Here is a 230,686-nt window from a genome sequence, read left to right as displayed (position 1 = left end):
CCGCAGCTGTCGGCCTCGGATTCCTCGACGCCGCAGGACTGTACGACGGCGTCCGCGAACGGATCCTCGCCGGGGAACAGCTCCACCCCACCCAGCACCAAAGGGTCACCGACGCGCTCATGCGCGGCCGCCGGGCCCCCCTCCGCAACGAGGCGGGCAAAGAACTGAAGCCGCAGTTCTTCCCCGATCAGCTGGCCTCCTGGCTCGGGCTGACCCTCGCCACCGAGGGGCGGGCGGCGCGGGTCCTGTTCCCCACCGTGAACAAGGCCGCCTCCCCGGCCATCGTGGACGACACGAGGGCCCTCGGAGAGGGCGACCTGTTCACCGACGCCACCGAGGACCGCTACCCGGACGTCTTCGGCCTCGCCCCCGCACCGGGCCGGGCGGCCTCCAACGCGTCCACCACGCTCGCTCTGCTGGCCGCCCTGCCCCACCACAGCATCAGTCTCGGGCACGACGTGAAGACCAACGCCGACTTCCTCGCCCACCTCACCGACCAGTGAACCGCAGCAGGCGACCCGCAGCACCTGGCGCCGGCCAGGTGCTCTGGATCACCTCCCGCCCCCATGAACTCGGGCGAGACCTCGCCGAGACCGCAAGCGCGACGAACAGAAAGGGCACCCCATCGACGACCTCATGCCGCCTGCGAAGCGCACCACCCGCGCAGAGCGCCTGTTCACGACGAAGGCGAACCGCCGGGTCCAGACCCCGGGCGAATGCCACGAGTACAAGAAGACGTCCGGGTCCTCCGACGGCGCGAAGACGTACGACACCACCGCCACCTGATCAGCCCCGTTCGCCCGGTGGGTGCGCCGTCGGCGCACCCACCAGGCCCCACCGGAAGGGCTCACATGATCAAGCTGCGTCTGACCCCGTACGCGAACACCGCCTGGACCTGGGACCCCGCCACCGGTCTTTACCGCACCGGCGACGGCCGGAGCGAGATCACCCCGTTCGGCCACCCGATGCTCGAACACCTCGCGCTCACCGACGGCACCCGCACCCTGGTCGTCGTGCGCGAGCGGGCTGCGGGCCGGGCGGTCGCCCGGCCCGGACCGCGCACGCTCACCCCCGCCGACTTCGACACCGCCCGTACCGCAGCCGCCACCTGGCCGCTGGACCATGTCCTGGTTGAGACCGCCCCCGGGATGCCGGTGCGGGTCACCGCCGGGCCGTGCGGCATCGCCCCGCTGTACGTCGCGCACGACGACGAGACGCTGTACGGGTCATGGGACATGGCCGACCTCGCCCAGCACGCCCGCACGCTGAGCCCGCGCGAAGTCGCCCGCCTGCTCATCTACCGGCCCCGCTACAGTCAGGAGACCGTCTTCCAGGGCATCCACCGGGTCACCGAGCGGGCCACCGCCCACTTCGGCGGACACCTCCACGTGCAGTACCCGGAGCCCGCCCTGCACAGCGGCCCCCGCGGACTCGCCGACACCGCCGACGTCCTGGCCGCGTTCGTGACCGCCATGGACGACGCGCTGGACGCCCGCCCGCTGGACGCGGGCACCACGCTTCCACCTCACCGGCGGCTTCGACTCCGGCACCGTCGCCACCCGGGCCGCCGAACGCCTCCCCGGCCAGTACGCCACCTCCACCCTCCTCATCGCAGGCGCCGGACGGGAGTCCCAGTTACGCCGACGGGCCCAGATACGCGACGCGGTGCCCTTCGCCGACACCGACCTTGTCGTGGACGCCGCCGAGACCGGCGTGCTCGCCCCCGGCTGAGTCCGCAGAAGCGGCGCACGCATCAGCCCCTACGAAGAACCGCTGCACCACCCGTTCACGCGCATGACCGAACTCATCGCCCAGCACGGGGCCCGCACCGTCGTCACCGGCCTCGGGGGCGACGAGATGGTGGCGCTGTCCCAGCAGGAGTACCCGCACAAGCCCATGGGCGAGATCAGCGACGCCCTGCCCTGGATCGGCGCACGGGCCCGCGCCGCCCTGGAGTTCGCCGACGACGCCATCGCCCCGCCCGCCCGCGTGAACTCCATAACCCTGCTGTCCCTGGAGACGACCGCCCCGGTTCTCCTGCGCGCCGGGATCTGGCCCCTCCACCCCTTCACCGACCCCGACATGATCCAGCTCGGTGAGTGGCTGCCCTACGACTGGCGCGAGTTGAAACAGCTCCGGCGCCGCCGCCTCGCCGCCCTCGGACTCGGGCCCGATGTCACGCAGTCCCGCACCCGGGAGTCCTTCGCGGAAGTCGTCCAGCACGCCCTGACCACCGAGGCCCGCCCCCTCTTCGACGTGATTCTGAAGGACGGCTCGCCGCTCTTCGAAGCGGGGCTGATCGACCCCGACGGACTCCGCGGAGGACTGCGGCAGCTCGACGCGGGACCGTACCGGGAGGACGGCGACGCCCAGCTCCTCGAAGTCGTCGACCTCCACCTGGCCGCCGCCGCGTTCCTGTAGACCAGGCTCCACCCAACCCCCTTCAAGGAGGCCCCGAATGCACCTCGTCCGCCCGGCCACGGCCGCCGACATCCCCGCCGTCCGCGCCCTCGTCCTGGCCCGTTCCGCATGGCTGGAAGAGCGTCAGATGCCCTCGTGGCGGGAGAGCGCGGACGACGTGGCCGGGCAGGCAGAGAACACCGACGGGACCATGTGGCTCCTCACTGAGGAGACCTCCGGCCGGATCATCGGCTGCATCACCGTGCAACAGGAGACCCCACCGTGGGGGTGGACCGAGGACGAACTCGCGGAGCCCGCCGACTACCTGTACACGACCGTCACGGACCCGGCCGACCGTGACCACCGCCCCGGCACTCTCCTTGCCCTGTGGGCGGTAGACCGGGCGGCCCGCCAGGGCCGGGCATGGGTGCGACGCGGCTGCATGTTCCCCGGCCTCGTCCGCTACTACGAGACCCAGGGCTTCAGCCTCATTCACGAGGTACAGCGCACGCACAACCACGTCTACCTCATGGGCCGTAAGGCCGAAGAGCTGCCCGCCCTGCCCGTACGGACGGCGTAACCCTGCCCGGCAGAACCCGCAGACCGAAGGAGCCCCGCCATTGGCAGCGAGCGGAGAGGTCCCTGGACCCGGACCCGTCCGAGATGCGGCGGTAGTGGTCGCCCGCAATTCCGAAGGGTTGGTGGCCCTGCTGAGCGCTGAGTTCCCCCGCCACGGCGCGCGTACCTGTTCCTCCCCGGCGGACGCCGTGAGGACGGCGAGAGCCCCGAGGAATGTGCTCGCCGCGAGCTGCGGGAGGAGGCGGGCATCACCGCCGCCCTCTGGCGGCCCCTGGGCTCGTACGCCATCACTCTCGACACCACCGTGACTGCCAGTGAATCAGGCCCCCAGGTCAACGACCTGCACCGGGCCGACTTCGATGGCCGCGGAATCCTGAGCGACAAGCGGTGTCAGATCCCGCGTACAGAACCAACCGTGCAACAAGCAGCTCAGAACCCCACGCTGTGAACCATCAACGGCTGCCGCCCAACCCGCCGCCCCCACCGCACCTATTCACATACCCCGGCGTGCGGAGTGAGCGTTCACGCCGGGGGCGCGTATTCGGGCACAGCAGGGCGCCGCAAGGACTTCTGGCTGGCCGGGATGAGGTTCGTGGACCTCCGCGCCCGTGGTCGGCGGATTGGCCGGAACCACAAGTGAGCGCCAGCGCCAGCGCCAGCGCCACCGGCCTTCGGACCGATGAGCAGGAGGACAAACGACTTCCCCGGCATAGGGCAGGGCTACCTCCCGACCGGCAGCGAACTGGCCGCATGCCTTTCGCCGAGAGGCGACCGCCCTCCGCCTGCCACGTACTACCCACCCCGGCTGGTCTCCCCCGACCTCGGCCTTCGTACTGGTGGGCTCGCGTATGCAACTGTCACCAATTCCCCGCTGATCCCAACCCGCTGGTGGCCGTGTGTGATCTCCAGCGGCGTATCGGCTCCACCTGTGACCCGATCGGGCGCAGATACACCCGCTTCGCCCCCACCGCCGAGCCGATGACTGGTCATCTGCCTTGTGCGCGGGAAGGTTCGAAGTTTCGTGACCAGGCTTGAGGCGGCGTCCTATCGGCGGAAGTGGCCGTGGTGTTCGTGCAGGAAGGCGTCGAGGGTGCGGGGCGGGCGGCCGAGGATGTCGGTGACGGTGGCGGTGGGTTCTTCGGGTCGGATGATGGCGAGTTGCTGGATCTCCGTCACGTGGTCGGCGAGCCAGGTGGGCATGTGGGCATTGTGGATGAGGTTGTCGCGTAGTTCGTCCGGGGTGAGGTTGACGTAGCGGATCTGGTTGCCGGTCAGGGTGGTAAGTCGTGAGGCGAGTTCGGGGTAGGCGACGGCTTCGGGTCCGGTCAGGGTGTAGGTGCCGCCGGCGATGTCACGCCTGGTGAGAGCGTCGGCGGCGACGTCGCCGATGTCGCGGCAGTCGATGTAGTTGCAGGGCGCGTCGCCCATCGTGCCGAGGATGATGCCCTGGGCGACGGTGGGGGCCAGGCGCAGAAGGTTCTGCATGAACGCGTAGGGGCGCAGGATGGTGTGGGTGAGGCCGCTGGCGCGCAGGTGTTCCTCGACGGCGTGGTGTCCGCGGGAGATGGCGACCGGGGAGTCGGGTTCGGCGGCGGGTGCGGAGATTTTGACGATGTGTCCGATGCCGGTGTGGGCGGCGATGTCGATGACGCGGGTTTCGAGTTCGACCTGATCGGGGCTGTTGGCCATGGCGAGGAAGAGCTGGCTGGCGCCCTTGAAGGCGGTGCGCAGGGAGTGGGGGTCGGTGGCATCGGCGTACTGAATCTCGACGGGCGGCTGGTGTGCGCCGGTTATGCCGGGGATCGGCCTGTGCGGGGTGCGGGTCAGTGCGCGGACGGGTGTGCCGCGTGTGAGGAGGCTGTGGAGCAGGGCGTTCCCAGTTGCTCCGGTCGCTCCCATGACAACGATCATCGTGTGCTCATTCCTTGGTGACTTCCCGGCGGCGGGTGCGGCCGGGGTGGGCGCGGTACCGGGGTGGGTTATCTCGGGGATGCCGTGGCGGTGCTGCGCCAGCGCAGGGTGACGATGGCGGTGGCGAGGGCCGCGGAGACGGGCAGGTCTCCGCGCAGGCGCTCCAGCCACGGGGTAGCGGGGATCGGGGTGTGGGCGGGTAGCCATTGGGCGGTGAACCATCCCAACAGGGCCGCCGCGCCGGCGACCGTGATGACGAGTGCGGCGGTCAGGGCGACGCGCGGCGCGGTAGTGGTCCACCGTCGGGGCTGCCCGCCGTGCCGCAGCCAGGTGCCGACCAGGAACGCCACCACGGCGGAGGTGCCAGCGATGGAGGTGCAGGCGGCCACGGCCAGGTCACGCTGCCCGGTGACGACTCCGGCGGTACCGGCCATCAGCGCGGGGGCGGCGTAGGCGGTCAGCACCTCGCGCCACAGGGTGAACGGCCGCGGTGGCCGGGAGGCTGAGCGTTTTCGGCTGGTTCTGTCCTTTGTTGTGGGCATGCTGGCCTCTTTCTCGTTTGCATGAAGGAAGCGAAGGGGTGCGGCAGGGAGCGGCAGGTCTACTCTGCAAGGTACTTAGGTGGCTAACTATTGCCTCGCAAAAAGGGCCCTACCCGGAGGGCGGGGCCAAACCAGCTGAGAGCCGGGTCAGTCAGCGACCAGGGCCGCACTGCCGCGCACGACGCGGGCGAGCAGATCCAGGAACACCGCACGCTCCTCGACGGACAACCCGCCCACCATCGCCTCCAGCCGCCCGAAATGCTCGGACGCCATGTCGCGCAGGCGCTGCGCACCGCGCGCGGTCAGGACGGCCACCGCGCCCCGGCCGTCCTCCGCGGACGGGCGGCGGACAATCAGACCCTCGCGCTCAAGGCCGTCCAGCAGGCCGGTGACCGTGGCCCTGGAGACATCAAGGTCGGCTGCAAGGCGCGAAGGGGACTTCTCCCCGCCGTGGTCTTCGAGGTCGGCGAGCAGGCGGTAGCGCCCCGTCGACAGGCCGAACCTGGCAAAGTGCGCCTCGGCCGCCCGGCCGACCCTCGCGCCCGCCGAGATCAGCCGCACCGCGACCAGCACCGCCTGCGGATCGACCTCCAAACCGTAGTGCTCGACCTGCCGCCTGGCCTGGTCCAGTGTGGGCGCCTCGCCATCGATGCCATCTCTCATCATGCACATAATATGGTGGCTAACCACTTGGGCTGTCAAGGCAACCCGATCTCCGGCCTTTACTGGTGGGCTCTCCTCATCAGCTGTCGCCAGTTCCTCGTGGAGTCCAGCGAGCTGACAATCGTGCGTGATCTCCAGGGGCGTATCGGCTCCATGTCCCGCCGGTCTCGTCGCGGAGCCGGGTGGTGGTCTTGCCGTGGTAGCCGAGGGCGTCCGCGAGGACAGGGGCGGGCATCTCCAGGAGTTGCTGTCGGATGGCGACGCCGCGGGCGGCTGCGGCCGGGACGCCGACCTTGTTGAGGAGTTCGGACAGGTGGTCGGGGCGGAACGGCTGACCTGCGCGGCGGCCGGGGAAGGCCACTGGGATGCCGGATTGGTGGCGGTGTCCATGTTGTCGCGGTTCGCGTTATGCCCCGGCAGCAGCGAAGCCACCGGTGCGGGGACGGACAAGACCGGTTCCCCAAGCCGCTCCCGGCATCGGCACCCTGGTCGGTGAGGTGCACGTTGGCGGGGGCCTTGACGGTCTGGGAGTCCAGCACGCAGGCCGACGACGGTTCGCCGTCGCGTCCTTCGCTCTGGCGGACCAGGCATCGCAGCAGGCCGGTGAGTTCTTCGAACACGCCGTCCTGCTGCTCCTTGCGAAGTGGCCGTTCGCGTTGGCCCACGGGGCGAAGTCGTACGGCAGGTAGCGTCAGGGGGTGCCGGTGCGGTCCGGGTGAAGCGCCGTGTTCATCAGGGAGCGCAGGTCGTGCTCGGGCGGGCGCCCGAGGTCCAGGGCGTCCTTGCGGTGCCTGGTTCGCCAAGCAGGGAGGACCGGTTCGATCAGTGCCCAGCGTACGTCCGAGAGGTCGCTGGGAGACCCGTCACGAGGGGTCATGTTTGTGATGAACCGCGCGGCGGGTGCCGGGCCCGGGGGCAAAGGGCCGCGGGCGCGCGGCGGGCTGGGAGGAGACGCGAGGAACTGGAACGAAACAGTCCTCTGCCGTCACAGCGCGGTCTCGCAGCTCGGCTGCACCTCCTGCCCCAGAACCAAAGAGCCTCCAAACCCTCCCGAATTTAAAGGAAACAGGGCGAACCGCCCGGCGAGAGCCTGTCCGGCGGATCAGCTCAGAACCGCGCGTCAGAGTCGGACGTGCACCCTGAGGGCCCGCAGGAGCCGGACCGCCGCGACCCGCTGGTGGCGCTGACGGTCTTCGGTCAGGAGTTCCCGCAGCAGCTCCTGCGGTAGGCGGTCGGCCCACGGCAGCAGGGCCGCGGTTGCCTGCCGGACCACTGCCGCCGACGGGTCGTTCAGGAGCGGTCGTACGTCATCGACGCGCACCGCCTCCAGCTCCCGCAGCCCGGCCACCGCGCAGGCACGCACGCGCGGGTTCGGGTGCGCGAGGAGCGCCCGGATCAGGTCCGCGTCCTCGCGCGTCCCGCACTCGCCGAGACCCACTGCGGCGGCGGGCCGGACCGAAGGGTCGGCACACAGCGCGCGGTACAGCGGTGCCGAGTCGGTGCCGCCCTGCCGCAGCACCCACCGGGCGCATGCCCGCACCACGGCGGATTGGTCGGTGAGGTACGGCTCGGCGTCTGCGTGCCGCCCGGCCCGGCGCAGCGCGGTCACCCCCGCCGACCTGACCCGGGGCTGCCGGGACCCGAGGAGCGGCACCACGACCTCGGTGAACTCCTCGGCGGTCCCCGCACCGAGGGCGGCCAAGGCCGCTTCAGCGCAGAGGTCCTGCACGACGACGTCGCGGTGGCGGGCGGCGAGCCGAGCGAGCCGCGCCGCGGGAAGTAGCCGACGCTCGACGGCGACGCGGTGCGCGAGGCGGGCCGTGGCCCGGTCGCCACTGGCGAGCAGCGTCTCGGTTTGGGCGGCCGGGCCCGCGCGCAGCGCCCCGGCCAGCAGCTCCTGGGCGAAGTCGCCCCGTGAGCGGCCGCCGACCCGCAGGATCAGCGCGGCGTGCGCGGCCAGCCGGCGCGGTGGCGCCTTGGCCAGGAGCGCGCGGGCCCGTTCACGGACCGGTACCGCCCAGTCCGCGCAGCGGATGATCACCAGTGCAAACAGAGCAGGCTGCTCCTCGGCATGGTCCAGCGCGGCCTCGCGGATTCTGCCGTCCGGGTGACAGAGGGCGAGGGCGAGTTCGGCAGTACCGGGCTTCTGAGACCAAGTGACGGTGGGCAGCGAGGCGCCTGGATTCCAGTTCAGCCACCGCCCAGACGGCGAGGCGTTCGAGTGGAACAGCTCCGGCCGCTGCCAGGCCAAGTTGCGCACCCCGAAGTCAAGGCCGATCCAGGACTGCGGGTCCGTTATGTCGAGCGCCTGGTCCAGGGCAACTCCGGCGGCCAGCCGCCTGACAGCCTCGTGCGACTCGTCTTCGCTGGTCAGCATGGGTGAAGCCTCATCACGGTCCGGTCGATCTTGTTGAGTCGGGTGCACGGCGGCGGCTGCTGTACGTCCAGGAGCTTTGCTCCACAACCCTAGCTTCTGATCCTTTCGGTTCGGGGTGACGGTGATCTCGGTGGTGGGTGTATGCCGGTGTTATGCGGGATCCCGATGAGGGTGGCCTGACCGCGATGGAGCGGGCCCGACGGGAACGGATGCGGTTCCAGGCTGCTGAGATGTTCGCGGCGGGGATGAAGCCGCCGCAGGTCGCGCGGGCGTTGCGTGTCTCGCGGAAGTCCGCCTATGCCTGGCATGCCGACTGGCGGGCCGGCGGGATCGATGTCTTGCGTTCCAGGGGGCCGTCGGGGGTGGACTCGCGGATGAAGCCGTCCTGGCGGATCTGGCTGGCCGGGGCCCTGGAGCAGGGCCTGCGGCGCACGGGTGGAGTGAGGATCAGCGATGGACCCTGGCCCGGATATCAGTGCTGGTCGCGCGCCGCTTCCCCGTCCGTTTCAGCCAGCCCCGACTGTCCTGGATCTTGGGGCAGATGGGCTTCTCGGTGCAGGTTCCGGTGCACCGGGCGGCCGAGCGCGACGAGACGCTGATGGCGTTGTGGCAAAAGGAGACCTGTCCGCGCGTGGAAAGAAGGTGAGGGAACAGGGTGCGTGGCTGGTGTTAGAGGACGAGTCGGGGCAGTCGCTGCGTCCGCCCACAGCATGTACCTGGCCCCGCATCGGCCTTGCACCGCAGGTGAAGGCGTCGGGGAAGGGCTCGGGAAGGATCTCCCTGGCGGGCATGGTGTGTGCCCGGGCCGGTGAGCGGACCCGGCTGATGTACCGGATCCTGGTGCACCATCCCGGCCGTCGGAGCGAGAGAAAGGGGTTCAGGGAACGGGACTTCGCCCGGCTCCTCGATATGGCCCACCAGCAGATCGGCGGGAACATCGTGCTGGTGTGGGACAACTCCAGCCACCACAAGGACGCGTTGATGCGTGAACTGCTGGCCGCCCGTGCCCAGTGGCTGACCGTCTTCCGGCTCCCGCCGTACGCCCCGCACCTCAACCCGGCCGAAGGCGTCTGGGCCCACCTCAAGAACGACCTGGGCATCCTCGCCGCCCGCACCGCCGACCACCTGGCCGAGCTGACCCGCACCAGACTGAAAAGAATGCAGTACCGGCCCAGCCTGCTCGACGGCTTCATCGCCGAAACCGGCCTCACGCCCGCGCCGCCATGACGTCACTCCGAAGCGAAACCCTCAGCACCGCCTGCCAGCCCTCTCCCACTGCTGCGAGTACTGCCCGAATCTGCGGTACAGGAACCCGTCCCGTGCGACTGTCCCAGATGGCCTAGGGCCCTCCCCGTTGCTGCGTGACTTTCGCGTGTCCAGCCCGTCCGTTGTAGCGGCCATGGGGACCCGGACGAGGCTGGCAAGGGCAAGCAGCAGCCGCAGCCCTACGTTGTGCGTCACGCGTACCCCAGGCCGACAGCCCCGCAGGTCCGCGACCGGCTCAGCGCGGGGCGACCCGTGCGGTCAGCACCACCAGGTGGGGATTGCTCAGATAGCGTGCGTGGCGGTCTGGGCCACGGCGTGGCACCGTATCGGCCGTACAGCGCAGTGCACTCCAGCGAAGATGGGTGAACCCGGCCTGGTGGGCCAGGCGTTCATGGAGGTCACGGGGCCAGTGGCGGTACACGATCTCGGCGACAGGCCGGCCGTCACGCAGAAAGCGCTGGCGGACCTCGGCGCCTTCCTCGGCTCCTGCGGGACGTTCGATCGTGATGTCGTAGGCGTCGGGACCTGGGCGGCTGGGGTCGCACCGGGAGTCGGCGCACACGGCAACCAGCCTGCCCCCGGGATGCATGCGGTCGTACACCTGCTGGTACATGCGGGCCAGACTGTCCCGGGAGAGCGCGTAGTGCAGAACGTTGACGGCCAGCGCTACGTCGAACCGTCCGGTGTCCGGCAGAGCCGTACCGTCTCCGTGTACGAAGGTGAGGTGCTCGTCGCCCGCACTGCGCTGGCGCGCCATCCGCACCATCTCCTCGCTGAGGTCCACACCCAGCACACGGACAGCCCCCTGCGCCCGTGCCCAGCGTGCGTCCCGGCCTTCCCCGCATCCCACATCCAGCACGGACAGCCCCCGCAGGTCGCCGAGTTCCGCACGGGTCGTATGGGAAATCACATCCCGCCGGAAGACGCTGTCGGTGGCCCGGACATAGGCCCTGGCCGTGGAAGAATCGTAAGCACCGGTCGCCAACGGGGCCTCTCCTGTCGTGATGGGCCAGAGAGTTCATGAGATCAGGGACGAACGACCTGGAATGCCGCGCAGCGGCAGAACCCGTGTGCTTCCACCACATCTCTCGGCCACACCCAGGATCACGGTGTACTCAAGCGCACCACCCGCACAACACACCGCTCGGTGCCTCTCGCAGCACGAAATCAGGCAAGTGGGCCACAGGCAGGTTCCCTGCCTCCCGGCATCACGTGGATGCGGACACGAGTGTCTTGGATATCTCCTTGCGGATGATCTCTGGCGTATGAAGCTGCCGCCAGGCGTTGTGTCTCTTGGCGGGAGCTTCAGTGGAGTCGGCGGTGTGGCGGGACGGGGCGGCCTTCGTCTTCACGCGGCCGGACACCCTGCGGCTGTACCTCAACCCGGACATCGGGCGTGCCCTGGCGACGCTGCCCGCGGAGGTCGTGCTCGTCACCGCGATCACGGCCGACGAGTTCTCCCCGCTGCTGCCTGCGTTCGGGTGGGAGCAGGTGTATCCGGTGGTGCTGTTGAAGTACACCCGGAACATCTACTACATACGGCTCGACGACCTCGGCGGACCGTTCAACCAGCACGCGGACATCGATCTGTCCTGGCTGGCCGACGACCTCCTCGGCTGGGCCCATACCCACGACAAGCCCATCGCCTGGATCCGTCCCGGTGAGCACCTCGCCAAGGGGGTAAAGCGGCTCGCGTACTACAGCACGACCCCCGGGCCCCTGCTGACGTACGGGGTCCATCCGGCTGTCGGCCTCACCGCGGACGACCTGCGCGAACAGTGCCCCACCTGCCACTGCTGCCTCGAATGCGTCAGCTGCCACTGCCACGAATGGACAAGACGACCCTTGCGGCTACTGGCCTGCGGATCGGATTCCCCAACTGGGAAGTCCGGCCGCTCGGTTGAGTCCGGGGAACGCAGCAAGCCGGGCGCCGGGGTCCCGTACGGTACGAAGCGGCGACGGCCTGGCAGCGTCCGGAACCGGAGTATCGGAGAAGGGGCGGCAGGACTGCGGGCCTGGCCACGAGCGAAGGGGATCTGGGTGCTGGCGTTCATGGGACGTGTCGAAAACGGTCTGCCGGTGCTGGAGCTGACCGCGTAGGGGGTGCAGGACGGGCCTCCCTCGCCGGTCCGGTCGCACTGTGGGAACAGCGGTTTCGTAGGTGGGTGGTGTGTCGCCCGTTTGCTCGTGTCGGCTCGCCTGCGCGCACTGCTGCGAACACCGTTGAGGAACTGTTTCGGTGTGAATGAAGGGGCCTGATCCCATGCGTACGACCATCGCCGCCGCTGTGGCGTCCGGCCTGCTGCTCGGTCTCGCCCCGCTCGCCACCGCTGTCGCCGCACCGGCGGGCGGTGATCTGCCTCCGGGCTGCGAGCGTCACCAGCAGAACGGCCGCATCATCATCATCTGCAAGGGCAGAGACGGCCGCCCCGGCAAGGACGGCAAGGACGGGATCCAAGGGCCGGTCGGCCCTGCCGGGGCCCAGGGTGACACCGGCCCGGCAGGCGGCACAGGCCCGGTGGGCCCGGCCGGTCCGGCGGGTCCCCAGAAGGCACCGGTGATCGTGAAGTCCGCCGAGGTCGAAATCCCCGCCGGGAAGGCCGAGGCCGTGGTGAGCCCCGTCTGCCCGGACGGGACCCGCATCATCGCCGGCGGGCACACCACCCACAGCTCCACCAACAAGTCGGTGCCCGAAGACTCCGAGCCTGTCGAAGCGGACAACACCTGGAAGGTCCGGGTACGCAACGACGGAACCAACCCGCTGAAGGTCACCGTCTTCGGCACCTGCCTGTAACCCCTGCCCGGGACACCATGCCGACCCGACAGGATGCACAGGGCGGCACAGACGCGAATGCCGTTCGGCTCATTCCGATTCCGGGTCCCGGAAGTCATGGCGGCAGCGGATTGCCCTGCGGCCCGCGCAACGCCGCGGCAAACGAGTCAATAATGTCTGTCATATGAGGGAGTTGCGCGTGTCCGTTGCGTAAGTGAATGATATGCCTCTCGTCTTTCTTATTCTCCGGGAAGGTGCCCCCCATTTGGTGGGGCCTTCGTGCCTGTCTGCTCTGGCGCGATCCTCCGCACAGAAGTGGTGATTCCTTCCTGTGTTCCTCTCCCGTAGAACGGTCAGAGCTGTATCCGTGCTTGCCCTGTCGGCGGCAGCGCTTTCGACGGCCGAGCCCGTCATGGCTCAGAACGCGGCGCGACCGCCCGCCGTCCTGCAGCACGAGGCCGTCGCCGAAGACCCCGGAATCCTGGGGTCCCGTCTCCCGGAGTCACGCGGCAGGGCGGCCACGTCCTCGCCGAACCCGTTTCTCCTGCGGTCGGAGCTGCGGAAGATCTCGCGAAAGGCCACCCAGCAGCTGTGCGTTCCCGGGGGCGTGGTGCGGCTCAATCTCTTCAAAGACGCCTCGCTGAAGGCGACACCGTCCACCGTGGAGGTCAGCGACGACGGCACGGCCGTGAGCTGGCGCGGCACGGTGGCGTCGGTGCCGGGTTCCTCCGTGGTGCTCGACGGGCAGAACGTCTGCGGCAGTGGTGCTGAGGAGCCCACTCTCAGCGGGACGGTCTCGGTACCGGGCAAGCTGTACGCCCTGGAGCCGGCCGGCCCCGGCCAGGTGCGGGCAGTCGAGTACAACCCCGGCATGTTCGAGATCGGTGAGGGCGAAACCAGGCTGCGCAGTGGCGCGACGGGCAGGAAGACCCTGCCTGTTCCCACACCGCGCTCCCACAGTACGGCGCGAGCTCCCCGCGAGCGGCCCGGTGCCTTCGCGTCGTCCGCAGCGGCCTGTGCCGCCAAGGATTACCCCGTCATCGACGTGATGGTGGTGTGGTCGCCGAAGGTGACCTCGAACGTGGGCGGTCTCAAGGGTGCCGAGGCTCTGGCCCGGCAGGGCGTCGGCCTGATGAACGAGGCGCTGGCCAACAGCAAGGTCAAGGGACGGATCCGCCTCGTCCACACCCAGGAGATGTCCGCCTACACGGGCGGCGAGGACGATGAATCGGCCCTCAGCGCGCTCGAAAAGCCGAACGACGGCCAGTTGGACGACATCAACGACCTGCGGACCCAGTACGGTGCCGACCTGGTCAGCATGCTGGTAACCGAGGGGTCCGGCGTTGGCAACACGCCCGCCCCGCCGTCGCCGCGGACGGTGAACCGGGCCTTCAGCGCCGTCAACCACACCTACGTCGCCAATCAGACCATGGGCCACGAGATGGGGCACAACCTGGGGGCGATCCACGACTGGGTGACCGACGACAGAGCCAACATGCCGGACCGCCCCTACAACCACGGGTACGCCGCACCCGACAAAGCCTGGCGCACCGTCATGGCCTACCCGGCCATCTGCGACGGCTGCAGCCGAATCCCGTACTTCTCCAACCCCCGCGTCACCCATCCCGACGGCCAGCCGATGGGAGTGGCCGACGGTGACGTGAACGGGCCCGTCAACGCGCGTCCCGCGGACAACGCCCGGCTGCTGGGCGAGACGTTTTCCACCGTCGCCGATTACATGACGACCCGGACTCCTGTCGAGCTGTGCGACGTATCCGTCTCCAGCGCGGACGCCGCGCAAGGAACGGCGTCAACGGCATCCGTCGGCCCCTACGCGCCGGGCACCAGCGTGACGGCGACAGCCACCCCCGTGCAGGGGTTCGTCTTCGTGCGGTGGACGCTCGACGGCAAGCCGTACAGCACGGACCGCAGGACCACGGTCAAGGTGGCGGGCGACCATCAGCTGGTCGCGCACTTCGCCGAGGGAGACACACCCACTTACAGGGTCACCACGCGAGGCGATTCCGCGGACGGCGGCGGTGTCCAGCTGTCCCCGGCCGGTCCCGACTTCCCCGTCGGCACCACCGTGACGGCCACCTTCTTCCGGTGGCGAGGTTCCGACCTCCCGTTCGTCGGCTGGACCCTCAACGGGGCATCCGCAGGAAACGGCAGGCAGCTCACCTTCACCGTGGACGGGCCGACCGAAGTCGTCGCCCATTTCTCCAAGGTCACCTCCACCCTGGCCGCATCCGCGTCCCCCGACAACGCCGGGACCCTCGACCTCAGCAGCACCGGACCGTACCCGCCCGGCAGCACTGTGACTGTCACCGCTTCCCCCGCCACGGGCAAGATCTTCTCGTACTGGCTCCTCGACGGCCGACGGGTAGAACGGCGCTCTCCGGCAGGCGGCGAGGAGACCCTCGACGTCGCCATGGGGGAGAACTCCCGGGCGCTGGTCGCGGTCTTCAGCGACATTCACAGGCTCGGCGTCCAGGTACTGCCCGACGCGGAGGCGGGAACCGCGACCTGGGAGCCACGCAGGGCCGGATACGCCACGGACGACACCATCACGGTGACGGCCTCACCGAAGCCGGGGTACGACTTCACGGGCTGGCAGCTGGATGGTCAGCCTGCAGGTAGCGACAACCCCTACGTCCTCACTGTCCGCAGTGACCATCAGCTGACCGCCCTCTTCGTCAAGACGCCTGTGCCTGTTGTCACTCATCGGGTGACTGCGGCTGCGGCTCCTGCGGATGCGGGCGTTGTATCGCTGGTCCCGGACAAGGCGGCGTATGCGCAGGATGAGAAGGTCACGGCCTCCGTCTCGCCGAAGTCGGGGTACGACTTCGTGGGCTGGGAACTCGACGGCCGGCCCGCCGGCAGCAACAACCCCTACGTCCTCACCGTTCGCAACGACCACCGACTGACCGCCCTTTTCGCCAAGGCTCCCGTGCCCCCCGTCGTCACCCATCGGGTCACCACGACGGCCGTCCCCGCCAGCGGGGGGACGGTGTCCTTGAACCCAGCCAAGTCGACGTACACCAAGAACGAAAGGGCCACCGCCACCGCCACCCCCAGCCCCGGGTACGACTTCACCGGCTGGCAACTCGACGGCCGGCCCGCAGGCCGTGACACCCCCTACACCCTCACCATCCACAGCGACCACCGGCTCACCGCCCAGTTCACCAAGAGGTCCGCGCCTCCCGTCGTCACCCATCGGGTCACTGCGACGGCCGTCCCCGCCAGCGCGGGCGCGGTGTCGCTGCACCCGGCCAAGGCGCGGTACACGAGGGGCGAAAGGGTCACGGCTTCTGTTTCGCCGAAGCCCGGGTACGACTTCGCCGGCTGGAAGCTCGACGGTCGGCCCGCAGGCCGCAGCCGCAGTCTTTCCCTGACAGTGACCCGCGATCACCGTCTGACCGCCTCCTTCGCACGGCACAAGACCGTGAGGACCTACAAGGGCAGGGTCATCGCCCGCACCGGTCTGCTGGTACGCGACCGGCCCGACCAGGGCGGCCGCGTCATCGGCAAACTGCCCACCGGCAAGATCGTCGGCATCACCTGCAAGGTGAAGGGCCAGACTGTCGACGGCAACCCGCGGTGGTACCGGCTCACCGACGGCACCTACGCCTGGTCCTCCGCCCGCTACATCACCAACATCGGGACCGCACCCCACTGGTGCTGACCCGCCTGGTCACCCAGTACCACGACGGCCCGCCGGATCACTCCGGCGGGCCGTTCCCGTACCGCCCCACCAGCCCGCCCCGGGGCCGGGGCGGGCACGGCTCAGCGGGCTCCGGACAACCGCCGTACGCCCGCCGCTGACCAGTACTCATGAAATCCGCCGGGAGTTCCAGCGGGGTGGGCGGTTCATGCCCCCTCCTCGAACCCCTCCGCGGAGGCTCCCGCCTCCGCCATAGGGCCGGGGAGTCACCGGGGCTGCGGCCGTCCCCCGGGAAGGAGAAGCTCTGTCGCGAGGGTGGTCCGCTGGTGCAGCATCCATCGTCCCGAGCGGTGTGAGGTGACCAGGTCGCAGCGGCGCAGGACGGCCAGGTGCTGGCTGACAGCCGCGCTGCTCACGCCCAGGTAGGAGGCGAGTTGTGTGGTGGACACCGGCAGGTCGAGGTGCGCCAGGAGAGCCGCCCTGCTGCGGCCCATCAGCTCGGCCAGCGGCTGCGGCCGTGCGTCGCCCTGGGCGGACCACAACTGGCCGATGCCGCGCGGTGAGTACGTCAGTGTGGGTTGGTGCGGTGCGTTGTGCAGCACCAGGAGCCGGGGCCACGCGAAGACGCAGGGCACCAGTAGCAGGCCGGCGCCGGACGCGGAGCGCACCGCGTGGTGGCGGGGCTTGTCGATGCTCAGTTCCCCGGAGGCGTAGGTGACCTCGGGGTGGAGGTCCGCGAAGACCTTGTCGAGCCCGCCCGTGGTGAGCTGCTGTGCGCGGTGGGTGACATCGGCGTCGCTGAGGGAGCGCAGCCGCGGCCACACTGGTTCGATCGCCGCACGCCAGTACATGGCCATGGTGGAGACGAGGCGTGAAAGCTCGCGCTCCGGGTGCTGGTAAAGCGGACGCAGTGGCTCCGGCAGTCCCTGACCGGCGCTCAGTTCGTCGAGAGAGCACACCACCTCTTCAGCGGGGGTGCTTGCCACTGCGTCGAGTTCGTCGGTGAAGCGCCCCGTCATCGCCTCCGGCGGGGGCGCGAGGAAGTCCGCTATGAAGCGGGGCCCCTGTGCGAGGGCTGTCAGAACCCCCAGGTCGATACCGGCGACCGACGAAAGCGCCCGGGCCCGCCACGGCTGGTGCGCCATGTACTGACCGCTTCCCGTCAGTACGGGAACGCTGTGTACGAGCTCTTCCAAAGGGGACAGAGCGAACCGTATGCGGGCCATGTCGTCGGGCCCCAACAGAATCTGGATCACGAGCCTGAGAGTAGCGCCGCGTCGCGATGAATTAAGCAAGGGCTAAATCGTTGTGAGGGGTCGGCGGTCCGACAAAGATCGCGTTCACCACTCTTCCAACTGCTCACGAAAGCAAGGTTGTTCCATGAAGAAGCTCCTGCTGCCCTTCGCGTTCGCCGCGATGCTCGCCATCCCCGCCGTCGCGTCCGCGCACACCAACGACGACCACCACCAGAAGACGGTGGCCGCCGACATGTGCAACGACGGTCACACCTACATCGAATGCATGGGCGGCGATTTCGGCTGCTCGAAGGTCTTCGGCCAAGTCGTCTGCGGCTAAGGCGTACACACGCGTGGGCACCCCGCAGTCGGCTGGCTCGTGGGGTGCCCGGATGCTGCGGTCAGTTCTGCAGCGTGGCCTGGAGGTCGACGGCGACGACCGCCGGGTGCGCGACCTTGGAGGGGGTGCCGGTGGGCGTGGTTCCTCCATCGTTCTTGGCGATCTGGGGGAGGTAGGCGGTCAGGGCATGCGGGCCGCCTCCGCTGTACCCGAGGTTGTGACCGTGGCCGTGGCGCTGCGGCAAGATCGACAGATCTCCCTTGTCCGTCAGTGGCCCAGGCCCAGCCCCCTGCCCTGATCGGGCTGCGTGGTGTGCTGTTGCTGCTGGCGGGCAGGGGCGGGCCGCGTCCTTGGCTGGCTGCTCTGGCTGCTTCGGCTGTGGCCCGTCCGCGACGACGAGGCTGCGGGCTTCGGCGGCCTGGGTGAAGGCTGCCAGCCGGGCGAGGTTCTCCGGGGTGTGCAGCCACGTCGAGGAATCGGTCGTACGCCCCGCCTCCAGGTACTCCCGGGCATCGCGGCCTGTTGATGGACATGCACAGCTGCGGCCCGCTGTTCCGGAGTGAGCGCGGCGCCCCGGTCCGGGTGGCCGACGGAACGGCGCTGCCGCCGCCTGGTTCTGCTTCGCGACCAGGACGACGACTGCTTCGGGCCATGGATGTTCCAGGAGGGCCGCCTGGTGGAAGTCACCATTCCGCGCACCGAGCGTTTCCACCAGCAGGCACCGCCCCATGAGGACTTCGAACCCGACCCGGGCATGCTGCTGCGCACCGACCAGAACACGGCTCTGCCGGAGCGGACCCCAGCAGCACGCCGCGACACCCGCTCCCCCTGGTAGACCGAGTTCGACAGCTCATCGGGGGACGTCAGGGCTGTCGACGCACGTCTCCTCAGCGCACTGCGCCACCACTACCCAGGTGCCGACAACGAGGCGTCTCACTGAGGACGGAGCCATAGGCGAATACGGCCACGGTGACCGACCCGTAGAAGACGTACACCCGTTTGTCGAAGCGCGTGGGTGCGCCACGAGGCGCCATGGAATCGAGTGAGGTGAGAGACCTTCACCGCCGGGTTGTCGTAGCAATCCGGTTGAAGCTGGGGGCAGTTCGGTTCGAGGGATGTCGAGCTGAGCGGTAAGCAGCCCCGACAACGCCGGGACGGGTTGGTACTGCCAGACGGCCCGGGTCCGGCTAGCGAGACAGGAAGGTGCACGCGAGAAATCAGTGCCTGACGCCCCGTAATTTCGACACCGGCTCGAACCTGGCGGATCTGGGCCGGACGCAGTGCACGACCACCAGCGCTCGTCGGCGGTCGACTCCGAAGCCGACTCTATGCATCGGTGGGGAGGCCACGCCGAAAGTCTGCGGCGTAAGCGCGGCGATGCTGCCGGGGTAGAGCTGGGCACCTCACCTGTCGATCGATTCCGTGGTGAACGTGGGAACTGCCCACGGTCGCCCTTATATCGGACATCCAGTCCGATCGGGGGCAGGCCCATCGCCGGCTGATGGCCGTCGGGCAGGACGGAGGCTCCGTAGTACTCCGAGGCCGGGAAAGCCGGTCACATGGGGAAGGGGGCCAGCAAGTCAGCAGTAAGGAGACTGGAATGCCAGGAGGCTGTCGCCGGTGAATACCGACGAGCTGGAATGGGCCTTGATGAAGGCCGAACGCCGGGTACTGGAGATCCAGACCAAGCTGCACCGTTGGGCTGTCGATGATTCTCATCGCAGGTTCGACGACCTGTTCAACCTCGTGGCCGATCCCGCCTTCCTGTTGGTGGCGTGGGACCGTGTCCGGGGAAACAAGGGTGCCCGCACGGCCGGAGTGGATGGGAAGACCGCCCGCTCCATCGAGGCCGGGCAGGGAGTCGAGACGTTTCTCGACAAGCTGCGGACCCAGATCAGAGACCGCAGCTTCCATCCGGTGCCTGTCCGTGAGCGGATGATTCCCAAGGCGAATGGCAAGCTTCGTCGTCTCGGGATTCCGACCGTGGCGGACCGAGTGGTCCAGGCGTCCTTGAAACTGGTGCTGGAGCCGGTATTCGAAGCGGAATTCCTCCCGTGTTCCTATGGGTTCCGCCCGAACCGCCGAGCCCACGATGCGATCGCCGAGAGTCGCTACCTCGCCAGCCACGGATACGAGTGGGTGGTGGAGGGCGACATCACGGCGTGCTTCGACGAGATCGCGCACCCAGCCCTCATGGAACGGGTGCGGAATCGAATCGGGGACAAGCGGGTGCTGTCCTTGGTGAAGGCGTTCTTGAAGTCCGGGATCTTGTCCCGTGACGGAGCCTTCACAGACACACGCACCGGGACCCCGCAGGGCGGGATCCTGTCGCCGCTGCTGGCCAACATCGCACTCTCGGTCCTGGACGAGCACATCGCCCAGGGCCCCGGAGGACCAGATGGCACCTCCGAGGACCGGCGCAGGAGACGGCGCCGAGGATTGCCCAACTACCGGCTGGTCCGGTACGCGGACGACTTCCTCGTGCTCGTCTTCGGGCGCCGGGAACATGCCGAGGAACTACGCGACGAGGTCGCAGAGGCTTTGAAGCCGATGGGCCTTCGCCTGTCGGTGGAGAAGACAAAGATCACGCACATTGACGAGGGCCTTGATTTTCTCGGATGGCGCATCCAGCGCCACTGGAAACGGGGTGCTGACCGGCAGTACATCTACACCTACCCGGCACGGAAGTCAGTACGTTCCGTAACGGGCAAGGTGAAGGAACTGACCGGACGACAGAACGTCGGCCTGTCGCTGGAGTCCTTGCTCCACCGACTGAACTCGGTGTTGCGAGGATGGTGCGCGTACTTCCGTCCCGGAGTGTCGAACGTCGCTTTCTGTTACCTCAGCCACTACACGTGGATGAGGGTGACTCGATGGATCCGGCGCAAACATCCCGGGATTACCTGGAAGCAGCTCCGCCGACGTTATTACGGCGGCGGCTGGTGGCCCGTCACAGAGGAAGCGGAACTGTTCAACCCGGCCAAGGTAAGCACGACCAGATACCGATACCGGGGAAAACTCATTCCGGCTCCGTGGCCCACTACGGCATGAGGAACTGAACACCCCGGAACGGGATTTGTGGAGAGCCCGGTGCCCGGAGACGGGCACGCCGGGTTCGGGAGGCGGCTCTGGGAAACCCACTGGTGGAAACACCAGCAGGGCGCCCCGAGTCGACCTCACCGACGGCTCGGAAGTGTTCGAGCCTCGGCGAGCTCTTCACTCATCCGCTCAAGGCCCCGTTCGGCGACGGCGAGTTCGTCCTGCCCGGCCCGTACCTCCGCCAACTGCTTGGGCAGCTGTTCTTCGAGTCCATCCAGTTCCGCGCGCCTCGCGGTGATCCGTTCCAGCAGTTCGGGATCCAGCATGCACCGCGTCGAAGAGGGCTGCCGAACCGCAGCGCACAGGAACCGGCGAGCCGGGTTCCTGAAGTCCGGGAAGTCCCGTCAGCAGGACAGGGTGTCCGTGACAGAGGCATCTACCGGCGTCGGCCCGTTCACTGGGATGCCATCGAAGGCAGCAGGTGGGTGAGCAGTTCGGGAAGCTCCGGCAATCCGGGGGCACAGCTGTCGTGCACACCGATGACGTTGATCACATCGGTGCGGTCGCTTTCCTTAAGGCTGCTTCGGATGATCCAGTCTCCCTTCTTGAGCGAGACCAGGACGAGCTGTCCACGTTCGGTGCGGCTCTCGCGCTGCCATCCGCGCTTCTCCAGCTCCGCCACGGCGGCCGCGTACGGCTTGGCGCCGGTCGTTCCCTTGCCCGCCGAGGCGTCGGGGAAGCCGGACCACAGCGTTGTGCACGGGGCCAGCCGTTTGCCCGAGGGGGCGGTGGCGGCGGGGTCCACCGACGGAGACAACCCGGTGAGCTTCGCTTTCGCGGTGGCTTCCTCGACCTCGCGGTCTACCGCGTCGCGGCCGGGGGCAGACAACTCTGACGCCTCCGCGTGCGTACCGGAAGGGGACGGGGAGGAGCCGGAATATCCCGTCTCGGACTTCCCGCCGCCGCATCCCGTCAGGACCGTCAGGGCCGCCAAAGCGACGACCGCCGCCGTCCTGCCACCTGTCTTGCCCACCATTCTCCCCCGCACGGACGTTCTACTCCTTAGATCTCGCGCTCACGGATCCCCACGTGACGTGCGAGCCGCGATTCTCGCACGAGCGTCCCGGGACCGACCGAAGAGGGCCGCAGTCCAGGCTGGCGAATCCAGCCGCATCGTCCGCCCTCCCCGTCCGGTCATATCGTCACGCGCCGGGTGGCGCACCATTGCACACTCATCGACGTTGAGGGTTCCACCATGAGCGATGTCGTGTTCCCACTCCACGCCTGGGGCGAGGAAATGACGTCCCTAGCCGCCGTATTCGTGGACGGATTCGAGGGCTTCTACGGATACGCCGCGTACGGGTACACCGTGAGCATCCTCAAGGCGGAAGACGGGGCACGGGCGGTCGCCTGCCTCGCCGAGGCGGGCGACACCGGTGCGCTGCTGGACTACTACACGGCGCTCGGTGAGGTCCAGTTGATGGACCTGCACAACGGCACCTGGATCGTCGGCGCCCAGGAGGTTGCCAGAGGCATCCTGGCGGGATGCCTCATGCGGGTGACCGGCGCGGTCGACGACACGGTGACGGTGTTCGCCACCAACCGTGGCGGGGGCATGTATGCAGTGAGTGCCGTAGAGGTCGAAGTGGCCAGGCTTGCCTGCCCAGGCGTATCCACCTCTCCTGTCGCCGCCTGGAGGCGGCCGCTCGCCGCGGCCGCGATGGCGCGCTGCACCGTGAGGCGCTGAACAGGAAAGACTCCACTGGTTCGAGACCACAGGTCGACCGAGTTCAAAAGGTGAACAGAGAGGCCCAAGCCGTCCTTGCCGAGGACGAGCGGGTGGCTGTTCACGGGCATCGACAACTCGCAGACATCAACCTGCCCGTCGACGAATTTGACGGACTTGCCCACATTCTTTTTGGCGGGGTCGGCATCAGGACGATGGGGCACAAAGGTCTTCGGGAGTCTTGCCCTCCAGGAATCTCCCGGCCTCCTGACGCGCCTCGTCGTCAAAGAACACGTTTCCGGCAGAGGGGGAGGAATCACCGGGAGACCTGTCCCCGGCATGGGCCGAGGCCGTCCCGAGAAGCGAGATCAGCACCGCAGTAGCCGTCACGGTCGTGGTCGAGAGAACGGCTCTTCGCCTGCTCATGGGGTTCGACGGACAAATAGTCAAGTCGGGCTCCTTGTGTGGCGACGGCGATGATGCCGAGAGAGAGCCAGGGGAACGGCCGCCACATCGGCAGTCCGGTCTCGGCATGATCGCCACGCCCCAGAAGCCGCTCCTCATCACCCCTGGTCAAGCACCTGAGGGCCCTCCACTGCTCTGTGCGAATGAGTCTGTTCGTCGCGGATTCCACGCCCCTGACCGCACGCGAAGACCGGGCAGCATCCGCAGGCAAGCCCCAACATTCCCTCGCGCCGTCAAGTCGGCAACGAACCACTTCTCAGTCGATCGTTCGACGTTCAGCGCCCGGCACTCAGCGCTTGGCTGGCTGACGCAGGTGGTGTCTGTCCAGCCAGGAGGCGAGCGCACCCGCGATGGCTTCGGGCTGGTCCTCCTCGGCGTCGTGTCCCGCCGGCCCGAGCTGTTCGATCTCCAGGGCGGCAAGGTGGGTCTCGCTCCACTGGGTCTGCTCCGGGCTGAGGCCCGGTTCGAAGGTGAGGTACAGCTTGGGTACGTCCGTGCTGGCCGCGAGCCAGGTGCCGAATGCCTCGACCCGGGTCACGACGTCAGCGGGCTCCCCGGCCAGGGGCATCGAGCGTGCCCATTGGAGCATCGGGCGGCGGCTCTGCGGAGTGGAGTACGGCTCGCGGTAGGCGGCGAGGTCCTCCTCGCTCAGTCCTGTGATGGCGGTCTGCGGGAGGACCTCCTCGATGAACACGTTGTCCTCAAGAATCATCTTCTCGCCCACGCCCGGCGTCCTCAGCGCCTCAAAGAAGGGGCGGGCAGGTCCGAACTCTTCCCAGGTCATGGGTTTGAGGACCGGCGAGGTGAACGCGATACCGAGGGCCCGTCCGGGATGACGTGTCGCCCAGTCGAAGGCGAGCGGGGCACCCCAGTCGTGCCCGACCAACACGATGTCCTCAAGGCCCAGCACGTCCATCCACGCCTCCAGGTACCGGGAGTGGTCGTCGAAGCTGTAGGCGATGTCCGGCTTCCCGGAGGCGCCCATGCCGATCAGGTCCGGAGCGAGGAGACGTCCCGGTGCGCCGACGGCGGGCAGGATCTTCCGCCACAGGTAGGAGGAAGTCGGGTTGCCGTGCAGGAAGACGACCGGCGTTCCCTCGCCGGTCTCCCGGTAAGCAATCGTCGAGTCCAGGACGGGGATGGTGGGCATGGCGTGCCTCTCGGTGGCGATGACGGGCTGTTCAGGCGGGACGGGGCGGGTTCCGGCGATGGAGAGGGCCGGTTCGCCCGCCTGGGCTGCGAGCGGCGTGGCCTTGCCCGCCCCCGGCATTCCCGCTCCCACCGCACCGTTCGGCGGGCAGGTTCACTGCGTCGCGAGCGGGCCGAGCGCGCCCTGGGGTAGCGGACGCTCAGTCGGCGGGAGGCATCGGCGGTTCTGACGGTACGCAGGCACTGCCGCCGGTCGCCGTGGCCATCGCGCCGATGGTCGCAGCCACGGCGGATACTTCCCGGCGGGCGTCGTGGGCGGCAGCGCGAAGAAGGAAGTGGGCGGGGATGACCGGCAGGCGAACAGGCCCTCGGTGAGGGCGAGCTGAAGCCCCCCATCCAGGTCCCCGATCAGGCTGATCCTGACACGGGTGGCGATGAGCAGGCCGCCGCCGAAGGTGACCAGGCCGCCGTTGGTGAGCTCGATCTGGTAGAGGGGCTTACCTGACTGGGACGCCTCGCCGAGGTCCGCCGTGGCCATCGTGAACAGGGCCGCGGTCTTCGCCTTCTTGATGGCGATGTCGATCGAGGCAAGCCAGGCATCGGCCATGCGGAAAAAGTGCAGCAGGTGACCTGCGGGGGCGGTGATCGCGATGCTCATGGCCACGCCGAGTTCGGCGGCGCGTACCAGCCCCGCCTCGGTGCGACGGCAGCGTCTTTGAGCGTGAGCGAGGCCATTCCTACGGGCTCCCATCGAGGCGGAGTGCTGCGACGAACCGATCCTCGCGCGCCCCCGACCTCGCCGCCTCCCGAGATCTGTCTCGCGAGGCGGCGAGGTCGGAGGCCAGCGCGAACGGGCCACTCTCGCGGCGGCCACCGCGTCCGGCCCGCCCACGCCCGCTCCTGCACAATGCCTCACCGGCGCTGCGCCGACGCAGCGCAGGCGTACGGGCTCGGCAGGTGAAACGGGAGAGAGCCCCTTATGGTCGCGTTTGTCACCCACCGCTGCTGCCTGAGCGTCGGGGCCCCCGCCCCTGCTCGTCGGCACGGGAAGGACACCCGCACACGGAGAGGGAACCGGCATGTCCATGCCTCCTGGGGAACGTACGGAGAGTGACGCCGTCGTGGCGGCCGTGCAGCGCTACTTCGACGCCCTGAACGCCGCGGACCTCGATGGAGTCCTCGACTGTTACACCCCGGACGGACTTCTCGCCCTCACCCAGGCCGAGAACGTCCAGGGGAAGACAGGGCTCCAAGACGTGTACACGAGCACCTTCGCCGCCGTGCGCTTCGACGCCACCCATGTCTTCGACGAGGTCCGGGTCTACGGCGACGAGGCATTCGTTCGCACCACGACCGATGCTCCGACGACCCTGCTGGCCACCGGGGAAGTGGTCCAGGACCGGTTCCGGGAGTTCTTCGTCGTGAAAAAGGCGCAGGGCCACTGGCGGATCGACCGGTACATGAACAACCGGCCGATGTAGCTCCATGCCGAGCCCGGCACGGGGGGGGCGGCAACGCGCAGACCATCCTGTCCGTACACGAACACGATCGGAAGAGCCCATGGCTGACGCGGCCGAGAACAAGAAGCGTGTGCTGGAGTTCTGCCGCATGCTCTTCGAACCCGGAAGGGCACAAGAGGCCACGGACACCTACCTCAGTCCCGCATACGTCCAGCACAACCCGGGCGTCGAGGACGGGCCTGGCCCGCTCGCACAGTTCGCGGCGGGCATGGTCGCGACGTTCCCCGAGGTGCGCTGGGAACTCCAGCGAGCCATCGCCGAGGACGACCTGGTCGCCGTGCACTGGCACATGACCACAGGACCCCAAGACCGCGGCACCGCCGTGGTGGAGATCTTCCGTCTCCTCGACGGCCTGGTGGTCGAGCACTGGGACGTCATGCAACCGGTACCCGACACCTCCGCCAATGACCACCCCATGTTTTAAGCGGAGCTGGTGAAGTTGGTTGCGTTGAGCAGACGTCCTTGGGGAGGGACGCCATGGCGAACATCCTCCGAGTCGTGCTTACCGACGTGCAACACCGTGACCTGCACGGGCTGCTGGCTCGCCGCGATCTGACCCAGTACACCCGGCAGCACGCCGAGTGCGTCCGGCTCCTGGACCAGGGCCGGTGTGTTGCTGAGGTCGCGGGCGTGCTGGAGCATCATCCGGTCACGGTCCGAGCTGCTGTCCACCCCTTCGAGGCGGGGATCGCGGGGCTGGTAGATGCCCTGCGGCCGGGCAGGCCAGCGAGGCTGCTGGGGGCAAAGTACCGAGCCGCGCTGGGGGAGCTTCTGGATGATTCCGCCCGGGCCGGGATCAATTGGACTGTCCCGGCCCTGTGTGAGTGGCTGCGGGACGAGCGCGGGGTGACCATCTCTGCGGACTCGCTGGGCGAGCTGCTGCGGCGCGAGGGTTTTCGCTGGAAACGCACCCGCGACAGCGTGCGGCACAAGGCCGACTCCGTCCTCCAGCAGGCCGCCCGGGCCCAGCTGGAGGTCTTGCGGTCTTGCGGCAGGCCGCGAAGCGGGAGAACGCGATCTGATCTTCCTGGACGAGTCCGGGTTCGCTCCCACCATGCCCACCGGCTACACCTGGTCCAGGATCGGGCAGCGTGTTGTGGTGCCGAAGGAGGAAACCCGTAATCGCCGGGTCAACGTACTCGGCGCGAAGATCGTCGGCAGTGAGCCGGACCTTCCCTGGCAGAGCACAAGCGGGAAGATCAACGCGGAGCTGCTGCTGGAGTTCGTCTGCGCGCGGCTTGCGGGCCTGGGCGATGGCGCGGCCGTGCTGGAGCTGGCCGCCGACGGCATCGGCAGCATGCCTCTCTGGGAACGGCGCAGGCCATGCACGGTCGTACTGGACAACGCCCCGGCCCACCGGGCCAACGCGTTCAAGGGCCGCCGACGTCAACTGGCGAAGATCGGAGTGGAACTCTTCTATCTGCCGCCATACAGCCCGCAGTTGAACGACATCGAGCTGGTCTGGCGGCAGGCGAAATACGAGGACTACCCACAACGCAGCCAGACCAGCACCGACTCCCTCGGTGAAGCCGTCGACCAGGCATTGGCCCAGCGAGGAAACCGAATCCGAGGATCAGCAAAGAACTTCACCCAAGCTGCTGAGGACACCGGGGCCTAACCTTCCTCGCGGCATCGGCCCAGCCTGACCCCTGTGGTCCCGCTTCACCCACAGGGAGGACCCGACCGACGAGGCTCAGCCGCGAAGATCCGCGGGTCAGCGCACGTAGGCGCACTGCCGCCGATAAGACGGCACCAATCAGCCGCTCACAGCGTCGGGATCATGACCGCTGCGGCTTTCGGCTTCACCTTCGCTGGACCCCGAGGTCGGCCGCCGCCGGCTGCCGTCAGGCGAAGCGTCCCGCCGCGACGAGCACGGAGACAGCGAGCAGCACGACGTTGGACAGCGACCGGGCGTACTCGTGGCGTCGGAGGTGGGTGGCGAGGCCACCGGTCATGACCAGGGCGAGTCCGGCCGCGGCGAGCGGGGTGAGCACGGGCAGGATCCCGGTGAGCCACGGCAGTACAGCTCCGATGCCGCCGACGACCTCGATCGCGGCGACGGCATGCACGGCCCGCTGGGACAGGTCGTCGACCCAGGGCATCGGGGTGCGCAGCCGGTCCTTGGGGACGGCCAGTTTCCAGCCGCCGGTACCGATGAACATGACGGCGAGGAAGATCTGCCCCGCCCACAGCCAGCTGTTCACAGCAAACCCTCCGCGCGCGGCGTGCGCGGGACGTCCGGTGTGTCCGGTGCGCCCGCGCGGGCCGTCCAAGTGGCCGCCAGGTCGTCGGCGAGCCGGTCGGCGGCCACGTCGTCCGCTTCCCGGCCCAGGAGGTGCAGCCATGCGAACACCGGGCCGATGAGCTGGGCGTGGGCCCAGTCGACGTCCGGCACGCCGGTCAACTCTCCTCGGGTCACGGCCCGTACCGCCACGGCCAGGACCTGTTCCCGCTCGGGAACCAGGCATGCCGTCTCGAAGACCTGGCGCAGTTCCGGGGTGCGCAGCAGCTCGGCCATCAACTCGGGAAGCACCGGCCGTACGCGCGGATGTGTCATTCGTTCCACGGTGCCGCGTGCGATCAGGCGCAGATCGCCGCGCAGCGAACCGGTGTCCCGGGTCGGCCGCGGCGCCAGGTCGTGCACCAGGTGAGTGAGGGTCAGCGCGGCCTTCGACGGCCACCGCCGGTACAGCGCGGCCTTCCCGACCCCGGCCCGCGCGGCCACGTCGTCCATCCGCAGTCGCGCGTAACCCACTTCCTCCAGCAGGGCGAGCGTCGCCGTGCGCACGGCGTGATCGACATCTTCGGAACGGGGCCGGCCGGCACGGGCGGACCCTTCACTTACGGAACTCATGGTCTCTATAGTAGCGGGTTTCGAGACCGGGAGTCTCTTTTTACTTCCCGCCGGGAAAAGACCTGGTGAATCGGACAGTGACCGGATGACACTCCAGCGCGCCCGCGACCTCAGCAACTCACCGGCCCTGGCCCAGGAGCCGGACGCACTCGGCGCGCTGCCGGGTGTACTGGGTCAGATCGCGGCGGGCCAGCAGCCCGTGCAGGTCACGGTGTTGCACGTCGGTAAGCACGACTCGGAGGATCTTCGCCATGGCGTCCCTCCCCAAGGACGTCTGCCCAACGCAACCAACTTCACCAGCTCCGCTTAGCGCTCGTCTCCGGCGCAGGGCACTGCTGGTGGCATTCCAGCTACGACAAGGCGTATGTCGGCGACGCGGACACCACACCGGCGCACAGCACGGCAGCGCGTAATGCCCCTATGGCGCTCACCCCGGCACAGGAACGGCACTGCGGTGAAGCGCACGTCACCGGGGTCGGCCTGCGGGCGGTCCGCTCAGCCGCAGTCGTTCTTGTTGATCTTCAGTGAGCGGGTCTGGTCGTTGAGGTTGTGACCGTGCAGATCATGGATGGAACCCCCGCTGCAGGTGACGCACACCCACCGCCCGGAGTGATTGCGCTGCTCGACGCTGTCACAGGTCTTGGAGAGCGGTTGCGGAACGTCACCGCAGGTGTCTCGACAGTGCCCGACCGGGACTGAACTCGACACACCCGATTCTTCCGACGCGTACCTCAGCTGCCGTGTGTGCCACGGTATTTGCTGCCGCGTGCATGCGCGGAAGATCCGCCGATGCGGCGACCGTAGCCAGCACCCCTCCGAGCGTCCGCCCGCCGAGCCCCTGCGGCCCCGGTGTCCTGCCTGATCACGCTTCTCCGGAATGGTGTGCGGTATCTGCCGCTGGCGCAGGTATTCACGGATCTGCCGGGAGGAGTACGCCCGGTCGGCGAGGACGTGAAGGGGCCGGATCCGTGGGCGGCCTCAGTCGGGACGGGGCATGCGGATGCGGTTCATCACCTCGGTGAGCAGTGGCGCGTCACCCCGCTGTCCGGCGGTGACAACCGTGGCCACGACATGGAAAGAAGAGTCGACAGCGAGATGGATCTTCGTAGTCAGACCGCCGCGTGAACGCCCGATGGCGTGGTCGTCCGGCTCGGCCGACAGGCCGTCCGGATACGTCCGGCCCGGACGGTGATCCCCTTTTCCGGGCCCCGGCGGCATGCTGGCGGGCCCGGCAGATCGTGGAGTCGATGGAGACCTCCCACACGACGTGCTCCGTAGCATCGGCCTAGACCTGCAGGTTCTTCAGGACGCGGGTCCAGGTCCCATCGATCTGCCAGCGCCGGAAGACCGAGTACAAGATCTCCCACGGACACGGACCATACCGTCCGGGCACATCTCGCCAGGGCGAGCCTGTCCGGGCCCGCCACCAGATCCCGTCGAAGACCTGCCGCCGGTCCCGAGGCTTACGCCCCATCACCGGCAACGCGGGCAACACCGCCTCCAGACACACCCACTGTTCGTCCGTCAGATCTCCACGAGCCATCCCAAGATCGTTTCACGTCACGGACCTGAGCAGCGACTCACGTTCGGGGCGAGACAGGGCTTGCGGTGTTCGCTCCGACAGCGTCCGGAAGATCACCCGCTTGCCCTCAACCATACTTGAGGTCATACGGTCTCCTCACGACCTGCACGACCTGCACGACCTGCACGGCGTGCAGGCTCCGCACCGAAGTACCTGGAGGGGACACCTCATGACGACCCAGCAGATCTCCGACGCCGAACTCGCCGGACAGCCCGCCGCGTACTGGACCGGTGTCGCCTACGAGGCGCTGATTGCGTACACCCGGGCCCAGATGGCCGAAAAAGATTACACCCAGCCCCAGTTCTGGCTGTTGCGCAACCTGTCGGAGAACGACATCTCGCCCGACGGCGAGGGAATGACCCTCCCCGAGCTGCAGGCGGCCATGACCTCCTACATCCGGCCCGAGGACGATCTGGCGACCGAGGCCGAGGTGCTCCTGGAGCGCGGCTGGCTGACCCGGGACGCCGAGGACCGGCTGTGGCTCACGAAGGAGGGGGAACAGGCCCGCGTCGACCTCGCACGCAACGCCCCCGCGATCCGTGCCGCCCTCCACGAGGGCATCGACGACGCGGACTACGTCACCACGCTGAAGGTGCTTCAGCAGCTGATCCGAAACGCGGGTGGGACGGCCGTCTGACAGACCAGGTGGCCGGGCACAGCGCCCGGTCCCTGGTGCGCTCGTGGCAGATCAGCCAGCATGGCCGTCCAGCAGGGTCATGGCACAACCAACTCGCTCTGATGCGGCAAGCACTGTGACCACATCTCAAGCACGCCCTAGGTCCTTGGGTGGCGTGGCCGGAGGCGGAGGTGGAGGTGGCGGGGGCGGATCACGATGTCCCTCTCGTAGCGGACGGGCGCGGGCGTTGCTGGGGTGAGCTGCCATTGGCGGACGAGGGCGGCCAGGGCGAGGGTGAGTTCGCCGACGCCGAGGGTGTCGCCGATGCATTTGCGGGCGCCCATACCGAAGGGGATGAAGGAGCCGGGGACGGACGGTTTGGTCTGTGACGGCGCCCAGCGGTCGGGGTCGAACTCGTGAGGGCTGGCGTGGGCGGCGGGGAGGTGCTGGACGAGGTAGGCACTGACGACCAGGGTTTCCCCGGTTTTCAGGGGGTGGCCACCGAGGGTGGTGTCGCGGGTGACGGTGCGGGTGAGGAGCCAGACGGGCGGGTAGCGGCGCAGCGTTTCGGTCACCACCCGGCCGGTGAGTTCCAGCTCGGGCAGGTGGGCGTGAGTGAGAGGGCCCGGCGGCAGTGTGGCGACCTCCGTGTGGACGCGGTGCTGGAGGTCGAGGTCTTGGGCGAGGTGGTGGGCGGCCCAGGCGAGGGCGTTGCCGGTGGTTTCCATGCCCGCGATGAAGAAGGTGATGACCTGGTCGCTGACGTCCTTGTCGGACAGGACGCGGCCGTCGGGGTCGGGTTCGGTCAACAGGGAGAGGAAGGCGCCGTGGTCGGCGGTGCGTGCACGGTGCTCGGCGATGATGCGGCCCAGAGTGGTGCGCAGGCTCTTCTGCGCACGGGTGTAGCGGCGGTTCGCGGGCAGGGGCAGGCGGGTGTAGGCCGCGGGGAGCAGGGCGTGGGTGTAGATGCCTGCGGTGATGGCGGACATGTCGTGGACCATGGTGGTGACGGTGGCGGGGTCCAGGGTGCCGTCGAAGAGGGTGGCGACGATGGCGCGGGCGGTGAGGGCCTGGGCTTGGGCTGCCATGTCGAGGGTCTGGCCCGGCTGCCACTGTGTGATGCCGTGGGTGATCTCGGCGGCCATGATGTCGAGGTGGGCGGGCAGTTGGTCCTTGTGGAAGACAGGTTGGAGGAGGCGCCGTTGCTGCCGGTGGCGGGAGTGGGGGCAGGCGAGCATGCCGTTGCCCATCACGTCGGCGATGCGGTCGTAGAGGGGGCCGCCCTTGTCGTAGAGGGCGTCGTCGAGGAAGACGTCCCGGGTGAGGGCGGGGTCGCTGACGAGGGTGGCGTTCAGCGGGCCGAGCCGTACGTGCGACAGGGGTCCGTGGGCCGGTGCGGTGGTGAGGAACTCTGCCGGGTTGTTGAGCAGGCGCAGGGCGTGGCCGACCAGGGGCAGGGCGCCGGGCAGCAGGGGCAGGGCCGCCGGGGTGTGGGCGGGGCGGGAGGCGGTGAAGGTCATTGTTCTCCTGGCGGTGCGCTGGACGGGACATGAGCGGCGCTGGGTGTCGTGGGAAGGCGCGCCTGGTCTGTACGGCGTGTCAGGCGTTCCACCACCAGGCGGCGACGGGCGTGGTGAGGGGCTGGCTGAGGTGCGTGAGGTTGGTGGGCCGGGAGATGACGGGGGGCATCTGGATGCGCGGGGCCACGGTTTCGCCGGGGTTGTTGGGGTCGTTGTAGCGGCCGCTGGTGAGGTGCCAGTGCAGGCTGCCGGCTACCCAGTCGGTCAGGGCGTGTGCGTAGCGGGCGAGCCGGGGGTTGTCGCCGTCGGTGAGCTGCCGGGCGAGCTGGTGGAGGCGGTGCATGGCCCGGTCGTGCATCGACGTGGCGGTGCGCAGGGCCTGTTGGGGCGTGCAGTTGTGGTGGCGGGCGAGGACGGGGACGAGGTTCATCGCTTCGGGGTAGCCGAAGTGCTGTTCGCGGAATGCTTCCTTGTTGTAGGAGGTGGTGTCGTTGTGCCAGGCGATGAGGGCGACGCACAGGTCGTGCAGGACGTGGATGCGCGGGTCGTGGTACTCCTCGGCGGTCAGCACGTAGTCCTGGGCGATCTCGATGAAGGCGAGCGCGGACAGGGCGGCGCTGCTGCTCTGCCACATCATGAGGTAATCGTCCAGGCTCGCGGAGTGCGGCTTCTGGCGGATGGCTGCTTCCCAGACCAGGCCGGAGAAGTACGCGTCGACCTGGTCGGTCCACCGGTAGACCTGCGCCGGTGTGCCTTGGCGGTCGAGGGCACGGCGGATGTCGAGGAGGGAGGCGGCCCATTTGTCGTCGCGCATCAGCGGGGCGTCGGGGGTCTGCAGGACCCGGCTGAGGCGGGCGAGATAGGGGGCGAGGGTTTCCGGGGTGGTGCCGCCGAGGGTTTCGTCGCAGAGGGCGTCGTCGAAGGCGAAGAGCCAGTTGCAGTAGTTGGTGCCTGCCAGGAGGGTGTCGGCACGGCCGTCGGGGATGCCGAGGCCGACGAAGTTCCCGACGTGGGCGCGGCGGGTGTACTCGCGGTGTGCGTCGCCGGTGAAGAGGTCGAAGTTCTGCATCCAGGTGAGGCTCTCGGCGTCGACGGCCTCGGCGTGCGGGGAGCGGCGTGCGGTGAACGGGCAGTAGAGGGGCGGCACGGTGAGCGGGGTGTGCGTGCAGGTTGTCACGGGATCTCCTGGGCTGGTCGGCGGGCGGGCAGGGCCGGGCCTGTGCGGGCCCTGCCCGCCGGGTCGCTGCGGAAGGGTCAGACCGTGGGGGCGGCGACTACTGCGGCAGCAGGTGCGGCAGGCGCGGGGATCTGCGCGGGCTGTGTGGTGGGGCGCGGGGCGCGGATCATCATGGTGCACAGGACCAGCGCCCACAGGGCGAAGCCGACGTAGGAGCCGAAGCTGCCCCAGCCCCACGGGGTGAAGGGGGTGTCGCTGGTGGTCAGGACGTTGAAGAAGTATCCGAAGTGGGCCACGGCCAGGACGTGGGAGGTCCACCCGGTCCAGCGGGGCAGCGTGGTGTTCTTCAGGATCAGGCTGCCCGCGGCGTAGGAGAACAGGGCGAGCGGCAGGGAGCCCGCGTAGCCGAAGGTGACGCACAGGTCGTAGGTGAGGTGCAGGTAGGCACTGCTGATGGCGTCGGGGCGTTCGGCGGCGACCGGGCCGAGCAGGAACGCGGCGTTGGACATCATCCAGCAGATGCCGACCGACAGGGCGGTGGGGATGAGGAGTTCGGCCTGCAGCGGTGCCCGGCCGGGGGCGGTGAGCCAGCGCTTGAGTCCGGCTGCGAACCAGATGAAGAGCAGTCCGAAGGCGATGTCGATGGTGTAGCCGGAGATCGAGGGGTTCTGGGCGAACCAGGTGCCGATGCTGTCGGAGGAGTCGCTCCAGTACGGGAAGGGGCGGCTGAGCGGGTTGCGGACGAAGGGCAGGGGGACCAGGAAGAGCGCCACCATGGCGATCCCGATCCATCCGGCGATCTTGGCCTCGCGGCGTTCGTCGTGGGCAGTGAGCATGGATGTGTCCTTACGGAGTGGAGGGCGGGTGACGCCCTGATGGAGCAAGCAGGGGTACGAGGAGCGCGCGCCCGGGGGTAGGGCATGGCTCGGACACGGCACGGGCACGCGGGCAGATCAGTGGTGAGGAAGGCTCGGCCGGTGCAGGAGTCCCAGCCGGGCAGCCATGGTCGTCGGGGGCACCGGGCACCCGCCCGGAAAGGCCGCCGCAGTGCGCGTCGGCGCGGGTCGGTCAGTGCAGGCCGGCGAGCCAGGAATCGGCGGGGACCAGGCCCTTCCACGGGCGGTCGGCGGCGGATTCGGCCAGGGTGTCGAGCGCGTCCGCGAGGCGGGCGAGCAGGTTCTCGGCGTAGTGCGGTGGGGCGTAGGCGGGGTCGAAGATGACGGCCAGATCCAGTGCGTCGCCGCTCTCCCGGGCCAGCAGGCCCAGGTCGCAGGGCAGTTGGAAGAGCTGTCCGGTGAAGGCGGGGTCGAGCTGGTCGGTGCGCTCGACGGCGCAGCCGGTCAGGCGCAGTCCTTCGACGGGCGGCAGGTAGTCGTAGAAGACGAACTGGGAGGCGGCGAAGAGCTCGCCGATCGGCGGGTGGATCCCTGCCAGGGTGAGCAAGGAGGCGCTGTCGTGCCGCAGTGCCTGCTGGAGATCCGTGTCTGCGGAACGCAATGCCTGACGTACCGTCAGCGCCGGTTCCCTGGAAACGTGATGGCGTACGGGGACCGCTTGGGCGTAGAGACCGGCGGTGTGGGCGGTGTCTCCCGGGTGGGCGGCGCTGACCGCGAGCAGGAGTGTTTCGTCCTGCCCGGTGTCGGCTGCCACGAGGGCGGCGAACAGTGCGTACAGGGCGCTGGCCGGGGTCACGCGCTCGGTGCGGGCCAGCTCCCGGAACGCGGTGGCGGTGGCTGCCGGGATGCGCCGCGTCCGCAGCAGCGCATCGTGAACATCGGTGTGGGCACGCAGGTGGGCGGGTGGGATCAGCAGGCCGGGGCGAGCACTGTCGAGCCGTCGCGTCCAGAAGGCGAGGTCGTCGGCGCGCGGTTCCTCCGGTGCGTTCAGGGCCTGGTAGTCGGTCGCGGGCAGCGTGCTGGTGCGGCCCGCGACGGCGTCCGCGTACAGAGTGGAGAGCTGCTGCTCGACGAGGTTGAGGGACCAGCCGTCGGAGGTGAGGTGATGCAGGCGCAGGCCCAGCAGGTGATCGTGCGGTCCGGCGGTGAGCAGGGTCGCGGTGAAGACGTGCCCAGCGGCGGCGTCGAGGGGATCGGCGGCGTCCAGCACGGCCAGGAACTGCGAAGGACTGCGGGAGCCCAGGGCCTCGGCGGAGTGGTGGCGCAGGACCCCCTCGGGGGCGGGGTGGACGGTCTGGTGGAGTTCACCCGGCTCGCCCGTCAGCTGCACGGCGGTCCGCAGTGCGGGCTGATGGGCCACGAGCCGGTCCACAGCCGTCGACAACGCCCGGACGTCGAGGGGACCATGGATGCGGTAGTGGCATTCCAGCGAGAAGCGCGGCCCGTGGCTGGGCAGGATCCCGCCGGCCCGGTCGTCGTTGACCCGCAGGAACTGGTGCGTGGGTCCCGCGGCCAGCCGGACGCCGTCCGGGCCGATGTCCGTCAGGACGTCTGCGGTGGACGCAGCCCGCTGCCCCGGCACCCCCTTCGCCGTATCGGCCAGGTAGGCACTCAGCCGGGCTGCGGTGGGATGTTCCAGTACGGAGCGGGACGGGACGTCACGGCCGACGGCTGCACCGATCTGCGTGGCGGCCCGCACCGCCCTCAGCGAGTCACCGCCCAGCTCCACGAAGTCGTCGTCCATGCCCACCCGGTCGAGCTCCAGCACATTCGCCAGGATTCCGGTGAGGGTCTCCTCGACCGGCGACTGAGGTGCCCGGTAGGGCGTGGACATCGCGGGTCGCTCGGTGGACGGTGCGGGAAGGGCGGCCCGGTCGAGCTTGCCGTTGGCGCCCAGGGGAAGCTCGGCCAGCAGGACGTACCGACTGGGCCGCTCGTGCTCGGGCAGAGACCGCTCGGCGTGTCGGCGCAGGGCCGGCAGCAGTTCCTCGGAAGCCCGGGCCAGGACGTGCCGGTGCAGGGGGGCCGAGACGAGATCGTCCGCACACGCGAGCTGCGGCCACCGGATCGCGACCGCCCGCTCGCCACCGTTGTCCGCACCATGCGGGACGGCGGGCAGGAAGACGACGTCGAACGCGCCGTCGCGGTAGCCCGCCGCACGGGACAGGCGCACCGGCCTGCCCATGTCCGCCGCCAGTTCCTCCAGGGCCACGGGGTGCACGGCATCGGCTTCCGCACGGGCGGCCAGGGCACGCAGATCGGCGGCGGTGAACCCGCCGTTGCCCGCCGCGAGAACGTCCCGCACCGCGCACGCCCCGGCCGTACGGCGGTTGGGCACCCGCAGGACTCCCACCGGGCCCGGCTCCGCCTCCAGCAGTTCCCGCATCCCCTCCAAGCTCTTGGGCCAGGAGTGCCACTGCTCCACCTCGACGACACCACCAGGCGCCCGGGGCACAAGGACGGCGTCGAAGCGGAAGTCGTTCATCTCGTTGCGGGCGAGCCCTGTGCGCGGTCGCACCTCGGCATACGGCACTCCGCAGCGGGTGAACCAGCGCGGGTCCACCAGCAGATACGGATCGCACGCCACCCGGCGCCGCCACCGCGTGCGCAGCACCTCGACACCCTCGCCGTCGTCCGCCCCGTCCAGCACGACAGACGCGTGGAAGGCGTCCTGCACCGTACGGTCCTTCACGTCCCCGAACACCACCCGCCCCCCGGGCGCGACTGCCCCCAGCGCGCCGGCCACGGCCCGCTCCAGATGGGCCGCCGAATGCAGGTACGGCACGACCGAGTTGCACAGCACGAGATCCATTCCCGTGACGTCGCGTGCACTGGTCACATCGCCCTGCCGCAGCTCCACGCCGGACAGTCCCATGGCGTCGAGCCGGGCACGCACGGCGGCGAGGGACTCGGCGGAGACGTCCACCCCCACGACGCGTGCCGCCGTACCGGCCAGGCGGGTCAGGATCATGCCCGAACCGCATCCCAGGTCGAGCAGACTGCTGGGGCGGCCGGTCTCGGTCGCCAGGCGCACCGTGGCGTCGATCCACTCGTCCATCTCCGCGTCCGGAAGCTGCGCTCCGGTGTAGCTGCTGGTCCACCCGGCGCGCTCGTCACGGAAGTCCAGGCTGCTGAAGAGCTCGTCCCAGGTCTCGTGCAGCTGCCGGGCCGCGCTCTGTTCGTCCCACCGCGGGACCACGTGGGCGACCAGGCGGCCTTCGTGGACACCGACGGTGGCGTCCCGTACCCCGGGCATGTCCTGCAGCACCCGGCCGACGCCCTCGGGCTCCACGCGAAATCCGCGCACCTTCACCTGGGCGTCCTTCCGGCCCAGCAGCTCCAGCCTGCCGTGACCGTCGAACCGGCCGAGATCACCGGTGCGGTACATACGCCGGCGTCCGTCGCTCGGGAGAGCCACGAAACGCGAAGCCGTCAGCTCGGTGTCCGCGGCATAGCCCTGCGCCAGTCCGGCACCCGCAACGCACACCTCGCCGGTCTCACCAGCCGGAACCGGCTGGCCGTTGGCGCCGATCACCAGGACGGGCGTACCCGGCAGCGCGGTACCGGCCGTGACGGGCTCCCCGGGCCGCAGCACGGCGGCCGTGCACCAGACCGCCGCCTCCGTGGGCCCGTAGGCGTTGACCAGCTCCACACCCGGCATCCTGCGGTGGTGATCGGCGGCCAGCTCGCTCGGGCACGGCTCACCGCCCACCACGACCTGCCGCAGGTGCGGCGACGGGCCCTCCAGGAGCGGCAGGACCGCCCCGTACAGCGACGGCGTGAGCAGCACATGGCTGACCTGACCGCTGCCCAGTTGCGCGGCGAGATCGTTCACCGTCTGCTGCGCGTCCGTCGGCGCCAGCCACACCGTGCCGCCCGCCAGCAGCGGCCACCAGATGCCCGGCAGCGACGCGTCCGTCGTCATCGGCGACACCACCGCCATGCACCGGACCGGCTCCGCGAAACGGCGGGCATGGGCACGCATGGTGTGCGCGATCGCCCGGTGCGTGACCGCGACCGGTTTGGGCCTACCTGAGGTGCCCGACGTATGGATGATGTACGCACGCATCTCAGGCGAAGGGCCTGGCAGGCGCCCTGACTTCGCGAGACCCGCACCGCCGGGGGGCTGCATCGGCGCGTCCATGTCGATGCGGTCGACGCCGTCGGGCAGGCGCTGGCAGGACAGGGTGAGCACACGCCGCGCAGCGACCCCGTCCAGCAGGGCACGGAGCCGGTCCGGCGGATCATCGGCAGACACCGGCACGTACACCGCTTCGGCCGCGAACACCGCCAACTGCGCGACCACGGCCCGCACGCCGCGCGGAACCGCGCAGGCCACAGAATCCCCTGGGCCGATGCCGCCCGCACGCAGGCATCGGGCCAGCGTGGAGGCTTCGGCCACGAGCTGGGCGTAGGTCAGGGTCTGCGAGGAATCAATCACCGCCATGGCGCCGGGCAGTTCTTCCGCACGCTCACACAGCAGCTGCCACAAAGTGGTGTCGCGTTCTGCGAGCGAGATCCCAGGAATAACCTCGCTCGATTCGAGAATATCGGTCACTTTTCTCCCGGAAATAACGATCGGCTTATTCGACAGAGAAGCCTAGAGGATTCGAATTGAAATCAGTGATCCAGAAGCTTCGTTCAGACTGATTCCCGGGGCGATCGGCGCGGCAAACACCGGATTCAAAATATCTTCCCGTAGGCACTGAACGAATATTTCCATCGATCACAGAATGCGAGAATGCGCATTGCTGCACTGCGGGAATCTTTTGCAGAAATCCGGAGGCAGAGCGCAGCGCGGCACCACGCCGGACGAGCACGGCCCTGCAGGATTCGTGAGGGCGCCAGCGGCAGCTCTCACCGGCGGGGCGGACATCTACGCGCCGGGAGCTGATCTCGCGAGCCTTGCCGGACCGTCTTCCGGACGGAAGAGCCAACTGCACGGCCGGGCGTCTGTCGTTCACAGGCCCGCCCCCGGCGGGCAAGCCGTGGCAGGTCAGCCCGTAGTCGAACGGCATCACGCTGAGCCCGCCCCCGGCAGGCAACGCCGTGGCAGGGGGCGGACGAACTGCGCACCCCTGCCTACGGCCTGCGGGCGCGGCATCCCGGTGATGGGAGGATCACGCGAGGCGGGGCGGGATGTCGGTCAGGCGAGGCTTCCGAGGAAGCTGCTGCCCGCCTCGGAGAGTTCGTCGCTGAGCAGGTACTGCTCCCAGCCCGCGTGGAACTCGTTCCGGGAGACCTGCCCGTCGTGGTTCGCGTCCATCAGGGAACACGTGGCCGCTGCCTCTTCCGGGCTGGAACCCAGAGCCTCCAGGTAGCGCTGGAAGTCGGCGACCGGAACGAGTCCGTCGTCGTCCTTGTCGATGGCCGAGAATTCGGCGTCCAGCACCGCCCGGCATCCGGAGACCACCTGCTCCCGGCGCCCCAGGGTGTCGGTCATGGCGGCCCGGAACTCCTCACGGGTGATCCGCCCGTCGCCGTCTGCGTCGGCGGCTGCCACGAGGCGGTCCCACCCCTCGCGGTAGGCGCTGAACAGCGCGGTGGCTTTGGCGGAGTCCGCCGGTACGTGTCCTGAGCGGATGACTTCCTCCCCCATGCGCTCGCAGTCGGCGAATTCGAGGACTCCGCTTCCGTCGGCATCGAGCCGATCGAAGATCAGGTCATATTTTCGCAGAATAGCATCGGTGGTCACTGCATCACTCCTCTGTGCGCACTTACCTGAACGTCGGCACCCACGGTTCGATCTCCGAAAGTGCCTCGACAGTCCTGTCCAGCAAAATGGACCATTACACCTGATTCGGCACGCTGACCTTGATTGGGCTCATCACATGAGCCGATTTACAAGAATCACGGAATCCCCCGAACGGAAATCGGCCAACGAGTTCGCCTACACCTTCGCGTCGGCCCGGCGGGCCGGCCGTTGGCCCGTGACACCGTCACGGGCATCGGGACCGCGCGAGGAGAAGAGGACTTTGGCGAGAATTCTGGGACCAGCCAGTGCCGCAACAGGTTTGACCATGTGGAAGACGTGGATGAACAGCGTGTGCAGACGCGGATCATTCACCATGATCCGCAACAGGCGCCCTTTGTACCAAGGGACCGGTCGCAACCAGAGAGGCAACCGCTTGCGTTGGCGGCGGTATTGCCAGACAAGGTCGTCACTGGCGGTCATGAGCCACTGCTTGCGTGCGATGCGCCCGATGTCCTGCTGGAAGGAACGCGCGAGTCCGTCGGTTCTCCGGGAGCGGCCTCGACGTACCCGGGCCAGATGGTCCGACAGAACCCGGGCTTCGAGCACGGCGGTGGCCATGCCCTGTCCGAAGGCCGGATTGAACGCGCCGACGGAGTCCCCCAGGGCAATGAGCCCCTCCGGCCATTTCCTCATCCGGTCGTACCGCGTGAGGCGGTTCTCGGTACGGCGGAAGACATGGATCCTGCCGCCCGGTACAGGGGTGGCACCGGCGAGCAACTGGTCGAGATCGGGGTTGTGCAGGCTCGCGGCGAACTGCCGCCAGCCGTCGGGGTCTACCGGCGGATGGTCTCCCCCCGCACCGAACAGGGTGACCAGCCAGTTGCCGTGCTCCAGCCGTGCGGCGAACCCACCGCGCGGCTGCTCAGGTGCCTCGTACGGCTGGAACAGCGCGTCGAAGTCCTGCGTCGGAGCCGCCACGGTCCTGGTCGCATAGACGAGGTCTGCGTCGGTGACCTGCTGCGCAGGCCGCGGGTAGCCTGCGTCACCCAGCCAGTCCGGGAGCGGGGAGAACCGCCCGGACGAATCGACGACCAAGGACGCGTCCAGCATGCGCCCATCCTCCAGGCGGACCCCGACGACGCGCGCGCCACCGTCGTCCCAGCACAGTGCCTTGACCCGGCTCCGGTCACGTACGTCCACCGACGTATCCGCCGTAACCCGCTGCCGCAGCCTCCACTCCAGCAGATCCCGCGAGAATGCCTGCACCACCACATCCATCGGTCTACGGGGAAGGCGACAGCCCGCAACCGTCATCGATGCACGTGACCCGAAGTCGAACAGTGGTGCCCCGTCCGCGGTCAGTTCCTCACGCAGCCCAGGAAAGAGACGCTGCAGTTCGGACGCACCGCTGATCAGCAGACCATGCTGATGCCGGGCCTGTGCAACACCACTACGCGGCGTCGGCGTCGACGGCAGCGCCGCTGCTTCCAGCACCACAACGCTCTCGAAATGGTCTGCCAGCACCCGGGCAGCGACCAGCCCCGCGATACCCGCACCGACGACTACTGCCTGCCCCGCGAATTTCGCCTGACGGCATTCCGACATCTCGGTCCTCTCCATATGGTGTTCGTGCCGCACCACTTGTCGGCCAGCGGGCTGTGGCGTGAGCGGAAGTGGCGGGAAATACGGCTCGGCGGACCCAACAGGTCCACTGACTGCCGAATTGGGCGCGAAGGCGCCCATCGGAAACGCGAGGGCACACAAATGCCCTCACCCCGGCAGTTCCTTCCGTCGGCCCGCACCCAAAGGATCTCCAGGGTGCCGACTTCTCAATCCTGGATTCGTACTCGACCCGTAAAGCGGCCCACATGGGCAGCCAGAATCGGGGCCACGAAAAACCCCAGCTCCCCGCCAAGACCAAGGGTTCCGACGCGGTGTGAGGCGCCAGCAGTTCCTGCCTTTTCGCTTCGCTCAACATGGACCGGGCTGACAAGATGCCCTGGGCTGACAAGGCGGACATGAACTGTCAGCCTGAGCGCGCTACGCAGCGTTTCGCTAGCGACCCACGCGTTCCTGCACCTGCGCACGGGCCGCTGCTTCCCGTTGCCGGAGCTCTTCGCTCAACGACCCCATCGCCGCCCTCACCACCCTCCCGAAGCGCACAGCGTCCTGACCGGAGACCGGCACGGACCGGTCGCACGAGCCTGAACACCGCTACCGTGCCCACGTGATCGGTTCTACGCTGCCCCTTCTCTTTCTCGATGTCGATGGCCCACTCATTCCCTTCGGGGCAACCCGGCAACAGCTTCCAGACGGATACCCGACCTACAAGACCGGGCGTCACATACCGGGAGCAGACACCAACCCGCTCATCACCAGGGTCAATCCGGCGCACGGCCCGCGGCTGATGGCGCTGCCGTGCGAGCTGGTGTGGGCCACCACGTGGATGTCCGACGCCAACGCATGCCTCGCCCCGTGGCTGGGCCTGCCGGAACTGCCCGTCGTGACCTGGCCCGAGCCGTCCGACGAAGACGAGCAGGACGGGCTCCACTGGAAAACCCGTGAGCTCCTCCGCTGGGCGGCCGGACGCCCCTTCGCCTGGATCGATGACGAAATCACCACCACCGACCGGATCTGGATGGAAGCACACCACCCCGGCCAAGCCCTCCTGCACCGCGTCACTGCCCGGCACGGCATCACCGACGAGGACTTCACCACACTCGACCACTGGCTGCGGCTACACCAGGGCTGATTGACTACTCCGCACCAGGACGGGCTCCCGCACGCCCTGACCGACCTCGATCTGGGGCCGCTGGTCGCAGGCTGTGGCCCGGACTCCCCGAACCACGGCTTCAGCCTCCGCCACGGCGACGAGTCCACCCCGGCGCCCGGCGTCGTCTACCACTCCTCGCGCGCGGCCGATCCGGCCGACCGGCCCTCCCTGGTGCTCGAGTACGTGCCCCCGACCGCACCCGGCGCAGTCGAGCAGGTGAAGGCCGTGGCCGCCGACGGCGGACTCCTGGCGACCTGGAACCCGCCGACCGACCCGGGTGCCGCGATAGACACCCTCCACTACACCGTCGTCGTCACCAAGGACAGCACAGAGGTGGCCCGCACCACCACCGAGGACACCCGCGCCGCATTCCCGGGACTGGCCAACGGCGCAGACCACCAGGCCACCGTCACCACCGGCTCCCCGTACGGCACCGGTACGACGGCCGCGTCGGCCGCCGTCACCGTGGCACCGCCCGCGCAGGACCACGTCGACGAGGGCGGCTCCGATCCCGAGGACAAACCGCTGATCACCCTTGAAGGTGACGGCATGCTCCCCGAGGAGCCGCTCCCGCACGCCCCACCCGCCGTGCTGCGCGCGGCTCCGGGCAGCGGTACCGCGAACTGGGCCAAGCGCAACGTGACCATCCGATGGGAGTACGGCCAGGACTGCACCAAACTTCGTCTCCAAGGCCCTGTACTACGGCGGAAGGATGAAGCAGCGCAGCGGCGGTCAGCGGGACGGTTCGAAGTGGTGGCAGCGCAGGGTCTACCCACGCGGTGTCCCCCAGGTGACCTCCAGCTGGAGCTGGGCGGCGGCCAACAACCTGCGCAACCACCTCAAGGGCCACCGCGTCGGCCGGGAGATCTCCCCGCTACGACGCACGCCCCGGCGATCTCCTGTTCGTCTTCTACAAGAGCGACCGGACATGGAACCACGCGGCGGTCATCGTGAGCGCCAGCCGGGGGAATGCCGAGGTCAGGCAGCACGGCGGCAGCAATGTCAACACTTTGGCGAACATACTCAAGAAGAAGGACGTGGGCGGGATCAGCATCATCCGCCCTGGCAAGACGACATAAGCCCTCGGAGGCCGCACGTGCACCGTCGCAGGCATCGCGTCATTGCCCTGCTGTTGCTGGCCGCGCTCCTCCCGCTCACGGCCTGCGACACCGGACCTGCGGTATCCGGCCGCGACCGCACCCCCGGGTGGGTCGAGGACGGCACCGGAGAGCTGGCGCTGAAGGTCACCGGGCAACCCATGCCCGGGACGCTGCGCACCACGCAGCTGGTCCTGCGCCATCTGCGCGACCGTGACGCGGACGCGCTGGCCGCACTCGCATTGAACGACGACAGGGAGCCCTACGCCGTCGCGCAGCGTTGGGTGGAACAGTGGGGCGAGGCGGCCCAGAAGCCGGCACTGGCCGACTTCGAGGGACCCGACCTGACCCGGGTCACCGTCACCGTCCGCTTCGAGGGAACGGCCGATCCCTTCGAGCTGGTCCTCGACCGGGCCGACGACGAATTCGGAGTCGTCCTGCCCCAGCCGGCCGGGCAGTAGCGTCCGACACGGGCACATCCCGGTGGCCGGGACACCTCTGACGTGGTGTCCCGGCCACCCCCACGTGGCAACACCGGCTTCCGCCTGCGCCTCGGGGCCGACCTGGTGGCGCCGTCGCCCCCATCCGGCCGATGACGTGTTCTACCCGGGCCCGCCTCGTTTCCGCCTGAGACCTGAGCCGGACTCGGCTGGAGCGGTGAAGAGGTTCCTCCGTGCGTCAGTTCCTCTCGCCGAGCTTTCCCTGGCGGATGGTCTGCACGGCGAGCACTGGATTCATGGGTTCAATGAGTTGTTCAACGGCGACCGCCACAAGGTGGGCTGGGACTTCGGCGTGCAGCAGCGCAGTCACGTACTCAAGGGCCTGCGATGGAGAGAGCATCGGCAGTCTCCGGCGCAGGATGCGTACCGCTGGGATGCGCCCACGCACGGCGGCAGCGTCGCGTATCTCATCGTGCAGATCGTCCACAGAGGTGCGGATGGCCAGCCTGCGGATGCGAACACGGTAGTCAGCCTCCCAGGCTCCCTCTATTTCGGAGACGGCTCCGATTCGGTGCAGCCCGCCGTCGATGCGGTCGACCAGGTAGGGGCCGTGGCCGACCAGCATGGCGTGGGGGTTCCGGGTGCGGGCGAATTCCTCGGACTGCCAGTAGACCTTCCAGACCAGTTCGTGTTCCTCTGCATGCAGCACTGTTGTGCGCAGCGGGTCCACGCCGAGAGCGGTCCACCTCTGGTTCTCGCGGTCCAGCTCTTCCTCGACGATACGAACTGCCGTCTCTCGCCCGATCACGCGTGCAGCATCCACTATGGATCAGATGCTGGCCAGCAGATTTCTGGGCCCGCCGTCACCATGCCTGTCGTTGCGACAAAGGCTGAGCGTGGGTCAGTGACGGCCTGGCCGCAGCCGAGGCCGGAGCGCGGAGTCTCGGTTGAGCCTTGGGCTGGCTAGGCTGCCGGTCATGAATCCGGCCATGACCAGCGGTGTGACCACTCAGCCCGCCATCCTTGCCGCCACGGAGCTGACTTCCGATCCGGAACTGGAGGTCCGATTTGCCGAGTCGGCCCACCAGATCCTGGCGGACCTGGTCAGTGGAGGTGCCGCGCTGGGCTGGGTCGAACCACCCTCGCGGGATGAGGTGGCGGAACTTCTCGGCCACGTCGTCTCCGCGGTGCAGGCCGGGGACGCGGCCCTGCGTGTCGCCTACCTGGACCGTCGGCTTGTCGGGTTGGGGTACTGGCGCCGCTACGCCCGACCGACCCATCGCCCCCACGCCGATCTGGAGAAGGTCGCGGTAGACGCTGCTGCCCAGGGTCGTGGTGTCGGCCGGGCTCTGACCGCTGCCCTGATCGCTGACGCCCGGGAGGCGGGTATCGAGATCCTCACTCTGGACGCCCGTGCCGACAACACCCATGCCCTATCCCTCTACCGGTCACTGGGCTTCACCGAATACGGCCGTCTGCCCGGCTTCGTCGCCGTCGGAGAACACCGCTACGACAAGGTCTTCTACATGCTGGACTTCCGCCAACAAAGCTGACCACCGCCACGCACGAAGACCCGGCGGCAACCCGTCGGCGCTTCGCGGTGTCTGTGTCGACTCGAAGAGCGCGGTCCGGGTCGCGGTGGCGGACCGGGCCGTCGAACCAGGCGGCGAGTCCGTCGACGGCCAGCCGCACAGGCGCGAGGCTCGTGGTCGCAACTGAGGACCAGTCGACCTGCTCCCCGAGTCGGCACCACAGGGCCAGTGCGTCCTCGCTCGCGGTAGAACCCGCGACCGGTGAGGCGGACCGCCAGGGCCCCGCCCACCGCGTTGACCAGGTTGAGGGCGGGCTCGGCCCAGCTCTTGAACCGGCCGCCGATCGCGGCTTCCACCGCGGTCTTTGCCGCCTCCGGTCCAGCAACCGTCACCGTCACCCTCCGCCGCCGCGGTGGCCGACTGCACCTCATGATCGGCAGCCCCAAGGGCCACCGGCCGCAGCTTTCCGTGCCGAGCGGCAGAAGCGGTCTCATCGGCCTGCGGGAGCGGGTCAGGCAGGTGGGCGGCACATTCACCGCGGCGGCCACCGGCAGTGGCGGGTTCCGAGTGACAGCCGAACTGCCCGTCGCCGCGACCGAGCCCGGTGCCAAGCCGTGACCCCGCCCTGAACCATGCCCCGGACCTGCGGTCCACCCCTTCCCGCGACACGAGGAACCCTATGATCAAGGTCATGATCGTCGACGACGATGCCATCATCAGTCAGGCTCTCGCCCTGATCGTCGAGCTGTCTCCGAACTTGCACGTCGTCGCCCGCATCCGGGACGGTGCCGAAGCCCTGGAGGCCGTCCGTTCGCTCCAGTCGGACGTCGTCCTGATGGACATTCGGATGCCGCGTATGGACGGCATCGCTGCCACCTCGGCGATCAACTCCGCGCTGTCCGACCCGCCCCGCATCATCATCCTGACCACATTCGGCCAGGACGACTACATCCAGGCCGCCCTCCAGGCGGGCGCGGCCGGATTTCTACTGAAGGACACCGAACCCGAAGCGCTGCTCCAGGCCATTGAGGTAGTACACGCCGTAGTACACGCCGGGGAGGCGATGCTCTCCCCTGCCGTCACCCGTCGGCTGATCGAGTCGTACGAGCCTGCGCCGCCGGCGCTGCCTGCTGCCCAGCAGCAGGCCATCGCCTCCCTCAGCGTCCGCGAACGCGACGTACTGCCAGCAGTCGCCCGGGGACCGTCCAACGCCGAAACCGCCGCCGAACTCAAGGTGACAGAGGCGACCGTCAAGTCCCACCTCGGCAGCGTCATCGGCAAGCTCGGCACCAGCAACCGTGTCCAGGCTGCGATTCTGGCCCACTCCGCCGGACTGACCGGCCGCAGCCCGGGCACCGGTTGAAGCGCCCCCGGTCAGAGCCCCGCCGCCTTCAGGCAGTCCCGGTACGGCCAGCCTGTCCCGGCATACGAGCAACACCTCGGCGGTCCGGGCGAGTCCGGTGAACGCGGAGGTATGGAAGAGGCCGACGGCGGGGTCGACCGGTTGACCGGGAACGCTGTCCGGGAGGGCGACAAGAAGGCGGTACGGGCCGATGCCCGACCACATACGCCCGCGCACGTACTGGCGCCGTTGGCCGATCTGCCGGTACGGGCGGTGGTCTCGGCCAGTCACGTCGGCACCGATCTCACCCTGGCGCCGATGCAGCCGCTGCACGACTACCTGGCCGACTGAGCGCCTCCGGCGTCACAACAGCAGGACGCCCACCGTGGCCAGCAGCAGCAGCGTGGAGTAGACCGGCCAGTACAGCAGGCGGGCCACCGCGTTGCCGCGCCAGTCGATGATCCTGTTGAGCCGTGGCGAGGTGTGCTCGATGACGTCCAGGCAGACCAGGCTGATCACCACGTACTGGATGAAGTAGAAGTACTCCGCGTAGACGATGCCGCTGGAGCCCGTGGCGTCGTACAGCGAACTGAGCTGAACCGACACCACCAGCAGCATCGAACCGCAGAAGCTGATCACCGCCCAGGTGCTGAATCCCGAGACGGTACGGCGGTCCGGATCGACGGTGATCACGAAGAGCGACCCGAACACCAGGAACGCGATCACCAGCAGCGGCACCAGGTAGTGCAGCAACGGGCTCAGGAAGGGCCGGGACACGCCCACCACGAAGGAGAGCTCGGGAACTCCGCCGCCGATGCTCACTGCCGGGCGGCCGTAGTTCGTCGCCTCGTGGGCCATGTCGAGGCTGTACGTCGTGTACTCGGTGTGCCACTCGCCGCTGACCAGATCCTGGTACAGGCCGTACTTCTTCCCCGGCTGCCAGGACGGGTAGGCGTAGAAGTCCGGCACCAGGACGACGCGGGCGGAGCGCGGGCGCATGGTCAGTCCGACCGTCTGCTTGTCCAGCGGGAAGTTGCCGTAGTCGAAGGACTGGCGCAGGGTCGCCCGCAGCTGCCAGCCGACGACCTGCTGGTCGTCCCGTTTGGCGCGGTAGGTCCGGGTCGTGGTCACCCCGCCGTCGACGGCGTCGGGAAGGTCGAGGTGGGGATGCTCCGTGTCGGCCGCGTCGGCGGGCAGGGTCTGCCATACGTAACCGGTGAGGCGGACGTTGTGGGAGTTGGTGAACTCCATGGTCTCGACCAAGACGCCCGTCGGGATGGGCTGGAGCCCTTCGCGGCCCTTCGCGGTGAGCTCGGCCCGGACCTGTTCCTTGGTGGAGACCGGGGTGCCGGGAACGTCTTCCAGGGTGTGGCCGGTGCCGACGGCTATCCAGGTGAAGAGCGTGCCGAGCGCGCACAGCAGGCTAAACGCCAGGCTGAAGCAGGCGACCCGCTTCGGACGTGCGAGGGAGGGGCGGATCAGCAGCGCCGACGCGCAGATCAGACCGGCGACGGTGCACAGCACCGCCAGGGCCGTCCTGCCCCGCTGGACGCGCATCTCGTGCAGGGGGTTCCCGACTCCGATCGCCGCCACCGCCGCGACGGCGAAAAGCAGGAACGTGGCCCAGGCCAGTACGGACCGCGGTATTCGGGGGCGCGGGCCGGGCGGCGCGGAGGAGGGCATACGGCCAGGATCGTGCGAGGGGGCCAGGGGGGCGCGGGAAATTGAGCCGGACGGTGGAGGGCGGGGCGGGGCGGGGTCGGCCTCGCCCCGGCCTCGCCCCGGTCCCGTTCCGGTCCCGCCCCGGTCCCGTTCCGGCCGTCAGCCGGTGAGCTGGGTGAGGTCCACGCTGCCCGTGCCCGGGGCAGGCGGCTCGGGGATGCAGTACCACAGTGCGATCAGCGCGACGAAGGTCGCGGCCACCGCGAGGAACCCGGTGCGCCCGTGCGCCCACCTCGCCCGGAACCGGATGGGGTCCTCGATCAGGTACTTCGACGCGATCGCGGCCGCGAAGGACACCGCGAGAGCCAGTGCCGTACGGGACCAGCCGGTGAGGCCGGTGCGCTCTTCGCTCAGCAGCAGCAGTACCGGCCAGTGCCACAGGTACAGGCTGTACGACAGCTGGCCCACCCAGCGGAGCGGGCCCGCGCCCAGCACCCGGCCGACCGCGCTGCCCGGGGCGTGCGCGAGGCAGGCGATCAGCAGGGCCGCGGCCAGCGAGTGCGCGAAGAGGGCGCCCTGGAAGAGGGAAGGGGACTTCTCGCCGTCGATCACGAACCAGTACCCGGCGATGCCCGCAGCCAGCACCAGGCCCAGCCATCCGGACATCCGCTCGCCGAGGCGCGACAGCAGGGTGCGTGCCGGGTCGGTGGCCATCAGGGCGCCGAGCAGCAGTGCGAAGGCGCGGGTGTCGGTGCCCTCGTAGACGCGGGTGGTGTCGGGGTTCAGCGGGGCCATCGAGATCATGAGGACGAGGGAGGCGACGGCGCCGAGACCGGCCACGGCGGCGACCCGGCGGCCCGCCCGCGCGGAGGCCCGCTCGACGTCGGGGAGGGCGGGTGAGTGCCGCTGGTGTGAACGGGTGCGGACCAGTCGGCCGCCGGTCGCGAGAAGGGCCAGCAGCAGCGGCCACACCAGGTAGAACTGTTCCTCGACGGCGATGGACCACAGGTGGCTGAAGACCCGGGTGTCGGCCGCGTCCCAGTAGCCGATCCGGTCGGCGATGAAGTGCCAGTTGGCGAGGTTCGCCACCACCCAGGGGGCGTCGTCGAGCGCGTTGCGCAGCAGATCCGCCGGGCCGAGCGCCCACACCAGCAGCAGCGTGCCCGCGAGGGTCGTCGCGAGCGCGGGCAGCAGACGGCGGGCCCGTCGCCCCCAGAACGCCACCAGGTCGACGCGGCGGCCCGTGGCCGCCGCTTGCCGTGCCTCGTTCAGCAGCAGCCCGGTGATCAGGAACCCGGACAGGACGAAGAAGAGGTCGACGCCGAGGAACCCGCCGCCGAAGTGACCTGCGTGGTAGAAGAGCACGCCCAGGACGGCGAGGCCGCGCAGACCGTCGAGGGGAGCGATGTGCCGCTTGGCCCTCGCGGGGGCGGGAGCGGGGGTGGCGGTGTCCGGCACCAGGGTGAGAAAGGTGGTGGCGGAGGAGGTACGGGGGCCTCGGTGGCGGACCGTGGGCCTGGGGGTGTGCGCAGACATGAGCTGAACTTCTCTCCGGGATCTTCTCCGGGTGGTCCGGGGCAGACGGACGGGACGGGTCCGGCCGTGGGCCGAGGTGGAAACACGGACGCTGAGGCGAGGGCGCGCCATCCCGGCGTACCGGTGCGGGAGGGCGTCGCCCGTCTCGGCCTGCTACTTGCTACTACTTGCAGCCGAGCGGCCCGAAGACCTTGTCGCCGGTCCAGGTGCCGGTTGCCCACGTGTCGGCGGCGGCCGGGGTGAAGCCGTACTGCTTGCCCAGCTCCTTGCCCAGCCACTGCGCGAACGAGGCCGCACCCTGCTGGCAGGAGTGGATGCCGTCCTTGCTGCGCTGTGCCTGCTTGGCGGAGAAGTCGGTGCCCCACAGCTGGGAGGAGTCCAGGAAGTGCACCTTCTCGGCGTTCTTCTCCGCGACCTTCTTCGCCGACTCGGGGGCGGTCTTCAAGGCGGCCTCGTTCTTCTTGTAGAAGTCGTCGATCTTGAACGGGGGCGCGCTCACGAAGACGAGCTCGGCACCCGCCGCGTTGACCTCCTTGGCCAGCTTCTCGTAGGCCGCGACCTGCTCGGCGGGCGTACCCCAGTCGTAGGTGGTGACCTGGTACGCGACAACGTCCGGCTTGTCCTTCAGCTTCTTCGCGAGGTCTTCCCAGGTGGGCGCGCCGATCTCGCCGATCACGCCACCACCGCCGGTCGCGGCCATCGACAAGAACTCGATGCCGTCGGCCTTGAAGGAGGCGGCGAGTGCGGGGGCTTCGGCCTCGGCGATGGAGTCGCCCATCCACAGGAGCTTGCTGGGCTTGGTACCGCTCTGCGGCGCATCGTCGGCCTCGGCCTGGGCTGCGGTGCTGCTGTCCGCCTTGAAGGGGGCGGTCTTGTCGGCAGCGGGGCTGCCGCAGGCGGAGAGGGCGACGGCACCGGCGGCTGCGGTGAAGGCGAGCCAGGCGGTGCGCTTCAGGTGACGGGAGGTGCTCGTGTTGTTCATGGATCCAGCAGAACTCATGCGAAAGCGCGGGGCGTGGGCTGTCATCGTTTGCTCATACTCCCGGGAAGGTTCCGTCATACGGCGGGATTCTCGCGATGACATGCACCGCCCCGCCCTTGGTTTCGGGGCCGCACCGAGGTCGCACCGGCACCTCAACAGCACCGGCCTCCGGTGACGGTGCGCAGCAGCGGCCTGCTCAGCGCACTCGCCGCCGCCGCCCTCAGGGGGACCGCCCCGACACCGCCCACAGCGTCATCAAGCTTGGTGTGTGGATTTCCAACGCGCGGAAGCGGGCCGACAAGCTCAGCGAGGACCACAGGGCGGAGCTCGACACACTCGGCGTGCAGTGGACGGCGGGCACCGCCAGGAGCAGCACGTCATAAGTCCTGCGCGGCGGAGGCTGGTCACGGGGCACTGGTGAACATGACGTTGGGGGCACTGTGCACTCGGTGCCCCCACGTGTCGAGAGAAGGTCTTCACCCTCGGTCAGGAACGGGGCCTCGGTGCCTTCGGGCACATTTCGGGTCGGTGCCTCGTGCGCCTCGGCAGTGTGCCGGGGCCCGCCGCCCTCAAGTGAGGCACGGCGGGGCGGTGGGCTGTTACTGAGCTCAGGATCGCCGGTCGCCGAACGGCCCACCCGGCCCTGTTTGCAGGCCGTGATCACAGGTTCCGTCAACGCCCGCGGCTCGTCCGGCACGTCGCCGACGTACGGCTCTCTCTTCATGCCCCGCATCTCCGCATGGACATGCCCAGCCGACGGCCCTCGCGGCAGTCATCACCACGAGCGAGCGTTCACGAACCGAGAAAGATCGAACTTAACGTCCACTGAGTCGAAGCCATCTGTTCCCAGACCTCATGGGGCTGTGGTCAGTCGATATCGGGGTGCGCTGAGGCGGTCCCGGGCGCGTGGAGGGCATGGGTGATGCCCGCGTCGGGGTCGCTGTCGTAGCTGGCGCGGAAGGCGGCCTCGAAGTTGTCGTCGCCGATGGCCTGGCGTGCCTGCTCCTCGCACGCCTGGCGGGCGGCGACGAGTTCGGGTGCCCCCAACTGGGGGGAGCCGAGGGTCTGCCACACCCGGTCGGCGGTGCCGAGGAGCTGGGCGGCTCGCTCGGCGTGCCCGGACACGAGCCTCGCGGCGGCGAGTGCTTCGAGGGCCATGGCGATGCCGAGGCTGTCGCGGACGCGGCGTTTGCCGTCGAGGGCTTCGCGGGCATGGGCTTCGGCCTCTGCCGCCCTTCCCAGGGCCAGCGCGGCGAGGGCGCGAAGGTAGTCGCCCCAGGCACGGGCATGGGTCTCGCCGTGCCGGTCGCACACGGCGCAGAGACCGTCCGCGACGACCGCGGCCTCGGCGACCTGCCCGAGCTGGATGTGGACGAAGGCCCGGGCGACCTGGACGAGCGACCACGCCGCGTCGTAGCGCCCAGGGGGCGGCGGAGTGCGCGGCGCCGCGTCGAGCACCTCGGCCGCCCGTGTCTGCCGACCGCTCAGCGCGAGACAGGCGCCCTCCAGAATGGCAGCGGCGGCCGGGACGGTCTCGTCGGTCTCGTCGGCCGCGGCCTCCCGGAAGGTGCCGATGAGGCGGAGGCCGGTCTCCATGTCACCCATGGTCTGGCCGACCATACCGCGGGCCCACAGGGCCTTCGCGCGGTCCGGTCCTGGGGTCGGATCCAGGTCCAGGGCCCGGTCGAGGTAGTACTCGCCTTCCTGGGCGAAGCCACAGGCGTACCAGAAGAACCACAACGCCCCGGCCATCTGCAGCCCACTGTGCCCGTCCTGTTCGGCGAGGCAGAAGTCAAGGGCGGCCCGGAGGTTGGCGTGTTCGGCGGTCGTCCGGTCGTGCCAGGCGATCTGGTCCGGCCCCATCCAGGCGGCGTCTGCGGCCTGGGCCAGCGCCCGGAAGTAGTCCCGGTGCCGGTGGCGCAGCGTGGACTCCTCGCCGAGACCGCGCAGCCAGGCGGCGCCGAACTCGCGGATGGTGTCGAGCATCCGGTAGCGCTCGCCACCGCCGGTCGGCTCCCACCTCACGACCGACTTGTCCGTCAGGGAGGAGAGCAGCCCCAGGATCGTCTCCTCGGGAAGGCGCGCGTCGGCGCACACCGCCCGAGCGGCCTCGACGTCGAAGCCGCCGACGAGGACGGAAAGCCGGGCCCAGAGCAGCCGTTCGGCCGGGGTGCACAGTTCGTGGCTCCAGCCGATCGCGGTACGCAGCGCCTGGTGCCAGGGCGGCTCGGCGTCGTACACCACCTCGTCGGTGGTCCCCAGGACGGCGAAGCGGTCGTCCAGCTTCTCGGTCAGATCGGCCACGGACAGGTCTCGCAGGCGGGCCGCGGCCAGTTCGATGGCAAGCGGGAGCCCGTCCAGGCAGCGGCACAGGCGTACGAGATCGGGCCGGTTGGCATCGGTGACCTCGAAGCCCGGCACCGCCTCAGCGGCCCGGGCGGCCAGCAGGGCCATCGCGTCCGCACCACCGCACGGCGCGCCCTCGTCCTCGGGCACGGGCAGCGGGTCGACGGTCAGCAGCCGCTCCACGTGGATGCCCAGGGGGCGACGGCTGGTGACCAGGATCCGCAGCCCCGGCGCGGCCCGCAGCAGCACATCGGCGGCCAGCCCGCACTCGTGGACCAGGTGCTCGCAGGTGTCCAGGACAAGCAGCGCCTCGCGCCCCGCCAGGTAGTCGGCCAGCACATCGATCACGGGCCGCGTCGTCTGATCCACCAGCGCAAGCACCTCGGTCACGGTGTGTGCGAGCAGCGCACCCCGGCGCAGCGACGAGAGCTCCACCCACCACACCCCGTCCCGGAAGGACGCCTGCACCTCGTGCGCGGCCCGCAGCGCGAGCCGCGTCTTGCCCACCCCGCCGACCCCGGCCAGCGTCACCAGCCGGGCGCCGTCGTCAAACAGCCGCCTGATCTCCGCCAGTTCCTGCTGTCGGCCGTACAACTCGCGTGTCTCTGAGGGGAGGTTCCCCGCGCCTTGCTGTCGCATGACACACCTTTCCTCGCTATCCCGCCGTGCGACGGCAGCATGCTGGCTGCGCTCGGACCGCGGGACGGTTGGCTCGAAAGTGACCGGAAGTATCGCTGCCCGATCACGACTGGCCGAGGTTGCCCCGTGGCGCGCTCGGTACGTCTTCGTTCTCCGGTATGGGGAGTACCGGTCCCGTCAGCAGGTCGGCGGTGGGCTGGACGAGCAGCAGGGTGAGGTCGTCGTCATGGCCGTCGCCGTCGTGGGCGGCAGTGTGGTGGTCGACGAGGTCGACCAGGTCCGTAAGGGCCTCGTCGAGAGTGAGGGCGCTCAGCGCGGCCCGGACCCGGCGGTCGAGGGCCAGCAGGGTGCCGTGCGCGTCCCGGGCCTCGGTGAGACCGTCGGTGTAGAACAGCATGCGCTGCTCGGGGGTGAGCAGGACGGCCTGCACACTCGGCGTGGGCGACAGGCCCAACGGCGGTGAGGGGCAGGGGGATTCGAGGATCTCCAGGCCCCTGCCCACCAGCAGCGGCGACGGGTGCCCGCAGTTGACCAGGCGGACCACGCCGGGCACGAAGTCCGCGAGGAGCAAGGTGACGAAGTCCTCGTCTCCGAGGTCGTCCCGTACGCGGTCGTCGAGGATGTGCGCAAGGCGGACCAGGTCCGGCTCCGCAGCCGCGGAGTGGCGGAAGGCGGCGAGCACCGCCGCGCTGATGCGGACCGCGTCCAGACCATGCCCCGTCACGTCTCCGACGATCAGGCGCGGCCCGGACGGCAGCAGGACGGCGTCATGGAGGTCCCCGCCGACCAGGGCGCCCTCGCTCGCGGAGCGGGTCCGTACGGCCGTGGCCAGGCCGCCCAGATCGGCGGGCAGGGGGCGTACAAGAGCACGTTGGGTGAGTTCGGCGACACGGGTCATGCGGGCGAGGGAGGTCTTGCAGCGCATGCGGTCGCGCGCCATCAGGACCGTCCACAGGCCGTGGGCGGCGAGCAGCGGCCCGACGACGAGCAGGGCCCAGTCCGGCACCGTCGGCTGGGCCGCGGCACTCACCACGCCCCCCGTCTCAATCACTGTTGCCAGTAGTAGCCATCCACGCTCCGAGAGCATCGCGTGCCTCCGTGGCAGGTCGTCCCTTACCCCGCACCAAGCCATGCACGTTCCCACACATGCCCGGGGCACGTGAGGCCCTTCACGTCATCCATCACGGAAGGCGCCCGTCTATCGGGCCTGTACACGCTCGCGAAGACGGAACCTCCAGCTCAGGCGGATGTGCGCCAACACATGTTGACGGAGCGTCAGTTCACGAACACAACCCCTACGTGGTTCCGCCTGATCATGCGGTGACCGCAAACGTCGCCGGGCCCATCGCGGTCACGGCGGAGGGCCGACGGGACATCCCCGGCCTGTGGCCCGGCGACGGCGGCGAGGGTGCCAAGCACTCGATGCACATCCTCACCGAGATCAAGAACCGCGGCGCGAACGATGTCCTCATGCTGGTCTGCGACAGGCTCAAGGCCCTGGCCGACACGGTCGCGGCCGTCCGGCCCCGCACCACCGTCCAGACCTGCGTGATCCACCTGCTGGGGATACGCGACGTGATCGCTGTGCAGGACAACGTCAGCAGGGCCTTCCGCGGGAGAAGCCGACGGAACCGAACAGGCCGACACCGAACCGCGTCCGCAGAGGGTTCGGGCGCCTGCGTGCACGGACCGGCACACCGGCCCGTGCACCGAGACCCCGACGAACTGGATGTACGTCAAGCTCAGCGGCGGTTCTCGATGCGCAGGCCGCCCGTGGTCACTTGGCGCATGTTGTCGCTCGCGAGCAGGTCGTGCGGCTGGCCGAGCTCGATCGCGCTCGCCGCGTCCAGGCGGGTCAGCTGGGCGGTCGTGAACTCGATCTCCAGGGCGCCCAGGTTCTCCGCCAGCTGGGCGGGAGTGCGGGCCCCGATCAGCGTGGTTGCCACGCCCGGGTTGAGCAGGGTCCAGGCCAACGCGACCTGGGACGGGGTGCGGCCCAGGTCGGCGGCGACATCCCGGGCGACGTCGGCCAGGGCCAGGTTGCGTTCGGTGAGCGTGCCCAGGGCAAGGTTGTGGCTTTTGCGGTTGCTCTCGCCGGTGCCGGCGCTCGTCCCGATCACGTCGTCCCGGCCGTACTTGCCGCTGAGCACCCCGCCGCCCAGCGGTGAGTAAGGAACCACGCCCAGACCCAGTTCCCGGGCCATCGGGATCAGGTCGCGCTCCGCGGTCCGTTCGATCAGGCTGTACTCGAGCTGCAGCGCGACCAGCGGCGACCAGCCGCGGAGGTCGGCGATCGACTGCATCCGGGCCACCTGCCAGGCCGGGGTGTTGGAGATCGCCACGTACAGCACCTTGCCCTGCCGGACCAGGTCGTCCAGGCCGCGCAGGACCTCCTCGACGGGCGTACGGAAGTCCCATACGTGCAGGTACAACAGGTCGATGTAGTCGGTGCCCAGCCGCCTCAGGCTCCCCTCCACCGAGCCGAACAGGGCCTTGCGGTGACCGCCCCCTGAGTTGGGGTCGCCGGGACGGCGCAGCGTCGCGTACTTGGTCGCCAGCACGAGGCTTTCACGCTTCTCACGGGCGAACTCGCCCAGCAGGCGCTCGGAGCTGCCGTCGGTGTAGGTGTCGGCTGTGTCGAGGAGGTTGCCGCCGAGCTCGACGTAGTGGTCGAACAGCTTGCGGGCCTCGGCCCGCTCGGCACCCCAGCCCCACTCGGTGCCGAAGGTCGCGATACCCAGGGCCAGCGGTGAGACCCGCAGTCCCGAGCGGCCCAGCAGCCGGTAGGTGTCGAGGGTGAGTGCCATCAGGTTCTCCTGTGCTCATGTGTGCTCGTGGTTTCTTGCCGGGACCGAGTCTGTGGTGGTGGCGGCCGGGGAGTAAGGGAGGGCACTTCCTGGGAAGATCGGTCCCACCTTGACGGTTGGACCGGTCATGACGACCCGAACCATGGACACCGCCCAGGAGTTGGCCGCCTTCCTGCGGAGCAGGCGCGAAGGGCTCGACCCTGACCGGCTGGGCCTGCCGTTGCATGGGCGGCCCCGGCGGACGCCGGGGCTACGCCGGGAGGAGGTCGCCGAACTGGCCGGGGTCAGCACCGACTATGTGGTCCGGCTGGAGCAGAGCCGCGGGTTGCGACCCTCGGCAGAGGTGCTGGCGGCGCTGGCCCGGGCATTGCGCCTGGATCCGAGCGAACGGGACTACCTGTTCGACCTGGCCGGACATCGCCGCCCCGGCATCACCGATGGGTCGGCCGCCGGTGCGGCGCCGTCGCTGGCACGCCTGGTTGGTGACTTGTCACCGCTGCCGGCCATGCTGCTGGACCACCGTTACGACATCCTGGCCTGGAATCCCGAAATGGCCCGGCTGCTACCGGGTTTCGAGGCCGTACCGCCGTCGCGGCGCAACGCGATGTGGCTGTGTCTGCTGCACCCGGAGATGCGCGGCTTCTACGCCGACCGGGAGCAGGTGCTGCGGGACGGCATCGCCCACCTGCGTGCGGCATGGGCCGCGCACCCGGAAGACCGGAAACTGTCCGACCTCATCGCCGAATTCGCCACGCAGGATGAGGACTTCGCTCGCTTGTGGTCGGAGCGCGATGTCAGCGTCAACGGCCGCGGCCGGAAGGTGCTACTGCATCCAGTCGCAGGTCCCATCACCGTCGACTTCGAAGTACTGGTGCCGCTCCAGGACCCGGGACTGCGCCTGCTCGTCTACCGCGCTGCGGACGAGGAGAGCCGCGCGTCCCTGGACAGGCTGTGCGCAGGGTGAATGGGCCCCATCTCACAATTGGTTGCGAGAAGCATGATTCCTGCCGAGCACGGCATCGCCCACCTGAGGAACGGGAGGGACCCGGCCCGTCACCTCGGCCCCCGCGAGCACATGAGCGACACCATCCAGGCCATCACCGGCCTCCTCAGGCCACGGCAGACGGTGGGCTTGCACCCGCACACAGGTGAAAACCGCACCCCTGACTGCCTCTCGACGCCTCACTGCCTACCGTGCGCATGAGCTCGTCAGCCCGACACCAGTGCCCGCCCATGTCGCGTTGCAAGTCGAGACGTTAGATCTCAAGCTCAGCGCATCGGCAACCAGCGGGAGCAGGGGCATGACAACCTTGCAGAAATCGGAGCGGCTCGCCGGATGACCGGGCCGCGCCGACTATCGGGGAGGCGGTATTTAGCTCCGCAAGTGCCGTGTGTCGCTCCTGCATTTCGAGGGTTTCAGAGATCGTTTCGTCCGGCTGTTTCATCCCGACATACGTCTTTGATGTACTTGTGCCGGGTCGCGCCAGGAGATGGTGCTCTCGCCAGTGAGGCGGTGGGTCATGAGGTCGGTCATGGCGAGGTAGATCATGGCTGCGGAACCGTGCGGATGGGTCTCGTAGTCACGGGCCAGGCGGTGGTGGAGCATGAGCCAGCCGTAGGTCCACTCCGCCGTCCACCGTTTCGGAATCAGTGTGAACCCTCTGGCCGCACGGGCGCGTTGGACGATTTCGAGGTCGATACCGAGGGTGGCGGCGTGGTCGATGAAGTCCTTGCGATGGCCGCTGCCGTTCGGTTGGGCGTCGATGGTCGCCGTTCCGAACGGCGGCCCAGCCTCCTGTTCAGAAGCGGGCCGTAGAGCCGGACGGTGCGTTCGATCCGGACGCGTACGAGACGGAACCGGACATCCGCGAGCCGCTCACCCCCGGAAGCACCCCCTCCTCTGGCGTGTCCACATCAGTGGAATTAGCGTCCGCGACGCCGCACCGGTCCCACGATCGGCACCGGCCGCCTGCCCGTCCGACGGGCAGGCGCTCACGCCCTCTCGACGGGAGAACAATGAACCTCCGCAAACACTTAGTGAGCCGCCCGGCCCGTGTCGTCGCGGCGCTCACCGCGGCAACGGCCCTCGTGTTCACCGGCGCCGGGGCGGCCACTGCCGCCGCTCCCCCGGCTCCCCTGTCCGATGCCGTCGCCATCCACCCGGGCGCCGCGCATCCCGACAGCACTGGCGCCCTGAAGAACGTCAACACTGGTCGCTGCATCGACGACAGTGGTGCCTACGGCCTGCGCGCCTTTGGCTGCAACGGTCTCAACTACCAGTACTGGGGCCTCATCGGCCAGTCCAACGGCAACTGGGTACTCCGCAATGGCAACACTGGTCGCTGCATCGACGACAGCGCCGCCTACGGCTTGCGTGCCTTCGGCTGCAACGGCCTCAACTACCAACGGTGGGCGCTGTACTACAGCAACGGCAATTTCACCTTCCGGAACGAGAACACCGGTCGCTGCATCGACGACAGCGGCGCCTATGGCCTGCGCGCCTTCGGCTGCAACGGCCTCAACTACCAGCAGTTCGTCGGCCAGTAGCCCCGTCCGAACGGACCGGCTTCCACTGCGCTTGCGATGCCCGGCCCCCCTGGGCGGGGAGCCAAGCATCGCGACGGCAGGTTGCGGAGGTCCGCCGGATGTTCAGAAGCTGTGTCTGAGCCTCTTTCCGCAGGGTCCAGCGTCAGGCGGATCAGGGTGCCCTTGATGATGGGGAGTTCGCCGTCGTGGTCGGGTCGGTCCACGCGGAGCGGGTGGTGAGCCGGGGGCCGATACGGTCCCCGGCCATCGCCTGGGCGGTGCCGTAGCGGTCGGCGCCCCTGAACAGCCTCCGCGTGGGGCTCGCCCCACGTGTCTGGTTTGGCGGAGCGGAACTCCTTGCCGTGCTTCGGCGGCCGCCCACCCCGAGGGTAAGCCAGGGCGTACCGCAGTTGCGTAGGTGTCGGACGGCGCATGACCCGGTCCGAGCGCATCCGTCCGAGCACCTCGATGGGTAGGCCGGTAAGGAGGTAGGCCACGCGCGGGACGTCGTAGCCGACGTCGAAAACGACCAGGATGTCCGGGTCGCCGTCCTCCCACTGGCCCTGGCGGATCAAGTGACGTTTTCGTGGGTGAGGCGGCGGGTCATGAGGTCGATCATCGCGAAGTGGACCATGGCTTCGGAGCGGTGTGGGTGGGTTTCTTCGTCGCGGGCGAGTCTGCGGTGGTGCATGAGGCGGCCGATACTGCGCTCGATGGTCCACCGTCTCGGGATGATTTTGAATCCCTTGGTTCCTGGAGGGCGTTGGACGGGGTGGACGTCGATATCCAGGCGGGCCCCGTGGTTGATGGCCGTGGTGCGGTAGCCAATGTCGACCCAGGCTTTGGTGACGTGCGGGTGGGCGGAGGCGATGCGGGACAGGAGAGTAATACCGGCCGCGGTGTCCGACACGCTCGTGGCGCTCACCAGGACGGTCAGCCGTAGACCCCGGGTGTCGCAGCCGAGGTGGCGTTCGCGGCCGATGATGCGTTTCCCGGCGTCGCTGCCTTGGTCGGTGAGGTGCACGTTGGCCGAGGTCTTGACGGTCTGGGAGTCCAGCACGCAGGCCGACGGTCCGCCGTCGCGTCCATCGCTCTCCCGGACCAGGCGCCGCAGCAGGCCGGTGAGTTCTTCGAACACGCCGTCCTGCTGCCGCTTCGCGAAGTAGCCGTACGCCGTGGCCCACGGGGCGAATCATGCGGCCGTAGCGCCAGGGGATGCCGGTGCGGTCCACGTAGAGCTCCGCGATTATCCGGGAGCGCAGGTTGTGCTCGGGCGGGCGGCCGGTGTCCAGGGCGTCCTTGTGGCGCCGGGTTCGCCAGGCCGTCGGGACTGGTTCGATGTCGTCGTAGGACGTGTCGCTCTCGGCAGCCACCACCGCGTGCTCCACCGAATCAGGTATCTCGGCAAGCGAGATGTTGCCCAGGTGGACGGTCAACTGCTGCCGCGCCGCCGCGTTCTCCCACGGGATGTCCACACCCTTGTACCCGAAGACGAGCACCCCTTCCAGCAGCGCGAACCCGCCCCCGAGCCCCACCCATCACCATCCGCTGAGTCCGCGCCCAACGCCGCCAACTCACCCTCCGCTGAGGCGAATTCGCCGCCTTCTTCCGGCGCGGAGAGCCCCGTGGCCCACGCGGCGATTTGGCGTCACGTGCACGCCGTCGGTGAGTGGGGGGGCGGAACCCGCCTGAACGGAGGGGGGGGCTTCCTCCCAGCCCGTGGCCGTCGCGGCGTCCGTGGACGAGCCCGGCTCCGCGGCCGCCGGGTCGTTCAGGCGATGACGACCACTCTGTCCCGTGTTCCCAGTGTCACTGGGTCGTCCTTGGCCGGGTTGATCCTCACGCCGTGGCCGTGCTCCGCCGCGCGACCGACCAGTCGGTAGCCGATCGCGGTCTCGCCACGCAGGGCGGCGGCCTCGACCACCGTGGCGAAGTTCACCGTGCGGCCCGGCTCGACGTAGTCGCCCGCGGGCCTCAGATGTACCGTCGCACCCGTCGCGCTCAACAGGTCGTAGTAGGCGCAGCGCAGGGTGGGGTCGCTCGCGAGGCGGGCGGCCAGCAGGCCGACGAGTTTGTCGCTGATGATGACGTCGTCGGCCTGGCTGACCTCGGCAAGCTTCCGGGCCTGTTCGTCGCGCATCTCGCTGACGATGGAGTAGCCCTCGTTCTCGCGGGTGGCGATGTCGCGCAGGTGCAGCAGGGTGGCCAGGACCCGGGCATCGGACAGGTCGGCGCTCCGTGCGTCGTCGCACAGGACGAGGACGTGGTCGTACGTTCCGGGTCTGGCGGATTCGATGGTGAGCGGGTCGAGGGTGTCACCGATCTGGACGGTCACGCTGATGTTGAGCAGTCGTTCGGTCAACTCTTCGGCGCAGGCGAGGGCCTGTTCGTGGTCGCTGAGGACGTGCACTTCGGAGCCGGGCGGGGCGTAGGTGTCGAGTTGGCCGAGGACATCGGTTCCTCGGCGGCTCCAGCCGATGAGGAGAAGCCGTTCGGTGGGAGGCGGAGAGGCCGGGTGTGTCTGGATCGCGGTGGAGTCGACGGTGACTGTGGGGGGTGTGGTGCGCAGGTCTGCGGAGGTGGACGCGATGAGGATCAGCCCGTCGTCCGCCGTCAGGACGGTGTCCATCGGCGGATTGAGGACGGCTGGGCGGTCTGCGGGGAGGATTCCCATGACGGCGGCACGGGGGTACGCGTCCAGGGCCTGTCGGTAGGTCGCGCCGGTGAGTGCGGGTTCCGCGCCCTGCTGAGCATGGATTCCGCCGCCTTCGCCCCGGGTGATCTCCTGGAAGACGGAGGTCAGTCCGGGTTGTCTGGCGGCCTGGACGAGCAGACGCGCGATGATGCCGTCACCGTCGATGACGAGGGTGCTCTCGCCGCCTGCCAGCCGGGCGATGGCGAGGTTGCGGCTGGACTGGACGGTGACGATGACCCGGACGGGCCGGTCGCCGCGCAGCGTCCGGTGGGTGATCGCGAGCAGGCACTTGAGCTTGTCCGCGTCCGCGTGCGCGCTCGCTTCGGGGAGGCTGAGCACGATGACGGCCCGCGCCTCAGAGGGGTTGACCAGACGCAGATCGCCGGTGTCGGTACGCCGTCCGGTACGACAGACGACTTTCACCCGGAGGTCGCCCAGCTTGTCGCGCAGGGAGTCCTCCATCTCGGTCTTGTCCTTGTCGGCCAGGATCACCACGACCGGACGACGGCCGCCGACCTGCACCTTCGCCAGTTCGAAGATGATGGTGAAGACGTGTTCGGTCCAGCCCAGGATGACCGTGTGATCCTTTTCGACGACCATCGAACGGCCCTTGCGGAGCTGGTGGATCCGATTGTTCATCCCGCTGGTCAGCAGACCGACCAGGGTGCTGACGATGAAGATCCCGCCGAGCGCCAGGACCACCAGGGGCAGGACGTTGCTCAGGTCCCCCTGCGAAGGGGACTCAAGCTTGAACGTCTGGTGGAAGTTCTCCCAGAAGGTGAAGGCCGCACTGCCCTCCGGGGGAGGCCCGATGAGCCGCATCGCCATGGTGACGGCCAGGATGAGGAGGAGGGTCGCCACAGCGAGCCAGCCGATGAGCGCGGGCGTGCCGCGGGCCATCGTCGAGTCGAACCAGTAGCGGAGCCGGTCACGCCGTGCGGGATGGGGCATCGCAGGTCTGTCTCACGTTCCGTTGTGACGGCGGTCGGTCACGGGAACCGGCACCGTCCCGGACGGTAGTCCGGGGATTTATGGTGACGCGCCGACAGTCGATGCGCAGCGGAGCCGGGCGCCGAATGGGGGTCCCTCCGGCGCGAGGTAGCACGGCGTTCCGCTCCAGCACGTATCCCGCAACGCACCGAACTGGCAGACCCGTGCGAATGGGTGAACCTCAGGTGTCGGACCCCACTCGACCTGCACCTTCACCAAACTTCCCCAATGATCTACCTATCGGCACCGTGCCGACGTGGACGTCAACACCCATGAGGCGTTGGTCCGCGCCCGGTTGCCGACAGCCGACGCGCCCAGCCCCCTGACGTGCTTGCCGTCCACGGAGCCAACAGATCAGAGGGCCTCCAGAATGTCCCGCACCCGCACCCGCCGCTCGCTCACTGTTGGCGCCTTGTGCGCCCTGGCGGTCAGCGGGGTGCTGTCCCCCGCCCAGGCTGCTGAGAAGCCTCGGTACGCCCCGGAACACGACGATTTCCTGAGCGCCTTCGCGGCCACACTGTTTCCGCTGTCCGGCAAGGCCGACGCCTCGCCACCGGGTGCCAACACCGACCCCGCCAAACCCTGCCTGCCCGGTGCGGATCCGACCCGGCACCCGCGGCCAGTGGTGCTCATCCACGGCACCTGGGAGAACGCGTACGACAACTGGAACGCCATGGCCCCGGCCTTGGCCAACGAGGGCTACTGCGTCTACGCCATCAACTTCGGCGCCACCGGCAGCCCGTTCAACACGTTCGGATTCAAGGCCACGGGACGCATCGAGGACTCGGCCCGGGAACTGGCCGTCTTCGTCGACCGGGTTCTGCGCACCACCGGAGCAGCCAAGGTCGACCTGGTCGGACACTCGCAGGGCGCGGGCTCCATGCCCATCCGGTATCTGAAGTCCCACAACGGGGGCACCAAGGTCAATCGCCTCGTCGGCATCAACCCGGCCACCCACGGCACGACGCTGAACGGACTGGACAAGCTGGCCAAGGTCTTCAGCGGCGCCCCGGCCGCAACTCTGTTGGGGCCGGTGCTCGCCCAACAGCTCACGGGGTCGGACTTCCTCGCCGAACTCAACTCGACCCCCGACACCACACCAGGTGTGCGCTACACCGTTCTGGCCACCCAGTACGACCAGGTAGTCACCCCGTACACCAGCGGCTACCTCACCGCGCCCGCCGACGACCCGAAGGCGGTCGACAACGTCCTCATCCAGAAGGTCTGCCCCACCGACAAGTCAAGCCACACCGACTCCTCCTACTCGCCCAACGTCATCAACATGACCCTCGACGCCCTCGACCCCGCCCACCGCGGTTCATGGCAGTGCCGGGCCGTCACGCCACTGGTACCCCTGCCCTGACAGAGCGTCCGACGCAGTAGGGCCGGGCCGGTCTCCGGGCCTCCTTCGCACGACGGTGACTTGATCACGCTGCTGATCTGCGTGGCCTTCACCTCGGCCCGGTACCGCTCCCGCCCCGCCAACTCCACTACGTCCTCGCAGAAGTGGGCCACTCCCCCTTGTGAAGCGTCACAAAGAACCGCCGTCGACTCTGGAGCACGTTCCGTCTCTGTTCCCCCACCGGCCCGTCAAGATGTGAGGCGCGGTACTTCGGACGGTCAACGATGACGGAGGTCGGCGTGAGATTCCCCGGACGATTCAGGACAGGCTGCGTCACGATCGCTGCGACGGTCGCCACCGTCGTGTCCACCCCGGCCCAGGCCGACGCCCCGGAGCCCCTGAACTATGTGGCGCTCGGGGATTCGGCGGCGGCAGGACCGCTGATCCCCCAGCAGGACGTCAATCTGCTGTGCCTCCGCTCGAACAACAACTACCCGGCGGTCGTGGCGAAGGCGCTCGGCGCCCGCCTGACCGACGTGAGCTGCTCCGGAGCCACGACGAAGGACTTCACCGCACGGAGGTTCGGACTGCTGGCACCACAGTTCGACGCCCTGCGGCCCGGCACGGATCTGGTGTCGGTCACCGTCGGAGCCAACGACAGCGGCCTCTTCCAGGAGGCGCTCGGGTGCGTCAACTTCCTTCCCGAGCCCTTCGGCCGCTCGTGCGCCGACACGTTGACGTCCGGCGGCGTGGACAGGCTGGACGGGGCGGTCCGGGCGTGGGCTCCCCGCTTCGGGACAGCGCTGAAGGAGATCAAGCGACGGTCACCGCACGCCACGGTCGTCGTCACCGGCTACGGCACGTACGTCCGCGAGGGCGGCTGCCACCCCGTCCAGCCCGTCTGGGCGCGCGACGCCAACTACCTCCAGGGCGTCATGAACAAGGTCAGTGCTGCTGCCAGGGAACAGGCACGCCAGCACGGCGCACGGTTCGTCGACGTCGCCGCCCTCACGGTCGGGCACGACATCTGCGCCGCGCCCAAGGACCGCTACCTGGAAGGGCTGGTCCCCTCCCACGCGGCGGCGCCTCTGCACCCGAACGCCCAGGGCATGGCCGTCGTCGGTGACGCGGTCGCGGCGGCAGCCCGATGAACGGCCGGCTCGCCCCGCGCCGCGCACACGCACCCGCCCGCCTCGTCGGACTCCTGGTCCTCGTCCTGGCCGCGCTCGCCGGAAGCACTGCCGCCCCCGCCTCGGCCGGCGAACGCGATGAGGGGGCACGACGCGCTCTGCCGGTGGTCTACCACTCCGTACCGGGAGTGACCGCGTCGCTCGCCCGCCCCGGAGCCTCCCCGCCCGGTGCCAACGACTTCACCTGCCGCAGCGCGACCCGCCCCCGCCCGGTCGTCCTGCTGCACGGCACGCACGTGAACATGGCCGTCAACTGGAACGCCCTGTCCCCGCTGCTCAAGAACAACGGGTACTGCGTCTTCGCCCTCAACTACGGCGGCCTCACGGCAGGGCAGGTGGGCGGCACAGGTGACATTCCCGCGTCGGGCCGGGAGCTGGCCGCCTTCGTCGACCGCGTCCTGGCCGCAACCGGTGCCCGCGAGGTCGACCTGGTGGGCCACTCGCAGGGCGGCACGCTGGCTCAGTACTACGTCAAGTTCCTCGGCGGCGCACCGAAGGTGGACAGCCTGGTGGGCCTGGCCCCCACCAGCCACGGCTCGACCGCGCTGGGGTTCGACAAGGGCATCAGAGCCCTGTTCCGCATCTTCCCCGCCCTTGACGGCCTGGCCAGCGCCCTCGATCCGGCCGCCCGCCAGCAACTGCGGGGCTCGGACTTCATCAACACCCTCAACTCGCTGCCCGACACGGTGCCCGATGTGCGCTACACCACCCTCGCCACCCGGTACGACGCCGTGGTCACCCCGTACACCTCTCAGTTCCTCGACGGCCCCGGCGCACGCAACATCACCGTCCAGAGCCGGTGCGCCAACGACTACAGCGACCACCTCGCCCTCGCCTTCGACCACGTGGCACTGCGCGAGGTCCTGAACGCGCTCGATCCCGGCACCGCGCGCGCACCGGACTGCTCAACCCCGGTCTGGCCGGTCTTCGGCGGCTGACCGGCGCCGGTGCGCGGCGGCCGAGCGGGCCGTCCGGGCTGCGCGGGCCGTCCGTGCCGTGAGGGCCGCGTGGAGCAGCGCGACGTCAGCGGTCTTCAAGGGGTCGGCGCCGGTCAGTTCCGCAATCTTGCGCAACCGGTAGTCCACCGTGTTGGGGTGGACGTGGAGGGCTGCGGCCGTGGGCCGCCGCCCTCCACTGCGCAGGTACGTCTCCAGCGTCCGCAGCAGTTCCGGGTCGTCACCGACGGGGTTCAGGAGGTCCGCGAGGGGGCCGAGGGCCTCGCTGGGCCGGGACAGCTGGAACTCCAGCAGTACGTCCTCCAGCCGGTGGGGTCCGGCCGGGCGACCGTGGAGCTGCGCGACCTCCAGGACCTCGCGAGCCGTGACCGCGGCCTTCGCCACCGCGGCAGGCTCGGCCGCGACGGCCCCCGCGGTGACCTCCGCTCCGGCCGCCCGACCCAGGTCGGCCACGATCCGCTCCAGGCGGGACCACTCACGCCCCGAAAGGCCGTCAACGGCGCCCTCCGTCGGCAGCAGGGCGACACCGCCTTCGGCGGTGAGCGTGGTCAGCACCGGGCCACGGAAATGGCGTTCCAGCTCCATGCGCAGACGCCGGACCTTGCGGCGGCCCGCGACCGCGCCGTCCACCCCGGCCGCCCGCTCGTCGGGGTGGACCCCCACAGCGAGGGCGAGCACCACAAAGCCCGGCGGCAGCGACAGTCCCGCCCGGGTCGCCGCCGCTTCGGCAGGGGCACCGTCGAGCAGTGCGGACAGCAGCGCGCAGCGTGCGGAGTGCTCGTCGTCGAACACCGTCTGCCGGGCATCGAGGTAACCGGCCCCCACGGCGGGCGTGACCAGCTCCAGGTAACGCAGGACCAGGGCATTGGCGGCCAGTACGTCCGTGACCTCACCCGGCCGTACGTGAGGGGTGAGTGACTCCCACACCACCTGCATGCCCACGTGGTACGCGGTGAGCACCACATCGATCGGGATGCCTTCCTCCGCACGGCGCGCGGCCGACTCCCGCAGAAAGGCCAGCGCGTCGCGGGAGGGGAGTTCCTTCGTCCGCAGGACGTCGGTGAACGACCGCAAGGTCTGGGTGATCACCCGCCGGATGTCGCCACCGAGTTCCTCCCCCGGCAGCAGACCGTACGCAGGCACCCGCGCGGTGACCTCGGCCAGCACCAGGTCGGTGTAGGCGGCCAGACCCGCCGACAGCCGCTCGTGCAACGGACGGCCCCCCACGCTGAAGTCCCCGACCGTCATTTGGGCCCCCCTTCCTCGCGCGGATTCAACCGATCCTCCCCCTCGGGCGACGACGGCGGGACCGGCTCAGTTGCCGGTGAGCCGGGTGGGGTCATCGAAACGCAGCGTACGCTTCCCAGGCCCAGGCGGACCCGGCAGCCACTCGGCCATCTCAATGTCCATTCCAGGGCGACGAGTTGAGGCTTTCCCCCTTGGCCTACTGCCACAACGGCCCTGCCCAAGACATCGCGGACCAACTCTTTCGCGTAATCGCAGAGCTCGGTGAGCGCCTTGGCGACTTGAGCCGACAGGCCGACCGCCCACGGCTCACCGGTCACCGGTCACCGACGACGGGCGTCGAGGACCTCATCCAGGCCCACAAGCCGGACTCGCCGCACCCGGAGTCCATGCGGGCGTCGACGGCCGGGCCTCGGCGACGCGCAACTGCCGCTCGGCTGGCCTTCCAGGGCAAACAAGGCGGTCCCGCAGCACAGCCGCGAAGCAGTTCCGTTCGGCTCTGCCCAGGACCGGAGCCCTCACGGCAAGATCAACACGACTGCCGACCAAACACCTCCACCCCACCGCACCATCACAGCCACAGCCACAGCGGGCACCGCTGCTCCTCGCTCGACCCCCGGCCCCGCAGTGCCGTTGTCGACCTCCACGAACAACGCGGGCTCGTCCTGGTCCACCGCCGACCAGCTGATACACAGCTGCAATACAGCCGTGCGGTGGTCGAAGCCCGGCCCTGACCGGCTGGCAGCGGTACTCGCCCAGCCTGTGCACGTACCCGATGGCCGGTGTACACGTGCTGGCTCTGGGAGGCCGCTGCCGTGCCCGAACTTACGAAGCTCTCTGTCCGTACCGCGTACGGAAAGCTCCCGCGCGAGCGGCCGGGGGTGCTGTGGGGACTGGTGGCGGCGCTCGTGGCCAGCGCTACCGGAGGCTGGCTGGCTCTTCCCGACGCGGGCGATCGCGGCGGGATGCTGCCCGCGGCGGTAGCCGGGCTCGATCTGCCGTGGCCCAGCGATGGGCAGGCGGCCGTCGCTGCGGAGCGGGTCGGTGATCTTGGTGTCGCGGGCTCGCGGCGGGCGGTGCCGATCGCGAGCGTCACCAAGGTGATGACCGCATACGTGGTCCTGAAGGACCACCCTCTCAGGGAAGGGCAGGACGGGCCTTCGGTCGAGGTCGACGGGCAGGCCGCGGCCGAGGCGCACTCGCTGAGTGAGTCCACCGCACCGGTCGTCGAGGGTCAACGGCTCTCCCAGCGCAAGCTGTTGGAGCTCATGCTGCTTCCGTCCGCCAACAACGTGGCCCGTTTGCTGGCCCGTTGGGACGCGGGCAGCCAGGAGAGATTCGTCGCGAAGATGAACGCGACGGCCGCCCGGCTGGGGATGACCGACACGACGTACACCGGGGCGAGCGGCATCGAGGCCACCACCGTGTCGACTGCGGCCGATCAGCTGAAGCTGGCCCGCGAGGCCATGAAGGACCCGGCGCTGCGGGCGACGGTGGCGCTGCGCAGCACGGTGATTCCGGGGCGGGCCGAGCCGGTGCGGAACACCAACGAACTGCTCGCACGGCCGGGTGTGGTCGGGCTGAAGACCGGCTCCAGCACTCCGGCGGGCGGCAATCTGGTGTGGGCCGCCGAAGTTCCGGAGGGCACGAAGCGACGTCTTGTCTACGGGGTGGTGCTGGGCCAGCGTGCGGGTACCTCGCCTGCCGAGGGGCGCAGGGCCGCGCTGGAGAGCAGCGGCCGGCTTCTCGACGCTCTCCAGGAGAAGCTGCCCGCAGTCCTCGGGGGGCAGGCGTGAGTACCGGCCTTGACAGTCGTTTCTCCGTGGAACCGGATGCGCAGCCTTCCGGGCCTCCTCCTCCGGCGGCCGGCAGGTGGCGGCGGGGGCGGGCCATCGGTGTCGCCGCTGTGCTCTGCGCCCTGCTCATGGCGTCACACTCCCTGGTGCCGAATGGATTCGGGAACCTCGGCAGTCTGTTGCAGACGCTGCTGCCCTGGAGCGGCCTGGGTGTGCTGGTGCTGGCGGTGCTCGCGATGGTGCGGCGCTCCGCACTCGCCGCCGCAGCCGTCCTCGTCCCTGCTGTTGTCTGGTGTTCGCTGTTCGCGGGAGTGCTGGGCGACAAGCGTTCCGACGGCGGAGATCTGACCGTGGTCAGCCACAACGTGAGCGCGGAGAACTCCGACCCCGGACGGACCGCACGGGCGTTGGCCGCTTCGGGCGCCGATGTGCTGGCGCTGGAGGAGCTGTCGCGTGGGAGCACGGCGGCATACGAACGCGAACTGGCTTCCTCGTACCCTCACTTCGCCGTGCGGGAAGGCATCGGGGTATGGAGCAAGCTTCCGCTTTCGGCCGTGGAGACGGTGGACATCATGCCGTGGACGCGTGCCGTGCGTGCCACGGTCGAAACCCCGCAGGGGCCCGTGGCACTGTACGCCGCGCATCTCGCCTCCGTACGGGTACTGCCGACTACGGGGTTCGCCACGGCGCGACGCAACGAGGCGGCCGTGAAACTGGCGGGGGCGGTACGGGCGGAGCGGCTGCCCCGGGTGGTCGTGGCCGGTGATTTCAACGGGTCGGTCAACGACTCGGCGCTCGGGCCGCTGACGGGGTTCCTGCGTTCGGCGCAGGAGGAGGCGGGTGAGGGATTCGGGTTCACCTGGCCCGCGTCGTTCCCGGTGGTCCGGATCGACCAGATCCTGCTGAAGGGGGTGACGCCGGTCGCGGCATGGACCCTGCCCCGCACCGGTAGCGATCACCTGCCGGTTGCGGCCTCTCTGCGCCTGTGACGCACTGCCCTCCTCCAGCGGACGGCTACGATTCGGTCAATAACGGGCATGAACGTTTGAGAAGAGTGACTTTTGTCTGCATCGCACCCCCTGGTTCCGGCACCGGTGAGGGTCCTGGTCGTCGAAGACGACACGGTGATCCGTCGTGCCGTCCAGTTGGCTCTGGAGCGCTACGGGTACGAGGTCACGGTCGCGGGTGACGGGCTCGACGGGCTGGAGGCGTTCCGGGCCGGGCGGCACGACCTGCTGATCCTCGATGTGATGCTGCCGGGCCTGGACGGCATCGGGCTGTGCCGCCGCATCCGTGAGGAGAGCCTCGTGCCCACTCTGATGATGTCGGCCCGCGGTGACGCCCTCGATGTCGTGTCCGGGCTGGAGGCCGGGGCGGACGACTATGTCGTCAAGCCCGTCGACATCGGGATCCTGGTCGCCCGGATCCGGTCGCTGCTGCGGCGGGCCACCTTTCGGCCGAGGCCGGACGCGGCTCCGGCTCCCGGGGCCGACGGTGCTGGTGCGGTGCAGGGCGGGCCGCTCGTCTTCGGTGACCTGACCATTGATCTTCTCGGACTGAATGTGTGCCGGGACGGTGAGCCGGTCCTGCTCTCTCCCACTGAACTGCGGCTCCTCCTGGCGTTCGCGGAGAACCCCGGCATCGTGCTGGACCGACGGCGGCTGCTGCACGATGTCTGGGACTACGGCTGGGAGGGCGACACCCGCGTCGTGGACGTATGCGTGGTGCGGCTGCGGAAGAAGATCGGCGCCGATCGCATCGAGACCGTACGGGGCTTCGGCTACAAGCTCCTGCGAAACTGAGACGGCGGCCATGGGATTCCTCAACCTCCGTGCGCTGCGCTGGAAGGTCGCGGCGCTGACCGCGACCGCCTGCTGCGCGGTCGCCACAGTGGTCGGGCTGCTCGTCCACGAGGCGACGGCGGAACACGGACAGCGAGCGGGAGACGAGCGGGTCTCCACACAACTGCGGGTCGCGATAATGGAGTTCCAGCGTACGGGAAAGAGGCCCGAGGCCGCCTCACTGATGACTCCGGACGATGTGCCCGAGCCGCTGGCACACGCCTTGGCGGAGCGACAGACTGCCGATGCCTACGCCATCTGGTACGACGTGAAGGAGCCGAACTGGTACTGGCTGTGGGCCGCCGTGCCTGTCGAGGGTGGCCGCGTGCTCTCCGTACGCACCGACATGAGCTCCGAGGTGCGCAGCCTGCAGCTCCTTGACCGGAGCATCATCAAGGCAGTGCTGGCCGCGCTCGTGGTCGTCGTCCCACTCGCCGCGCTGGCCACCGAGCCGATGAACCGACGGCTGCGCCACGGGGCGCGCACCGCGCGCAGAATCGCCGATGGTGATCTCGATGCCCGGATCGGGCACCCCGGCCGGGCCCGTGATGAGATCACCGAGATGTCCGCCGCCATGGACGCGATGGCAGGCGCACTGCAGCGGCGACTGGAGTCGGAGAAACGGTTCACCGCAGATGTGGCCCACGAACTGCGCACTCCCCTGATGGGGCTGCTCACCTCAGCCGGCCTGCTCGCCGACGACGACGAGGCGGCGAGTCTGGTGCGGGAGCGGGTGGGGACGCTGCGCGGGCTGGTCGAGGACCTGCTGGAGATCTCCCGCCTCGATGCCGGAGCGGAGCAGGCGAGGCTCGACGAGGTGCCCTTGGGCGAGCTGATCACCGATGTGGTCCGGCGTGGGGAGAACTGCGGTGGTACTCCACAGGTGCTGGTCGATGGCGCGGACGTGGTGCGTACCGATCCGCGCCGTGTGGAGCGCATCGTCACCAACCTCATCGCCAACGCGCACCGGCACGGCGCGGGTCCCGTCAGGGTCACTGTCACCGGCTCGCGCATCGTCGTGCGCGACCACGGACCCGGTTACCCTTCCGAGCTGCTGACCGCTGGACCGCAGCGGTTCCGGACAGGGGCCACCGGCCAGGGGCACGGGCTCGGGCTGACCATCGCGCTCGGGCAGGCCAAGGTGCTCGGTGCCCGGCTGGTCTTCGCCAACGCGGATGACGGCGGCGCGGAGGCGACGCTTGAGCTGCCGCGGTCCCCTGACCTCACCCGACGCGCTCATGCACGGTAAGCGGTCAGTGCTGACGTGCCCCGGCCGCGGAGACCCTCACGAAGGCCCTGCGTGCGTTGCGGGCGCACGACACGGACGTGATCGAGGCCCTCGCCGACTCCTTGCCCACGGACCGGGACGTGGAAAGGCGACGGCGTCGACCAGGACCTGGCCGGGATGGTGCCTGGCGAGCCGGTCACCCTCGCCTGATGGTCTTACCCGTACGGCCCTGTCGTGGTGTCCGGCGGTGTGGTGAATCGTTCTTGCTGCGCTGGTCGCCCGGATCGCCCCTCAGGTAAGGATCCCGATGTCTGTGTCGCAGCCTGTCCGTGTTGTGTTCCGCTCCGCCCGGCGCGCTGCGCCGTCTTTCGGTGAAGGGCTGCGGGTTGCCCTGTATCAGGGGCAGGGCCTGGTCGGCAGCCGTGCGGCGGTGGAACACAACCTGGAACGCCTGGCCGAAGTGGCTGCACTGGCGGCGGACTACAACTGTCAGGTGGTGGTGTTCCCGGAGAAGTACACCACCGGTTACGCGATCGGTCCCGAGGAGTGCCGGGAACTGGCCGAGCACCGTGAGGGCCCCTCCGTCGAGCGGGCACGGCTGGTGGCCAAGGAGCACGGCCTGGCCGTGGTGCTGCCCTATCCCGAGCGGGACGGGGGCGCGTTCTACGACTCGATCAGCGTGATCGCGCCCGACGGGCTGGTAGCGGCGAACTACCGCAAGACCCACCTCTACGGGGCCGCCGAACGCCGCAACTACTCCTTCGGCCAGGACCTGCCGCCCGTCGTACCCCTCAACGGCATCAAGGTCGGCGTGCTGAACTGCTACGAGTGCGAGTTCCCGCCGCTCTACCAGTACCTCGCCGAACAGGGTGCCAAGATCGTCATCGGACCCACGGCGGCGGACGGCCACTTCCGCCTGGCCGACGGCACCATGAGCCAGGTCCCCTACCAGGACGCCACCCGCCACATCATCCCCGCCATGGCTTCCATCTGGCGCCTGTTCATCGCCTACGCCAACCGCCGCGGCTGGGAACAAGTCCCCGCCGGCGCCTGGCAGTACCAAGGCAACTCCGGCATCTGGGCACCCGACGGCGAACCGTTGATCGCCGCCACCGCCGAAGACAGCCACCACGACTGCCTGTTCATCGCCGACTGCCTCCCCGCCGAGGTACCCCCCTTCAGCCCCGAAGGCCACCACCCCACCGACAACCGCCTCACCCTCAACCCCACCCTCCGCCCCACCCGCTGAGGCCCGCTCTTCCCCGGCGCCGAGGAAGATACGGCGCACGGACACCGCCCCGAACACGGACGCGGCGCTCCTGCTGATGACGGCCGGTTAGCTCCCCCGCGCGTACGTGGAGCCTTACGGCCCTACGGGGTTGGAGCTGGTCCATCGTGTGAGCTCTCGCAACAGGCCCGACATGACCGCCTGCACAGCAACTCACGAACGGCTGCGCGGGATGACACAAGGGCTGGCCAAACACAGGCGTGAAGGAGGCCGTTGCGAGGGACTCGGCTGGCACACCGAACACGGAGACAGCGCACCGACGCCCGCACGCCCGGCGAGACTCCCCCGGTTCGGACCAACGGACGGGCCAGCCGGGCAGGCCCCGGTGCGCCGCCGCCATCGGGGACTCGTACGGGACAGGGGACGCCTCGTGTGGGGAGGGGATCACCAGAGCGAGGGCCACAGCCCGCACTGCACGCGGTGCTGTCTCGTTGAGAAGGACATGCAGCAACACCACGCGCTTCTCCCTCCCCGGGCACCGGTCTGGGAACCCGTCCCTCCCCCGGCCCCCGCTCCGGACCCCGGCACACCCATCTACGACGCCCTGGTGCGGCTCTGGCACGAGCGGGGCCACCAAATCCCCGGGTCCCGCGACGAGGAGGACCGGCTGCCTCAACCGGGGGCCCGCTTCCCCGGCACCAGCACACGCGGGGCCAGTTGGTGGGGCTGACGTCGCACGGACCGGTCGCAGCACGTGCGGGAAGAGGCGTGGTGCGGGACATGGACGGTGCGGGTGGTCAGAACCTGTCGCCCGGCAGCCTGGCGTGGTGAAAGGTTTCTCCACCGCTACGCAGGATCAGATCACGGCCATCGTGCAGACGGTCGAGGCAGATTGCCTCGACCGTCTGGACTAACTGATCGAACGCCTTCGTCGATGACGCGGTGGGTACGGGCCGCGGTGAGGTCGTGAGTACGTCCCGGTGAAGCGGGCGACAGCCACAGAAGCCGACCCATCGGGTTGGTCATCACCTGCACGTTCACCCTGTGACGCCGGTGCTTGGCCGAGTGCTCCGCCTGGCCGTCGCCTGCGCAGGCACACCAGGCCGACCAGAGCACGCTGGTGCGGCGGGAGCTTGCAGCGGCGGTCTCCCTCGCGGGTGGCGATGAGCATGGTGACCCACTCGACCAACGCGTGTGGGAGGTCGAGTGCGGCAGGGCTGGGAACCAACGAGGTACGGGAACTGATGAGTTGAGGCTTCGAGCACCTCCTCCAACGGCACGGGTGCCTGGCGGCCCCTCACCGTCACACCAACAGCGGCCACTCTGAAAGGGCTCTATGCATCCTGCGGGGCGATGGTGGGGGCCCAGCCGTTAACTGGGCCTCGACGGTTTCCACGCACCAGGGCCCCGGAAGCGCCGCCGCGCGACGCCTCCCGGACGACATCGCCCGCCACCACGCTGGACGGGACACGACTCAACGCCCCGCCCGTACCGTGTGCACGGGCCCGGGCCCACCGCCTCCTCTCACCTCAGCTGAGCTTCAACAGCCCTCGGACGTAAGCCGCTTGGCCGACGTGCTGGAGGTCGTCGGAGATCACGCTGATGAGCCGCACACCGAGGGTGACGTGCGGCGTCCATCCCTCGTCGACGACGCGGTCGAGCGCCGAGCCGGAGAGACCGCCGACGAACGTCAAAGTCTGCTCGTGCACGGCGTCGTAGTAGCCGCGCAGCTGTTCGGCCGTGAGGGAGCGAACGGAGGCCACCTGCGCGTCCGTATGACCGTAGCCAATGTCCTCCACCTCGAACGGCAATCCGAACCGATCGCACCAATGCCCGCTGACCCAAACTTGGTCCAGCCCGGCGGCGTCGGCGACGTGGTCGTCCTGCACCCGGGCGAGGTGCCAGACCAGCCACCCGATCGGATTTCCGCAGCCGGCGGGCCGGAACGCGAGCTGCTCGGTGGTGAGGCCCTCGACGGCGGCATGCACTTCTTCCTGGACGCGACCGAACGCGTCGGACAGGACCTGTTCAGTGTTCATGCCGTCCATGGTCGGACATCCCGGCCCGAAACCGACGGTTATCCACGGAGTCGCGCCGCCGAGGAGGTGACCGGGCCACTTAGGGGCAGTACCGGTCAAGGCGGGCGTCAAGCGGTCTTTCCCGGCCGATGAAGCCGCGCAGGCGTCCGTCGGCTGCGGGACAGATTGACTCGGTCCCGCCCGGCACGCGAGTGGCCCCCGTTCGTGATCGGATCCCACGCAGTCTTATCGGGGGCCCACGCGGTCCCTGATTGGTGTAGATGAGGTCGTCGCCGGTGAGCTGGCAGCGGTCGCCGAGGCGGGCGGGCGGTCAGTTCGCGCCAGCCGTTCCGGTCGTTCTCCGCCGTCGAGGTCGAGGAGGAGGCCCTCTCTGCATGGGCCTGCCCCCCAGCTGCTGGTTCGCGGCGACCCGCACACGTCGATCGCGGACCGCTTGAGCTGAAATCCGTAGCTCGCCTCAGCGGCGGCCGGAACTCCTCCGGCCGCCCCGGTTCGGGAATCCGGACCCGCCGCAGCACCGATGGACGTTACGTATGACGTCCGCAGTCTCTGCGACAGGTCCCGGAGGCATTCACCCCCGCGGCGGCCACCTCGTCGACGGTCGTCCCGTCCGCGCCGGGGACGCCCCCCATGCCCGGCTGAGAACATCCGTGCGGTGGACACGGCTCCCGGCGGCCGACCCCGCTGCTCATGGAATGGCCCGGCCGCGGGTCCTCACCTCCACCCTCCCGTTACCTCCTCAACGGAAGCTCATCAGCCCAGTACGTCCACCACCTGTTCGGCATCGGCCCGTACGCCCGCCTGCTGCGCCCCGGCCTTCGGCCGGTAGGTGCACACGTGCACTCCGGTGCCGCTGACGTTCGTGGAGACCAACTCGAACGTGCGGAGGTGGCCGTCGGTCGGGAAGATGCTCTTACCGCCGCCGAGGAGCACCGGCAGGATCATGAGCCTGAGCTCGTCGACGAGGCCCTCGGCCAGCAGGGTTCGGGTGAGGGACGCGCTGCCCATGACCACCAGGTCGCGTCCTTCGGCCTCGCGCAGTTTCCTGATCTGGTCCAGTGCCTGGTCGCCGGGGATGCGCGTGGTGTTGTTCCACGTCAGCTCGTCCGCGCCGAGAGTGCTGGACACGACGTACTTGGTGACGTTGTTCATGTGGTCGGCGAACGGGTCGCCGGCCCGGCCCGGCCACGCCCCGGCCATGACTTGCCAGGTACGGCGTCCGAACAGCAGGGCCTCGGTGCTGGCCTGCCACTCGGCCAGGGCGCCCCCCATCACCTCCGGGTCGAAGAACGGGTGGCTCCAGCCGCCGTGGGCGAAGCCGCCGTCGGTGTCCTCGTCCGGGTGTCCCGGGGCCTGAACGACGCCGTCCAAGCTGATGAACTCGCCAATCGCAATGCGCATGCGGATGTCTCGCTTCCAGATCCGTTGGGTTCAAGTGGGGTGGACCGTGGTGGTGTCAACGACCCGGAGGATCACGCCGGGTTCCCGACCACTGGATTCCCTTTCGTCGTTCGCGACATGGGAAAGCTATGTTGCGTTAAGGAATCCAGCAACCAACTGAACACCAGATCTGCGCCTTTATGCAGGTCAGTTGAAGGGAATCATTGCAATAGGCTTGACGCTAAATGCAAGGGCACCTGTCGAAGCGTTGCAATGGCCTGCACCTGAACGCTCGATGGTGGCCGGTGTGGGCTACTTGAACCACGAGGCGAGTTCCCTGTATTTGGCCAGAGGGGAGGACCGGGGAGAGCCGCCATCTTGACGGGTGTCCGTCGGTCAGCAGGCGCACTCCGCCACCGGGGGACGTCGGGAGCACGGTCAGGCAGAGTTCGTGCATCAGATCGGCCTCGCACAGCACCTCGATCATGCTGGCGCTGTTCAGGACGGGAATGTCGCGGCACATGGCCGAGCACCGGCATCGCTCGGTGCTCCAGGTGCTCCAGGGGCTCCAAGGGCTTGAGGGTTTTCCGTAGCCGAGGTGGCTCACCACAGCGGGGCCTCTCGTCCTCCGTCGGCGCACACATCGCCGGTCCCGAGGCTGCACCCTCGGCGCTGCCTGGCGGACCGCTGCCCGCGCACTCGATCGTGGACGTCGAGCAAACCGTCGCCCGTCGTGACCAGCGAATAGGTCGTCGAGACGATCCCCGCGACCGCTCCGGCAATGCAGGGCGCATGCGGAAGCCTCGCTGTGGTCCCCGGCGTGTCCACCCCGTCGCGAGACCGTCCAACGCGTCCCGGGAACGTCAAGCATCTGCCGAGCGCGCCATGTCCAGCATCCAGCACGTCGTGAGCCCTCACACCGGCACGACAGTCCAACCATGAGTTCAACACCGCCGGTGGCCGTACGGCATGGCGAGTTGCGCCAGGGGTACTGCGTCAGTCACGTGAATCCGAGGAGCTACGTCATGAGCGACCACACCCCGGCCTCGGCCGAGGGCGACTGGAACGATCACCCTGAGCAGGGCCACGGCGGCGGGCGCGCGACACGTACGCGGCACGGGGCGGTTGCGGTAGAGCCGTCCGCGGACCGGGCCGTGGACGTCCAGTTCATCGGCAACGCAACAACCCTGATCCGGTACGGCGACGTCACCCTGTTGACCGACCCGAACTTCCTGCACCGAGGCGACCGCGCCTACATCGGGTACGGCCTCTCCAGCCGACGGCTGCACGACCCCGCGCTCAGCATCGGTGAACTGCCCGACGACATCGACGCGGTGATCCTCTCCCACCTGCACGGCGACCACTGGGACCGGGTCGTACGACGGGGCCTCAACAAGTCACTGCCGGTGCTCACCACCCCGCACGCGGCACGCCGACTGCGGCGTTGGCACCGCTTCGGCGAGGCTGCGGCGATACCGACCTGGCACAGCCGCACCGTGTCAGGGCGCGAGAGCCGGGTGAAGGTCACGGCGCTGCCGGGCCGGCACGCGGGTGGCGTGCTGCGGGCGTTGATGCCGCCGGTCATGGGCAGCCTGCTGGAGTTCGGCCCGGTCCACGGCCCGGCCGAACTCCGGCTGTATCTCTCTGGCGACACCCTGCCGCTGCCGCCGGTCGTCGGCTCCATCGCCCGGCGCTGCCGCGACATGGACCTGGCCGTTCTCCATCTGGGCGGCACCCGGTTGCCGGGCGGCCTCCTCCTCACGATGGACGGCGACCAAGGAGCCGCCTTCGCCGCACAGTTGGAACCACGGTGGGTGATGCCGGTGCACTATGAGGAGTACCGGGCGATGAAATCCCCCCTCAGCGAATTCCTCGACGCCGCCCGGGAACGCAAACTGAGCGACCGGATCGTGGTGTGCGAGCGCGGGGGGCATGTCGTGTTGCGGCCCGGGCGGTCCCCGGTGACCGAGCCACCGGACGGCTCGGCCGACTCGGATCGGTGAAAGCGCAACGGGGCGACGGGCGACAAGAGCCGTGATCGTCCCGTTCCAGGCCCGAGGCGTACTTCCAGTGGACCCTGGTGCGGACTGCGTCCACGGCCCGGCGGGCAGTGCCCATCAGTGCCGGGCCGGCAGCGGACACCCCCCTTCATCCCTTCATCGTGGCCCGGAATCCGTCCCGGGTAATGACTCCGTCGGCATCGTAGAGCGCGAGAAGTCGGTCGCACTCGTCGTGGATGACACCGGGCGCGAGGCATTCCTTCACTCACTGGCAGGGCCCAGGGCCGTCGTAGCGCGACGGGCTGGACCGGGGAGGCCACGACGGGAGGAACGAAGGCGGAGGCCACCCGTCCGCCTGGTCCTCCAGGTCACCCGGTTGGCTCACCGGATCGCAGCGGATCACCCGATCGTGCGAGGCGCACTCCCCGGCCCACACCGCCAGAGCCGCCGCCGTGCCACGAATCGAAAGGTCACCCAGCGCAGGGGCGCACGGAGGTTGCGCAACCGTTTGGCGGGGCGCTCGTTGTGATCCTCGATGCGCTGCGCGCGCCGAGTGCGCGCGGCCATGTGAGCTAAAGAGGGTTACCAGGCATGAACGTTTCTCCCGTTGTCGATGGCGTGCCGTGGCACGTATCCGCATTCCGTCTCTCAGGAACAGGGCTGAGGGAGACGGAGGCGGTCGGGCGCATCAGGGAGCTGAGGGCGAGGATCCTCTTCGACCGAGGCCGCCGACCCGACTTCCGTACGACGGACGGCGGGTACGCCGATGACCAGGACCTGGACTTCGGGGCCTGGCACTTCGTCGGGAGGCGGGAGCCGGACGGCCCCCCGCTGGGCTACGTACGCCTCTCGACCCCCGAGACGGGTGACTTGTTCCAGACGCGGACGTACCTGGGTACGGAGCGTTATGAGGAGTTGCTCCGGGAGTGCGGATTCGGTGCTGCGGAAACGTTCGAGCACAGCCGCCTGGTGGTCGAGCACCAGGCTCGCAAGCTGGGGCTGGGGGTGTACCTCAACGCTTTCGCGATCGCGGCAGCACGCCACCTGGGTGCCAAGGCCATGATCGGAACCTCAGGGACGGCGGACGGGCAGGACCGGTTCCACGAGCGGTTCGGCTTCCGCCCGATTCCCGGCACCCGCCGCTATGTCGAGCGGTACACCGAGGACGTGGTGATCATGCTGTACAAGTCCGCGGTCCCGGTGGGCGAGCATGCCGGGCTCGTCGAGCAGTTGGAAAGCGTCTTCCCGGCCGCGACGGTATCCGCCCAGGAAGCGGGGCTCGACGGCGATGGCCTTGCCGAGGCCGAACGCGGTCAGCACATCGTGGCTCGCGCATGCCGGGAGCGGCTCGCCACCGTGAGCGTGCGGAACGACGGCGCCGAGGCGTGCTGGCAGCCCGTGCACTTCGACATCGGGCGCGAGCAGGACCAGGCGGACCTGCTGGAACTCCTGGATTCGGGTGCGGTCCGCGAGGTGTCGGACACCATCGAGGACCAGCTGACGGAGCTGGTCACCAGCCGCGATCCCCGACTGCGCTCCTCGCCCGAGGCGGTGGAGCGCGCCGTGACCGAGCAGTTGGGCGGCGCCGATGTGCGGGAGTACGGGATCTGGGTGTGGTACCCGTGGTCGGGGCGGCTGGTGCACCTGTTGCCGCGTGAGGAGTTCCGCCTGGTGCGCACCGACCGCAATCGGGGGCGGATCGACCGCGCACAACAACGCCGTCTGCTGGGGTGCCGGGTGGGCATCATCGGTCTCTCCGTCGGCAGCAGCGCTGCCCTGACCTTCGCCATGGAGGGAATCGGCGGATCGTTCAAGCTGGCCGACTTCGATTCGCTCAGCGTCTCGAACCTGAACAGGCTGCGGGCAGGGGTACATGATCTGGGCCTGAACAAGTGTGTGCTCGCGGCCCGTCAGATGCTGGAGATCGACCCTTGGCTCGACATCGAGGTCTACCCCGGCGGCCTCACCGATGACACGATGGACGACTTCTTCAGCGGTGGTACGGGCCCCATCGACCTGCTCGTCGAGGAGTGCGACACCCCGTACGTGAAGGTCGCCGCCCGCGAACATGCGCGAGCTCTGCGCATCCCCGTCGTCATGGACGCCAATGACCGGGGTCTGCTCGACGTCGAACGGTTCGACCTCGAACCCCACCGCCCCTTGCTGCACGGCCTGCTCGGCGACACCACCTCCCGGGATCTGACCGATCTCACCCAGGAGCAGGCGGTCGACGTCATCCTCACGATGGTCGACCGGGACCGCATCAGTCCCGAACTCACCTCCGCCATCACGGAGATCGGCACCACTCTCAGCAGCTGGCCGCAGCTCGCCTCGGGCGTCGCCCTCGGCGGCGCACTCACCGCCGAGGCCGCACGGCACATCCTCCTCGGCCGGCCCCGCCCCTCGGGGCGCTTCTACACCGACCTGGAACTCCTCACCTCCGCCGGCCGGAGCACCCTTCCGTAGCGCGCCCACCCGAGGAAGCCCCGCACCAGGGCCCCTCGAACCGAACCCCGTCCTCACCGGAACCGACCACCACAGGAGCCCCCATGTCCAAGGCTGTTGACACCCTTCGCCACGTGTCGGCCATCGTCGCCGCCATCGCCGACCGTCCGGTGGAAGAGATCACCACACGGAGCCGACTCGTCGAGGACCTCGACCTGGACTCGCTGCAAGTAGTGGAGATCGCGGTCAGGGCCGAGGAGGAAATCGGCATGCCCGTCGACGACGCACTGCTGACGGAGCCGGAGATGACCGTCGAGCAGTGCGCGCAGGTAGTGAACGAGGCAGCGGCCCAGAAGGCCCTCACGTGAGCCGCCGTCTGCTGCACACCGCGTGGGGAATCCACGGGCTGGGCGTTCATCTCCCGGACCGTCGTGTGAGCAACGAGGACATCGCCGATCAGTACGGTGTGGAACCCGCCTGGATCGAGCGCATGACCGGCGTCACCCACCGCCGGTACGCAGAACCCTCCCAGTCCACGTCGGACCTCGCCCTCGCGGCCGCCGAACACGCTCTGGCCGATGCCCGCCTCTCCCCGGCGGACGTCGACGTCATCCTCCTCGCGACGAGCACTCCGGACCAGCTCGCTGTCGCCACAGCCTGCCGGGTACAGCACCGCCTCGGCGCGGAACGGGCCTGGGCCACCGATGTCGGCGGTGCCTGCGCGGGATTCCTCAACGCCCTGAGGATCGCTCGCGACGTCCTGACCGCCTCGTACCCCGAGGGCCGGGCTCTGGTCATCGGTGCCGAGACGTTCTCCAGGTTCCAGAACCCCCAGGACCGCTCTACCGGGGTGCTGTTCGCCGACGGGGCCGGTGCGGTCGTCGTGGGGCCCGCATCTGCTGGGCAGGGCATTCTGTGCAGCGTCCAGGGAACCGACGGCGCACTCGCCGACATCGTCGGCATCCGCGCAGGCGGCAGCGCGCAGCCGGCCAGCGCACGCACCCTCGCCGAAGGCGGCCACTACCTCCACATGAACGGAAAGGCCGTAGCCGCCTACTTCCACGACATCTTTCCGCGCATCGTCCGGGACCTCACGCGGACGTCGGGGTTGCCCTTGGAACAGATCGACCTGGTCGTTCCCCATCAGGCCAATCCGCGCATGCTCCGCACCCTGGGGTCCGGGCTGGGCATCTCCGCGGAACAACTCGTCATCACCGCGGACGTCTTCGGCAACACGGGTGCGGCGTCGATCCCCATGGCTCTTCACACCGCGCGAGCCCAAGGGCGGCTCACGTCGCAGAAGACCGTTCTGCACGCTGCGGTCGGTGCGGGGATGAGCTGGGCGGGGACCGTGCAACGCTGGCTGTGACCGGGTCCTCCCACCGAATCCGCGTGGGTGGCTGTGCGGGCAGTCTGCTGGGCCGCATGGATCACCTGCGCGGAGCGGCGACTTCGGGCGGAAACCGTTGTCGGCGGCTGTGCGGACAGGGGTCCGAACGCCCCGGCAGAGGTGCCACCGTGAGAGGTGTAGCCGACGGCGTGCACGCGGGCACGGAACTCACAGGCCCCCGGCCCGGGACAGGCCGCTTTGCCCCCTGTGCCGCCAGCAGCGGCTCTGCCCGCGCTCATGAGTGACGAGGAGCCGTTGACACGGCACCGGTCGTACTGCTCCACCCGATGTGAAGCAGTCACCCGACAGCGAGACGTGGAGGGCTGGGCCCCAGCCATGAGGGGCCCCGCAGCGAGCAGGGCGGCCATGCCGAAAGAGGTGATGATGCCGTCCAACCCGTACGTCGGCCCCCGGAGCGCATCGATTCGGCGGGACCGACACGCCCACAGGACGAACGACTCGTCCCCACTCCGTACAGGTACCGCGGCGAGACGGGGGGGTCTCGGCGCATCGGACCAAGGTTCCACCCGGGACTCCCCTGCGCATACCATCGGTATGCGCGAGGAGGCCGCGAAGGCTCGGCGTGTCGGCGTTGTCATCTATCCGAGTGGGGCGAGACGGTGCAGCAGGGCGTCAGGGCGCAGCAGCGCGAGAAGACTCGGCAGTCCCTGCTCCGTGAGGGGCGGCGGCTGTTCGCCGACGGCGGTTACGCGGCGGTCGGCCTGTCGGAGATCGTCAGTGCGGCAGGGGTGACCAAGGGAGCTCTCTACCACCACTTCGACTCCAAGGCCGCGGTGTTCCGCGCGGTGCTGGAATCGGTGCAGCAGGAGGTCGGCGACCGGGTCGCGGCGGCGGCCGAGGAGCACGAGGATCCGTGGCTCCAATTCACCAGTGGCTGCCAGGAGTTCCTGACCGCGACCACCGATCCGGAGATCCAGCGGATCATGCTCGTCGACGGGCCCGCCGTACTCGGGTGGAGCGAGTGGCGTTCCATGGACGAGATCCATTCCGCCCGCCATCTCACCGATGCGCTGAACGACCTCGCCGAAGCCGGAGTGATCGCTCCGCAGCCGGTGGCCCCCCTGGCACACCTGCTGTCCGGGGCGATGAACGAAGCGGCGCTGTGGCTGGCGTCCTCGGCGTCGGCGGACGATCTCGCGCACACCCGGGCGGCGTTGGACCGCATGCTCGACGCCCTGCGCACGGACTGACCTCGGCGGCGGACCCGCCGGGTGCCAACCGGCCCGCGCCGTACCAGCCGCAGGGCTGCGGTCCACCGCGGCGCGCATGCGTGCGTACGCATGCGCGTGCGTGCCGGGCGCGATCCGGTACGGGGTCGATGCCGAGGGCGATCCGTTGCCGCTCCGGTCCTCCACACCGCCCGGGAGCGAAGTACCGTATTGGCGTACCTTCAGTATGCCAAGGGCGGGGGCCGCGGGATGACGCAAGGGGTTCGAGCGCTGCAGCGGGAGCAGACGCGGCAGACGCTGCTGCGCGAGAGCAGACGCCTGTTCGCGACGTTGGGGTACGGAGCCGTGGGTCTGGCCGAGATCGTCCGGGCCGGCGGGGTCACCAAGGGAGCGCTGTACCACCACTTCCCCAGTAAGGCCGCGCTGTTCCGGGCGGTCCTGGAGGAGGCGCAGCAGGAGGTGTCCGAGCACATCGCCGCCACCGCCGACGCGCACGCCGGGGCCTGGGACCAACTCACCTCGGGCTGCCAGGCGTTCCTGAGCGCCTCCACCGACCCCGACCTCCAGCGCATCCTGCTCGTCGACGGGCCCGCCGTTCTCGGCTGGAGCCAGTGGCGCGCGATGAACAAGGACACTTCGGGCCGTCACCTGGCGCAGGTGATCGGCACCCTGATCGACGAGGGGACCATCGCCGCGCAGCCGGTCGCACCTCTCGTGCACCTGCTGTCGGGGGCCATGAACGAGGCGGCCATGCGCCTGGCCGCGTCGGCGACCCCGGGCGATCTGGCTAGCACCCAGGGGGCGCTGACGCAGTTGCTCGCGACGCTGCGTACCCGGCGGTGAGTACGGCGTCGGCGAGTACCGGGTCCGTCAGAGCCGCCTCGGACGTACGGTCCGGCCCCTCCACTGCCGCCAGTACCCGCTCGAACCGCTCCGCCGCACTCCCGAAGCGGCTCTGCCGTACGCGCCGCGCGCAGCCGTAGCATCCGCCCTGGCCGCGACGGATGTTGTTGAGGGTGGGCATGCCGGTGTGACCGCAGGTGACGCAGCGGCACTTCCATCGGTCGCCCACCCGGCCGGGGAAGGGTTCCAGCGGCTCCATGCCGACCGCGCGCATGTCCGCCTCGGCGGTCGCCGGATCCACCGGGGCCCGCCCCGCGCACGCCCTGCACCCGCCCCCGCCCGAACGGATCTTGGTGAGTCTCGGGCGTACGGTGCGACCGCAGGCCGTGTGGAGGCAGTGCCACTTCATCCGGGCGCCCGGGTAGGGCTCCAGCGGTTCGAAGCCCGCGATCCGCATGTCCGCCTCGGCCTTCTCCTGACCGGCGATGCGACGCCGTTCCCCGGCGGCGGCCCGGCCGCACCTGCGGCACCCGGAGACCGCTCCGCTGCGTACCGAGGTGAAGGTGGGCGCCACCGCGTGCCCGTGCCGCACGCAGCGGCATGCCCATGCCACGTTCGCCCCCGGGTAGGGACCCAGTGGTTCTAAACCGGCGGCGCGCATGACAGCGGCAGCGGTATCGGGATCGATTCTTCTGGGCACGGCCCGTCCTCCCCTTTGTTCGTCCGGTTCACCCGGTGGCGCGGTCTCCCGCGAGCCGTCGTGACGCCACGACGTCGACCCTGACTCCGTTGGGATCCGTCACGGTGCGCTGCGACTCCCGCTCCCCGCCGTCCACTTCGACGGTGATCCGCACCGCGCGCAGGGGCAGTCGCTGCCCCTGCGGCAGGGCCGGATGGGAGTGGTCGAGGAGTACGAGCTCGTGCGGCGACGGTCCCGGCCGGCCCAGCCCCACGCACCACGGCGTTTCGTACGTGGTGCGGAAGCCGAAGAGCTCGGCATAGAAGGCGCGGGATTCCTCGATGCGCGAGGTGCAGATCACCGGGCAGAAGCTGGTCAGCATGGGGCGCCGTCTCTACTCGCGTACCAACGGTATGCGAGTAGAACCTAATCTGCATACCGACGGTATGTCAACCTGGGAATCGACCCCTCGACACCGCCTCCACGCCCCGTCCCGGAGGATGTGACGAGCGGCAGCGTCGCTCGTTGACAAATCGACGCTTCCACGCACGAGTTGACCGCACGTCTGCTTCAGAACGGTGATGAGATGACGCCCTCCGCACTGACCAGCTTCTATCCGGTGGTCTGCACCCGGCAGCTCAAGGAGGCGACGGAGTTCTACCGGACCCTCCTCGGCTTCGAGACGACCTTCGAGAGCGACTGGTACGTCAGCCTGCGGCGGCCCGAACCGCCGCACTACGAACTCGCCCTGGTCGACGCGGGGCACGACAGCGTGCCCTCGGCCTTCCGCAGGCCCGCCCAGGGGCTCCTGCTCAACTTCGAGGTGGCCGACGTCGACGCCGAGTACGCACGGCTGGTCGAGGGCGCCGGGCTCACACCGGAACTCGACCTGCGGAGCGAGGACTTCGGGCAGCGGCACTTCATCCTGTCGGCCCCCGACGGCGTCCTGATCGACATCATCACGCCCATCGCCCCCACCGCCGAGCACGCCGCCCACCACACGGACCGCCCGCACGACTAGGGCCTGTCCGGCGGACAGGCCCAGGTCGAGAAGGCGAGGTCACGGTGTGCGGGCCGGCCCGCGGGAGGTGCCCCGGTGGACTTCCGGCACCCGCCGGGTCAGGAGACCGGACGGCCCTCCGCCACGACGGGGGTCACTGCGGACTCGGGAGCTTCCTCCTCGGCTCCCCCTGCCGGAGCCTTGACCACCACGGCCACGAGGACGGCGGTACCGAGCGCCAGCACGACCCCGATGGCGCCGATCACGTTCATGCCGTCGGTGAACGCGGCCCGGGCGGACTCCAGCAGGGCCGCCGCCACGTCGGACGGCAGCTTCGCGGCTGCCTCCACCACTCCGGCGAGCGAGTCACCGGCTCCGTCGGCGACCCCTGCGGGGACGTCCACCCCGCTGCGGTACACGGCCGTGCCGATGCTGCCGAGTACGGCCACGCCGAGCGCCATGCCCAGCTCGGTGCTGGTCTCCGAGACCGCGGACGCGGACCCCGCCTGCTCGGGCGGTGCGGATCCGACCACGATGTCGGTGCCCAGGGCGATGAGCGGCCCGCCGCCCGCGTAGACGAAGGCGAAGCCGGTCACCACCTGGGCGATCCCGGAGGTGCTGTCCGCCGTGGCCAGCATGACGTGGCCGAGGGCCGACACGGCCAGGCCGAAGGCGACGACGTACGCGGGCCGGAACTTGGCCGCGGCGACCGGGGACATCATGGACGTCACGATCAGCGCGCCCGCGGCGGGCAGCAGGTACAGACCGGCCTTCATCGGGGAGAGGCCGCCGACCAGTTGCAGGTACTGCGTCACGAACAGGTAGGTGCCGCCCGCCACCAGCATGCTGAGCAGCATCGTCACCAGCGTGGTGCGGAACGCGGGGTTGCTGAAGAGGGTGAAGTCGAGCAGCGGGCTGTCCAGCGTGCGCTGCCTGCGGACGAACACCACGGAGCAGACGAGACCCACCACGATCGCCGCGGCGGACACCGCCGAGACGCCGTCCTTGGCGATCTCCTTCAGGCCGTAGACCACCGGCAGGATCGCGGCCAGCGACAGGCCCACGCTGGCCAGGTCCAGCCGGCCGGACTCCTCGTCGCGGTACTCCGGCAGCAGCACCGGCCCCGCCACCAGCAGCAGCACCATGACCGGTACGCCCAGCAGGAAGACCGAACCCCACCAGAAGTATTCGAGCATCGCGCCGCCGACCACCGGGCCCAGCGCGATGCCCACGGAGAACATGGTGATCCAGACCGCGATCGCCACCCCGCGCTGCTTCGCGTCCCGGAACATGTTGCTGATCAGGGCGAGGGTCGAGGGCATCAGAGTGGCGCCGGCGATGCCCATGGCGGCCCTCGCCGCGATGAGGGTGGCCGGGCCGTTGGCGTACGTGGCGGCGACCGAGGCGACGCCGAAGGCCGCGGCGCCGATCAGCAGCAGCTTCCTGCGGCCGATGCGGTCGCCGAGCGTGCCCATCGTCACCAGGAAGCCCGCGATCAGGAACCCGTAGATGTCGATGATCCACAACATCTGGGAGGCGGACGGGTCAAGGGCCGTACTGACGTGGGGCACGGCCAGGTGCAGCACGCTCACGTCGATGGACAGCAGCAGTGTGGGCAGCGCCAGCACGGCGAGGCCCAGCCATTCGCGTGGTCCGGCCTGGTGGGGGGAATCGGTGGTGGTGCTCACGCTGGTTCCTTTCCAAGATGCTTCGCGTGGCCACCCGAAACGGGGATCGGGCGGCGGAGGGGGTGCACGGCGCCGTTCCCGGCCCGCGGTCCCTCGCGGTCCGGCAGCAGCCGGCCCGCGACGGTCCGGGCGGGGGCGGGCGCGTACAGGTAGAAGTGGCCGCCGGTGAACATCAGCCGGCTGAAGCCGCCCGACGTTTCGAGCGACCACAGGTGCAGCCGCTCGGCGATGACCACGGGGTCGTCGACAGCGCCGAGTGCCAGGACGGGGGTGCTCGTGCCGGTCGCCGGACGCTCGTACCGTTCCATCGCTTCGAGGTCCGCGCGGACGGCATGCAACGACAGCTGGACGAGGTCGGGCCGGTCCATCAGCCCCGGGGCCATCCCGCCGATGTCCACCAGGTGTTCCAGCAGCTCCGCGTCGCTCCGGAGGTGGGCGAACGGCGGTTCGCTGGGAAAGCAGGGCGGCTGGCGTGCGGAGACGGCCAGCAGCCGGGGCGCGAGGCCCCTGCGTTCCATCGCCCTGGTGAGTTCGTAGCCCAGGACGCTGCCGAAGCTGTGCCCGATGACCGCGTACGGCAGCGGATCCCGCTCGGCGAGGGCCCGGCCGAGCGCCTCCACCTGGGGCGCGACCCGGGTGAGGGGCGGTTCGTTGATGCGCGCGCCCCGTCCCGGCAGCTGGGCGACGAGCAGCTCGACGTCCGCCGGGAGGACGTGCCACCAGGAGCGGAACGCGGAGGGCCAGCCGCCCGCGTGCGGGAGCGCCACGATCCGGAAGCGGGGCCTGACGCCCTGCTCCGCACCGGCCCCCGGGGGCCTGCGCGCACCCGCCCCCACCGTCATCCACCAGTCGCTCATCGCCCGCCTCCCCGGGCGGACGCGACGGCAGCCGTACGGGCCAGCAGGGGGTGATGGGTCTCCAGGTGCGTGATCACCCGGTCCTGGTGCCGCTGAAGGCGCTGGCCGGGCAGGTGGTCGAGCGAGTGCAGGAAGGGGTCCTGCGGCGCGGGCAGGCCGGCGATCGCGGTGGCCGTGCCCAGTACCAGCATCGGCTGGTACCAGGCCGAGTAGCCGCCTTCGTGGGCGAACACGATCCGGCCCCGGGTCAGTTCGTCGGCGAGCCGGCACAGCGTGGCGGTCATGGCGTGGAAGGTGCGGCTGGTGCACATCATCCGGCCCATCGGATCGTGCCCGCTCGCGTCGACGCCCGCGGCGACCAGGATCAGATCCGGGCGGAAGGCGCGTGCTGCGGGCACCACGAGGCGGTCGACGGCGGCGAGGTAGGCGTCGTGTCCCGTGCCCGCGGGCAGCGGCACGTTGAGGGTGCTGCCCGCGCCCGCGCCGGTGCCGGTCTCCGTGACGAGTCCGGAGGCGGCGGGGAACAGCCCGTCCTGGTGGAGGGAGACGTACAGGACGTCGGGGTCCTCGTAGAAGGCCCGTTGGATGCCGTTGCCGTGGTGCACGTCCCAGTCGAGGATCATGACCCGGCGCACTCCGCGGCGCTGTGCCGCCCGGGCGGCGACGGCCACGTTGTTGTAGAGGCAAAGCGCCATCGCCCGGTCGGGCTCGGCATGGTGACCGGGCGGCCGTACGAGGCAGTAGGCCCGGTCGAAGCGCCCGTCCAGGACGCTCTCGGTGGCCTGCACGCAGGCCCCTGCGGCGAGCCTGGCGGCCTGTGCGCTGTGGTAGTTGACGTACGCGTACACGCCCGCGTCGCCCGAGCCGATCGCCGACGTGGCCTCGACCCGCTCGATGTGCCCGGGCGTGTGCACCAGCAGCAGGTCCTCGTCGGTGGCGGGTGTGGGCGTGACGACCGTGAACCGGTCCTGCACGCCCGACACCTTGACCAGACCCTCCGCTCGGCGCAGGTCCGGGTCGACCGCGAACTGCCGGAGCGGCTCGACGCCGGGGCCCACCGGCACGTACCCCGATCCGGAGCCGGGGTCGTGCCAGAAGCAGAGTTCGTGGCTGTACCACGCCGGGCGGGATGTGCTCACGGGGCGGACACACCCAACGAGGCGAGGCTGACTCCGGAGACCCGCTCGATGTACTGGAGGTAGTACGCGCGCTCCTCGTCGGGGGTGCGCTTGGTGCGGAAGGTGGTCTCCAGCAGCCCCAGCACCTCCCCCGTCTCGTGCGCGGTGAGCGGCCTGCCCGCCGCTTCCTGCTCGGCCGCGCGTATCCGCCCGGCGGGCTCCAGCACGCCGTCGGCGTACGCCTGCTGGTCGGTGGCGTGGTTGCGGGTGGAGGCGATGGTCTTGAGCACCGCTCCGAAGAAGAGGGCGCTGTCCGGCGCGGCCGGGGCGTAACCCGTCGAGTCCTGGCCTGTCGCGTCCGGACCTGTCATCTCCGGGCCTGTCATGTCCGGGCCGGACACGTCGGTACGAGTCATGTCCGTGCGGGTCATGTCGGTGTAGGTCATGTCGGTGCTCCTCGGTCTGCCGTGCGGTCGGTCGGTCGACGTGTGCTGGTGCCCGGGTGACGGACGGGTGAGGGACGGGTGAGGGGGCTGAGGGGTCAGGCGATCAGGCCGCAGGCGCGGCCGGCCTTCTCCAGCGTCGCGACGGCCGTGTCCAGGTCGGCGTCCGAGTGGCTCAGGCTGACGATGGTCCGCAGCCTGGGCAGGGTGCGCGGCACCGCCGGATAGACGATCGGCTGCACGAACAGCCCGTCCAGCTGGCACAGCCGCGCCATCTCGTGGGCCTGCTGCGAGCTGTGGCAGACGACGGGCACCACCGGTGTCTCACTGGCGAGCGTGTCGAAGCCCAGGGCACGCAGCCGTCCGAGGTACCTGGACGTCCTGGCACGCAGTTCGCGGGGGCGCTCCGGGGATGCCTCCATCACCTCGATCGCGGCCTTCGCCGCCGCCACCTGGGCCGGTGTCACCGCCGCGGAGAACATCCAGCCCCGGGCGTTGTTCTTCAGGGCGAAGACCAGATCGCGCGAGCCCGCGACGTAACCGCCCGCGCTGGGAACGGTCTTGGACAGCGTGCCCATCTTGACGTCGACGCGCTCGGGGTCGATGCCGAAGTGCTCGGTGATGCCGCGTCCCGTGCTGCCGAGCACGCCGAGGCTGTGCGCCTCGTCGACCATCAGCGGGGCGTCGTACCGTTCGCACAGCTCCACGATGCCCGGCAGCGGGGCCACGTCGCCGTCCATGCTGAAGACCGCGTCCGTCACCACCAGCCGCCCCGCGTCGCCGACCTTGCGCAGGGCCCGCTCCAGGTCGGCGAGATCATTGTGGGCGTACGTGATGACCCGGGCGCCGGACAGCCGGTAGCCGTCGAGGATGCTCGCGTGGTTGTACACGTCACCGATGACGACGTCGCCGGGGCCGACCAGTGCGCCCACCGTCGCCACGTTGGCCATGTACCCGCTGGAGAAGACGATCGCGTCCTCGGTCCCGAGGAAGCGGGCGAGGGTCAGTTCCAGTTCGCGGTGCAGATGCAGGGTGCCCGCCAGCAGACGCACGCCGTGGGCACCCGTGCCGTGCTGCTCCACGGCGCTGAGGGTCTGCGCGTCGATGTAGTCGTGTCCGATGAGGCCGAGGTAGCTGTACGAGGCGAAGTTGAGGTACCAGCGGCCGTCGAACTTGATGTGGGCGCCCGCGGCCTCCTGGACGACCGGCTCGTAGAAGTACGCGTCCTGGGCGACGACGAGGCGGTCCTCGGCCGACAGCGTGTCGATGCGCCGTTCGAGGAAGGTGCCCTGCGCCGAGGAGGACAGCCTGCCCGGCAGGGTGCGCCGCGGCGTCCGGCCCGGGGCGGACAGGGCCCCGTGCGGCGGCCGGTCGGCGGCGGGCGGGGCGACGGGGGGCGGCGGGAAGACGGGATCCGGTGTCCGGAAGCGGTCCCAGTCGGCGACGAAGGAGTCACCGGCCGGGGGTGTCTGCGGTACGGATGCCCTGGCGGACTCGTGCGGGGCCGGGGGCGGAGCGGGGGCCGGAGTGGGAACGGGAGCCGGAGCCGGAGCCCGGACCGGGGTGGGCGTCGGAGTCGGGGGCGCAGCCACCGGTGCCGTCTGCGGTTCCAGATGGGCGAGGAGTGCGCCGACCTCGCTGTGCTCGAAGAACACCGCGGGGTCGACCTCGGTCCCGTCGGCCGAGAGGGAGGCGGCGAGTTCGACCGCCATCATCGAATCGAGGCCGATCTCCAGGAGATTGTCCTCGGGCGACACGTCGTCGACGTGGAGGATCTTCTTCAGGGCGGTCGACAGCGACGGCCACAGCCCGCTTTCCGGTGTCACAGTGGTCATTCGTGCATCCTTCGCATTCGCGGCGGCAGTCAGGACGTAGTGCGCGGGGGGACGGCCGAGGGCCGTGTGCAGCAGGCCGACGCCTTCGTCGGCCGTCAGGGCCGGTATGCCGTGGGCGGCGGCCCTGGGAGCGATTCCCTCGCCCATGCCGACGGTCCACAGGCCCCAGCCGAGGCTGAACCAGGGCTCGCCGTCGGCCCGTTTGCGGGCGGCGTAACCGTCGAGGTAGGCGTTGGCCGCCGCGTAGGAGCTCTGCCCGAGGTTGGCGCGCACGGCGGCGACGGACGAGAACAGGGCGACGAAGCCCGGCGGTTCCCTCGTGGCCAGCAGGTCGGCGAGCGCGTGCACCCCGCCGATCTTCGGGGCGAGGACCTCGCCCACCCGGTCCGGCGTCAGGGTGCGGGCCAGGCCGTCGCGGAGCACTCCGGCGCCGTGGAGGACCCCGTCGTAGCGCTCGGCTCCGGCGAGTGCCTCGGGCAGCCGACGTACGTCGGTGGCCACGGTGTCCACCTCGCAGAGCGCGGCGAGCCGGTTCAGCCGCCGCCGGGCCTCTCCCCGGTCCGGTACGGTCCTGCCCACCAGGGTGAGGTGGGCGCAGCCCTGCCCGGCCAGGAACTCGGCGACCAGCAGGCCGATGCCGCCCATGCCGCCGGTGACGAGGAAGCGTCCGCCCCGCAGCCGCACCGGCCCCAGGGCCTCGGGCGCGATGGCGGGCTCGACCACGGGGGCGTACCAACTGCCGCCGCGCCGGGCGAGTTCCGGCTCCGCGCGCTCCAGTACGTCACTCAGGGAGGCGGCGGGGCCGGTTCCAGGGGTGTCGCCCGGGTCGGGGGCGAGGTCGACCAGGCGCACCCTGGTGCGCGGGTGTTCGACCTGCAGCGTGCGGCCGAGCCCCCACAGGGCGGTCATGAAGGGATCGACGGTCTCCTGCCCGGTCACCTGATGGGCCGTGGTGGTGACGATCGTCAGGTCCGGCATCGGGGGGCGCGCCGCCAGCACGCGGACCAGGGCGAAGACACCCTGGAGCGCCCGGGTCACCTGCTCCTCGCCCGTCAGGCCCCTCGGCGCGTCGTACAGCACGCCCTGGACGGTGGTGTCTCCCAGGAGTACGTCGAGGCGCTCGGGGGTCAGCTCCGCGGGAGTCGTACGCACCACGGGCCGCTCCCCCGGCAGGTGGACGTCGTCCCCCGAGACCAGCAGCAACGCCCCGCCGGGAGCCGGGGACGGGCGGACCGGATCGGTCTTCCGCCAGACCACGCTCTCGACGGACCCGACGGCGGCACCGGGTGGCGCGGACGTGGGGGTGGCCCCGGCCGGTGCGGCCGACTTGAGGGTGATGCGCTCCAGTTCGAGCAGGACCTCCCCCTGCTGGTTGCAGACTGTCGCCCGGCCCCGTACGACGCCGGTGCGGGTCCCGGTCGGCTCCTCCCGCTCGACCAGTGCCAGCACCGTGCCCGAGATCCTCCTGCGGGCGACGATCCGGCCGACGTACCAGGGCAGGCACGCCCCGGCCGCCCCGTCGTCGAGCATGCCGAGCGCCTGGAAGACGGCGTCGAGCAGCGGCGGCGGGACGAAGGAGTTCCCGTGCAGGTCGTCGGCCGCCCGCAGCACGGCGAGCATGCGCCCCGGCCCCGTGCGGGCGGACCGGATCGCACGGTAGGACGGCCCGTAGGTGATGCCGCTCCCCCGCTGCCACGCGGTCACGGCCGTGCGGGGCACGTCCCGCGTGCAGCCGGCCTGGAGGTCGGCGACGTCCAGGTAGCGCGGCGGCGGCAGCGCGATCCGTACGACGCGCGCGGTGCAGTGCTCGCGCGGTGTGCCGTCGCCGCCGGGCTCCGGGGAGCGGACCGCGCACTGTCCGTCGTCGGTGGTGTGCACCTGGAGCTCCGCGTCCGCCGCCTCCACGCGCAGCGGTACCCGGAAGGCGACGTCCTTCAACGTCCACTGCCCGTCCGGGCGCCGGGCCTCGCAGGCGGACAGGACCGCGTCGATCTGGGCCGCGGCCGGGACGACGGGTACGGAGCCGATCCGGTGGTCCCGGACCAGCGGATCGGCGGCGTCGAGGGGGAACCGGGTGCTGTTCATGTCCGCAGCCCGAAGCGCTCGGTGGCCTTGACCAGGCCGTTGGCCTGGATGTCGACGAGGTGTTCGCCCGCGTAGTACCGGCGGGTCTGCACCTCCTTGATCATGTGGGTCTTGTGCAGCGTGCGCCGTTCGCCGGCCGCGAGGTCGAGCGTCGCCAGTTTGAAGACCTTGGGAATGCTGCGGCCGTTCTTGCGGACGTGGTGCACCACGTAGTCGACGGTGACGCTGTGGGAACGGTCGTCGGTGTTCTCGATGTCGAAGCTGAGGACGAGCGTGTCCCCGACGGTCACCGACCCGGGAGTGATCTCCAGCCGGGGTACCCGCAGGTGTTCGCCGCCCGTGGCCCCCAGGATCGCCAGGGCCTGCTGATCCCCCTTCTTCACGAGGGTGCGGAGCGCGTGCTTGACGATCCAGGTCGTCTCCGGGGTGGGGCTCTCCCGCATCCACCGCAGGGCGGTGGCGAGCGCGACCTCGGGGGCGTCCTTGGAGATGTCGTTCAGGTTGTTCGCGACGGACTTGCGCACGTACTCCGAGGGGTCGCTGCGCAGGGGTTCGAGGATCTCCAGGACGGGCTGCGGGTCCTTCACGAAGACGGTGAGGGTACGGGCCCACGGCAGCCGGGAGCGGATCCCCTCGGTGGCGAGCCTGCGCACGTTGTGGCTGGGGCTGAGGGCCCATCGGGCGACCCGCCGCATGGTGGGCTCGTAGTGGTTCTCGATGTAGGGGCGGATCGCGTACTCGCCGGTGTGCCGTTTGGTGATCTCCTCGATGGCGTCGAGGGAGACCTCCGGGTGCTCCAGTCCGTACTCCTCGACGAACCTGGCCACCGGCATGAGGAACCAGCTGGCGTTGAACATGCCCTCGCCCTCGGCGAGTTCGTCCCCGAGGATCGGCAGGAGGAGCGCCACGGCCTCGGGGTAGTCCTGCGGCAGCCGGGTGCGCAGCCCCTCGGCCAGGACGAGGACGCGGTCCTTGAGCTCCTTGCCGGGGATGCGCCGCTCGACATCCGACGCGTACCCCTCGATGTCGAACTCGGGGTGGACGGCGCGGATCCGGCCGCCGATGAGGCGTGCCGCGTCGCCGTTGAAGTGCCGCTTCAGTCCGTACTCGCTAGCCATGGTGCTCGGGCCTCTTCGTCTCGTGGGGCTCGTGGGGATGGGTTCGGTCGGCATCGGTGCCGGTGTCCGTGAGGGCGGGGTCCGGTGGGCCGGTGTCCGTGGCACCGGCCGAGATCCAGAACCGCCTTCGGTTGAAGGGGTAGGAGGGGGCGGTGGTGATCCGCTGCTCCTTGCCCTGGTGCAGGGCCGCCCAGTTCAGGTCATGGCCGGTGCGGCGGTAGTGGGCGGCGAGGGCCGCGTGCAGCTGCGCCTGGTCGGTGTGGCCACGGCGCAGCGTCGCGATCCAGGCGGGTTCGGCGCCGAGAGCCGCCTTGGCCGAGGCGATCAGCTGGGGGTGCGGGCCGATCTCCCAGACGGCGTGCGGGCCGGTGTCGCCCAGGGTGGCGACGGCCTGCGCGAAGAGCACGGGCCGACGCAGCGCCCTGGCCCAGTGCTCGGGATCGGTGGCGGTGGCCGGCGTGTGCCAGGTGCCGGTGAGGGTGGAGGCGAAGGGCAGGGCGGGGGCGGCGAGCGCCACGGTGGCCACGGCGTCGGCGAAGGGGGCGACGGCCCCTTCCATCGCGGCGGAGTGGAAGGCGTGGCTGACGGTGAGGGGCTGGGTCCTGAGGGAGGTCTGCTCGCGGAAGCGGGCGACGGTGTGCGCGGGCCCGGTGAGGGTGTGGACGCGGGGGGCGTTGTGTGCGGCGATCTCCAGGCCGGGAAAGGGGCGGAGTGCCTCGGTGAGGGTTGCGGTGTCGGCGTGGGCGACCGCCATCGCGCCGTCGGTGGGCTGTGCCTGCATGAGCCGGCCGCGCAACGCGGTCAGCCGCAGCAGGTCGGGCAGGGACAGCACTCCGGCGGCCCAGCCCGCGGTGAGCTCGCCGAGGCTGTGGCCCGCGACGGCGCTGGGGCGCACGCCCAGTGCTTCGAGCTGGCGGACCAGCGCGACCTGCACGCTGACGATGCCGATCTGCGCGTACTGCGTCTGGTCGAGGTGTCCGCCCGTGTCGCCGTGCAGCAGGTCGAGCAGAGGTATGTCGGTGTACGGGGCGAGGAGTTCGGCGCACTCGTCCACCGCCGCGCGGAAGTGCGGCTCGGTGGCGTACAGACCTCGGCCCATTCCAGCGTACTGCGAGCCCTGCCCGGTGAAGAGGAACACCGTGCTGGTCGCCTTGTTGCTGTGCCTGGTCACAGGGACGGCGCCGGACGCGACCTCGGTCAGCCGCTCGGCCAGCTCGGCGGCGGTCGTGCCGTGCACGGCTGTCCGGTAACGGTGCGCGGCACGGCCGGTGTTCACGGTGTGCACGAAGTCGGCCGTTTGCTCCTCGGATCCGGCGGAGGTTCCGGCGGTCAGGTGTGCGGCGTAGGCGCCCGCCAGAGCGCGCGCGGACGGCTCGTCGGCGGCGCTGACCCGCAGCAGGTGGCTTTCCTGCGCCGTCGACGGGCCACCGGCCCGGGGCGCGGGCTCCTCGACGATCACATGCGCGTTCACGCCCCCCATGCCGAAGGCGCTCACCGCGGCACGGCGCGGCTGCCCGCCACGGGGCCAGTGGCGGGGGCGGTCGGCGACGTAGAACGGCGTGTCCTCGAAGCGGATGTGCTCGTTCGGGCGCGTCACGTGCAGCGTCGGCGGAATCAGCTCGTGTTCCATGGCCAGCAGCAGCTTGACGAGACCCACCAGCCCCGAGGCCGGTTCCAGATGGCCCACGTTGGACTTCACCGATCCGATCGCGCAGTACTGCGCGCGGTCGGTGAAGCCGCGCCAGGCCCGGGTGAGCCCGTCGATCTCGATCGGATCGCCCAGGCCCGTGCCCGTGCCGTGCGCCTCGACCAGACCGATGGTGTCCGGGGAGACTCCGGCGTCCCGCAGCGCCGCCGCGATGACGTCGCGCTGGGCCCGGGGGCTGGGCGCGGAGTAACGGGTCGTACGGCCGCCGTGGTTGACGGCGGCGCCCTTGATCAGCCCCCGGATCCGGTCGCCGTCCCGCAGGGCGTCGTCGTGCCGTCGCAGCACCACGGCGACCGCCCCCTCCCCCGGTACGAAGCCGTCGGCCGTGCTGTCGAAGGTGCGGCAGCGGTGGCGCGGCGAGAGGGCCATCAGGTCGCCCATGGAACGGAAGTACTCCGGGCTGAGGCCGGCGTGCACCGCGCCGATCACCGCGGTGTCGATGTCTCCGGAACGCAGGTGCTGCAGGGCGGTGTGCACCGCCACGAGCGAGGACGAGCACAGGGTGTTCACCAGGGCGCTGGGCCCGTGCCAGTCCATCAGGTAGGACAGCCGGTTGGCGATCATCGCCTCCAGGCCGAGGCCGCGCCCCTCGGGGGCGCCGTGGCGCACCCGTTCCTCGTGGTAGTGGTCGTGGCTGTACGCGATCCACAGGCCGGTGTTGCTGTCGGCGGCCCGCTCACCGGACCTGGCGCCGTCGTCGAGGGCTTCCCAGACCGTCTCGTACACGATCCTGGCCTGCGGGTCGATCTGCGGGGCCTCGCGCGGCGAGATCCGGAACGGAGTGGGGTCGAACTCGTCCACCCTGTCCAGGAAGGAAGCGTGCGGGGCCGGTCCGTTCGCCGGGTCCCACCGGCCTTCGGGCGCCCGGCGGACGGTGTCGCGCCCCTCGGCGAGGAGTTCCGCGAAGTCGTCCAGGCCGTGCGCGCCGGGCAGCCTGATCGCGGCACCCACGACCGCGACGTCCCGCGAGCGTGACTCTCCGGGGGCGGAGACGGGGGCGGGGGTGGGGGTGGGGGGCGGTGCAGGTGTGGGGGCGGGTCGGGGCAGTGGTCGTGGGGAGACGGCGAGTCGTTCCCGGGCGGGCACGGGCTCGGCAGGGGGCTCGGGAACGGGCGCCTGCGCGGGGGCGTCCGCCGACGGGGGCGGTGGGTCCGCCGGTGCCGCGCGGACGCCGGGCCGCTCCAGGAGGTCAGGTGCCTCCTCCAGGGCGAACGCGGCGAACTGACGGGGGGTCGGGTACTCGAAGAAGACCGTCGGATAGAGCGACAGGCCGTACTCCTGCGAGACGCGCTCGCTCAGGGCCACCAGGCCGACCGAGTCGAATCCCGCCGAGAGGAACTCCGTGTCGGCGTGCTCCTCGGGCACTCCCGTCAGGTCCAGGAACCAGGCGAGCACGCGCGCGGCCGTCGAGACGGAGGAGACGGGCACGGGGGTGTTCGCCACGACCGGAGGGTCCGGTACCGGCGTGCTCGGTGCGGAGGCTTCCCCTGCCGGGCGGGCGGATACCGGGGCCGTCGCGGGCGGTGGCGGGGGCGTGATGGTGGGCGAGGAGGGGGCCGTCGTGAGCGGGGTCGTGACCGCCGTCTGCGGTACCGCGTCCTCCCCGGGCGCCCGCCTGCCGGAAGCCTCCGCACCAGCCGACTCCCCGCTGAACGCCTGCGCGGGGACCCGCTTCGACGACATGTCGCCGAACACGAGCAGCGGATTGCCCCGCACGTCGGTGACCGTCTGCGTGACCCGGCATGCCTCGTCGTTCCAGAAGGCGGTCTCGGTACGGACGTACGCGGCGCCGTCCAGCGGCCCGAAGACCTGCACCCGGCCCACCGAGAGCGGGATGAAGGCGGATGCCTCCTCGGCCCCGAACACCGGGTTCCCCGGGTCGATGGCCGCGATGGTGACGCTGTCGAGCAGACCGGGGAACAGCTCCACGTCGGCCGCGTTCATCTCGCGCTGCCGGGCGCCCTCGATCCGTGCGAGGGTGCCGCCGTCCGGCAGGCTCGACACCCAGGAGATGTTCCGGTAGTAGCGGCCGTGGTGGTAGCCGATGCGCCGCAGCCACCGGTAGAGGCCCGAACCCGCGTACAGCTCGGAGCAGGTGGCGAGGAGGGCGGCGATCGGCACGGCGGCCGGTGCGGCGGCGGGCTGCTCGGCGTACCGGCCGGTGACGAAGAGACCCCCGTCGGCGGCGTCCGTCACCGTGAACCGCCGGTCCGCGCCGACCCGGCACACCACTCGGTGCGCGCCGACGGGGATCAGCGGCCGGTGGAAGAGGACGTCCTCGACGCCGTGGAAGGGCTCGCCGCGCAGCGCGGCGCCCTCGCGCAGGAAGTCGAACCACGCCACGCCCGGAAGCATGATCTGCCGGTACACGGCGTGCTGGGCGACGGGGGACTCGCCGGGCCCGAACACACGGGAGAACACGTGTCCCGCACCGCCCCCGTCCGACACCAGCTCCGCGGGCGCGCCCTGCTCCGCCGAGCGCAGCGGCTCGCGCAGGTCCAGGGCCCGGCCACGGAGCTGCGCCGAAGGGAGCAGTCGCTTGCTCCAGGCCGACGCGCCCTGGAATGCCTGCCAGTCGATGTCCAGGCCCCCGGCGAAGAGTTCGGCGGTGAGTGCGGCGAGTACCGCGGCCGCCGACCGCTGGTCCCGGGCGCCTGCCAGCCGGGTGCAGAGCTCGCCGCCCCGGGTGACGTCCGCGCGGCCGGAGCCGGTGGGCGAGCCGCCGCCGGGAAGCGAGCCGTCACCGGAACCGGGAAGGGATGCGATGTCGGGAAGGAGGTCGCCGCCGAGCCTGAGCACCTGGGCGAGCGCGTCCTCCAGCGGGACGCGTCCCCACCCGAAGTCCTTGACCGCCTCCCATCCCGGCGGCAGGTCCACGGCGGCTTCCGGCACGCCCAGGTCGTGCAGCGCCACGACGAGGGCGATCGCCTCGCTGATCCGGAGCAGTTCGCCGGAGAAGTCGGCCAGTTGAGCACCGGTCGCCGCCTCGAAGCGGCTGAGGACCTCGTGCACGGCGGGCACGGCCCGGTCGAGGTCCGAGAGCCACGGGGGCGCGCCGACGGCGGCCTGGGGACGTACCGGCACGGTGGGCGGGGAGCCCTCGGCGCCGGGCGCCCGGTCGTCGTCGCTCCGGTCGTCGCTCCGCAGGAGCCACGCGCGCAGACCGGCGGCCAGTTCCGTGGCGTCGCCGCCGCAGACCGCGGTGCGCGCGGAGCGGTGCGGACGTGCCAGTCGTGCCGTGGCGCACACGTCGGCGAGGTCGTCCGTGACCGTCGGCAGGAACTCCAGCCACTGGGCCGCCAGTTCGCGCAGTGCGTACGGGCTGTCGGCCGACAGGGGCAGGACGTGGAGCGTCCGGGGCGCTCCGGCGCGGGGCGGTGTCCCGGCGGGGTGCCGGGGCATCGACTCGGCCACGACGTGCGCGTTCGTACCGCCGAAACCGAAGCCGCTCACCGCTGCCCGCCGTACCGGCACCTCGGGCCAGGGGTGCTGCGTCTCGGGGAGGTAGAACGGGCTGTCGGTCAGGTTGAGGCGGGGGTTGGGCCGCTCGACCGCCAGGGCCGCGACGGTCCCCTCGCGCAGCAGGAGGACGACCTTCGCCAGTCCCGCGAGTCCGGACGCCGAGTGGAGGTGTCCGATGCGGCGCTTGACGGAACCGAGCGCCACGGAGTTCCTGGGGACGCGGTGGCGGCCGAACACCTCGGTGAGCGCCCGCGCTTCGATCGGGTCGCCGATGGCCGTGCCGGTGCCGTGCGCCTCGACGTACTGGACGGTCGCCGGGTCGACCGTGTCGTACACCTTGCTCAACAACTCCACCTGGGCTTCCAGGTTCGGCGTGGTGACCCCCATGGTGCGGCCGTCGTTGTTGACCGCCGTGCCGGTGATGGCTCCGTGGATGAAGTCGCCGTCGGCCAAGGCGGCCCGCATCGGCTTCAGTACGAGGGCGACGGCTCCTTCGCCGGGCACGTAACCGTTGGCCCTGCTGTCGAAGGTCCGGCACAGGCCGTCGGGGGACAGGGCTCCGGTGCGGGAGAGCAGGACGAAGGTGAGCGGGTCGATGAGCAGGTCGACCGCGCCGACCACGGCCAGCTCGCAGGCACCGGCCGCCAGGCTCTGGCAGGCGAGCCAGACGGCCGAGAGCGAGGACGAGCAGGCGGTGTCGACGACCAGGCTGGGGCCCGACAGGTCGAAGCGGTCGGACAGCCAGGCGGCGGCGAAGTTCTGCGACCTTCCCCACAGGGCGGCGGGCCTGAGCCCTTCGGCGGGCCCGAGGCCGTCGGCCGGGCCGCGTCCTTCGGCGGGGCCCGCCGGGCCCCGGGGGCCGGTGCCCCGCCCGTGGTCGAATCCGTACGCGTTCATGCGTGCGCCGACGAACACGCCCGCGTTGAGCCTCCGCCGCACTCCCAGGTAGCCGGAGTCCTCCAGGGCCCGCGCGCCGACTTCGAGCATGACGCGCTGCTGAGGGTCCAGGAGCACGGCGTCCTCGGCGTTCATGCCGAACGCCTCGTGGTCGAAGGAGAACGGGTCCAGCAGGAACGCTCCGCGGTGGTGGGTGCCCCGGTGCGGGCCTTCGCCCAGGTACAGATCGCGGGCCCAGCGGCTCGGCGGAACGTCGCCGACCTCGACCCCGTCGCGCCGCAGGAGGTCGTGGAAGTCCGCGGTGTCCTCCGCGCCGGGGAGCCGTACCGCCAGGCCGATCACGGCGATGCGGCTGTCGAGCTCGGTCACTGCGGTCCTCTCGTTCGGATCGGTGGTCGTGCCTGTGGGCATGTCGGTGGGCATGTCGGTGGGCGTACCGATGGACGTACGGATGGGCGTGTCGGTGGGCGTGGAGCCGTTGGTGGTCATGGCCTCATCGGCCCCGGTCGTGGGTGAGCAGGGGGCGCAGCAGGGCGCTCAGTGCCGATGCGCCCTGGCCGTCGGGGACGGAGTGCCGGGCGGGGCCGTCCGGATCCTCGGGTCCGGACGGCTGCGTCGGCGGGGCCGTCGCGGCGAGTCCGGCCGCGATGTCGGCGGCCGTGGCGGCCCGTACGAGGAGCGAGGGGTCGACGACGAGGCCGGCGCGCTGCTCCAGTGCCGTGGCCAGTTCCGCGATGACCAGGGAGTCGAGCCCGAGGTCCTGGAGCCGGCGTTCGCCCGGGTCGGCGCCCAGCACGTGCACGAACGCGTCCTTCACGTACGCGCGGAACTCCGCCGGGCTCAGGTAGCTCCCGTTGCCCTTGCCCTCTCCGGCACCGCCGCCGTGGTACTCGCCGTCGCGCGCCCCGTTCCCGGTGACGAGCGGTGGCACCGCGTTCGCCGCCACGGCGGTACGAGGTGCGGACGGGCTGCCCGGGAAGATCACGGCACCTCCCGAGCGCAGGTGGCCGAGGAAGGCGTTCGCCGCCAGGTCGGCATCGAGCGAGTGGGCGGCGGAGAAGGACGCGTCCGCCTCCATGCCGATGCCTGCCCAGTTGGGCCAGGCGTGCGCGGTGACGGTGGTGGCGGCGTCGTTCTCGCTTTCGGCCAGGGCGAGTTGGTAGGCGTTGGCCAGCGCGTAGTCGACGAGCCCCCGGCCGGCCCGCGCCTGGGCACCCGCTATCGAGGACACCAGCACGACGAAACCGGCACCCTGTTGCTTCGCCAGCCGCACCGCGTGCAGCGAGCCCGCCACCTTCGGGGCGACCACGTGGGCGGCGTCGCTCCAGGGCCTGCGGTGCATGGCTCCGAAGGGGTTGACCCCGCCGGAGCAGTGCACGACCCCGAGCAGTTGCCCCCAGCGTCCGCCCCACTCCTGGGCCACGGCGGTGAGTGCCCTGGCGTCCGACACGTCGCAGCGCAGGTACTCGACGTCCGCACGGCGGGCCAGCTCCCGCAGCGGGGCGAACTCCTCGGTGTCGATCCTGGACCTTCCGACGATGCCGATGCGCTTCGCTCCCCGGTCGATCAGCTGCCGTACGAGTCGCTGCCCGACGGCGCCCAGTCCTCCGGTCACCAGGTAGTAGCCGTCGGTGGACAGCCCGTGCGGCGGACCCGGTGGGACGCTCGCCGTCCCCGGCACGTACCTGATACCCCGCCGGTACGCGGCGACGGCACCGGATTCCGGGTCGTGGGCACCGTCCGCACCGTCGGGGGCCGTGGGCAGGGCCGCGAGTTCCGCGACGATCTGCCGGGCCTGGGCCTCGACGGCGTCCGCCGGGTCGAGGTGGACGACGGCGCACTGCTTGCGGCTCTCGGCGCAGGCCGCTCGTACGGCCATGGCTCGGGCAGCGGTCCCGGGCCGCAGGGCCGCACGCTCGGAGGCGTGTACGGCCACACCCCCGGACCCGGCCCACAGCAGCTTTCCGTGTGTCGGCAGGTCTTTCACCAGCGCACCCAACTCGGCCCAGAAGGCGCCGAGTTGGTCGGCGTCGCCGGTCGTTCCCGCGGACTTCCCGGCGGAGCCTTCCACCGCGACGATCGCGTCGGCCCGCTGCCCCGGCCCGGCCAGAAGCGTTCCCCGCTCACGGAGGGCCGCCGTCAGGGCGTACTCCATGGAGGGCTCCGGGGTGACCAGGCGCACGGTGGGACGGTCCGTCGAGGAGCGCGGAGCGGGTTCCCCCGCGTGCCAGACGACCTGGACGGCTGCCACGTCCTGTGCCGGATTCGGTTCGACCCGTACCGGATGCGGATCGACCCGTGCGGGTGCCGGTTCCGGTTCGGCCAGTGCCGGTTCGGCGTCGACCCGCGCCGGGGTCCGTCCGCCTGTTCGGTGCGTGTGCCAGTACTTCTCCGTGGCGAACGGATAGGTCGGGAGGTCCGTCAGACGTGCTCCTGGTACGGAGAGCGCGGCCCAGTCGACGTGGGCGTATCCACCCCTGACCAGGTCGACGACCTCCTCCGCGCTCTGCCCTGCGGCATTGTCCGCGTGCAGGTCGATGTCGGCGCGGGCGATCGGGACGCGGTCGGCGGCGACTGCACGCAGGGCCGCCGCGAGCTCGGCGGCGGTGCGTCCGTGCACGGCCGTCTGGAACTCCAGCGGAGAACGGCCGACGTTGGCCGTGTGGCAGAGGTCGGCGGTCTCCCAGCCGTCGCCCGCCCTGTCGAAGCGGTCGGCGTAGGTGGTGGCGAGGTTGCGCAGTGCGGTCTCGTCGGCCGCGGTGACCCGTACGACGTGGCTGCCCGCCACGAACGGTGCCCGTACCACTGCGGGCGGTGCCTCTTCCAGGACTACGTGGGCGTTCACTCCGCCCATCCCGAACGCACTCACCGCCGCACGACGCGGCTGCGCACCACGCGGCCACGGACGGGCCCGGTCCGCGAGATAGAACGGCGTGTTCTCGAACCGAATGTGATCGTTCGGACGCCGCACATGCAACGTCGGCGGAATCACCCCGTGCTCCATCGCCAACAACACCTTCACCAACCCCGCCAGACCCGCAGCAGGCTCCAGATGACCGATGTTCGACTTCAACGAACCAATCGCACAGAACTGAGAACGCTCCGTGAACCCACGCCACGCACGCGTCAGACCCTCCACCTCAATCGGATCACCCAACCCCGTCCCCGTCCCGTGCGCCTCCACCAGACCGATCGACTCCGGCGACACCCCCGCATCCACCAACGCCCGCGCAATCACCTCCTGCTGCGCCCCACTGCTCGGCACCGTCAACCCACTCGTACGACCCCCGTGATTAACCGCACTCCCACGAATCACCCCACGAATCCGATCCCCGTCCCGCAACGCCGCCACCAACGGCTTCACCACCACCGACACCACCCCCTCCCCCGGCACAAACCCATCCGCACCCACATCAAAGGCACGCGACGAACCCGAGGGCGACAGGGCACGCAGGTTCTTCATGGCGGTGTAGTGCAGCGGCGACATGGCGACCCGGACGCCCGCGACGACGGCTTGTTCGCACTCCCCGTCGCGGATGCTGCGCACGGCGGTGTGCAGCGCGACCAGCGAGGACGAGCACAGCGTGTCGATCGTCATGCTCGGACCGTGCAGATCCAGGAAGTAACTCACCCGGTTCGCCAGGAAGGCGTTGTGGTTGCCAAGACCGCTGGCCGCGTCCAGCTCTGGCGCGAGGTTGTAGTCCTTGTAGTGCTGGTAGCTGGCCCCCACGAACACACCCGTGGAGGAAGGCAGTTGGCGCGGTGGGAGACCGGCTGATTCGAGCGCCTCCCACGTCGTGCGCAGCAGCCAGCGCGCCTGGGGGTCGAGTGCCTGGGCCTGCTTGGGGAAGAAGTCGAAGAACCGGGCGTCGAACTCCTCCACGTTGTCGAGGAATCCGCCGACATCGGGCTCCTGACCGGCGTCCCGTTCGTCCCAGCGGTGGGCCGGTGCCGGACCGATGCCGGTGCCGCCCTCCGAGAGCAGCGACCACAGTCCTGCGGTGTCGGGAGCGCCGGGCAGTGCGTGGGCGATCCCGATGACGGCCATGTCCGTCGCTCGCACCGTGCTGTCGGGTGCCTTCGCGGTCGCGCCGCCCACCGACTGCCGCACGGAGGCCGACGGTGACGGCGGCTCTGCCGGTGCTGCCTGCTCCGCCGGTGTTGCCTGCTGCGCCGCCTCTGCTCGCGCTGTCTGCTGTGTCTGCTGCGTCTGCTCCGCCACGTATGCGGCCAGGGTGCGGCAGTCGGCCGCTTCCAGGACGTCCGTGGGGCCCAGTCGCACTCCGTACGATTCCTCGATGCGGGCCGCGACCGAGGTCGCCAGCAGCGAGTCGAGCCCCACGGAGGACAGCGAGGTGGTCGGCATGATGCTCGGGTCGTGGAACACGCTCCGCACCAGGTCGAGGACCTCCGCCTCCGCCGCCGCGACCTGTTGCCCGCGCCGACCGGTGGCGGGTGTGCGGGCCGCGGCAGACTCGGGTGCCCGCACCGGGTCGGTCGCGACCGTGCGGTACTCGATCCCCTCCAGCCGGACCAGGACCAGGCCGTCCGCGGACAGCAGACTCGCGTCGCCGCCCCGCGCGCCGTCCGGCCCGGTGCCGCGCCCCTCGAACAGGACGAAGGCCGCACCTGCCGGTTCACCCCGCTTCAGTACCCGCCCGATGGAGACCGGCAGGTAGGTCGTCGACGCGGCGGTGGGGTCCGCCAGGGTCAGTACGGCCATGCTCTGGAGGGCCGCGTCGAGTGCCACCGCCGCGCGTTCGATGCGGCTGCCCGAGGAGTCCTTGATCCGCGCGAGCACCCGGTCTGGGCCGTAGTGCACTTCGGCGAGGGAACGCAGCGGTTCGTCGATGTCCATCGACTTCGCCGCGAACCACGCGTAGAGACCCTCCGGTTCCAGCGTCCGGCCCAGTTCGGCGCGCAGCGCCGCGAGGTCCCCGACGGCCGCCCCGGCCTGCCGCCCCGCCGCTGACTCCGGTTCGACCTCGATACGGGCGATCACCCGGTCCCCGTGCCGGAACGTGACCGGTCCCCTTCGGGCCGGGTCGTCCAGGTCACTGGTGAGCCGGTGGTCCCCCGCCCCCCTTCCCGTGAACGCGACGCGCCCCAGGACGTCGGCCCGCTGGAGCGCGAGCGCCACGGGAAGCGCACCCGGGACGGTGTCCTCGCCGAACACCCGGTGGGCACGGGACAGTTGGCGTACGGATCCGGCCAACGCCTCGGCGGTCCCGGTCCCGGACGGGCCCGCGACGGGCTCCGCCCCGGACGTCGCTACGGACGTCGGCGTCGCCCGGACGGGCCCGGCGGAGCCTGCCCGGAAGGGGTAGGCCGGGAGTGCGATACGAGCGGTCGTCGTGCCGTCGTACACCTCGCGCCAGTCCACGTCCGCGCCGCCGACGTGGCGTAGGGCACAGCGGAGGGGCGCGTCGTGCGCCGTGGCCGATCCGCCCGCCAGGAAGGTCTCGCCCCGCACGACGTTCCCGTGGCCCCCGCCCCGGCTCATGGCGTACTCCAGGCCGGTGCTGATCTCCTGGGCCGTGGATCCCAGGACGGCGACCCGGTACCGCTGGTGGTCGCGTCCGACGGCGGCCGAGAAGCACAGCGCTTCCAGGCTCGGCCGCGCGTCCCGCAGCAGCTCGTGGACCGCCGCTTCGCGTCCGGCCAGGGCGTCGGGGGTGTGTCCCGACAGGACGAGGACGTGCTCGCCTCGGACCGGCGGCCGGGCCGTGCTCCGGCCGGACCGTTCGGCGTCGTACTCCTCGACGACGACGTGCGCGTTGGTGCCGCCCATGCCGAAGGCGCTGATGCCCGCGCGCCGTGGCCCTTCGGACCGCCAGGGCAGCGGTTCGGTGGGGATGACGAAGGGTCCCGGGGCGAGGTCGATGTGCGCGCCCGGGGTCTCGAAGCCCGCGAGGGGCGGGATCTCCCGGTGCCGCAGGCACAGCAGGACCTTGACCAGTCCCGCGAGGCCGCTGGCCGGTTCGAGGTGGCCGATGTTGGCCTTCACGGAGCCGAGGTGGCACGGGCCGCTGCGGGCCGGGTCCGCACCGAACACCTCGGTCAGCGCGGCGATCTCGATCGGGTCGCCCAGCCGGGTCGCCGTGCCGTGCGTCTCGATCAGGGAGATGTCGGCGGGCACCACGCCCGCGTCGGCCAGGGCCGCCCTGACCACCGCGCTCTGCGCCGCGCTCCGGGGTACGGGCAGGGCGCTGCCGCGGCCCCCGTGGTTGACCGCCGTGCCACGGACCACTCCCCAGATCCGGTCCCCGTCCCGCTCGGCGTCCTCCAGACGCTTGAGCATCACGGCAACGGCTCCCTCGCCGGGGACGAAGCCGTCGGCCCGGTCGTCGAAGGGGCGCGGCCTGGTCGCGGACAGGGCTCCGAGCTGGCTGAGGCTGCGGTAGTACCAAGGGGTGAGTCCCACGTGGCAGGCCGCCACCAGCGCGGCTTCGCAGGTTCCGGCCCGCAGCGCGGCGACGGCCTGCTGGACGGCGACGAGGGAGGAGGAGCACAACGTGTCAACGGTCTGCGACGGGCCCGTGAGGTCGAGCGCGTAGGAGATCCGGTTGGCCAGCACGGCGTTCAGGGAGCCGAGCGCGGTGTGCGGTCCCACGTCCTCCAGGCCCTGGGCGTCCCGGTGGTGCGTGTACGTGGCGCCGACGAAGACGCCGATGTCGCGGACGCCGGCGAGACCGCTGTCGTCCCGCACCGCCCAGGCGTGTTCGAGGAGCAGCTTCTGCTGGGCGTCCATCTCCTCGGCCTCGCGCACCGAGATGCCGAAGAAGGCCGGGGCGAAGCGGTCGATCTCGGAGACGAAGGCGCCGGTGCGGCAGTAGGTGCCCGTCATGTGGGGGCCGCGCTGCTCGAAGTGCGCGTCGATGTCCCAGCGGTCTTGCGGTATCTCGGTGAACGCGTCGCCGCCGGAGCGGAGCAGCGGCCACAGGTCCCCCACGTCGCGGACGCCGGGCAGGTCGCCCGAGACGGCGACCACCGCCACGTCGTGGCCGCGCGGGGTCCTCGTCGGCTTCGGCGGGCTGCCGGGGGCCGGTGCGGGCGCGGGTACGACTGCGGGTACGGGTGCCGGAGCGGGGGGTGCCGGTTCCGGCACCGCGGTGGCCGCCCCGTACCGGGAGACGAGGGCCTGCCCGAGTTCCTCGAAGTCGCCGTACTCCAGGAAGAGCGTGGCCGGGAGGTGGAGGTCCCACCTGCGGGACAGCTCCTCCGAGAGCTCGACACTCATGATCGAGCTCATGCCGTAGTCCGCCAGGGGCGTTGCGCGGTCGAAGTCGGTGACGCCCAGGCGCTCCGCGAGGAAGCGCTCCAGTTCGTCCTCGACGCGTTCCCCGGCTCCGTCGGCGTGCACGCCTTCGACGGCTTCGGCGGCGTGCGTCCCGGCGGGCTCCGGTGTCGTGGAGCCGGTCCCGGTGTCCGGCACGTCGTCGTACTCGATCTCGGGGTGCGAGGCGTCGGGGTGCGCGATGACCACCTGCCGCGCGTCGCCGCCCAGTACGGCGGTCAGGGCGTCGAGGGCCTCTTGGGTGCCCAGGGCACGGACACCGCGGCGCCCCAGCTGTTCGGCGACCGCCGTCCCCATGCCCACTTCGCCCCACAGGCCCCAGTCGACACTGATCCACGGCGCGCCGCAGGCGTGCGCGTAGGCGTCGAGGTACGCGTTGGCGGCGGCGTATCCGCCCTGGCCGAGGTTGCCGAAGGCACCGGAGACCGAGGCGAACAGCACGGCGAAGTCGAGTTCGGCCCCCGCAGTGGCGGCGGCCAGTTCGCGGACGCCGTCGACCTTGGGCCGCAGGACTGCTTCGACGTCCTGGACGGTGGTACTGCGGATCAGCCCGTCCCTGAGCGTGCCCGCCGCGTGCAGCACGCCGTGCAGTTCGCCGAACTCCGCGCGGACACGTTCCACCACGGCCGCCAGTTCACCGGGGACGGTGGCGTCCGCGCTGTACGACACGATGGAGCAGCCCCGCGACGCCAGGGCCGTCAGCCGCTCCCGGTCGGCGCCCGCCGCGCCCGACCGGCCGACGAGGGCGACCACTGCGGCACCTTCGTCCGCGAGACGTCCGGCCACCTCCAGGCCGAGGCCGCCGTGTCCGCCCAGGACGAGATAGCGGCCACCCGCCCTGACGGGCCGCCGTGCGGCGGGGGCCGGGCGCTCGTACCGGCGGAACGGCTCGTGCCGGACGCCCTGCCGGTAGCCGACCTCCCTGGGCCCTTCTCCGAGCTCCGCCAGGAGTGCGTGGTCGGAGGCGTCGTCGAGGTCGACGAGCCGTGGGCGCAACCCGGGGTACTCGATGGCCGCGGTACGGACGAGACCCCACAGCGCCGCGCGGGCGGGGACGGGCGTGTCCGTGTCCGTGACCGGCTGGGCGTCGCGGGTCACCACGTAGAAGCGGGACTTCCGCTGCCGTGCGCCGAGTGTCTTCAAGGCGGCGAGGCAGCCGTAGAGGCCGGAACGGAGGTCCGAGGACTCCGGCCGTGCCTCGTGCGGGGCTCCGGCGTGCACGGGCTCCTGCGGGGCTCCGGCGTTCCAGAGGTGGACGACTCCCGCGACCGGGTCGCCGACCGACTCCCAGAGCTGCTGGAAGGCATGCTCGTCCGGCTGCTCCAGCACGAAGCGGTCGTGGTCCCCGCCGTGCGCGGAGGCGTCGCCGGGCGCCGGAGCCGGATGGTGCGCGGAGCCCGCGCCGATGCCGACCTCGATCACGCGGGCGCCCTCGTCGCGCAGTTGGCGTACGGTGCGCTCCCTCGGGCCCCCGGTCGTGGCGTCGTGCAGCACGACCCAGGTACCGGTGGCCGGTTCGCGCGGCGGCGCGCTGCCGGGCGCGGGCCGCCAGTGGATCCGCGAGACCGGCTGCGGGGCCCGGGCTGCCGGAACCGGCGCGTTCGTGCCGCGCGGTCCGCTCTTCGCGCCCAACCCGGTGGTGCTGCGCATGCGCACGCCCCGGAACTCCGCGACCACGTCGCCCGAGGGGCTCAGCAGTTGCGCGTCCGCCGTCGAGTACGCGCCGTCGACACCGGTACGCCGCGCCAGGACGGTCACACCGGTGGCGAGGCCCGAGAGGTCGGCGAAGACGGCGAGGCGCGCGATGCCGATCGGCAGCATGGGGCGGGGTCCGGCCGCGCGCGAGAGGTCCTGCAGCGCGCAACTCACCACCTGGAACACGCCGTCCACCAGGAGGGGGTGCGCGTACCAGGGCAACGGCTCGGCCTCGGTGCGCAGACGGGCCCGTGCCACGCCGTCGGCGACGGCGAGCCCGTGCACCGTACGGAAGTCGGGTCCGTACTCCAGGCCCTCGTACGACCAGCTCCGGTAGAGCTCGGGCGAGCCGATCGTGCGGGTGCCGACGGGCTCCCCGACGGCCCGGGGCGGGACTTCGTCGACGAGCAGGCGGCCGGTTCCGGTGGACAGCGGCTTGCGGTCGCCCGCCACCACCGTGCTCAGTTCGAACCGGGTGCCCGCCCCGTGGGTCACGTCCAGCCGGACGGCCGCCGTCGCGTCGTCCGCGAGGGTCAGCGGCCGAAGGAAGGCCACGTCGGTGAGCTCCAGCGGGACGAACGGCCTGCGCCTGGCGATGCCCACCATGGCCATCTCCAGCTGTACGGAGGCCGGGAGCAGCCCGGTTCCGGCGGCACGGTGCTGGACGATGAGGGGTTCGTGGCCCGCGAACGTCTTCTCGTACGTCTCGTACGTCTCGTGGGTCTTGTCGTACGTCTCGCCTCGGTGCGTCACTGTCCCTCGCTCTGGTGCTCGAAGTGGCGGTCGAACAGCGGGTGGCCGACAGCCCCCGTCACGGTGCGGCGGCGAGCGGGCGGCGCGGTGAGCTCCTGCCGGTCGAACGGGTAGGTGGGGATGGTGGTGGTGCGGTGCTGCTTGCCGTGGTGCAGGCCGGTCCAGTCCAGGTCCGAACCCGTGCGGTTGTGATGGGTCGTCAGAGCCGCGTGCAGCTGGGTCTGGTCGTCGTGCCCGCGTTGCAGTGTGGTGAGCCAGACGGGGTGGGGTTCGGGGACGGAGGTACGGGCCAGGGGTGTGAGGTGGGGATGGGGCCCGATCTCCCAGACCGCGCGGGGATCGGTTTCGCCCAGCGCTGCCATGGCTTCGGCGAAGCGGACCGGCCTGCGGATGGCTGCGGCCCAGCTGTCGGGGTCGGTGGCCGATGCGGCGGTGTGCCAGGTCCCCGTGAGGGTCGAGGCGAACGGGATGGTGGGCGCCCGGAGCTCGGTGACGGCCACCGCCTCGGTGAAGGGAGCGACCGCCTCGTGCATGGCTGCGGAGTGGAAGGCGTGGCTCACGGTGAGGAGTTGGGTGCGGTGCGCGGTGTGCTCGCGGAACCGGGCGACGGCTTCGGCGGGACCTGTGACGGTGTGGCTGCGCGGAGCGTTGTAGGCGGCGATCTCGACGTCGGGGTGGTCCTGGAGTTCGGCGGCGAGGGTGCCGGAGTCGGTGTGGACGACGGCCATGGTGCCGCCCGCCGGGCTGTCCTGCATGAACCGACCGCGCAGGGCGGTCAGTCGGAGCAGGTCAGGGAGGGTGAGCACGCCGGCCGCCCAGGCGGCGGTGAGCTCTCCGAGGCTGTGTCCCGCGACGGCGTCGGGCCGGATGCCGACGGCTTCGAGATGGCGCGTCAGCGCGACCTCGACGCTGACGATGGCGACCTGCGCGTGCAGGGTCTGACCCAGCAGGTGCTGGGAATCGCCGTGGAGCAGGTCGAGCAGTGGTGTGTCGACGTGCGGGGCGAGGAGTTCGGCGCACTCGTCCAGCGCGTCGCGGAAGTGCGGTTCGGACGTGTACAGGCCGTGTCCCATGCCGGGGTACTGGGATCCCTGCCCGGTGTACAGGAAGGCCGTGGTGGCGGCTGTACCGGCGCGGCGGGTGACCGGTGTCCTGCCCGTGCCGACGTCGGCGAGCCCGGCGGCGAGTTCCCGGGCGGTGCTGCCGTGCACCGCCACCCGGTGGCGCTGTGCGGCACGGCCCGTGTTCGCGGTGAAGGCGAAGTCGCCGAGTTGTTCCTCGGTGGCACCTGCCACCTGATCGGCGTAGGTGGTGGCGAGGTCGCGCAGTGCGGTCTCGTCGGCAGCGGTGACCCGCACGATATGACTGCCACCCGCCAACGGGGCCCGGAGAGCCGTCAACGGGGGCTCCTCCAGGACTACGTGGGCGTTCACTCCGCCCATCCCGAACGCACTCACCGCCGCACGACGCGGCTCCACACCACGCGGCCACGAACGGGCCCGGTCCGCGAGATAGAACGGCGTGTTCTCGAACCGAATGTGATCGTTCGGACGCCGCACATGCAACGTCGGCGGAATCACCCCGTGCTCCATCGCCAACAACACCTTCACCAGCCCCGCCAGACCCGCGGCAGGCTCCAGATGACCGATGTTCGACTTCAACGAACCAATCGCACAGAACTGAGAACGCTCCGTGAACCCACGCCACGCACGCGTCAGACCCTCCACCTCGATCGGATCACCCAGCCCCGTCCCCGTCCCGTGCGCCTCCACCAGACCGATCGACTCCGGCGACACCCCCGCATCCGCCAACGCCCGGCCGATCACCTCCTGCTGCGCCCCACTGCTCGGCACCGTCAACCCACTCGTGCGACCCCCGTGATTAACCGCACTCCCACGAATCACCCCACGAATCCGGTCCCCGTCCCGCAACGCCGCCACCAACGGCTTCACCACCACCGACACCACCCCCTCCCCCGGCACAAACCCATCCGCACCCACATCAAAGGCACGCGACGAACCCGAGGGTGAGAACGACCTGAGGCGTGAGCCCAGTTGGAAGTACTGCGGTGACATGCCCATGTGCACACCCGCGACGACGGCCTGTTCGCACTCGCCGTCGCGGATGCTGCGCACGGCCGTGTGCAGCGCCACCAGCGACGACGAGCACAGCGTGTCGATCGTCATGCTCGGACCGTGCAGATCCAGGAAGTAACTCACCCGGTTCGCCAGGATCGCGTTGTGGTTGCCCAGGCCCGCCGCCGTCTGGACGACGTCGCCGACGACCATGTCGCGGTAGTGCTGGTAGCTGGCCCCCACGAACACCCCGGTGGAACGGTGTGCGTCGCCCGCCTGGCCCGCGTCCTCCAGCGCACGCCAGGCCGACTGGATCAGCTGGCGTTGCTGGGGGTCGATCCACTGCGCTTCGGCGGGTGAGAGGCGGAAGAACCCGGCGTCGAACTCGTTGAGTCCCTCGACGAAGCCGGCCCTTCGGAGATAGACGGTGCCCGGGGTGCCGTCCGTGCCGTAGTACGCGTCGAGGTCCCAGCGTGACGCGGGCACTTCGCGCAGGCAGTCCTCTCCCGTCAGCAGGACCCGCCACAGCTCTGCGGGGCTCGCGGCGTTCGGAAAGACCCCGTCGAAGCCGACGACGGCGATGTCGTGGAGGTCACCGCCGACGGCGGCTCCCCCGGGCTCCGCCGCGACCGGGGAGGCAACGGGGGACGGGGAGGGCAGAGGCTCGCGGACCGAGTGCTGGGGAACCGGAGCCCCGGAAGCGGACGGTGCGGGGGCGGACGACCCGGGGACGGGCCGCTCGGAGACGGCGGGCCCGGAAGCGGACGGTGCGAGGACGGGCGGTTCGGAAACCGCAGCCCCGGAAGCAGACGGCCCGGGGGCGGGCCGCTCCAAGACGGCGGGCCCGGAGACGGTGGTCGCCTCCCCGGCAGCCGCTTCCCCTGCGGGCGCTGCACCTGCTGACGCTCCCCCTGCGAGCGCGTCCCCCGCAGGTGCGGTCGTCACGCCGTACTCGTCCCGCAGTTCCGCGACGAGCCTGTCGACCGTGCCCACCTCCAGGACCATCGTCACCGGAATGTCGACGTCCAGCTTCGACCGGATGTCCTGGGCCAGCGAGACGGCAAGCAGGGAATCGAGCCCCTGCTCCTGCAACGGACGGTCCGTCTCCAGAGCGTCGACGCTCAACTCCAGCGCGGCAGCGACCCATTGGGCCACCGTCGCGTTGAGTCCCTGCGCCCGCCCGGGGCGAGGTACGGGCCGGTGCCCGTTGCTCTCGGCCCTCGGGGCGGGGACGATGCGCGCGCTCCCCTGTGCCGCCCCCGACCGAGGTGTTCCCGACGGCGGTGGCGGTGCCAGTCGCTTCCAGGTGATGCCGCGCGCCTCCAGCACCGGCCGGTCGCCGTCGAGGATCACCAGGCTCGCGGTCAGCAGCCCGGAGTCGGGGCCGGTCTCCCTGTCGCGCCTGGCGTACACGCGGGCGGTGGCGGGGAGGTGGCCGAGAACGGTGAGCCGTTCGATGGTGAAGGGCACGTACAGCCCCTGTGCTCCGCAGGCCGCGAGGGCCACCTGGAAGGCTCCGTCGAGCAGCGGGGTGTCCGCCACTCCGACGGGCTGCACCGCGCTGCGCAGTGTGCCCGACGCCTGTCCCGGCGCGGTGGACAGCGAGGCGACGGTCCTGAAGCCGGGGCCGTAGCCGAGTCCGTCGCGCTCGAAGGCGCGGTACATCGCGTCGAGGTCCACCGGGGTGAAGCCGTCGGTGGATGCGGGCGCGCCGAGCGTCGGCTGCTCGGCCTCGGTCACGTGGGTGTCGCAGACGAGGGCGCCCGAGCCGTCGCGGAAGACGACGGCCGTCGCGTCCCGCTCCGCCGACAGCGGCGTCAGTGCTTCGACGGCCGCCCGGAAGGTCGTGTCGCGCAGGGTGAACCGGTCCTCGCCGAGGAATTCGGCCACCTTGTTGGGGTAAGCGGCCCCCGGCAGCGTCGGCCTCCCGAGCACCACGTGTTCGTCGGCTTCCGGATGCCGCGCCCACGCGCTCCTCGTACGGCCCACTGCGGGGCCGGGGTCGGCTCCGGTGACGGCAGCACCGGGTGCCGCGCCGTCCTCGGCCGGGGTCTCCTCGCGTACGGCAGTGGCGCCTGCTACCTGTGCGGCGGGCTCCAGCCAGAGGTACTTCTCCTCGTGCGGCGCGGTCGGGAAGCGTACGCCCGCACGCCCCGGACCGGCGGGAAGGTCCGCTCCGGCGACGAACCGGCGTGCCACCGAGCCGAGTTCCGCCCGGTCCTTCGCGGAGCTGACCGCCGTTTCGCCGAGGGGCTCCGCCGCCGCGCGTGCGTCCCGGTCCGCCACTCCCAGGTAGAGGGAGCGAGTGTCGTCCACGCCTGCCAGGAACAGCCGCAGCTTGTCGTCGAGTTGCTCGATGCTGTCCACCACGCAGGCGAACCGGTGCGACGCGGCGGGACGGAGCCTGCTCGCCCTGCTCAGCGCCGCCAGGGGCGGGCAGTACGCGGAGCCCAGCATCAGTACGAGCCGCTGTGCCAGGGTGCGGAGGGCCGCTTCCGTGCCCGCCGACAGGGTCAGCAGGCACGGGCCGTCGTCCTCGGGTCCTGACGGTGCGGCGGGGGCCGCCTGGACGACGGCGTGGGCGTTGGTGCCGCCGAAGCCGAAGCTGCTGACTCCCGCCGCGCGCGGTCCGTCCCACGGCTGCAACCGGTCGGCGACGAACAGGGCGGAGCTGTCGAAGTCGAAGGACTGGTTCGGAGTGCTGTGGTGGAGGGACGGCGGGATGGTCCCGGCCTGGAGCGCGAGGACCGCCTTGATGAGTCCGGCGATTCCCGCAGCGGGTTCCAGGTGGCCGATGTTCGTCTTCACCGAGCCCACGGCGACCGGCCGCCGGGCGGCCTCGCCGAGGACCGCGTGCAGGGCTTCCAGCTCGATGAGGTCGCCGAGCTGCGTACCGGTGCCGTGTGCCTCGACGTAGCCGATGTCCTGCGCGCCGAGGCCGGAGCCCGACAGTGCCTTGCGCAGCACCGATTCCTGCGCCGGTCTGCTCGGTGCCGTCAGGAAGCCGGCCCGTCCGCCGGTGTGGTTGACCGCGGTGCCTCGGACGACGGCGAGTACCGGGTCCCCGTCGCGCTCGGCGTCGGCGAGCCGCTTGAGGATGACGACGCCGCAGCCCTCGCCGCGTACGTAACCGTCGGCCGCCTCGTCGAAGGCCCGGCAGACGCCCTGGGGGGACAGCATGCCGTTGCGTACGAAGGAACGCGTCTTGTCCGGGGTCAGCACCAGGTTCGCCGCCCCGACCACGGCGGCGTCCACCTCGCCCGACCGCAGGTGCATGGCCGCCTGGTGCAGGGCGACGAGGGACGACGAGCACGCCGTGTCGACGGCGAAGCTCGGCCCCGACCAGTCGAACACGTGCGACAGCCGGTTGGCGACCATGGAGAGGGCGGTGCCGGTAGCCACGTGCGGGTCGCTGTGGCCGATGCTCCGCGCCACCAGTTCGGGGAAGTCGCTCGCGATGGTGCCGACGAAGACGCCGGTGCCGGTACCGAGCGAGGCATGGTCGTGGCCGCAGCTTTCCAGCGCCTCGGAGGTGACGCTGAGCAGGAGCCGCTGGAGCGGGTCGAGCCGCCGTGCCTCGCGGTCGGTGAGGCCGAAGCGTGCGGCGTCGAAGAGCTCGACCCCGTCCAGCCAGCCCGCCGGAACCTCGTCCGTGTCGGACCAGAGCTCGCCCCAGCCGCGTTTGTCGGCCGGTGCCCGCCCCACGCTGGAAACGCCGTTGAGGAGGTTGGCCCAGAACTCGTCCGGTGTGGCGGCGCCGGGGAAGCGGCAGGCCATGCCGACCACGGCCAGTGCCCCGTCCGTGGCGTCGGCACCGGGCCGGGACCGCACGCTGGCCCGGTTCTCCGGCGTCGTGTCCTTCGCGGCCTCGGGCGCCGGTACCGACTCCGGTGCCCGGTCGTGCTCGGCCTCGTGCAGCAGCCGGGCCAGCTTGGCCGGGGTGCCCGTGGCGAAGATCGCCGGAGGGGTGATCTCGATGCCCAGTGCGCGGCCGAGCCGTACGGCGGCGACGGCCGCGTTGGCCGAATCGCCGCCCCGGTCGAAGAAGTTGGTGTCCACGTCGAAGTCGGGCTGGTCCACGGTGAGCGCGAAGACCCGGGCGATCTCTTCCGCCAGCTCCCCTTCGGCCATGCCGGTCACCGCCGGGCCCACGGGCGCTTCGGCCGGAGCGGACGCCGCCGCCCGGCTCGACGGCACCTCGGCAGCAGCGGTCGCGTTCGTCGGTGCCGCGACCGGAGCCGCCGCGCTCGCCGGTGTCCCGACTGCGGGGACGATGTTGTCCCGGGTGGGCCGTGGCAGGCGGGCGCGCGCCACCTTGCTGTTGTCGGTCAGGGGCAGTGCGTCGATGCGTACGTAGGCGTCGGGCACCATGTAGTCGGGCAGCGAGCCCCTGACGAACGCGTCCAGTTCGGACTTCGTCGCCGCGGCGTCGCCGACCAGATAGGCGGTCAGCCTCGGTTCACCACGGTCCTCGAACCGCGCGGCCGCGACCACGGCGGCGGTGATGCCGGTGAACCGTTCCAGTACGCGCTCGATCTCCGCCGGTTCGATCCGGTGGCCCCGCACCTTGACCTGGGCGTCGGCGCGGCCGAGCCACTCGACGGTGCCGTCGGTGTGCCGGCGCACCTCGTCGCCGGTGCGGTACAGCCGCAGACCGGTGACGGGGTGGACGACGAAGGCGTCCGCCGTGAGGTCGGGGCGGTGGGCGTAGCCGCGCGCGAGCGCCGCGCCGGAGAGGTGGAGCTCGCCCGTCGTGCCCGGGGCGCACTCCTCCCACTCGGCGTCCAGTACGTGGAGTTCCATGCCCGGGAGCGGCTCGCCCAGGGGGACGAACGCGCCGACGGACGTGACCCGGTGGCCCGAGGCCCAGACGGTCGCCTCGGTCGGCCCGTACAGGTTCCACAGCGTGCGCGCGTGGGCGTGCAGGCGCTCCGCGACGGCCGGGGGCAGTGCCTCTCCGCCGCACAGGACGGTGAGTTCCGCGTGCGGGGTCCAGTCCGTGTCCAGCAGCAGTCGCCACATGCTCGGGGTCGCCTGGGCCACGGTCACCCCGCGGGTCAGCCCGGCCAGCCGGCGCGGGTCGCGGGCCGCCTCGCGGGAGGCCAGCTCGACCGTCGCGCCGACGGTCAGCGGCAGCAGCAGTTCGAGCAGGGAGATGTCGAACGCGACGGTGGTGTGCGCGAGCACGACGTCGTCGGACGTGGTGCCCAGCCGTTCTCCGACGCCGGTGAGGAAGTTCGCCAGCGCCCCGTGCTCGATCTCCACGCCCTTGGGGTCACCCGTCGACCCGCTGGTGAACAGCGTGTACGCGAGATCGCCCGCGCCCACCAGGGGCGGTACCGCCTGGGCGGAACCGTCCGGTTCCGGCACCGGCAGGGCGGCGCCGAGCGACTCGCCGAGCGTGTGGGTCGCGGCGTCGGTGAGCAGCAGGTCGCACTGCGAGACCGCCACGTAGCGGCGCAGCCGATCCACGGGGTAGCCCGGGTCGAGCGGCAGGAAAGAGGCACCGGCCCGCAGGATGCCGAGCAGCGCGGGAAGCAGGTGGATGCCCCGTTCCGTCAGTACGCCGACCACCGCTCCGGCTTCGACGCCCTGGTCGTGCAGACGGGCGGCGATCGCGTCCGCCCACGCGTCGAGCCCCGCGTAGTCGAGCGTGCGTGCACCACTGCGCACGGCGGTGGCCGTGGGGTGGTCGGTGACCGAGGCGGCGATCAGGTCGAGCACGGTCGTGCCCGCCTCCTCCCTCGCCTCGGGCTCCGCTTCCGTACCGGCGGCGCGAGGGCCGTCGGCTGGCTGGGCGGCGGGGGTTGCGGCCGGTCCGGCGGTGGCGCCCGGTTCGCCGTGCAGCAGGGCCGTCAGGGCCAGGTCCTCGACCCGCTCGGTGAAGGCCAGCGCCTCGTCGGACCCCATCGCGGTTTCCCGTACGAAGACCGTCGGCGGGCCGTCCTGGAGGCACAGCAGCGCGATCTCGGTGTGCGGTTCGGCGGACGCCTCCTCACCCGCGAGGCGTTCGAGGACCATCACGGCCGTGAAGTCCGGCTCCCCCGAACCCAGGGGGCGGCCCGCCGTCCCGAGGCGGGCCTCCAGGTCACTGGCGTAGCCGTGCTTGGCGCGCGCCGTGTCCAGCTTGTCGTGCAGGGACCGGGTGCTGTCGGCGTCGAATCGCACGGGGAAGCGTGCGGCGGCGATGCCGTGGGTCTCCTCGGCGAGGGCCCGTGCGGCCGAAGGCGACCAGGCGAAGTCGAAGGCGGGGTCCTGGGCGCGCTCGGCCACGGCCTCCAGGAAGGCGCGGGCGACGCCGACCGCCTCCTCACGCGACCTCGGCAGGAACGCCAGCTCGTAGCGGCCGTAGTGGGCTCCGGCGGCGGAGAAGTCGTCGACGGACAGCTGTGCGGGGCGTACGTTCCGCAGCCGCTCGCGCCACCACGGCTCGTGCACCCGCAGCCGATGCTGTGCCGCGTCGACCGCCGCGAGACGCTCGGCGGGCACGGGCGGCAGCGGGGCTCCCTCGGTGATCCCCAGTCGCTGCGCCGCGGCCTGACCGCTCAGCGCGCTTCCGTCGACGGCGGTGAAGTCGCTCAGGACGAGGTCCGCGTCGGGGGCGGACAGGGTCAGTGCGGACGTCGTCACCGAGACGACGGTGGTCGCGGTGCGCGGTTCGTCGCGGGGGACGAGCCTGACCTGCCGGGTGAAGACGGCGCCCTGCCCGGTGATGAGCGTGGGCAGGCCCAGCGGGTTCGGGAAGGAGCCGAAGTCCAGGGCCTTGGAGATCCGCGCGGCCTCGCCCGCCGTGGTACCGGCGTGGATGAGCCCGCCGGACGCCATGCGCGCGGAGCGCCGGTAGAACCGCCGCTCGCGGTCACCGGTGTCCACCGGGTCGGGCAGGGTCCGCGCCACCACGTGCGGCACCAGGTCGTCGAAGGCCGCGATGCCGTTCTCGGCGCTCTCGTACGTCAGGGACAGGGCGGTGGAGTGCTCGCGGATCGGGAACCAGCGTTCCAGCAGCACGCTACCCGCGTCGACCTGGGTCGTCATCCGGTGCCAGGTGGCGGCGTGCCGCCGCTCGCCCTCGTACAGCGCCCAGGCGGGGACGTGGCTGCCGGAGTACCTGGGCAGGGGGCCGTCGTGGAAGTTGACGGCGGCGATCCTGGGGAGGTCCAGGACCTCAGCGGTCAGGATCCGGAAGTTGACCATGCTGAACAGGTAGTCGAACGGCACCCGGGAGAGCGGTGCCGACAGGTCGCCGCGCGGGTCCAGTACGGGGACCGCGCGCTCGCGCGCCCAGGCGGTCACCGCCGGGTCGTCGCTGAAGACCCCTTCGATCCGTACCCCGGCGTCGAGGAGCCGGGAGGCGCACTGGGTGAGGACCCGGGTGCCGCCGATGAGGAAGCAGTTGGCCGTCATGCTCATCCCTTGGCCTCACTGGATTCGACGTGCCCGGCACGCTCGACGCGCCCTGCGGGCCGGTCCGATGCGTCGGCCTGTCCCGCATCGGCGGGCTCTTCCTGCCCGGCGGAGCGTCCGGGCGCCGCGCCCTGTGCGCCGTCCGGCTCCCCCGCCGTCTCGGCCATGACCCACGAGTCGATCTGTGAGACGACCTCCTCGTCGAGGGAGAGCTGTCCCGGGGACCACATCGGGTTCGAGAGGCCGCGGTGCGTGCGCTCGCACATCTCCCAGTCCTCGTAGTTCGCCTTGTCCCACAGTGCGAACACGGCCTCGTGGGAGAAGTCGCTCTTGGCCGTCTCCGAGGGGTGGAAGAGCCAGAAGTGCCGGACGAAGCAGGTGCCCGGGCTCTCGGGCCAGACCCACTGCATCATCACGTAGTCGGCGGTGAACCCGAACAGCAGATTGGGCAGGATGGTGATCCAGTTGATCTTCTGAAGGTCTCCCTCGGGCACCTGCGGCATCGGCGTGCGCCCGCTGCGCCCCGTCATGGAGACGGAGTTGTAGCCGCCGCGTATCGACTGCCACGCGCCGACGATGTCGCCCTTGAGGTCGTACGTGCCCGCGTCGTCGAAGTCCGTGATGCGGTGCAGGTCCTTGTGCGCCGTGGGGAAGTGGAGGCTCTCGTTGACGTTGTGCGCGACGAGCTTCCAGTTCGAGGCGACCGGATAGTCCTTCGCCTGTACGCACTCCAGGTCGGCGAGGTCGTAGACGCGTGCGAACTCCCCGAACTCGCCCAGGGAGGCGTCGAGGTCCGGGGCGTCGTCGGAGAAGGAGATGAACACGACCCCGAACCTGACCTCGGTGCGTACCGGCAGCAGCCCGTTCTTCTCCTTCTCGAAGAAGTGGTCGAAGTAGGTGCCGTTGAGGCTCTTGAGCTTGCCGTTACGGTCGTACACCCAGCAGTGGTAGAGGCAGACCAGGCTCTGCCGCTTGCCGACCGGTTCCTCGACGAGCTTGTAGCCCCGGTGCCGGCAGTAGTTGTGGTAGGCCCTGATGCCGTCGTCCCCGTGCAGGAGCAGTACGGATCCGGTGCCGATGTTCAGGGTGCTGTACGCGCCCTTCTCCTTGAGGCGGGAGACGTGGTCCACCGGGAGCCAGCGCCTGCCGTAGATCGCGGTCATCTCCCGCCGGTGCTGCTCCTCACCGGTGTAGAACTCGTGTGACCTGCCGATGCCACCGGTCGCGAAGTAGGGCCTGTCTTCGCCCTGCTCGCTGATCAGGTCGAACATGCTGGACGCGCGTGTCATCTACTGGGCTCCCTCATGGGTGAGGCGCATGGATCGCGTGGCGGATTGCCGAGGGCCCCGGGGCAACAGAATCCGGAGCGGGTGATGCCCGGATACGCGTGCGCGGTGCTGTCCGGGCGGGCCTCGGCGCATGCGGGGGCCCGGCAGGACGGCAGCGGCGACGGAACACAGCAGGCCCGGGCCGTGACGGAGGAACGTAAGGGAAGGGGAGGGTGAACGAAGCCGCCGCGGAACGGCGGAGCGACAGCCGAGGGACGCGGGTGTCGCGGTGGGCCGGGACGCGGACATCGCGCCGGGCCTCGCAGGAGGGCGCCGCATCGGCCGCGCGGCGAGGACCGCGCGCGGCCGGGCGGGTGCGGCCCCGGACCTCCACGCCCCCTGACCCGCCGACGGGGCCAGGGGGGAAACGTAAGGTGACAGACCGACAGATGTGCTGCCACCGGACCCCGTTGAGTTGAGATGCGGTGGTGCGGGCGGTCAGGCCATCGGGTCGTATATTCGCTGGTCCTGCGGTACGCCCGCATCGTCGTAGAGGCGCTCAAGGGCGTCGGGCGAGTAGATCTCGTGGTCCTCCACGACGCCGGCGATCAGGCCGAGCATCTTGTTGGTCCACTCCTGGCTCGTGCTCATCGCGCTCATCGTCGCCTTGAAGAACGGCGGCAGCTCGGTGAGTTCACTGAGCGTGGTGGTGAAGTCGTAGACTCCCGCACTCTCTTCGTCACGCACCTTGTTGTACTCGGCCAGCGCCTCCTCCATCGGGCGCTCACCGGACAGACCCTGGTGGACGCGGTCGGCGAGGAGCTCGCCGTGGAGGAAGGAGTCCGTGATGCCCCAGCCGGTGTAGGGGTCCTTGTGGTAACCGGCGTCGCCGACGAGGGCCCAGCCGGGGCCGTGGGCGCGGCGGTAGTAGTTGTCCGGGTAGCGCATGGGCCTGAAGTCCTCTTCGCGCCTGCCCTCTTCGCGCAGGCGCGCGCCCATGTCCGGGGCCACGTCGTCGAACACGGCCTGGAAACGGCCCTCCACGTCCTGGCGGAAGTCCTTCAGGTGACGCCGGGTGCCGATGATGGCCAGCATGGTCAGACCGTCGTTCGTGGGCCAGCTGCCGAACCACTGCTCGTTGAGGCCGACCTTGTGGTGCAGTCCCCAGTCCAGTCCGCTGTAGTACGAGTAGTAGATGAAGCCGGCGGCGGGGCGGACGTTGTACAGGTCGGCGCCCACCTTCTTGGCGACCGTGGAGTGGAAGCCGTCGGCGCCGATGACCAGGGTGGCGCGGAACTCCTTCTCCGGGCCGTCCCCTTCACGGCCGCGGATGCCCACCACCCGGTCGCCGGAGCGGACCAGGTCGGAGACTGTGAACCCCTCGATGACCTCGGCACCGGCCCGTCGGGCGGCATTGACCAGGATCTCGTCGAGGACGGTGCGGCGCGGGCAGTAGACGGCGTCGACGCCGTTGACCGGATCGGCGAACCCGTTGAGCTCGACGCCCCGGTACGCGTAGTGCATCTTGCGGATGGCAGGCGTCTTCGCGTCGATGATCTCGTCGAGGAGGCCCCACTCCTGGAGCTTCAGGAGGCCCGCCTGGTGGATGTAGTGGGTCGACACCGTGTCGCTGGGGAACGAGGACCGGTCCACGACCAGGACGCGGTGCCCCTGTCGCGCAAGCAGCATGGCAACCGGCGATCCGGCGCAGCGGGCACCCACAACAATCACGTCGTACATGGCGATCCCCCATGGTCTCAGCTCGATAGAGGAGCGTTCGCACATTTGCGTTCAGTCGTGTGCGGCGCTGATTCAGGACACTATGAGTCTGCATTGACCAAGGTCAAGAGTTGGTGGATGCCAGGTAATGACATGCGCTTATACCCAGTGAGAGGAATGGAGTATTCCACTCCAAGAATGGCCATCTCCAGTAAACAGAAGTCTCCTTTAACCCGTTTTGGTCCGTGAATAGACGACCAAAGCGTGTCCTAGATCACACCTTCGACTCCAAGCCGATCACCCCCTCCCTGTCACATCACGGACACGCGGCGGCCTCATGAAGCTTCGGGAAGGTAAAGCGAGACACTGGCAATAAGCCATACTTGACCGTCGCATTACCCAGAAGAAGTATCCCGGGAAATTAGGCAGAAGAAGTCACCTGTGAAGTTTCAAGAAAGAATGGGCCGCCCGGCGCAGGACAAAGGCGTGGAGCACCACGACCACGGGACACAGGACGTGATGCATCACGGAGTGGCGTGCACCGGGAAGGGACAGGGGAGGGAACACCTCGATGGAGTGGGGCGGGGTCAGCCGGTCCAGGTCCAGTCGGCGACCTCGGGGAGGTCGGTGCCGTGGATGCGGATCCAGGCGTGGTGGCGGGTGCGGGCGTCGGCCATGGTCTGGCGGACGGTCGCGGCGCGGACGGCGAGGCCCGGGACGCGGTCGATGACGTCCATGACGAGGCGGTACCGGTCGAGGTCGTTGCGTACGACCATGTCGAAGGGTGTGGTGGTGGTCCCGGCCTCTTTGTAGCCGCGTACGTGCAGATGCCGGTGGCCGGTGCGGCGGTAGGCGAGGCGGTGGACCAGCCACGGATAGCCGTGGTAGGCGAAGATCACCGGCCGGTCGGGGGTGAACAGGGCGTCGTACTCGGAGTCGGGCATGCCGTGCGGGTGCTCCTCGCGCGGCAGCAGCCGGGTCATGTCGACGACGTTGACCACGCGTACGGCGAGGTCGGGAAGGTGGTGGCGGAGCAACTGGGCTGCCGCCAGTACCTCTTGGGTGGGGACGTCGCCCGCGCAGGCCAGCACCACGTCCGGCTCCCTGGTGCTGTCTTCGGTGCCGGCCCATTCCCAGATGCCCGCGCCGCGTGCGCAGTGGCTGCGGGCCTCGTCCAGGGACAGCCAGTCGAAGCAGGGCTGCTTGCCCGCGACGATCACATTGACGTAGTCCCGGCTGCGCAGCACGTGGTCGGCGACGGAGAGCAGGGTGTTGGCGTCCGGCGGGAAGTAGACGCGGACGACCTCGGGGCTCTTGTTGAGGACGTGGTCGACGAAGCCGGGGTCCTGGTGGGAGAAGCCGTTGTGGTCCTGGCGCCAGACGTGTGAGGTGAGCAAGTAGTTGAGGGAGGGAACAGGGGCGCGCCAGGGCAGGGTGCGGGAGGTCTTCAGCCACTTGATGTGCTGGTTGACCATGGAATCGACGATGTGGACGAAGGCTTCGTAGCAGGAGAAGAGGCCGTGACGGCCGGTGAGGTGGTAGCCCTCCAGCCAGCCCTGGCAGGTGTGTTCGGAGAGGATCTCCAGCACGCGGCCGTCGGTGGCGAGGTGCTCGTCGGTGGGCAGGACCTCCCCCTGCCACGCCTTGCCAGTGACCTCGAAGAGCGCGCCGAGCCGGTTCGAGGCGGTCTCGTCGGGACCCACCACGCGGAAGTCCCGGCTCTGTGCGGTGTCCTGCATGACCTGGGCGAGCAGGCCGCCCAGAACGCGGGTGGGCTCGTGCAGGGTGGTACCCGGTTTGTCGACGGGAACGGCGAAGTGCTCCAGCGGCGGGACGGGGAGGTCTCGGGTGAGGAGACCCCCGTTGGCGTGCGGGTTCGCGCCGAGGCGGCGGGTTCCTGACGGAACGCAGGACAGCACCTGGGCGGTGGGGCGGCCGTCGGCGTCGAAGAGTTCCTCGGGCCGGTAGGAGCGCAGCCATGCCTCCAACTGCCGCAGGTGGTCCGGGTTTTCGCGTACGGAAGCCAGCGGGACCTGGTGCGAGCGCCAGGTGCCCTCGACCGGCTCGCCGTCCACGGCGGCGGGGCCTGTCCAGCCCTTGGGAGTACGGAGCACGATCATGGGCCAGCGGGGCCGGGTGCGGGCGCCGTTGGTGCGGGCCTCGCGCTGGAAGGCGGTGATCTGCTCCAGCGCCCGGTCCAGGGCGGCGGCCATCGCGGGGTGGACGGTGCGCGGGTCGTCTCCCGTGACGTGGAGGGGTTCGTGTCCGAAACCGCGCAGCAGGGCGTCGAGTTCTGCTTCGGGGATGCGGGACAGGACGGTCGGGTTGGCGATCTTGTAGCCGTTGAGGTGCAGGATCGGCAGGACCGCGCCGTCGTGGACGGGGTCGAGGAACTTGGTGGAGTGCCAGGACGCGGCGAGCGGCCCGGTCTCCGCCTCGCCGTCGCCGACCACGCAGGCGACCAGCAGGCCGGGGTTGTCGAACGCGGCGCCGTACGCGTGGGAGAGGGAGTAGCCCAGCTCGCCGCCCTCGTGGATCGAGCCGGGGGTCTCGGGGGCGACGTGGCTGGGCACGCCGCCGGGGAAGGAGAACTGCCGGAACAGCTTCCCCATCCCGTCCGCGTCCCGGCCGATCGTCGGGTACGTCTCGCTGTACGAGCCCTCCAGCCAGGAGTTGGCCAGGACGGCGGGGCCGCCGTGGCCGGGACCCCAGATGCAGATCGCGTCGAGGTCGTGGTCCTGGACGAGACGGTTGAGGTGCGTGTGCACCAGGTTCAGGCCGGGAGAAGTCCCCCAGTGGCCGAGAAGACGGGGCTTCAGGTGTGCGGGGCGCAGCGGTTCGGTCAGGAGGGGGTTGTCGAGGAGGTAGATCTGGCCGGCGGCCAGGTAGTTGGCGGCGCGCCAGTGAGCGTCGAGATCTGCCATGCGGTCGTGTGCCACGTTGCCTTCTCCCTCTGTGAGTCGGGGTGTACGGGTTGTACGGGTTGCCGGACCGGTCGTGCTCAGTCGTGCGGGACGACGGCCACCGGGCAGGAGGCGTGGTGCAGTACGCCGTGGTTGACGAGGCCGAGCTGCATCCCGAGGTGTCCCTTGCGCCGTCGGGCGCCGACGACCAGCAGGCCCGCGGTGCGGGAGGCGTCCAGCAGCGCGGAGCGTGCGGTGCCTTCGGTGATGTCGCGCCGTACGGTGACGTCGGCGAACTCCGGATGCGCGTGCACCACGGCTTTCAGCGCTCCCTCCACCTGTCCTTCCGCCCGTCGGCGGTGGTCGTCGGAGGCCGCCCGGGGGTGGTCGGGGACTTCTTGGGCGGGGCAGCGCCATGCGTGCACGACGGTCACCGGGACCGTGCGCAGCAGGGCCTCGCGGAAGGCGAACTCCATGGCCGGGGCGGCCGCGTCGGGTTCGTCCACGCCGACGGCGACCGCACGTACGGCCCCCGTCTCCTGACGCGGAGCGCCACGCACGACGATCACTGGTACAGCCGCGCGTGCGGCCACCCCCAGGCTCACCGATCCGAGCAGCAGTTCCGCCAGCTCACCGTGGCCCCTGCTGCCGACCACGAGGGCTTCGGCGGCCTCGGCGAGCCGTGCGAGCGCGAACACCGGGTCCTCGGCGACCACCGTGCTCGTGACCGGCACTGCGGGCTGTCGGCGCTCCACCCGCTCCACCGCCGTGGCGGCGATGTCGTCGGCGTAGCTCTGGAGGGAGGGTCGGCTGTAACCGAGACCCGGCTCCAGGGAGGCGTACTGCTCCCACCGCCAGGCATGCACGACCCGCAACGGCACCCCGCGTGCCGCCGCCTCGTCGGCGGCCCAGTCCAGGGCGGACAGGCTCGGATCCGATCCGTCCACTCCGACGATCAGTGGCTTGTGCACCGCGACACCACCTTCCGGTACGCCCCTCGGCCGGGGCACTGCTGCGGACGTTTCCACGCGGAGGCCGGGCCGGGGAGGGGATAACCGGCCCCGCGCAGGGTCGTTCGGCCCCTGCCGCGCGCGCCCTTCGGTCCGCACGGTGGAGAACACCGCCGAGGGGAGGAAGCGCGACGGACACACCGCCACGCCTCGCGGTGATCGGTGTCGGCAACGAGTTCCGCCGGGACGACGGCATGGGCCGGGCGGTGATCGGCCGTCTGCGGAATCGCTTCGACAGCCGGAGCTCCCCGGAGCCGGAGCCGGGTCCGGGGGCCGTTCGGCCCCCGGCCAACCCCCGTACAGCCCCTGCCCGTACCGCCCTCACCGCCGGACGCTCGAAGCACCCACTCGTGCCCAGGAGGCCCACGATGACGGACGGCGCCCGCCCCATCGCCCCGGTCCACGCCCTGCTCGCCGACGGCACGACCACCTGCGTCCGGCCCGCGCACACCGAACGCGGGATCTCGCTGGACGCGACCTTCGCCGCCCATCATCCCCGGCCCGGCACCGTGGGTGTCGCCGTGCAGTCCGGCGGAGTCGGCATCGCCCTGCTGGGCGGACTGTCCCGGCTGGGCCTGGGCACCTCCAGCTTCGCCTCGCTGGGCGACAAGTACGACGTCAGCGGCAACGACCTGCTCCAGTGGTGGGAGTCCGACGGCCGCACCGAACTGGCCCTGCTGCACGTGGAATCCTTCGGCAACCCGCGCGCCTTCTCCCGCACCGCACGCCGCGTCACCCGGCGCATCCCCGTCCTCACCGTGGACGCGGGCCGCACCGACACCGGCCGCCGGGCCGCCGCCTCCCACACCGCCGCAGCCACCACCCCGACCGTGACGCGCCAGGCGTTGTTCACTCAGACCGGCATCACCGCCACCCGCACCATCGGCGAACTCCTGGGCACCACGGCCCTGTTCCACTCCCAGTCACTACTCTCCGGCACGCGGGTCGCGATCGTCACCAACGCGGGCGGGGCGGGCGTCCTGGCCGCCGACGCCTGCACCGAGGCCGGACTCCGGATACCGCCGCTCGACCAGGAAACCCTCCACAGCCTCCTGGCCGTACTGCCCGAAGGCGCCTCGGCCCTCAACCCGGTGGACACCACCGTGGCGGTCACCGAGGAGCAGCTGAAGGTCTGTGTGAACCAGCTCATCGAGTGCGCCGCCGTCGACGCCGTCCTGGTCGCGCTGGTGCCCACCGCCGTCGACACGGCGACCGGCGAGGACCTCTCCCGGGCGCTGTCCCGCGCCCCGGGCCGCCGCTCGCGAACGGTCGCTGATCCGCCTCGACCAGGACGCGCCGGTCAGTCTGCTGCCCACCGAGGACGGCGGGGCGGTGCCCTGCTACGCCGACCCGCAGCAGGCGGCCCACGCGCTGGCGCACGCCGCCCGGCGCACCCGGTGGCTGACCCGGCGGCCCGGCAGCGTCCCGTCGCTCACCGGGGTGGACGTGCCGCGCGCAATGGCCTGTGACCTGCCGCAGCTCGCCGAGGCCGACCTCAACCCCGTACTGGCGCACCCGGGCGGCGCCACCGTGCTCGACGCACGGATACGGCTGCTGCCCCGCCCCGCATACGACCCCTACCTGCGCCGTCTCCGCTGACCAGCGGCCACGGTGTCGTCCGCCCCGGAGATTACCGCCCCGGAGATCGTCCGCCCCGAGAGGAGAGCACGATGAAGCACAGCAAGATCGGTTCCGTGATGACCACCGAGGTCGTCACCGCCCAGCGCGGCACCCCGTTCAAGGAGGTGGCCCGTCTCCTGTCCGCACACCGCATCAGCGGACTGCCCGTCGTCGACGCCGACGAGCACGTCGTCGGGGTGATCTCCGAGACGGACCTCCTGATGCGCGAGGCGGCAGCCCCCGATCCGTACCGACCCCCACGCCGCTTCCGTCCTCCTCGCCTCACCACCGCCTCCCGCACCGCACAGGTCAAGGAACAGGCGCGTACCGCAGCTCAGTTGATGTCCGCTCCCCCCGTCTGTGTCCACGCGGAGAACACCATCGCCGAGGCCGCCCGCACCATGGCCCGGCACACCGTCGAACGGCTGCCCGTCGTGGACGAAGAGGACCGGCTCGTCGGCATCGTCACCCGCCGCGACCTGCTCCAGGTCTTCCTGCGCACGGACGACGCCATCCGCCACGAGGTGATCGAACAGGTCCTCGTCCGCACCCTCTGGCTGCCCCCGCGCGCCCTCGACGTCACCGTTGTGGAGGGTGTCGTCACCCTCGAAGGGCAGTTGGAACGACTCACCGAGATCCCGATCGCGGTCCACATGACCGGCGAGGTCGACGGAGTGGTCGCGGTCGTCGACAAGCTCACCTACCGCACGGACGACTCCCACCTGCGGCCCACCGAGCAGGCGTTGAAAGGTGTGGCCGACGACTGGCTGCGCAAACTCTGAGAGAGGACGGTCCCGATCATGACGATCAAGGTGCTCATCGCGTACGCGTCGAAGAACGGATCCACCGAGGAGCTCGCACGAACCGTCGCCCGGACCCTGGACAAAGAGGGCTTCGTCACCGACCTGCGCCCGGCAGCGGACGTCCTCGACACAGAGATGTACGACGCGGTCGTACTCGGCAGCGCCCTCTACACGGGCCGGTGGCTCAAGGACGCGCGCCGATTCGCCGCACGACACAGGACCGCACTGGCGGCCCGCCCGGTCTGGCTGTTCAGCAGCGGCCCGCTCGACGCGACCGCAAACGAACGGGACATCCCTCTTGTTGCAGGCGTACGCCGCATCCAGGCCAGGATCGACGACCGCGGACACGCCACCTTCGGCGGCTGCCTGACGGCGGACGCGGAAGGCCGGATGGCCAGGATGATCGTCGACTCCGGCAAGGGCGGCGACTTCCGCGACTTCGCCGCGACAGCCGCGTGGGCACGGGAGATCGCCGCCGATCTGTACCGCTTGCTGGTGGTCGCCCGGGAGGACTGACGACATGAGCGCACCGCTGTGACGAGGGTTGCCTCCGGCGCAACGGCAGGCAGCCGGACCGACGTCTGGCTGGACGCCTCGGATCTCACGGTGCTCAGCCCGGCGGCTTCGGTCGCCGGGCCGGGGCTGCTGCTCAGACCCCCGCCGAGCAGCGTTGATTCTGGTGCTCCGTGCTGCTGCTCGGGGCTGCCTGCCACGACCTACGGAAGGCCAGGACCGGCAGTACCAGTCGCTGACACCACCCTGGAACCGGCCTGCCGCAGGCCCTCCGCCAGCACGCGATACGTTCGGCCCTGCCCAGCCGGCCGACAGATCTGCCCCTGTATGACCCCGAAGGGGGCCGGTCGGCCCCTGCCCGTGGACCTCCCGTCCGTCGAACCTGGAAGAGAAGACGGCGGCTCCCCGGCGCGCGCCCCACTCGGACGGAGGAGGGCACCGATGACTACGCCCCTGGCCACGGCAGTGCTCGACCTCAATAAGTACGGGCTCGAAGCCCTCGTGTCCGCGCTCCTGGCGGACGGCCGCACCGTCGTCGGACCCACCGTCCGCGACGGCGCGATCGTCCTTGCCGAACTCGAATCGGCGGACCAACTCCCGCACGGCTGGGGGGGGGTGGAGCTGGAGGCCGGGCGCTACCGGCTGCACCACAGCGAGGACGGAGCGGCCTTCGCGCACTCCGCCGGACCCCAGTCCTGGAAGAACTACCTGCACCCGCAGCGGGAAAAGCTGCGGAGCGCGGACCGCACCCGGCGCGGCGAGGTCACCATCCGCGCCGAGCGACCGCAGCCTCCGTCCTACGCGTTTCTCGGAGTACGCCCGTGCGACCTGCGCGCCATCGCGATCCAGGACCGCGTCCTGACCGGCGGCCACTTCACCGACACAGGCTACGGGGAGCGCCGCGGGAGCGCGTTCCCCGTAGCCGTCGGGTGCACCGCGCCCGGTGCGACCTGCTTCTGCACGGCCACCGAGGAGGTCGCCGACCTCACTGGCGACCACGCCGAACGCTGGCAGCGCTGGGACTCCTGCTTCGACCTGGACTTCTCCCACCTGCACGGCGGCCCGGTCCGCTCCTCGGCGTCGCGGCCCGTCGCGCCGATGCCGCCCTGGATGCCATGCGCTCGCGGGCCGAAGCCGAAGGCGCCCAGTGCGTACGGATCGGGAACACCGTTCCGGGTCCGGGCGGCCGGGTGGGCATGCGCACCCTCGTCGGCGACCGGCGGGCGATCGACGTACTGGTCGGCGAGCGACTGCCGCGCATCTGCTGACCGGCGTCAACAGGGCGAAAGAGAGGGCCTATTGGGGCCGACCGGCCCTGGTACACCGATGCCCCCGCACGGCAGGATCGTTGCCGGACGACACCAACGGGAGGGTCACCGATGACCGCACGGACGTTCTCGCCCCAGCAGCCGATCCGGATCTTCCTGCTCGACGATCACGAAGTCGTACGACGCGGAGTGCACGACCTGCTCGACTCCGAGCCCGACATGGCGGTGGTGGGCGAAGCGGGCACCGGCGAACAGGCCCTGGTACGGGGCCCGGCGCTGCGCCCCGACGTCGCGATCCTGGACATCCGACTGCCGGACGGCGACGGCATCACCGTCTGCCGCGAACTCCTCTCACGCACGCCGGGGCTGGCCTGCCTGATGCTGACCTCGTTCGACGACGACGATGCCCTGCTCGACGCCATCATGGCGGGCGCCTCGGGCTACGTACTCAAACAGATCAAGGGCTCGGACCTCGTCGAAGCCGTCCGCACGGTGGCCTCCGGCCAGTCGATGCTCGACCCGGCCACCACCGCCCGCCTGATGAGCAGCCTGCGCGGCCCGACCCAGGAGCCGACGGCCGAGGACTCGCGACTGGCCGGTCTCAACCCCCGGGAACGGGAGATCCTCGCACTCATCGGCGAGGGGCTCACCAACCGGCAGATCGGCAAACAGCTCTACCTCTCCGAGAAGACGGTCAAGAACCACATCTCCCGGCTGCTGGCCAAACTCGGCGTCGAGCGCCGCATCCAGGCGGCCGTCCTCGCCACCCAGTTCACCCCGCCCGACGCGAAACACGAGTGACCGGCGGCTACTTCAGTCCCCGGACAGGGACCCGCCAGATCAGGCGCGTGCCTCCCGTCGCTTCCGGCTCGACGGTCAGCCGTCCTTCGAGCCGCTCCGCCCGCTCGGCCAGGTTGCGCAGCCCGCTGCGCCGCTGCTCCTCTTCCCGTAAGCCGATGCCGTCGTCCACCACCGTCACCGTGAGCACGCCCTGCCCCACCACCACGGCGACATCCGTCCGCGACGCCTGGGCGTGCCGCGCCACGTTCGACAACGCCTCGCCCAGCACCGCCACCACCTCGTCGGCCACGGCCTGCGGCACATCCGTGTCCAGCAGCCCCTCCATCCGCAGGGCGGGGGTGAACCCGAGCGACGCGATCGCCTCCTCGACCGTGCGCACCGCCCTGATCCGCAACCCACCGCCGAATGCCGCCGATTCGTGGGTCCGCAGCCCGAAGATCGTCGATCGAATGATCTTGATCGTCTCGTCGAGATCGTCCACCGCCCGCACGAGCCGTTCACTCGCTTCCGGGTGCTCGACGAACCGCCGGGCGCTCTGCAACGTCATCCCCGTTGCGAACAGCCGCTGAATCGCGAGGTCGTGCAGGTCGCGGGCGATCCGGTCGCGGTCCTCCAGCAGGCTCACCTGCTCGGCGTCCCGCCGCCGGTCCGCGAGCTCCAGGGCCAGTGCCGCCTGACCGGCGAAGCCTGCCAGCGGGGCCGTTTCGGCCGCGCTGAAAGGCGGCCTGCCCGCCGTACGGGCCAGGACGAGCACCCCTCGATCGCCGATCGGCACCGCCACAGCGGGCCCGGTCCCCTTCCACCGTTCGGGAGAGAACGTCACCCGGGGATCGTCCGCCACCGCTGCGGACGCCACAAGTCCCGCGGCCTTCAACGCGGCCCCCGCGAGCGTTCCCTCCCGGGGCACCGTCAGCCCACGGTGAGCTTCAGCGCCCTCGCCCATCGCCAGCACTCCGCGCAGCGTGCCGGACCCCTCGACCAGATCGACCAGACCCAATTCGGCCGACGTGATCCGCCGCGCACGCTCGACCATCACCTCCAGGACCCGGGCCTCGGGCATCCCGGACAGCAATCCTGCCGTGAGCTCGGTGCTGGCCTCCAGCCACTGTTCGCGCAGCCGGGCCTCCTCGTACAGGCGGGCGTTCTCGATCGCCACCCCGGCCGCCACGGCGAGCGTGGTCAGCACCGCCTCGTCCTCCTCGTCGAACTCGACGCCTCCGCGCTTCTCGGTCAGGTACAGGTTCCCGAAGACTTCGTCGCGCACTCTGATCGGTACGCCCAGGAAGGAGTGCATCGGCGGATGGTTCGGCGGGAAGCCCGACGAGGCCGGATGGTCCGCGAGTTCGGCCAGCCGCAGCGGCTCCGGATGCCGGATCACCTCACCGAGCAGGCCGTGCCCGGTAGGCAGGTCACCGATCCGCGCGCGCAGCTCCTCGTCGACTCCGGTCGTCAGGAACTGCGCGAGCCGCTGATCCTGACCGATGACCCCGAGCGCTCCGTACTCGGCGTCCACCAGCACCACCGATGCCTCGACGATCCCGCGCAGCACCTGCGGCAAATCCAGCTCCCGCCCCACCGAAAGCACTGCTTCCAGGAGGCCGTGCAGCCGGTCCCGGGTCCCGCGCACCGCCTGGATGCGCACCTGAAGCTCGCCGAGCAACTCGTCCAGCCGGAACCTTCCGAGCCGACTGTCTGCGCCGCCGGTGGCGTTCCCGCCCCCCGTACCGGTCATCGGGCATTCCTTCCGCTCCGGCAGGCAAGAAGCCATACGCGTTCCCTACCGTAGCGACGGAGCGCGTCCGTGGAAGGGCCTGAGTCACGGACGCCTACGGACGGCCGGAATCCGTTCTTGGGGGGACCCGCCGATCTGTCGGGGCGTGGACCCCTTCACCTTCGCCGGGGGTGCCTCCTGGAGGTCCGGCACGTCACCATGGAGAGCTTCCTGGCAAGGCGCCCACGCGTCCACACGGCGTGCCCACGCGAGGACATAGGCGTGGACGAGCCCGCTCACGGTGGGACCGTTACGGGTGCGGCCCAGGTGGTGACCGACCGTCCGTCGAAAGAGCTCGCCGAAGTGGCCGAAGCATCTGCTGATCCCGGCCGTGCGGGCAGCGGTCGCGTCTTGCGTTCGCCCTGGCCGCAGGGCGTCCGTCCGCAGGGTTCGGCCCAGATGGTCGGCAATGACCGTGGCCTTCATCGTGTCCTGCTTCTCCTTGCCCGACACGAACGCCCGCCGTCCGCCCCGGCCCGAGGCAGGTAGGCAGGCGGACCTGCAACTCAGTTGCTTCCAGACGCAGTTGCACACCCTCGGCCCGGGCGCTGGTGAAGGCGAGGAAGCGGCCGGCCCCGCGTTCGTAGCGTCGGTGCAGTCGTCGGCAGCCAGCGCGCCGGGCCATGGCGCGTTTCACAGTCCAGCGGTGCGGCATGCGGGCATGGCCCTGGGGCAGCCGTCAGCTCCTGTGGCTTTGGCCGTCGGGGATGGAGACCGTCAGCTCTTCTTCGGCGGGGTGGAGACGCCCTTGACGCCGTGGTTCCAGAAGTAGGAGTCGTTCTTGGTGTAGTAGTCGGCCGGGGCCCAGTTGTAGCGGTTCGCCGACGGCCAAGGGTCGCCCCAGTAGAGGCTCTTGGTGGCCTCGTCGTAACCGAAGATCAGATGGGCGTGGCCGCCGCCCTTGGCCCACTTGATGCCGGTGTAGATCGGGCGTCCAGCGTCGATCTCCTCTTTGACCTCCTCGAACGTCAGCGGGCTCTTGTACTGGGTGCCCGGGTTCAGTCCGGCGGTCTTCAGGCCGCTCTGCTCCCGGTTGAGGTTGCCCGGCTCGTTCGCGCAGGGCCAGTCGATGAAGAAGCTGTCGCGGGACCTTCCGTGACCCATGTTGCAGAACTGCGTCTGGGTGAACTTCTTCCCCCAGAACGCCGCGAGGGTCGAGCCGCTGGCGGCCCAGCACCACTCGTCGTTCTCCTGCTTGCGCATGGCGATCGGGAGCAGCTTGGCCGTCTTCGAGCTCTGGCGCGCGCTGTCGAGGGTGTAGCCGCCGCCCGAACCCGCGGGTGCGGCGGCGCGCTTGGCGGCCAGGGTGGGCTGGTCACCGGCAGAGCGTCCGGGACCGATGCCGATCAGCGCGGCGGTCAGTTTGAACTCGGTGTTGGAGAGGACGGTGTGGAAGTCGCCCCAGTTGTAGCGGGAGGCGGTGGGCCAGGAGTCGGTCCAGTACACCCACTTCTTGGCGGCGTCGTATCCGTGGGCGACGACGGTGTGTGAGAGGGAGCTTCCGGGGATCTCCAGGTGTCCGACCACCGGCCTGCCCGCGTCGATCTCCTTGCGCAGGCGGTCGTAGGTCAGGTCCTTGGTGACGGGGCGGCTGCCCTTGATGCCTGCGGCCTCCAGGGCCTGCTGTACGTCGCGGATGTCGCCCGACTGGATCCGGCACGTACCGCTGGAGTTCTTGGTACCGGCCACGCGGTGGCACAACTCGCTCTGGGATACGGGCTTGCCGTAGTAGCCCGCGATGGTGGAGGCAGCCGCGGCCCAGTCCCAGGACGGGTCCTCCTGGGGCTGCTGGTCGATCCGCAGAACTCGCGACGTGGCGCGGTCGGCCGCGGGAGCGTCGGTCCAGACCTGGCTGTGGTGGATGACGGGAGGGTCAGTCGTGGCGCTGACGCGCGCGGACTTCGTGTCGGCGGAATCGACCGCCGAGGAGGCCGCCGCAGCTGTGGTGGCGGTCGAGGCGAGCAGTGCGGCGGTGAGGGCGACGCCGACGCGACGGTGCCACGTGGCACCGAGCGGAGTTCCGCGCTGCGGGCTCTTCGGTGCGGTCGGCAGGGACGGGATGCGCATGAAGCGGTGTCCTTCGTCTCGGATAGCGCGGTGTCTCCACGCCATGTACGTCCCACACACCTACCTGTCTCGATTCCGGCCGGGCACCTCGCCGCACCAGCCGCAGGACCATGCGGGGCCGAACTCCAGCCGTCCGCCGTACATTCAGCCGCTCAAGGGGAACGGGGACCTCGGGGAAGGGGGAAGGACACCCATGGCGGTGGCCTCGGCCTTCCCGCTGGGACCTAGCCGATCTCGACGTCCCGCAGGCTCTCGCCGACCAGCTCCATGATCGAAGCGGGGATCGTCCAGCTCCTGCCCCGTCGAACAGGCCCTGGGCGCAAGGATTCGCGCAGGTGGACCAAGGCACCCGCAGCGAGCCGGTTCGGGGTGCCGCCGGGAATGTGAAGGACCCGATGCATCCGAAGGGGGCGGCGGAGGCGAATACCCAGGACCGAGACCGCCGACGCCACGAAAGGCAGCGCGATGCACCGTACGAGGACGGGCGAGAGCTCCCCGGACGGCCATGAGATCCGCCCCGGTCCGGGCCACGAGCGACGGGCGGCCTCCACGCGGTCCCCGGTGGGCCGTGGCCCGCAGGCAGTGCCTACGAATGCCGCCGTGGCCGCCCGGCGGATCGACGAGGACGTTCCGGCAGCCGTGCGGGGCGTACTGGAGGAGTTGCTGGACGAACGGCTGCGGGAGTGTGCCGCACTCGACGCCACGTTCGGCGTGGACCTCGCGGAGCGGGTCGCCGACTTCGCGCTGAACGGCGGCAAGCGGCTGCGCGCCCAGTTCCTGTGGTGGGGGCTGCGGGCCTGTGGCGGAGGTTCGGGTGCCAGTACGGCGGACACCGCGCTGCGCTTGGCGGCAGGGCTCGAACTCATCCAGACCTGTGCCCTGGTGCACGACGACGTGATGGACGACTCCCCCGTCCGCCGGGGTCGGCCCGCCCTGCACGTCGCGCTGGGCGCACGTCACGGCGGGGGCGGGCCGTTCGGCAGGGCAGCGGCCGTCCTCGCCGGGGACTTGGCCCTGAGCTGGGCCGACGACGTGGCCGCTGAGGCATGGGACGCGGCCGTGGTGACGGGGGACGTACGAGCAAGGGTCCGCTCGCTGTGGCGGGCCATGCGAACCGAGATGGTGGCCGGGCAGTACCTGGACCTGCACGGCCAGGTCACCGGCTCCCGCGCGATGAGCGCCGCGATCCGCACCGCGACGCTCAAGAGCGCCCTGTACTCGGTGGAACGGCCGCTGGCTCTGGGAGCCGCCCTCGCCGGGGCGGACGACAGGACCAACGGGGCACTGTGCTCGGCGGGCCGGTGCGCGGGCATCGCCTTCCAGCTCCGTGACGACCTGCTCGGCATCTTCGGCGATCCCCGCACGACGGGCAAACCGTCCGGTGAGGACGTCCGCGACGGCAAGCCCACCTATCTGACGGCCCTCGCCCGTGCCCGTGCCGAGGTGTCCGGCGACCGGGCCGCCGCCGCCCTCCTGGATTCCTCCCTGGGGAACCCCGCTCTCAGCGAGGAGGGCCTGGAACGCGTCAGGGAGGTACTGGTGGAGACCGGTGCCCGGGATCTGGTGGAGGCCAAGATCCAGCGGCTGGTCGCCGTGGCCCACCGGCATCTCGCGTCGGTTCCGCTCCTGCCGCAGGCGGAGGGACGACTGCGGGAACTGCTGGGCGCCGTCGCCGCCGTCCGCGTACCCCCGTCCGTCCACGCGGCCCGCGCCGGGCGCGGCGGACAGCAGAACGCCGGGCGTGGCGCGCGGGCGGGCGAAGGCCCTGCCGGGTCCGCATTCCGTGAGGAGACGACCGTATGAGCACGACGAACCGCGTGGTCGCCTCGGCGACGAGGACGCTGCCGGGACCCACCGACCACGTGGTCGTGGTCGGGGCGGGCCTGTCCGGACTGTCCGCCGCCCTGCACCTGCTCGGCGCGGGACGCAGGGTCACCGTCGTGGAGCGGGCCGGTGAGCCCGGCGGCCGGGCGGGCCTGCTGGACCGGGGCGGCTACCGCATCGACACCGGCCCGACCGTGCTCACCATGCCGGACCTCGTCGAGGAGGCGTTCGCCGCCGTCGGCCACTCGATGGCGGGGCGGCTGGAACTGCTGGAGCTGCACCCCGCCTACCGGGCCCGGTTCGCCGACGGCAGCGCACTGGACGTGCACACCCGGGGCCCGGAGATGGAGGCGGAGATCGCCCGGTTCGCGGGGGCCCGCGAGGCCCTCGGTTACCGGCGGCTGCGGGCCTGGCTGGAGAAGCTGTACCGGGTGCAGATGCGCCGCTTCATCGACGCCAACTTCGATTCCCCGCTCCAGCTCCTGCACCCGGACCTGGCGCGGCTCGCCGCGCTCGGCGGGTTCGGCAGGATGGACGCCCGGATCGGCAGCTTCCTCTCCGACGAGCGGCTGCGCCGCGTCTTCACCTTCCAGGCCCTGTACGCAGGTGTGCCGCCCGCTCGGGCGCTCGCCGCGTACGCCGTGATCGCGTACATGGACACGGTGGCCGGGGTGTACTTCCCGCGCGGCGGCATGCACGCCCTGCCGCGCGCGATGGCCGACTCCGCCGCCGAGGCGGGCGCCGACTTCCGCTACGGGCAGGACGTGACCCGCCTGGAGCGCTCCGGCGGCGGTGAGCGGATCACCGCCGTCGTCACCGACCAGGAGCGCATCCCCTGCGACGCGGTGGTCCTGACCCCCGACCTGCCGGTCGCCTACCGGCTGCTGGGAAGAAGCCCGCGCCGCCCGGCGCCGCTGCGGCACTCGCCGTCCGCGGTGATCCTGCACGCGGGCACCGACCGCACCTGGCCCGAACTGGGCCACCACACCATCTCCTTCGGCGCCGCCTGGAAGGAGACCTTCCGGGAGCTGACCCGCACCGGGGACTTGATGTCCGACCCCTCCCTGCTGATCACCCGCCCCACCGCGAGCGACCCCTCGCTCGCCCCTCCGGGCCGACATCTGCACTACGTGCTGGCGCCCTGCCCCAACACGGTGGTCGGCCCGGGCGTGCGGGAGTGGGCGGACCTCGGCCCCCGCTACCGCGACAGCCTCCTGCGCACCCTCGCCGCCCGCGGCCTGGAGGGCTTCGGTGCGGCGATCGAGGAGGAGTGTCTGGTGACGCCCGCCGACTGGAGCGCGGACGGCCACGGCGCGGGTACGCCCTTCTCGGCGGCCCACACCTTCCCGCAGACCGGCCCCTTCCGGCCCCGCAACCTGGTGCGCGGCACCGAGAACGTGGTCCTGGCCGGTTGCGGCACCACGCCCGGGGTCGGCGTGCCGACCGTCCTGATCTCGGGGAAGCTCGCGGCCGCCAGGATCACCGGTGCCGACCGGCCCGCCCGCGCCGCCCGCATGCCCGGCCCCGCACGCCCGATCCGAACCACCGGCCCCGCAGCCCGGAAGGCACCCCCGCATGACCGACCGTGAACTCGACGCCGCCGGCATCACCGATGCGGCGCTGCGTGCGGCGTACCACCACTGCCGCGCTCTCAACGCCCGGCACGGGCGCACCTACTTCCTGGCGACCCGGCTGCTGCCCGTGGAACGCCGGCCCGCCGTCCACGCGCTCTACGGCTTCGCCCGGTGGGCCGACGACATCGTCGACGACCTGAACTCCCCGGCCACCACCGCACACCGCGCGGCAGTCCTCGACACGCTGTGCGCACGGCTGGAGGCGGGCCTGGCCGGGGAGCACAGCGACGAGCCCGTGGTACGCGCGCTGGCGGACACCGCCGCCCGGTACGACATCGAGCACCGCCTCTTCACCGACTTCATGGCGTCCATGCGCAGCGACCTGACCGTCACCGACTATCCGACGTACGACGACCTGCGGGCGTACATGCACGGGTCAGCGGCGGTGATCGGCCTCCAGATGCTGCCGGTCCTGGGGACCGTCGTGCCGCGCACGGAGGCCGCCCCGCAGGCCGCCGCGCTCGGTGTGGCCTTCCAGCTGACCAACTTCCTGCGGGACGTGGGCGAGGACCTCGACCGGGGGCGGGTGTATCTGCCCGGCGATCTCCTCGCCGCGCACGGCGTCGACCGGGACCTGCTCGCCTGGAGCCGACTGACCGGGCTCCCGGACCGGCGGATCACCGCCGCACTGCGACACGTCGCCGAACTGACCCGTGCCGTGTACCGGGAGGCGGCGCCGGGGCTGAGGCAGCTCGACCCGGTGGCACGCCCGTGCATCCGTACCGCCTTCGTGCTGTACGGGGCGATCCTGGATGCCGTCGCGGACGACGGGTACCGGGTGCTGCACCGGCGGGCCGTGGTGTCCCGGCGGAGGCGGGCGGTGGTGGCCGCCGACGGGCTGGTGCGCCTCGCGGCGGCCCGGTCCCGCGCCGCCGGGTGGAGTCGGGTGGAGCACGCCGGAGCAGCTCCGCATCGGGGCGCAGGCACGGCCGGGGGCACTGTGGCGCGTGACGGACGGGTTCGGAAGGAGACGGTGTGAACGAGGACATCAGGCCGGACGGCGCAGGCGAACTCCCGCCCCCGGGCGGGCGGTTCCCGCTGCGGTTGCGGCGCGCCCCCGTGCCCTGGGAGCGGCAGCGGCCCACCTGGCGCGACGCCTCCCCCGCCGTGATCGCCGCCGCGCTGAAGCGCGCGCAGGCCCGCCCTTCGGGCAACTGGTACGTGGTGGGGGCTTCCGGCTGTGTTCCGGCCGACCGGCCGTTGGGGCGGGTCGTCGCCGGGACCGAGATCGTGCTCTGGCACGGGGAGGACGGCTCCGTACGGGCCGGGGCGGGGTCGTGTCCGCACCTGGGAGCGCCGCTGAAGGACAGCCGGGTGCGGTGCGGCACGCTCGTCTGCCACTGGCACGGACTGGCCCTGGACGGCGGCCCGTTCGCCGGGTGGGAGCCCTATCCGGTGCACGACGACGGGGTGTTGCTGTGGGTACGGCTGGACCGGGTGGGCGGCGAGGAGCCGTTGGACCGTCCGGTGGTACCCCTGCGGCCCGACCCGGACTCGTCGGTCGCGGCCGTCTGCACGGTCGTGGGGCGCTGCGAGCCGGAGGACGTGGTGGCCAACCGGCTCGACCCGTGGCACGGGGCCTGGTTCCACCCGTACTCCTTCGTGGATCTGACGGTGGTCGGCTCGCCGGGGCAAAAGGCGGCCGACCGTGACCACGCCGGGGAGGACGCGTTCGTGGTGGACGTGTCCTTCAAGGTCGCCGGGCGTGCCGTGGTGCCGGTGCGGGCGGTCTTCACCGCGCCCGAGCCGCGCACCGTCGTCATGCACATCACCCGGGGGGAGGGGGAGGGTTCGGTGGTGGAGACGCATGCCACTCCGCTGGCCCCGGACGCCTCGGGGCGCCCGCGCACGGCGGTGGTGGAGGCGGTCGTCGCGGCGTCGGACCGCAGGGGCTTCGCCGTGGCGAAGGCGGCCGCGCCCGTACTGCGTCCGCTGATGCGGGCGGCGGCGGGGCGGCTGTGGCGCGACGACCTCGCGTACGCGGAGCGGCGCTGGACACTGCGCAGCACCGGGCGGTTCCCGGGCTGAGCCCCCGCGCAACCGGCCGGTGCCGCCGCCACAAGGCGCGGTACCGGCCGATTCGGGCTCAGCTCGCGGCCAGGGAGGCCAGGCTCCGCAGGCCCGGCACGCGGCCCCGGGCGGGCACCGTCCACAGGGTCTGGCCGCGCAGCCCCCACTGCCCGAGGAGTTCGTTCGCGGCGAGGAAACCGGTGGTGGCGGCGCGCTCCATCAAGGCCACCGGAAGGTCGGTGCGCACCAGGTCGCCCGCGAGGACCACGGCCGGGTCGGGGGTGTGCGTGCCGGGCCGGTCGCGGTGACCGCCGACCTCGAACAGCGGGCAGTCCGCCCGCCATTCGTGCCGTACGTCGACGGTCTTGGCGTCCCGGGTCTCCGGGTACACCCGGTGCAGTTCGGTCCGCGCCCGGTCCTGGACCACTTCGCGGTCGGCCCCCGGGTCGACGGCGTACGCGTGGAGTTCGACGACGGAGCCGCCGGTGCGGGCGGCCCAGCGCGCCGCCTCGCCCTCCCAGCGGTCGAGCACGCTGACGTTGTCCAGCGGACCGTACCCGCCGGTGCCCAGGAAGCCGGGCCGGCCGGCGGCCACCGGGCGGTCCAGCCAGTACCGGGACACCAGGAAGGGCGGGGCGGTGCGCAGCCGGGCGATGCGCTCGCGCCAGGCGGCGTTCCCGAGTGACGGCGAGTTCCCGACCACGTGCTGGAGTCCGCCGGTGTCCAGGGCCAGGACCAGCCGGTCGTACGGCTCCTCCCCCGCGTCCGTGGCGACGGTGACCCCGCCGGGCACCGGGGTGACGCCGTGCACGGGCGTGCCGGTGCGCAGCCGCACGCCGTGCCCGGCGAGATAGCGCCCGAGGGGGTCCCAGAGGGCGGCCGGGAACGGTTCGCGGGGCACGTCGAAGAGCAGCCCCTCGCTGGAGCCGAGGAAGTAGATGTGGAACATCAGGACCAGTTCGGCGGCGGACAACTCGCGCGGGTCCGCGAAGAAGCTCCGGGAGAACACCTCGAACGCCAGGTGGTCGGCGGCCTCGGGGAAGCGGATGCCGGTGAGGAAGTCCCGGGCGCTGACCTTGTCGAGACGGTGGTACACCTCCGGCACCCGGACGTCGAGCAGGGGCAGGGCGGCGCGCGGATTCATCCGGACGAGATCGCCCCAGCCGAAGGCGGGGCTGAGCGCGACGAAGCCGAGCGCGCTCCAGGGCGGGGTGCGCGGTACCCGGGCGAAGCTGTCGCGCAGTCCGTCGCTGTGCTGGAGGGGGTAGTCGGGCAGCTTGGTCAGGACGTCCAGGCCGGGGTCGACGCGCCGGATCAGGCCGCGCAGGTTGTAGTACTGACGGAAGAAGGCGTGGAAGCCCCGGCTCATGGTGGCGGTGGAGCCGTCGGCGAGTGCGGTGGACCATCCGGCGAGGCGGCCGCCGAGGGTGTCCTCGCGTTCGTACACGGTGACGCGGACGCCCCGCTCGGCGAGTGCGGTGGCCGCGGCGAGACCGGCGATGCCGCCGCCGACGACGGCCACCGAGGGGGCCTCGCCCGGGACACGAGCGCGTCCGGCGGGGCCGGGCAGCATGACCGCGCGGCGGTCGCGGCCCCGGCGGGGTGCCTTCGTCCTCATCGGGACACCCCCGCGCCCGCGTACGCCCTTTCGTCAGGGGCGGCCGCCAGGACGGTGTGCACGATGCCGGTCTGCCGGCCGGGCATCGGCAGAACGCGTACGCGGGAGAAACCCGCCCGGCGCGACCGTGCCGCGAACCGGGCGGCGGTGTCGAACTCCTGGTCACCGGGGCTGGCCGCCGTGAGCCGGTCGCAGGTGTGGGCGGCACGGTCGAACGCGGTGGACAGAGCTTCGTCGCGGAGCAGGCTCATGCGGTCCTTCCGGGGTGGTCGTGGTGGGGCGGATGCGGGCCGCCGGGGGGGGCGGGCGGGCGTCGGTCACGCGAGGGGTCCGGATTCCGGGGCCGATGGCCCGGTCTCCTCGTGTCCGCGACGCCCGGCGGCCGGGCTGCGGCGCGCGCGGGTGTCCGGGAGTCTGCGCAGCCACGGCAGTTCCGCGGCCGTGCGCAGCATCGGCAGGACCGGGGTGCGCAGGCCGACGGCGAAGTCCTCGCGGCGGGTGGTGCGGCCGTCCAGGAAGCGGAGCATCCGCTCCGGTCCCGCTTCCCGGAAGAGCCGGGTGAAGAACCGCGTCCCGTCCACCCGCCCGGTGGCCAGTGCGCGCAGCAGGACGCCGTCCATGGCCCGCGAGCGGGCCGGGTAGGCGGGCGGCGGCAGCGGCGGGCGACCGCGGGCCAGGGCGTCCGCGACGGCTCGGCTCTGCCGCTGCACGGCGGCGAAGGTGTAGCCGGTGGACGGCCGGGTGGCACCGCCCGCGGTGCCGATACGGAAGGCCGATGACCCGATGCGGCGGGGGAAACGGGCGTCCGTCATCGGGATCACGCCTTGTTCGGTGCCCGTCACCTCGAACGCACCCAGCCCCAGGACCTGGGAGGTGTAGTGGTGCAGGGCCCGGTCGTAGCCGGTGTCGTCCAGGGGCTGCGGGGAGAACTCGGTGTACTCCACCAGTGCCCGGCACGGGTCGAGCGGCAGCACGTACCCGAAGGAGAGCCCGGGTGCGGGCTGGGGGGTGCGGAAGTCCATCAGGTCGGCGACGGCGGGGTCGAAGCACGGCTGTGCGGTACGGACGAACCAGCCCCGGAAGTGCTGGAGCAGCAGGGTGCGGGCCGGGGGCAGGGTGCGCGGCGGCCGGGAGTCGAAGACCCAACGGGCCCGCAGACGCAGTGGTGTTCCCCCGGCTGTGGTCCCCCGTACGACGGCGCCGGGGCGCAGGTCGTCGATGCCGTCGACGGTCGCCGTCGTCCGCCGCAGGTGCGGGGCGGCGTCGAGCCGTGCGTTCACCAGCCGCTCGAAGTCGGTGGAGCGCAGCATCTTGTAGCGCGTGGGAGCCAGCGCGCAGTCGACGGTGTCCCCGGCGTGCCCGCGCAGCCGCAGCCGGTCCCAGGAGGCGGTCAGCACCTCGTCGAACGCGCCGCCCGGCTCCTCCCAGAAGCACCAGGTGCGCTCCGGTGGCCGCAGCGGTCCCGGAGGAGCGTCGATCAGGGTCACGTCGGGCCTGCGGCCGGGGGCGGGTGCGCAGAGCCGGTGGACGAGGGAGAGTCCGGCCGCTCCGGCACCGATGACGGCGATCTCCGTGTCGTAGGTCTTGGTGCTGTGGGTCTTCGTGTTGTGGGACTGCGTACTGGGGGGCTTCGTGCTGTACGACGCGGCAGGGTGGCCGGGGTCGGCCGGTGCACGCGGTTCTCGGGCCCCGGGGGTGCGTGGGTGCGAGGGGTGCAAGGGGGCGCCTCCGTCCATTCCTCTCGTGCCGAAGAGCCGGTCGACCAGGATTCCGTACGGGAGGCGCATTCGGATGCACGTCGACCGGCGACGGCGAGGATCGGTGCCGACCAGCGGAGGTCAGCAGAAGGGTGCGCTCGTACGGGAGCCGCCGTCCTGCCGGGTCGTCAGGAAGGAGCACGGGTCGAGACCCGCCGCGCGGATCGCGTGCCGAGCGGCCTGCTGCCGGGCCGGGGTGAGGCCCGGTGTGCGGGAGAGCACGAATCCGGACCGCCGGGCGCTGTCCGTCACCACTGCCCAGCGGTAGTCGGGGGCGAGCCCGACGACGATGTAGTTGGCGTTCACGCCGTGCTGGTAGACGCCGTCGACGGCGACGAAGGAGACGTTGAGCCGCGATCCGGTGGCGTCGAGGGGCTTGGCCTCGCCCTCGATGGAACTGGCGCGCCCCTGCCAGGTGGTGCAGCCGTTGCGTACAGAGAGGGAACCGGACGGCCGCAGACCGTACGTTCCGTGGACGTTCTTCGCGCACTTGGCTTCGAACGCCCGTGGTACGGCGGCGAACTGGAACCAGTGGCCGAGGTAGCGCGGGACGTCGAGGACGCCGACGGAGGCGGGTTCGGTGGCCGCACCCGGCGCGGCGTGCGCTTCGGCGGGGGAAGCCGGGGCGGCGGGCGCGGCACCTGCGACCGTGAGGGCGCAGGCCGTCGCGGCGGCGAGGGCGACTGCGGTACGGGCGGCTGTGGCGACGATCTTCATCGAGGAGCTCCCTTGGGCCGGTCCGAACTGTCGGCGGCCAGGCTTCGGTGTGACAACGCTGTGGCGGCGGTCCCGTCGTTGACGGCCCGGTTTCGGCACGGAGACGGGCGGCGACGACCTTTGCGGACCTTCGCTCCGTGGGGCCCCGTCGGATGCGCCGCAGCGCGTCCAGGGGGAGGAGTTCCCTCGTACGGGTGAGTGGGACCGGCACGGGTGGCCCGGGGGCCTTCTCGGCGGTGTCGCCCTGCGTGCCCGATGCCTCCGGGCCCTGGCGCCGGAGGCACGGGCCGCCACTCGGGCGGGGCGGTGCATGTGTTCAGAGTGTCCCTCCCCTGTTCAGAGCGTCCCTTCCCCGTTCAGGGCGCCCCTCCCCTGTCGCGACGCAGGCGGTACGGATTCCTCATCGCGAGGCGGTCGAGTGCCGTCGGCGGCCGCGGTGGTGCTGCGCCACGCGCGCCTCCACCGTCGCGACGGCCTCCGCGAGCCCGTGCGGGCGGACATGTGCCGAGGTACCGGACCAACCGGGCCCCAGCGCGAGGACGGAGGGTTTCCTGCGGGCCCCCTGAGGGCCCCACCGCAGGTCCGCCACGCGGTCGGCGAGCGTGCGGTCTGCCGTGGCGCGGGACTGCGCCCACAGCCCCACGACCACGGGGCCGGTTCGCTCGACCGCCCCCAGGAGGCTCTCGGCCGGCAGCGCGGCACCGAACATGCGCACCGGTAGGGCCCGTTCGGTCAAGGAGGCCGCCAGGACCTCCAGCGGCAGCGTGTGGTTCTCCTGCGGCGCGCAGGCCAGCAGGGTGACGGCGCCGCGCGACTTTCCCGGGGGCAGTGGGGGGCCCGCCCGCCGGAGCGCCCCGGAGACGTGCCAGGACAGGAAGTGCTCGACCTCGACGTATCTGTCGGGTTCCCCCTCCCACTTCCGGCCCGCCGCGTGCAGCGCGGGCATGATCACTTCTGTCCAGGCGGTGACCAGTCCGAGGTCCCGTATGACGGTCGTCAGCAGCTCGTCCAGAGCGCCCGCGTCGAGGCGCAGAGCCGCCCGGACGACTCCCCGGCACTCCGCCCGCACACCGCCCAGGCGCATCCCCTCGCCCGCCCGGCCGCCCGCACTCGTGGGCGCCGGTGCCGGTGACGGGACGACGGGAGGCGGCGGGAGGCTGCCGACCGCCAGGCGGGCCGCCTCGGCGGGCGGCACCCCCGTCGCGGTCAGCCCGCACATCCGCTCCAGACGGGCCATGTCCTGCGGGCTCCAACGGCGGTGGCTGCCCTGCGTACGCGTTCCGGCGCCGATGCCGTAACGCCGGTCCCATGAACGAACGGTGGTGGGCGACACCCCCAGGCGCCGGGCGACCTCTCCGGTGGAGAAGCTCGCCTCCCCCGGTTCCTGTGCCGTCTGCGTTGTCCTGTTCACGACCCGACCGTACGTCGTGGAAGGGGCTCGCCGTGGCCGTGGGCGCGGCAGGTCGTCCTGCGGGACGTCCTGCCGCAGTGGGCGGGGACGCCGCCGTAGCCGGGCGCACCGGACGGGCGGGGCCGCTCGGACCTCGTCGGGCGCACGGGCGGGCGGGCCTGTCCGGGGCCGGTGCGCGCACGGACTACGCGTCCTCGTCGTCGAGGTGCAGGCGTACGACGACGGACTCCCACACGGATGCGGGAGGTTCGACGAGCAGGTCATCACTGGTGATGTCGCGCGCTGCCCGGACCACCGCCCGCAGTTCGGCGAGCTCACCTCGGCAGCGGTCGCAGAGCCGGAGGTGGTGGCGCCGGTACGGGGTGAGCCGAGCGGGGTCGGGCGGACCGAGGGAGATCTCGGCGAGTTCGTCGGAGTCCAGGTGGTCGGGCATGGTGACCTCCGCGCGAGCGACGATGCGCTGGCCAGGGGGCGGGAACGTGGGAGCCGCCGGGCCACGGCGGTCCAGGCTCACCGCGGGCCCTCGGGAGGGGCTTGACCGGGCGGGCCTGCGGCACCGATTGATACCGGCCGTCGTCGGGCCCTGGATGCGCGTTCGCCCCACGTCACTTTCCGCGCCCGCCCGCGTCCGGCCGCGAAATCGGCCGGGGCGGCTCCGTCGCACGCCACTGACCTGCGGGTCCGTGCTGCCGGACCAGGACGGGCGGGGCTCGCGCGGGCCGCACGGGGCGCACCGCAAACCGATGCCTAAACGATGCGAGTTGGGTCGTCGGAGCGAGCTGCCGGACGTTGGTCGACGTCGTGAACCGGCTCCAGACCGCGAGGAGTGCACCATGTCTCCAGCTCTGCCCGCCCTGCCTCGTCCGGCAGAATCCGCCCACGTCACTTCTTGCCCCGACGCCTGTGACGGCGCCGAAGCCGCCATCGCCGACGGGCTCGCCCGGGGCGAAGAGGCCGCCCTGGCCGCCGCGTACGAGCGGTGGGGCTCCCTGGTGTACTCCCTGGCACTGCGAGCGCTGCGCGACCCACAGGACGCGGAGGACGCCACCCAGCAGGTGTTCTTCGCCGCCTGGCGCGGACGTGCCGGATACGACCCGGCCCGGGGATCGTTGGGCGGATGGCTGGTCGGGATCACGCGGCACGCGATCGCCGACGGCCTCGCCGCCCGCGTCCGCCGCGCCAGGCTCACCGGTCTGGTCACGGCCCACCAGGAGGACGTGCTGCGCCACCCGCAGCACAACGAGAGCGAGGAAGCCCTGACCCGGGTTCTCCTCCTGGAGATGCTGAGCCGACTGCCTGCGGTCCAGCGGCGTCTGCTCGGGCTGGCGGTCTGGGGCGACCTGACACATTCTCAGATCTCCCGGGAGACGGGGCTTCCGCTGGGAACCGTGAAGAGCCACATCCGCCGCGGCCTACAGGCCCTCCGCAAGATCATCGAGACACCGCCGCTCCCGGGGTGACGCGACCCCCGCCCCCGCCCGAGGGGTGACGGACAGCCAGCCCGTACCGGGGCATCGAGGCCAGTCCGGCACTGCCGAGCCATCACTCCCCGCACGGCGCTGCGGTACGCGTTTCCCGAGGGGGCCACTTCGCCGAGGGCGCACGGCGGCCGGGGTCCGCACGTGAAGCATCCGCCGGCTCGGCCCGCACGAGCTCGGGCAGGACGACGGCGGCGCTCCCGGCTCCCGTCGGCATGTCCGTACGTCGGCGGGCAGGCCCGTCCCCCGGACGCGCGGCTGGGCGTGCGCTCTCGGGGCAGTGCGCTTGAGGTCAGTGTTATGAAGCGATTCCCGGTTATGAAGCGATTCCCGACACGTTCCCGCGCGGTGTCCGTGACGCGGCGGTCCGCGCTGCTCACCCTCGGCCTGGTGCTGTGGCCGCCGCCCGGCCCTGCCTCTGCCGCAGCCCCCTCGGCGCAGGACGACGCCTGCCCGCTGGGACACGACCCGGTGTTCGAGGACGACCTCGCCCGGGCGCTCACGGATCTCCCCGCACCGGCCACCGACCGCGGAGAGCGCCATGGCCCCTTTCCCCGGGGGGCGAAGCCGCTGCGCCGCTGGTACCGGGTGAGCACCCGCTACGGGGTCCGGGGCGACTGGCTGGCCGGCCACCACACCGGCATCGACCTCGCGGTGCCCACGGGGACGCCGGTGCACGCGGTGGGCGCAGGCGACGTGGTGCTGGCGAAGTGGTCCGGCTCGTACGGCCATGCCGTGACCGTTCGGATGACGGACGGCCACTTCGCCGTCTACGCCCACCTGTCCAGGATCGAGGTGCGCCAGGGAGCCCGGGTGAGGGTGGGCCAGCGATTGGGCAGGAGCGGCAACACCGGCCGCTCCAGCGGCCCGCACCTGCACCTGGAGATCAGGGCACGGCGCCAGTACGGGAGCGACGTGAATCCCGCCTCCTACCTCGCGCGCCGAGGCGTCCGACTGGTCACCTGACGTACCGCTGCCCACCGGCCACGACCCCACGCGACGTCGCCTCGCTGTGCGTCCGGCGAGCCGGGCGATGCGGCGCTCGACGGTGGTCCTGGGTGGGGGAGGTCGAGTGAATGCCGGTCCTCGTCACAGCGACGGCATGTGCCGCAGCGTTCGGATGGGGCGGGTCAGGAGCGGCAGGCAGGCCGTGCACCCGAGGCCGCCGAGGCACCAGAGGGCGGCCCGGATGCCGATCAGATCAGCCAGCGCCCCGCCGAACAGGGCGCCGAGGGGGAGGGTGCCCCAGATGGCGAAACGTATCGAGGCGTTCATCCGGCCCTGCATCCGGGTGTCGGTCACCGCCTGACGCAGGCTCACCTGATGGATGTTGTAGATCGTGACGCTCCCCGCGACGAGACCCATCGAGACCGCGATCACCACGGCGGCACGGGAGGGCTCCGCGGTCGCGAGAAGCAGGAGACCGAGCGCGGGAAGGAGGGAGGTCAGCAGCAGCGTGCGGCCGGGGCCCAGGACACGTAGCAGTACGCCGTTGAGGAGAGCTCCCACGATCGCTCCGGCGTTGCCCACCGTCAGTGCGAGGCCGAAGAGCCCCACGGACAGGTGCAGATCGTGCACGGCGTACGCGGTCAGGACTGCGCTCAGGGCTCCGCCGATGCCGAAGAGGTTCGCGACGGCGGTGGAAACGGCCAGCGCGCGCAGGACCGGATGCCGGAAGACGAAGCGCAGCCCCTCCCCGATGGCCCGGACCATCGTCGCGTCGGCCCTGTCGGACCTGTCAGCTCCGTCAGCTCCGTCAGCTCCGTCGGCTCCGTCGGGATTGACCTCGTGCTCGCCCGGACGTCCCGTGTCCTTGTCCGCCGGGTCCGCGCCGCCCGTCGGGCGGCTGCCACCGGTGAACGCGAGGAGCAGGGCGGAACCGGCGTAGGTCAGCACGTTGCCCCACACCGCGGTGGCCGCCGAGGTCCACTGCACGGCGAGTCCTCCCAGTCCCGGCCCCGCCGACTCGGCGGCGGACCGGGAGAACTCCAGTCGGGCGTTCCCGGCGGGGAGGTCGGCGCGGTGGACGAGGGCGGGCAGATAGGAGAGGTACGCGATGTCGAAGAGGACCGTGCCCGTGCCGACCAGCATCGCCACCACGACGAGCAGCGGAAGGCTCAGCACCCCCGCCAGTCCGGCCAGCGGGACGGCCGCCAGCAGGACCGCCCGTACGAGGTCCGAGACGATCAGCACGCGACGCCGGGGCCAGCGGTCGACCAGGACCCCCGCCGGAAGACTGATCAGGAGGAACGGCAGGGTCTCGGCCGCAGCGAGGAGACCCAGCTCCGTCGTCGTGGCGTCGAGCGTGGTCACCGCCAGGACCGGGAGGGCGAAGAACGCGATCTGCGTGCCGAACTGGCTGAGCGTGTGGGCGGTCCACAGCGCGGTGAATCCTCGGTGCAGCCACAGGCTGCGTCGTGCGGGCGGCGTGCCGCCGTGCGTCACTCCGGCCACGTCGTCGCCCGCCGTGCTCACTGGTCGTGCCGCGCCAGATGCTCGCGCAGCGACCTGGGGCGCGGGTCGGTCCAGACCTCGCCGATCCTGGCCAGGCAGTCGGACTTGGCACCGCGGGTTCCCTCGCCCGCCCAGCCCGGCGGCAGATCCCGGTCGGCCGGCCAGATCGAGTACTGCGCCTCGCCGTTGATGACGACGACGTACTGCTCCTCTTCTTCCCCTTCGTGTACTTCCTCTTGGTGTTCCCGGGTCTTCGGGGTCGTCATGGGTCCTCCAGGACAAGGGACGGGCGGATGGCGGTTGCCTCGTACGAGGAGCGGGGGCGAGTGTCAGCCGACGACCGGCGCGGGACGGCGGGCCACGGCCCACAGCCGTTCCGCCGGACCGTCCAGAGCCACGGCGAGCGAGGTGAGGACGGCCGCGACCCGGTGGAGCAGATCGGCGGCTCCGGCGTCACCCACCAGGTCACGGTGGTATCCCACCTTGATCAGCAGAGCGGGGTCCGGCCACACGGTGAGCCGCAAAGCCTCGTCACCGTGGGCCCCGTTGGCCAGCTGACCCCAGCCCGCGACCCGGGACTGGAGCGCCGCGTCGAAGGGGAAGTTCTCCACCACGATCTGCGAGTCGTAGAGCCGGCCGCTGTCGGGTACGCCGGACCATCGCTGCACGTCCAGGGGGCTGGTGCGTTCGTGGACGGCCGACTCCGCGTGGCGGTCCTGGAGTCGGCGCAGCCAGGCGTCGAGCCGCTCGGTGCGCGGAATCCGGACCCGGCTGGGCAGGACGTTGTTGAGACATCCGACCACGTCCTCGGCTCCTGGCCCGGCGGTCGACCGGCCGGCCACGACCGTGCCGAAGAGCACGTCGTCGATCTCCGCCAGCGCCGCGAACACCAGTGCGTACGCCGCCTGGACGGCTGTGTGCAGGGTGAGGCCGCGCCCGCGCAGTGCGGCGCGGAGGGCCGAAGTCTCCTCCCGGGACAGCCAGGTGCGCAGGTCCGTCTGCTCGGCCGGGCCACAGGCGGGTCCCAGGAGGGCGGCGACCGAACCGGTCGCGTTCCCGGCGAGTTCGGCCAGCCAGTGAACACGGGCCGCCTGTTCGTCCTCACGTGCCCAGGGAGCCAGGTCGCCCGGGGAGGGGCGGTCCGGCAGCGAGGGGACCTGTCCCGCGCGCAGGGCGTCGTGGAGTGTGAACAGGTCCTGGAGCAGGTGGGGGAAGGACCAGCCGTCGACGTGGAGGTAGGAGAAGCTCCAGACCAGCCGGGTCGCGTGGTCGCCGCGGAACAGGGCCAGCTCCACGTGGCCGGGTTCCGCTGCGCCGACCGCGCGGCTGCGCAGTTCCTTGAGGTGAGCCGCCATCGCCGTCGCGGTCCGGTCGTCGGACGTACCTCGGGTGTCTTCGCGGTGCAGCGTGACGCGTACGTTCCGGTGGGGCACCTGCCAGGCCCGGTCGCCGTGGACGTGCAGCGAGGAACGGAGCGCCGGATGGTGCTCGGCCAGGTGCTGCCAGGCGAGCACCAGCGCGTCCGGGTCGGTGTCGGCGCCGCTGATGTCGAATGCCTCGTACACCCGGTAGAGGCCCGGACGTGGGGCGTGGGCGAGCCGGTTCAGGCCCCACCGTTGCATCGGGGTCGCCGGGTGGACGGCGGCGGCGTCACCGAGTCCGGCGAGGAGACCCAGCCGGTCGGGGACGTCCGGGGACGGGAGCGAAGCCGTCGCGGCTCTCGCCTGCGGGCGGGCGGCGGCCGTGACCGGTCCGGCGCGGAGGGCGGGAGCCGCCGGGTCCTGCGGTGTCGGTGAGTTCGTTGAGTGACGTGCCGCCGCTGCCAGTTCGGCCAGTGTCTGATGGCGGAACAGGTCCCTGGTGGTCAGCTCCAGTCCGGCCGCCCTGGCCTGTGAGACGACGCGCATGCTCAGTACCGAGTCGCCCCCGACGCGGAAGAAGTTGTCCCCGGCCCGTACGGCGGGGACGTCGAGGACGTCGGCCCAGATCCGGGCCAGCGTCGCTTCCGCGGGGTTCGGCCGGCCGTCGACGCCGTCGTGCGCCGTGCTGGTGTCCGGACCGGCTCCGCCGCAGGCGTCCGGCGGTTCGGGCAGGGCTCGGGTGTCGAGTTTGCCGCCGGGGGTCCGTGGGAGCCGGGGCAGTACGACGATGAGCGCGGGTACGGCGTGGGAGGGCAGGACGGCCGTCAGGAACCGCCGCAGCTCCGGCTCGTCGGCCCGCTCCGCGCCCGTGCCGCCCTCCGCGACGGCGGCATAGGCGACCAGTCGGCGGGATCCCTCCGTCGCGCGGACGCGCACCGCCGCGTCCCGCACCAGCGGATGGGAGAGCAGAGCCGTCGTCACCTCCCCCGGTTCCACCCGGTGACCGCGGATCTTCACCTGGTCGTCGAGGCGGCCGACGAAGGTGAGTTCGCCGTCCGTGCCACGTCGGACGCGGTCCCCCGTGCGGTACATGCGGGCCCCGGGCCGCGCGGCGAACGGGTCCGGCAGGAAACGCTCCGCCGTCTGAGCCGGGCGCCGGTGGTAGCCACGGGCGAGACAGGCCCCGCCGATCCAGAGTTCACCGGTCAGCCCCGGGGGCACCGGCTGGAGTGCACTGTCCAGGACGTACGCGCCGATGCCGGGCAGCGGCCGTCCGAGAGGGAGCGTGGCAGCCTCCTCGGTAGCGGCCCCGGCCGCCCGGTCGAGTCGGCAGGTGGTGGCCGTGATCGTGGTCTCCGTCAGGCCGTAGGCGTTGACCACGGGCCTGCCGCCTCCCGCGTACCAGCGGGCGAGGTCGGCGTGGTGACCCGTGTCGCTGCCGATCACGACCAGGCGCAGCGCCGGGGGCAGGGCGCGCGGCCGGGCCTGTAGGTCTCGGGACCACTCCGCCCAGTACGGGGTCGGCAGGTTGACCACGGTGACGCCTTGGGCGAGCACCGGTTCCAGGTCCGCGGGCCCCACGGTGTTGTCCTCGATGAAGACGGTGGTGCCACCGGCGCACCACGTCGGTACGGCCTCTTCGAGGGCGACGTCGAAGGCGGGCGCGGCGAACTGCAGGACCCGGTCGGCGTCCGTGAGCCCGTAGCGCCGGCCCGTCTCCCTGGCGTGGTGGGCGAGGCTGCCGTGCTCGACGGCGACCGGCTTGGGGCGGCCGGTGGAGCCGGAGGTGAACAGGACGTAGGCAAGTGACGACGGACCGGTGGCGGGGTGCGGTCCGTACGGGGCCGTCTCGGGGGCCGTCGGTGTCCTGGGCGTCGCGGACGGTGGTGTGCCCGGTCCGGTGCTCACGGCGCGGGCCGCCGACGAGGCGCCGTCCACGGCGGAGCCCTCGCCGGGCACCAGTGTCCATGACAGGCCGTCACCCAGTCGGCCGTGCAGCGTCTCGGCGTCGGCGGCACTGCCGGTGACCCCGTGTCGGGCTCCGGCGGCCCCGGCCAGTTCCCGCAGGCGGTGGTCGGGGTGGCCCAGGTCCACCGGCACGACCGCCGCACCGCAGTACCAGATGCCGAGGAGCCCGGCGGCCCAGGCGGCTCCGCGCGCCACCGCGAGCAGCACGGTGTCCTCCGGGCCTGCTCCCGCCGCCCGCAGTGCGCCGGCCACTGCCCGAGCCCGTGCGTGCAGCTCCCGGTAGGTCACTTCGTCCGTACCCGCGCGGACCGCGACGGCGTCCGGTACGCGGTGGGCGCGGCGCGCCAGCTGACCGGGCACGCACGTACTGTCCCCGACGGCGTCCTCCGGTGCCGGGGTGTCGAACCGGCCGGAGTCCTCCGGCGCCGGGATGTCGAACCGGCCGGACGGTTCCGGTGACTCCACGGCGTCGGGAGTGGCGCCCAGCGCCAGGGACAGGGCCCCCGTGCCCGGTTCCGCCGCGACGAACTCGCCCAGGAGCGCGAGGAAGGCGTCGGCGAGTGCGGTCACGGTGTCGGCGTCGAACAGCGAGGTGTCGTACTCCCAGTCCGTCTCGACCCGGTCCGGGGAGACGTGCACGCCCAGGCCGAGGTCGAACTTGGCCGCGGTGCACGGCAGCTCCGCTCGCCGCGTGCGTACGGACCCCAGGTCAGGCGTCTGGACACCGAGTTGCTCCACGGCGCACACCGTCTGTACCAGCGGTGCGGTGGTCGCGGAGCGCTCCGTGCCCAGCAGGCCGACGATCTCTTCGAGGCCCGTGGCCGGGTACCGCAGGGATTCGAGGGTCCGGCCCCTTACCTGGTGGACGAGTTGTTCGGCGGTGGCCGTGGGGGAGATCGTCACGCGCAGGGGGATCGTGGTCACGTACATGCCCACGGTCTCGGTCTGCTCCTGGCTGCCGCGCCCGGCGGAGGGCACACCGATGACCAGGTCGCGCCCACCGGTGAGTTTGGCGAGCAGCAGGGCGTGCACCGCCGTCACGACCATGGCCGGGGTGGCCCGCCATGACGCGCCCGCCATGACGACGGCACGCCACAGACCGGCCGGGACCTCCCGCTGGAGCGCGGCTCCGCGTGTCGTGCCGCTGTCGGAGCGGGGCCGGTCGGTGGGCAGGTCCGTGACCGTGGGGGCGTCGCCGAGCACCCGTCGGTAGTACTCGTGGGCGCCCGGCTCCGCACCCGGCGCGGGCTTCTCGTCGAACCACGAGGCGGGCGCCGGCAACCGGGCTCCCTCCGTCGGCTCCGCCTGGTAGAGCAGGCCCAGATCGCGGTAGAGGACGCGCAGTGACCAGCCGTCGCACACCAGGTGGTGGATGACGAGCACGAGCAGGTGTGCTTCCTCGGCCGTCCGGATCAGAGTGGCCCTCAGCAGGGGGCCGCGCAGGTGGTCGAAGGGCCGGGCGAGTTCGTCGCGCTGTCGTGCGCGGGCGCTCTCGTCGGCGCCGTACGGGGTGCCGCGCAGATCGACCACCGGGAGAGGGAGGGAGATCGGGCCCTGGTCGGCCAGGGCGGGGCCCTCGCCCGAGCCGTCGTCCTCCACACGGGCCCGCAGAATCGGATGCCGGTCGGTCAGGTCCCGCAGTGCCCGGTGCAGCGCGTCCGGATCGAGCGGGCCGGACAGCTGCAACGAGGCGTTGATGTGGTACTTGGTGGCGTCCGCCGGGCCCGCACCGGCCGGGTGGCCGGTGCGCTCCCACTGCTCGGCGAACCACACACCGGCCTGGGCGGGGGTCAGCGCGCGGCGCGCGGCGGGACCGGCCGCCGCATCCCCGGCCGGGTGTATCGCGGAACCGCTCATCCCTGCGCCCCCGGCCCGTCCGGCCCGCCGGACAGGAGCGAGCGCACGTGCGCCGTCATCTCCGCGACCGTCGGATGGTCGAAGAACGCCGACGTCTCCACCTCCGCGCCCAGCTCCGCCGCGATGCGGTGACGCAGCCGCAACATCAGCAGCGAATGTCCTCCGACTGCGAAGAAGCTGCTGTCCCGGTGGAGTTCCGGCTGGTCGAGGACCTCGGCCCAGATCCGCAGCACGTGCTCTTCGAGGGCGTCGGCGGTGGCAGGCGGCGGGCTGGTCGTGCGGCTCTGCGGCGCGTCGGCCGATTCGCCCCACAGCGGCAGGCGCGACCGGTCGACCTTGCCGGTGGGTGTCAGCGGCACCTCGTCCAGGACAACGAAAGCGGTCGGCACCAGTCCCGACGGCAGCCGGGCCGAGGCGTGGGCGTGCAGCTCCGCCGGGTCAGGGTCCGCCTCGCCCGACCGCTGCAGATAGGCGGTGAGGATCTGGTCGGGGGCCTCGCCCGTGACGACCGCCCAGGCGGCCGACACGCTCGGGTGGTCGGCCAGTACGTGGTCGATCTCGCCCAGTTCGATCCGCAGGCCCCTGATCTTCACCTGGTCGTCCAGCCGTCCCAGGAATTCGAGACGGCCGTCGGTGGTCCACCGGGCCCGGTCTCCGGTGCGGTAGAGGCGGGCGTTCGGCACGCCGGAGAACACGTCCGGCACGAACCGTTCGGCCGTGAGGCCGGGGCGTCCCCGGTACCCGGCGGTGACTCCGTCGCCGCCCACGACCAGTTCGCCGGGGCAGTTGGGCGGCATCAGGTTGAGCCACTCGTCGACGACGTACACCTGCGCACCGGGGACTGGACCGCCGAGCGGCACCGGGCGTGCGTGGTCCTGGCCGGGGTCGGTGACCGCCGAGGCGGTGGCGAGGACGGTGATCTCGGTCGGACCGTACAGGTTGCGCACCGCCGGAATCCCGGCAGCGCACAGCCGGGAGACCAGCGCGGAGGGGGGCGCCTCGCCCCCCAGATTGACCAGGAGCAACCCGGGCGGCAACCGGTGGTCACGCAGGAGATCCCCCAACAGGCTCGGTACCGCGCACAGTTGGGTGGGTGCCTCGTCCGGCGGCAGCTTCGGCAGGTCCAGGAGGTGATCGAGGAGCTGCACCGTGCCGCCCGAGGCGAGCGTGGGCAGGATCTCGTACAAGGACATGTCGAAGCAGATGGAGGCGGTCGCCAGGGTCCGCGAGAAGGCGTCGGCCGGGGTGTCGCGCATCGCCCAGCGGACGAAGTGGTCGAGGTTGCGGTGGCTGACCAGGCACCCCTTGGGCGGTCCCGTGCTGCCGGAGGTGTAGAGGACGTACGCCGTCGCCTCCGGGCGGGCCGGGGGCCGGGGGAACACGGCCGCCGTGCCGACCGGGTGGTACCCGGCCGTACCGGCGTCGATCGCCTCCCAGGGGCCTTCGGGCAGCTGCGCGGCGGTGCGCGTGTCGACGAGCACGCACCGGGCACCGGAGTCGCCGAGGGTGAACCCGGTCCTGGCGGGCGGGTGCGCCGGGTCCAGCGGCAGATAGGACCGGCCCGACAGCAGAACGCCCAGGAGCGCCGCGATCATGCGGGGGGTGCGGGAGAGGAAGAGCCCGACCGGCTCGTCGCCCGTTCCCGCCTCGTCCAGCCGGGCGGCCACCGCTGCGGCCTCGACGGCCAGTTCGGCGTAGGTGACCTGTTCGCCGTCGGCCGTAAGGACCGCCACCGCGTCCGGGCACCGGCGGACCGCGTCCTCGATCAACAGGGCGAGGGGGCGGGCGGGCTCGGCCTCCTGCCCCCGGCCCGCACGCAGCAGCGCCTTCCTGCGCTCCGCACTGAGCAGTGCGAGGTCGGAGAGCCGGCGGTCCGGGTGGCGCGCCGCGTCGGACAAAAGGCCCAGATAGGACTCGACCAGCTCCGCCATGAACCCGGGGTCGAACAGATCGGCGTTGTACTCCCACAGCAGCGTCACGCGGCCGTCGACGCGGCCGTCCGCTCCCTTTTCCGCCTCGGCGCGCGGGATCATGATGACGTTCAGGTCGGCTTTGGCCGAGCCGTTGTCCCGTTCGAACACGGTGGCCGACGCCCCGGGCAGCTCCAGGTCCGGCAGACGCGCGTCGTTGGAGCTGAACATCAGCTGGAAGTACGGATTCGCCGTGGGGTCACGGTCCGGGTTGAGGTGCCGTACGAGTTCGAGGAACGGGTACTCCTGGTGCGCGGACGCTGTCAGCACCGTGTCCCGGGTGCGGTGCACCAGGGTCGTGAAGGCGGGGTTGCCGCCGATGTCGCAGCGCAGGACGACGGGGTTGACCAGCATGCCGATCAGCTGTTCCGTCTGCGCCATCTGGCGGTTGGCGAAGCCGGAGCCGATCACCAGGTCCTCCTCACCGGTGCAGCGGCCCAGTACGGCGTAGAACCCGGCCAGCATGGTGGCGAACAGCGTGGCCCCCTCCTGCCGTGCCAGTCTGCGCAGCGCGGTGACGGTGCCGGTCGGTACCTCGACGCGGACGGCGCCGCCTCGGAAGGTCTGCTTCCCTCGGCGCGGGGTGAGGGTGGGAAGCGTGGTCGGTGCGGGCGCGTCTGCCAGCACCCCCGCCCAGTGGTCGCGCTGCGCGAGGAACGCGTCGGAGGTGAGGGACGTGTGCTGCCACAGGGCGTAGTCGGCGTACTGGAAGGGGAGGGCGGGCAGATCGGCCGGTTCGCCCGTGACCTCGGCCGCGTAGCAGGCGCGCAGTTCCTGCATGAGGAGTCCGAAGGACCAGCCGTCGTGCACGAGATGGTGTTCGACGAGGACGATCTCGTGCTGGAGCGGCCCCAGACGCACCACAGTCCAGCGCAGCAGCGGCAGTTCGTCGAGCGCGAACGGTGTCCGGGCCCGCTCGGCGGTGATCTCCTCGACCCGGGCGCGCTGTTCACCGGCGGGCAGTGCGGTGAGGTCGACGAGTTCCACGGGCATCGGGCCGGTGGCGTGCGTCCGCTGCCGGGGTGTTCCGTCGTCGTCGTGGAAGGTGGTGCGGAAGATCGCGTGCCGGGCGGTGAGCGTCGCGACGGCCCGGCCGAGCGCGTCGGTGTCCAGGGCGCCGATGACGCGGAGGGTCGTCTGCGCGTGGTAGGCGACGTTGCCAGGGGACAGCTTCTGGAGGAACCACACCTGTCGCTGCTGGGCCGTCAGCGGCACGTCCGCGTCCGGGGCGGCGCGCACCAGCGGCGGGAGCGGGGCCGACAGCCCCGCCCTCTCGGGGGCGGTGAGCAACGCGGCCTGTTCGGCGATGGTCGGCGCGGCCATGAGGGCGCTCACGGGAAGACGTACACCGAACCGTTCGGTGATGCGGTTGGCCATCCGGGCCACGGCCAGGGAGTGGCCCCCGAGGTCGAGGAACGAGTCGTCCGTCCCGAGGTCCGTGACCTCCAGGACCTCGCACCAGACGGCCGCCAGCGCTTCCTCGGTGTCGGTGGCCGGAGGCCGACGCGGGCTGTGCGTGTCCCGCTGCCATCCGGAGGGCAACGGGAGCGCCTCGGTGTCCACCTTTCCGTTGGTCCGCAGGGGCAGCGCGTCCACGATGACGTAGCGCGTGGGTACGTGCGCCGGGGGCAGCTGGGTGGCGAGGTGATCCCGTAACTGCCCCGCGGTCGGTACGGCACGCTCGTCGGCCGGGACGACGAACGCGATCAGCTCGGTGGTGTCCGAGGGGCCCGTCCGGGGGGCCAGTGTGTGGGCGGCGGCGACCTGCGGATGGGCCGTCAGATGGCGGTCGGCCTCGCGCGGGTGGACTCGCTGGCCTCGGATCTTGACCAGTTCGTCGGCGCGGCCGAGGACGTACAGGGCTCCTTGTCCGTCCCACCGCCCCAGGTCTCCGGTGCGGTAGAGGCGGGCGCCCGGCGGGTCGGCGAGCGGGTCGGGCACGAAGCGTTCGGCCGTGAGTGCCGGGTCCTCGAGATAGCCCCTCGCCAGGCCGGCACCGGACACGAAGATCTCACCTGTCTCGCCTGCCAGGACCGGCCGCAGGTCCTGGCCGAGCAGGCGGACTCCCACCCCGCCGAGGGGGCGGCCGACCGGCAGTACGGCGCCGTCCTGCTCGGCGTACGGCGGCGACGGCTCCTCGGCGGGGAAGCGGTGCACCGTGGAGGTGATGGTCGCCTCGGTCAGCCCGTAGGCGTTGACGACCGCCGCGTCACTGAACCGCCGCCAGTCGGCCAGCGTCGACGCGCGTCCCGTGTCGCTGCCCACGACGAGCAGCCGCAGGTGATCGGAGACCGGCGCCCGGCCGTCCGTCAGATCCCGCACCCAGTGCTGCCAGTAGGGGGTCGCGAGGTTGGCCACCGTCACACGCTCCGCCGCGAGAAGCGAGCTGAGATCTTCGGGCGAGAGCACGACGGGCGGTGCGAGAACCAGCTCGGCGCCGACGGCCAGGGTCGGCAGGATCTCTTCCAACGCCACGTCGAACCCGGCGGAGGCGAGCTGGAGCACCCGGTCGTCGGGCCGCAGGCCGTACGCCGCGGAGACCGACGCCGTGTGGTTCGCCAGTGCGCCGTGCGGTACGCAGACAGCCTTGGGGGTTCCGGTACTTCCGGAGGTGAACAGCACATAGGCGCCCTGCTCCCGGTGCACGGGCCGCCCTCTGTCGTGGTCGGCCGACCACGGGTCCGGCCCTCCGGCGACCGGCTGCCGAACCGGGCCTTCCTGCGCCGCGCTCACCGGCTGGAGGACGCCGCCGCGCGGGGCTGGAGGGAGGAGCGGAAGGCCGGAGCGTTCGGCGAGCGTGCGATGGGCCCCGCCGGTGACAAGGAGGTCGGCCGCCGACAGCATCCGTCCGGCGCGCTCCCCCGGCAGCTCGGGATCGACCGGCAGGAACACGGCGCCGCTGTGGAGCGTGCCGAGCAGCGTCACCACCAGGTCGATCCCGCGCGGCAGCGCGACCGCGACGACGGGCTCCGGACCCGCTGAGCCCTCGACGGCCCGCCCGATCCGCCCGGCCTCGGCGCGGACCCGGTCGGCCAGCTCCCCGTACGTCAGGTGCTCGGGCCCCTGCCGGACGGCGACTCGCTCCGGCTGTCGTCCGGCCCGTCTCAGAAGCGCCTCGACGACAGGCTCGAAAGGCCCGTATATCCCGTGTGAAGACATGACGACCTGAACCCCCGAGCGACAGGAATCGCCGTCGGCGGTGTGCCCGGGGTCGCCGGGCACACCACTGACGGTGGTACGTGGCTACTGGGAAGGGTGCCGTCTGGTGGGGTCAACGGCCAGCGATCCCGGAGAACGGGGACAGAAGTGGCCGACTCGCACCCGGCATGGCTGGATTCGGACAGCAGTCCTCGGCTGGGCCCGGCCGCGTATGCGCGACCCCCACGCGTGCGAGAACAACACGGCCAACGTCACCGCGAGTTGAGCACGAATTTCACCCAGAGGACGGGGCATGGCTGACGTCCCTCTGCCGTTGCTGTGCGTTGCTGTGGCTTTCGTTGAATGGCTACGTGGCCCCCCTGTGGTGGAAGATCGTCCCCATGCGCCCTCCTTTCGACAGCCCCGAGCCCCGTCGCGTCCCGCCGGGGACGTACTCGACGTGGGAGGGGGCTCTGGTCCTCCTCAACCGGGACCTGGCGGTGACCCTTCCCGAGCAGCAGCCCCTGCAACTGCTGGCTCTTCCGCCCTGTGCTGCGAACGAGCCGGAGAACGTCTACGTCGCTCTGGCCAACGGCGAGTGGCACGGCAACTCCCTGTACCCGGACTCGGCGGACGACCCTGCCCAGGCACTGGCGATCATCACTGATGCCGCGCAGGAGACCATCACCGAGCGGCTGTGGCAGGCGTGGCCTCTGTGCCCTGAGCATGAGCTGGGCATGCATCCTCGTGATGCGGACGGGCGGCTGTCCTGGTGGTGCGCGGGCGAGCGGTTGCGTCACGGTACGGCCCATATCCGTGCAGCCGTAGGCGAGCTCGACACCTTCGTCCGCCCACATCGCCCCCACCGCAAGAAGCGGCGGGCGCGTTGACATCCCGCTGCACCACAGCCGTTGGACGCGCCGTGACGTGAAGAGACCTCGCGGGTCGCGGCTGTGCCGAGGTCAGGAACTACGTGCGGCCCCTGAGCTTATGGACCACGAATATCACGGCCGCCACGATCAGGACCAAGAACAGGAAGAGGTTCAAGAAGGCCGTGACCAGCCTGCCCTCCCCCCGGGAACCCTCCACTGCCGTCATGGCATTCCGAGTACCCCCGCGCCCCCGCCCGAACCGCTGAGCGTGCCTGACGAAGGCGTTGGCCCCCTCCGCAAGCCCGCGGCCAGGCTGGAGGAGTTCCTGAACACCTACCGGGAGCGGCTGGTGGCCGTCCGTTCCCGGGACGCGCTGGCGGCCCGGTGCGACGGCGGGGTGGGGCCCGACCGGCCCGCCGGTCTCCGGGGGACGACCTGTCCGCCGTAGCAAGCCGGAACCCCTCGGTCAGTAGTGCCCGCTCTACCTCTGAACTCTCCTGTACGCCACTGCGCCGATGCCCCCCGACGCGATCGGATGGGGGCATGAAGAAGCCCTCGTCCCGGCCCCGCCACCTGCGTGTTCTGGCCGCTGCCGTGACCGCCGCCGCAGCCCTGATCTGCGCCACCGAATCCGCCCTCGCCGCACCCGGTGCCGAGTCCCTGACCTCGGATGCCGTCGACCGCTACGTACGCACGTACATGGAGGAGACCGATCTTCCCGGTGCCGTGGTGGCCGTGACCCGGGGCGACCGGATCGTGCACACCGCCGGGTACGGGCACACCGCGGCGGACAAGACCCTCTCCGCGCGGACCCCGGTGCCGGTGGCCTCGCTCTCCAAGTCGATGACCGCGCTGGCCGTCATGCAACTGGCCGAGGTGGGCAAGGTCGGCCTCGACCGCCCGGTACGGCAGTACCTCCCGGACTTCACCCTCGCCGACCCTCGCGCCGAGCGCATCACCGTACGCCAACTCCTCAACCAGACCTCGGGCATGGCCGATGCGACCCACCCCGACCTGGTCGGCCCCCAGCCACGCACTCTCACCGAAGCGGTCACCGCCCTGCACGGGGTGCGGCTCGCGAGCGATCCCGGCACCCGCATGAGCTACCACAACACCAACTACGCGGTTGCCGCACGCCTGGTGGAGGTCGTGGCCGGGCAGCCCTTCGCCACCTACATGGCCGACCGGGTCTTCCGCCCCCTGGGCATGGCCCGCACCATCACCGTCGACTCCACCTCCGCCATGCCCGAGCAGGCACGCGGTTACGTTCGCGCGTACGGCCGACTGATCGAGCGCGACCAGCCGCACTGGTTCACCGCGGGCGGTTTCGGCACCGTCGCCACCGCCGACGACCTCGCCCGCTGGCTGATCGCCCAGTACGACGGCGGCGCCTCGGCGGACGGCCACCAGGTCGTCTCGGCCCGGAGCATCACCACCCTGCACACTCCGCCCCGTACGCCCGAGGGCACTTCCTACGCCATGGGCTGGACTCAGGAGACCGGCGAAGGACCGCGCGAGATCCGGCACACCGGGCAGCTCCTCACCCACAACGCCGCGCAGATCCTGCTCCCCGACAGCCTCACCGGCATCGCCGTCGTCACCAACACCGGCATGATCTCCGGCGACGACGCGACCCTCCTCGCCCAGGGAATCGCCGACCTCGCCCGGGGCGATTCACCGGGAAGCGACGTCCCCTTCACCCTCCAGGCCGACTACGTCCTCGCCGCCCTCACCGCACTGTCCCTCGCCCTCGGCACCACCGGTGTGGTCCGGGCCCGCCGCTGGGCCAGGCTCACAGCCACCCGCCCGTGGTGGCGCACCGCCCTGCGCACCCTCCCCCACACCCTGCCCATCGCCTCCTTCCTCTTCGTCGGCGACCTGGCGGGCCTGCTCACCCGAAGGGGCGCGGACCTGGCCATGATCTCGTACGTCTGGCCCGCCCTCTTCCTCTGGCTGGCGACCTCCGCTGCCGCCTCGGCGGCGGTGCTCGCCGCCCGGGCGTTCCGCACCGTCCGGGCCGTCCGGACCGTCCGGGCCCGGAGGGTGACTTCCGAGGTGTGGGAGGGGTCTCCCGGCACTGCCTGACGTTCGCCGGGACGCCTCCCGCCCGCACCTTCGGGCGTCGTTACTCGCTTGCGAGGATCTGGTGGATGCCGTCCCGGTAGTTCGTGACGCGGAAGTCAGGGAATCGTGTCGTGAACTTCGACGAGTCGAAGATGTTGTCCTGCCGGTAGCGCGGCAGCAGTTCTTCCACCTCCTTGACCGCTGGGTTGACGAGTCCTCCGATCCTGAACGCCCAGTTGGGGACGGTGGAGTAGTGGATCTTCTTACCGGTGACCTGCGAGGCGATGTCGATCATGTCTTGGTAGGTCGGGCGGTCCGGATCGATCGGCAGGTGCCAGGTCTGCCCGTAGGCATCGGGCGTGTTCCCGATACGGGCCATGGCCCGGCTGGCGTCCGGGGTCCAGATCAGGGTGCGCCGGGTGTGGGCGTTCAGCGGCACCATCGGCCGTTTGCCGTGCTTGATGCGGTGGAAGACGGCCGAGTTGGTCAGGCTCTGGGTCTTGCCGGGGCCGTAGAACTCGGGGGCTCGGCAGATCACGGCATCGATCGCACCCGCTTCCATCTCTCCGAGCAGCGTCGTCGCGATCTGCGCGCGCACGGACGCCTTGCGCCCGATCGGTTCGAATCCGGTGCCCTCGTTCTGGGGCGTCGAGGTCCGCGGGTACATGTACGTGTTGTCGAAGAAGACGAGCTTGCTGCCGTGCTTCTGGCAGGCGGCGATCGTGTTCGCCATCATGGCCGGGAAGCGCTGCTCCCACCGTTCGGAGTCCATCGGCAGCCCCACGGTGAGGTAGACGATGTCGCTTCCGGCCACCGCCGCATCGGTTGCCCCGGGATCCATGAGGTCGGCGGGCACGAGCTGGTCGGTCTCATGCACCGTGCGGGGGTTTCTGCTCACCAGGCGGATGTCGTGGGTGAAATTCCGGTGGAGTTCGCGGGTGAGCTCTTCGGCGATCTGTCCGCCTGATCCGAGCACGGTCTGCATGTGGTGCTGTCCTTCGGGTGGAGATTCGGGGGGAGTGATGTGGGCTGTCAGAGCAGCGCGGCGACCTTGGCTGCGGTCTCCTTGGCCGATCCGGGGTTCTGGCCGGTGACGAGCCTGCCGTCGACGACGGCATTGGAGACGAACGGCAGGAGCGCCTTCGAGTAGCGTGCGCCGCGCTGCTTCATCTGCTCTTCGACGTTGTAGGGCACGATTTCGCCGACGCGGGCGAGGACTTCTTCCCGCCAGGAGAACCCGGTCAGGTTGCGGCCGGCGACGAGGTGGCTTCCGTCGGAGAGAAGGGTGTTGAGCAGGCCGCAGTAGCCGTGGCAGACCGCGCCGACGACACCGCCGCGCTCGAAGATCTCCCGGGTGATCCGCTGGAGGCCCTCGCTGCCGGGGAAGTCGAACATCACCGCGTGGCCGCCGGTGAAGTAGATCGCGTCGTAGTCGGCCGAGTCGATCTGTGCGGGTGCCGCTGTGTCGTCCAGCAGTGCCATCCGGGCCGGGTCGCCGTGCCAGGACTTCGCGGACTTGTCGTAGTTGGGGAACTTCAACGACCGAGGCTCCAGCGGTGACTTCCCGCCTGCGGGGCTCACGAGCGTCTGTTCCCAACCGTGCTCCTCGAAGATGTCGTAGGCGTGGGTCAGCTCCGACAGCCAGAGCCCGGTCGGGTGCGACGGGTCGGCCTCGTAGTGGTCGACGTTGGTGACGACGATCAGGACGCGTGCGCTCATGGTCCCTCGATTCCTGGCCGGGCGACGGAGGGGAAGAAGACGGCGGCGAACGCCGAACGCACGCGCTCGTCGACAGCAGCGGGGTTGTCCTGGGCGAACTTGCCGTCGAGGTGGAGAAAGGCCAGCCCGTGCGCGAGCGACCACCCGGCGGTGGCCAGGACGGCTGCGTCGGCTGCGGGGAACACCTCGGCCATGACACCTTCCAGGAGGTCGTGCAGCGCTCCGGAGGCGCGTACCCTCTCGTCGCTCCGGTCGTCGCACGGCTGGCCGAACATGAGCCGGAAGAGCGCAGGCCGACGCAGAGCGAAACGCACGTACCCCACAGCGAACTCGCCGACCTCGGCGACTGTCGTCGGGCCCGGCCCGTCCAGGGTGAGGTCATTCATCAGTTCGCGCAATCCATGGACGGCCAGCGCCGACTCCAGCTCCTCACGATCAGCGAAGTGCCGGTACGGAGCGGCGGTGGACACACCGGCCCGGCGGGCAAGCGCTCGCAACGAGAACGGCTCGCCGGTCTCCAGCAGCTCCAGGGCGGCGAGGACCAGCGTCGCCCGCAGATCTCCGTGGTGATAGCTGGGCCTGGTCGGGTTCGATTCCATCAGCACCTCATTAAGTAAGCACTGCTTACATTAGCACGGCAGTGCCCCGGTGACAGGCCGGGGCGTCCGCCGCGCGGGTATCTGGTCGACAGAGGCGTCCGCCGCGCGGGTATCAGCCGACAGAGCCGAGCTAGCGCACCACGCTGTCCACCGTGTACAGGGCGGAGGCCCATCCCGGTGTGCCCAGCACCGGAGTCAGCGTGACGCTGATCCGCCGTTTGCCACGGGTCACGGAGGCGGGCAGCTGGTAGGAGTCCTCCAGCCAGCGGCGGTTGCGGTTGCCGAGCGGCTGGTACCAGTCGGGCAACACGGTTCCGTCAACACTCACCCGTGCCCGCTGTCCGGGCTCCATCTGGTCGCCCACCCTGCGCAGGACGACTCCCTGGTTGGCCGGATCGATGGTCACGTCGAGCGCGACGGGGTGCTGGGTGTAATACACCCTGGCGGTACGCCGCTCAGGGTTGACGAGTTCCCCCTCGAACACCGAGGCGACCTCCAGCGCCGAGGGGAACCCGACGTTCTCGACGCGCGTGCGGCGGTTCACGGTGAGGGCCGCGGTCACGGTGTCCGTGCGGTACAGGCGGGGCGTGTCCTGTCCGTACCAGTACGTGGTGGCCGCGTAGTCGGCCGGGGCCTCGTTGGCCAGACCGTGTTCGATCGTGAACCGCATCGACCGGCCGAAGGGCACCGCGTCCGCGAGCAGCAGCCGGTACGCGCTGGAACAGTCCTCGGTTCCCGCTCCGCACCCCGGCCCGTCCGTCAGACGGGCGGGATGGCCGTTCAGCGGTGCGGAGTAGGTCCCGTGCAGGAAGTACCAGCCGCCGCGGTAGTAGTCCTCGGTTCCCGTGCCGTGCACCTGCGGGGTGTGCGAGTCGTCGACGAACATGCGCTCGTCGCCCTCCATGTGCGAGCGGCCTCCGTCGCCGCGCATGCTGTGCGAGACGCCCACGACCTTGCCGTCCCCCCGCGCCGACAGGAACTCCCAGCTGCGGTCGACGACGGTGGCGGAGGCGTGCGAGGTGGCACGGAAATGACCTTCCGTTCCCTCGCGGACCGCTCGCGCGTGTGCATCGGAGGGGGTGCTGCGCACCCAGGACGTGCCCTCCCGCAGGTGTACGTCGGAGCCGTTGTACAGCTCGACGGTCGCCTCGCGTGCGTACGGCATGGGCCACCAGGCAGTGAACTCCCCTGTGGTGGAGTCGAGTTGGAACATCAAGGCGCGTACGGGCGCCATCGTGTACCCCGACCCGAAGAACTCGCCGAGCGGTGCGTCCACGGTCCGTACCCCGTCGAAGGACGCCCGCAGCCGCAGCCCGCGAAGGAGCTTGCGGGAGGTCGCCAACGGCCCGCTGTCCGGGGGCGGGTAGCGGTGGGCGCGGGTGCCGTGCCAGGTCTCGCCGTGGATCCGGTAGCCGTGGGAGAGCTCGGAGGCGGGATCGCCGACGTCGACGGTGTCCGTGGCGGCCCCCGGAACACCGCCGGAGGTGCGGGCCCAGTAGGTGAACTCGTTGAAGTCCTGCCCCCCGGACCACTCCGTGCGGATCGTCAGCCGCGCCTTGCCCGCCGTGAGCGCGGCGGGCAGCTCCAGACTCTCCTCGCCCCACCGTTCCGGGGTCCTGGGGTTGCCCGGCCATTCCCCGGCCGGTTTCCCGTCGACGTACACGCGTCCCTTCTGCCCGCCGATGGTGCGGTCCAGCCGTCGGGTCAGCAGCACACCCCGGTTGGCGGGATCGACCGTCAGGCTGAACTCGCTGCCGCCGTCCTTCCCGTACGCCCTCCCGCTGTCCGTGACGGGGGGCTGCTCCGGCGCGACGGTCTGCGGCAGCCGCAGCCGCAGTCCGCCGATGAGCCCGGGGACGGTGGAGCGGGCGAGCCGCTGGGTCTGGCCGGGCGCGAGACGCAGCGGGGTGGCCTGCTCGGTGGTTCCCGCCAGCGCGGGCTTGGGATCGGCGGCCGAGGCCCGTCGCATCAGGTCCACCACGTCCTGCGCGCGGTCGCCCGGGTCGAAGGTCCTGACCCCCTCCGCGTCCGCGAACGTCCGGTACATCACCTGGTACAGGCGCGGGTCGTGTTCGGTGGTGACGCGCATGGACTTCCGGTACGGCATGGGCACCGCGATCAGCGCCCCACCGGAGGTCTGCTTGTCGTCCGCCACCAGCGGGTGGGTGAACGGCGCCCCGAGCTTCCCCGCCAGCACGTCCGCCAAGGGCGCGTCCAGCACTTTCCGGCCGTCCAGTTCGACGGTGATCCGCCCCGTGTCGCCGAAACTCCCGGTGCGCCCGGTGTCGTGGACGGGCCCGAGCCATCGGGTGAACCAGATCGAGGAGATCTCCCCGGCCCCCACATGTGCGGCGATCACGCACTCGCTGGTTTTGGTGTTCAGACACGAGGTGACCCCGCCGAAGCCGTCCCAGTTGCCGCCCTCCCGGTCGAAGCTGGAGAACATCTTCGTCTCCACCCCCCTCGGCAGGTGGGCCGCCAGGTCCAGCCGACGGTACGTCTCCCACCCCACCGGCCCCTTCCCGGCGGGCGCCGCCATCGCGGCCGGGACCGCTCCCGGCTTCGCCCCGTCGTCCCCGCGCGGACCCCGGGCGTCCCGCCCTCCGATCGCGACCGACATCACCAGGAGGGCGACGCACAGGAAAGCTGCCCACAGGGCGGGGGCACGTCTCATCGCTTCTCCTGCTTCGGCCCGTCCGGACGTTCGACCTGCGTACTGAAGTCTTGTGAGGGGCCAGCTTTGCCGGAGGTCTCGGCAGCGATGGGCAGCAACACCTCGGGGCACGCCCACTGTCACCTCAACGGGCGCCCCCGGTGCGGTGAGTGAGGCGTTCGGGCTTGGCGGGCCGACTCCCGGTACGGGTGTTCACACGTCGGCGCTCACGCTGCTTCGCTCGACCGGGATCCACAGCTGGGAGTCGGTCTCCGCGCCGACCTCCACCGGCTTCGTCAGCAGAAGCTCCGGGCCGGGCCGACTCACGTACGGGTTCGAGGGGAACCACTGGGTGAACACGTCCCGCCACAGCTCCTGGAGGCCGCTCGGACAGGGCCCGTGGTTGTCGAAGACCGCCCAGGTCCCGGCTGGTACGTCGAGGGCGTCGAGCTCCTCGGCGGCCGCCTCGGGGCCGGTTGCCACGCCGATCCAGTAGTCCGCCTCGACGCCCTCCTCCCGGCTGTCGGTCAGATACACCGCCGCCGACAGGATCCCCTCCGGCTCTCGACCGGCCAGCCCCTTCATCCGTTCGATCGCGTGCGCGTCCAGGCTTTCCAGGTGCGCCGCAGCGGTCGCGTTGATGCCCTCGTGCACGAGGGGGACCCGGGCTTTCCTGCCGACGATCCGAAACGGCTCCTTCGTGATGATCCGGTACCGCATGCTGGTACTGCCTTCGACGACGACGCGGAAGGACATGCGTGGCTGTGTCGTGAGCACCGCACCCGTGCGTCGGGCCTCGCCCGGCCCGATGCCGTGCACGGACCGGAAGGCGCGGGCGAACGCCTCGCCCGAGCTGTACCCGTACCGGACCGCGACGTCGAGCAACGTCAGCTCCCGGGCGAGCACTTCGGCCGCGGCGAGCGTCATCCGCCGACGCCGCACGTAGACCGGGAGCGGCATCCCGGAAAGGGCGGAGAACAGCCGCCGGAAGTGGTACTCCGACACTGCGGCGACCCGGGCCGTCTCGGCCATGTCGACCTCCCCGTCAAGGCAGGCATCCAGGTGGTTCAGCGCCTGATTCAGCCTCTCCAGCACTCCTCTGCCTCCCTCTCCTCTCGTGTCTCCTCTTGTCTTGCGGCAACGCACACCCAGCCGCAGGAGCTACAGCGGCTGGCACCCGGGCGTTCCGAGGGGGAACAACTGCCGTTACGGCCGGTCGGCGGACGGGCCGACCACGCGGACGTCAGGCCGCCTCGCTGGGGCAAAGGACAGTTCTGGTGCTGACCCGCCCGACAAAAGTAGAGCGGGAATTGCTGGGAAGGAAGCTGCGGCTCTCCCTGAGGCTTGGCCCATGACTTACCTCCAAGGAGCGTGCGAGCCGCGATTCGCCGCAGTGAGTGCGGCCCTGTCAGCTTCGCTCGGCAAGGACGATGTGGGCGCCTCGGTCGCTGTCTACCTCGACGGCGAGCCGGTGGTCGACCTCTGGGGCGGGTACGCCGATGCGGACCGCTCTGTCGGCTGGGGGCGCGACACCCTCGCCTGTGTGACCTCGACGACCAAGACCATGACCGCCTTGTGTGCGCTCCTGCTGGCCGACCGGGGCCTGCTCGACCTGTCCGCGCCGGTCGCCGCCTACTGGCCCGAGTTCGGCGCGGCTGGCAAGAAGAACGTGCTGGTGCGGCATGTGCTGTCCCATACCGCGGGGCTGCCGGACCTGTCCGGGCTGACGGCGGTCGAGGACCTCTACGACTGGCATGGCGTGACGACACGGCTTGCCGCGCAGGCCCTTGAGTGGGAACCGGGGACGGCTGCCGGATATCACGCGCTCACTTTCGGGTTCCTGGTCGGTGAGGTGGTCCGTCGCATCACCGGCCGCAGCCTCGGTGAGTTCTTCGCCGAGGAAGTAGCCGAACCGCTGGGCGCGGACTTCCACATCGGGCTCTCCGCCGAGCACGACCGCCGCGTCGCACCGCTCGTCCCACCGCCGTCACAGACCGACGCGTACGCCTCCAGCGCACCGCTCGGGCCGGACGGCACACGCCGGGAGTACACCGGAGCGACTGTCCGGGTCAGGGACACCAACTCCGTGGCGTGGCGCCGTGCGCAGATCCCAGCGGTGAACGGGTTCGGCAACGCCCGGTCTGTCGCCCTCGTTCAGTCGGTACTGGCAAACCGGGGATCCGTCGGCGGGGTGCGCCTGCTGTCCCCCCGGGGTTGTGAACCCGCGTGGCAGGAGGTGTTCTGCGGCGAGGACCGCGTCCTGCGGTCGCCGATGTCCTGGACCGTAGGCTTCGGCACGTTCGGCAGCACCTTCGGCTGGGGCGGCTGGGGCGGCTCGCTGGTCGCGAGTGATCCCGGTTCGCGCATGACGGTGGCCTACGTCATGAACCAGATGCTCGACCGGGACCAGCAGGACGACAACCGCGGTATGGAGATCATCATGGCCGCCTACAGCGGACTGCAGTGACAGCCAACGGAAAGGTGCAGGCCCTGTGGGCGCGGGCGGTGTACCTCCCGAAAGCGCTGTCCGTACCGTTCGCGAGAGCTTTGGCCATGCCTGTGCAATGACGGTGAACAGAGTGCGGGGCATCGGTGTCGGGCATGGGCGCCTTCATGCGGTCCCGGGTCCGCGGCGGGCGCGGATGACCGATGGCTCACCCGGGTTCGCAGCCGGTCAAAGTCACCACCGTTCCATCCAGCCAGTTGCGGGGGGCCTCGTGTCTACCTGCAGGTCTTGGCCGGTGGGGACCTGGGGGGGGCCGCCGAACTGCTGGCGGACACCGGGGCGTTCAGCGGGACCGGAGCGGCCGGCCAGGTTGGCCCCGCACCGGGGGCCGGGGCGAGCCGGGAGCCGTCCGCAGGGTCCTGTGCGCTGCCCTCGTTGGAGAGGAAGACGGGGGATCTGTCAGTTCGCGTGGTTCACCTCGTCGGCGTCAGTATGGGTCGACATGAGCCTCATCGGAGTCGGTGTTTCTCATCAATGTCTGCCGTGACCGATGAGTTCTGTGCGGATCCGTGGTCGACACAGCTGGACACACCGACAGCGGTGGACCCGTGCTGGGGACGTTCCAGCGCGGAAGGAAGCAGATGGAGGCTGTGATGAGCGTCGACGACTCCGACCCGGGGCACGCGAGCCGGACGGGCGGGCAGGGGAAGCGGGTGATCGGTCCCAGGGTGCTGGTGGCGGGGGCCAGCGTCGCGGGACCCGCGCTGGCCCACTGGCTGCGTCGGCGGGGGGCTGAGGTGACCGTGGTGGAGCGGGCTCCCGAACTGCGCCCCGGCGGGCAGGCGGTGGACGCGCGCGGGGTCGCCAAGGAGGTCATCGGGCGCATGGGGTTGGACGCGGCGGTGCGCGCGGCGTGCACCGACACCGCCGGCGCGCACACCGTGGACGCGGACGGGCAGGTACTGGAGACCTTCCGGGCCGACGACGACGGTGGCGACGGGTTCATCGCGGACATCGAGATCCTGCGCGGAGACCTCTCCCAAGTGCTCTACGACGACACTCGCGATGGCGTCGAGTACGTCTTCGGCGACCGAATCGCCGGGCTCGCCCAGGACGCGGACGGGGTCGACGTGGTCTTCGCGGGCGGCAACCGGCGGCGCTTCGACCTGGTGGTCGGGGCGGACGGGCTGCACTCGGAGCTGCGGGCGATGGTCTTCGGGCCGCATGAGCGGTTCCTTCGCCACCTCGGGCAGGTACTGGCCTTCTACAGTGTGCCCAACGAGTTCGGGCTGGACCGCTGGCTGCTGGAGTACCAGGATCAGAAGTCCGGGCGCTCCGCCCTCCTGCGGCCCGTCCAGGACACCACCCGGGCGATGGCCATGTTCTCCTTCGCCTCGGCCGGTTTCGACGTCGACCACCGTGACGTCGCAGCCCAGAAGATCCTGCTGCGGGAGCGGATGGCGGGCCTGGGCTGGTTGATCCCGGACCTCCTCGCGCACCTGGACGACACTCCGGACTTCTACCTCGACCAGGTCGCCCAGGTGGTGATGGACCGCTGGTCGAGCGGAAGGGTGGGGCTGCTCGGGGACGCGGCGTTCAGCTCGTCGCCGATGTCCGGGCAAGGCACCGGGCTGGCACTGGTCGGTGCCTACCTGCTGGCCGGAGAGCTGGCCGGTGCCGGATGGGACCCCGACGCCGGGTTCGCCCGCTACGAGGCGCGGATGCGGTCCTTCGTCGAGGCCAACCAGGAGATCGGCCGGTTGAACGCCCGCAGCCGCGACGTCCCCGGAGCAGACGCCGAGCCGCGCCCCGATTTCGGCGGCGAATGGTTCACGGAGCTGGTCGGGCGCGCGATCAACGGCGTCGAGCTGCCCGACTACGCGGGAGTGCCGGACACCGCGGCCCCGGCGTGACCGCCGATCACCTCGTCGGCCGAGTCGTAGGTGACACCTGACGTGTCGAGAGGGACCACGCTTCGGTAGGACACCGCCGGACGACCTTTGCCCATGCCGCCTGGGGCGTGCGCGTCGGAGCACTCGTTCGGCGGCCGGGCCAACTCCCGATGAGACGGGGTCGCCTCGGAGAACTGACAAGACCATGCCGCGCATGCCTGTCTCGTGGCCGACACGCACATCGGCCGGTGAGTGGCTCCAGTGCCAGGTGCCAGGTGCCGAAGCGTCGTGCGTGTGGTCGTTGTCCCCGGGCGCGCCCAGTGGTTAGGGGGCGTGCAGCCGTGGGTGTTGCGACCGGACTCCGAAGCGGTCCGGGGCTCGACCTGGAAACGCGGCCTCCGGCAGCACACCCTGTTTCTGGTTCTTCTGAGCCTTGGCGTTCGAATCGGCCGTCGCCCGGCAGGTCACGTCCTTCGCCGGGAGCCTGCCGGTGAGCAGGTACTCGTTGACCGTGCCGTCCGTGCAGGCATTGCCGTTGGGGTAGATGCCATGGCCCTCGCCGCCGAGGACGGTGACCATTTTGGATCCCTTCAGGTCCGTGTGCAGGGCCTGGCCGCTGGGCAGCGGGGTCTGCGGGTCCCACTCGTTCTGGACGATCAGGGAGCCGACCCTGTTGTTCACCACAGTCGCCGGTTCCACGGAAGTGCCCCAGAACGCACAGGGTTTGATGCCGGAAGCGAAGTCACCGAAGAGCGGGTAGCGGCCCCTGTCCCGGATGGCGTCCCGCCGGTAACTCTCCGGATCGCGGGACCAGGCGGCCGAGTTGTCGCCGCACACCACCGCGAAGAGACTCGCCATCACGTTGTCGGACGGCACCTCGGCCTCGGCCGCCGTGAGGGTGCCTTCCGCTACGGCCCTCTCCGATCCCGCCTTCTCTGATCCTGCCCTCTGCGATCCGCCGAAAGCCGATCCGCTGAAAGCCGTGAGCCTCTTCGCGGAAGCGGGCTTGCCTGCCGCGGCCTTCTTCAGCTCCACGACCGCTTCGGAGGCGGCCTGCGGGGTGAAGGCCGCCTCGCGCATACCGCTTCGGATGCCGTCACCGGTGACCGGCTTCCCCTCCACCACGATGGGCTTCTCGTCGGCCTGCGCGACCAGGTCCCACAGGGTCCGGCCAACCTCCTTCGAAGTGTCACCGAGACCGTACTTCTCCGCACGCCCGGCGGCCCACTCGGTCCACCGGTCGAACGCGGGCTCGGCACCCTCCGCCCACCACTGGATCATCCCCCGCCAGGCACGAGCCGGATCGACCGCGCTGTCCAGTACGAAACGGTCGGCCCGGCCAGGGAAGAGCTGGGTGTAGACAGCACCGAGGTAGGTGCCGTACGAGGTGCCCAGGTACGAGATCTTCTTCTCGCCGAGGATCGCCCGCAGCAGATCCATGTCGCGCGCGGTGTTGCGCGTGGTGAGGTGCGGAAGCAGATCACCCGCCTTCTCCTTGCACTTGTGCGCGACATCGCGCGCCCAGGCGACGTCCGCATCGAAGGTCTTCTCCTTGTACGGCCGCAGCCATTCCTCCTCCTCCGGCCCGAGACCGCAGGAGATGGGGCTGCTCCGTCCCACACCGCGCGGGTCGAAACCGATGAGGTCGAACTTCTGGAGCGCGGCCTCCGGGAGCTTGCCCCGGAGGATCATCGGCTGGTAGCGCCCCTTCATTCCCGGGCCGCCGGGATTGGAGAGCAGGACACCGTGCCGCTTGTCGGGCGCGGTACTCCTGATCCGGGACACCGCCAGATCGATTTGTTTTCCTCCGGGCCTCCGGTAGTCCAGCGGAACCTTGATCGTGGCGCACTCGAACTCCACCGGGGAGTTCGCCGCACACCGCTTCCACTGCGGCTTCTGCTGTACGTAGCGCTCCAGCGCACGCTGGGCAGCGGGCGAGGAGGCGACCGACGGGGCGGAGGGCGGAGCCGCGGTGGCCGTCGAGACGGTGAGCGCGGGAGCCAGTGTTGCCGTGACACCGAGAAGGAGACCGGGCCAACTCCTGTTGCGGCTTCCACTTCTGCTGCTGCTTCGACGCACGCGACGTTCCTTCCGGTCGTGTCTTCGGACAGGAACGATCATTCAGGTGGTGTCCGCCGGAAACATCCGTCGAGCGGCCCCAACTCCCGTCCCCCTGCGGACGGATGAGACGGCTCGCATGATCCTCTGGTCGTAGGCAAGAAGTGTGAGCACGCCCGATGTCCGAACCGATTGCCGCTACCGCTTCCACAGTTACCCGTCTTCGCTACGCGATGGCGACGTTGCGCCCCGAAGCGACCGTGCCCCCGCTGATTCCCGGCCAGGCCGAAGTCCAGAGGGGGACATCCTCCGGACAACCGAAACGGCACCGGCCTGCCGGGCGGGGTGACAGGTTGGCGGCCCGCGCTCGGCCCTTTCGACATCGTCTGCGTGGTCATGCACGGTCACAGGGCAGGTCAGGTCAGGTCTTCGAGGACCGCGAAGTCACCGCCACTGCGGCAGGCCGTACACGTGAGTGCTTCAATGGTCAACCCGTGAGTCCTACACAGGAGTTGATTCTCGTGCGCATGCGCGTCGGCGCGTATCTCGCTCATCCGCGTCCCGGCAGTTTCAATCACGCTCTTTTTGACACGATCGTCGCTGACCTGCGGGCTGTGGACTGCGAGGTGGTCACGCACGATCTCTACGCGGAGGGCTTTGGCCCGGTCCTGCGGGCGGACGAGACGGAGACGGTCGACGCAGCCGGGCTCTCCCAGGATCCCGATGTCGCCCTGCACCAGAGGGAGTTGGCGACTCTCGATGCGCTCGTCTTCGTGCACCCCAACTGGTGGGGGATGCCGCCCGCCATTCTCGCGGGCTGGCTCCAGCGGGTCCTGGTCCCGGGAGTCGCGTACAAGCTGGGTACGGCGGACGGGGAGCCGGTCGGCCTTCTGAAAGCGGGCCGTGCGCTGGTCCTGAACACCTCGGACACGCCGGAAGCCCGGGAGCGGGACGAGTTCGGCGACCCGCTGGAGCGCATCTGGTCGGCGTGCGTGCTGCCGTACACGGGAGTGACGGAGGTCCGGCGGGTGGTGTTCCGCACGGTCACGGACTCAACGGCCAAGGAGCGAGACAGCTGGCTGGAGCGAGTGCGCACAGAGGCGCACTGGCTCACGAGTAGGTAGGCGTCGGGCACTCACGGGGCTCAGAGGTCGGTGCAGTCCAGGGCACCGACCTCTTCGTCTGGTCGGCGAGGTCGGGGGTTGCGAGAAAGCCCCAGGCTCAGGCGTCGACGCCGGTGTCGGCGTCGGTGTCGACGTTGGTGTCGACGTTGGTCAAATTGACCATCGAAGCAGAACACACCACACCATGAACGAGCCCCCCGCCCGGCCACCCGTTGCGACCGCTGTTCCGGTCAGTGGCCTGCCGGGCAGGTGCTCCTCCCCAAGGGGTCAAGTGTTGCGCTGCTGATGGGTGTTGCGGCGGAGCCGGTCGGTGTGATGGGTGAGCGCGTCGAGTCGTTCGGTGAGTTCGGTGTCCTGGGGACGCAGATGGGGGCGGGTGTCCGTGAGGGGGCCGATGAGGTGGGCGGGGTCGTTGTCGGCGAGGGCGTCGTTCAGGCGGCTGAGGGCGTTCGCGGCACTGTCGGGGAGGTCCGGCAGGGCGGTGACCTGGGCGGCGAGGCGACGCAGGTCTGCGGCGTTGTCGCGGGCCCAGGCGGTGACGGTGCGTTCGGCGGCGCGGCTGTCGCGGGTGGCCTGGACGCGTTGTTCGCCGGTGCTTCCGGCCGTACCGGGGCGTCCGCGCAGGTAGCGGCGCTCGGCGGCCTGCCGGCTGGCTACTCCGAGGGGACCGGCGAGGTCGGCCCAGCTGGCCCCCTGGCCTCGGGCGGTTTCGATCAGGCCGCTCTCCCAGCCGGCGAGCTGTTCGCGGATCTCCCGAAGGAGCAGAAGTGCGGCCAGCGCCGGGTGCGGGCCGGAGCCGGTGGTGGCACCGGCGCTTTCCGCCGGTTGCTGGGCGTCGTCGAGGGCCCGGCTGATGGTGTCGAGTGCCGCGCTGACGGCGGGCAGGTGCGCCGCGCCGACCGGCGGGGTGGGGTCGGTCATCTCACGCTCCGCTCTGCGTCATCAGGTTGATGACGGCGTGCTTGTCATCGTTTCGATGACATGTTACAACGGTGGCACGTTGAAGCGCATTGGCAGTCTCTGCCTGATCCCACTGGAGGTGTTTCGCGATGTTGATGCGCACTGACCCGTTCCGCGAGATGGACCGCATCGTCCAGCAGCTGTCGGGGGCCACGGGCACGTGGACGAAGCCGACCGTGATGCCCATGGACGCCTACCGCGACGGCGACATGTACGTGATCGCTTTCGATCTCCCCGGTGTGAACTCCGAGGCGATCGACATCGACGTCGAGCGCAACATGCTGACCGTGAAGGCCGAGCGCAGGCCCGCGGAGAAGTCCGACGGCATCCAGATGGAACTCTCCGAGCGGCCCCTCGGCGTCTTCTCCCGCCAGGTCATGCTGGCCGACACGCTGGAGACCGAGCGCATCGAAGCTTCCTACGAAGCCGGTGTCCTGAGCCTCCGCATCCCGATCGCCGAACGCGCCAAGCCACGCAAGATCACCATCAGCAGCACCTCCGAGCGCCGGCAGATCTCCAGCTGACACTCCGGGCGGACCAGGCCCGCATGGGCCGGACCAGCGGCGGAGGACGGGCAGCCCCACCACGGCCAGCGCCGTCCTCCGCTTCCCCCGCACACACCACACCTGGCTGAACGCACTGGAAGAGAAAGGCATCCGCAGCACCATGTACGACCAGCCCCGTACGAACCCGTCCCCGACGGCTCTGACGTTCGACCAGATGCTGGATCACGTACGGCGCGAAGGCGCGTACCCCACCCGCGAACGTGCGGCCGAGGTCACCCATCAGGTCCTGGCCGCCCTCGGCCGCCAGCTCACCGGTGACGAACGCGTCGACCTCGCCCAACGCCTGCCCCTCGAAGCCGCGCTGACCTTCACCGGGCAGATCCCCGCCCGCGAGCAGCTCACCGGGTGGGGCTTCGTCAAGGATCTGGCCTCCCGCACCACGACCACCCCCGCCGTCGCCCGCTGGAACGCCGGCGCCATCCTCACCGTCATCGCCCGCCTGGCCGGACCCGACCTCCTGGCCCGTGTCCTGCGCCAACTGCCCGCCGGTTACGCCCTCCTCTTCGGCCAGGCCGAACTCCGCCAGCCCCAGCCCGCCGCCTGACCCCGCTCAGCCTCCGAGTCGTCGGCGGACGGGTCCACGCGCACCTCCGCCGATGCGGTCACCCGGTACGCCCACGCCCTGAAGCACGCGGCACTCTGCGGCCCGATCCCCACTTCACGCTGTCTACCTCCCGTGAACCGGCGGCTTCGCGTGGCCGAGCAGCCACCCTCACCCCGGGCTGGCGTACTTCTCCCGACGCCCGGTCGGTCCGTCCGCCTCGGAGGCCGCCGCGAACCGGTGCGGAGCAGAGGCGGAGCAGAGGCGGAACAACGCCCTCCGCCGGTGCGGGCACGCGGCCGAGACGCGCTCCCGCACCTCGGCTGACGCACCCTCAAATCTGTTTCCAGACAAGATGATCGCCGCTTCAGGACAGCCCCGTTCTTCCGCACCCATGCCGACTAGGGTGCCTGCAGATCCACTGCCAGGTGCTCTCGGCTGTCGAGGGGCAACACACCGGCGTGCCCACAGGACGGATGTGCGTTGAACACTCCATCGCCTCGCCTTCACCACCGTACGACGATGTCGTTCCTCCGCAGCAGGCTCGCCCCGATGCTCGCAGCGATCGCGATGTTCGCTGCCGTTTTCACTGGCACGTCCACCAGCACGGCGAGCGCCGCCGAAACCGGTGCGGCGGGAGCCACGGCGGGCGGGTGGACCTGCCCGGGCACCCCCGTTCCCCCCGGCTACGTCATCTCCGCCTTCAACCGCAGCGGCTGCAACGGCTCCGGGGCCTGGCTGCACGAGCCGGCCCGCGACGGCATCTGGACGTGCACGTACTCCCCCATCGTGACCGGGTACGTCATCACCGGTTACATCAGGAGCGGTTGTGACGGCATCGGATCCTGGCAGCACAAGCTCGCCCGGGACGGCATATGGACCTGTGGGGGCTCTCCGGTCGTCGACGGTTACGTCATCACCAACTACATGAAGAGCGGTTGCGACGGCGTCGGCGCCTGGTACCACCAGCTCGTCCGCAACGGCATCTGGACGTGCCCCTACTCCCCCATCCCGGCGGGCTACCGGAGCACCACGTACAACGCGACCGGATGCAGCGGCCTCGGCGCGTGGCTCACCGTGCGCGCCTGACCTCTACGGTGTCAGGGGTCTCCCCGGGCGTGTGAGCGCCCGGGGACAAGACCTTTTCCCACAGGGCCAGTTGGGGTGGCCCACGGGAGTGGAGAGCGGAGCTGGGACTGGATCGTTCCGGTCGGGCGATGGGAGCTCGGGCAGCCGCTATCACCTGCGGCGCGGATACGTCCGGTTGAAACGTAAAGGTGATGTGCCACACAGCGGAACAAACGCCGGATCAAGCCACGGTCTGCGGGTCATACTGCTTGTCATGACACCGACGGCCGCATCCGTGGGCGCCTCCTGTTCGCTCTGCCGCGCGCAGGTCTCAAACGCCCGGCCGAGATGTCGCGTTCGATCGGCATCTCGGGGCTCGTCGACGGCGGGCTGGTGTGCCGCGCCAGCTTCGGCTCGACCCGCGAGGGCACCCGTGCCTGCCACAGCTGGTCCTACGACCTCGTCGAAGTGCTGTGCGACGAACTCGTATCACCCCTTGGTCCCCGCCACCTGGAAGCCCGCTCCGTACGGGCTCGGGCAGAGTCCTTGCGTTCGCCCGCGATCTTCTGACGTAGCGCCACGCCCCGGTGGCGTGGCAGGACGGAGTCCGTCATGAGCCTTCGCGCGCTCACCCGCATGTACGCCGACGGCGAGATGTCGACGACGGAGGTACTGGCCGAACTCAGCAGACGGGTGGAGATCCCGCTGTCCGAGGGGCAACGCGGCTTGTGGGCACTGGCCAAGATGGAACCGGAGACGTACGCGTACAACGTTCCCGTGTGCTTATCGTCTGCGGACGTGGACACTGCGGCGCTTCAGGCCGCGTTCCGCGACACGCTTTTCCGGCATCCGCTTCTCTCGGCCACGGTGCGCGAGACGGATGACGGGCCGCGTCTGTCCCACAGAGATGCGGACGGTTTCTTCGTCGAGCACGTGGACATCTCCGATGTGCCGTCCGACCGAGTGCTGGACTTCCTGAAGGAGAGGGCGCGGCAACCGTTCGACCTGGCCGGGGATCCTTTGACCAGGCTGGCTGTCCTGCGTCGCTCCGCGTCCGAGGCGTACGTTCTGCTGGTCTTTCATCACCTCGTGATCGACGGGGTGTCGGGGCGTCTCGTCATCGACACGCTTCTCCGTTCGTACCGGGCACGGGTCGAGGGGCGGGACGTGCCGATCGAGGTGGGCTCCGCCTCATTCGGTGAGTTCGTCGAGTGGGAGCGGGACGTACTCACCGGCGAGCGCGCCGAGAAGGACCGCGAGTTCTGGGTGCGGGAGCTCACCGGCGCGGCAGTCCTCACAGGTTTACCCTCACAGACGGCTCTGCCACCGGACGCGCCCCACGTGGGCGAGGTGTACACCAGCCGGCTGACGGAAGACCGGGCCGCCGCCGTCGCGGCCTTCACCGCCTCGCATGAGATCAGCCCGGGGATCTTCTTCCTGGCGGCCTTCCTGACGTTGCTGCACCGGTACACCGGAAGCGAGGACCTCGTCATCGGGATGCCGGTGGCCGGGCGCCCGGCGGAGCGCTTCGACCCGATCGTCGGCTGCTTCGTCAACACGCTGCCCGTCCGGAACAGGCCGAACGCCTCCGAGGAGTTCACGTCGTTCGCCCGGCGCGTACAGTCCACGGTGCTCGAAGTACTTGAGCACGGTGCCTACCCGTTCCACCGGATCGTGGGCGACCTCGGCGCCCGGGGGGTGAATCCGCGGTCGCCGCTTTATCAGATCGTGTACAACTATCAGGATTCCGCTCTCTCCGGTTACCTGGGCGAGCGGGCCCGCGCCACTGGCGAGACGGAGTTCGAACTCGTCGACGGGCTGTACCAACTGGGCGAGTACGACCTCACCGTGGACGTGGCTCCCGGTGACGGGTTCCTGGTGAACTGGAAGTACCACCCCGACGCCTACTCGGCCGACGCCGTCGCGGGCATGGCAGAACACTTCGCCACCCTGGTGGACGGCATCCTCGACTCGGACGGGCGGTCGCCGCTGGGCAGGCTGAACCTGCTCGGCGACGAGGAACGGCGCCTCGTCATCGAGGCGTGGAACCGCACCGAGGTCGACTTTCCCGCGCATCGAACGTGCTGGGACCTCTTCGCGGAGCAGGCGGATGCGAACCCGGGTGCCCCCGCGGTCACCTGCGGGGAGCGGACTCTCACGTATCGCGAACTCGCGGACCGCAGCGCGGCGTTGGCGCAGACGCTGCGGCGTCAAGGCGTCGGCCCGGGGGACGTCGTAGGAGTCTGCTACGAACGGTCGCTCGACCTCGTCGAGGCCCTCCTCGCCGTCATGAAGCTCGGCGCGGTGTACCTGCCCCTGGACGGTCGGCTGCCTGCCGAACGCCTCTCCTCCATGGTCCAGGACAGCGGCGCGCAACTCGTCATCTGCCATGGGGCGACGATGGACAGGCTGGCCGGGGTGGGGTTGCCGAAGGCGAGGCTGTACCCGACAGACCGCCAGGATGATCAGGTCACCCAGGCGGGGGCAGCGGCCGGGGAGACGGCCGCCGATGCGCCGGGCTCGCGGGCCTCGGCATCTCCGGCCGCCTACGTCATCTACACCTCGGGCAGCACGGGGAAGCCCAAGGGCGTCGTCGTCCCGCACGCGGCGCTGACCAATTTCCTGCTGGCCATGGCACGCACGCTGGAGGTGACCTCCAACGACCGGCTGTTGGCCCTCACCACGCACAGCTTCGACATCGCCGCCTTGGAGCTCTACCTTCCGCTGGTCACCGGCGGGCAGGTCTGCATCTGCGAAGCGGCCACGGCCGCCGATGCCACCTTGCTGGCCGAGAAGATCGCCGCCTGGCGGCCCACCATCATGCAGGCCACTCCGGCGACCTGGGCCATGCTGGTGCGCGTCGGGTGGCAGAACACCGAGCGCGTCAAGGTGCTGTGTGGCGGCGAAACGTTGCCCGACGGCCTGAAGGACCAACTCGTCGCACGCGGCGAAGCCTGGAACCTGTACGGGCCCACGGAGACGACCATCTGGTCCTCGGCGAAACGGCTGCGCCGTGAGGAGCCGGTGACCATCGGCAGCCCCATCGCGAACACCCAGCTCTACGTACTCGACCAGAACATGAGTCCCCTGCCGGTCGGCGTCACCGGCGAGCTGCACATCGCGGGCGACGGAGTCGCGCTGGGCTACCACCGGAAGCCGGAGTTGACGGCCGAGCGCTTCCTGGACAACCCGTTCGCACCCGGACGTCTCTACCGGACCGGCGACCTCGCACGCCGACTGCCGAACGGCGAGATCGTCGTCCTGGGCCGGAGGGACAACCAGGTCAAACTGCGTGGCCATCGCATCGAACTCGGCGAGATCGAGTCAGTGCTCAACGCCCGCCAGGAGATCGGCCGAAGCGTCGTCCTGCTCACGCACGTCGGCCTGTCAGACAGGCTCACGGCCTATGTCACCCGAAACGGAGACGCGCCGGTCGACGCCGCACTGCTGCGCGCGGATCTCGCCAAGACCCTCCCCGCCTACATGGTGCCCGCCGCATTCGTGGCCCTGGACTCCTTCCCGCTCACGCCGCACGGCAAGGTCGACCGGGCGAAACTGGCCGAGGCCGCCCCGACGGTACCGCTCCCGGCAGCCGAAAGCCCTGTGGCCGCGCTCGACATCGAGCGGACCGTACGCGGAATCTTCGAAGAGGTGCTCGGCTCGCGGGACGTCGATCGTGCCGCGGGCTTCTTCGACATCGGCGGAGACTCGTTCGCGGCCATCGAAACGGTGGAGGTGATCAACCGCGAGTTCGGCTGCTCCCTGCGACCCACCAGCCTCTTCGCGCATCCGTCCGTCGCGGCGATGGCCCGGCACCTGACGGAGCTGCTGCCCGCCCGGCAGGCACCTGCGGCGCAGCCGGTCGAGCCCGAGCAGCCCCGTGAACAGCCCCGTGAACAGCCTCGTGAGCCGCACCGTGCCACTCCGGCAGCCGACGGCACCTGGCTCGATGATGCGATCGCGGTGATCGGCATGTCCTGCCGGTTCCCGGGCGCCATGGACCACCGCGCATTCTGGTCCGCGCTCGTGGAAGGACGCAGCGGCGGCACGTCATGGTCGGTCGAGGAGCTGCGCGCGCTCGGAGTGCCGGAAGAGCTGATCACCCGACCCGGATACGTGCCGCAGCGGTCGGTCGTGGACGGCAGGGCGGAGTTCGACGCGGCGTTCTTCGACATCTCCCCCCGCGACGCCGAGTTCATGGACCCACAGGCGCGCTTGCTGCTGCAGCACGCGTGGCAGGCGTTGGAGGATGCCGGTTACCGCCCGGAGGACGTTCCCGAGACCAGCGTCACCACGTCCACGAGCACGAACTTCTACCAGGCCCTGCTCCCGGCTCTGATGGCGAACGCGTCGGGCCCGCGCGTCCTGGAGAGCTCCGAGACCTACGCCGCATGGCTGTTCGCGCAAGGCGGCACCGTGCCCACGATGATCTCCACGAAGCTGGGCCTGCACGGCCCCAGCATGGCGGTGAGCACCAACTGCTCCTCGGCGCTGAGCGCGGTGCACGTCGCCTGTCAGGGACTCCTGACAGGCGACGCCGACCAGGCGATCGTCGGCGCGGCCAGCCTGTTCTCCGCAGGGGACCTGGGATACGTACACCAGCCGGGCCTGAACTTCTCCAGCGACGGGCGCAGCCGCGCGTTCGCCGACGGTGCCGACGGCATGTCCGGCGGTGAAGGTGTCGGTGTGGTCGTCCTCAAGCGCGCCAGGGAGGCGATAGCCGCTGGCGATCACATCTACTGCCTGATCCGCGGCGTCGCGGTGAACAACGACGGCGGTGAGAAAGCAGGGTTCTACGCGCCCGGTGTGCGCGGCCAGACCGAGGTGATCCGCAAGGCGCTGGACAAGGCGGGCGTGGACCCGTCGACGATCAGCTACGTCGAAGCGCACGGCACGGGCACGAGGCTCGGCGATCCCATCGAGGTCGCGGCTCTGACCGAGGCGTACCGGCCCTACACGGCACGCAGCCAGTACTGCGGCATCGGCTCGGTCAAGAGCAACATCGGCCACCTGGACGCGGCCGCGGGGATCGCCGGCCTCATCAAGGTGGCCCTGGCGCTGCAGCACGGCGAGGTTCCGCGGACCCTGCACTGCGACCTGCCGAGCTCGGAGATCGCGTGGGACGAGTCGCCGTTCTTCGTGGCCGACCGGAATCTGCCCCTGGACGGCGACCAGCCCGCGCGGGCGGGCCTGAGCTCCTTCGGGATCGGCGGCACCAACGCGCACGCAGTACTGGAACAGGCGCCGACCGGTGCGCGCGCCGCCGGACGCCCCGGACCCCAGGCGGTGGTCCTCTCGGCCCGTGACGGGGAGCGGCTCGGCGTTCTCGCCCGGCAGCTTCTGGAGTTCCTGCCGGGGTACCGGGACGCGCACGGCGATCTGGCGTCGCTCGCGTACACGCTGCAGGTCGGGCGGCGGGCGATGACCGAACGAGCGGTCTTCGTCGCGAACGACGTCGACGGACTGATCGCGACCCTTCAGGAGTACGTCGAGCGCGGGGCGCGCGGAACGGTGTTCGAAGGTTCGGCCCGACGGCCCGAGGACACGCTCCTCGGCCTGTTCGACCGCCCCGGGGAACTGCGGGACCTGACCACCGGGTGGCTCGAACGCGGGGAGTGGGACAAGATCGCGCCCCTGTGGGTCAACGGCGTCGACGTCGAGTGGCACGCCCACTACGGTGCGAACCCGCCGGTGCGGGTGAGTCTGCCGACGTATCCGTTTGCTGCGAAACGGTTCTGGCCGACTGCCGAGGCGGTGTCGGCCCCCCGGGCCGCTGAGCCGCTCGACGCGGCATCGTTGCTCGTGGCCGCGGCCGGGCCCGACAACGTCGAAACGTTCCTGTCCGGGCGGGCATCCGCCACGGACGAGATGGACAGTCTCTCGCGCCCGCTCGTGCTCGCACAGCTCGTGGCGGCAGGACTCTTCCACGCGCCCGTTCGTCGCGACCTCATCGGGCAAGGGGTCGCGCCGTCCTTCGCCCAGTGGCTCGACCATACGGTCGCCGTGCTGCTGAGCCACGGAGAACTCGTGCGTGAGGGCGCATGCGTGGCGCCCAGGAAGAGTGCGCCAGGTCTCGAACAGGCGTGGCGCACCTGGCGTGCGTGGAAGGACGCCCATGCCGGGGATCCGGAGCTGGCGGCCAAGACCGGTCTGACGGAGCGCATGATCGATGCCCTGCCCGCGATCCTTTCCGGGCGGACGAAGGCCACGGCGGTCATGTTCCCGGGCGGCTCGTTCGAGCTGGTCGAACCGGCGTACCGGGGGAACGCGACAGCCGACTACTTCAACGACGTGACGGCCGGCGCGGTGCGCGCGGAGGTGGACGCCCGCCACCACGACGGGATCCGGCTGCTGGAGATCGGAGCGGGCACCGGCAGCACCAGCGAGCGCGTCTTCGCGCAACTGGCGGGCCGCGACCTCGCCGAGTACTGCTATACGGACCTTTCGAAGGCGTTCCTGATCGACGCGGAGCGGCGGTTCGCCGGTCACGTGCCGTACGTGTCCTTCACGACCTTCGACGTGGAGCGGGAGCCCGGCGCGCAGGGACTTGCCGTGGGCGGCTATGACATCGTCATCGCCAACAACGTCCTGCACGCCACCCAGGACATCGTGCAGGCGGTCCGTCATGCCAGAGCACTGCTGCGGCCCGGCGGAGTCCTCGTACTCAACGAGCTCGCCCGGAACGACTGGTGGTCGCACCTGACGTTCGGGCTCCTCGAAGGGTGGTGGCGGCCCACGGACGGAAGGCGTATCGAGGGGGGACCGGCGCTGTCCTCGGACTCGTGGCGCGCGGTGTTGCGGGAGTGCGGGTTCGACACGGTGGAACTGCTGGCGGAGCCCGCCCGGGACCTGGGCCAGCAGGTGGTGCTGGCGCGTGCCGGCTCGCCCGTCCCGCGCCGGGATCCGCGGCCTGCCGTGTCCGGTTCGCAGCCTGCCCCGGCCGGTTCGACCGAGAAGCACGTCCGCACGACCGTCGAGCGGATCCTCGCCGAAACGCTGAGGCTGACCGCGGACGAGCTCGCGGCCGACAAGCCCTTCGCCGACTACGGGCTGGACTCGCTCACCGGCGTCTCCCTGGTGAACCGGCTCAACGAGTCGCTGAGCATTGACCTCGATCCGAGCGTGCTGTTCGAGAACCCGTCGATCAGGCGGCTGACGCGTTTCATCCTCGACGAGGAGGGCGCCGCCATCGTGGCCTCGGTACCCGAGCGGTCCGAGCCCACCATGCCGTCGGAGCCGACCGTGCCATCCGAGCCCACCGAGCCATCGGAGCCGACCGAGCCGTCGGGCGGTGGCCGGGAGCCCGTCGCGATCGTCGGCATGAGCGGCCGGTTCCCGGGTGCCCGGGATGTCGACACGTTCTGGGACCTGTTGGCCTCCGGCCGGGACGCCGTCGCGAAGGTGTCCCGTTGGGACCTCGCGTCGCTGGGCATCGACTGCGTGGACGGCGGTCTCCTGGACGGCGTCGACGAGTTCGACCCGCTCTTCTTCGGGATCTCCGGCGCGGAGGCCGTCTACATGGAGCCGCAGCAGCGGCTGTTCCTCCAGGAAGCGTGGCGGGCGCTGGAGGACGCGGGCCACGCGGGCGAGTCGCTCGACCGCGACCGGTGCGGTATCTACGTGGGCTGCGCCGCAGGCGACTACCTGGACATGACGGGGCCAGCCGACTACCCGGGCCAGGCGCTGTGGGGCAACATGAACTCCCTCGTGCCGTCCCGCATCGCGTACTACCTGGACCTGCACGGGCCGGCGCTCGCGGTCGACACCGCCTGCTCCAGCTCGCTGGTCTCCCTCTACCTGGCGTGTCAGGCACTGTGGGCGGGCGAGGTGACCACGGCCATCGCGGGCGGGGTCTACGTCCAGAACTCGCCTCGGCTGTATCTGGCGGCGACGCGGGCCGGGATGCTCTCCCCGACTGGCCGGTGCCGTGCGTTCGACCAGGCGGCCGACGGATTCGTGCCTGCCGAGGGAGTCGGTGCCCTGGTCCTCAAACGGCTCTCGGACGCCGAGGCGGACGGCGACCACATCCACGGCGTGATCCGTGGAATCGGGATCAACCACAACGGCACGACGAACGGGATCGCCGCGCCGAACGGGACCTCGCAGGAACGGCTGATCCGGCAGATCTATCAGGACTTCGACATCGACCCCGAGGGGATCGGGCTGGTCGAGGCACACGGCACCGGAACCAAGCTCGGCGACCCGGTGGAATTCCGGGCGCTCGATCGCGCGTTCCGTGGCTTCACGGACGCCGAGCGGTTCTGCTCGCTCGGCTCGACGAAGGCGTCCATCGGCCATGCGCAGGCCGCGGCCGGCGTGATCGGCGTCATCAAGACACTCCTGGCGATGAGGCACGAGGTGATCCCCGGTCTGCCCCACCACACGGAGACGAACTCCAGTGTCGCGTTGTCCGGCAGCCCGTTCTTCGTGCACACGGAGCCGCAGCGGTGGGACGTGCCGGAAGGCGGCAAGCGGCGCGCCGCAGTCACGTCGCTGGGCGCGAGCGGAACCAACGCCCACGCCGTCATCGAGCAGGCGTCGAAGCCGCCCGCGCCGCCACGGAGCAGGCAGGGCGAGGCCCGGCTGATCGCGCTGTCCGCGGCGACGGAGCACGCCTTGCGCGAACAGGTGGCCCTGCTCGCGCGCCACTGCCGCGAGCACCCGGACCTCGAAGTCGGCGACGTGAGCCACACACTTCTGCTCGGCCGCAGGCACCTGCGGCACCGATGGGCGCGGGTGGTCCGGGACATCGCAGAACTGGAGAACCAGTGCACTGCCTGGCTTTCCGGGCAGGATGACCCGGCGCAGAGCGCTGACTCCAGGCTGCAGGCGCTCGCCGAGCAGTTCCTTGACGGTGAGGCACCGGATTTCGCCGCGTTGTTCCGCGACAGCCGCTACCGCCGCGTTCCGCTGCCGGTCTATCCCTACGAGCGGGAACGCTACGCGCTGCCGACCCGCGCGGTGGCAGACGACGGGCCGCAGCGCGAGGGGGACCTCCTCACCGGGGACGAGTTCTATCTGCGTGACCACCAGGTACAGGGAACCGCGATCGTCCCGGGGGCCATGTATCTGCGGTGGGCCGCCGCAGCGGCGAGGCGGACCGCGAGCGACGCGGTCCGCCTGGACGACGTCGTCTTCCTGCGACCCCTCGCGGTCGCGGGCGTGCCGCGCGCACTGCGGGTGGCACTTCGCGCGGACGGCGACGTCACCCGGTTCAGCGTGTCCTCCACGGAGTCCCCCGGGGACGAGCCCGTTCTCCACTGTCAAGGTGAGGTGTCCGGGGTGGAGCCGACGGCTGCGCGGGCACTCGATCTGCCCGCGCTGCTTCGGGACTTCCCCTCCACCGGGTTCGACTCCTCGCGGTTCTACGCCGAGTGGCGGGATCGCGGTATCGCCTACGGCCCCACGTTCCAGGGGGTCGTGGCGGTGCATCGGAACGACGACGCGGTGCTCGCCGAACTGCGGCTGCCCGGCGCGGCGACAGGAACCACGGACGGCCTGGCCCCGCACCCGGTGCTGGTGGACTCGGCGATGCAGTGCATGCGATTGCTCGACGGCGACGATCAGGTCGGGTTGGTGTTCTCCATCAAGTCGGTCGAAGTCCTCTCCCCCGGCACGGCCACGATGTGGGCCCTGATACGCCGTGCCGAGGACGCGCGCGGCGCGGACCGGATCAACATCGACCTCGCGGCCGACGACGGCACGGTGTGCCTGCGCCTGCGAGGCATCGCGGGCCGTCGAGCCGAGCAGACGCCGGACCCGGAGGACGACGCCGTCACACTGCTGCCGGTGTGGGATGCCCTTCAACGGACGGAATCGGCGACGTGGCCGCAGCGTTCCGCATCCGTGGGCATTGTCGCGCCCCCAGGGCAGGCGCGGGACGTGCTCATCGCGCGCTATCCAGGAGCGCACGTGATCGCGGACCCGACGCAGGGTACGGCGGACCCGACGCAGAGTACGTACGACAGCCTGGAGAAGTCCGTCCGGTCGGTTCCGGAACTCGACCATCTGATCTGGGTGGCGCCCCGTGCCGTGGACGACCGGTCTGGTGCGAGCGTCGTCGAGGCCCAGTCCAGCGGTTCGCTGCACGCCTTCCGTACGGTGAAAGCGCTTCTGGCCGCAGGGTACGGCGAACGCTCACTGGGCCTGACCCTGATCACTGAGCGGGCGCACGCCGTCCATGAGGCCGAGGCCGTCGACCCGGCGCACGCCGGTGTCGCCGGTCTGGCGGGGTCGACCGCGAAGGAGTACCCGAACTGGCGGGTGCGGGTGGCGGACCTCGAGGACTACGACGCGCCCTCTCTCGCCGCGGTGCTCGACCTGGCCGCGGACCCGGACGGCAACCTGCGTATCCACCGCGACGGCCGGTGGCACGGGCAGCGGCTGATGACTGTTCAGCCGGCCTCGCCGACGTCGTCCCGGCTGCGGCAGGGCGGCACGTACGTCATCGTCGGCGGGGCGGGCGCCCTCGGCACGGCCATCAGCGAGTACCTGATTCGCCGGTACAAGGCCCAGGTGGTGTGGCTCGGGCGCAGGCCGCAGGACGCGCGAGTCGAAGCCGCCGTCGCGCAGGCGGCCGGCGCGGACGGGCCCGCGCCGCTGTACCTGCGGTGCGACGCCACCGACCCTGCGTCGCTGCGTACGGCGAAGGACGAGATCGTACGGCGGTTCGGGACGGTGCACGGCGTCATCCACTCGGGCCTCGTGTTCTCGGGGGCGAGCCTGGCCAGGATGAGCGAGGCGCAGTTCGAGGACGTACTGCGCGGAAAGGTCGACGCGAGCGTCCGGTGCATGCAGGTGTTCGGCGGTGACTCGCTCGATTTCGCCTTGTTCCTGTCCTCGATCAACTCCTACCTCAAGGCCATCAAGCAGGCGAACTACGCGGCCGCCTGCACGTTCCTCGATTCCTTCGCACTGACGGTGCAACGCCACTACGGCACGGACGGCAAGGTGCTGAACCTGGGCTACTGCTTCAACAACGCACCCACCGAGGGCGAGCGGAACGCGGTGGTCGGAGCACAGGCGCCGCTCATCCAGCCGGACGAGCTGGCGGCGGCGATCGAGCGACTGTGCGCAGGACCGGTCAGCAGGCTGACGTTGATGAAGTTCAGCCCCGCGCTCAACAACCGGGGCATCGTGCTGGGCGACGACGAACTCGTCCTCCCCACGGCCGTGCCGCCGGTCGCCGGGCCCGCCGACGTCCAGGACCGGGCGGCCGTGCCGGGCGGCGAACTGGAGCTGGAGCGGCTGCGCGCCCGCACCGCGCAGCTGACCGCACTCACGATCTGATCGCGGCCCACGAAGGAACTGATGATGAAGCAGCTGCTGCTCGACTTTCTCTGGTCCCATCTGCGCACGCTCGGCGCGTTCCGTGCATCCGGGCAGACTCCGCAGGCCGCACGGGAGTCGGCAGCCCTCGCACCGGGGTACGGCGCCTGGTTCGACGAGTGCCTGCGCGTCTTCGAGGCGGTCGGCTACATCGAACGGCGGGACGGCAGGATCCTGCTCGACGACGCCCCGCGAGATCGGCCGCTGGAGCAGCTGTGGCGCGAGTGGGAGACGGAAAAGCCCGCGTGGCAGGACAATCCCGACCTCGCGGCCACCCACCTGCTGGTGGAGACCACCTTGCGTGCCTTCCCCGACATTCTCAGCGGACGGCGACCGGCCACCGACGTCATGTTCCCCGGGGGATCGCTGGAGCTGGTGCAGAACGCCTACGCGACCAACCCGGCGTCAGCGTTCTTCAACCAGGTGCTGGCCGCCGACCTGGTGGCGCGGCTGCGGCGGCGGGCACGAGCCCGGACGGCGGATGGCGCGCGGATCCTGGAGATCGGCGCCGGCACGGGTGCCACGAGCGCCGTCGTCCTGGATGCGCTGCGGTCCGCGCAGCTGGACGTGCGCGAGTACTGCTACACCGACATATCAAGGGTCTTCCTCAACCACGCGGAGCGTTCGTTCGGTGCGGAGAATCCCTGGCTGGCCTGCGAGATCCTGGACATCGAGCGCCCGGTGGCGGATCAGGGCTTCCCCCTCGGCGGGTACGACGTCGTGGTCGCCGCCAACGTCCTGCATGCCACATCGGACATCCGCCGGACCCTGCGCAACGCCAAGGCGCTTCTTGAGCCCGGCGGACTGCTGGTCCTGAACGAGCTGACCGCGAACAACCTGCTCAGCCAGTTCTCGTTCGGCCTCCTCGACGGTTGGTGGCGCTACGAGGACCCGCACCTGCGCATCCAGGGCAGCCCGCTGCTCTCCACGGCGCACTGGCGGCGTGTCCTGACGCAGGAGGGATTCCGGGCGATCGCTCTGCCCGCGCAGGATGCCGAGGATCTGGGACAGCAGATCATCGTGGCCGAGAGCGACGGCGTCATACGGCAGGCACCGGCCGTACCGCGCCCGTCCGCGCCCCACGCGGTGCCGGTGCCGGTGCCGGTGCCGGTGCGCGAGAGTCCGGCACGGACCGTGGCCGATCACAGTGCCGGGAGCGAACCCGCAGACCATCTGCGCGCCCACATCGAGACAGTCGCGCTCGATGTGCTGGCAGAGGCGTTGCAGATCCCTCGGACGCGGATCGGGCAGGGCGAGCCCTTCTCGAACTACGGGCTCGATTCGATCTTCGCTGTGAACGTGGCCCGGACCCTCGGCGGGATGCTCGGCATCGACCTCGACATCACCGTGCTGTTCGAGCACGACACCCTGGCCGAGCTCGGCGAGTTCATCGTCTCCGAGTACGCCGAGGACCTGCGGGACGCCCTGCCGCCCCAGCACGCGCCGCCGGGCCGGGCCCCCGATCCGGTTCAGCCTCAGCCTGAGCCCGACGAGGCCACCCTCGACGGCATGGCGATCGTCGGCATGTCCGCACGCTTCCCCGGGGCCGACGACGTCGACGCGTTCTGGCGGATCGTCGAGCAGGGCAGACGGTGCATCACCGCGCCGCCGGAAGAGCGTGCGGACTGGGCCTGCTTCGGCGACGAGGCGGCCGCGCTGCGGGGCGGGTTCCTCGATGGCGTGCATGAGTTCGATCCGCTCTTCTTCCGCATGTCGGTGACCGAGGCGCGCCAGGTGACGCCGGAGCTGCGCCTGCTGTTGATGACGTCGTGGAACGCCGTCGAGGACGCGGGCTACCGGCCGGCCGAGCTGCGGAACCGGCCGACGGGCGTGTTCGTCGCCACGACGCAGAGCGAGTACCAGCCCTCGGCCATGGACCTGATGAGCCTGCCGTCGCCCGCGATGGTGCCCAACCGGATCTCGTACCTGCTTGACCTCAACGGCCCCAGCGAGCAGTACGACACCACGTGCTCGTCCTCGTTCGTGGCCCTGCACCGGGCGATCAGGGCGATCCGCGACGGCGAGTGCGAGCAGGCGCTCGTCGGCGGGGTGAACCTGGTGATGTCGCCCGCGGGGTTCGTCGGGATGCGGGCCGCGGGGATGCTCAGCCCGCACGGCGACGTCCGGCCGTTTCAGCAGGACGCCGACGGCACGGCGCGCAGCGAGGGCGTCGCCGCCGTACTGGTCAAACCACTGAGTCGGGCCGTGGCGGACGGGGACTTCGTCTACTGCGTCGTGCGCGGCACCGGCGTGGCCCACGGTGGCCGGGGTGTGTCTTTCACGGCACCGAACATCAGGGGCATGAAGGCAGCCGTCGCGCACGCCTACGCCGACGCCGGGATCGATCCGGGCGCCGTGGACTACGTCGAGACCCACGGCATGAGCTCGCTTCTGGCGGACAGCGCGGAGCTGTCGGCGCTCGGCGCCGGACTCCGCGGCGAGGACGGCAGCGAGGACGTGACGTATCTGGGCAACGTGAAGCCGTGTATCGGGCACACGGAGGTCGTCTCCGGACTGGCCGCGCTGATAAAGACCGCGCAGGCGATGCGCCACGGCGTGATCCCGGCGCTCCCGGGCTTCGGGCGGCTGCACCGCGACATCTCCCTCAAGGGGACGCGGCTGCGCGTCGCCACGCAGAACCTGCCGTGGCCCGAGCGCACCGACGACGCCGGTCGGCTCCTGCCACGCCGTGCGAGCATGCACAGCTTCGGGATCGGCGGCGTGAACGCGCATGTGGTGTTGGAGCAGCACATCGCCTCCGCGACCAGGGACGACGGGGACGACGCCCCGGGTGCGCAGGTCCTCGTGCTCTCGGCGCGGAGCGTCGACGCTCTGCGCGAACGGGCGCGCCGGCTGATTCACCGGCTCGTCGAAGCGGATTCGCGCTCCTGGGCGGACATCGCGTACACGTTGCAGGTCGGCCGGGAAGCGATGAGCTGCCGACTGGCGTTCGTGGCGCGGAGCACCGACGACGCCGCCCGCATCCTGGGCGGTTGGCTCGACGGCGACCCGGACACGCTCGTCCACGTGGCGTTCGCCGACGGCGTCGAACCTGCTGCCGGTGCCGAGGACGACGGGATGCCGCCGCAGCTCGACCACGTGGCAGAACGCTGGGCCACGGGCACGTTCACGGACTGGGACCTGCTGCATCGCGGCGCTCGACGCAGGCGGATCGCACTGCCCGGGTATCCCTTCGCACGGGTGACGTGCTTCGCCGAGCAGGCGCCGCAGTCGGATCGGACCTCGCACACAGCCGCCTCCCACCCAGTCGCCGCGCACCCGGTCGCCTCGCACCCGGTCGACGGTCCTCCGGACGGCGAAGCCTTCGTCGCCGACCTCGTCGCCTCGGTGCTCGGCCTGTCGCGCCACGAGATCGACGGCACGAGGTCACTCGCCGACTACGGTCTCAACTCCCTGCTTCTGGTCGCGATGCTGGGCCGGATCCGCAATGAGTTTCCGGGTTTCCAGCCTGACTGGTGGCAGCCGCACGACACGTTGGACGACGTGGTCGCAAGGCTGTCCGAGGCAACGGTCCGCTCAACGCGTGCGTCGGCCCCGGAGCTGGTGCACCTCAACGGCGCGACCGGGGGCAGGCCGGTGTTCTGGATCCACGGCGCCCTCGCCGGCGTCGAGTCCTACCGTACGATCGCCGAGCAGATCGACCGCCCGTTCTACGGCATCCAGGCCCGTGGCCTGCTGACCGAGGACGCGCCGATCGAGGGCATCACGGCCATGGCCGAGTACTACACCGAGGTCATCCGCTCGGTGCAGCCCGAGGGGCCGTACGACGTCGGCGGATTCTGCCTCGGCGGCATCGTCGCCTATGAGGTGACCCGGCGGCTCCAGGCGCAGGGCCAGGACGTGGCCTCGCTGACGATGGTGGACTCACCGGACGAGACCGGCCTGGCGAAGTCGAACGCGAACGGGTTCCAGTCGGCGCAGAGCGCGGCTCTGCAGGTCGTCAACTCCCTGCTCTGGCCGGCGGGCGAGAAGGACCCGGCGGTCCTGCGCGCGCGTCTCGTCCACCGGGACGAGGTCGCGGAGGACCTGGACGAGGACGCGTTCGTACGGCGGCTCGCGGAGTTGGCGGCCGGGCGCGGGTTCGCCATGCGACCTGCCCAGATCGCACGGTTCATCCAGCGCAACATGGCGATCCAGCTCGCCTACCGGCTCGGCGAGCACACCATCAGGCCCCTGCCCCGGCCGGAAGCGGTGGTGTGCACCTACTTCCGTAACCGGCGCGGGCTCTTCCTGGGCGAAATCGAACCCTACTTCCAGGTCGTCGGCGAGACCTTCTCCCTCGATCACGTGAATTACCAGCAGGACTGGAGGCGCGAGCTGCCGGGCCTTCGCCTGGTGGAGATCGACGCCGCGAACCACATGACGATTCTGAACGACGCGGGGCCACTCGCCGCGATCGAAGAGACCTGCCGGGCGCTCTACGCGTCCGACGAGATCGGAGCTTCCCGTGGCTGACCAGACCGCCGCCCGGACGTACGGCCGCCACGAGCCGATAGCGATCGTCGGCATCGGTTGCCGACTGCCGGCACAGATCGAGGACCCGACCGCCCTCTGGCAGGCTCTGCTCCAGGGCGTCGACGCGGTGCGTGAGGTGCCGGCCGACCGGTGGAACGCCACCGCGTGGGCCGACGCGGAGGCGTCCGGCCGGGCGGCGAACCGTCGAGGTGGATTCCTCGACGACGTCACGGGATTCGACGCGGAGCACTTCGGCATCCCACCGGCCGAGGCACGGCAGATGGACCCGCAGCAGCGAATCGCCCTGGAGGTGGCGTGTGCCGCCGTCGAGGACGCGCGCCGTTCCACCGCGAGTCTCGCGGGCACGCGCACCGGCGTCTTCCTGGGCGCGATGTGGCAGGAGTACCCGCTGTTCACGCACGGTGCCGCCGAGGCGATCCACGCCCATTCGGCCATCGGCTGGGACAACTCGGTGATCCCGTCCCGCATCGCCTACGCGCTGGGGCTGCGCGGTCCCGCGATGGCCGTGGCGACCGCGTCGAGTTCCTCTTTGGTCGCGGTGCACCTCGCCGTGCAGAGCCTGCGCTCCGGCGAGTCGGACTTCGCCCTTGCCGGTGGTGTCAACCTGATGCTGCACCCGAACACCTCGGTGGCCATGACGAAGCTCGGCACGCAGAGCCCTGCCGGCCTGTGCCGGGCCTTCGACGGTGACGGCGACGGCTACGCCCGAGGCGAGGGCTGCGCCGTCGTCGTGCTGCGGCGACTGTCCGACGCGCTCGCCGACGGCGACCGCGTCTACGCGCTGGTACACGGCAGCGCCGTCAACAACGACGGCGCGACAGACGGACTGACCGCCCCCAGCCACGAGGCGCAGGCGGAGGTGCTGCGGTCGGCGTGGGAGAACGCCGGAATCGCGCCGTGTGAGGTGGCGTACGTCGAGGCGCACGGCACGGGCACACCCCTGGGCGACGTGACGGAGGCGGGAGCGCTCGGCACCGTGTTCGGGCCCGACCGCCCCGCGCCGCTGCGCATCGGCTCGGCGAAGACGAACTTCGGCCATCTCGAACCGGCGGCCGGTGTGCTCGGGCTCATCAAAACCGCGCTCGCGGTGCACCACGGCACCATCCCGCCGAGCCTGCACTTCCGCACGCCGAACCCGCGCATCGACTTCCCCGCCGAAGGTCTGGAAGTGGTGACGGAGGCCGCCGCGTGGCCGACCGGCCCGCGGTTCGCGGGAGTGAGCAGCTTCGGCTACGGCGGCACCAACGCGCATGTCGCCCTCGGCGAGGCGCCCGAGGGCGCGCCGGTACAGGCCCTGCCGGATGCGGGCGGTCCCGTCTGCCTGGCGGTGTCCGGCACGGGCCCGTACGCGTTGGCGCGCAACGCCGCACGGCTGGCGAGCCACCTCGGGCAGTCGCCCGGGACGAGGCTGTCCGACGTCGCCTACTCGCTGGCGACGACCCGTACGCAGCACACCGCGCGCGGTGTGGTGATCGCCGGGACGGCGGGCGAGGCGGTGGCCGGTCTGCGGGCGCTCGCTGCGGACGAGAGCCACGGCGCGGTGGTGACGGGCGCGGCTGCCGGGCGCGGTCGGGTCGCTTTCGTCTTCCCCGGCCAGGGCGCCCAGTGGTGGGGGATGGGCCAGTCGCTGTGGGAGCAGAACGACGCGTTCCGCGAGGCCGTGACAGCCTGCGACGAAGCCCTCGCCCCGCACACCGGGTTCTCGGTCGCCGCGACGGTGCGTGGACAGGACGGTCTCGCGCCGTCCTTCACGCGCACGGACGTGGTGCAGCCGGCGTTGTTCGCGATGTACGTCGGTCTCGCCGCGATGTGGCGCGCCTGGGGCGTCGAGCCCGAGGCCGTCGTCGGCCACAGTCAGGGTGAGGTCGCTGCGGCGGTCGTCAGCGGGGCGTTGAGCCTGGCGGACGGCGCTCGCATCGTGGCGTTGCGCGCCCGGGCCGTGCACGAGCATGCGCCGGACGGAGCGATGGGCCTCGTGGAGCGCCCGGTCGGCGAAGTCGTCGAGGAGCTGGCGGCCTACGGCGAGGCGCTGTCCGTCGCGGTGGTGAACACCGCGCGGTCGACCGTGGTGGCCGGGGACGTCGAGGCGGTGGACCGCCTTCTCGCGCGGATGGAGGCCACCGGTGCGTACTGCCAGCGCGTGGACGTGGACTACGCGTCGCACAGCCCGCACATGGATGCGCTGCTGCCCGCGCTGCGCGAGCAGCTCACGGGCCTGGCCCCCGTGGATGCGGGGATCGCCTTCTATTCGAGCGTGACGGGGCAGCGGGCCGCCGGGCCGGAGCTCGGCGCGGACTACTGGTGCCGCAACCTGCGCGAGCCGGTGCGCTTCGACCGTGCGCTGGAGCGCCTGCGAGCGGACGGGTTCGGGATCTTCGTCGAGGTGAGTCCGCATCCGGTGCTCCAGATAGCCCTGGCACAGGGAACCGAGGCCGACGGGTCGGCCGTCGTGGTGGGCAGCCTGCGCCGCGAGCACGGCGGGATCGAACAGGCGCTGCGGGCGCTGGCAGAGCTGCACGTCCACGGGGTCCCGATCCCGTGGAAGCGGGTGTTCTCGGCTTCTGGTGCACGCAGGACGGACCTTCCGACGTACGCGTTCGAACACCGCGGTTACTGGCTGGACGAACACGACGACGCGCTCCCGGTCGTCACCAGTGCTTCGTGGCGCGAGGACGTGATGGCGCTGCCGGAAGCCGAGCGTCTGGGCTCCATGGTCGCACTCGTCACGGAGGAGGCCGCGGCCTTGCTCGGCCGGTCGGCGGAAGACGTGCGCCCCGACACGACGCTGCGCGAACAGGGTTGTGACTCCCTCCTGGTGATCGAGCTGCGCAACCGGCTCAGCGCACGGACACGGGTCGCGCTGCCCACCGTTCTCGCCTTCGACTACCCCACACCGCAAGCGATCGCGGCACTGCTGCTGACGCACGCCGACGCGCGGCACGAGACCCCGGAAGTCGCGACCGTCGTCGCGGCACCGCCCGGGCGGCCCGACGATGACGACCCTGTCGTGATCGTGTCCATGGCCTGCCGTCTCCCGGACGGAATCGACACGCCCGAAGCGTTCTGGGAACTGCTCGTCGACGGCCGCGAAGCCTCCTCCCCGTTCCCACAGCGCTGGGACGGCTGGGACCTCAGCACGCTGGAGGACGCGGAGCGCGCCGCCACCGGCAGGCGCTTCGAGCGCAAGGGCGGCTTCGTACGCGACGTCGAGGACTTCGACGCGGCGTTCTTCGGGCTCAGCCCGCGTGAGGCGCTGTCCCTGGACCCGCAGCAGCGGCTCGTCCTGGAAGTCGTGTGGGAGGCACTCGAACGGGCCAATCTGCGCACTGCGTCCCTCGACGGCAGCACCACGGGTGTCTACCTCGGCGCGATGAGTTCGGACTACGACGTCGCCGGGCGCTGGGACGTCGAAAGCAGCGACGGCTACAAGATCACTGGCAACGGGTCGAGCCTGATCTCCGGGCGTGTGTCCTACCTCCTCGGCCTGTCCGGCCCTGCGCTCACCATCGACACCGCGTGCAGTTCCTCGCTCGTGGCCTTGCGCCTGGCGTGCGAGGCACTGCGCAGCGGCGAATGCGACCTGGCGCTCGCGGGCGGAGTGACCGTGATGAGCACCCCGCAGATCTTCGTCGAGTTCAGTCGCCTCAACGGGCTCGCGGCCGACGGCCGCTGCAAGAGCTTCGCCGACGACGCCGACGGGACGAGCTGGGCGGAAGGCTGCGGCGTCCTCGTGCTCAAGCGGCTCTCGGACGCGAGGCGTGACGGTGACCGGGTACTGGCCGTCGTACGGGGCACCGCCATGAACCAGGACGGCCGCAGTCAGGGGCTCACGGCGCCGAACGGCCTCGCGCAGCAGCGCGTGCTGCGCAGTGCGTTGGCCGACGGCGGACTGGCCCCGGCCGACATCGACGCCGTCGAGGCGCACGCCACCGGCACCGTGCTCGGCGATCCCATCGAGGCCGGTGCCCTTGCCGCAGTGTTCTCGGGCCGCGTACGACCCTTGCGGCTGGGATCGGCCAAGTCCAACATCGGCCACGCTCAGGCGGCCTCCGGCGTCATCGGCGTCATCAAGATGGTGATGGCGCTCCAGCACGAGTTGCTGCCCCGCACTCTCCACGTGGACAAGCCGAACACCCGGATCGACTGGACCGGCGGCGAACTGGAGCTCCTGCGGCAGCCGAGGCAGTGGCCACGGACACGGCGGGTGCGCCGTGCCGGCATCAGCTCGTTCGGTATCAGTGGCACGAACACACACGTCATCATCGAAGAAGCACCGGCGGCCGTCGTCGCGGACCGGCCCGGCGACGATCTCGTCCACCCCTTGGTGATCTCGGGCACCGACCCGGCCGCCCTGCGTGCGCAGGCCCAGCACTGGGCCGAGTGGCTCGACGCGCGGCCCTCCGCGTCGATGCGGGACATCGCCCACACCTCCGCCGTCGGCCGTACGCACTTCGACGCGCGCGCCGTGGTCTTCGCGGGCGACGCCCTGGATGCTGCCGAAGCCCTGCGGGCGGTCGAGCCCGGCTCCGGCTCCGGCACCGCGCGGGGGAAGACCGCCTTCGTCTTCGGCGGTCAGGACGCGCAGCCGTCAGGGACGAGCGGGGAACTGCTGGAGCAGAGCGCGGTGTTCCGCGACACCGTGGCGGAGTGCGACGCGGTCCTCTCGCCGTTGACCGGCTGGTCCGTGCTGAAGGTGTTGCGCGGCGAGGAGGACGTGACCGGCGTGGATGTGCTGCCGTGCACGCTGTTCGCGACACACCTCGGACGTGCGGCGCTGTGGCGCAGTTGGGGTGTGGAGCCGACGGCGGTGGTGGGCGACGTGCAGGGCGAGGTCGCCGCCGCGGTGGTGAGCGGGGCGTTGAGCTTGGAGGACGGCGCCCGCGTCGTCGCCCTTCGCGCTCGCGCGCGCTCGGGGGACGCGGTCGGCGGTGCGATGTCAGGGATTGTCCCTGCCCGGACCTCGGTCCCCTTTTACTCGGGCCGGACGGGCGAGGTCGTGCCGGGCCAGGAACTCGGCGGCGACTACTGGTTCCGCGACCTGCCGGAGCCCCTGGGGCTCGACCACGCACGGGAGCGGCTGCGCGGCGCGGGCTTCGGCGTGTTCGTCGAGGTCGGCCCGCCCTCCGAAGGTGCCTCGGGCGGGGTGGACGGGCTCTGGCGAGCGGCCGCCACGTTGTTCGAGCGGGGCTTCCCTCTGGACTGGGAGCGGGTCCTCGGGTCCCGTGGCGTTGGAAAGGCCGACATCCCGACGTACGCGTTCCAACGCCAACGCTTCTGGCTCGGCGGGGTTCCGGCCGGGCCCGTCTCGGTGACGGCGGGCCGGTCCGCGGACGGTCACCCGTGGTTCGATGCGATCACGACTCTCGCCGGCGGCGGCGGTCACCTGTTCACGGGCCGGTTGTCGCTCGACGAGAGCCCGTGGCTGGCCGATCACGTCGTCCAGGGGCAGGTCTACGTGCCGGGCGCGGGCTTGCTCGACGCCGCGCTGTTCGCCGCCCGGACGGCAGGTGCCGACGCTGTGGCAGACCTGACGCTGCTGGAGCCGGTCGTCCTCCTGCCGGGCCGTACGCTGCGGATCCAGGCCACCGTCGGCGATCCGGACACGCACGGACGGCGCCCCTTCGCGTTCTACAGCCAGCCTGAGGATCCCGAGGCCCCCGAGGACACGGATGGGCCGCTGAGCTGGCAGCGGCACGCGACGGGAGAGTGCGTGACCCGCGCGTGCGTCGACGCCACGTTGCCGCCGCCGGACATGGGGAACTGGCCGGTGCCCGATGCCCGGGTCCTCGACGTCGAAGCCTTCTACGGACGAGCCCTCGCCAACGGGCTCGACTACGGCCCCGCTTTCCGAGGACTGCGCGAACTCGCCTGCCGCGACGGCGTCTACCACGCGCGGGTCTCCCTTTCGGCCGCACTGGATCCGGCCGACCACGGCTTGCATCCGTCACTGTTCGACGCGGCACTGCAGGTCGTCGTCGCCGGTCTGATGGAGGCGGGTGCGGCTCCCGGGCCGCTCGTCCCGTTCATCTGGTCGGACGTCGAGCTGTACCGTGCCGCAGGCCGACAGCTGACCGTGCGAGTGTCGTTCGAGCCGGGCGGGGGCGGGGGCCTCGCGGCGGCCACCGTATGCCTGGCCGACCCGGAGGGCCATCTGGTGGCCCGGATCGGCGGGCTCACCTTCCAGCACGGCAGGCGTCGCGGACACCCGTCCACCGAGCACCTCTACCGGGTGGGCTTCGACGTCGTGGACCCCGTGGTCGAAACCTCCGGCCCTGCGGGCACTCTCGTGGTCGGTGACGCGGAGTTGGGTGCGGGGCTCGGCGCCGACGTCGTACCCGACCTGGACGCCCTCGTGAAGCGGCTCGACGACCGGGCGGATGCGCCTCGGCGACTGCTGTTCGCGCTGGCTGACGGCGCGTCCGCCCCGTCGTACGACGCGGAACGCAGCGCCGCAGAAGCGCTGCGGACGCTTCAGGTGTGCCTCGGCGATGCCCGGCTCCAGGACGCGGAACTCATCTGGATCACCCGTGACGCGGTGTCGTCGAGCCCCGCCGATCAGGTGGGGAACTGGGTCCATGCCTCGGTGTGGGGCATGGTGCGCACGGCCCGCACGGAACAACCCGAGCGCTTCCTGCGCCTGATCGACCTCGGTCCCGGCACCCCGGACCTCCGGCTCCTGGCGCGCGTGATCGAGACCGGCGGCGAGCCGGAGTGCGTGCTGCGCGGCGAGACCGCCCTCGTGCCACGGGCAAGGCCGACCGTCGGCGAGGTCGACGCGCTCGTCCTGCCGGACGAAGGCGGCTGGCACGTGCATCGGCGGGAAGACGATCAGCTGGATGTCATCACCGCCACGCACGACGAGGGCGCGCCGGAGCCGGTCGGGCCGCAGGACGTCCGCGTCAGGGTGCGCGCCGCCGCGATGAGCCCGGAGCGCACACAGGTCCTGGAGTTCGCGGGGACTGTCATGGAGGTCGGCAGCGGCGTCACCTCCCTGCACGCGGGCGACCGGGTCACGGGCAGTGCGGCAGGCGCGCTCGGCGATCAGATCAGCGTGGACGGTGCCGCCCTCAGGCCGATGCCCGCGCACCTCACCTTCGCGCAGGCGGCCGCTGAGCCTTCCCCTCACGGTGCGCCGCAGGACAAGGGGACGTTCACCGCCTTCGACGTACGCGACGCGCCGTATGCACTGCGCCACGCGCAGCAGAACGCCGCGCACAAGACCGTGTTGACCTTGCCGCGCCGCCTCGACCCGGACGGCACGGTGCTGATCACCGGCGGTCTCGGCGAGCTCGGCAGCGCGCTCGCCGCGCACCTGGTCCGCGCGCACGGAGCGCGGCGGCTCGTACTGCTGTCGCGGCGCGGTGGCAACGCCCCCGAAGCCGCCTCGTTCGTGCGGGAGCTCGAAGCCGCGGGCGCCGAGCGAGTGGACCTGGTCGCGGGCGACGTCGCGGACCGGGCCGCAGTGGCCGCGGTACTGGAGGGGATCCACCCGCGCCACCCCCTCACGGCCGTGTTCCACCTCGCGGGCGTGCTCGACGACGGCCTGGTGCAGGGCTTTACCGCAGAGCGGCTGCACCGGGTGATGGCGCCCAAGGTCCAGGGCGCTCGCCTGCTGGACGAGTTGACCGAGCGGCTGGACCTGGCTGCGTTCGTCCTCTTCTCCTCGGCGGCCGGAACGCTGGGCACCGCAGGACAGAGCGGGTACGCCGCGGCGAACGCGACGCTCGACGCCCTGGCGGCGAACCGACGCAAGCGGGGTCTGGCCGGACTCAGCCTCGCTTTCGGGCTCTGGGAACAGGCCGGAGTGGGCATGACCGCCCACCTCGGCAAGGCGGAGCTGGGACGGCTGCGGCGTCAGGGGATCGGTGCCCTGACCCTGGCCGAGGGCCTGCACGCCCTGGACGTCGCACTGGCGCGGCCCGAGACCCAGCTGATGCCCGTACGGCTGGAACTGGCCTCGTTGCGCCACGCGCTCGGCGACGCACCAGCACCTCCCTTGCTGCGCGGCTTGGTGCGGCGCACAACGGAGGGACGCCGAGCCGAAGCCCCCGAGACAGCACAGTCGTTCGATACGCGGATGGCGGACGCCTCCGCAGCCGAACGCCCGGCTCTGCTGCTGGACCTCGTCCGCAGCGAGGTCGCCGGCGTGCTCGGCCTGCCCGGACCCGACAGCGTGCCGGCCGACAGAGCGCTGCGTTCCCTCGGGATCGACTCGCTCACCATGGTCGAGTTGCGCAAGCGCCTCGCCAAGCGGCTGAACGTCACGCTGCCCGCCACCCTGGTGTTCGACTACCCGACCGCCGACGCCATCGTCGGGCTCCTGCTCCACGATGCCACCCCCCTGAGAGGGAACGAGAAGTGAAGACAGAAGCCCTGTTCATCGCGGGTATCGCCACCTACCTGCCCCCGGCGACCAAGGTCGAACAAGCCGTCGCCGACGGCCGGTTCGACGCCCAGGACGCCGAGGACACGCAGCTCGAATCGGTCTGCGAGGCCACGGACGAAGCTCCGCCCGAAATGGCGGTGGCCGCTGCCAGAGAGGCCCTGGAGAGGTCGGGCCACCGGGCGGAGGACGTCGCGCTGCTGCTGCACGCGTGCGTGTACTTCCAGGGCCTTGAGCTCTACCCGACCGCTTCCTACATCCACCGCGAAGTACTCGGGGACCACTCGGCGCTCGCCTTCGAGATCAAGAACGCTTCCAACGGCTGCATGACCGCGTTGGACATCGCGGCGCGCTCCCTCACGGCCACCGGCGACGTGGCGGCGCTGGTGACCACAGCCGACAAGGTCAGTCCGCCCGCGATCGACCGCTGGAACAGCGACATCGGCATCGTCCCCGGCGACGGCGCGTCGGCGATGGTGCTCAGCAAGAGGTCCGGGTTCGCGCAGGTGCTGAGCACCTCCACGGTGTCGGATCCCACCCTTGAGCGCCTGCATCGCGGCGACGCGCCCTTCACGCCGCACCACGACCCCACGCTCCCCATCGACCTGCGTCTGCGCAAACTGCAGTACCTGGGAGACGTGGAACTCGACGAGTTCACCCGCCGATTCCGGGCCGGCCTCGGCGACTGCGTCAAGCGAGCCCTGCACGACGCGGGCATCCGCCTGAGCGAAGTCGCCCGGTTCGTCGTTCCGCACTTCGGACGCATCGTGCTGCAGCGCGAGGTGCTCGCCGCACTCGACATCGACCTCGATCTCACGACCTGGTCCTGGGGTCGCACCGTCGGCCACCTCGGTGCGGGCGACCAGATCGCCGGACTCGGCCACCTCGTGGAGGAGCGCGCCGTAGACGTCGGTGACCTCTGCATGCTGCTCGGCGTCGGCGCCGGCTTCACCTGGACGTGCGCCGTGGTCCGGATCGTAGAGCTGCCCGAGTGGCCGACGTCGCGGGCCGGACTCGGCCCCGGGGACGGGCGGATCTGATGCGCTGCTACGTGTTTCCGGGGCAGGGCACCCAGAAGAAGGGGATGGGACGGAGCCTGTTCGGACGGTTCCCCGACCTCCGTCGCCGCGCCGACCTGGTGCTCGGATACTCGGTCGAAGAGCTCTGTCTGGAGAACCCGGAGCGACGGCTGTCCGAGACCGCGTACGCGCAGCCCGCGATCTACGTCGTCAACGCGCTGCACTGGGCTGCGGCGCAGGAGGACCTGCCGCCCGCGGACTTCTTCGCGGGCCACAGCCTCGGCGAGTACAGCGCACTGTTCGCGGCGGGCGCCTTCGACTTTGAGACCGGCCTGACGCTGGTGCAACGCCGCGCAGAACTGATGAGCCACGTCAGCGGCGGTGCGATGGCCGCAGTCGTCGGCGTCTCCGAGCAGATCATCGAGGAGACCCTGAAGCGGCACGAGGCCACCGGCGTCGTCATCGCCAACTACAACGCACCCGAGCAGTTCGTGCTCTCCGGCAGCCGCGAGGAACTGGCGCGGATCAGGCCGGTCTTCGAGAAGGTGGAGGGCGTCCGAGGCTTCGTCCCGGTCCGCGTCAGCGGCCCCTTCCACGCGCCGGAGATGGCCCCGGCGGCCGCACGCTTCCGCGAAGTGCTGGCCTCCGTCGACATGGGCGCACTGCGCACACCGGTCATCTCCAACGTGACCGGTCGGCCGTTCGGTTCCGACGCGCAGGAAGTCCGCGCATTGCTCGCCGAGCAGATCGCCCAGCCCGTCCGCTGGACCGACTGCATCAGGTATCTGCGGGACGCGGGCGTGTCGGCTTTCACGGAGCTGGGCGAATCGAAGGTACTCACCTCACTCATCGACCGGATCACCAGTGCGCAGGAGCCCGCGCCCGACCCACGCCGGGACCTGATCGAGCGGATCAAGCGCGAGATCCTCCAGCCGGAGATCGGCGACGACGCGCTGGGCTTCGACGAGGACGCGTCGTTCCGGCAGCTCGGCCTGAACTCCATCATCTACGTGCGCCTGGCCCGCCGGGCGGGGACGGTCCTCGGCGTCCCGATCAAGCCGGACGTCATCTTCCAGCACCGTTCCTGTGCCGCCCTGGCGGACTACCTACTGACCCGTGACGACATCGCCCGAGCCGCGGCGCCCGAGGCCCCACCCACGCCTTTGCGCGCCTACCAGGACGCACGGGTGACGGCCCTGCTGCGCGACTGCGCGAACGGGACGCTCAGCGTGGACCGGACCATCGAGGCGATCCGCGCCCTCGCGTGACGAGCGCCGCATGTGCCCCAACTTCGTCCTGCCGTAGGGGAAGCGCACGAACACGCGCCGGTCCCCCACGCGGCTACGGTGCGAGCAGCGGCGACCGGTAGACGAGCGTGCTCCGGGTCAGGTCGCACCGCAGATCGGTCACCTCCAGGAGCCGCTGGTGCTGATCGCTCACCAGCCGCCGTACCGAAAGCCAGCCGAGCTCCGGGGAGACCTCCCCCGCGGGAACGGGCACCGGCCTCATCTGCTCGTGCCGGGTGAGCGTCAGACCGACCGAGGAAAGCCACCGGTAGAACTCTGTCAAGCCCGGTTCGCCCTCGGCCCCGCCTTGCACGAAGGCACGTGTCAGCTGAGGCAGCACGCTCAACGTGTGGATCGAGAAGTAGGAGACCGCCTCCTGGATGACCGCACCCGATTCGTCGACCGTCCGGCTGCGCAGCACGGGGGCACGCTCGCCTGGTCCGACGCCGAGCTCCGCGGCCAGTTCCGGCGGCGGGAGCTCCGCGGCGAACCGGCCCGTACGGCTGGCGTCGCCCTCCAGGGGCATCGCACCACCGGGGAAGGTGGGTTGCTCCGCAGGCCGGAGCGGCGGGAGGGCCGGGCTGTCGGTGCGTCGGCTCGCGTACGACCCCGTACGGTCGGTGACGAGGAAGCCGTGGGTCCGCAGGTGTTGCAGGGCACAACGCACGGTCTGCCGGTTGACGTGGTATCGCTCCGCGAGACTCCGCTCGGAGGGGAGCCGACACCCGGCCGGGAATTCGCCCTCGGAGATCCGCAGCCGCAGGTCGTCGGCGATGCGCCGGTACACGGGTGCGCTCACGTGCCGGTGTCCGGTCGTTCGGTGGTCGCTCTCGTCGCCCAGGGGGTGCACAGAGATCCTCAATCACTCGGCGTGCTGGCAGGGTTGCGCCAAGCTAAACCGCTATTGGTCTAGACCTCAACGGCATGGTCGGTGGACTCTGCCAAAAAGACACCCCCGGACGAACGGGCCGCCGCCCACGCAACAGGCCCCCCACCAGGCTCTTCGGGTACGGCCGAAGGCCCGAGGACGCACCGGTGCGCGCACGGGCCAGTCGGCCGGAAACACCGCAGCCGAGGCCGGACGCAGCCCGGAGTGGTGGATGCGCGGCCTGCGAGCCCGTCAGCCCCTCGCGTCCCGATGTGTACGTCCTCTGGGTCCGCTCCTGACGTCAGCCGGTCCGAGCCGGTGCTCCGGTCCTCGAACCGGAGCACCGCGCGGGGATCAGCGGAAGGACCGCACGCCCTTCGTGGGAGTCGGCCCGTCATGGCAGTGCGCTGCCGGTCTCATGCCGCTCCGGGCAGACCAGCCACGGGCAGCCCCGTGCTCACCGGGACACCCGATCACGGCCCTCCGTCCGAGGGCCGGGAATGCCGTGTTCCTGCGCCGCCGCCCATGGGCTCTTCGCTGTCGCATGCCACGCGTCTCCGTCCCGTTGCTCGACCAGGCCATAGCGGGAGAGACCTTCCAGGTGCTTGACGATGGTGCGTGCTTGGTAGCCGACCGTCTCACAGAGTTCCTCGACCGTCGCGCCTTGTTGCCCGTCCGCCCGCAGTCGGGTCCAGGTGCGCTGTGCGTGATGACCCAGCCCGCCGTTGCGCACCGTGCCGAAGACCGGTGCGACCTCTTCGACGGGTTCAGGGTTCTGCCGCACGGCGGCGGCGGAGGCGGGTCGCGGCGCCTTCCGGTAGCCCAGCTTCGTGAGGATGCGATGGAAGTCGGGCACGTCACGGGACGATTCCCGTGCAGGGGCCGGACTTTCCCGGTGCCTCGTCCCGGAAGCCACAGGACGAGGAGTCCGGTTGACAGTGCGGTGCTTGCGGCCCTTTTTCATGTTGTTCACGAGTTCCTTCACCATTGCCCGAACAGGTACACGGCTCAACGACGCAAGCGCCGTCAGGGCTCGCTGCACGGCAGAATCGAACGAGCAGACCCTTCTGCGCGCGGCGTCCGCCAGGCCCGGGATCCGGTCGATCCCTCGGACCGCTGCTGCACTCCCCGGTCTGACTGGAGGTGGTCACGGCCGGAACTCGCGCGGCCCGCCTCGGAGTTCGGAGTGACGCGGAAACACCGGTACGGCGAAGCTCGGAGAGGCGTCTGCCGTACGTCCATCTGGGCGAATGCTGCCCTGGGGAGTGCTGGCACCGGCCTCACAGGGAGATGGGTGTAGTGCAACCAGCCCGGTCAGGTCCTCCTGCAGAAACGAGAGATCGTGCGTCCCCCTACATCAACTGCCGCTCGCGTGCTTCTCATCGGTGCGGCTTCAGCCGGCGTCATCCTCGGCGGCATGGGACTTTCGGCCAGCGCCGCTCCGCTGTCCACGGGGGCGGCTGATCCCGCCCGCGAGTCCGTGGTCCTTGCCCCGCCCTCCCCGGATGACATCCGCGCCTCCGCGTTCCGCGAGTTCCGGGCGGAGTGGCAGGTCCTGGACGGACGAGTCGACCTCGCCGGATTCCTCAAGGAAGACGGCCCTGCCACCACGGCCGGTATCGCAGAGGCGACCGTGTCCGTGAAGGTGCAGTTCAGCGACAAGACCACCCGGACGTGCACCGCACGCACACATACGGGAGACGGCGCGTTCGCTTGCGAGGTTGCCGTAGCTGACACCGCGGACGCACCCACCCCGGAACGGGCGACGGCGTCCTGGACTGGTTCCCGGCAGTTCTCCGGCGCGCACACGACCAAGGACGTGGAGGCAGTCGTCCCGGATGCTGTTGAGGACGGTGAGGCCAGCGCAATGTAAGGGCAGTTCGTTCCGGGGAGGTCAGGAGCGCGGGGCTGGAGCAGTCACCGGATGCGCAGTCACGAGGAGCGTTTCCTGGCCGACCGGTTGACGCCGGCTCAGCCACCGTGAGGCGGTTTCGCCTGGACCGCTGGGCGGACCAACCGGGTGGCCCCTTCCGACTCTGCTCGGGCTCTCCCTGTCCCCGTCCGGAGCTTTGGGCAAGGGGAGCCTCCCCTGTGCAAGGAGGCTCCCCTTTGTCGCATCGGGCGGCATCGAGCTTCTTCGTGGGTTGAATGCCGTCCGAGGAGGGCTTCGCGGCGGTTCAGTTCAGGGGTGCGAAGCGTGCGGTGAGGGTGTGATCGGTGTTGTCCTGGAAGGAAACGGCTGTTTCCCCGCGGGTTCCGTCGACGTCGCCGCCGTAGGTGTCGCCGTCCAGGAGCCAGCCGGTGAACTTGTAGCCGCGATCGGGAGTTGCGGTGACGGTGACGGTGTCGCCCTCCGCGTACGGGCCGGTGTCGGCCTGGACGACCTTGCCCGATCCGCCTTCGACCTGGATGTCGAGGTCGTACTTGTTGCGTTCGAACTCCGCGCGGAGCTGGAGGTTCTCGTCGTCCGGCGAGAGTTCGATGGTGTCGTCGTCACCTGCGAAGGAGCCGTTGAGTGTCCAGCCGCTGAAGGACCAGCCCCGAGCCGGCACCGCGTCGTAGAGCAGGGTGTCGGTGGCAGGCGCGCCACGCTTGGCCGGAGCCTTCCGCACGGTGCCGCCGCGGGTCGCGGACGTGCTGACCGAGGGCTTGGGGGTGCTGCCCGTGCGGAAGTTGGCGACGAGCCGCTGGTCCGAGGGGACGGCGATGTTGATGGAGTTGGCGGCGTTGCCGTAGGTGCGGCCGTTGAGCGTCCAGTGGGAGAACACGTAGCCGCTCGCGGGCTTCGCGGTGAACCGCATGGTGCTGTTCTTCGGGTACGGGCCGGTCTCGGACGGCGTCACCGTGCCGGTTCTCGCAGGCGACACCGAGGTGTTCACCGCGCACAGGGTGTCGCTCGACTTCGTGCTGCGGTAGGTGGCGATGGCCTTCGACGTGGTGTTGAAGATCCGGGCGGCATCGGCCTCGTCGGGGCGGCCGAGCGGGACACCGAGGGGCTGGCCTCGGTAGGAGAGGTCCGGGTTGGAGAACTGGTTGATGCGCCCGCACCGGCCCTTGGTGGACTTACGGCAGCCGGACTCGTACGCCATCATCGTGGCGAAGTCGCCGTCGCTCGGGAAGTAGCCGTTGGCGCCGTAGGGCGGCGGCTGGTTGGGCTGGGTGGTGCGGTCGTGCGCGGCGCCGAGGTTGTGGCCGATCTCGTGGCCGAGGGAGAAGTTCTTCAGGGCCGCGTGCGCGACGACGTTGAAGCCGTAGTTCGCGGTCTTCTGCGAGGGGGCCTTGGGCGAGTAGCCGAGGCCGCCCGCCGCCCGCCCGCCGGCGACGACCGAGACCAGGTCCGCGCCGTACTGGTCGCGGTAGGTCATCATTTCGTCGAGGAGTCCGTCGCGCGGGGTGGCGAGTGCCTTGATGAGGTCCTGGGTCACACCGTCGCGGACCGCCGGGACGCTGCTGACGCTGGGAATGTTGACCAGCCGCAGCCGGGCGTTGACCTTGCTGTCGGCCAGTCCGTCGTTGGCCAGGGCGACAGCCCTGGTGATGTCGGAACGGATCTGGGTCACGCTGCCGGCCTCGGCCAGTGCCTTGGGGGTGTAGCCCACGACGAGGTCGATGAGTGTGGTGTTGCTGCCCTGCTGGCATGCCTTGTCCGGCGCGACGGGGGCGGTCCGGGGCTGCGGTGCCTGGGTGTCCGGGGCGGGCGGCATGCTCATGGACACTGATTCGTCTTCGTCGCCCAGCGGGGTCACCTGGGTGATGGACACCCGGCCGGGGCCGTTGGACTCAATGGCGTAGCTGTCGCCTCCCAGCATGAACTGGGCCGTCACCTGCTCGTTGCCCAGATTGCCGTCGCAGGCGTTCTGGGCGGTGGCCACCACGTGTTGGCCGGCCGCTCCGACCACGTCGGCCGACAGGATGACGATGTCGCCGACGACGCTGCGGGAGTGCTCGACGACCTCGACCGTCACGTCGTCGAAGAGCGGGAAGCTGTACTCACGCTCGGACGGGCCCGCGCACAGGGCGGCCAGTGCCTGCGGATTGATCATGGCATTCCGCTGGCGCACCGCCTCGGTGCCGCCGCCGTCGGTCTCCTTCTCCGGCTGGTCCGCAGGGACGGACGACAGCACGGCCCCGGGCCCGGCGAACACCGAGGCTGCCGGACGCGCGGGCGCGGGGGGTGCGGAGAATCCGGCGGAGCCCAGAGCCATCGCACCCAGGGCGACGCCCCCGATCCACTTCTTGCTGCACTTCATGTGACGGCTGCTTCTTCCTGCTGAGAGGGACAGAACAGGAGAGCAGTTCCCCATTCGCACAGGCATGTCACGAAGTGTGCCTACCAGTCCCCCAACCGTGTGAGAGACGACAGGGCATTCACGGTCAGCAGCTGCCGGCCGGGCGGTTGCGGACGACCAGGTCGGTGCGGCCGGCGGTGGAGTCGAGCCAGAGCACCCGGGTGCCTTGGTCGGCGGCGGCCAGCTGCTGGCTGCCTCGGTTGCAGGAGAGCCGCTGAGGGGTGCCACCGGTGATCGGGAGCTGCCAGAACTTGGGCAACGTGGCGTGGGACCAGCCGCCGGCGGGCTCGTAGGCATCGGTGTCGAAGGTGATCGCCTGGTCGGAGGCGGCGATGCCGGTGATGGCGGTGGCGAACGGCGAGTCCGCGGGCAGGACGTCGGTCGCCCCGGAGCCGTTCAGCGCACCCGAGCGGATCGAGCTGCCCTTCTTCGGATCATCGGGCGCCTGCACCCAGAGGAGCCGCTTCCCCACGAGCAGCAGGGAGTACGTGGTGCTCCCGCTGCCGCCGTTCGGGTCGCCCGCCACGTACTGGGCGGTGACCTTGCCGGTGGCGATGGAGTAGACGGTCGGTGCGTCGACCTCGCCGGACCGGGCCGTCCAGGACTCGGTCCAGCCGAGCGTCCCGTCCTTGAGGGTCAGGCCGTTCGTGGTGTGTCCTTCGGTGAGCGGGAGTTCCACGGCCGGTGCGCCGTTGCGGGAGAGGCGCACCCGCTTACGGTCGCTCTCGTCGGACACCTGGAAGGCGACGTCGGATCCGGACACCTGGACTCTGGTGATCCACCGTGCGGAGCGGAACAGACTGCGGACCGGGCCGCCGGACAGTGAACGGGTCAGCACCTCCATCTCCCGGTTGCCCTGGGCGTCGTAGTCGATCGCCAGCCATGCGACGGACCTGCCGTCGGTGGCCGGCCAGCTGTGCGTCCGTCCGTCGTCCGGGCTGAGCCTGGTGGGCGCGGCGGTGCCGGTGGTGGAGCCGGTGAACAGGGCGTCCGAGGTTTTACCTGCGGCTCTGCCCCTCATCACCCAGCGGCCGCCCGCCACGGCCGGCTGCTCCTCGGAGGCGGCGTCACGCAGCAGCATGTGGCTGTCCAGGCCGAGCCCGCGCTCCCATCCGGAGCGAATGCCGTGCGTGTCGAAGGCCGTCGCCACCGACTGGAGCTGGGCGCGGGTGAGCTTCAGTTCCCGGGCGGCGGCGAGCACCGCGTTGCGTCCGTCCACGAAGTCGTCCAGCGGGGTGAGGTAGCCGGTGAGCGCCCGGTAGACGAGCCGATCGGCGGTGAGCGGGTCCAGGGCGCGCCGGAGGTCCCACAGCGCACCGCTGAATATGGTCGAGTTCAGGTGCACCCCGCCGTTGTCGATGTCGCTCGAAGCGCCGAGGAAGTGGTCCTTCATGGTGCGGCGGTCGTCCATGCGGCGCGTCGCGCATGCCTGCGGGGTGCCGGTACGGCACAGGCTCTCGCCCAGCAGTGCGGCTCGCGGATCGTCCATCGACATTCCCCGGGCGGTGACTTCGATGGCGTTGCCGAAGTAGTCGGCCAGGGCCTCGTTCATCGCGCCGGGCTGACCGGTGGCGACCAGGTCAGCGGTGTGGTCGATGACGGCATGGGTCATCTCGTGGCCGGCCACGTCGAGGGCGACGGAGTACGGATACTTGCCGGGGCCTCCGTTGCCGTAGACCATCGTCGTTCCGTTCAGGAAGGCCCCGGAGAAGGGTTCGCCGCCTTCGGACGTGTTGACCAGCGAGGTGATCGGGCCGTTCTTGCCGTCCAGCCCGTCTCGGCCCAGCCGGTCGCGGTAGAAGTCGTACACGGCGGCGGCGTTGAGATGGGCGTTGGTGGCGCCGCTACTGCCTGCGGTGGCCGGGAAGTCGGGGCTCGGGGAGCTCATCGGTGGGCTTCCCGCCGGGATGCCGTCCAGGTAGTCCCGGCCGGCCGCGTCGTAAGTGGTGATGGCGGCGGGGCGGGTGAGGTCGGTGAGTTGGTAACTCCCGTCCGGGAGACGGCCGATGTTCACCTTCGTGGAGCGGCCGAGGATGTCCGGTGCGGTACCGGTCGCGGGCACGGCACCGGCGGCAGCGGCAGCGGCGGTGGCACGCGGGCCGGACGCGGGCCGGGTGTCGTGGGCGAGGGCGACCGTACCGGCGGCGGCGTCCACGTAGACCTCGCGGGCCAGCCGGGCACCGGTGGCCGGGTCGGTGCCGCGCACGGTGAAGTGCTGGGTCAGTCGGCCGGAGCCACCCGGCAGGATCACCCGACCGTGGTCCTCGACCGTGGCCCCGGCCCGGGCCCGCGGCACCGTCAGGGAACCGCGCGCCAGGTCGCGCAGCGTCGCGGCCGGGGCGGTCGCGGTGGTCGGTGCGGTGAGACCGGTGAAGTACTTGCCACCCGCCGACTCGACCCGCTGCCCGGCGCCGTCACCGGTGAGGCGCACCACATACTGTGCGCCGCGCACCGGTATTCCGCCAACGCGCTGCTGAAACCTGACGGTGTGTCCGCCGCCGGGGGTGCGCTCGGTGGCGAGATCGGTCAACTGTTCGGGGTCGATCCGGTACAGGTCAGGGTGGGCCGCCAGGAAGGTGCGGGCCGCATTCGCCGGGCTGCCGGGGGCGGGCTCGGCGAGCCCCGAGACGAGCTGCGGAGTGGCGGTGCCCTTACCGGCCACCAGGGTGGAAGCAGGGTCGGATGCGGCGGCTTGGGCGGTCGGCGCGGGCAGCCCGGTCAGGGCCAGACTCAACGTGGCGGTTATGCCGAGACCGAGGGTTCTGGGCCTGCGAAAGTGATGGTGCACGTGATGCCTTTCAGTTGGTCTGGTCCGATATGCGCACATACGCACTGAACGCCGACCGGCGGAACCAGGAAGAGGGGGGCGGGCCTTGGCATGGAGGGTCGCCCCGGGAGGGCAACTCGGGCTATTGCGGGCGGGCGTGGCCAAAGCGCTCGCCGAAGGCGCCCGTGAGGTCGAATCCGTGACGCACCCCTGACTCCAGGAGCCCGAGCGGAGTGCGCCTTGTCGGCATGCGGTGCACTATACACAGAGCGTATACATGGCGTGTATAGCTAGCCGGAGACGGGCGCCGCGAAGGGCGTGGACGGGTGGTTCGAAGGGTTCGCTGGAAGGAGGCGTTCCTGAGAACGACCGGTGATCGTTGGCGTCTGAGGCGCCCGGCTGGCCCCTGCCGACACCGGCCAGCCCGGTTTGCCCCTCGTCACACGGTCGGGTGGTTTGCCCGGAGGATCCGCGCGGGGCTCTTTCCGGGGACGTGGTGCTGGGCAGGGTCCTCTCGCCTACAGAGACCTACAGAGAAGGGGACCGACTGTGCGACCGTGGGCGACACCCGAGGCGCGACGATGGCCCGGGGAGCTGTTTCCAGCAACGGTGACAGGGATGCGCGAGCGGCTTCTGGTGTCGCTGGCCGCGAGGGTGGGAGCGGACGGTGCGGTCCGTGACGGGTGCCGCAGCCGCGTTCTGGAATCGGTTGTGGCACTGAGGCTGCTGGAGCGTACCGGCCATGATGCCCGGGCCGCGGAGGCGCTGCGCACCTTTCTGCGTTCCCGGACGCCTGTCACGGGTGCGGAGCGGGTACTGGCCGCTGCGGTACTGGACGGGCAGGAGATCCCCACAGGTGGCCTGTTCGTCGAGGCGGTGACCGCGGCGGCACCGGGCTTCACCGCGGTACGCAAGCGGGCGCTGGTGCACGCGCTGGCGGTCATGGCTGACGAAACGTTCGTTCCCGAGTGGGACGAGACGGGCTTCGGCCTGTCGGGGCTGCACAGTTGGGCCATCGTCCAGGTCACGGCGGTGAAGGTGATCCTGGCCTGTGCGGCGGGGCGCGTTGACCGTGTCGGAGACGAGGACGTACGGCTGTTGCTGGACACGCAACGGCGTCCACACGTGTGGGAGGGCAACGTCCTGATCCACCTGTCGGTGCTGCACGCCCTGTCCCGGCTTCCGGGTACCGGTGCGGTGGTGGCGGACGGGATACGCCGGGCGCTGGCACATCAGCGGACCGACGGCGGACTGCCGTTCGTGTCGGACACCGACACCTGGTGCACCGCGACGGCGGGGGTCGCGCTGGCTTCAGCCGGAGCCCCCCGGAGGGTGCTGGACCGGATGGCCGGTCACCTGGTGGAGCGTCAGCAGCCCGGGGGCGGCTGGTCGTACACCGATGTGGCGTGTCAGACGGATGTCGACGACACCTCGGTGGCAGTGCAGTTCCTGCACCTGGTCGACGACGTCCTGTACCGGGAGCCGATCACCTGCGGGCTTCGGTCGCTGGTCGCGGTGGCCGGGCCGGACGGAGGCTTCCCCACCTATGTGGCGGGGGCGCCGTCGGAAGCCTCCATGACCGCGGCCGTGGTCGACGCGCTCACCGTACGTCCGGCGGCCCACACGCCGCTCATCACCGGCGGGCTGCGCTACCTGGCCGGGCAGCAGCAGTGTGACGGATCGTTTCCCCCCGACTGGAGCAGCAGCCGACTGCACACCGTCTTCCGGGTACTGCTGGCCGCCGGCCGGCCCGGGGGCGGGCAGTCGCCGCGTGTGCGGCGCATGGTGGAACGGGGCAGGAACCTGGTGCTCTCCCAGCAGAACGCGGACGGGGGCTGGGGGCAGCAGACGGGCGAGCCCAGCGACGTCATCAGCACCGCGTACGGGCTGATCGCCGTGTGCGGGCAGGCCGATCCGGCGCCCGCGGTCGCTGCCGCGTCGTACCTTGCCACCGCGCAGGGCGAGGGTGGTTCGCAGGGGATGCGCCCGGACTCGATCGGGCCCCGGCCGTTCGTGTTCACCGTCCCTGCCCTGGCGGACATCTTCACCCTGCTCGCCCTGAGCCACCTGACGGGCAGGACCGTGCCGGTCCGGGACGGCGTCGAGGGCCGGTTGGCGGGCGCCCGGTGAGCGAGCCCGGCGGGCAGGTTCCCCGGCATGTGGGCATCGTCCCGGACGGCAACCGGCGCTGGGCCCGTCTGCACGGGGTTCCTGTGCTGGAGGGCTACCGGCGCGGGGCGGCCAAGACCGTCGAGGTGCTGCGGTGGTGCGAGCAGGCAGGGGTGGAGACGGCGACGGTATGGGCTCTGTCGTTGGACAACGCCGCCAAACGGCAGGAACTGCCGGTGATGCTCGATGCCATCACCGAACTCACGCACGCGCTCACCGCCGAGCGCAGTTGGCGTCTCAACGTGCTCGGGTCCCCCGAGCATCTTGACGGACTGGGGCTGTCGGAACTGTCCGGCCGGACCCGTGGCGACGATGATGCGACAGGCGCGGCAAGCACGGCAGGCGTGGCAGGCGGGTTGCGGGTCAACCTTGCGGTGGCCTACGACGGCCGTGCGGAGATCCTGGCCGCCGTGCACGCGCTCCTGGCCGAGGACGGCGCTGAGGCCCTGGACGTGCGGGCGGTCGGCAGACGGCTGGCGCAGTGGGGGCAGCCCGACTGCGATCTGATCCTGCGCGCGTCCGGTGAGCAGCGCCTGTCCGGTTTCCTGCTGTGGCAGAGCGCCGCCGCCGAGCTGTACTTCGCCCCCGAACTGTGGCCGGACTTCACACGACAGCGCTTCCAGGAGGCGCTGATCTCCTACGCGGGCCGAGACAGGCGGTACGGCGCATGAAGGAAGACCTGCACCTGGCCGACTACGCCCACACGCACCTCCTGCGGCTCTTCGCTCCCGCTCGTCCGCACCCCGACGCGGCCGTCCTCGAAGCCGACGTCCGCGGCTGGGTCACCGCCACCGGTCTGCACCGGCTGGTCGCCGAGGAGCGGCTGACCACCTGGCAGGTCGGTCACCTGATCGGCTTCTGCATGCCGGGGGCGCCGCTGCCCGTCGCCCGGCTCACCGCCCGCTACCTGATGTGGGAGTTCGTCTTCGACGACGCCGTCGCCGAACAGGATCTGCTTCTTCGCCAGTACCAGTCCTACGACCTGCCACGCCTGCTCGGTGCCGGTGACCGGCCGCCTGCCGTGGCCGACGACCCGCTGCTGGACGCCCTCGCCCGCTTGCGCGGTGAGATCATGGAGGCGGGCGGGGAGCTCCTGCTGCCCGTACTCGCCGACGGCCTTCGCCACTATCTGGCGGCCTCCGCCCGCCAGTCGCCGTGGAGGTCCAGCGAGCAGCCCCCCTGTCTCGGGGACTACCTGCGGGACCGCACCTCCACCGCCGGCGGCCACCCCCTGTACCTCCAGCGTCTCGCTCCCGGGATGCCCGCTCCGGGAGAGAGCCTGCCGCCGGCCCTGACCGCGCTGGCCGAACTCGCCTTCCTGCTCGGTGGTCTGGCCAATGACCTGCTCGGTTACGCGATCGAGCAGGCCAACGGCGACCCGGTCAACGTCGTCACCGTGCTGGCCCACGAATACGCGCTCACCCGCGCCGAGGCATACCGAGCCGCGGTGATCCTGCACGCCGGTCACAAGCACCGCTTCGACGCCAACGCCGCCGCCCTGGCCGCAGACGGCCGGCTGACCCGGCAGCACCACCACTTCGCCGAGGCGGTGGCGGGGTGGGTGCACGGCAGCGCCGCCGCCGTCGAGCCGTACTGGCAGCACACCCGCACCCGCAGTCACCTCTGATCGCATCCACGGAACGGACGCAGCATGGCCACCACAGCACCGCGCACCGTCGTCGTCGTCGGGGCGGGCATCGCCGGTCTCACCGCCGCCTGGCGGCTCCAGCAACAGGGAGCCCACGTCCGCGTACTGGAACGGGCTCCGGAGGCAGGCGGACGCATGCGCACCGTCGACCACGACGGATTCCGGTTCGAGGTCGGCGCCAGCATCCTGGGCCAGAACTACACCGGCATGCGCGACCTGATCACCGAACTCGGCCTCACCAACCAGTACGGTCCGGCCAACACCCTCTGCGGCTTCCAGCGCGACGGCATCGTCCACCGCTTCCGCGCCGACACCAAGAGCGACCTCCTGCGCACCCGCCTCCTCGGCCTGCGCACCAAACTCGCGGTCCTGCGCGCCCTGCCGACGTTCATCGCCCAGCGCGCCCACCTCGACTGGGACACCACGCACGGAAACGTCGCCCTGGACCGGCTCAGCGCCACCCAGTACGCGCAGCGCCACCTCACCCAAGAAGCCATCGACTACCTGTGCGAACCGCTCATCGGGGGCGGCATCGTCCTCGCCTCCCCCGACGACCTCACCGCGGCGGACATGCTCTTCTACGCCGCCAAACTCCTGGGCCCCCACTTCAACAGCCCCCAGGGCGTGGGCCTGCTCACCCGCACCCTGGCCAGCAGGCTCCCCGTCGAGCTGAACGCCGAAGTCGAGGCGGTGCACAGGGACAGCGACGGCGTACGGATCACCTGGCGCCAGGCTGACGGCACCAGCCGAAGTGAACACGCCGACGCCGCCGTCGTCGCCGTCCCGGCGCCCAGGGTCTCCGCTCTCCTGCCCGACCTGTCCGACCAGGACCGCACCTACCTCGACGCCATCCCCTACTCCCGCGCGCTGGTCGTCTCCCTCGGCCTGGAACGGGCACCCGACGAGAAGGCGTTCGCGCTCTTCCTCAACCGCGCCACCCACCCCAGCGTGGTCGGCATCGAACTCCACCACAACAAGATCCCGGGCCGCGTCGACGACGGACGCGGTCTGCTCACCCTGCACGGCCGCCGGGAGTTCACCGACCGCTGGTGGGACGCCGAGGACACCACCGTCGTCGAACAGGCCGTCGCCGCGGTCTCCGGCGTCTTCCCCGAAGTCCGCGGCACCGTCCGCAGCAGCCTCGTCACCCGGCACGACCACGCCCTGGTCGTCCGCCCGCCCGGCGGCTACGGCCCCCTCCGGGCGTTCAACGCCCGCCGCCCCCGAGCGGACCCCGCCATCCAACTGGCCGGTGACTACTTCGGCCCGTCCAGCACGTACGGCGCCCTCCGCTCCGGCGAACACGCAGCCGCACGCCTTCTGGCACACATGGCCCGCCGGTGACCGCCGCCGCCCGCCCGGGTCTGACCCCGCCAGTCCGGTGGCGCGGGCCACCCGTGCTCGCGCTCGCACTCCGGGGCCGACGCTCGGGCGCCTCGGCGGGCCGTCGGCCAGGGCACCCGGCCTCTGGTTCCCGGTCGGGGACTCACGCCGTCATGGCACGGAACGAGCTGGGGCTCAGGCCCTTGTGGCGTTTGAACGCGGCGCTGAAGCCGAAGGCGTCCGCGTAACCGGCCGACCTGCCGATCTGGGCGATGCTGAGGTCGGTGTCGGTCAGCAGGGTCTGGGCCTCGTCCATGCGGTACTCGGTGAGGTAGGCGAGGGGCGGGCGGCCCATCAGCCGGGTGAAGCGCTTGGCGAACAGAGCCCGGGAGACGCCGGACTGAGTGGCGAGCGACGCCACCGTCCAGGGCTCGGCGGGCCGGTCGTGGAATGCCTGGAGCGCGGGGGCGAGGACGGGGTCGGCGAGGCCCCGGTACCAGTGGGGCGCCTCGGCGCCCGCCCGGTCGAACCAGCTGCGCAGGGTACACACCAGGGCCCAGTCCAGGAGACGGTCCATCAACGCCTGGGAACCGGCCGAGAGTTGGGCGGCGTCGACGGCGGCCGTCTCCAGCCAGCCGCAGACCTCGACGTCCTCCTGGACCACCAGGACGGGCGGCAGGGAACGCAGGAGCCGCTCGTGGCGGTGACCCGAGGCGCGGTAGGCGCCCACGATCAGCGCGGTCGCCTCCTCGGAGTCGGCGCCCCAGCGGATACCGCCGAGATCCTGGGCGCCGCACTCGGCGTCCGCGCTGAAGCAGGCGATCTCGTACGCGACATGGGCGCTGTGCAGGGAGGCGGGACGGTCCGCCAGGTGGAACGGCCCGGAGCCGCTCACGATCGCCGTGTCGCCCACGCCGACCGCGCGTTCGGTGCCGTCGGGCAGCAGCAGAGTGCCCCCGCCGCGCAGCACGCTGATCATGGTGAGCGGTGCGTCGTCGGCGAAGCGGATGGCCCAGGGTGCGGACAGGACGGCGTGGCTGACGACCGAGCCCTCGGCCCGGATGCCACTCAGGAGCGAACTCAAAGGATCCACGCGACACACCGTAGACGATCTCGTATGTTCCGGAGCGTTTCTCCCATGGATCATCCATGCCGCTGCGGCTGTACTGGATTCATCGCATCGACCGAGACCCATCGGGATGCACCGAGACTCACCGGGAGACACCGTGACGCAGTTCGCCACCCCCGCCAGGACAGCCCTCGTGGTGGTCGCACACCACCGCACCGATTCCCTCACCGCGCACACGGCCCGCCGTGCCGCCGCCCGGCTCGAAGCCGCCGGATACCGCATCGACTTGCTCGACCTGCACGCCGAGGGGTTCGACCCACGGATGAACACGGAGGACCAGCCGGACTGGGGCAACAGGGAAAAGGCGTACTCGGACGAAGTGCGGGCCCATATGCAGCGCGTCCTGGACGCCGATGTCGTCATCGCCGTCTTCCCGGTGTACTGGCAGAGCGTGCCCGCCATCCTCAAGGGCTGGATCGACCGCGTGTGGAACTACGGGTTCGCCTACGGCCGCAGCAAGCCCCGCCTCGCCGGCAAACGCATGCTGTGGCTGGGCCTGGCCGGTGCCACGGGTGACGACCCCATCGTGCAGGGCATGCAGACCGTCCTCGAAACCAACCTGAGCGAAGGCATCGCCTACTACTGCGGCTTCGCCCAGTCCACCGTCGGCCTGCTCACCGACGTCGAGGAGCGCCCGCAGCGCGTCGACGCCGAAGGCAACCTCCTGGTCGGCGCAGCGGTCTCGGGCGCCGAGCGAGAGGCGCAGTACGCCGATCTCGACCGGCGTGCCCAGGAGTTCGTGGAGAAGTTCGTCGCCGAAGAGCTCGTGGTGGCCTGACCGCCGGGGCGATTCTTCGTACGCCGCGCAGACGGCTCGCCCGAAGGAGCGGCGCTCTGCGTCTGTGCTATCCGGGGACGGTGACCAGGATGCGGCCGTGGCGACCGCCGGCGTCGACGTGGTCGTGGGCCTTGGCGATGCCGTCCAGCGGGCAACGGTCGCCCACAGCGACGGTGAGGGCGCCGACGGCGGCTGCGGAGGTGAGGTCGCGGGCGGCCTGGCGCTCGGCCTCGGCGGGGAAGTCGTCCCTGCCGAGCAGCCCCAGGGTGACGGCCTCGGTCAGGAAGCCGAGTATCGCAAGGTCCGCCCGTGAGGTCATTTCTCCGGACGCGGTGTTCCACGCGCCCAGTCACCCGTAACCACTGCGGAGGCCCGAGGGGTGCATGGAAGTCCTCGGGATGATGCGCGGCGGCTTCCCGGACGTCGAAGGGACGCTGGAGGAGACGGTCGCCGAAGGCGACACCGTGGCCGCGCGGTTCACCGTGCGAGGAACCCACGACGGCGCATTCTTCGGAATCCCGGCGAGCGGCGACAAGCTCTCGGTGCAGGCCATGAACTTCTCCTACCTGGCCGACGGCCGGATCGTCGGCGAACGGGACCAACCCGGCCTTCGTTCCTGCGGAGCACGCGGAGCAACCGCTCCCGAGACGGGCCCGCCCCTCACCCTGGCACCCCTGCACCCCACGTACCGGGAAGTCACGCGCCAGGAACCGCCGGAGCCGTCATGTCAAGGCGGTTGAACGTCAAACCGGCTAGGAAGCGCCACGAACGGACTCTTTAGGACAAGCCGCCTCGGCCAGGGCACGTTGATGCTGAGATGGGCCATGGAACCGTCCAGGCAGAGTACGCACCCCCGCAGAATCCCCGTGGCAGAGGAGCCGTTTCGCGCTCTGCTGGAAGCAGCACCCGACGCCATGGTGATCGTGGACGACGACGGCGTGATCCGCCTGATCAACGCCCAGACAGAGACACTGTTCGGGTACCCCCGGAGCGAACTCCTGGGCCGTCCGGTCGAGATCCTGGTCCCGCGGCGCTTCCACGACCAGCACCCGGGCCACCGACTGGGCTACTCCTCCAACCAGCAGGTCCGCCCGATGGGCGCCAACCTCGAACTGTACGGACTGCGCAAGGACGGGGCCGAGTTCCCCGTCGAAATCAGCCTCAGCCCCCTCCAGACGCCCGACGGACTCCTGATCTCCGCCGCCGTACGCGACGTCAGCGAACGCAAGGCCGCCGAGGCGCGCTTCCGGGCCCTGCTGGAAGCCGCCCCGGACGCCATCGTCATCGTGGACGACGGCGGAACCATCCAACTGGTGAACGCCCAGACCGAAGCCCTGTTCGGCTACCGGCGCGAAGAACTCCTCGGGCACCAGGTGGAAATCCTGGTGCCGCAGCGATTCCATCACCACCACCCCTCACACCGTCACGGTTACGTCGACAACCGCCGTGTCCGCCCCATGGGTGCCGGTCTGGATCTGTACGGGCTGCGCAAGGACGGGGCGGAGTTCCCCGTCGAGATCAGCCTCAGCCCCCTGGAGACCCCGGAAGGCACCCTCGTCTCCGCCGCCATCCGCGACGTCAGCGAACGCAAGGCCGCCGAGGCCCAACTCGCCGAACTCTACGAGCAGCAACGCCACGTCGCCCTCACCCTGCAGCGCAGCCTGATGGGCTCCCCCGCGGCCCTGCCCGGCATGGACACGTCCCACCGCTACTTCCCCGCCCGGCAAGGACCGGGGGTCGGCGGGGACTGGTTCGACCTGATCGCGCTCGGCGGCGGCCGGGTCGGTGTGCTGATGGGCGATGTCATGGGCCGCGGGCTGGAGGCCGCCGCCGTGATGGGCCAACTGCGCTCGGCCTCCCACGCCCTGGCCAAGACCGGTATGCCGCCCTGGCAGCTGATGCACGCCCTGGACGCGGTCGTCAGCGAACTCCCCGACCAGCTCGTCACCTGCTGCTACCTCATCCTGGACCCCGACGACAGCGCCCTGACCGTGTGCTCCGCCGGCCACCTGCCCGTACTGCTGGTGGACCCCACGGGGCAGGTGCGCAGACTCCCCGTCCCCGTCAGCGTGCCGCTGGGCGTGGGCGAGGTCCCGCACCAGGAGACCCGCCTCACCATCCCCCCGGAATCGGTCCTGGCCCTCTACACCGACGGCCTGGTCGAGACCCCCACCAGCGACATCGAGGAACAGATCGACGCCCTCGCCATCGCCCTGGAGAAAGCCACCGCCGACACCCCCTGCCTGGAAGCGGCTGCCGACGCCGTCCTCGCCGCCCTGCTGCCCGACCCCCAGGACTACGCCGACGACGTCACCCTGCTGCTCGCCCGCATCCCCCCGGCCCCCGTGACCGCCGTCTCCGCACTCCTGCCCGCCCAGCCGGTCAGTGTGGGCGCGGGACGCCGCTTCCTGCGCGGCACCCTGAGCGACTGGGACTGCGAGGACCTCACCGACACCGCCTGCCTCCTGGCCTCCGAGCTCCTCACCAACTCCGTACGCCACGCCTGCGACCCCCTGCTCCTGCGGCTGCGCCGCACCAGGGACGAGCTCCACATCGAGGTCTGCGACGGCAGCCCCGTGCTGCCGCATGCCAGGACCGCGTCCGCGGACGAGGAGTCGGGCCGAGGACTGGCCTTGCTCGACCAACTCGCCGCCACCTGGGGAACCCTGCCCACCCAGGAGGGGAAAGCCGTGTGGTTCTCCCTTCCTCTGCCGAGTTCCGCCCAGCTTCGGGAGGAATCCGAGGAATCCGCAGCAGAGGTACGGGCGACGGACAGGAACGGGCCGGTCTGATCGCTCCGTCGGCCTGCCACCACTGGCCTCCCTCGGCCCCCCTCCCTTCAGGGTGCAGCTCCGAGGTCCTGCCGGTGCCGGTCGGCGCTCCGATCCCGCATCCGCATGGCGAACATTGGTCTGGACCTTGACAGGTCCAGACCAATGAGGTTGGCTCTGGCCCAATCTCCCCCACCGAGGATGTGGTGTCGTGTTACGTACGCGTACCTCCGCCGGGAAACTCTCCCGACTCATCGCTTCTCTCCTCGCCGCGGTCCTGCTCGCGGTCCTGTTCCCCCTCTTCGCCGCAGGCACCGCCTCGGCAGCCTCCTGCGCCACCGCCTGGAGCTCCGGCGCGGTCTACACCCAGGGCATGACCGTCTCGCACGGCGGACGCAACTACCAGGCCAAGTGGTGGACCCAGAACGAGACCCCGGGCACCACCGGCCAGTGGGGCGTCTGGGCCGACCAGGGCACCTGCGGCGGAGGCGGCCAGGACCCGGACCCGTCCGGATTCGTCGTCTCCGAGAGCCAGTTCAACCAGATGTTCCCGAGTCGGAACAGCTTCTACACCTACGCCGGCCTGGTCGACGCCCTGAATGCCTTCCCGGCCTTCGCCAAGACCGGCAGTGACACCGTCAAGCGCCAGGAGGCCGCGGCCTTCCTCGCCAACGTCAACCACGAGACGGGCGGACTGCGGTACGTCGTCGAGCAGAACACCGCGAACTACCCGCACTACTGCGACGCCCAGCAGCCCTACGGCTGCCCGGCGGGACAGGCCGCCTACTACGGGCGCGGCCCGATCCAGCTGAGCTGGAACTTCAACTACAAGGCCGCCGGTGACGCCCTCGGGCTCGACCTGCTGCGCAACCCCTACCTGGTCGAGCAGAACCCGTCGGTCGCCTGGCGGACCGGCCTCTGGTACTGGAACACCCAGAACGGGCCCGGCACCATGACGCCGCACAACGCGATCGTCAACGGGCGCGGCTTCGGTGAGACCATCCGCTCCATCAACGGCTCCCTGGAGTGCGACGGGCGCAACCCGGCGCAGGTGCAGAGCCGTGTCAACAGCTACCAGAACTTCACTCAGATCCTGGGCGTCGCCCCGGGCTCCAACCTGAGCTGCTGAACACCCAGGCTGCCGGACCGTCCGGCCTCCGTCCTCCCTTGAGCGGTCGGAGCGGTCGGAGCAGTCGGAGCGGTCTGTCGAGGAAGCGCACCCGGCAGCCTTCCGCCACACGTCCCCGCCACCGGCACGAGGCCGGTGGCGGGGACGTCGCTGGTTGCTGCGCGGATGCGATCAGCTCCACCGGATGTCTGCCGTCGCGGGACCCGCAACGGCGAACACACGGTGACCGACGGACATCGCCTGCCCAGGCCCTGGGCGACCCTCCGCTACGGAGCTTCGCCGTGCGGTCCTGGCTCCGCCGGTCGTTCGCCCGCGCCCGGTCCCCGGTCGACCGGCCCTTGTGAGGTGAGCCCCGCCCGCTCGGCCAGCGTTCCGCCCTGGAAACGGCTCTCCGCGCCCAACTCCTCCAGGAGATCGGCAATGTGGCGACGGCACGTACGCAGGGAGACCCCCAGGCGGCGGGCGATGACCTCGTCCTTGGTGCCCTCGGCGAGGAGCGAGGCGAGCGTGCGGCGCAGGCTCTGGCCCACCTCCTTGTAGGCGGCTTCGCTCGGACCGTGGAAGGGGGTCGCCCCTGACCAGTGCTGGTCGAAGACCCGGCAGAGGTAGGCCACCACGTCCGGGTCGCGCACCAGAACCGCGCTCTCGCCGGAGCAGTCGCCGCTGCGGCGCGGCAGGAACGCCACCGATCGGTCGAACACCACGGCCCGGTCAGGGAGTTCGGACACCGTCCGGTACTCGGCTCCGGCCGCCGTCAGGGTCTCCACGTACCCCTGGGTGGAGAGGCTGGAGCGGGCCGTGTGCTGGTACAGGGTGCGCAGGCGGATGCCTCTGGCCAGCATCGCCAGGTCCCGTTCGACGGCGTCCCTGAGGCGGTGTTCCGGGCGTCCACCGCCGGGCTGGACGGTGAACGCCTCCTCGCGGCAGCGGGCCGACTCCTCGCTGAGCATGGCCGAGACGGCGGCCAGGTCGGGCAGCGGCTCGACGGCGTCGCGGTGGGTGCGCGCGCGGAGCGCGGCCGTGTACCGGGGCATCAGGGAGTGCAGTTCGTCGCGTACGGAACGGGCGTGCGCGGCGGCCCTGGCGAGTTCCGCCTCGTGCGGGCCGACTGCCTGGGCTGCCGCGATCTGGGGGCTGACCGGTATCAACTCGCCCTCGGCAGCTGGGTCTTCGCGCAGCAGACGCAGTTCCAGGAGGGTCGTGCAGGCACGGGCGACCCGGTCGGCGTCCAGGGCGAGCGCGGGGAGGGCTGCGGGACGGGGGTGGCAGGTGATGCCGCCCTCGGCCAGGGCGTGGCTGAAGACCGCGACCGCATCCGGGTCCAGGCGCGGCAGCGAGCGCGACAGGTGACCTCGATTTGTCTGGGCGAACAATGTTTTCTCCGTAATGCGACCGTGCCACTTCCGTGCCATGCAGGCTATTGCCAGGTCAAAGCGCTGGACCAGACGGGAGCGCTGGGATGAACTTTGATCGTCCGGCGAAACACCATCAGGCGTCATTTCGGCGGACATGTCATGGCATACGCCTCAAGAGGGCCTGCTTGCCGTGTACTTCACCCTCGTCTTGTCTCATCGGGAGCCGTTCATGCGTGTCCTCGCTCGCTGTCTTCTCGCCGTCACCCTGGTCCTGGCCGGTGGAGCCGCACTCTCCGCACCGGGCTCGGGTGCCGGGACGGCCGATGTCGTCAGCCTGGACTCCAGTTGGGGAGACGAGTACGTCCCGCCGGTGAGCTGACCGGCCGAGACCCTCCGGCCCCCTCCCCCGGGTCCTCCCGGGCTCCGCCGGAGAACTTCCGTACGCCACAAGTCCGTACGCAACAAGTCCGTACACCACAGGTCCGTACACCACGAGAGAGACGAGGCAGCCCCGCGTGGCCCCTGAGCCCGACACCTCCCCCGGCACCGGCCCCCGCCGCGCGCGTGCCGAGCGTCCCGCGGATCTGGCCCTGCTGCCCGATCTGGTCCGCTCGGTGCTCGCACGCTCGGGAGCGGCGGGCGCGGACTGGAGCGTGGAGACCGGCGAGTTCTGGTGCCACGTCGTCCCCGAGGGCACCCCGCGCCGCCGCCAGGGCTGGAAGCTGCACGTCTCGGCCACCCCGCTGGCCGCGCCCCTGACGCTGTCCCGGGCCGCTGACGTACTCGTCGCCCATCGGACACCGTTCAAGTTCGCGGCCAGCCCCGCCAGGGTCACCGCCCTGGTCGCCGGGCGCTACGCACGGGGCGGCAGCGGCAAGTTCCTCACCGTCTACCCGGCCGACGACCAGCAGTTCCGGGTCCTCGCCGAGGAGCTGCACCACGCCACGCTCGGGCTGCCCGGCCCCGCGGTCCTCTCCGACCGCAGGTACCTGCCCGACAGCCAGGTCTTCTACCGGTACGGAGTGTTCTCGGCGGCTGCCGAGGTGACCTTCGACGGCGTCTGGGCCCCGCGCCTCACCGATCCCGAGGGGCGCCCCGTACCGGATGAACGCAACGCCTGGTTCAGCCCACCCGCCTGGGCGGGCGAGCCCTTCCCCGACCGGCCCGCCGCTCCCGCGCGCAGCGCCGCCACCTCCAAGCCGGTCCTGCTGCACGACCGCTACCTCGTACGCGGTGCCCTCCAGCACTCGAACAAGGGCGGTGTGTTCCGGGCGGAGGACACCCGCAGCGGCGAGGCCGTCGTCCTCAAGCAGGCCCGCCCCCACGTGGGTACCGGGCTCGACGGGCTCGACGTACGCGACCTGCTGCGCCGCGAGGCCACCCTCCTTGAGCGCCTCGGCGCGGCCGAGCCCGGCCTGGTGCCCCGCCTGGTGGAGGTCTTCGAGCAGCAGGGCAGCGCGTTCCTGGTCGTCGCGACCGTGCCGGGCGCGAGCCTGCGCCGTACCGTCGCCGAACGCCTCGTCCACCACGGAGCCGCCTGCCCCGACGTCCCGACCGCCGACTCCCTCGCAGGTCAGCTGATCGAGCTCGTCGCCATGGCCCACCGGCACGGCCTCACCCTGCACGACTTCAACCCCAACAACGTCATGGTCACCCCCGAGGGCCGCCTCCTGCTCATCGACCTGGAGATGGCGGCCCGCGAGGGCCAGCGCTGGGTGCTCGGCGCGACCCCGGGCTACACGGCCCCCGAACTCCGCGCCCTCGACCAGGTCGCACCCGCGCTGCCTCCGAGCGTCGACCTGTACGCGCTCGGTGCCACGCTGCTGCACGCGCTGAGCGGGGCCGACCCGGTGTTCGTGCCCGACCTGCCCGCCGCCGGGGCGCGCCCCGACGAGGTGCGTCTGGAGGCGCTCGTACGGCTGCTGTCCCGCGACCACCCTCCGGTGCGGCGGCACGCCCCGTTGATCCTCGGCCTGATGCGCGACGCACCCGGCGAGCGGTGGACGTTGGAGCAGGCACAGCGGTACGTCGACGGGGCGGACGGAGCCGCGACGGCGTGCGAGGACCGCTCGGACGGGGCCGCCACGGCACGCGGCGCGGTCAGGGACCGGCTCCTCCACGACGGGCTCACGCACCTGCTCGCCACCCTGCGCCCCGGCCACCCCGAACGCCTGTGGGCCACCGACTCCCTCGGCGGGACCTGCGACCCGGTGGCCGTCCAGCACGGTGCGGCGGGCGGCGTCGCCGTACTCGCCCGTGCGCTGCGGCACTGGGGTCCGGACGAGGACTGGACGGGTCCGACGGCCGGTACGGGTCAGGCCCTGGCGACGTACGACCGACCGCTCCTGACCCGTACCGCCCTGCGCGAGGGACTTCGGTCCGCGGCTCTGTGGACCGCCGACCGGCACGACGCCCTTCCCGTCCAACCCCCGCTCCCCGGGCTGCACTTCGGACGGTCCGGCGCTGCCTGGGCGCTCCTCGACGCCGCACGCGCGCTCGACGCCGACGGAGGGGACGACGCCGGGCTGACCGCCCGCGCCACGGCCCTGGCCCTGGACCTGCCCCTGCGGTGGCCCAACCCGGACGTCTGTCACGGCGCGGCCGGTGCCGGGCTGACCCAGCTGCATTTCTGGCGCAGCACCGGGGACCTCAGGTTCCTGGAGCGCGCCGAGAAGGTGGCCGACGGGCTGCTCGCTGCGGCCCGGCACACCCCCGAGGGTGTCTTCTGGCCGGTGCCCGAGGACTTCGACTCCGGGCTTGCGGGCTCCTGGCACTACGGGTTCGCGCACGGTGTGGCGGGGGTGGGCACCTTCCTGCTGCTGGCTGCCGAGGCCACCGCGCAGGAGAGGTTCCGCACCGCGG

At 70.7% G+C, this 230,686-nt stretch carries 155 protein-coding genes and 14 pseudogenes (2 of these 169 cut by a window edge); 83 read left to right on the top strand and 86 right to left on the bottom strand.

Features of this window, described 5'->3' with window-relative positions; all coding sequences use genetic code 11:
- Both OG897_RS30210 and OG897_RS30205 read left to right on the top strand, forming a co-directional pair.
- Nucleotides 1-503 carry the 3' end of a hypothetical protein gene (locus OG897_RS30210; protein ID WP_266661706.1) on the top strand. Its footprint begins 619 nt before the window's first position, so 503 of the gene's 1,122 nt are visible here — the last part of the coding sequence; the start codon falls outside the window, past its left edge; it ends in the stop codon at nt 501-503.
- Nucleotides 504-636: 133 nt separating this feature from the next.
- Complete coding sequence (locus tag OG897_RS30205; protein WP_266661705.1) at nt 637-786, top strand: hypothetical protein; 150 nt, start codon at nt 637-639, stop codon at nt 784-786.
- A gap of 130 nt (nt 787-916) precedes the next feature.
- Here the strand turns inward: OG897_RS30205 and OG897_RS30200 are convergent, their stop codons facing one another.
- Entirely contained in the window at nt 917-1,237 is a 321-nt protein-coding gene (locus OG897_RS30200; RefSeq protein ID WP_266661704.1) for a hypothetical protein, read from the bottom strand.
- Nucleotides 1,227-1,595: a hypothetical protein gene (locus OG897_RS30195; protein WP_266661703.1), complete on the bottom strand. Its 369-nt coding sequence runs from the start codon at nt 1,593-1,595 to the stop codon at nt 1,227-1,229. The genes OG897_RS30200 and OG897_RS30195 overlap by 11 nt, the downstream gene beginning before the upstream one ends.
- A gap of 199 nt (nt 1,596-1,794) precedes the next feature.
- On the opposite strand from OG897_RS30195, the gene OG897_RS30190 reads away from it, so the two are divergent.
- The 3 genes from OG897_RS30190 to OG897_RS30180 all read left to right on the top strand — a co-directional run bounded on the left by OG897_RS30190 (nt 1,795) and on the right by OG897_RS30180 (nt 3,427).
- Entirely contained in the window at nt 1,795-2,421 is a 627-nt protein-coding gene (locus OG897_RS30190) for a hypothetical protein (protein ID WP_266661702.1), read from the top strand.
- Nucleotides 2,422-2,458: 37 nt separating this feature from the next.
- A complete protein-coding gene (locus OG897_RS30185) occupies nt 2,459-2,980 on the top strand; it encodes a GNAT family N-acetyltransferase (protein WP_266661700.1) in 522 nt (173 codons plus the stop codon).
- A gap of 165 nt (nt 2,981-3,145) precedes the next feature.
- Nucleotides 3,146-3,427, top strand: a complete 282-nt coding sequence (locus OG897_RS30180) for an NUDIX domain-containing protein (RefSeq protein ID WP_323188130.1) — start codon at nt 3,146-3,148, stop codon at nt 3,425-3,427.
- A 596-nt stretch (nt 3,428-4,023) separates the two neighbouring features.
- Here OG897_RS30180 and OG897_RS30175 read toward each other — a convergent pair.
- The 6 genes and pseudogenes from OG897_RS30175 to OG897_RS30145 form a co-directional block, all read right to left on the bottom strand.
- Nucleotides 4,024-4,890, bottom strand: coding sequence for an NmrA family NAD(P)-binding protein (locus tag OG897_RS30175; RefSeq protein WP_266661698.1), 867 nt, complete (start codon nt 4,888-4,890; stop codon nt 4,024-4,026).
- 68 nt (nt 4,891-4,958) lie between these two features.
- On the bottom strand, nt 4,959-5,432 hold the full coding sequence (locus tag OG897_RS30170; RefSeq protein WP_266661696.1) for a hypothetical protein: 474 nt from the start codon (nt 5,430-5,432) through the stop codon (nt 4,959-4,961).
- Nucleotides 5,433-5,579: 147 nt separating this feature from the next.
- Nucleotides 5,580-6,098, bottom strand: coding sequence for a MarR family winged helix-turn-helix transcriptional regulator (locus tag OG897_RS30165; protein ID WP_266661694.1), 519 nt, complete (start codon nt 6,096-6,098; stop codon nt 5,580-5,582).
- Between the two features lie 76 nt (nt 6,099-6,174).
- Nucleotides 6,175-6,456 (bottom strand): hypothetical protein, encoded by a 282-nt coding sequence (locus OG897_RS30160; protein WP_266661692.1) that lies wholly within the window; start codon nt 6,454-6,456, stop codon nt 6,175-6,177.
- Nucleotides 6,457-6,565: 109 nt separating this feature from the next.
- Nucleotides 6,566-6,972, bottom strand: a pseudogene (locus OG897_RS40845) (transposase); the annotation flags it as partial.
- Nucleotides 6,973-7,215: 243 nt separating this feature from the next.
- Nucleotides 7,216-8,472 carry a HEAT repeat domain-containing protein gene (locus tag OG897_RS30145; protein ID WP_266661686.1) on the bottom strand — a complete coding sequence of 419 codons (1,257 nt, stop codon included), beginning with the start codon at nt 8,470-8,472 and terminating at the stop codon, nt 7,216-7,218.
- Between the two features lie 152 nt (nt 8,473-8,624).
- On the opposite strand from OG897_RS30145, the pseudogene OG897_RS41075 reads away from it, so the two are divergent.
- From OG897_RS41075 to OG897_RS30135, 3 genes and pseudogenes are all read left to right on the top strand, one after another.
- Nucleotides 8,625-8,816: pseudogene (locus OG897_RS41075) on the top strand (helix-turn-helix domain-containing protein); the annotation flags it as partial.
- Nucleotides 8,774-9,118 carry a winged helix-turn-helix domain-containing protein gene (locus OG897_RS30140; protein WP_323188129.1) on the top strand — a complete coding sequence of 115 codons (345 nt, stop codon included), beginning with the start codon at nt 8,774-8,776 and terminating at the stop codon, nt 9,116-9,118. The pseudogene OG897_RS41075 and the gene OG897_RS30140, both read left to right, overlap by 43 nt.
- A complete protein-coding gene (locus OG897_RS30135; RefSeq protein WP_266661685.1) occupies nt 9,079-9,699 on the top strand; it encodes a transposase in 621 nt (206 codons plus the stop codon). Before OG897_RS30140 ends, OG897_RS30135 begins: the two co-directional genes overlap by 40 nt.
- 274 nt (nt 9,700-9,973) lie before the next feature.
- Here OG897_RS30135 and OG897_RS30130 read toward each other — a convergent pair whose 3' ends face one another.
- Nucleotides 9,974-10,723, bottom strand: coding sequence for a class I SAM-dependent methyltransferase (locus tag OG897_RS30130; protein ID WP_266661683.1), 750 nt, complete (start codon nt 10,721-10,723; stop codon nt 9,974-9,976).
- A gap of 308 nt (nt 10,724-11,031) precedes the next feature.
- Here OG897_RS30130 and OG897_RS30125 point away from each other — a divergent pair, with 308 nt between their 5' ends.
- The 3 genes from OG897_RS30125 to OG897_RS30115 all read left to right on the top strand — a co-directional run bounded on the left by OG897_RS30125 (nt 11,032) and on the right by OG897_RS30115 (nt 16,196).
- On the top strand, nt 11,032-11,838 hold the full coding sequence (locus OG897_RS30125) for a hypothetical protein (RefSeq protein ID WP_266661681.1): 807 nt from the start codon (nt 11,032-11,034) through the stop codon (nt 11,836-11,838).
- A gap of 163 nt (nt 11,839-12,001) precedes the next feature.
- Nucleotides 12,002-12,532, top strand: coding sequence for a hypothetical protein (locus tag OG897_RS30120; protein ID WP_266661679.1), 531 nt, complete (start codon nt 12,002-12,004; stop codon nt 12,530-12,532).
- Nucleotides 12,533-12,923: 391 nt separating this feature from the next.
- A complete protein-coding gene (locus tag OG897_RS30115) occupies nt 12,924-16,196 on the top strand; it encodes an InlB B-repeat-containing protein (protein ID WP_266661677.1) in 3,273 nt (1,090 codons plus the stop codon).
- A gap of 245 nt (nt 16,197-16,441) precedes the next feature.
- On the opposite strand, the gene OG897_RS30110 is transcribed toward OG897_RS30115, so the two are convergent.
- On the bottom strand, nt 16,442-17,431 hold the full coding sequence (locus OG897_RS30110) for a DUF5937 family protein (RefSeq protein WP_266661675.1): 990 nt from the start codon (nt 17,429-17,431) through the stop codon (nt 16,442-16,444).
- Between the two features lie 124 nt (nt 17,432-17,555).
- Here OG897_RS30110 and OG897_RS30105 point away from each other — a divergent pair, with 124 nt between their 5' ends.
- Nucleotides 17,556-17,750, top strand: a complete 195-nt coding sequence (locus OG897_RS30105; protein ID WP_266661674.1) for a hypothetical protein — start codon at nt 17,556-17,558, stop codon at nt 17,748-17,750.
- A 61-nt stretch (nt 17,751-17,811) separates the two neighbouring features.
- Here OG897_RS30105 and OG897_RS30100 read toward each other — a convergent pair whose 3' ends face one another.
- Nucleotides 17,812-17,994 (bottom strand): hypothetical protein, encoded by a 183-nt coding sequence (locus tag OG897_RS30100; protein WP_266661672.1) that lies wholly within the window; start codon nt 17,992-17,994, stop codon nt 17,812-17,814.
- Nucleotides 17,995-18,363: 369 nt separating this feature from the next.
- Between OG897_RS30100 and OG897_RS30095 the strand changes: the two are divergent.
- Nucleotides 18,364-18,585, top strand: a pseudogene (locus tag OG897_RS30095) (hypothetical protein); the annotation flags it as partial.
- A gap of 785 nt (nt 18,586-19,370) precedes the next feature.
- Nucleotides 19,371-20,801 carry a group II intron reverse transcriptase/maturase gene (gene ltrA / locus OG897_RS30090; RefSeq protein ID WP_266661670.1) on the top strand — a complete coding sequence of 477 codons (1,431 nt, stop codon included), beginning with the start codon at nt 19,371-19,373 and terminating at the stop codon, nt 20,799-20,801.
- 125 nt (nt 20,802-20,926) lie between these two features.
- On the opposite strand, the gene OG897_RS30085 is transcribed toward ltrA, so the two are convergent.
- Both OG897_RS30085 and OG897_RS30080 read right to left on the bottom strand, forming a co-directional pair.
- On the bottom strand, nt 20,927-21,115 hold the full coding sequence (locus OG897_RS30085; protein WP_266661668.1) for a hypothetical protein: 189 nt from the start codon (nt 21,113-21,115) through the stop codon (nt 20,927-20,929).
- Nucleotides 21,116-21,243: 128 nt separating this feature from the next.
- Nucleotides 21,244-21,825, bottom strand: a complete 582-nt coding sequence (locus OG897_RS30080) for a hypothetical protein (RefSeq protein WP_266661666.1) — start codon at nt 21,823-21,825, stop codon at nt 21,244-21,246.
- A 219-nt stretch (nt 21,826-22,044) separates the two neighbouring features.
- On the opposite strand from OG897_RS30080, the gene OG897_RS30075 reads away from it, so the two are divergent.
- Entirely contained in the window at nt 22,045-22,536 is a 492-nt protein-coding gene (locus OG897_RS30075; protein WP_266661664.1) for a hypothetical protein, read from the top strand.
- Between the two features lie 733 nt (nt 22,537-23,269).
- On the opposite strand, the gene OG897_RS30070 is transcribed toward OG897_RS30075, so the two are convergent.
- A complete protein-coding gene (locus OG897_RS30070) occupies nt 23,270-24,250 on the bottom strand; it encodes a haloalkane dehalogenase (RefSeq protein ID WP_266661662.1) in 981 nt (326 codons plus the stop codon).
- 33 nt (nt 24,251-24,283) lie between these two features.
- Nucleotides 24,284-24,880, bottom strand: coding sequence for a heme-binding protein (locus OG897_RS30065; RefSeq protein ID WP_266661660.1), 597 nt, complete (start codon nt 24,878-24,880; stop codon nt 24,284-24,286).
- Nucleotides 24,881-25,208: 328 nt separating this feature from the next.
- Here OG897_RS30065 and OG897_RS30060 point away from each other — a divergent pair, with 328 nt between their 5' ends.
- Nucleotides 25,209-25,610 carry a nuclear transport factor 2 family protein gene (locus OG897_RS30060; RefSeq protein ID WP_266661658.1) on the top strand — a complete coding sequence of 134 codons (402 nt, stop codon included), beginning with the start codon at nt 25,209-25,211 and terminating at the stop codon, nt 25,608-25,610.
- 79 nt (nt 25,611-25,689) lie between these two features.
- Nucleotides 25,690-26,073: a nuclear transport factor 2 family protein gene (locus OG897_RS30055; RefSeq protein ID WP_266661656.1), complete on the top strand. Its 384-nt coding sequence runs from the start codon at nt 25,690-25,692 to the stop codon at nt 26,071-26,073.
- Here OG897_RS30055 and OG897_RS30050 read toward each other — a convergent pair.
- The gene (locus tag OG897_RS30050) at nt 26,070-26,321 is read right to left on the bottom strand and encodes a hypothetical protein (RefSeq protein ID WP_266661654.1); all 252 of its coding nucleotides are present in this window, start codon (nt 26,319-26,321) and stop codon (nt 26,070-26,072) included. The two genes, OG897_RS30055 and OG897_RS30050, sit on opposite strands and share 4 nt — an antisense overlap.
- Here OG897_RS30050 and OG897_RS41070 point away from each other — a divergent pair.
- Nucleotides 26,280-26,771, top strand: a complete 492-nt coding sequence (locus tag OG897_RS41070) for a winged helix-turn-helix domain-containing protein (protein WP_353963765.1) — start codon at nt 26,280-26,282, stop codon at nt 26,769-26,771. The genes OG897_RS30050 and OG897_RS41070 overlap by 42 nt on opposite strands.
- Complete coding sequence (locus OG897_RS30045; RefSeq protein ID WP_353963764.1) at nt 26,668-27,267, top strand: transposase; 600 nt, start codon at nt 26,668-26,670, stop codon at nt 27,265-27,267. The genes OG897_RS41070 and OG897_RS30045 overlap by 104 nt, the downstream gene beginning before the upstream one ends.
- Nucleotides 27,268-27,493: 226 nt before the next feature.
- Here OG897_RS30045 and OG897_RS30040 read toward each other — a convergent pair whose 3' ends face one another.
- The 5 genes from OG897_RS30040 to OG897_RS41065 form a co-directional block, all read right to left on the bottom strand.
- A complete protein-coding gene (locus OG897_RS30040) occupies nt 27,494-27,853 on the bottom strand; it encodes a DoxX family protein (protein WP_266661652.1) in 360 nt (119 codons plus the stop codon).
- Nucleotides 27,850-28,437, bottom strand: coding sequence for a TetR/AcrR family transcriptional regulator (locus OG897_RS30035; protein ID WP_266661650.1), 588 nt, complete (start codon nt 28,435-28,437; stop codon nt 27,850-27,852). Before OG897_RS30035 ends, OG897_RS30040 begins: the two co-directional genes overlap by 4 nt.
- Before the next feature lie 184 nt (nt 28,438-28,621).
- Nucleotides 28,622-28,756: a hypothetical protein gene (locus OG897_RS30030; RefSeq protein ID WP_266661648.1), complete on the bottom strand. Its 135-nt coding sequence runs from the start codon at nt 28,754-28,756 to the stop codon at nt 28,622-28,624.
- 242 nt (nt 28,757-28,998) lie between these two features.
- Nucleotides 28,999-29,211 (bottom strand): hypothetical protein, encoded by a 213-nt coding sequence (locus tag OG897_RS30025; RefSeq protein ID WP_266661646.1) that lies wholly within the window; start codon nt 29,209-29,211, stop codon nt 28,999-29,001.
- A gap of 577 nt (nt 29,212-29,788) precedes the next feature.
- Nucleotides 29,789-30,046, bottom strand: a complete 258-nt coding sequence (locus OG897_RS41065; protein WP_353963762.1) for a transposase — start codon at nt 30,044-30,046, stop codon at nt 29,789-29,791.
- A gap of 208 nt (nt 30,047-30,254) precedes the next feature.
- Between OG897_RS41065 and OG897_RS30020 the strand changes: the two genes are divergently transcribed.
- Nucleotides 30,255-30,722 carry a MarR family winged helix-turn-helix transcriptional regulator gene (locus tag OG897_RS30020; protein WP_266661644.1) on the top strand — a complete coding sequence of 156 codons (468 nt, stop codon included), beginning with the start codon at nt 30,255-30,257 and terminating at the stop codon, nt 30,720-30,722.
- Nucleotides 30,723-30,859: 137 nt separating this feature from the next.
- Here the strand turns inward: OG897_RS30020 and OG897_RS30015 are convergent, their stop codons facing one another.
- From OG897_RS30015 to OG897_RS29990, 6 genes are all read right to left on the bottom strand, one after another.
- Nucleotides 30,860-32,221, bottom strand: coding sequence for a cytochrome P450 (locus tag OG897_RS30015; protein WP_266661642.1), 1,362 nt, complete (start codon nt 32,219-32,221; stop codon nt 30,860-30,862).
- Nucleotides 32,222-32,300: 79 nt separating this feature from the next.
- Complete coding sequence (locus OG897_RS30010; RefSeq protein WP_266661640.1) at nt 32,301-33,398, bottom strand: hypothetical protein; 1,098 nt, start codon at nt 33,396-33,398, stop codon at nt 32,301-32,303.
- A 77-nt stretch (nt 33,399-33,475) separates the two neighbouring features.
- Entirely contained in the window at nt 33,476-34,234 is a 759-nt protein-coding gene (locus tag OG897_RS30005; RefSeq protein WP_266661638.1) for a hypothetical protein, read from the bottom strand.
- A gap of 232 nt (nt 34,235-34,466) precedes the next feature.
- Nucleotides 34,467-38,852 carry an amino acid adenylation domain-containing protein gene (locus OG897_RS30000; RefSeq protein WP_266661636.1) on the bottom strand — a complete coding sequence of 1,462 codons (4,386 nt, stop codon included), beginning with the start codon at nt 38,850-38,852 and terminating at the stop codon, nt 34,467-34,469.
- A gap of 588 nt (nt 38,853-39,440) precedes the next feature.
- On the bottom strand, nt 39,441-39,989 hold the full coding sequence (locus OG897_RS29995) for an EF-hand domain-containing protein (RefSeq protein WP_266661634.1): 549 nt from the start codon (nt 39,987-39,989) through the stop codon (nt 39,441-39,443).
- Between the two features lie 195 nt (nt 39,990-40,184).
- Nucleotides 40,185-41,609, bottom strand: coding sequence for an NAD(P)/FAD-dependent oxidoreductase (locus OG897_RS29990; protein WP_266661632.1), 1,425 nt, complete (start codon nt 41,607-41,609; stop codon nt 40,185-40,187).
- Between the two features lie 607 nt (nt 41,610-42,216).
- Here OG897_RS29990 and OG897_RS29985 point away from each other — a divergent pair.
- The 3 genes from OG897_RS29985 to OG897_RS29975 all read left to right on the top strand — a co-directional run bounded on the left by OG897_RS29985 (nt 42,217) and on the right by OG897_RS29975 (nt 44,320).
- Nucleotides 42,217-42,741: an HAD domain-containing protein gene (locus OG897_RS29985; RefSeq protein ID WP_266661630.1), complete on the top strand. Its 525-nt coding sequence runs from the start codon at nt 42,217-42,219 to the stop codon at nt 42,739-42,741.
- The gene (locus OG897_RS29980) at nt 42,742-43,716 is read left to right on the top strand and encodes a fibronectin type III domain-containing protein (protein ID WP_266661628.1); all 975 of its coding nucleotides are present in this window, start codon (nt 42,742-42,744) and stop codon (nt 43,714-43,716) included.
- A 142-nt stretch (nt 43,717-43,858) separates the two neighbouring features.
- Entirely contained in the window at nt 43,859-44,320 is a 462-nt protein-coding gene (locus OG897_RS29975; RefSeq protein WP_266661626.1) for a hypothetical protein, read from the top strand.
- Between the two features lie 217 nt (nt 44,321-44,537).
- Here the strand turns inward: OG897_RS29975 and OG897_RS29970 are convergent, their stop codons facing one another.
- The gene (locus tag OG897_RS29970) at nt 44,538-45,107 is read right to left on the bottom strand and encodes a YrhB domain-containing protein (protein ID WP_266661624.1); all 570 of its coding nucleotides are present in this window, start codon (nt 45,105-45,107) and stop codon (nt 44,538-44,540) included.
- Nucleotides 45,108-45,276: 169 nt separating this feature from the next.
- Between OG897_RS29970 and OG897_RS29965 the strand changes: the two genes are divergently transcribed.
- The 4 genes and pseudogenes from OG897_RS29965 to OG897_RS29950 form a co-directional block, all read left to right on the top strand.
- Complete coding sequence (locus tag OG897_RS29965) at nt 45,277-45,852, top strand: GNAT family N-acetyltransferase (RefSeq protein ID WP_266661623.1); 576 nt, start codon at nt 45,277-45,279, stop codon at nt 45,850-45,852.
- A gap of 408 nt (nt 45,853-46,260) precedes the next feature.
- Nucleotides 46,261-46,449, top strand: a complete 189-nt coding sequence (locus OG897_RS29960; RefSeq protein WP_266661621.1) for a hypothetical protein — start codon at nt 46,261-46,263, stop codon at nt 46,447-46,449.
- 73 nt (nt 46,450-46,522) lie between these two features.
- Nucleotides 46,523-47,194 carry a response regulator transcription factor gene (locus tag OG897_RS29955; RefSeq protein WP_266661619.1) on the top strand — a complete coding sequence of 224 codons (672 nt, stop codon included), beginning with the start codon at nt 46,523-46,525 and terminating at the stop codon, nt 47,192-47,194.
- A 210-nt stretch (nt 47,195-47,404) separates the two neighbouring features.
- Nucleotides 47,405-47,524: pseudogene (locus tag OG897_RS29950) on the top strand (acetoacetate decarboxylase); the annotation flags it as partial.
- Nucleotides 47,525-47,536: 12 nt separating this feature from the next.
- Here the strand turns inward: OG897_RS29950 and OG897_RS29945 are convergent.
- The 3 genes from OG897_RS29945 to OG897_RS29935 form a co-directional block, all read right to left on the bottom strand.
- Nucleotides 47,537-48,856, bottom strand: coding sequence for a hypothetical protein (locus tag OG897_RS29945; RefSeq protein WP_266661617.1), 1,320 nt, complete (start codon nt 48,854-48,856; stop codon nt 47,537-47,539).
- 138 nt (nt 48,857-48,994) lie between these two features.
- On the bottom strand, nt 48,995-50,371 hold the full coding sequence (locus tag OG897_RS29940; protein WP_266661615.1) for an acyltransferase: 1,377 nt from the start codon (nt 50,369-50,371) through the stop codon (nt 48,995-48,997).
- 163 nt (nt 50,372-50,534) lie between these two features.
- Nucleotides 50,535-51,353 (bottom strand): SGNH/GDSL hydrolase family protein, encoded by an 819-nt coding sequence (locus OG897_RS29935; RefSeq protein ID WP_266661613.1) that lies wholly within the window; start codon nt 51,351-51,353, stop codon nt 50,535-50,537.
- Nucleotides 51,354-51,619: 266 nt separating this feature from the next.
- Here OG897_RS29935 and OG897_RS29930 point away from each other — a divergent pair, with 266 nt between their 5' ends.
- The gene (locus OG897_RS29930) at nt 51,620-51,736 is read left to right on the top strand and encodes a helicase (RefSeq protein WP_266661610.1); all 117 of its coding nucleotides are present in this window, start codon (nt 51,620-51,622) and stop codon (nt 51,734-51,736) included.
- Between the two features lie 484 nt (nt 51,737-52,220).
- On the opposite strand, the gene OG897_RS29925 is transcribed toward OG897_RS29930, so the two are convergent.
- Both OG897_RS29925 and OG897_RS29920 read right to left on the bottom strand, forming a co-directional pair.
- The gene (locus OG897_RS29925) at nt 52,221-54,338 is read right to left on the bottom strand and encodes an NB-ARC domain-containing protein (RefSeq protein ID WP_266661606.1); all 2,118 of its coding nucleotides are present in this window, start codon (nt 54,336-54,338) and stop codon (nt 52,221-52,223) included.
- A gap of 103 nt (nt 54,339-54,441) precedes the next feature.
- On the bottom strand, nt 54,442-55,368 hold the full coding sequence (locus OG897_RS29920; protein ID WP_266661605.1) for a PP2C family protein-serine/threonine phosphatase: 927 nt from the start codon (nt 55,366-55,368) through the stop codon (nt 54,442-54,444).
- A 116-nt stretch (nt 55,369-55,484) separates the two neighbouring features.
- Between OG897_RS29920 and OG897_RS29915 the strand changes: the two are divergent.
- Nucleotides 55,485-55,898 (top strand): annotated as a pseudogene (locus OG897_RS29915) (transposase); the annotation flags it as partial.
- A 182-nt stretch (nt 55,899-56,080) separates the two neighbouring features.
- Here the strand turns inward: OG897_RS29915 and OG897_RS29910 are convergent.
- A complete protein-coding gene (locus OG897_RS29910) occupies nt 56,081-57,145 on the bottom strand; it encodes an aldo/keto reductase (protein WP_266661604.1) in 1,065 nt (354 codons plus the stop codon).
- A 142-nt stretch (nt 57,146-57,287) separates the two neighbouring features.
- On the opposite strand from OG897_RS29910, the gene OG897_RS29905 reads away from it, so the two are divergent.
- Complete coding sequence (locus OG897_RS29905) at nt 57,288-58,109, top strand: helix-turn-helix transcriptional regulator (RefSeq protein WP_266661603.1); 822 nt, start codon at nt 57,288-57,290, stop codon at nt 58,107-58,109.
- Nucleotides 58,110-58,586: 477 nt separating this feature from the next.
- On the opposite strand, the pseudogene OG897_RS29900 reads toward OG897_RS29905, so the two are convergent.
- A pseudogene (locus tag OG897_RS29900) lies at nt 58,587-58,886 on the bottom strand (IS5/IS1182 family transposase); the annotation flags it as partial.
- A gap of 275 nt (nt 58,887-59,161) precedes the next feature.
- Here OG897_RS29900 and OG897_RS29895 point away from each other — a divergent pair.
- The gene (locus tag OG897_RS29895; RefSeq protein ID WP_266661602.1) at nt 59,162-59,692 is read left to right on the top strand and encodes an RICIN domain-containing protein; all 531 of its coding nucleotides are present in this window, start codon (nt 59,162-59,164) and stop codon (nt 59,690-59,692) included.
- Nucleotides 59,693-59,826: 134 nt separating this feature from the next.
- On the opposite strand, the pseudogene OG897_RS29890 reads toward OG897_RS29895, so the two are convergent.
- The 3 genes and pseudogenes from OG897_RS29890 to OG897_RS29880 all read right to left on the bottom strand — a co-directional run.
- Nucleotides 59,827-60,246 (bottom strand): annotated as a pseudogene (locus tag OG897_RS29890) (transposase); the annotation flags it as partial.
- Nucleotides 60,243-61,011: pseudogene (locus tag OG897_RS29885) on the bottom strand (IS5 family transposase). The pseudogenes OG897_RS29890 and OG897_RS29885, both read right to left, overlap by 4 nt.
- A gap of 431 nt (nt 61,012-61,442) precedes the next feature.
- Complete coding sequence (locus tag OG897_RS29880) at nt 61,443-63,317, bottom strand: NAD-binding protein (RefSeq protein ID WP_266661598.1); 1,875 nt, start codon at nt 63,315-63,317, stop codon at nt 61,443-61,445.
- Between the two features lie 409 nt (nt 63,318-63,726).
- Here OG897_RS29880 and OG897_RS29875 point away from each other — a divergent pair, with 409 nt between their 5' ends.
- The 3 genes from OG897_RS29875 to OG897_RS29865 all read left to right on the top strand — a co-directional run bounded on the left by OG897_RS29875 (nt 63,727) and on the right by OG897_RS29865 (nt 66,826).
- Nucleotides 63,727-64,719, top strand: coding sequence for an alpha/beta fold hydrolase (locus OG897_RS29875; RefSeq protein WP_266661595.1), 993 nt, complete (start codon nt 63,727-63,729; stop codon nt 64,717-64,719).
- A gap of 278 nt (nt 64,720-64,997) precedes the next feature.
- Nucleotides 64,998-65,849 carry an SGNH/GDSL hydrolase family protein gene (locus OG897_RS29870; RefSeq protein WP_266661593.1) on the top strand — a complete coding sequence of 284 codons (852 nt, stop codon included), beginning with the start codon at nt 64,998-65,000 and terminating at the stop codon, nt 65,847-65,849.
- On the top strand, nt 65,846-66,826 hold the full coding sequence (locus OG897_RS29865; RefSeq protein WP_266661591.1) for a triacylglycerol lipase: 981 nt from the start codon (nt 65,846-65,848) through the stop codon (nt 66,824-66,826). The genes OG897_RS29870 and OG897_RS29865 overlap by 4 nt, the downstream gene beginning before the upstream one ends.
- Here the strand turns inward: OG897_RS29865 and OG897_RS29860 are convergent.
- On the bottom strand, nt 66,794-68,092 hold the full coding sequence (locus OG897_RS29860; RefSeq protein WP_266661589.1) for a CdaR family transcriptional regulator: 1,299 nt from the start codon (nt 68,090-68,092) through the stop codon (nt 66,794-66,796). The genes OG897_RS29865 and OG897_RS29860 overlap by 33 nt on opposite strands.
- 812 nt (nt 68,093-68,904) lie before the next feature.
- Here OG897_RS29860 and OG897_RS29855 point away from each other — a divergent pair.
- From OG897_RS29855 to OG897_RS29835, 5 genes are all read left to right on the top strand, one after another.
- Nucleotides 68,905-69,885, top strand: a complete 981-nt coding sequence (locus OG897_RS29855; RefSeq protein WP_323188116.1) for a serine hydrolase — start codon at nt 68,905-68,907, stop codon at nt 69,883-69,885.
- Between the two features lie 128 nt (nt 69,886-70,013).
- Entirely contained in the window at nt 70,014-70,874 is an 861-nt protein-coding gene (locus OG897_RS29850) for an endonuclease/exonuclease/phosphatase family protein (RefSeq protein ID WP_323188115.1), read from the top strand.
- A 72-nt stretch (nt 70,875-70,946) separates the two neighbouring features.
- A complete protein-coding gene (cseB, locus tag OG897_RS29845; protein WP_266661587.1) occupies nt 70,947-71,687 on the top strand; it encodes a two-component system response regulator CseB in 741 nt (246 codons plus the stop codon).
- 10 nt (nt 71,688-71,697) lie between these two features.
- Nucleotides 71,698-72,975 carry a HAMP domain-containing sensor histidine kinase gene (locus OG897_RS29840; protein WP_266661585.1) on the top strand — a complete coding sequence of 426 codons (1,278 nt, stop codon included), beginning with the start codon at nt 71,698-71,700 and terminating at the stop codon, nt 72,973-72,975.
- 286 nt (nt 72,976-73,261) lie between these two features.
- Nucleotides 73,262-74,203, top strand: a complete 942-nt coding sequence (locus OG897_RS29835; protein ID WP_266661583.1) for a nitrilase-related carbon-nitrogen hydrolase — start codon at nt 73,262-73,264, stop codon at nt 74,201-74,203.
- 912 nt (nt 74,204-75,115) lie between these two features.
- On the opposite strand, the pseudogene OG897_RS29830 reads toward OG897_RS29835, so the two are convergent.
- The 3 genes and pseudogenes from OG897_RS29830 to OG897_RS29820 form a co-directional block, all read right to left on the bottom strand.
- Nucleotides 75,116-75,410: pseudogene (locus OG897_RS29830) on the bottom strand (transposase family protein); the annotation flags it as partial.
- Nucleotides 75,411-75,711: 301 nt separating this feature from the next.
- Nucleotides 75,712-76,221, bottom strand: coding sequence for a DUF664 domain-containing protein (locus OG897_RS29825; protein WP_266661581.1), 510 nt, complete (start codon nt 76,219-76,221; stop codon nt 75,712-75,714).
- Between the two features lie 753 nt (nt 76,222-76,974).
- On the bottom strand, nt 76,975-77,622 hold the full coding sequence (locus OG897_RS29820) for a dihydrofolate reductase family protein (RefSeq protein WP_266661579.1): 648 nt from the start codon (nt 77,620-77,622) through the stop codon (nt 76,975-76,977).
- Between the two features lie 1,004 nt (nt 77,623-78,626).
- Between OG897_RS29820 and OG897_RS29815 the strand changes: the two genes are divergently transcribed.
- The 6 genes from OG897_RS29815 (at nt 78,627) to OG897_RS29790 (ending at nt 85,469) form a co-directional block, all read left to right on the top strand.
- Nucleotides 78,627-79,604, top strand: coding sequence for an MBL fold metallo-hydrolase (locus OG897_RS29815; protein ID WP_266661577.1), 978 nt, complete (start codon nt 78,627-78,629; stop codon nt 79,602-79,604).
- A gap of 588 nt (nt 79,605-80,192) precedes the next feature.
- Nucleotides 80,193-82,067 carry a ThiF family adenylyltransferase gene (locus tag OG897_RS29810; protein WP_266661575.1) on the top strand — a complete coding sequence of 625 codons (1,875 nt, stop codon included), beginning with the start codon at nt 80,193-80,195 and terminating at the stop codon, nt 82,065-82,067.
- An 83-nt stretch (nt 82,068-82,150) separates the two neighbouring features.
- Entirely contained in the window at nt 82,151-82,414 is a 264-nt protein-coding gene (locus OG897_RS29805) for an acyl carrier protein (protein ID WP_266661573.1), read from the top strand.
- A complete protein-coding gene (locus OG897_RS29800; protein WP_266661571.1) occupies nt 82,411-83,415 on the top strand; it encodes a 3-oxoacyl-ACP synthase III family protein in 1,005 nt (334 codons plus the stop codon). Before OG897_RS29805 ends, OG897_RS29800 begins: the two co-directional genes overlap by 4 nt.
- Before the next feature lie 641 nt (nt 83,416-84,056).
- Nucleotides 84,057-84,647 (top strand): TetR/AcrR family transcriptional regulator, encoded by a 591-nt coding sequence (locus OG897_RS29795; RefSeq protein ID WP_266661570.1) that lies wholly within the window; start codon nt 84,057-84,059, stop codon nt 84,645-84,647.
- A gap of 228 nt (nt 84,648-84,875) precedes the next feature.
- Nucleotides 84,876-85,469 carry a TetR/AcrR family transcriptional regulator gene (locus OG897_RS29790; RefSeq protein ID WP_266661569.1) on the top strand — a complete coding sequence of 198 codons (594 nt, stop codon included), beginning with the start codon at nt 84,876-84,878 and terminating at the stop codon, nt 85,467-85,469.
- Here the strand turns inward: OG897_RS29790 and OG897_RS29785 are convergent.
- Nucleotides 85,414-86,043 (bottom strand): hypothetical protein, encoded by a 630-nt coding sequence (locus OG897_RS29785; RefSeq protein WP_266661568.1) that lies wholly within the window; start codon nt 86,041-86,043, stop codon nt 85,414-85,416. The two genes, OG897_RS29790 and OG897_RS29785, sit on opposite strands and share 56 nt — an antisense overlap.
- A 154-nt stretch (nt 86,044-86,197) precedes the next feature.
- Nucleotides 86,198-86,530, bottom strand: coding sequence for a glyoxalase (locus OG897_RS29780; RefSeq protein ID WP_266661566.1), 333 nt, complete (start codon nt 86,528-86,530; stop codon nt 86,198-86,200).
- A gap of 204 nt (nt 86,531-86,734) precedes the next feature.
- On the opposite strand from OG897_RS29780, the gene OG897_RS29775 reads away from it, so the two are divergent.
- Entirely contained in the window at nt 86,735-87,169 is a 435-nt protein-coding gene (locus OG897_RS29775) for a VOC family protein (protein WP_266661564.1), read from the top strand.
- A gap of 98 nt (nt 87,170-87,267) precedes the next feature.
- Here OG897_RS29775 and OG897_RS29770 read toward each other — a convergent pair whose 3' ends face one another.
- The 13 genes from OG897_RS29770 to OG897_RS29710 form a co-directional block, all read right to left on the bottom strand.
- A complete protein-coding gene (locus tag OG897_RS29770) occupies nt 87,268-88,836 on the bottom strand; it encodes an MFS transporter (RefSeq protein WP_266661562.1) in 1,569 nt (522 codons plus the stop codon).
- Nucleotides 88,833-89,693: a thioesterase II family protein gene (locus OG897_RS29765; protein ID WP_266661560.1), complete on the bottom strand. Its 861-nt coding sequence runs from the start codon at nt 89,691-89,693 to the stop codon at nt 88,833-88,835. The genes OG897_RS29770 and OG897_RS29765 overlap by 4 nt, the downstream gene beginning before the upstream one ends.
- On the bottom strand, nt 89,690-90,832 hold the full coding sequence (locus OG897_RS29760) for a class II histone deacetylase (RefSeq protein ID WP_266661558.1): 1,143 nt from the start codon (nt 90,830-90,832) through the stop codon (nt 89,690-89,692). Before OG897_RS29760 ends, OG897_RS29765 begins: the two co-directional genes overlap by 4 nt.
- A complete protein-coding gene (locus OG897_RS29755; RefSeq protein WP_266661556.1) occupies nt 90,829-91,257 on the bottom strand; it encodes a hypothetical protein in 429 nt (142 codons plus the stop codon). Before OG897_RS29755 ends, OG897_RS29760 begins: the two co-directional genes overlap by 4 nt.
- A gap of 95 nt (nt 91,258-91,352) precedes the next feature.
- A complete protein-coding gene (locus tag OG897_RS29750; RefSeq protein WP_266661554.1) occupies nt 91,353-95,174 on the bottom strand; it encodes an aminotransferase class I/II-fold pyridoxal phosphate-dependent enzyme in 3,822 nt (1,273 codons plus the stop codon).
- Nucleotides 95,171-96,292, bottom strand: a complete 1,122-nt coding sequence (locus tag OG897_RS29745; protein ID WP_266661552.1) for a DNA alkylation repair protein — start codon at nt 96,290-96,292, stop codon at nt 95,171-95,173. The genes OG897_RS29750 and OG897_RS29745 overlap by 4 nt, the downstream gene beginning before the upstream one ends.
- A complete protein-coding gene (locus OG897_RS29740; RefSeq protein ID WP_266661551.1) occupies nt 96,285-102,848 on the bottom strand; it encodes a type I polyketide synthase in 6,564 nt (2,187 codons plus the stop codon). The genes OG897_RS29745 and OG897_RS29740 overlap by 8 nt, the downstream gene beginning before the upstream one ends.
- Nucleotides 102,849-102,852: 4 nt before the next feature.
- Complete coding sequence (locus tag OG897_RS29735) at nt 102,853-112,104, bottom strand: SDR family NAD(P)-dependent oxidoreductase (RefSeq protein WP_266661549.1); 9,252 nt, start codon at nt 112,102-112,104, stop codon at nt 102,853-102,855.
- Nucleotides 112,101-121,589, bottom strand: coding sequence for a polyketide synthase (locus OG897_RS29730; protein WP_266661548.1), 9,489 nt, complete (start codon nt 121,587-121,589; stop codon nt 112,101-112,103). Before OG897_RS29730 ends, OG897_RS29735 begins: the two co-directional genes overlap by 4 nt.
- On the bottom strand, nt 121,586-122,872 hold the full coding sequence (locus tag OG897_RS29725; protein WP_266661547.1) for an aromatic ring-hydroxylating dioxygenase subunit alpha: 1,287 nt from the start codon (nt 122,870-122,872) through the stop codon (nt 121,586-121,588). The genes OG897_RS29730 and OG897_RS29725 overlap by 4 nt, the downstream gene beginning before the upstream one ends.
- Before the next feature lie 477 nt (nt 122,873-123,349).
- Nucleotides 123,350-124,591: an NAD(P)/FAD-dependent oxidoreductase gene (locus OG897_RS29720; protein WP_266661545.1), complete on the bottom strand. Its 1,242-nt coding sequence runs from the start codon at nt 124,589-124,591 to the stop codon at nt 123,350-123,352.
- A gap of 566 nt (nt 124,592-125,157) precedes the next feature.
- Nucleotides 125,158-127,494 carry a phosphoketolase gene (locus OG897_RS29715; protein ID WP_266662497.1) on the bottom strand — a complete coding sequence of 779 codons (2,337 nt, stop codon included), beginning with the start codon at nt 127,492-127,494 and terminating at the stop codon, nt 125,158-125,160.
- Between the two features lie 77 nt (nt 127,495-127,571).
- Nucleotides 127,572-128,444 carry a universal stress protein gene (locus tag OG897_RS29710; protein WP_266661543.1) on the bottom strand — a complete coding sequence of 291 codons (873 nt, stop codon included), beginning with the start codon at nt 128,442-128,444 and terminating at the stop codon, nt 127,572-127,574.
- Nucleotides 128,445-128,914: 470 nt separating this feature from the next.
- Here OG897_RS29710 and OG897_RS29705 point away from each other — a divergent pair.
- The 5 genes and pseudogenes from OG897_RS29705 to OG897_RS29685 form a co-directional block, all read left to right on the top strand.
- A pseudogene (locus OG897_RS29705) lies at nt 128,915-130,082 on the top strand (acetate--CoA ligase family protein); the annotation flags it as partial.
- Between the two features lie 71 nt (nt 130,083-130,153).
- A complete protein-coding gene (locus OG897_RS29700; RefSeq protein ID WP_266661541.1) occupies nt 130,154-130,885 on the top strand; it encodes a CBS domain-containing protein in 732 nt (243 codons plus the stop codon).
- 18 nt (nt 130,886-130,903) lie between these two features.
- Nucleotides 130,904-131,422: a flavodoxin domain-containing protein gene (locus OG897_RS29695; protein WP_266661539.1), complete on the top strand. Its 519-nt coding sequence runs from the start codon at nt 130,904-130,906 to the stop codon at nt 131,420-131,422.
- Nucleotides 131,423-131,860: 438 nt separating this feature from the next.
- Nucleotides 131,861-132,802: a 4Fe-4S dicluster domain-containing protein gene (locus OG897_RS29690; RefSeq protein WP_266661537.1), complete on the top strand. Its 942-nt coding sequence runs from the start codon at nt 131,861-131,863 to the stop codon at nt 132,800-132,802.
- A complete protein-coding gene (locus tag OG897_RS29685; protein WP_266661535.1) occupies nt 132,799-133,488 on the top strand; it encodes a response regulator transcription factor in 690 nt (229 codons plus the stop codon). Before OG897_RS29690 ends, OG897_RS29685 begins: the two co-directional genes overlap by 4 nt.
- A gap of 7 nt (nt 133,489-133,495) precedes the next feature.
- Here the strand turns inward: OG897_RS29685 and OG897_RS29680 are convergent, their stop codons facing one another.
- From OG897_RS29680 to OG897_RS29665, 4 genes and pseudogenes are all read right to left on the bottom strand, one after another.
- Nucleotides 133,496-135,220: a GAF domain-containing protein gene (locus tag OG897_RS29680; RefSeq protein WP_266661533.1), complete on the bottom strand. Its 1,725-nt coding sequence runs from the start codon at nt 135,218-135,220 to the stop codon at nt 133,496-133,498.
- A 330-nt stretch (nt 135,221-135,550) separates the two neighbouring features.
- Nucleotides 135,551-135,806, bottom strand: a pseudogene (locus tag OG897_RS29675) (IS5/IS1182 family transposase); the annotation flags it as partial.
- Nucleotides 135,807-135,908, bottom strand: a pseudogene (locus OG897_RS29670) (IS5/IS1182 family transposase); the annotation flags it as partial. It lies immediately after the preceding pseudogene.
- Nucleotides 135,909-135,976: 68 nt separating this feature from the next.
- Entirely contained in the window at nt 135,977-137,326 is a 1,350-nt protein-coding gene (locus OG897_RS29665) for a papain-like cysteine protease family protein (RefSeq protein ID WP_266661531.1), read from the bottom strand.
- Between the two features lie 600 nt (nt 137,327-137,926).
- Between OG897_RS29665 and OG897_RS29660 the strand changes: the two genes are divergently transcribed.
- The 4 genes from OG897_RS29660 to OG897_RS29645 are packed head-to-tail and all read left to right on the top strand — an operon-like array spanning nt 137,927 to nt 142,812.
- Nucleotides 137,927-139,129, top strand: coding sequence for a polyprenyl synthetase family protein (locus tag OG897_RS29660; RefSeq protein ID WP_266661529.1), 1,203 nt, complete (start codon nt 137,927-137,929; stop codon nt 139,127-139,129).
- Nucleotides 139,126-140,739 carry a phytoene desaturase gene (locus tag OG897_RS29655; RefSeq protein WP_266661527.1) on the top strand — a complete coding sequence of 538 codons (1,614 nt, stop codon included), beginning with the start codon at nt 139,126-139,128 and terminating at the stop codon, nt 140,737-140,739. Before OG897_RS29660 ends, OG897_RS29655 begins: the two co-directional genes overlap by 4 nt.
- The gene (locus OG897_RS29650; protein ID WP_266661525.1) at nt 140,726-141,763 is read left to right on the top strand and encodes a phytoene/squalene synthase family protein; all 1,038 of its coding nucleotides are present in this window, start codon (nt 140,726-140,728) and stop codon (nt 141,761-141,763) included. Before OG897_RS29655 ends, OG897_RS29650 begins: the two co-directional genes overlap by 14 nt.
- Nucleotides 141,760-142,812 carry a DUF5914 domain-containing protein gene (locus tag OG897_RS29645; protein WP_266661523.1) on the top strand — a complete coding sequence of 351 codons (1,053 nt, stop codon included), beginning with the start codon at nt 141,760-141,762 and terminating at the stop codon, nt 142,810-142,812. Before OG897_RS29650 ends, OG897_RS29645 begins: the two co-directional genes overlap by 4 nt.
- A gap of 58 nt (nt 142,813-142,870) precedes the next feature.
- On the opposite strand, the gene OG897_RS29640 is transcribed toward OG897_RS29645, so the two are convergent.
- From OG897_RS29640 to OG897_RS29615, 6 genes and pseudogenes are all read right to left on the bottom strand, one after another.
- A complete protein-coding gene (locus OG897_RS29640) occupies nt 142,871-144,412 on the bottom strand; it encodes an FAD-dependent oxidoreductase (RefSeq protein ID WP_266661521.1) in 1,542 nt (513 codons plus the stop codon).
- Nucleotides 144,409-144,567: pseudogene (locus OG897_RS29635) on the bottom strand (ubiquinone biosynthesis methyltransferase UbiE); the annotation flags it as partial. The gene OG897_RS29640 and the pseudogene OG897_RS29635, both read right to left, overlap by 4 nt.
- A gap of 162 nt (nt 144,568-144,729) precedes the next feature.
- Complete coding sequence (locus OG897_RS29630; RefSeq protein ID WP_266662495.1) at nt 144,730-145,980, bottom strand: lycopene cyclase family protein; 1,251 nt, start codon at nt 145,978-145,980, stop codon at nt 144,730-144,732.
- Between the two features lie 270 nt (nt 145,981-146,250).
- Nucleotides 146,251-146,886 carry a lipocalin family protein gene (locus OG897_RS29625; protein ID WP_266661519.1) on the bottom strand — a complete coding sequence of 212 codons (636 nt, stop codon included), beginning with the start codon at nt 146,884-146,886 and terminating at the stop codon, nt 146,251-146,253.
- Between the two features lie 400 nt (nt 146,887-147,286).
- The gene (locus OG897_RS29620) at nt 147,287-148,297 is read right to left on the bottom strand and encodes a MerR family transcriptional regulator (protein ID WP_266661517.1); all 1,011 of its coding nucleotides are present in this window, start codon (nt 148,295-148,297) and stop codon (nt 147,287-147,289) included.
- Nucleotides 148,298-148,481: 184 nt separating this feature from the next.
- Nucleotides 148,482-148,730 carry a hypothetical protein gene (locus tag OG897_RS29615; protein ID WP_266661515.1) on the bottom strand — a complete coding sequence of 83 codons (249 nt, stop codon included), beginning with the start codon at nt 148,728-148,730 and terminating at the stop codon, nt 148,482-148,484.
- Nucleotides 148,731-149,130: 400 nt separating this feature from the next.
- On the opposite strand from OG897_RS29615, the gene OG897_RS29610 reads away from it, so the two are divergent.
- Together OG897_RS29610 and OG897_RS29605 are read left to right on the top strand one after the other, a co-directional pair.
- A complete protein-coding gene (locus tag OG897_RS29610) occupies nt 149,131-149,757 on the top strand; it encodes an RNA polymerase sigma factor (RefSeq protein WP_266661513.1) in 627 nt (208 codons plus the stop codon).
- Between the two features lie 366 nt (nt 149,758-150,123).
- A complete protein-coding gene (locus OG897_RS29605; RefSeq protein ID WP_266661511.1) occupies nt 150,124-150,741 on the top strand; it encodes a M23 family metallopeptidase in 618 nt (205 codons plus the stop codon).
- Between the two features lie 123 nt (nt 150,742-150,864).
- Here the strand turns inward: OG897_RS29605 and OG897_RS29600 are convergent, their stop codons facing one another.
- From OG897_RS29600 to OG897_RS29585, 4 genes are all read right to left on the bottom strand, one after another.
- Nucleotides 150,865-152,250: an MFS transporter gene (locus OG897_RS29600; RefSeq protein ID WP_266661509.1), complete on the bottom strand. Its 1,386-nt coding sequence runs from the start codon at nt 152,248-152,250 to the stop codon at nt 150,865-150,867.
- Entirely contained in the window at nt 152,247-152,495 is a 249-nt protein-coding gene (locus OG897_RS29595) for an MbtH family NRPS accessory protein (RefSeq protein ID WP_266661507.1), read from the bottom strand. The genes OG897_RS29600 and OG897_RS29595 overlap by 4 nt, the downstream gene beginning before the upstream one ends.
- 63 nt (nt 152,496-152,558) lie before the next feature.
- Nucleotides 152,559-157,415, bottom strand: a complete 4,857-nt coding sequence (locus tag OG897_RS29590; protein WP_266661505.1) for a non-ribosomal peptide synthetase — start codon at nt 157,413-157,415, stop codon at nt 152,559-152,561.
- On the bottom strand, nt 157,412-162,544 hold the full coding sequence (locus tag OG897_RS29585; RefSeq protein ID WP_266661503.1) for a non-ribosomal peptide synthetase: 5,133 nt from the start codon (nt 162,542-162,544) through the stop codon (nt 157,412-157,414). Before OG897_RS29585 ends, OG897_RS29590 begins: the two co-directional genes overlap by 4 nt.
- Nucleotides 162,545-162,924: 380 nt before the next feature.
- Here OG897_RS29585 and OG897_RS29580 point away from each other — a divergent pair, with 380 nt between their 5' ends.
- From OG897_RS29580 to OG897_RS29570, 3 genes are all read left to right on the top strand, one after another.
- On the top strand, nt 162,925-163,413 hold the full coding sequence (locus tag OG897_RS29580) for a hypothetical protein (RefSeq protein ID WP_266661501.1): 489 nt from the start codon (nt 162,925-162,927) through the stop codon (nt 163,411-163,413).
- A gap of 250 nt (nt 163,414-163,663) precedes the next feature.
- On the top strand, nt 163,664-163,843 hold the full coding sequence (locus OG897_RS29575; RefSeq protein WP_266661499.1) for a hypothetical protein: 180 nt from the start codon (nt 163,664-163,666) through the stop codon (nt 163,841-163,843).
- Nucleotides 163,844-163,938: 95 nt separating this feature from the next.
- On the top strand, nt 163,939-165,480 hold the full coding sequence (locus OG897_RS29570; RefSeq protein ID WP_266661497.1) for a serine hydrolase: 1,542 nt from the start codon (nt 163,939-163,941) through the stop codon (nt 165,478-165,480).
- Nucleotides 165,481-165,520: 40 nt separating this feature from the next.
- On the opposite strand, the gene OG897_RS29565 is transcribed toward OG897_RS29570, so the two are convergent.
- From OG897_RS29565 to OG897_RS29545, 5 genes are all read right to left on the bottom strand, one after another.
- On the bottom strand, nt 165,521-166,444 hold the full coding sequence (locus tag OG897_RS29565) for an NAD-dependent epimerase/dehydratase family protein (RefSeq protein WP_266661495.1): 924 nt from the start codon (nt 166,442-166,444) through the stop codon (nt 165,521-165,523).
- Between the two features lie 47 nt (nt 166,445-166,491).
- Complete coding sequence (locus OG897_RS29560) at nt 166,492-167,178, bottom strand: type 1 glutamine amidotransferase domain-containing protein (protein WP_266661493.1); 687 nt, start codon at nt 167,176-167,178, stop codon at nt 166,492-166,494.
- Nucleotides 167,175-167,777, bottom strand: a complete 603-nt coding sequence (locus tag OG897_RS29555; protein ID WP_266661491.1) for a TetR/AcrR family transcriptional regulator — start codon at nt 167,775-167,777, stop codon at nt 167,175-167,177. The genes OG897_RS29560 and OG897_RS29555 overlap by 4 nt, the downstream gene beginning before the upstream one ends.
- Before the next feature lie 130 nt (nt 167,778-167,907).
- Nucleotides 167,908-170,451 carry a glycoside hydrolase family 172 protein gene (locus OG897_RS29550; RefSeq protein WP_266661489.1) on the bottom strand — a complete coding sequence of 848 codons (2,544 nt, stop codon included), beginning with the start codon at nt 170,449-170,451 and terminating at the stop codon, nt 167,908-167,910.
- 192 nt (nt 170,452-170,643) lie between these two features.
- Entirely contained in the window at nt 170,644-171,525 is an 882-nt protein-coding gene (locus tag OG897_RS29545) for an AraC family transcriptional regulator (RefSeq protein WP_266661487.1), read from the bottom strand.
- A 256-nt stretch (nt 171,526-171,781) separates the two neighbouring features.
- Between OG897_RS29545 and OG897_RS29540 the strand changes: the two genes are divergently transcribed.
- Both OG897_RS29540 and OG897_RS29535 read left to right on the top strand, forming a co-directional pair.
- The gene (locus OG897_RS29540) at nt 171,782-172,897 is read left to right on the top strand and encodes a serine hydrolase domain-containing protein (protein ID WP_266661485.1); all 1,116 of its coding nucleotides are present in this window, start codon (nt 171,782-171,784) and stop codon (nt 172,895-172,897) included.
- Nucleotides 172,898-173,529: 632 nt separating this feature from the next.
- Nucleotides 173,530-174,789: an FAD-dependent monooxygenase gene (locus OG897_RS29535; RefSeq protein ID WP_266661483.1), complete on the top strand. Its 1,260-nt coding sequence runs from the start codon at nt 173,530-173,532 to the stop codon at nt 174,787-174,789.
- 303 nt (nt 174,790-175,092) lie between these two features.
- On the opposite strand, the gene OG897_RS29530 is transcribed toward OG897_RS29535, so the two are convergent.
- Complete coding sequence (locus OG897_RS29530; RefSeq protein WP_266661481.1) at nt 175,093-176,847, bottom strand: alpha/beta hydrolase; 1,755 nt, start codon at nt 176,845-176,847, stop codon at nt 175,093-175,095.
- Nucleotides 176,848-177,320: 473 nt separating this feature from the next.
- Between OG897_RS29530 and OG897_RS29525 the strand changes: the two genes are divergently transcribed.
- Nucleotides 177,321-177,950: an NAD(P)H-dependent oxidoreductase gene (locus OG897_RS29525; protein ID WP_266661479.1), complete on the top strand. Its 630-nt coding sequence runs from the start codon at nt 177,321-177,323 to the stop codon at nt 177,948-177,950.
- A 267-nt stretch (nt 177,951-178,217) separates the two neighbouring features.
- Here the strand turns inward: OG897_RS29525 and OG897_RS29520 are convergent, their stop codons facing one another.
- Nucleotides 178,218-178,871 carry an HSP18 transcriptional regulator gene (locus OG897_RS29520; protein WP_266661477.1) on the bottom strand — a complete coding sequence of 218 codons (654 nt, stop codon included), beginning with the start codon at nt 178,869-178,871 and terminating at the stop codon, nt 178,218-178,220.
- 128 nt (nt 178,872-178,999) lie between these two features.
- Between OG897_RS29520 and OG897_RS29515 the strand changes: the two genes are divergently transcribed.
- The 9 genes from OG897_RS29515 to fabD all read left to right on the top strand — a co-directional run bounded on the left by OG897_RS29515 (nt 179,000) and on the right by fabD (nt 207,580).
- Nucleotides 179,000-179,434 carry an Hsp20/alpha crystallin family protein gene (locus OG897_RS29515; protein ID WP_266661475.1) on the top strand — a complete coding sequence of 145 codons (435 nt, stop codon included), beginning with the start codon at nt 179,000-179,002 and terminating at the stop codon, nt 179,432-179,434.
- A gap of 142 nt (nt 179,435-179,576) precedes the next feature.
- Nucleotides 179,577-180,020 carry a DUF2267 domain-containing protein gene (locus tag OG897_RS29510; protein WP_266661473.1) on the top strand — a complete coding sequence of 148 codons (444 nt, stop codon included), beginning with the start codon at nt 179,577-179,579 and terminating at the stop codon, nt 180,018-180,020.
- 519 nt (nt 180,021-180,539) lie between these two features.
- Complete coding sequence (locus OG897_RS29505; protein WP_266661471.1) at nt 180,540-181,106, top strand: hypothetical protein; 567 nt, start codon at nt 180,540-180,542, stop codon at nt 181,104-181,106.
- A 327-nt stretch (nt 181,107-181,433) separates the two neighbouring features.
- On the top strand, nt 181,434-181,655 hold the full coding sequence (locus OG897_RS29500) for a hypothetical protein (RefSeq protein WP_266661469.1): 222 nt from the start codon (nt 181,434-181,436) through the stop codon (nt 181,653-181,655).
- A gap of 42 nt (nt 181,656-181,697) precedes the next feature.
- Nucleotides 181,698-192,374: a non-ribosomal peptide synthetase gene (locus OG897_RS29495; RefSeq protein ID WP_266661467.1), complete on the top strand. Its 10,677-nt coding sequence runs from the start codon at nt 181,698-181,700 to the stop codon at nt 192,372-192,374.
- Between the two features lie 24 nt (nt 192,375-192,398).
- Complete coding sequence (locus tag OG897_RS29490) at nt 192,399-196,889, top strand: beta-ketoacyl synthase N-terminal-like domain-containing protein (RefSeq protein WP_266662493.1); 4,491 nt, start codon at nt 192,399-192,401, stop codon at nt 196,887-196,889.
- Nucleotides 196,882-205,272 (top strand): type I polyketide synthase, encoded by an 8,391-nt coding sequence (locus OG897_RS29485; RefSeq protein WP_266661465.1) that lies wholly within the window; start codon nt 196,882-196,884, stop codon nt 205,270-205,272. The genes OG897_RS29490 and OG897_RS29485 overlap by 8 nt, the downstream gene beginning before the upstream one ends.
- Nucleotides 205,269-206,333, top strand: coding sequence for a ketoacyl-ACP synthase III family protein (locus tag OG897_RS29480; RefSeq protein ID WP_266661463.1), 1,065 nt, complete (start codon nt 205,269-205,271; stop codon nt 206,331-206,333). The genes OG897_RS29485 and OG897_RS29480 overlap by 4 nt, the downstream gene beginning before the upstream one ends.
- Nucleotides 206,333-207,580, top strand: coding sequence for an ACP S-malonyltransferase (gene fabD, locus OG897_RS29475; RefSeq protein WP_323188114.1), 1,248 nt, complete (start codon nt 206,333-206,335; stop codon nt 207,578-207,580). Before OG897_RS29480 ends, fabD begins: the two co-directional genes overlap by 1 nt.
- Nucleotides 207,581-207,653: 73 nt before the next feature.
- On the opposite strand, the gene OG897_RS29470 is transcribed toward fabD, so the two are convergent.
- Entirely contained in the window at nt 207,654-208,397 is a 744-nt protein-coding gene (locus OG897_RS29470) for a GntR family transcriptional regulator (protein ID WP_266661460.1), read from the bottom strand.
- A 526-nt stretch (nt 208,398-208,923) separates the two neighbouring features.
- Nucleotides 208,924-209,322, bottom strand: coding sequence for a hypothetical protein (locus OG897_RS29465; RefSeq protein WP_266661458.1), 399 nt, complete (start codon nt 209,320-209,322; stop codon nt 208,924-208,926).
- Nucleotides 209,323-209,883: 561 nt separating this feature from the next.
- On the opposite strand from OG897_RS29465, the gene OG897_RS29460 reads away from it, so the two are divergent.
- Nucleotides 209,884-210,339 carry a hypothetical protein gene (locus OG897_RS29460; RefSeq protein WP_266661456.1) on the top strand — a complete coding sequence of 152 codons (456 nt, stop codon included), beginning with the start codon at nt 209,884-209,886 and terminating at the stop codon, nt 210,337-210,339.
- A 304-nt stretch (nt 210,340-210,643) separates the two neighbouring features.
- Here the strand turns inward: OG897_RS29460 and OG897_RS29455 are convergent, their stop codons facing one another.
- The 3 genes and pseudogenes from OG897_RS29455 to OG897_RS29445 all read right to left on the bottom strand — a co-directional run.
- A complete protein-coding gene (locus tag OG897_RS29455; RefSeq protein ID WP_266661454.1) occupies nt 210,644-212,716 on the bottom strand; it encodes a reprolysin-like metallopeptidase in 2,073 nt (690 codons plus the stop codon).
- A gap of 124 nt (nt 212,717-212,840) precedes the next feature.
- Nucleotides 212,841-215,489, bottom strand: coding sequence for a M4 family metallopeptidase (locus OG897_RS29450; protein WP_266661452.1), 2,649 nt, complete (start codon nt 215,487-215,489; stop codon nt 212,841-212,843).
- A gap of 181 nt (nt 215,490-215,670) precedes the next feature.
- Nucleotides 215,671-215,772 (bottom strand): annotated as a pseudogene (locus tag OG897_RS29445) (PadR family transcriptional regulator); the annotation flags it as partial.
- A gap of 368 nt (nt 215,773-216,140) precedes the next feature.
- On the opposite strand from OG897_RS29445, the gene OG897_RS29440 reads away from it, so the two are divergent.
- Genes OG897_RS29440 through OG897_RS29425 form a run of 4 tightly spaced genes read left to right on the top strand, consistent with a single transcriptional unit; the run spans nt 216,141 to nt 220,683 of the window.
- Nucleotides 216,141-217,652: a prenyltransferase/squalene oxidase repeat-containing protein gene (locus tag OG897_RS29440; protein WP_266661450.1), complete on the top strand. Its 1,512-nt coding sequence runs from the start codon at nt 216,141-216,143 to the stop codon at nt 217,650-217,652.
- Nucleotides 217,649-218,362 (top strand): polyprenyl diphosphate synthase, encoded by a 714-nt coding sequence (gene uppS, locus OG897_RS29435; protein WP_266661448.1) that lies wholly within the window; start codon nt 217,649-217,651, stop codon nt 218,360-218,362. Before OG897_RS29440 ends, uppS begins: the two co-directional genes overlap by 4 nt.
- Nucleotides 218,359-219,318 (top strand): terpene synthase family protein, encoded by a 960-nt coding sequence (locus OG897_RS29430; protein WP_266661446.1) that lies wholly within the window; start codon nt 218,359-218,361, stop codon nt 219,316-219,318. The genes uppS and OG897_RS29430 overlap by 4 nt, the downstream gene beginning before the upstream one ends.
- Before the next feature lie 24 nt (nt 219,319-219,342).
- A complete protein-coding gene (locus OG897_RS29425; RefSeq protein WP_266661444.1) occupies nt 219,343-220,683 on the top strand; it encodes an NAD(P)/FAD-dependent oxidoreductase in 1,341 nt (446 codons plus the stop codon).
- A gap of 142 nt (nt 220,684-220,825) precedes the next feature.
- Here OG897_RS29425 and OG897_RS29420 read toward each other — a convergent pair whose 3' ends face one another.
- Nucleotides 220,826-221,764: an AraC family transcriptional regulator gene (locus OG897_RS29420; RefSeq protein WP_266661442.1), complete on the bottom strand. Its 939-nt coding sequence runs from the start codon at nt 221,762-221,764 to the stop codon at nt 220,826-220,828.
- 97 nt (nt 221,765-221,861) lie between these two features.
- Between OG897_RS29420 and OG897_RS29415 the strand changes: the two genes are divergently transcribed.
- The gene (locus tag OG897_RS29415) at nt 221,862-222,569 is read left to right on the top strand and encodes an NAD(P)H oxidoreductase (protein ID WP_266661440.1); all 708 of its coding nucleotides are present in this window, start codon (nt 221,862-221,864) and stop codon (nt 222,567-222,569) included.
- Nucleotides 222,570-222,636: 67 nt separating this feature from the next.
- Here OG897_RS29415 and OG897_RS29410 read toward each other — a convergent pair whose 3' ends face one another.
- Nucleotides 222,637-222,888: a hypothetical protein gene (locus tag OG897_RS29410; RefSeq protein ID WP_266661438.1), complete on the bottom strand. Its 252-nt coding sequence runs from the start codon at nt 222,886-222,888 to the stop codon at nt 222,637-222,639.
- A 43-nt stretch (nt 222,889-222,931) separates the two neighbouring features.
- On the opposite strand from OG897_RS29410, the gene OG897_RS29405 reads away from it, so the two are divergent.
- From OG897_RS29405 to OG897_RS29395, 3 genes are all read left to right on the top strand, one after another.
- Nucleotides 222,932-223,309, top strand: a complete 378-nt coding sequence (locus OG897_RS29405; protein ID WP_266662491.1) for an ester cyclase — start codon at nt 222,932-222,934, stop codon at nt 223,307-223,309.
- Between the two features lie 126 nt (nt 223,310-223,435).
- Nucleotides 223,436-225,361 carry a PAS domain S-box protein gene (locus OG897_RS29400; protein WP_266661436.1) on the top strand — a complete coding sequence of 642 codons (1,926 nt, stop codon included), beginning with the start codon at nt 223,436-223,438 and terminating at the stop codon, nt 225,359-225,361.
- Nucleotides 225,362-225,593: 232 nt separating this feature from the next.
- On the top strand, nt 225,594-226,469 hold the full coding sequence (locus OG897_RS29395) for a glycoside hydrolase family 19 protein (RefSeq protein ID WP_266662489.1): 876 nt from the start codon (nt 225,594-225,596) through the stop codon (nt 226,467-226,469).
- Nucleotides 226,470-226,735: 266 nt separating this feature from the next.
- Here OG897_RS29395 and OG897_RS29390 read toward each other — a convergent pair whose 3' ends face one another.
- Nucleotides 226,736-227,842, bottom strand: a complete 1,107-nt coding sequence (locus tag OG897_RS29390) for a hypothetical protein (RefSeq protein ID WP_266661434.1) — start codon at nt 227,840-227,842, stop codon at nt 226,736-226,738.
- 211 nt (nt 227,843-228,053) lie between these two features.
- Between OG897_RS29390 and OG897_RS29385 the strand changes: the two genes are divergently transcribed.
- Together OG897_RS29385 and lanL are read left to right on the top strand one after the other, a co-directional pair.
- Entirely contained in the window at nt 228,054-228,203 is a 150-nt protein-coding gene (locus tag OG897_RS29385) for a hypothetical protein (RefSeq protein ID WP_266661432.1), read from the top strand.
- A 136-nt stretch (nt 228,204-228,339) separates the two neighbouring features.
- Nucleotides 228,340-230,686 carry the 5' portion of a class IV lanthionine synthetase LanL gene (lanL, locus tag OG897_RS29380; protein ID WP_266661431.1) on the top strand. 533 nt of this gene lie beyond the right edge of the window, so only the first 2,347 of its 2,880 coding nucleotides appear in the window; its start codon is at nt 228,340-228,342; the stop codon falls past the right edge of the window.

It is taken from the genome of Streptomyces sp. NBC_00237 (assembly GCF_026342435.1).
In the GTDB taxonomy this organism is placed as follows: domain Bacteria; phylum Actinomycetota; class Actinomycetes; order Streptomycetales; family Streptomycetaceae; genus Streptomyces.
This window is presented reverse-complemented; position numbering and strand designations above follow the sequence as displayed.

Coding starts and splice junctions, on each gene's coding strand:
- OG897_RS30205 (WP_266661705.1), top strand. CDS start 637: ATGCCGCCTGCGAAGCGCACCACCCGCGCAGAGCGCCTGTTCACGACG.
- OG897_RS30200 (WP_266661704.1), bottom strand. CDS start 1,237: ATGTCCCATGACCCGTACAGCGTCTCGTCGTCGTGCGCGACGTACAGC.
- OG897_RS30190 (WP_266661702.1), top strand. CDS start 1,795: ATGACCGAACTCATCGCCCAGCACGGGGCCCGCACCGTCGTCACCGGC.
- OG897_RS30185 (WP_266661700.1), top strand. CDS start 2,459: ATGCACCTCGTCCGCCCGGCCACGGCCGCCGACATCCCCGCCGTCCGC.
- OG897_RS30175 (WP_266661698.1), bottom strand. CDS start 4,890: ATGATCGTTGTCATGGGAGCGACCGGAGCAACTGGGAACGCCCTGCTC.
- OG897_RS30170 (WP_266661696.1), bottom strand. CDS start 5,432: ATGCCCACAACAAAGGACAGAACCAGCCGAAAACGCTCAGCCTCCCGG.
- OG897_RS30165 (WP_266661694.1), bottom strand. CDS start 6,098: ATGATGAGAGATGGCATCGATGGCGAGGCGCCCACACTGGACCAGGCC.
- OG897_RS30145 (WP_266661686.1), bottom strand. CDS start 8,472: ATGCTGACCAGCGAAGACGAGTCGCACGAGGCTGTCAGGCGGCTGGCC.
- OG897_RS30120 (WP_266661679.1), top strand. CDS start 12,002: ATGCGTACGACCATCGCCGCCGCTGTGGCGTCCGGCCTGCTGCTCGGT.
- OG897_RS30115 (WP_266661677.1), top strand. CDS start 12,924: ATGGCTCAGAACGCGGCGCGACCGCCCGCCGTCCTGCAGCACGAGGCC.
- OG897_RS30105 (WP_266661674.1), top strand. CDS start 17,556: ATGAAGAAGCTCCTGCTGCCCTTCGCGTTCGCCGCGATGCTCGCCATC.
- OG897_RS30085 (WP_266661668.1), bottom strand. CDS start 21,115: ATGCTGGATCCCGAACTGCTGGAACGGATCACCGCGAGGCGCGCGGAA.
- OG897_RS30080 (WP_266661666.1), bottom strand. CDS start 21,825: ATGGTGGGCAAGACAGGTGGCAGGACGGCGGCGGTCGTCGCTTTGGCG.
- OG897_RS30075 (WP_266661664.1), top strand. CDS start 22,045: ATGAGCGATGTCGTGTTCCCACTCCACGCCTGGGGCGAGGAAATGACG.
- OG897_RS30070 (WP_266661662.1), bottom strand. CDS start 24,250: ATGCCGGGGGCGGGCAAGGCCACGCCGCTCGCAGCCCAGGCGGGCGAA.
- OG897_RS30065 (WP_266661660.1), bottom strand. CDS start 24,880: ATGGGAGCCCGTAGGAATGGCCTCGCTCACGCTCAAAGACGCTGCCGT.
- OG897_RS30060 (WP_266661658.1), top strand. CDS start 25,209: ATGTCCATGCCTCCTGGGGAACGTACGGAGAGTGACGCCGTCGTGGCG.
- OG897_RS30055 (WP_266661656.1), top strand. CDS start 25,690: ATGGCTGACGCGGCCGAGAACAAGAAGCGTGTGCTGGAGTTCTGCCGC.
- OG897_RS30030 (WP_266661648.1), bottom strand. CDS start 28,756: ATGGCGAAGATCCTCCGAGTCGTGCTTACCGACGTGCAACACCGTGAC.
- OG897_RS41065 (WP_353963762.1), bottom strand. CDS start 30,046: ATGGCTCGTGGAGATCTGACGGACGAACAGTGGGTGTGTCTGGAGGCG.
- OG897_RS30020 (WP_266661644.1), top strand. CDS start 30,255: ATGACGACCCAGCAGATCTCCGACGCCGAACTCGCCGGACAGCCCGCC.
- OG897_RS30015 (WP_266661642.1), bottom strand. CDS start 32,221: ATGACCTTCACCGCCTCCCGCCCCGCCCACACCCCGGCGGCCCTGCCC.
- OG897_RS30005 (WP_266661638.1), bottom strand. CDS start 34,234: ATGCTCACTGCCCACGACGAACGCCGCGAGGCCAAGATCGCCGGATGG.
- OG897_RS29990 (WP_266661632.1), bottom strand. CDS start 41,609: ATGGAGAGGACCGAGATGTCGGAATGCCGTCAGGCGAAATTCGCGGGG.
- OG897_RS29965 (WP_266661623.1), top strand. CDS start 45,277: ATGAATCCGGCCATGACCAGCGGTGTGACCACTCAGCCCGCCATCCTT.
- OG897_RS29960 (WP_266661621.1), top strand. CDS start 46,261: ATGATCGGCAGCCCCAAGGGCCACCGGCCGCAGCTTTCCGTGCCGAGC.
- OG897_RS29955 (WP_266661619.1), top strand. CDS start 46,523: ATGATCGTCGACGACGATGCCATCATCAGTCAGGCTCTCGCCCTGATC.
- OG897_RS29945 (WP_266661617.1), bottom strand. CDS start 48,856: ATGCCCTCCTCCGCGCCGCCCGGCCCGCGCCCCCGAATACCGCGGTCC.
- OG897_RS29940 (WP_266661615.1), bottom strand. CDS start 50,371: ATGTCTGCGCACACCCCCAGGCCCACGGTCCGCCACCGAGGCCCCCGT.
- OG897_RS29935 (WP_266661613.1), bottom strand. CDS start 51,353: ATGAACAACACGAGCACCTCCCGTCACCTGAAGCGCACCGCCTGGCTC.
- OG897_RS29925 (WP_266661606.1), bottom strand. CDS start 54,338: ATGCGACAGCAAGGCGCGGGGAACCTCCCCTCAGAGACACGCGAGTTG.
- OG897_RS29910 (WP_266661604.1), bottom strand. CDS start 57,145: ATGGCACTCACCCTCGACACCTACCGGCTGCTGGGCCGCTCGGGACTG.
- OG897_RS29905 (WP_266661603.1), top strand. CDS start 57,288: ATGGACACCGCCCAGGAGTTGGCCGCCTTCCTGCGGAGCAGGCGCGAA.
- OG897_RS29895 (WP_266661602.1), top strand. CDS start 59,162: ATGAACCTCCGCAAACACTTAGTGAGCCGCCCGGCCCGTGTCGTCGCG.
- OG897_RS29880 (WP_266661598.1), bottom strand. CDS start 63,317: ATGCCCCATCCCGCACGGCGTGACCGGCTCCGCTACTGGTTCGACTCG.
- OG897_RS29875 (WP_266661595.1), top strand. CDS start 63,727: ATGTCCCGCACCCGCACCCGCCGCTCGCTCACTGTTGGCGCCTTGTGC.
- OG897_RS29865 (WP_266661591.1), top strand. CDS start 65,846: ATGAACGGCCGGCTCGCCCCGCGCCGCGCACACGCACCCGCCCGCCTC.
- OG897_RS29860 (WP_266661589.1), bottom strand. CDS start 68,092: ATGACGGTCGGGGACTTCAGCGTGGGGGGCCGTCCGTTGCACGAGCGG.
- OG897_RS29850 (WP_323188115.1), top strand. CDS start 70,014: ATGGCGTCACACTCCCTGGTGCCGAATGGATTCGGGAACCTCGGCAGT.
- OG897_RS29840 (WP_266661585.1), top strand. CDS start 71,698: ATGGGATTCCTCAACCTCCGTGCGCTGCGCTGGAAGGTCGCGGCGCTG.
- OG897_RS29835 (WP_266661583.1), top strand. CDS start 73,262: ATGTCTGTGTCGCAGCCTGTCCGTGTTGTGTTCCGCTCCGCCCGGCGC.
- OG897_RS29825 (WP_266661581.1), bottom strand. CDS start 76,221: ATGAACACTGAACAGGTCCTGTCCGACGCGTTCGGTCGCGTCCAGGAA.
- OG897_RS29820 (WP_266661579.1), bottom strand. CDS start 77,622: ATGCGCATTGCGATTGGCGAGTTCATCAGCTTGGACGGCGTCGTTCAG.
- OG897_RS29815 (WP_266661577.1), top strand. CDS start 78,627: ATGAGCGACCACACCCCGGCCTCGGCCGAGGGCGACTGGAACGATCAC.
- OG897_RS29810 (WP_266661575.1), top strand. CDS start 80,193: ATGAACGTTTCTCCCGTTGTCGATGGCGTGCCGTGGCACGTATCCGCA.
- OG897_RS29805 (WP_266661573.1), top strand. CDS start 82,151: ATGTCCAAGGCTGTTGACACCCTTCGCCACGTGTCGGCCATCGTCGCC.
- OG897_RS29790 (WP_266661569.1), top strand. CDS start 84,876: ATGACGCAAGGGGTTCGAGCGCTGCAGCGGGAGCAGACGCGGCAGACG.
- OG897_RS29780 (WP_266661566.1), bottom strand. CDS start 86,530: ATGCTGACCAGCTTCTGCCCGGTGATCTGCACCTCGCGCATCGAGGAA.
- OG897_RS29775 (WP_266661564.1), top strand. CDS start 86,735: ATGACGCCCTCCGCACTGACCAGCTTCTATCCGGTGGTCTGCACCCGG.
- OG897_RS29765 (WP_266661560.1), bottom strand. CDS start 89,693: ATGAGCGACTGGTGGATGACGGTGGGGGCGGGTGCGCGCAGGCCCCCG.
- OG897_RS29755 (WP_266661556.1), bottom strand. CDS start 91,257: ATGACCTACACCGACATGACCCGCACGGACATGACTCGTACCGACGTG.
- OG897_RS29750 (WP_266661554.1), bottom strand. CDS start 95,174: ATGAACAGCACCCGGTTCCCCCTCGACGCCGCCGATCCGCTGGTCCGG.
- OG897_RS29745 (WP_266661552.1), bottom strand. CDS start 96,292: ATGGCTAGCGAGTACGGACTGAAGCGGCACTTCAACGGCGACGCGGCA.
- OG897_RS29740 (WP_266661551.1), bottom strand. CDS start 102,848: ATGACCACCAACGGCTCCACGCCCACCGACACGCCCATCCGTACGTCC.
- OG897_RS29730 (WP_266661548.1), bottom strand. CDS start 121,589: ATGAGCATGACGGCCAACTGCTTCCTCATCGGCGGCACCCGGGTCCTC.
- OG897_RS29725 (WP_266661547.1), bottom strand. CDS start 122,872: ATGACACGCGCGTCCAGCATGTTCGACCTGATCAGCGAGCAGGGCGAA.
- OG897_RS29720 (WP_266661545.1), bottom strand. CDS start 124,591: ATGTACGACGTGATTGTTGTGGGTGCCCGCTGCGCCGGATCGCCGGTT.
- OG897_RS29715 (WP_266662497.1), bottom strand. CDS start 127,494: ATGGCAGATCTCGACGCTCACTGGCGCGCCGCCAACTACCTGGCCGCC.
- OG897_RS29700 (WP_266661541.1), top strand. CDS start 130,154: ATGAAGCACAGCAAGATCGGTTCCGTGATGACCACCGAGGTCGTCACC.
- OG897_RS29695 (WP_266661539.1), top strand. CDS start 130,904: ATGACGATCAAGGTGCTCATCGCGTACGCGTCGAAGAACGGATCCACC.
- OG897_RS29690 (WP_266661537.1), top strand. CDS start 131,861: ATGACTACGCCCCTGGCCACGGCAGTGCTCGACCTCAATAAGTACGGG.
- OG897_RS29685 (WP_266661535.1), top strand. CDS start 132,799: ATGACCGCACGGACGTTCTCGCCCCAGCAGCCGATCCGGATCTTCCTG.
- OG897_RS29680 (WP_266661533.1), bottom strand. CDS start 135,220: ATGACCGGTACGGGGGGCGGGAACGCCACCGGCGGCGCAGACAGTCGG.
- OG897_RS29665 (WP_266661531.1), bottom strand. CDS start 137,326: ATGCGCATCCCGTCCCTGCCGACCGCACCGAAGAGCCCGCAGCGCGGA.
- OG897_RS29655 (WP_266661527.1), top strand. CDS start 139,126: ATGAGCACGACGAACCGCGTGGTCGCCTCGGCGACGAGGACGCTGCCG.
- OG897_RS29650 (WP_266661525.1), top strand. CDS start 140,726: ATGACCGACCGTGAACTCGACGCCGCCGGCATCACCGATGCGGCGCTG.
- OG897_RS29640 (WP_266661521.1), bottom strand. CDS start 144,412: ATGAGGACGAAGGCACCCCGCCGGGGCCGCGACCGCCGCGCGGTCATG.
- OG897_RS29625 (WP_266661519.1), bottom strand. CDS start 146,886: ATGAAGATCGTCGCCACAGCCGCCCGTACCGCAGTCGCCCTCGCCGCC.
- OG897_RS29615 (WP_266661515.1), bottom strand. CDS start 148,730: ATGCCCGACCACCTGGACTCCGACGAACTCGCCGAGATCTCCCTCGGT.
- OG897_RS29610 (WP_266661513.1), top strand. CDS start 149,131: ATGTCTCCAGCTCTGCCCGCCCTGCCTCGTCCGGCAGAATCCGCCCAC.
- OG897_RS29595 (WP_266661507.1), bottom strand. CDS start 152,495: ATGACGACCCCGAAGACCCGGGAACACCAAGAGGAAGTACACGAAGGG.
- OG897_RS29590 (WP_266661505.1), bottom strand. CDS start 157,415: ATGAGCGGTTCCGCGATACACCCGGCCGGGGATGCGGCGGCCGGTCCC.
- OG897_RS29585 (WP_266661503.1), bottom strand. CDS start 162,544: ATGTCTTCACACGGGATATACGGGCCTTTCGAGCCTGTCGTCGAGGCG.
- OG897_RS29580 (WP_266661501.1), top strand. CDS start 162,925: ATGCGCCCTCCTTTCGACAGCCCCGAGCCCCGTCGCGTCCCGCCGGGG.
- OG897_RS29570 (WP_266661497.1), top strand. CDS start 163,939: ATGAAGAAGCCCTCGTCCCGGCCCCGCCACCTGCGTGTTCTGGCCGCT.
- OG897_RS29565 (WP_266661495.1), bottom strand. CDS start 166,444: ATGCAGACCGTGCTCGGATCAGGCGGACAGATCGCCGAAGAGCTCACC.
- OG897_RS29560 (WP_266661493.1), bottom strand. CDS start 167,178: ATGAGCGCACGCGTCCTGATCGTCGTCACCAACGTCGACCACTACGAG.
- OG897_RS29555 (WP_266661491.1), bottom strand. CDS start 167,777: ATGGAATCGAACCCGACCAGGCCCAGCTATCACCACGGAGATCTGCGG.
- OG897_RS29550 (WP_266661489.1), bottom strand. CDS start 170,451: ATGAGACGTGCCCCCGCCCTGTGGGCAGCTTTCCTGTGCGTCGCCCTC.
- OG897_RS29540 (WP_266661485.1), top strand. CDS start 171,782: ATGACTTACCTCCAAGGAGCGTGCGAGCCGCGATTCGCCGCAGTGAGT.
- OG897_RS29535 (WP_266661483.1), top strand. CDS start 173,530: ATGAGCGTCGACGACTCCGACCCGGGGCACGCGAGCCGGACGGGCGGG.
- OG897_RS29520 (WP_266661477.1), bottom strand. CDS start 178,871: ATGACCGACCCCACCCCGCCGGTCGGCGCGGCGCACCTGCCCGCCGTC.
- OG897_RS29515 (WP_266661475.1), top strand. CDS start 179,000: ATGTTGATGCGCACTGACCCGTTCCGCGAGATGGACCGCATCGTCCAG.
- OG897_RS29510 (WP_266661473.1), top strand. CDS start 179,577: ATGTACGACCAGCCCCGTACGAACCCGTCCCCGACGGCTCTGACGTTC.
- OG897_RS29505 (WP_266661471.1), top strand. CDS start 180,540: ATGTCGTTCCTCCGCAGCAGGCTCGCCCCGATGCTCGCAGCGATCGCG.
- OG897_RS29500 (WP_266661469.1), top strand. CDS start 181,434: ATGTCGCGTTCGATCGGCATCTCGGGGCTCGTCGACGGCGGGCTGGTG.
- OG897_RS29495 (WP_266661467.1), top strand. CDS start 181,698: ATGAGCCTTCGCGCGCTCACCCGCATGTACGCCGACGGCGAGATGTCG.
- OG897_RS29490 (WP_266662493.1), top strand. CDS start 192,399: ATGAAGCAGCTGCTGCTCGACTTTCTCTGGTCCCATCTGCGCACGCTC.
- fabD (WP_323188114.1), top strand. CDS start 206,333: ATGCGCTGCTACGTGTTTCCGGGGCAGGGCACCCAGAAGAAGGGGATG.
- OG897_RS29460 (WP_266661456.1), top strand. CDS start 209,884: ATGGGACTTTCGGCCAGCGCCGCTCCGCTGTCCACGGGGGCGGCTGAT.
- OG897_RS29455 (WP_266661454.1), bottom strand. CDS start 212,716: ATGAAGTGCAGCAAGAAGTGGATCGGGGGCGTCGCCCTGGGTGCGATG.
- OG897_RS29440 (WP_266661450.1), top strand. CDS start 216,141: ATGCGCGAGCGGCTTCTGGTGTCGCTGGCCGCGAGGGTGGGAGCGGAC.
- OG897_RS29430 (WP_266661446.1), top strand. CDS start 218,359: ATGAAGGAAGACCTGCACCTGGCCGACTACGCCCACACGCACCTCCTG.
- OG897_RS29425 (WP_266661444.1), top strand. CDS start 219,343: ATGGCCACCACAGCACCGCGCACCGTCGTCGTCGTCGGGGCGGGCATC.
- OG897_RS29415 (WP_266661440.1), top strand. CDS start 221,862: ATGCACCGAGACTCACCGGGAGACACCGTGACGCAGTTCGCCACCCCC.
- OG897_RS29410 (WP_266661438.1), bottom strand. CDS start 222,888: ATGACCTCACGGGCGGACCTTGCGATACTCGGCTTCCTGACCGAGGCC.
- OG897_RS29385 (WP_266661432.1), top strand. CDS start 228,054: ATGCGTGTCCTCGCTCGCTGTCTTCTCGCCGTCACCCTGGTCCTGGCC.